Source organism: Novosphingobium sp. BL-A-41-Hi4A-0G (genome assembly GCF_055521735.1).
In genome coordinates, this window is the sequence record NZ_CM145501.1 from 663,492 (window position 1) to 894,177 (window position 230,686).

Annotated in this window: 187 protein-coding genes, 1 pseudogene and 2 other annotated features (2 of these 190 only partly in view); of the genes and pseudogenes, 111 read left to right on the forward strand and 77 right to left on the reverse strand. The window is 64.0% G+C overall.

Annotated features, from left to right (window positions below; genetic code table 11):
• Nucleotides 1–947, reverse strand: partial view of an MBL fold metallo-hydrolase gene (locus ACZ1JX_RS03415; protein WP_465125389.1) — the 5' portion only. It extends 37 nt beyond the left edge of the window; the window shows 947 of its 984 coding nt (coding positions 1–947); the start codon lies at nt 945–947; the stop codon falls past the left edge of the window.
• Nucleotides 948–1,126: 179 nt separating this feature from the next.
• Between ACZ1JX_RS03415 and ACZ1JX_RS03420 the strand changes: the two genes are divergently transcribed.
• Complete coding sequence (locus ACZ1JX_RS03420) at nt 1,127–2,332, forward strand: aromatic ring-hydroxylating oxygenase subunit alpha (protein ID WP_465125390.1); 1,206 nt, start codon at nt 1,127–1,129, stop codon at nt 2,330–2,332.
• A gap of 4 nt (nt 2,333–2,336) precedes the next feature.
• Here the strand turns inward: ACZ1JX_RS03420 and ACZ1JX_RS03425 are convergent, their stop codons facing one another.
• From ACZ1JX_RS03425 to ACZ1JX_RS03435, 3 genes are all read right to left on the reverse strand, one after another.
• Nucleotides 2,337–3,680 (reverse strand): aldehyde dehydrogenase family protein, encoded by a 1,344-nt coding sequence (locus ACZ1JX_RS03425; RefSeq protein ID WP_465125391.1) that lies wholly within the window; start codon nt 3,678–3,680, stop codon nt 2,337–2,339.
• A gap of 132 nt (nt 3,681–3,812) precedes the next feature.
• On the reverse strand, nt 3,813–5,018 hold the full coding sequence (locus ACZ1JX_RS03430; RefSeq protein WP_465125392.1) for a hypothetical protein: 1,206 nt from the start codon (nt 5,016–5,018) through the stop codon (nt 3,813–3,815).
• Nucleotides 5,019–5,109: 91 nt separating this feature from the next.
• Nucleotides 5,110–6,384, reverse strand: a complete 1,275-nt coding sequence (locus ACZ1JX_RS03435) for a class I SAM-dependent methyltransferase (RefSeq protein WP_465125393.1) — start codon at nt 6,382–6,384, stop codon at nt 5,110–5,112.
• A 403-nt stretch (nt 6,385–6,787) separates the two neighbouring features.
• On the opposite strand from ACZ1JX_RS03435, the gene ACZ1JX_RS03440 reads away from it, so the two are divergent.
• Nucleotides 6,788–8,836 carry a S46 family peptidase gene (locus tag ACZ1JX_RS03440; protein ID WP_465125394.1) on the forward strand — a complete coding sequence of 683 codons (2,049 nt, stop codon included), beginning with the start codon at nt 6,788–6,790 and terminating at the stop codon, nt 8,834–8,836.
• A 54-nt stretch (nt 8,837–8,890) separates the two neighbouring features.
• Here the strand turns inward: ACZ1JX_RS03440 and ACZ1JX_RS03445 are convergent, their stop codons facing one another.
• Entirely contained in the window at nt 8,891–9,265 is a 375-nt protein-coding gene (locus ACZ1JX_RS03445; RefSeq protein WP_465125395.1) for a glycine zipper 2TM domain-containing protein, read from the reverse strand.
• Between the two features lie 231 nt (nt 9,266–9,496).
• On the opposite strand from ACZ1JX_RS03445, the gene ACZ1JX_RS03450 reads away from it, so the two are divergent.
• A complete protein-coding gene (locus tag ACZ1JX_RS03450) occupies nt 9,497–10,486 on the forward strand; it encodes a hypothetical protein (protein WP_465125396.1) in 990 nt (329 codons plus the stop codon).
• A gap of 7 nt (nt 10,487–10,493) precedes the next feature.
• Here ACZ1JX_RS03450 and ACZ1JX_RS03455 read toward each other — a convergent pair whose 3' ends face one another.
• Complete coding sequence (locus ACZ1JX_RS03455) at nt 10,494–11,948, reverse strand: porin (protein WP_465125397.1); 1,455 nt, start codon at nt 11,946–11,948, stop codon at nt 10,494–10,496.
• Between the two features lie 301 nt (nt 11,949–12,249).
• Here ACZ1JX_RS03455 and lepA point away from each other — a divergent pair, with 301 nt between their 5' ends.
• Nucleotides 12,250–14,067, forward strand: a complete 1,818-nt coding sequence (lepA, locus tag ACZ1JX_RS03460; RefSeq protein WP_465125398.1) for a translation elongation factor 4 — start codon at nt 12,250–12,252, stop codon at nt 14,065–14,067.
• Nucleotides 14,068–14,129: 62 nt separating this feature from the next.
• Here the strand turns inward: lepA and ACZ1JX_RS03465 are convergent, their stop codons facing one another.
• Nucleotides 14,130–15,905, reverse strand: a complete 1,776-nt coding sequence (locus ACZ1JX_RS03465) for a DEAD/DEAH box helicase (protein ID WP_465125399.1) — start codon at nt 15,903–15,905, stop codon at nt 14,130–14,132.
• Nucleotides 15,906–16,159: 254 nt separating this feature from the next.
• Here ACZ1JX_RS03465 and ACZ1JX_RS03470 point away from each other — a divergent pair, with 254 nt between their 5' ends.
• From ACZ1JX_RS03470 to ACZ1JX_RS03480, 3 genes are all read left to right on the forward strand, one after another.
• Nucleotides 16,160–17,071: a CmcJ/NvfI family oxidoreductase gene (locus ACZ1JX_RS03470; RefSeq protein WP_465125400.1), complete on the forward strand. Its 912-nt coding sequence runs from the start codon at nt 16,160–16,162 to the stop codon at nt 17,069–17,071.
• Nucleotides 17,072–17,129: 58 nt separating this feature from the next.
• On the forward strand, nt 17,130–17,618 hold the full coding sequence (locus ACZ1JX_RS03475) for a flavin reductase family protein (RefSeq protein WP_465125401.1): 489 nt from the start codon (nt 17,130–17,132) through the stop codon (nt 17,616–17,618).
• Nucleotides 17,619–17,862: 244 nt separating this feature from the next.
• Nucleotides 17,863–18,558, forward strand: a complete 696-nt coding sequence (locus tag ACZ1JX_RS03480; protein ID WP_465125402.1) for a Crp/Fnr family transcriptional regulator — start codon at nt 17,863–17,865, stop codon at nt 18,556–18,558.
• Nucleotides 18,559–18,639: 81 nt separating this feature from the next.
• Here ACZ1JX_RS03480 and ACZ1JX_RS03485 read toward each other — a convergent pair whose 3' ends face one another.
• The gene (locus ACZ1JX_RS03485) at nt 18,640–21,060 is read right to left on the reverse strand and encodes a TonB-dependent receptor (RefSeq protein ID WP_465125403.1); all 2,421 of its coding nucleotides are present in this window, start codon (nt 21,058–21,060) and stop codon (nt 18,640–18,642) included.
• A gap of 311 nt (nt 21,061–21,371) precedes the next feature.
• Nucleotides 21,372–22,058, reverse strand: a complete 687-nt coding sequence (locus ACZ1JX_RS03490) for an OmpW/AlkL family protein (RefSeq protein ID WP_465125404.1) — start codon at nt 22,056–22,058, stop codon at nt 21,372–21,374.
• A 235-nt stretch (nt 22,059–22,293) separates the two neighbouring features.
• Between ACZ1JX_RS03490 and ccoN the strand changes: the two genes are divergently transcribed.
• From ccoN to ACZ1JX_RS03550, 12 genes are all read left to right on the forward strand, one after another.
• The gene (ccoN, locus tag ACZ1JX_RS03495) at nt 22,294–23,940 is read left to right on the forward strand and encodes a cytochrome-c oxidase, cbb3-type subunit I (protein ID WP_465125405.1); all 1,647 of its coding nucleotides are present in this window, start codon (nt 22,294–22,296) and stop codon (nt 23,938–23,940) included.
• 24 nt (nt 23,941–23,964) lie between these two features.
• On the forward strand, nt 23,965–24,714 hold the full coding sequence (gene ccoO / locus ACZ1JX_RS03500) for a cytochrome-c oxidase, cbb3-type subunit II (RefSeq protein WP_465125406.1): 750 nt from the start codon (nt 23,965–23,967) through the stop codon (nt 24,712–24,714).
• Nucleotides 24,711–24,881, forward strand: a complete 171-nt coding sequence (locus ACZ1JX_RS03505; RefSeq protein ID WP_465125407.1) for a cbb3-type cytochrome c oxidase subunit 3 — start codon at nt 24,711–24,713, stop codon at nt 24,879–24,881. The genes ccoO and ACZ1JX_RS03505 overlap by 4 nt, the downstream gene beginning before the upstream one ends.
• Complete coding sequence (ccoP, locus tag ACZ1JX_RS03510; RefSeq protein WP_465125408.1) at nt 24,874–25,788, forward strand: cytochrome-c oxidase, cbb3-type subunit III; 915 nt, start codon at nt 24,874–24,876, stop codon at nt 25,786–25,788. Before ACZ1JX_RS03505 ends, ccoP begins: the two co-directional genes overlap by 8 nt.
• A gap of 15 nt (nt 25,789–25,803) precedes the next feature.
• Nucleotides 25,804–27,318, forward strand: coding sequence for a cytochrome c oxidase accessory protein CcoG (ccoG, locus tag ACZ1JX_RS03515; protein ID WP_465125409.1), 1,515 nt, complete (start codon nt 25,804–25,806; stop codon nt 27,316–27,318).
• Entirely contained in the window at nt 27,315–27,785 is a 471-nt protein-coding gene (locus ACZ1JX_RS03520) for a FixH family protein (protein WP_465125410.1), read from the forward strand. The genes ccoG and ACZ1JX_RS03520 overlap by 4 nt, the downstream gene beginning before the upstream one ends.
• Nucleotides 27,782–29,905: a heavy metal translocating P-type ATPase gene (locus tag ACZ1JX_RS03525; protein ID WP_465125411.1), complete on the forward strand. Its 2,124-nt coding sequence runs from the start codon at nt 27,782–27,784 to the stop codon at nt 29,903–29,905. Before ACZ1JX_RS03520 ends, ACZ1JX_RS03525 begins: the two co-directional genes overlap by 4 nt.
• Nucleotides 29,902–30,054, forward strand: a complete 153-nt coding sequence (ccoS, locus tag ACZ1JX_RS03530; protein WP_465125412.1) for a cbb3-type cytochrome oxidase assembly protein CcoS — start codon at nt 29,902–29,904, stop codon at nt 30,052–30,054. The genes ACZ1JX_RS03525 and ccoS overlap by 4 nt, the downstream gene beginning before the upstream one ends.
• On the forward strand, nt 30,051–30,311 hold the full coding sequence (locus ACZ1JX_RS03535; protein WP_465125413.1) for a hypothetical protein: 261 nt from the start codon (nt 30,051–30,053) through the stop codon (nt 30,309–30,311). Before ccoS ends, ACZ1JX_RS03535 begins: the two co-directional genes overlap by 4 nt.
• On the forward strand, nt 30,301–31,650 hold the full coding sequence (gene hemN, locus ACZ1JX_RS03540) for an oxygen-independent coproporphyrinogen III oxidase (RefSeq protein WP_465125414.1): 1,350 nt from the start codon (nt 30,301–30,303) through the stop codon (nt 31,648–31,650). Before ACZ1JX_RS03535 ends, hemN begins: the two co-directional genes overlap by 11 nt.
• A 101-nt stretch (nt 31,651–31,751) precedes the next feature.
• A complete protein-coding gene (eda, locus tag ACZ1JX_RS03545; RefSeq protein WP_465125415.1) occupies nt 31,752–32,366 on the forward strand; it encodes a bifunctional 4-hydroxy-2-oxoglutarate aldolase/2-dehydro-3-deoxy-phosphogluconate aldolase in 615 nt (204 codons plus the stop codon).
• A 24-nt stretch (nt 32,367–32,390) separates the two neighbouring features.
• Nucleotides 32,391–35,174, forward strand: a complete 2,784-nt coding sequence (locus ACZ1JX_RS03550; RefSeq protein ID WP_465125416.1) for a phosphoenolpyruvate carboxylase — start codon at nt 32,391–32,393, stop codon at nt 35,172–35,174.
• Between the two features lie 64 nt (nt 35,175–35,238).
• Here ACZ1JX_RS03550 and ACZ1JX_RS03555 read toward each other — a convergent pair whose 3' ends face one another.
• The 17 genes from ACZ1JX_RS03555 to ACZ1JX_RS03635 form a co-directional block, all read right to left on the reverse strand.
• Complete coding sequence (locus tag ACZ1JX_RS03555) at nt 35,239–36,321, reverse strand: hypothetical protein (protein ID WP_465125417.1); 1,083 nt, start codon at nt 36,319–36,321, stop codon at nt 35,239–35,241.
• A gap of 24 nt (nt 36,322–36,345) precedes the next feature.
• The gene (locus tag ACZ1JX_RS03560) at nt 36,346–36,849 is read right to left on the reverse strand and encodes an SH3 domain-containing protein (RefSeq protein WP_465125418.1); all 504 of its coding nucleotides are present in this window, start codon (nt 36,847–36,849) and stop codon (nt 36,346–36,348) included.
• 481 nt (nt 36,850–37,330) lie between these two features.
• Complete coding sequence (locus tag ACZ1JX_RS03565) at nt 37,331–38,431, reverse strand: potassium channel family protein (RefSeq protein WP_465125419.1); 1,101 nt, start codon at nt 38,429–38,431, stop codon at nt 37,331–37,333.
• 51 nt (nt 38,432–38,482) lie between these two features.
• The gene (locus ACZ1JX_RS03570; RefSeq protein WP_465125420.1) at nt 38,483–39,583 is read right to left on the reverse strand and encodes a HupE/UreJ family protein; all 1,101 of its coding nucleotides are present in this window, start codon (nt 39,581–39,583) and stop codon (nt 38,483–38,485) included.
• Between the two features lie 16 nt (nt 39,584–39,599).
• Nucleotides 39,600–40,946 carry a tetratricopeptide repeat protein gene (locus ACZ1JX_RS03575; protein ID WP_465125421.1) on the reverse strand — a complete coding sequence of 449 codons (1,347 nt, stop codon included), beginning with the start codon at nt 40,944–40,946 and terminating at the stop codon, nt 39,600–39,602.
• Between the two features lie 13 nt (nt 40,947–40,959).
• Nucleotides 40,960–41,685 carry a DUF4331 family protein gene (locus ACZ1JX_RS03580; protein WP_465125422.1) on the reverse strand — a complete coding sequence of 242 codons (726 nt, stop codon included), beginning with the start codon at nt 41,683–41,685 and terminating at the stop codon, nt 40,960–40,962.
• Nucleotides 41,685–42,356: a hypothetical protein gene (locus ACZ1JX_RS03585; protein WP_465125423.1), complete on the reverse strand. Its 672-nt coding sequence runs from the start codon at nt 42,354–42,356 to the stop codon at nt 41,685–41,687. Before ACZ1JX_RS03585 ends, ACZ1JX_RS03580 begins: the two co-directional genes overlap by 1 nt.
• Before the next feature lie 176 nt (nt 42,357–42,532).
• Nucleotides 42,533–43,936, reverse strand: a complete 1,404-nt coding sequence (locus tag ACZ1JX_RS03590; RefSeq protein ID WP_465126350.1) for an SLC13 family permease — start codon at nt 43,934–43,936, stop codon at nt 42,533–42,535.
• A 205-nt stretch (nt 43,937–44,141) separates the two neighbouring features.
• A complete protein-coding gene (locus tag ACZ1JX_RS03595; RefSeq protein WP_465125424.1) occupies nt 44,142–44,957 on the reverse strand; it encodes a phosphoadenylyl-sulfate reductase in 816 nt (271 codons plus the stop codon).
• A gap of 24 nt (nt 44,958–44,981) precedes the next feature.
• A complete protein-coding gene (locus tag ACZ1JX_RS03600) occupies nt 44,982–45,413 on the reverse strand; it encodes a DUF934 domain-containing protein (protein ID WP_465125425.1) in 432 nt (143 codons plus the stop codon).
• Nucleotides 45,406–47,058, reverse strand: a complete 1,653-nt coding sequence (locus ACZ1JX_RS03605; RefSeq protein WP_465125426.1) for a nitrite/sulfite reductase — start codon at nt 47,056–47,058, stop codon at nt 45,406–45,408. The genes ACZ1JX_RS03600 and ACZ1JX_RS03605 overlap by 8 nt, the downstream gene beginning before the upstream one ends.
• 1 nt (nt 47,059) lies before the next feature.
• Nucleotides 47,060–47,356 (reverse strand): DUF2849 domain-containing protein, encoded by a 297-nt coding sequence (locus ACZ1JX_RS03610; protein ID WP_465125427.1) that lies wholly within the window; start codon nt 47,354–47,356, stop codon nt 47,060–47,062.
• A complete protein-coding gene (cobA, locus tag ACZ1JX_RS03615; RefSeq protein WP_465125428.1) occupies nt 47,353–48,123 on the reverse strand; it encodes a uroporphyrinogen-III C-methyltransferase in 771 nt (256 codons plus the stop codon). Before cobA ends, ACZ1JX_RS03610 begins: the two co-directional genes overlap by 4 nt.
• A gap of 181 nt (nt 48,124–48,304) precedes the next feature.
• Nucleotides 48,305–49,237, reverse strand: a complete 933-nt coding sequence (locus ACZ1JX_RS03620) for a mechanosensitive ion channel family protein (protein WP_465125429.1) — start codon at nt 49,235–49,237, stop codon at nt 48,305–48,307.
• Entirely contained in the window at nt 49,234–50,475 is a 1,242-nt protein-coding gene (gene metC / locus ACZ1JX_RS03625; RefSeq protein WP_465125430.1) for a cystathionine beta-lyase, read from the reverse strand. Before metC ends, ACZ1JX_RS03620 begins: the two co-directional genes overlap by 4 nt.
• 42 nt (nt 50,476–50,517) lie before the next feature.
• Nucleotides 50,518–51,360: a sulfurtransferase gene (locus ACZ1JX_RS03630; RefSeq protein WP_465125431.1), complete on the reverse strand. Its 843-nt coding sequence runs from the start codon at nt 51,358–51,360 to the stop codon at nt 50,518–50,520.
• A 140-nt stretch (nt 51,361–51,500) separates the two neighbouring features.
• On the reverse strand, nt 51,501–51,992 hold the full coding sequence (locus ACZ1JX_RS03635) for a hypothetical protein (protein WP_465125432.1): 492 nt from the start codon (nt 51,990–51,992) through the stop codon (nt 51,501–51,503).
• A 151-nt stretch (nt 51,993–52,143) separates the two neighbouring features.
• On the opposite strand from ACZ1JX_RS03635, the gene ACZ1JX_RS03640 reads away from it, so the two are divergent.
• Nucleotides 52,144–52,656: a hypothetical protein gene (locus tag ACZ1JX_RS03640; RefSeq protein ID WP_465125433.1), complete on the forward strand. Its 513-nt coding sequence runs from the start codon at nt 52,144–52,146 to the stop codon at nt 52,654–52,656.
• 91 nt (nt 52,657–52,747) lie between these two features.
• Entirely contained in the window at nt 52,748–53,200 is a 453-nt protein-coding gene (queF, locus tag ACZ1JX_RS03645; RefSeq protein ID WP_465125434.1) for a preQ(1) synthase, read from the forward strand.
• 24 nt (nt 53,201–53,224) lie between these two features.
• Here queF and ACZ1JX_RS03650 read toward each other — a convergent pair whose 3' ends face one another.
• The 5 genes from ACZ1JX_RS03650 to ACZ1JX_RS03670 all read right to left on the reverse strand — a co-directional run bounded on the left by ACZ1JX_RS03650 (nt 53,225) and on the right by ACZ1JX_RS03670 (nt 61,116).
• Nucleotides 53,225–53,713, reverse strand: coding sequence for a MarR family transcriptional regulator (locus tag ACZ1JX_RS03650; protein WP_465125435.1), 489 nt, complete (start codon nt 53,711–53,713; stop codon nt 53,225–53,227).
• 234 nt (nt 53,714–53,947) lie between these two features.
• Entirely contained in the window at nt 53,948–57,265 is a 3,318-nt protein-coding gene (locus tag ACZ1JX_RS03655) for a glycosyltransferase (protein WP_465125436.1), read from the reverse strand.
• Nucleotides 57,266–57,368: 103 nt separating this feature from the next.
• Nucleotides 57,369–58,088 carry an AcvB/VirJ family lysyl-phosphatidylglycerol hydrolase gene (locus tag ACZ1JX_RS03660; RefSeq protein WP_465125437.1) on the reverse strand — a complete coding sequence of 240 codons (720 nt, stop codon included), beginning with the start codon at nt 58,086–58,088 and terminating at the stop codon, nt 57,369–57,371.
• The gene (mprF, locus tag ACZ1JX_RS03665) at nt 58,076–60,694 is read right to left on the reverse strand and encodes a bifunctional lysylphosphatidylglycerol flippase/synthetase MprF (protein ID WP_465125438.1); all 2,619 of its coding nucleotides are present in this window, start codon (nt 60,692–60,694) and stop codon (nt 58,076–58,078) included. Before mprF ends, ACZ1JX_RS03660 begins: the two co-directional genes overlap by 13 nt.
• Nucleotides 60,691–61,116, reverse strand: coding sequence for a DUF2147 domain-containing protein (locus ACZ1JX_RS03670; protein WP_465125439.1), 426 nt, complete (start codon nt 61,114–61,116; stop codon nt 60,691–60,693). The genes mprF and ACZ1JX_RS03670 overlap by 4 nt, the downstream gene beginning before the upstream one ends.
• Before the next feature lie 151 nt (nt 61,117–61,267).
• Here ACZ1JX_RS03670 and ACZ1JX_RS03675 point away from each other — a divergent pair, with 151 nt between their 5' ends.
• Nucleotides 61,268–61,954, forward strand: coding sequence for a winged helix-turn-helix domain-containing protein (locus ACZ1JX_RS03675; RefSeq protein WP_465125440.1), 687 nt, complete (start codon nt 61,268–61,270; stop codon nt 61,952–61,954).
• Nucleotides 61,951–63,327, forward strand: coding sequence for a sensor histidine kinase (locus ACZ1JX_RS03680; protein ID WP_465125441.1), 1,377 nt, complete (start codon nt 61,951–61,953; stop codon nt 63,325–63,327). Before ACZ1JX_RS03675 ends, ACZ1JX_RS03680 begins: the two co-directional genes overlap by 4 nt.
• 2 nt (nt 63,328–63,329) lie before the next feature.
• On the opposite strand, the gene ACZ1JX_RS03685 is transcribed toward ACZ1JX_RS03680, so the two are convergent.
• On the reverse strand, nt 63,330–64,031 hold the full coding sequence (locus tag ACZ1JX_RS03685; protein ID WP_465125442.1) for a glutamine amidotransferase: 702 nt from the start codon (nt 64,029–64,031) through the stop codon (nt 63,330–63,332).
• 417 nt (nt 64,032–64,448) lie between these two features.
• Nucleotides 64,449–64,835 carry a hypothetical protein gene (locus ACZ1JX_RS03690; protein ID WP_465125443.1) on the reverse strand — a complete coding sequence of 129 codons (387 nt, stop codon included), beginning with the start codon at nt 64,833–64,835 and terminating at the stop codon, nt 64,449–64,451.
• Between the two features lie 265 nt (nt 64,836–65,100).
• On the opposite strand from ACZ1JX_RS03690, the gene ACZ1JX_RS03695 reads away from it, so the two are divergent.
• The 4 genes from ACZ1JX_RS03695 (at nt 65,101) to ACZ1JX_RS03710 (ending at nt 70,353) form a co-directional block, all read left to right on the forward strand.
• On the forward strand, nt 65,101–66,654 hold the full coding sequence (locus ACZ1JX_RS03695) for a hypothetical protein (RefSeq protein ID WP_465125444.1): 1,554 nt from the start codon (nt 65,101–65,103) through the stop codon (nt 66,652–66,654).
• 93 nt (nt 66,655–66,747) lie between these two features.
• Nucleotides 66,748–69,426 carry a TonB-dependent receptor domain-containing protein gene (locus ACZ1JX_RS03700; RefSeq protein WP_465125445.1) on the forward strand — a complete coding sequence of 893 codons (2,679 nt, stop codon included), beginning with the start codon at nt 66,748–66,750 and terminating at the stop codon, nt 69,424–69,426.
• 101 nt (nt 69,427–69,527) lie between these two features.
• Nucleotides 69,528–69,872: an ArsR/SmtB family transcription factor gene (locus tag ACZ1JX_RS03705; protein ID WP_465125446.1), complete on the forward strand. Its 345-nt coding sequence runs from the start codon at nt 69,528–69,530 to the stop codon at nt 69,870–69,872.
• A complete protein-coding gene (locus ACZ1JX_RS03710; protein ID WP_465125447.1) occupies nt 69,865–70,353 on the forward strand; it encodes an SRPBCC domain-containing protein in 489 nt (162 codons plus the stop codon). Before ACZ1JX_RS03705 ends, ACZ1JX_RS03710 begins: the two co-directional genes overlap by 8 nt.
• A 2-nt stretch (nt 70,354–70,355) precedes the next feature.
• Here the strand turns inward: ACZ1JX_RS03710 and ACZ1JX_RS03715 are convergent, their stop codons facing one another.
• Both ACZ1JX_RS03715 and pobA read right to left on the reverse strand, forming a co-directional pair.
• Complete coding sequence (locus ACZ1JX_RS03715; RefSeq protein WP_465125448.1) at nt 70,356–71,030, reverse strand: response regulator transcription factor; 675 nt, start codon at nt 71,028–71,030, stop codon at nt 70,356–70,358.
• Between the two features lie 220 nt (nt 71,031–71,250).
• The gene (pobA, locus tag ACZ1JX_RS03720; protein ID WP_465125449.1) at nt 71,251–72,420 is read right to left on the reverse strand and encodes a 4-hydroxybenzoate 3-monooxygenase; all 1,170 of its coding nucleotides are present in this window, start codon (nt 72,418–72,420) and stop codon (nt 71,251–71,253) included.
• 113 nt (nt 72,421–72,533) lie between these two features.
• Here pobA and ACZ1JX_RS03725 point away from each other — a divergent pair, with 113 nt between their 5' ends.
• The 4 genes from ACZ1JX_RS03725 (at nt 72,534) to ACZ1JX_RS03740 (ending at nt 75,926) form a co-directional block, all read left to right on the forward strand.
• On the forward strand, nt 72,534–73,379 hold the full coding sequence (locus ACZ1JX_RS03725) for a helix-turn-helix domain-containing protein (protein WP_465125450.1): 846 nt from the start codon (nt 72,534–72,536) through the stop codon (nt 73,377–73,379).
• Between the two features lie 278 nt (nt 73,380–73,657).
• Nucleotides 73,658–74,791 (forward strand): cobalamin-independent methionine synthase II family protein, encoded by a 1,134-nt coding sequence (locus ACZ1JX_RS03730; protein WP_465125451.1) that lies wholly within the window; start codon nt 73,658–73,660, stop codon nt 74,789–74,791.
• Nucleotides 74,788–75,180, forward strand: coding sequence for a nuclear transport factor 2 family protein (locus ACZ1JX_RS03735; protein ID WP_465125452.1), 393 nt, complete (start codon nt 74,788–74,790; stop codon nt 75,178–75,180). The genes ACZ1JX_RS03730 and ACZ1JX_RS03735 overlap by 4 nt, the downstream gene beginning before the upstream one ends.
• The gene (locus ACZ1JX_RS03740; RefSeq protein WP_465125453.1) at nt 75,177–75,926 is read left to right on the forward strand and encodes an IclR family transcriptional regulator; all 750 of its coding nucleotides are present in this window, start codon (nt 75,177–75,179) and stop codon (nt 75,924–75,926) included. Before ACZ1JX_RS03735 ends, ACZ1JX_RS03740 begins: the two co-directional genes overlap by 4 nt.
• An 18-nt stretch (nt 75,927–75,944) precedes the next feature.
• Here the strand turns inward: ACZ1JX_RS03740 and ACZ1JX_RS03745 are convergent, their stop codons facing one another.
• The 8 genes from ACZ1JX_RS03745 to ACZ1JX_RS03780 form a co-directional block, all read right to left on the reverse strand.
• Complete coding sequence (locus ACZ1JX_RS03745; protein ID WP_465125454.1) at nt 75,945–76,784, reverse strand: beta-etherase; 840 nt, start codon at nt 76,782–76,784, stop codon at nt 75,945–75,947.
• Nucleotides 76,785–77,060: 276 nt separating this feature from the next.
• The gene (gene desA, locus ACZ1JX_RS03750; RefSeq protein ID WP_465125455.1) at nt 77,061–78,449 is read right to left on the reverse strand and encodes a syringate O-demethylase; all 1,389 of its coding nucleotides are present in this window, start codon (nt 78,447–78,449) and stop codon (nt 77,061–77,063) included.
• Nucleotides 78,450–78,738: 289 nt separating this feature from the next.
• Nucleotides 78,739–78,996: an ATP synthase F1 subunit epsilon gene (locus ACZ1JX_RS03755; RefSeq protein ID WP_465125456.1), complete on the reverse strand. Its 258-nt coding sequence runs from the start codon at nt 78,994–78,996 to the stop codon at nt 78,739–78,741.
• 117 nt (nt 78,997–79,113) lie between these two features.
• Nucleotides 79,114–80,556 carry a F0F1 ATP synthase subunit beta gene (gene atpD, locus ACZ1JX_RS03760; RefSeq protein ID WP_465125457.1) on the reverse strand — a complete coding sequence of 481 codons (1,443 nt, stop codon included), beginning with the start codon at nt 80,554–80,556 and terminating at the stop codon, nt 79,114–79,116.
• A 28-nt stretch (nt 80,557–80,584) separates the two neighbouring features.
• The gene (locus ACZ1JX_RS03765) at nt 80,585–81,457 is read right to left on the reverse strand and encodes a F0F1 ATP synthase subunit gamma (protein ID WP_465125458.1); all 873 of its coding nucleotides are present in this window, start codon (nt 81,455–81,457) and stop codon (nt 80,585–80,587) included.
• Between the two features lie 60 nt (nt 81,458–81,517).
• A complete protein-coding gene (atpA, locus tag ACZ1JX_RS03770) occupies nt 81,518–83,047 on the reverse strand; it encodes a F0F1 ATP synthase subunit alpha (RefSeq protein WP_465125459.1) in 1,530 nt (509 codons plus the stop codon).
• 28 nt (nt 83,048–83,075) lie between these two features.
• On the reverse strand, nt 83,076–83,630 hold the full coding sequence (locus tag ACZ1JX_RS03775) for a F0F1 ATP synthase subunit delta (RefSeq protein ID WP_465125460.1): 555 nt from the start codon (nt 83,628–83,630) through the stop codon (nt 83,076–83,078).
• Between the two features lie 179 nt (nt 83,631–83,809).
• Nucleotides 83,810–85,366 carry a S1C family serine protease gene (locus ACZ1JX_RS03780; RefSeq protein WP_465125461.1) on the reverse strand — a complete coding sequence of 519 codons (1,557 nt, stop codon included), beginning with the start codon at nt 85,364–85,366 and terminating at the stop codon, nt 83,810–83,812.
• 98 nt (nt 85,367–85,464) lie between these two features.
• Here ACZ1JX_RS03780 and ACZ1JX_RS03785 point away from each other — a divergent pair, with 98 nt between their 5' ends.
• Genes ACZ1JX_RS03785 through ACZ1JX_RS03795 form a run of 3 tightly spaced genes read left to right on the forward strand, consistent with a single transcriptional unit; the run spans nt 85,465 to nt 87,878 of the window.
• Nucleotides 85,465–85,950 (forward strand): DUF1203 domain-containing protein, encoded by a 486-nt coding sequence (locus ACZ1JX_RS03785; protein ID WP_465125462.1) that lies wholly within the window; start codon nt 85,465–85,467, stop codon nt 85,948–85,950.
• Nucleotides 85,947–86,993, forward strand: coding sequence for a bifunctional DNA-binding transcriptional regulator/O6-methylguanine-DNA methyltransferase Ada (gene ada / locus ACZ1JX_RS03790; protein ID WP_465125463.1), 1,047 nt, complete (start codon nt 85,947–85,949; stop codon nt 86,991–86,993). Before ACZ1JX_RS03785 ends, ada begins: the two co-directional genes overlap by 4 nt.
• Nucleotides 86,994–86,996: 3 nt before the next feature.
• On the forward strand, nt 86,997–87,878 hold the full coding sequence (locus tag ACZ1JX_RS03795; RefSeq protein WP_465125464.1) for a lysostaphin resistance A-like protein: 882 nt from the start codon (nt 86,997–86,999) through the stop codon (nt 87,876–87,878).
• On the opposite strand, the gene ACZ1JX_RS03800 is transcribed toward ACZ1JX_RS03795, so the two are convergent.
• On the reverse strand, nt 87,875–89,428 hold the full coding sequence (locus tag ACZ1JX_RS03800; protein ID WP_465125465.1) for a cryptochrome/photolyase family protein: 1,554 nt from the start codon (nt 89,426–89,428) through the stop codon (nt 87,875–87,877). The genes ACZ1JX_RS03795 and ACZ1JX_RS03800 overlap by 4 nt on opposite strands.
• A gap of 48 nt (nt 89,429–89,476) precedes the next feature.
• Complete coding sequence (locus ACZ1JX_RS03805) at nt 89,477–91,642, reverse strand: primosomal protein N' (RefSeq protein ID WP_465125466.1); 2,166 nt, start codon at nt 91,640–91,642, stop codon at nt 89,477–89,479.
• A gap of 72 nt (nt 91,643–91,714) precedes the next feature.
• Between ACZ1JX_RS03805 and ACZ1JX_RS03810 the strand changes: the two genes are divergently transcribed.
• The 19 genes and pseudogenes from ACZ1JX_RS03810 (at nt 91,715) to ACZ1JX_RS03900 (ending at nt 135,166) form a co-directional block, all read left to right on the forward strand.
• Nucleotides 91,715–92,398 (forward strand): DUF4197 domain-containing protein, encoded by a 684-nt coding sequence (locus tag ACZ1JX_RS03810; protein WP_465125467.1) that lies wholly within the window; start codon nt 91,715–91,717, stop codon nt 92,396–92,398.
• Between the two features lie 73 nt (nt 92,399–92,471).
• Nucleotides 92,472–93,125, forward strand: coding sequence for a fructose-6-phosphate aldolase (gene fsa / locus ACZ1JX_RS03815; RefSeq protein ID WP_465125468.1), 654 nt, complete (start codon nt 92,472–92,474; stop codon nt 93,123–93,125).
• Nucleotides 93,126–93,152: 27 nt separating this feature from the next.
• The gene (gene cobT, locus ACZ1JX_RS03820; RefSeq protein WP_465125469.1) at nt 93,153–94,970 is read left to right on the forward strand and encodes a cobaltochelatase subunit CobT; all 1,818 of its coding nucleotides are present in this window, start codon (nt 93,153–93,155) and stop codon (nt 94,968–94,970) included.
• Nucleotides 94,971–95,053: 83 nt separating this feature from the next.
• A complete protein-coding gene (locus ACZ1JX_RS03825; RefSeq protein WP_465125470.1) occupies nt 95,054–95,731 on the forward strand; it encodes a hypothetical protein in 678 nt (225 codons plus the stop codon).
• A 31-nt stretch (nt 95,732–95,762) separates the two neighbouring features.
• Nucleotides 95,763–96,290 (forward strand): hypothetical protein, encoded by a 528-nt coding sequence (locus ACZ1JX_RS03830; protein WP_465125471.1) that lies wholly within the window; start codon nt 95,763–95,765, stop codon nt 96,288–96,290.
• A gap of 55 nt (nt 96,291–96,345) precedes the next feature.
• A complete protein-coding gene (locus ACZ1JX_RS03835; protein WP_465125472.1) occupies nt 96,346–97,017 on the forward strand; it encodes a nitroreductase in 672 nt (223 codons plus the stop codon).
• An 11-nt stretch (nt 97,018–97,028) separates the two neighbouring features.
• On the forward strand, nt 97,029–97,700 hold the full coding sequence (locus ACZ1JX_RS03840; RefSeq protein WP_465125473.1) for a nitroreductase: 672 nt from the start codon (nt 97,029–97,031) through the stop codon (nt 97,698–97,700).
• 181 nt (nt 97,701–97,881) lie between these two features.
• Nucleotides 97,882–101,049, forward strand: a complete 3,168-nt coding sequence (locus ACZ1JX_RS03845) for a CHAT domain-containing protein (protein WP_465125474.1) — start codon at nt 97,882–97,884, stop codon at nt 101,047–101,049.
• 3 nt (nt 101,050–101,052) lie between these two features.
• A complete protein-coding gene (locus tag ACZ1JX_RS03850; RefSeq protein ID WP_465125475.1) occupies nt 101,053–103,098 on the forward strand; it encodes a CHASE2 domain-containing protein in 2,046 nt (681 codons plus the stop codon).
• Complete coding sequence (locus ACZ1JX_RS03855; protein ID WP_465125476.1) at nt 103,085–103,855, forward strand: hypothetical protein; 771 nt, start codon at nt 103,085–103,087, stop codon at nt 103,853–103,855. The genes ACZ1JX_RS03850 and ACZ1JX_RS03855 overlap by 14 nt, the downstream gene beginning before the upstream one ends.
• 3 nt (nt 103,856–103,858) lie before the next feature.
• A complete protein-coding gene (locus tag ACZ1JX_RS03860) occupies nt 103,859–104,626 on the forward strand; it encodes a hypothetical protein (RefSeq protein ID WP_465125477.1) in 768 nt (255 codons plus the stop codon).
• Nucleotides 104,627–104,739: 113 nt separating this feature from the next.
• Complete coding sequence (locus ACZ1JX_RS03865) at nt 104,740–106,632, forward strand: ShlB/FhaC/HecB family hemolysin secretion/activation protein (protein ID WP_465125478.1); 1,893 nt, start codon at nt 104,740–104,742, stop codon at nt 106,630–106,632.
• Nucleotides 106,632–123,914: a hypothetical protein gene (locus ACZ1JX_RS03870; RefSeq protein ID WP_465125479.1), complete on the forward strand. Its 17,283-nt coding sequence runs from the start codon at nt 106,632–106,634 to the stop codon at nt 123,912–123,914. Before ACZ1JX_RS03865 ends, ACZ1JX_RS03870 begins: the two co-directional genes overlap by 1 nt.
• 38 nt (nt 123,915–123,952) lie before the next feature.
• Complete coding sequence (gene cysS / locus ACZ1JX_RS03875; RefSeq protein ID WP_465125480.1) at nt 123,953–125,485, forward strand: cysteine--tRNA ligase; 1,533 nt, start codon at nt 123,953–123,955, stop codon at nt 125,483–125,485.
• 156 nt (nt 125,486–125,641) lie between these two features.
• Nucleotides 125,642–127,168 carry an IS21 family transposase gene (gene istA, locus ACZ1JX_RS03880; RefSeq protein WP_277788710.1) on the forward strand — a complete coding sequence of 509 codons (1,527 nt, stop codon included), beginning with the start codon at nt 125,642–125,644 and terminating at the stop codon, nt 127,166–127,168.
• The gene (gene istB / locus ACZ1JX_RS03885; protein WP_086740912.1) at nt 127,158–127,937 is read left to right on the forward strand and encodes an IS21-like element helper ATPase IstB; all 780 of its coding nucleotides are present in this window, start codon (nt 127,158–127,160) and stop codon (nt 127,935–127,937) included. Before istA ends, istB begins: the two co-directional genes overlap by 11 nt.
• Before the next feature lie 79 nt (nt 127,938–128,016).
• Nucleotides 128,017–128,568 (forward strand): annotated as a pseudogene (locus tag ACZ1JX_RS03890) (heme-binding protein); the annotation flags it as partial.
• Nucleotides 128,568–130,574 (forward strand): hypothetical protein, encoded by a 2,007-nt coding sequence (locus ACZ1JX_RS03895; RefSeq protein ID WP_465125481.1) that lies wholly within the window; start codon nt 128,568–128,570, stop codon nt 130,572–130,574. The pseudogene ACZ1JX_RS03890 and the gene ACZ1JX_RS03895, both read left to right, overlap by 1 nt.
• Nucleotides 130,574–135,166, forward strand: coding sequence for an LVIVD repeat-containing protein (locus ACZ1JX_RS03900; RefSeq protein ID WP_465125482.1), 4,593 nt, complete (start codon nt 130,574–130,576; stop codon nt 135,164–135,166). Before ACZ1JX_RS03895 ends, ACZ1JX_RS03900 begins: the two co-directional genes overlap by 1 nt.
• Nucleotides 135,167–135,219: 53 nt before the next feature.
• Here the strand turns inward: ACZ1JX_RS03900 and ACZ1JX_RS03905 are convergent, their stop codons facing one another.
• On the reverse strand, nt 135,220–135,600 hold the full coding sequence (locus ACZ1JX_RS03905) for a hypothetical protein (protein WP_465125483.1): 381 nt from the start codon (nt 135,598–135,600) through the stop codon (nt 135,220–135,222).
• Nucleotides 135,590–135,778, reverse strand: a complete 189-nt coding sequence (locus ACZ1JX_RS03910; RefSeq protein WP_465125484.1) for a hypothetical protein — start codon at nt 135,776–135,778, stop codon at nt 135,590–135,592. The genes ACZ1JX_RS03905 and ACZ1JX_RS03910 overlap by 11 nt, the downstream gene beginning before the upstream one ends.
• A 119-nt stretch (nt 135,779–135,897) precedes the next feature.
• On the opposite strand from ACZ1JX_RS03910, the gene ACZ1JX_RS03915 reads away from it, so the two are divergent.
• On the forward strand, nt 135,898–136,596 hold the full coding sequence (locus ACZ1JX_RS03915) for a S24 family peptidase (protein WP_465125485.1): 699 nt from the start codon (nt 135,898–135,900) through the stop codon (nt 136,594–136,596).
• On the opposite strand, the gene ACZ1JX_RS03920 is transcribed toward ACZ1JX_RS03915, so the two are convergent.
• The gene (locus ACZ1JX_RS03920; protein WP_465125486.1) at nt 136,593–137,030 is read right to left on the reverse strand and encodes an acetyltransferase; all 438 of its coding nucleotides are present in this window, start codon (nt 137,028–137,030) and stop codon (nt 136,593–136,595) included. The two genes, ACZ1JX_RS03915 and ACZ1JX_RS03920, sit on opposite strands and share 4 nt — an antisense overlap.
• A 64-nt stretch (nt 137,031–137,094) precedes the next feature.
• On the opposite strand from ACZ1JX_RS03920, the gene ACZ1JX_RS03925 reads away from it, so the two are divergent.
• A complete protein-coding gene (locus ACZ1JX_RS03925) occupies nt 137,095–137,763 on the forward strand; it encodes an MBL fold metallo-hydrolase (RefSeq protein ID WP_465125487.1) in 669 nt (222 codons plus the stop codon).
• 80 nt (nt 137,764–137,843) lie between these two features.
• Here ACZ1JX_RS03925 and ACZ1JX_RS03930 read toward each other — a convergent pair whose 3' ends face one another.
• Nucleotides 137,844–138,236, reverse strand: a complete 393-nt coding sequence (locus tag ACZ1JX_RS03930; RefSeq protein ID WP_465125488.1) for an MAPEG family protein — start codon at nt 138,234–138,236, stop codon at nt 137,844–137,846.
• 245 nt (nt 138,237–138,481) lie between these two features.
• Between ACZ1JX_RS03930 and rpmF the strand changes: the two genes are divergently transcribed.
• From rpmF to ACZ1JX_RS03955, 5 genes are all read left to right on the forward strand, one after another.
• On the forward strand, nt 138,482–138,661 hold the full coding sequence (gene rpmF / locus ACZ1JX_RS03935; protein WP_039331452.1) for a 50S ribosomal protein L32: 180 nt from the start codon (nt 138,482–138,484) through the stop codon (nt 138,659–138,661).
• 26 nt (nt 138,662–138,687) lie between these two features.
• Nucleotides 138,688–139,770: a phosphate acyltransferase PlsX gene (plsX, locus tag ACZ1JX_RS03940; protein ID WP_465125489.1), complete on the forward strand. Its 1,083-nt coding sequence runs from the start codon at nt 138,688–138,690 to the stop codon at nt 139,768–139,770.
• Entirely contained in the window at nt 139,767–140,744 is a 978-nt protein-coding gene (locus ACZ1JX_RS03945) for a beta-ketoacyl-ACP synthase III (protein WP_465125490.1), read from the forward strand. Before plsX ends, ACZ1JX_RS03945 begins: the two co-directional genes overlap by 4 nt.
• A gap of 239 nt (nt 140,745–140,983) precedes the next feature.
• Nucleotides 140,984–141,280 (forward strand): integration host factor subunit alpha, encoded by a 297-nt coding sequence (locus tag ACZ1JX_RS03950; RefSeq protein ID WP_465125491.1) that lies wholly within the window; start codon nt 140,984–140,986, stop codon nt 141,278–141,280.
• 10 nt (nt 141,281–141,290) lie between these two features.
• Nucleotides 141,291–141,701: a MerR family transcriptional regulator gene (locus tag ACZ1JX_RS03955; protein ID WP_465125492.1), complete on the forward strand. Its 411-nt coding sequence runs from the start codon at nt 141,291–141,293 to the stop codon at nt 141,699–141,701.
• A 172-nt stretch (nt 141,702–141,873) separates the two neighbouring features.
• On the opposite strand, the gene ACZ1JX_RS03960 is transcribed toward ACZ1JX_RS03955, so the two are convergent.
• From ACZ1JX_RS03960 to ACZ1JX_RS03970, 3 genes are read right to left on the reverse strand one after another with little or no spacing between them, the layout of a single operon-like run.
• Complete coding sequence (locus tag ACZ1JX_RS03960; RefSeq protein WP_465125493.1) at nt 141,874–142,656, reverse strand: DUF3658 domain-containing protein; 783 nt, start codon at nt 142,654–142,656, stop codon at nt 141,874–141,876.
• A gap of 37 nt (nt 142,657–142,693) precedes the next feature.
• Nucleotides 142,694–143,239, reverse strand: coding sequence for a SixA phosphatase family protein (locus ACZ1JX_RS03965; protein ID WP_465125494.1), 546 nt, complete (start codon nt 143,237–143,239; stop codon nt 142,694–142,696).
• The gene (locus ACZ1JX_RS03970) at nt 143,236–145,956 is read right to left on the reverse strand and encodes an ATP-dependent DNA helicase (RefSeq protein ID WP_465125495.1); all 2,721 of its coding nucleotides are present in this window, start codon (nt 145,954–145,956) and stop codon (nt 143,236–143,238) included. The genes ACZ1JX_RS03965 and ACZ1JX_RS03970 overlap by 4 nt, the downstream gene beginning before the upstream one ends.
• Before the next feature lie 178 nt (nt 145,957–146,134).
• On the opposite strand from ACZ1JX_RS03970, the gene ACZ1JX_RS03975 reads away from it, so the two are divergent.
• From ACZ1JX_RS03975 to ACZ1JX_RS03985, 3 genes are all read left to right on the forward strand, one after another.
• Complete coding sequence (locus tag ACZ1JX_RS03975; RefSeq protein ID WP_465125496.1) at nt 146,135–146,935, forward strand: flagellin N-terminal helical domain-containing protein; 801 nt, start codon at nt 146,135–146,137, stop codon at nt 146,933–146,935.
• Nucleotides 146,936–146,990: 55 nt separating this feature from the next.
• Nucleotides 146,991–148,219 (forward strand): IS3 family transposase gene (locus tag ACZ1JX_RS03980; protein ID WP_465123188.1). Its coding sequence is split into 2 segments (ribosomal slippage): nt 146,991–147,279 and nt 147,279–148,219, totalling 1,230 coding nucleotides; the frame shifts between segments, so codons are not numbered across the junction.
• Nucleotides 147,272–147,386: a sequence feature (AL1L pseudoknot), on the forward strand. (Overlaps the previous gene by 115 nt.)
• A gap of 162 nt (nt 148,220–148,381) precedes the next feature.
• Nucleotides 148,382–149,989, forward strand: coding sequence for a lysine--tRNA ligase (locus ACZ1JX_RS03985; protein WP_465125497.1), 1,608 nt, complete (start codon nt 148,382–148,384; stop codon nt 149,987–149,989).
• Nucleotides 149,990–150,189: 200 nt separating this feature from the next.
• Here the strand turns inward: ACZ1JX_RS03985 and ACZ1JX_RS03990 are convergent, their stop codons facing one another.
• A complete protein-coding gene (locus ACZ1JX_RS03990) occupies nt 150,190–152,055 on the reverse strand; it encodes a DUF885 domain-containing protein (protein WP_465125498.1) in 1,866 nt (621 codons plus the stop codon).
• On the reverse strand, nt 152,046–152,723 hold the full coding sequence (locus ACZ1JX_RS03995; RefSeq protein WP_465125499.1) for a prolyl hydroxylase family protein: 678 nt from the start codon (nt 152,721–152,723) through the stop codon (nt 152,046–152,048). Before ACZ1JX_RS03995 ends, ACZ1JX_RS03990 begins: the two co-directional genes overlap by 10 nt.
• A gap of 257 nt (nt 152,724–152,980) precedes the next feature.
• Here ACZ1JX_RS03995 and ACZ1JX_RS04000 point away from each other — a divergent pair, with 257 nt between their 5' ends.
• Complete coding sequence (locus tag ACZ1JX_RS04000; RefSeq protein ID WP_465125500.1) at nt 152,981–153,346, forward strand: winged helix DNA-binding protein; 366 nt, start codon at nt 152,981–152,983, stop codon at nt 153,344–153,346.
• 73 nt (nt 153,347–153,419) lie between these two features.
• On the opposite strand, the gene ACZ1JX_RS04005 is transcribed toward ACZ1JX_RS04000, so the two are convergent.
• Nucleotides 153,420–154,496 (reverse strand): RcnB family protein, encoded by a 1,077-nt coding sequence (locus ACZ1JX_RS04005; RefSeq protein WP_465125501.1) that lies wholly within the window; start codon nt 154,494–154,496, stop codon nt 153,420–153,422.
• A gap of 136 nt (nt 154,497–154,632) precedes the next feature.
• On the opposite strand from ACZ1JX_RS04005, the gene ACZ1JX_RS04010 reads away from it, so the two are divergent.
• Nucleotides 154,633–155,223 carry a flavin-binding protein gene (locus tag ACZ1JX_RS04010; RefSeq protein ID WP_465125502.1) on the forward strand — a complete coding sequence of 197 codons (591 nt, stop codon included), beginning with the start codon at nt 154,633–154,635 and terminating at the stop codon, nt 155,221–155,223.
• Between the two features lie 263 nt (nt 155,224–155,486).
• Here the strand turns inward: ACZ1JX_RS04010 and ettA are convergent, their stop codons facing one another.
• Nucleotides 155,487–157,160 carry an energy-dependent translational throttle protein EttA gene (ettA, locus tag ACZ1JX_RS04015; RefSeq protein WP_465125503.1) on the reverse strand — a complete coding sequence of 558 codons (1,674 nt, stop codon included), beginning with the start codon at nt 157,158–157,160 and terminating at the stop codon, nt 155,487–155,489.
• Nucleotides 157,161–157,295: 135 nt separating this feature from the next.
• Here ettA and ACZ1JX_RS04020 point away from each other — a divergent pair, with 135 nt between their 5' ends.
• The gene (locus tag ACZ1JX_RS04020) at nt 157,296–158,624 is read left to right on the forward strand and encodes a M28 family peptidase (protein ID WP_465125504.1); all 1,329 of its coding nucleotides are present in this window, start codon (nt 157,296–157,298) and stop codon (nt 158,622–158,624) included.
• Between the two features lie 85 nt (nt 158,625–158,709).
• Here ACZ1JX_RS04020 and ACZ1JX_RS04025 read toward each other — a convergent pair whose 3' ends face one another.
• Nucleotides 158,710–159,723 carry a sensor histidine kinase gene (locus ACZ1JX_RS04025; RefSeq protein WP_465125505.1) on the reverse strand — a complete coding sequence of 338 codons (1,014 nt, stop codon included), beginning with the start codon at nt 159,721–159,723 and terminating at the stop codon, nt 158,710–158,712.
• Between the two features lie 124 nt (nt 159,724–159,847).
• The gene (locus ACZ1JX_RS04030; RefSeq protein WP_465125506.1) at nt 159,848–161,095 is read right to left on the reverse strand and encodes an acetyl-CoA C-acetyltransferase; all 1,248 of its coding nucleotides are present in this window, start codon (nt 161,093–161,095) and stop codon (nt 159,848–159,850) included.
• A 136-nt stretch (nt 161,096–161,231) separates the two neighbouring features.
• Between ACZ1JX_RS04030 and ACZ1JX_RS04035 the strand changes: the two genes are divergently transcribed.
• The 5 genes from ACZ1JX_RS04035 (at nt 161,232) to ACZ1JX_RS04055 (ending at nt 165,285) form a co-directional block, all read left to right on the forward strand.
• A complete protein-coding gene (locus ACZ1JX_RS04035) occupies nt 161,232–162,434 on the forward strand; it encodes a M20 metallopeptidase family protein (protein WP_465125507.1) in 1,203 nt (400 codons plus the stop codon).
• Nucleotides 162,435–162,493: 59 nt separating this feature from the next.
• The gene (locus tag ACZ1JX_RS04040) at nt 162,494–162,865 is read left to right on the forward strand and encodes a hotdog fold thioesterase (RefSeq protein ID WP_465125508.1); all 372 of its coding nucleotides are present in this window, start codon (nt 162,494–162,496) and stop codon (nt 162,863–162,865) included.
• Nucleotides 162,866–162,937: 72 nt separating this feature from the next.
• On the forward strand, nt 162,938–164,044 hold the full coding sequence (locus ACZ1JX_RS04045; RefSeq protein ID WP_465125509.1) for a PAS domain-containing protein: 1,107 nt from the start codon (nt 162,938–162,940) through the stop codon (nt 164,042–164,044).
• Nucleotides 164,041–164,430: a response regulator gene (locus tag ACZ1JX_RS04050; protein WP_465125510.1), complete on the forward strand. Its 390-nt coding sequence runs from the start codon at nt 164,041–164,043 to the stop codon at nt 164,428–164,430. The genes ACZ1JX_RS04045 and ACZ1JX_RS04050 overlap by 4 nt, the downstream gene beginning before the upstream one ends.
• A 57-nt stretch (nt 164,431–164,487) precedes the next feature.
• Entirely contained in the window at nt 164,488–165,285 is a 798-nt protein-coding gene (locus tag ACZ1JX_RS04055; RefSeq protein WP_465125511.1) for a tyrosine-protein phosphatase, read from the forward strand.
• A 4-nt stretch (nt 165,286–165,289) separates the two neighbouring features.
• Here the strand turns inward: ACZ1JX_RS04055 and add are convergent, their stop codons facing one another.
• The gene (gene add / locus ACZ1JX_RS04060; RefSeq protein WP_465125512.1) at nt 165,290–166,402 is read right to left on the reverse strand and encodes an adenosine deaminase; all 1,113 of its coding nucleotides are present in this window, start codon (nt 166,400–166,402) and stop codon (nt 165,290–165,292) included.
• A 206-nt stretch (nt 166,403–166,608) separates the two neighbouring features.
• Here add and trxB point away from each other — a divergent pair, with 206 nt between their 5' ends.
• Nucleotides 166,609–167,577, forward strand: a complete 969-nt coding sequence (trxB, locus tag ACZ1JX_RS04065) for a thioredoxin-disulfide reductase (protein ID WP_465125513.1) — start codon at nt 166,609–166,611, stop codon at nt 167,575–167,577.
• Here the strand turns inward: trxB and ACZ1JX_RS04070 are convergent.
• Genes ACZ1JX_RS04070 through ACZ1JX_RS04085 form a run of 4 tightly spaced genes read right to left on the reverse strand, consistent with a single transcriptional unit; the run spans nt 167,567 to nt 170,307 of the window.
• The gene (locus tag ACZ1JX_RS04070; RefSeq protein ID WP_465125514.1) at nt 167,567–168,355 is read right to left on the reverse strand and encodes a hydrolase 1, exosortase A system-associated; all 789 of its coding nucleotides are present in this window, start codon (nt 168,353–168,355) and stop codon (nt 167,567–167,569) included. The two genes, trxB and ACZ1JX_RS04070, sit on opposite strands and share 11 nt — an antisense overlap.
• Nucleotides 168,352–169,011, reverse strand: a complete 660-nt coding sequence (locus tag ACZ1JX_RS04075) for an alpha/beta hydrolase family protein (RefSeq protein WP_465125515.1) — start codon at nt 169,009–169,011, stop codon at nt 168,352–168,354. Before ACZ1JX_RS04075 ends, ACZ1JX_RS04070 begins: the two co-directional genes overlap by 4 nt.
• Nucleotides 169,008–169,265 (reverse strand): acyl carrier protein, encoded by a 258-nt coding sequence (locus ACZ1JX_RS04080; RefSeq protein WP_465125516.1) that lies wholly within the window; start codon nt 169,263–169,265, stop codon nt 169,008–169,010. The genes ACZ1JX_RS04075 and ACZ1JX_RS04080 overlap by 4 nt, the downstream gene beginning before the upstream one ends.
• Before the next feature lie 37 nt (nt 169,266–169,302).
• Nucleotides 169,303–170,307 carry a GNAT family N-acetyltransferase gene (locus tag ACZ1JX_RS04085; protein ID WP_465125517.1) on the reverse strand — a complete coding sequence of 335 codons (1,005 nt, stop codon included), beginning with the start codon at nt 170,305–170,307 and terminating at the stop codon, nt 169,303–169,305.
• Nucleotides 170,308–170,324: 17 nt separating this feature from the next.
• Here ACZ1JX_RS04085 and ACZ1JX_RS04090 point away from each other — a divergent pair, with 17 nt between their 5' ends.
• The 13 genes from ACZ1JX_RS04090 to ACZ1JX_RS04150 all read left to right on the forward strand — a co-directional run bounded on the left by ACZ1JX_RS04090 (nt 170,325) and on the right by ACZ1JX_RS04150 (nt 188,414).
• On the forward strand, nt 170,325–171,851 hold the full coding sequence (locus tag ACZ1JX_RS04090) for an acyl-CoA ligase (AMP-forming), exosortase A system-associated (RefSeq protein ID WP_465125518.1): 1,527 nt from the start codon (nt 170,325–170,327) through the stop codon (nt 171,849–171,851).
• Nucleotides 171,848–173,074 (forward strand): pyridoxal-dependent decarboxylase, exosortase A system-associated, encoded by a 1,227-nt coding sequence (locus tag ACZ1JX_RS04095; RefSeq protein WP_465125519.1) that lies wholly within the window; start codon nt 171,848–171,850, stop codon nt 173,072–173,074. Before ACZ1JX_RS04090 ends, ACZ1JX_RS04095 begins: the two co-directional genes overlap by 4 nt.
• 211 nt (nt 173,075–173,285) lie before the next feature.
• Nucleotides 173,286–173,933, forward strand: coding sequence for an XrtA/PEP-CTERM system exopolysaccharide export protein (locus ACZ1JX_RS04100; RefSeq protein ID WP_465125520.1), 648 nt, complete (start codon nt 173,286–173,288; stop codon nt 173,931–173,933).
• A 7-nt stretch (nt 173,934–173,940) separates the two neighbouring features.
• Nucleotides 173,941–175,458: an XrtA system polysaccharide chain length determinant gene (locus ACZ1JX_RS04105; protein WP_465125521.1), complete on the forward strand. Its 1,518-nt coding sequence runs from the start codon at nt 173,941–173,943 to the stop codon at nt 175,456–175,458.
• Between the two features lie 11 nt (nt 175,459–175,469).
• Nucleotides 175,470–176,414: an AAA family ATPase gene (locus ACZ1JX_RS04110; RefSeq protein ID WP_465125522.1), complete on the forward strand. Its 945-nt coding sequence runs from the start codon at nt 175,470–175,472 to the stop codon at nt 176,412–176,414.
• Nucleotides 176,411–178,126, forward strand: coding sequence for a preprotein translocase subunit YajC (locus ACZ1JX_RS04115; RefSeq protein ID WP_465125523.1), 1,716 nt, complete (start codon nt 176,411–176,413; stop codon nt 178,124–178,126). The genes ACZ1JX_RS04110 and ACZ1JX_RS04115 overlap by 4 nt, the downstream gene beginning before the upstream one ends.
• Nucleotides 178,127–178,144: 18 nt before the next feature.
• Nucleotides 178,145–179,404: an XrtA/PEP-CTERM system-associated ATPase gene (locus ACZ1JX_RS04120; protein ID WP_465125524.1), complete on the forward strand. Its 1,260-nt coding sequence runs from the start codon at nt 178,145–178,147 to the stop codon at nt 179,402–179,404.
• A 23-nt stretch (nt 179,405–179,427) separates the two neighbouring features.
• Nucleotides 179,428–180,315, forward strand: coding sequence for an XrtA system polysaccharide deacetylase (locus tag ACZ1JX_RS04125; RefSeq protein WP_465125525.1), 888 nt, complete (start codon nt 179,428–179,430; stop codon nt 180,313–180,315).
• Entirely contained in the window at nt 180,312–181,367 is a 1,056-nt protein-coding gene (locus tag ACZ1JX_RS04130; RefSeq protein ID WP_465125526.1) for a FemAB family XrtA/PEP-CTERM system-associated protein, read from the forward strand. The genes ACZ1JX_RS04125 and ACZ1JX_RS04130 overlap by 4 nt, the downstream gene beginning before the upstream one ends.
• On the forward strand, nt 181,364–182,593 hold the full coding sequence (locus ACZ1JX_RS04135; RefSeq protein WP_465125527.1) for a TIGR03087 family PEP-CTERM/XrtA system glycosyltransferase: 1,230 nt from the start codon (nt 181,364–181,366) through the stop codon (nt 182,591–182,593). The genes ACZ1JX_RS04130 and ACZ1JX_RS04135 overlap by 4 nt, the downstream gene beginning before the upstream one ends.
• A complete protein-coding gene (gene xrtA, locus ACZ1JX_RS04140; protein WP_465125528.1) occupies nt 182,580–184,148 on the forward strand; it encodes an exosortase A in 1,569 nt (522 codons plus the stop codon). Before ACZ1JX_RS04135 ends, xrtA begins: the two co-directional genes overlap by 14 nt.
• Nucleotides 184,149–184,159: 11 nt before the next feature.
• Nucleotides 184,160–186,049, forward strand: coding sequence for an XrtA/PEP-CTERM system amidotransferase (locus ACZ1JX_RS04145; protein ID WP_465125529.1), 1,890 nt, complete (start codon nt 184,160–184,162; stop codon nt 186,047–186,049).
• An 82-nt stretch (nt 186,050–186,131) separates the two neighbouring features.
• Entirely contained in the window at nt 186,132–188,414 is a 2,283-nt protein-coding gene (locus ACZ1JX_RS04150; protein ID WP_465125530.1) for an EAL domain-containing protein, read from the forward strand.
• 282 nt (nt 188,415–188,696) lie between these two features.
• Here the strand turns inward: ACZ1JX_RS04150 and zapE are convergent, their stop codons facing one another.
• The 4 genes from zapE to ACZ1JX_RS04170 all read right to left on the reverse strand — a co-directional run bounded on the left by zapE (nt 188,697) and on the right by ACZ1JX_RS04170 (nt 192,523).
• Nucleotides 188,697–189,830, reverse strand: a complete 1,134-nt coding sequence (gene zapE / locus ACZ1JX_RS04155; protein ID WP_465125531.1) for a cell division protein ZapE — start codon at nt 189,828–189,830, stop codon at nt 188,697–188,699.
• Nucleotides 189,827–190,306 carry a PaaI family thioesterase gene (locus ACZ1JX_RS04160; RefSeq protein ID WP_465125532.1) on the reverse strand — a complete coding sequence of 160 codons (480 nt, stop codon included), beginning with the start codon at nt 190,304–190,306 and terminating at the stop codon, nt 189,827–189,829. The genes zapE and ACZ1JX_RS04160 overlap by 4 nt, the downstream gene beginning before the upstream one ends.
• Nucleotides 190,307–190,310: 4 nt before the next feature.
• Nucleotides 190,311–191,093: a succinate dehydrogenase iron-sulfur subunit gene (locus ACZ1JX_RS04165; protein ID WP_465125533.1), complete on the reverse strand. Its 783-nt coding sequence runs from the start codon at nt 191,091–191,093 to the stop codon at nt 190,311–190,313.
• Between the two features lie 201 nt (nt 191,094–191,294).
• Nucleotides 191,295–192,523, reverse strand: a protein-coding gene (locus ACZ1JX_RS04170) for an IS3 family transposase (protein ID WP_465123188.1) whose coding sequence is annotated in 2 segments (ribosomal slippage) — nt 191,295–192,235 and nt 192,235–192,523 — 1,230 coding nt in all. Because the reading frame shifts where the segments join, the coding sequence is not laid out codon by codon here.
• Nucleotides 192,128–192,242, reverse strand: a sequence feature (AL1L pseudoknot). It overlaps the preceding gene by 115 nt.
• Nucleotides 192,524–192,885: 362 nt before the next feature.
• On the opposite strand from ACZ1JX_RS04170, the gene ACZ1JX_RS04175 reads away from it, so the two are divergent.
• Nucleotides 192,886–194,844: an alpha/beta hydrolase family protein gene (locus ACZ1JX_RS04175; RefSeq protein WP_465125534.1), complete on the forward strand. Its 1,959-nt coding sequence runs from the start codon at nt 192,886–192,888 to the stop codon at nt 194,842–194,844.
• Between the two features lie 168 nt (nt 194,845–195,012).
• The gene (locus ACZ1JX_RS04180; protein WP_465125535.1) at nt 195,013–195,366 is read left to right on the forward strand and encodes an endonuclease domain-containing protein; all 354 of its coding nucleotides are present in this window, start codon (nt 195,013–195,015) and stop codon (nt 195,364–195,366) included.
• A 183-nt stretch (nt 195,367–195,549) separates the two neighbouring features.
• Here the strand turns inward: ACZ1JX_RS04180 and ACZ1JX_RS04185 are convergent, their stop codons facing one another.
• Nucleotides 195,550–196,107, reverse strand: a complete 558-nt coding sequence (locus ACZ1JX_RS04185; protein WP_465125536.1) for a class I SAM-dependent methyltransferase — start codon at nt 196,105–196,107, stop codon at nt 195,550–195,552.
• A 146-nt stretch (nt 196,108–196,253) separates the two neighbouring features.
• Entirely contained in the window at nt 196,254–197,363 is a 1,110-nt protein-coding gene (locus tag ACZ1JX_RS04190; RefSeq protein WP_465125537.1) for a ThuA domain-containing protein, read from the reverse strand.
• A 143-nt stretch (nt 197,364–197,506) separates the two neighbouring features.
• On the opposite strand from ACZ1JX_RS04190, the gene ACZ1JX_RS04195 reads away from it, so the two are divergent.
• Entirely contained in the window at nt 197,507–198,871 is a 1,365-nt protein-coding gene (locus ACZ1JX_RS04195; RefSeq protein WP_465125538.1) for an amino acid permease, read from the forward strand.
• Nucleotides 198,872–198,876: 5 nt separating this feature from the next.
• Nucleotides 198,877–200,577, forward strand: coding sequence for an amidohydrolase (locus tag ACZ1JX_RS04200; protein WP_465125539.1), 1,701 nt, complete (start codon nt 198,877–198,879; stop codon nt 200,575–200,577).
• 183 nt (nt 200,578–200,760) lie between these two features.
• Here ACZ1JX_RS04200 and ACZ1JX_RS04205 read toward each other — a convergent pair whose 3' ends face one another.
• Nucleotides 200,761–203,589: an Rne/Rng family ribonuclease gene (locus ACZ1JX_RS04205; RefSeq protein ID WP_465125540.1), complete on the reverse strand. Its 2,829-nt coding sequence runs from the start codon at nt 203,587–203,589 to the stop codon at nt 200,761–200,763.
• Between the two features lie 601 nt (nt 203,590–204,190).
• Between ACZ1JX_RS04205 and ACZ1JX_RS04210 the strand changes: the two genes are divergently transcribed.
• The 6 genes from ACZ1JX_RS04210 to ACZ1JX_RS04235 all read left to right on the forward strand — a co-directional run bounded on the left by ACZ1JX_RS04210 (nt 204,191) and on the right by ACZ1JX_RS04235 (nt 211,688).
• Nucleotides 204,191–205,084, forward strand: a complete 894-nt coding sequence (locus ACZ1JX_RS04210; protein ID WP_465125541.1) for an N-acetylmuramoyl-L-alanine amidase family protein — start codon at nt 204,191–204,193, stop codon at nt 205,082–205,084.
• 56 nt (nt 205,085–205,140) lie between these two features.
• The gene (locus ACZ1JX_RS04215) at nt 205,141–207,675 is read left to right on the forward strand and encodes a penicillin-binding protein 1A (protein WP_465125542.1); all 2,535 of its coding nucleotides are present in this window, start codon (nt 205,141–205,143) and stop codon (nt 207,673–207,675) included.
• A 68-nt stretch (nt 207,676–207,743) separates the two neighbouring features.
• Nucleotides 207,744–208,292 carry a peroxiredoxin gene (locus tag ACZ1JX_RS04220; protein WP_465125543.1) on the forward strand — a complete coding sequence of 183 codons (549 nt, stop codon included), beginning with the start codon at nt 207,744–207,746 and terminating at the stop codon, nt 208,290–208,292.
• An 89-nt stretch (nt 208,293–208,381) separates the two neighbouring features.
• Nucleotides 208,382–209,509 (forward strand): peptide chain release factor 2, encoded by a 1,128-nt coding sequence (prfB, locus tag ACZ1JX_RS04225; RefSeq protein ID WP_144901370.1) that lies wholly within the window; start codon nt 208,382–208,384, stop codon nt 209,507–209,509.
• Nucleotides 209,509–210,279: a methyltransferase domain-containing protein gene (locus ACZ1JX_RS04230; protein WP_465125544.1), complete on the forward strand. Its 771-nt coding sequence runs from the start codon at nt 209,509–209,511 to the stop codon at nt 210,277–210,279. The genes prfB and ACZ1JX_RS04230 overlap by 1 nt, the downstream gene beginning before the upstream one ends.
• Nucleotides 210,279–211,688: an NAD(P)H-dependent flavin oxidoreductase gene (locus tag ACZ1JX_RS04235; protein WP_465125545.1), complete on the forward strand. Its 1,410-nt coding sequence runs from the start codon at nt 210,279–210,281 to the stop codon at nt 211,686–211,688. The genes ACZ1JX_RS04230 and ACZ1JX_RS04235 overlap by 1 nt, the downstream gene beginning before the upstream one ends.
• Here the strand turns inward: ACZ1JX_RS04235 and ACZ1JX_RS04240 are convergent.
• The 6 genes from ACZ1JX_RS04240 to ACZ1JX_RS04265 form a co-directional block, all read right to left on the reverse strand.
• Nucleotides 211,675–212,241 (reverse strand): YkgJ family cysteine cluster protein, encoded by a 567-nt coding sequence (locus tag ACZ1JX_RS04240; protein WP_465125546.1) that lies wholly within the window; start codon nt 212,239–212,241, stop codon nt 211,675–211,677. The two genes, ACZ1JX_RS04235 and ACZ1JX_RS04240, sit on opposite strands and share 14 nt — an antisense overlap.
• 123 nt (nt 212,242–212,364) lie before the next feature.
• Nucleotides 212,365–212,910 (reverse strand): hypothetical protein, encoded by a 546-nt coding sequence (locus ACZ1JX_RS04245; RefSeq protein WP_465125547.1) that lies wholly within the window; start codon nt 212,908–212,910, stop codon nt 212,365–212,367.
• 61 nt (nt 212,911–212,971) lie between these two features.
• Nucleotides 212,972–213,496, reverse strand: a complete 525-nt coding sequence (locus ACZ1JX_RS04250) for a hypothetical protein (protein ID WP_465125548.1) — start codon at nt 213,494–213,496, stop codon at nt 212,972–212,974.
• Nucleotides 213,497–213,608: 112 nt separating this feature from the next.
• Entirely contained in the window at nt 213,609–214,154 is a 546-nt protein-coding gene (locus ACZ1JX_RS04255) for a YkgJ family cysteine cluster protein (RefSeq protein ID WP_465125549.1), read from the reverse strand.
• 74 nt (nt 214,155–214,228) lie between these two features.
• Nucleotides 214,229–215,539, reverse strand: coding sequence for an ammonium transporter (locus tag ACZ1JX_RS04260; protein ID WP_465125550.1), 1,311 nt, complete (start codon nt 215,537–215,539; stop codon nt 214,229–214,231).
• A gap of 152 nt (nt 215,540–215,691) precedes the next feature.
• Nucleotides 215,692–216,711, reverse strand: coding sequence for a 2-hydroxyacid dehydrogenase (locus tag ACZ1JX_RS04265; protein WP_465125551.1), 1,020 nt, complete (start codon nt 216,709–216,711; stop codon nt 215,692–215,694).
• A 211-nt stretch (nt 216,712–216,922) separates the two neighbouring features.
• Here ACZ1JX_RS04265 and ACZ1JX_RS04270 point away from each other — a divergent pair, with 211 nt between their 5' ends.
• The gene (locus ACZ1JX_RS04270; RefSeq protein WP_465125552.1) at nt 216,923–217,363 is read left to right on the forward strand and encodes an SH3 domain-containing protein; all 441 of its coding nucleotides are present in this window, start codon (nt 216,923–216,925) and stop codon (nt 217,361–217,363) included.
• A gap of 77 nt (nt 217,364–217,440) precedes the next feature.
• Here ACZ1JX_RS04270 and ACZ1JX_RS04275 read toward each other — a convergent pair whose 3' ends face one another.
• Complete coding sequence (locus tag ACZ1JX_RS04275; RefSeq protein WP_465125553.1) at nt 217,441–218,637, reverse strand: acetyl-CoA C-acyltransferase; 1,197 nt, start codon at nt 218,635–218,637, stop codon at nt 217,441–217,443.
• 154 nt (nt 218,638–218,791) lie between these two features.
• On the opposite strand from ACZ1JX_RS04275, the gene ACZ1JX_RS04280 reads away from it, so the two are divergent.
• The 15 genes from ACZ1JX_RS04280 to ACZ1JX_RS04350 form a co-directional block, all read left to right on the forward strand.
• Nucleotides 218,792–219,550: a prepilin peptidase gene (locus ACZ1JX_RS04280; protein WP_465125554.1), complete on the forward strand. Its 759-nt coding sequence runs from the start codon at nt 218,792–218,794 to the stop codon at nt 219,548–219,550.
• A 22-nt stretch (nt 219,551–219,572) separates the two neighbouring features.
• Entirely contained in the window at nt 219,573–221,006 is a 1,434-nt protein-coding gene (locus ACZ1JX_RS04285; protein ID WP_465125555.1) for a coniferyl aldehyde dehydrogenase, read from the forward strand.
• A gap of 161 nt (nt 221,007–221,167) precedes the next feature.
• Complete coding sequence (locus ACZ1JX_RS04290) at nt 221,168–221,542, forward strand: NADH-quinone oxidoreductase subunit A (protein ID WP_144901345.1); 375 nt, start codon at nt 221,168–221,170, stop codon at nt 221,540–221,542.
• A 5-nt stretch (nt 221,543–221,547) separates the two neighbouring features.
• A complete protein-coding gene (locus tag ACZ1JX_RS04295) occupies nt 221,548–222,093 on the forward strand; it encodes a NuoB/complex I 20 kDa subunit family protein (RefSeq protein WP_144901343.1) in 546 nt (181 codons plus the stop codon).
• Nucleotides 222,094–222,106: 13 nt separating this feature from the next.
• Nucleotides 222,107–223,042: an NADH-quinone oxidoreductase subunit C gene (locus tag ACZ1JX_RS04300; RefSeq protein WP_465125556.1), complete on the forward strand. Its 936-nt coding sequence runs from the start codon at nt 222,107–222,109 to the stop codon at nt 223,040–223,042.
• Nucleotides 223,039–224,250 (forward strand): NADH-quinone oxidoreductase subunit D, encoded by a 1,212-nt coding sequence (locus ACZ1JX_RS04305; protein ID WP_465125557.1) that lies wholly within the window; start codon nt 223,039–223,041, stop codon nt 224,248–224,250. The genes ACZ1JX_RS04300 and ACZ1JX_RS04305 overlap by 4 nt, the downstream gene beginning before the upstream one ends.
• Nucleotides 224,247–224,597 (forward strand): nuclear transport factor 2 family protein, encoded by a 351-nt coding sequence (locus ACZ1JX_RS04310; protein WP_196274640.1) that lies wholly within the window; start codon nt 224,247–224,249, stop codon nt 224,595–224,597. Before ACZ1JX_RS04305 ends, ACZ1JX_RS04310 begins: the two co-directional genes overlap by 4 nt.
• Nucleotides 224,594–224,791, forward strand: coding sequence for a hypothetical protein (locus tag ACZ1JX_RS04315; protein ID WP_465125558.1), 198 nt, complete (start codon nt 224,594–224,596; stop codon nt 224,789–224,791). Before ACZ1JX_RS04310 ends, ACZ1JX_RS04315 begins: the two co-directional genes overlap by 4 nt.
• Nucleotides 224,784–225,452, forward strand: a complete 669-nt coding sequence (locus ACZ1JX_RS04320) for a complex I 24 kDa subunit family protein (protein WP_465125559.1) — start codon at nt 224,784–224,786, stop codon at nt 225,450–225,452. The genes ACZ1JX_RS04315 and ACZ1JX_RS04320 overlap by 8 nt, the downstream gene beginning before the upstream one ends.
• 1 nt (nt 225,453) lies before the next feature.
• The gene (gene nuoF / locus ACZ1JX_RS04325) at nt 225,454–226,752 is read left to right on the forward strand and encodes an NADH-quinone oxidoreductase subunit NuoF (RefSeq protein ID WP_465125560.1); all 1,299 of its coding nucleotides are present in this window, start codon (nt 225,454–225,456) and stop codon (nt 226,750–226,752) included.
• Complete coding sequence (nuoG, locus tag ACZ1JX_RS04330) at nt 226,752–228,761, forward strand: NADH-quinone oxidoreductase subunit NuoG (RefSeq protein ID WP_465125561.1); 2,010 nt, start codon at nt 226,752–226,754, stop codon at nt 228,759–228,761. Before nuoF ends, nuoG begins: the two co-directional genes overlap by 1 nt.
• The gene (gene nuoH, locus ACZ1JX_RS04335) at nt 228,758–229,807 is read left to right on the forward strand and encodes an NADH-quinone oxidoreductase subunit NuoH (RefSeq protein ID WP_465125562.1); all 1,050 of its coding nucleotides are present in this window, start codon (nt 228,758–228,760) and stop codon (nt 229,805–229,807) included. Before nuoG ends, nuoH begins: the two co-directional genes overlap by 4 nt.
• Nucleotides 229,804–230,289 (forward strand): NADH-quinone oxidoreductase subunit NuoI, encoded by a 486-nt coding sequence (nuoI, locus tag ACZ1JX_RS04340; RefSeq protein ID WP_465125563.1) that lies wholly within the window; start codon nt 229,804–229,806, stop codon nt 230,287–230,289. Before nuoH ends, nuoI begins: the two co-directional genes overlap by 4 nt.
• A 12-nt stretch (nt 230,290–230,301) precedes the next feature.
• On the forward strand, nt 230,302–230,436 hold the full coding sequence (locus ACZ1JX_RS04345; RefSeq protein ID WP_465125564.1) for a hypothetical protein: 135 nt from the start codon (nt 230,302–230,304) through the stop codon (nt 230,434–230,436).
• Nucleotides 230,433–230,686, forward strand: partial view of an NADH-quinone oxidoreductase subunit J gene (locus ACZ1JX_RS04350; protein ID WP_465125565.1) — the start only. It continues 364 nt past the right edge of the window; the window shows 254 of its 618 coding nt (coding positions 1–254); the start codon lies at nt 230,433–230,435; its stop codon lies beyond the right edge, outside the window. The genes ACZ1JX_RS04345 and ACZ1JX_RS04350 overlap by 4 nt, the downstream gene beginning before the upstream one ends.

Genomic DNA, 230,686 nt, shown 5'->3' on the forward strand with positions numbered 1-230,686 from the left:
TAGCTGGCGAGCTTCTGGAGGTTCTCGTGGTGCGCCTCGCGATAGGCCCACCACAGACTGACGGTGCCCTGCTTGAGTTCGTCCGAGAGGAAGCTTTCGATTGGCTGCGTCGTGAAATCCTTGTCATGGGCGTGTTCCGTCATCGCACGGATGTAGTGCCGGGTCATGTCGATCAGCGCGGTGGTGTAGCCACCCCTGGCAATGATCGCCGGGTCGCCGTGGTTGGGCAGGATGCCGGTCGGGCCCCAAGCCTTCATCGCGCCGAGATTGCGGTACTGGTCTGCCAGACTCTCCGGTTCGGCAATGAAGGTGAGGGTGTCCTCCAGCGTATCGCCTGCCAGCAGCAGCTTGTCCTGTGGCAGCCACGCCACGAGACCATCGGCGGAGTGGATGTTCACCGGCCGCAGTTCCACCGTGTAGCGGCCCACGCTGACGCTGGTAGGTTCGCTGATGCCGACTTCAGGCACCTTGAACGGTGTGATCGCGGGCGGGCCTTGCAGGGTGCCGTCCTCGATCTTCGGCTTGTGCGTGATCAACTGCGCGCGCGTCTTCTCCGTCGCGATCACTGTGCTGTCGGCATAGACCGCGTTGCCGCCGACATGGTCGAGATGCCAGTGGCTGTTGGCGACGATGAAGTGCGTAACCCCGCGCCTCGTCAGATAATCGCGCACTACCTGCGCCTGCGCGACGCTGGGGTAGGTGTCATAGACAAGAGCCTCGGCGCCATCGACAATGGCGTAAGTGGCCACGCCGACGAAGTTCGCGCCATGATCCGCCCATGTGGCTTTTGCCATGTCCACACTGCTTTCTGCGGGGCGACCATCGTAGAAGGCGATGACGTGGTCGTTGATCGGCATGACGCGGATGTCCGGCGCAGCCTGGGCCTGCCCGCCAAGGCTAGGCATAGCCACGCCTGCAACCACCATCATCACCTTGCGCAAGTTCATGACTTTCCCCTCGACTGCCACGAGGTTGCTAGGGCGACCGCGCCGCCGCGGATATAAGCCGAACGGCGCACGCCGAGCTGTCGCTGCCTCACAGAATGCCCAGCTAGCCAGTTCCGCAAGGAAATGATTTGCCGGTGGCTCAAGGCGGCGGCGAACCGCCATGGACAAGGGAGCAGTAAGTGGACGTTCGCGCACAACTCGTTGGCGATGCCAGACGCATGCTGGAGCGCCTCGCTACTGGAACGATCACGCCCGCTGCCGGCAGCTTCTCCTGCCCATCCTCGATCTATACCGACCCCGACCTGTTCGAGCAGGAAAAGCAGCGCCTCTTTCGCCGGGCTCCGCTGATGCTCGCGGCCAGTTGCGAACTGCGTAACCCGGGCGATTACAAGTCGATGGACGTTGCCGGAGTCCCGATCCTCCTGTCACGCGGGACCGATGGGGTGGTGCGAACTTTCCTGAACGCCTGCACCCACCGCGGTGCAAGGCTTGTCCGCGATTGCGGGAACGCCAAGCGACTGGTCTGTCCTTACCACGCGTGGAGCTTCCGCCTTGACGGTTCGCTGCTTGCCGTCGCTTCCCGCGAAAAGTTTGGCGATGTCGATTCCGACGCCAGCCAGCTTGTTTCCTTCCCGACGACCGAGCGAGCCGGGCTCATATGGGCAGTGCTGGAGCCCGGCGCCCCAGCCGATTTCGACGCGTTCCTCGGTGGATACGACCAGCTTCTGGCTGGCTTCGGTTTCGAGAGCTGGCATCACTTCGAAACCCGCAGGCTAGACGGAGCGAACTGGAAGCTCGCCTTCGATGCCCATCTCGAGTTCTATCACCTGCCGGTCCTGCACAAGGCAACGTTCGGCCCGGGGATGAGCAATCTTGCCGAGTACTTCCAGTACGGCCCACACCAGCGCCTTGGGCTGGTCACCAGCACAGATCACGTGCTCGAACAGGACGATGTCGCAAGCCTTGCCTCCTTGCCCGAAAGCGAATGGCCGATGAACGCGTTGCTGTTCGGCGAATGGATCATCTTCCCGAACGTGTCGATCAACTGCTTCTACAAGGGTGGGCGTGGCGTGATCATCTCGCAGGTATTCCCTGGAGAGCGCGTCGGGGAATCCGTGACCGTGCAGATGTTCCTGCATGAGAACCCGCCTGCTGACGAGCTGCGCGTCGATGCGCGAGCGATGTCCGATTTCCTCGGTCATGTCGTGGGGCAGGAGGACCTGCCAATGTCTCGCGACCAGCAGGCAGTGTTGTCGTCAGGCCTGCTGCCAAGGGTGCAGTTCGGTCGCAACGAAGGCGGCGTGCAGCAATTCCACGACTGGATCGACCGCTTCGTGGAGGCTCCCGATGGGGCGAGCCTCGCCGCGATCGTCCAGTCGCGCTAGAAAATCACATATGCCGATAGATCGCCCGCTCATGGCTGAAGCACTTGAAGCCGAAGACGCCGTGGTAGCTGCCCATGCCGCTGGTGTTCACGCCGCCGAAGGGCAGGTTGTTTTCCAGATAGTGCGAGAACACGCCATTCACCGTCACGCCGCCTGACGACGTACGCGCCAGCACTTTCTCGACGTTCGCCTCGTCCTTGCTGTAGACATAGAGTGCCAGCGGCTTGTCGCGGGCTTCGATGTAGCCGATTGCCTGATCGAGCGTGTCGTAAGTCATCACCGGGATCACCGGCGCGAATATCTCGTCCTGAAGGATGGTCATCTGCGGCGTAACGTCGGTCAGCATGGTCGGGTGGATGGTAAGGTCGTCCGCCTCGAATGTGCCGCCCACGGCCACCGTCGCGCCCTTGGCCACGGCATCATCGAACATCGCCTTCACGCGATCGAAGTTCGCCTTGTTGACGACTTGCGCGATGCCGTCCTTTTTCAGCGCGCCGCTCTCGTTGTAGAGGTTCTTCTCGACGTTTGCACGGAAGCCATCGACCAGCGCCGCCTTCTTGTCCTCCTTAACGAAGACATAGTCGGGGCTGATGCAGGCCTGTCCGCCGTTGAACTGCTTGGCGGCAGCAAGCTGCGCGGCGATCTGGTCGATGTCGGCGCTGTCGTCGACGATCACGGGCGACTTGCCGCCCAGTTCCAGCGTCACCGTAGTGAGGTGTTTGGCGGCCGCCGCCATCACGATCTTGCCGACGCGCGGGGAGCCGGTGAAGAAGATGTGGTGGAACGGCAGATCGAGCAGCGCGGTCGCCACCGAAACGTCACCTTCGAACAGCGCCACGTCCTTCTCGTCGAAGGCTTCCTTGATGATCACCGAGGCAATCCTGGCGGTGGCCGGGCACAGGTCGGTCAGCTTGACAATGCAGGTGTTGCCCGCAGCGATTGCCGCGGCGACAGGGCCGAGCGCAAGGCCGAGCGGGAAATTCCATGGCCCGAGGATCAGGCACACGCCCCGCGCTTCATAGCGGATCTCGGCGCGGTCAGCCGGGTTCATCGAAGTCTGAACTTCCACCGGCTTCATCCACTCATCGAGATTGTCGATGTTGCGCTGGATGTTGGCAGTGACGTTCATGACCTCGGTCACGCGAATTTCACCCACCGGCTTGCGCGTGTCTTCCAGCACGGCGGCGACGATGTCGTCAGCATGGGCCTCGACAGCGGTCTTCAGGCGGGTGAGCTTCTCCTTGCGCACCTCGGCGCTTGAGGCCTTGGCTTCCCACATGTGCGCCTGCTGGAGTGCGAAGATGCGGGCGATGTCGGCGGAAAGATCGGCTGCGGTAGGAGCGGTCATGGCACGGGTATCCTGCGTAAGCTGTTTCGTTAGCTTCACTAACAAATGGCCCGAGCCGTGGCAATGTGCCTGTAGTGACGCTGGCTCGGTGAGCTTGTGCCGTTTCACCAGATGATCATGCGTTTGTGGCGGTCAAAGCTGCCAGTCGGCGGCGAGCCAGATACGGTCGGCGTTACTTCCAAAGGTGCTCGCATCATAGCGTGCATAGCGTGCCGAAACCGACCATTTGCCCAGACCGACTATGCCGATGAGATCCAACTCATGTCCGTAAACCCGGTCCGCGCGGTCGCTGGTGAAACGGTGGGCTGTCGCTGAAAGAGTGACGGTCTTGATCGCGCCATGACGTTTCCAGGTGGAGCCAAGCGTCGCATAGAGATCGTGCAGGCCATCAGACGGTGTGATCGCGAACTTGTTGGCAAGGCCCTGAAATTTGATCAGCGCACCCGCGGGCGTCTGAAAGCTGGTGAAGGGGCGTCCGTCGTCGGCCCCCAGCTTCTCGAATCCGCCAGTGACTGAGAGTGCGCTGTGCCGCAACGTCGCCTCGCCCAGCAGGTACTGCGCGGTATAGCGGTTGGGATTGCGATGATGGTTGTTTTGGGTCGCCCAGCTTGCCGCGAAGGAGAGTGCGGTGTCGTTCGAGAATGCATGGCTGCCCGAAAGACGCAATCCGCTGCTGCGGCTGGACAGGCGGTAGCCCTGTACCGCTGCTTCGTCCTGATCGACGGAGAAGTGGAACGCGCTCACCAGCCCGAGCGGGCTCGCATAACTGACGATCGCGAACACATTGTCCCCGCTCACTGCGGTCTGGCGAGCCCCCCGGCCGTTGAAGCCGAAAACCGTCCGCTGGCTCCACGCGAAAGTCATGTCCGCGCTGAGCCCTGCTGCAAGCGTTGCCTGCATGCGCACTGCGTCGAATGTTTGCTCGTTCTGACGGAAAGCGCCCGATCCGACGAAGCGCTGGTCAAGGAGTTCGATCTTCTGGCGCCCGGCGGTAAGCGATCCGCCGCGCCAGTCATAGCGGACCTGAGCGCGGTTCAGTTCGATGTTCTCGGGATCAGCCACGATCGGATAGCCGGGGCGGGCATGCAGACCGTCAAAGTAGCGGTTGACTGGAGCGAGCGTGCCTTCGGCTTCGGCAATGACCGAAACCGGGCCGCTGCGCGCTTCGATACCGCTGCGAAGCCGGAGTGTGACGGCGTCGGATGTCCTCGGAGACGCCGCATCCTCGGCCCGTTCATAGCGCAGCCGGGCGTTGGCCAGCGGCTTCAGTTCGATTGATTGCGCCAAAGCAGGTGAGGCGAGTGCGAGCAAGGCGACGGGCGACAGAACGTGGCGCAAGACGACCCCCAAAAGCGCGAAGGTCCGTTGCTCAAGACCTTCCGTCTATTCGCCACAGACGGTCTTCCGGTCAAGTCTGCTCAAGCTCGGCTCATTCCGCGGCCTTGCGCTCCAGATGCCACTCCGGCGCATCATCAAGCGCCGCAAGCCGCGCCCATTCCTGCTGCATGTAGTCGCGCGTCATCGGCAGGGCGCTGCGGCGCTTCACGCTTTGGATGTGGAAGTTGACCATGCCGCCGTGGCGGAAGCTCTGTTCGGCTCCGGCAAGGTAGAACTGCCACATGCGGAACAACCGCTCGTCGTAAAGCGCGACGATCTCGTCACGGTGAATCGTGGCGCGGCGGTACCATTCGGCCAGCGTATAGGCGTAATGGTAGCGCAGCACCTCGATATCACCGACTTCCCAGCCGGTTTTTTCCAGTGCCGAGACCAGTTCACTCATTGCCGGGATGTAGCCCCCGGGGAAAATATACTTCCGCGTCCACTTGTCGGTTGTGCCGGGAGCACCCTTGCGACCGATGGTGTGCGTCAGCATGATCCCGTCGGGATCGAGCAGTTCGTTGGTCTTGGCAAAATACTCGCCGAAGTTGGGCGCGCCGACGTGCTCGATCATGCCGACGCTGGTGATGCGGTCGAACTGGCCCTGGACGTCGCGATAGTCGATGAGCTGGAACTTGACCTTGTCGGCCACGCCAGCGGCCTCGGCCCGCTCCTGCGCGAACTTGATCTGGTCTGGCGCAAGGCTCACGCCCAGCACTTCGCAGCCGAAATGCCGGTTAAGATAGAGCGCAAGGCCGCCCCAGCCGCAGCCGATATCCAGCACGCGCATGCCTTCGGCGCGGCCCGGTTCAAGACGTAGCTTCGAGGCGATCAGCGCTTTCTTGTCGACCTGCGCGCGCTCCAGCGTGTTTGCCGGATCGCGGAAGTAGGCCATGGTGTATTGCCGGTCCTCGTCAAGGAACAGTTCGTAGAACTGACGCGTCAGGTCGTAGTGGTGGACGACGTTCTTGGAGGCCTGCGCGCGCTGGTTGATCTGGTCGATGCGCGAGACGACCTTGCCTAGCGCCTTGCGGATCGGTCCCTTGCGGTCGATCCCGCCGGCACTGCTGGCATTGCCCATCACGAACAGCACGAAATCGCGTACGTCGTGGGGCGGCTCGATCACCATGCGCCCGTCCATATAGGCCTCGCCCGCGCCGACGCGCGGGTCCTTGGCCACATGCATCGCCGCGCCCTTGTCGGTGAAGCGGATTTTCAGCGGCGGGGCAGACGGCTCGCCATAGGCGTACTCCTTGCCGTCGTGATCAATAACGATGAGCTTACCCTTGCGGATCAGCCTCTTGAGCATCTGGTCTAGCAGCCACATGGGCACAAGGTATGCAAAGCGGAACCTGTCGCAAGGATTAATTGGGGCAAGTCCATGTGACATTGTCACTTTCAAACCGGTTTTCCACGTGCGATGGTTACGGGCCAAACTCAATCAGGGCACGTTCGAGGCGTCCAGATGGCGAAGGTATCGGGTGAAGCGGCCCGCTGCGAAGGCTGGTTGCCTTTGCAAGGGCCGGTTTGCCCGAGATCGAAGCCATTTGGACGCCCCGAAGGGGTTCGACCAGAATGGCCCATCGCCGCGTCGGCAGGACTTGCAATATCGACATATTCCTGCGCCCTGCCTCCTTGCGCTGAGCCATTCTGCCTCGAACCTCGAACGTGCCCTGATTGAGTTTGGACCCTAATGCAATTGCAATTGTAACTATTCAGGACAGGGTGCCATGGTCCGATTCCGTCTCGCCGCCTCCGTTGCGCTGGTGGCGCTTGGCTTCCATTCTACGCAGGCCCTTGCCGATGAAGGCATGTGGACCTTTGACGCTTTCCCGACGGCACGGATGCAAAAGGACTATGGCTGGGCCCCGGATGCGAAGTGGCTGGCACGGGTTCAGGCGGCGGCGGTGCGTTTGACCGGCGGCTGCTCGGCCAGCTTCGTCTCGCCAGAGGGGCTGATCCTCACCAACCACCACTGCGTCGTCGAATGCGCGCAGGACAATTCGACCGAAAAGCGCGATCTCCTCAAGGACGGGTTCGTGCCCGCAAGACGGGAAGAGGAGCTGAAGTGCCCGGGACAGCAGGCTGAAGTCGTGACGGCGATCAGCGATGTGACCGCGCGAGTAAAGGCCGCGCTCGGTTCGGCGACCGGCGAGGCGCTGGTGAAGGCGCGCGATGCGGAGGTCGCCCGCATCGAGAAGGACGGCTGCAGGTATGCGAAAACGCAGCGTTGCGAGGTGGTTACGCTGTTCGGGGGTGGGCAGTACAAGCTCTATACCTACCGCAAGTACTCGGACGTCCGCCTGGCCTGGGCACCGCAATTTCAGGCCGCATTCTTCGGCGGCGACCCGGATAACTTCAACTACCCGCGCTACGCGCTCGATGCCGCATTCCTGCGCGCGTATGAGAACGGCAAGCCAATTCCAACTCCCACCCATCTCTCATGGAACTCTCGGGGGCCGAAGGTAGGCGAAGCGACTTTCGTGGTGGGCAACCCGGGAGCAACGCAGCGGCTTTTCACCACCGATCAGATCGCCTTTCAGCGCGAGGTCGGACTGCCCCTGACCACCACAATTCTATCCGAGCTGCGCGGCCGCCTGATCTCGGCGATGGAAGAGAGCCCGCAGCAGAAGCGGGAGGGCGCTGATGAGCTGTTCGGGATCGAGAACAGCCTAAAGGTCTATATCGGCCGGCAGAAGGCCTTGAATGATCCTGCTTTTCTCAAGATGCTTGAGGATGCCGAGGCGGATCTCAAGGCGAAGACTCTCGGCAAGCCGGGGCTTGGCGATCCGTGGGCGGATACGGCCAAGGCGGTGCAGGCCTATCGCGACATCTACTTCCCCTGGCGATTTATCGTTCTACGCTCGACACTTATGGAACAGGCGCTGATGCTAGTGCAGGGCGCAGCGGAGCGCGAGAAGCCGAACGCCGACCGCTTGCCCGATTTTCGCGACAGCAACCTTGAGCTGACCGCAAAGACCTTGCTCGATGAAGCGCCGGTCTATCCGTGGATGGAGCAGCTCGAATTTGCGTGGAGCCTGTCGAAGGCGCGGGAGTATCTGGGGCCCGATGATGCGGATACGAGGCTGCTGCTTGGCAAGGAATCGCCCGAAGCGCTGGCCGAGCGGCTGGTTGGCGGAACCACTTTGGCCGATCCCGCTGTGCGCAAGGCATTGTGGGAGGGCGGGGCGAAGGCCATCGAGGCTTCGACCGATCCGATGATCGTCTATGCCCGCAAGATCGACGGGCGCGAACGGGAGCTGAAGAAGCTGGTGGACGAGCGTTACGCCGGGCCGCTGGCGCAGGCCGGGGCGCGGCTCGCCGATGCGCGGTTCATGGCCTTTGGCGAGAACGTCTATCCCGATGCGACGTTCACCCTGCGCATCAGCTACGGCAAGGTGCATGGTTGGAAGGAACGCGGGCAGGACGTGGCGCCAGTGACGACCATCGGTGGCGCGTTCGAGCGCGCGACCGGATCAGAGCCGTTCAATCTGGCAAGCGCATTTTCCGCCAACGAAGCGAAGATCGACAAGACGATCCTGTTCGACTTCGTGACCACCAACGACATCATTGGCGGCAATTCCGGATCACCCGTCATCGACCGCGATGGCAGCGTGATCGGCGCTGCATTTGACGGCAACATCCATTCGATTGGCGGAAACTATGGCTACCAAGGCGGTGTGAACCGCACCGTCGTAGTCAGCACGGCTGCCGTGCAACACGCGCTGGAAGTGATCTATCCCGCTCCGGCGCTCGTCAGGGAACTGACCCGCAAATGAAAAAGGGCGGAGCCAACGCGGCTCCGCCCCCCAATTTCATTTGGCTGGACCCGATCAGCGACAGCGGCCGCCGCTGCGCTCGATCTCGCGGCCAAGCAGGGCACCGCCCGCAGCGCCGAGAATGGTTCCAAGCGCACGGTCTCCCCGCGTGTCGATCGCGCGGCCAAGCAGCGCGCCACCGGCCGCGCCGATGATCAGGCCGGTCGTGCCGTTGCTGCGCTTGCAGTAGTAGCGCCCGTCGCGACCGCGCCAGACCTGATCGCGGCTGGTGATGCGGCGCGGTTCGATATAGCGACCGCGGCTGTCGTAAACACGATCGTGCTTGGCGCGGTACCCATGTGCGGGCGCCCAATGCGGCGGATCAGCCAGCACCGGGGCTGCGGGAAGGGCAACAGCAGCCAGCGTGGCGGCGAGAATGGCTTTCTTCATGGGATACTCCCTGAATTTGCATGCGATTGCGCAGGTCCGAACGGGACTTGGCGTGACAACGGACAGTTTTGCGCGGCGATCCCCAACGTCAGATGAACAAGCCGACAACATGCAAGATTCGCGATGAGTGGAAGAGTGTTCGCGGCGAAATGCCGGGAACCGGCGCCAACAATCCATTTTCCTACACGAACCAATATGGTTATGTACCTCGGTCGATTGTTCCGCAAAGCAATGGAGTCATCGATGCCCAATCCCGAGATAACCTTCCCGTCACGCTATACCACGGTCAACGCTGTTGCTTATGCCAAGCCCGATGGTTCGGCCGAACTCGTCGCGCTCGACAAGCCCTTGCCGGTGACGAGTGGCGCCCTGGCATTTTCGCTGGCAGATGGCTCGCAGCAGTCGGTCAGCGCGACAGCTCCGCTTCCTGTGACGCCGAGCGCATTGCCTGCCAGCACTGCGCACATCGGCAACGTGTTCGTCGACGACGTGCCTGACGGTCTTGCCGTCCAGGGCTCGGCTGCATCCGCCACCACTGTCGTAGCCAGCTCGCTCGCCGGGTTTGGCGGCGGGACATTCCATGTGATCGCGGGGGGCAACGGTTGCACCGTCAGCTACGAGCAGTCGAACGATGGCGTGAACTGGGCGGTCCTGCCGGTGATCGCAGCCAACGGATCAACCAATTCGCCCTCCACGACTTCGACGGGTGGCGGCATCTTCGCTTTCGCCAGCAGCGCAGGCCAGGTCCGCGCGCGGGTCTCCACGTTTGGCAGTGGCTCTGTAACGATCGTGCTGGTTCTCAAGCGCCGTCCGCTCAACGTGATCGGCACCTCGCTTGCTGGCGGAAGTGCCACCATTGGCAACGTGAGCGTTACGGGAACGGTGAACACGACCGTCGGCTACACCGACAGTACCACTTCGCTGGCAGCGTCAGGCACTTTCACAGGCGCCGGTCGCGCCAGTGCGGCAACGCAGTACTGCTTTTTCAACGCAACGGCCTTTGCCGACGTGGCGGGCACGCTGTTCGTTGACCAGTCGCTCGATACCGGGGCGACCTATCAGCCGGTCGCTTCGGCCGCCGTGGCAGCGAACGGCGCGCAGCAATTGTCGGTGCGGCTGACCGGTGCGTTCGGCAGCGCCACGCTCTACCGCGTGCGCTACGTCAACGGGGCGGCGGCGCAGGGCGTTTTCCGTCTCTCGAGTGCCTTCGCCGCCCGTTGATGCGGGATCAATAGTTCCACTGCACCTGCGCGCGGATCAGGTCGCCCTTGGCTCGGCCGGTCCGCCGCTCGTCGGCTTCGTTGCGGGTGACGTTGGCATAGTTCAGCGTCACCTCCAGCTCTTTCAGCGGGAGCCATTCGACGCCGACTTCATACTCGTCGGTCTCAAGCCGCGGCGCGTTGGTCGAAGCCTTCCAGCCACCGCGATACTTCTGCCAGCGCGCGAAGGGGATGATCTGGCCGACCGGTGATTCCGGAATGCGGTACATCGCCATGACATAGCCGCCGGTGGCGCGCTTCGACTTGATCGAGGCGCTTGCAGCATCCCACTGCGGCCCGGTGCCGAAGGTCCATTCGGACTGGATGCCGAACGGGCGCGGATAGATCATGCCGTGGATGCTGACGTGGTTATCGTCGTAAGACAGCGTCGAGACACCGCCGGAACGGATCTCCGGACGGAACTGGTTGCGCATGGCGGTGAAGCCGAATTCCGCCACTTGCCCATCAAGGCCAAGCCCGTCGAGCCGGAACGGCATTGTCGCCATCGCAACTGTCATCACGCCGCCGGTGCGTTCAATGCGGTTGGTGCCCTGGCCGTTGAAAACACCGGCGGCGAATGCGCCGTAGTTGCCGAACAGCTTCTGGCCTTCGTGGTTCAGCTCGTCCCAGATTTTCTGCACCTTCGGCGGGGTGTAATAGAGCACCACGCCGATGTCGCGCTCACCCGGGACCGGAGCGTTGATCGCGTCGGTACGGTCGAGCGGAATGCGGTTGGACGAGCTTTGCAGGTTCTCCCAGCCGAACGGCACCTTCGACTGGCCAAGGCGGAGCTTGAGCGTCTTTTTCTTGTCGAGGAACACATCGGCATAGGCGTCGCGCATCTGGAAGAAGTTCTGGCGCGGTTCGGTGCCCGACTGGTTGTTGACCGCTGCGGAAAGATCTCCCTGCATGTAAAGCGAGACGCGGTTCGAAATGTCGCCCTGAACGACAAGGCGGGCACGGCGGATCGAGAAGTTGCCGGTATCGTTGATGCCGCTGTCCTGCACCGAACGCAGGCGCGAGATGCCCGCAGGGGCAGACTTGGGTCCGGAGACGACCTCGTTCACGCGCAGCTGGGTGTAGCCGCGGATCATGAGCTTTTCGTACCACGCCTTCTTCTTTTCGGCAGGCTTGGATTCGGGTGTGGCCGCGGCGAGAACGATGGGCTTTGCGGCAGGGGTTGCCGTTGCCGGGGTAGGTGACGCGGGCGAGGAAGGCGCTGCAGCAGAAGAAGGGGCCGCCGCTGCCATCTGCGGCGTGCCTTGCGCGGCCTGCATGGCCTTCACGATGGCCTTCAGCTCGTCAACCTGGCGCTGCAGGTCGGCGATTTTGGCATCCTGATCTTCCGCTGCTGACGCGATCTGCGGGACCGACAAGAAGACACTCGCCGCGAGTGCTGCCCTGAACGCCCTGTTGCCTACCACCTTATGCCTCCGTCGCAAATGTTGCTGGGGGGCTAGGTCGGGAAAATGACGGGTTTGTGACAGTGAAATGACGTAATTCAGAGGGATAGGGGCGCGTTATTTCGCGTAAATCTCTGTATCCCCGTCATAAATTCCTGATTTCGGCAGCTTGGGCCCATTGTCAAACAACCGTCTTTTTATTGTAATGAATTGTTGCTGGCGCAGATTCGGCGGTGGAGCCTCGGGCCATCGTGACTCGCAGAGCGAGGCCTGCTAACGGCCCTGCAGTGCGCACCGCACCGCTTTCATTTCAAAGACCGACATGACCGACCTCGCGCTTATCCGCAATTTCTCCATCATCGCCCATATCGACCATGGCAAGTCCACGCTGGCGGATCGCCTGATCCAGTACACCGGCGGCCTGACCGAACGTGAAATGTCCGAGCAGGTGCTCGACAACATGGACATCGAGAAGGAGCGCGGGATCACCATCAAGGCGCAGACCGTGCGTCTCGATTACACCGGCAAGGACGGCAAGACCTATCAGCTCAACCTGATGGACACGCCGGGCCACGTCGACTTCGCCTATGAAGTGAGCCGCAGCCTTGCCGCGTGCGAAGGCGCGCTGCTGGTCGTGGACGCGGCACAGGGCGTGGAAGCGCAGACGCTGGCCAACGTGTACCAGTCGATCGAGCACGACCACGAGATCGTTCCGGTTATCAACAAGATCGACCTGCCCGCCGCTGAGCCGGAAAAGGTCAAGGCCGAGATCGAGGACGTGATCGGGCTGGATGCCAGCAATGCGGTACTGACCAGCGCCAAGTCCGGCATCGGCATCGAGGAAGTGCTCGACGCCGTGGTCGAGCGCATTCCGCCGCCCAAGGGGGACCGCACCAAGCCGCTGAAGGCGATGCTGGTGGATTCGTGGTACGACCCATACCTCGGCGTCGTCATTCTGGTGCGCGTGATCGACGGGGTGATAAAGAAGGGCCTGCAGGTCAAGTTCATGGCCGGTGGCACCGAACACCTGATCGACCGCGTGGGCTGCATGCGCCCGAAGATCGAGACGCTGGACGAACTGGGGCCGGGCGAAATCGGCTTCATTACCGCACAGATCAAGGAAGTGGCGCAGGCGCGCGTAGGTGACACGATCACCACGGTGAAGCAGGGCGCAGTCGATGCGCTGCCGGGCTTCAAGGAAGTGCAGCCGGTGGTGTTCTGCGGCATCTTCCCGGTCGATGCTGCAGAGTTCGAGAAGCTGCGCGAGAGCATCGCAAAGCTGCGCCTCAACGACGCTTCGTTCAGCTTCGAGATGGAATCGAGCGCGGCGCTGGGCTTCGGTTTCCGTTGCGGATTCCTTGGATTGCTGCACCTGGAAATCATTCAGGAGCGCCTCAGCCGCGAGTACGATCTCGACCTGATTACCACTGCGCCTTCAGTGGTTTACCGCATCCAGTTGCGCGCCAGCCGCACTGACAGTGCGCGCGAGATTCTGCTGCACAATCCGGCCGACTATCCCGATCCCAGCCGCATCGAGCAGATCGACGAGCCGTGGATCAAGGGCACGATCTACACGCCCGACGAATACCTCGGTTCGGTGCTCAAGCTGTGTCAGGACCGGCGCGGCATCCAGACCGGGCTGACCTATGTTGGCGGGCGCGCGCAGGTGACCTACGAGCTGCCGCTCAACGAAGTGGTATTCGATTTCTATGACCGCCTGAAGTCGATCAGCCGTGGCTATGCCTCGTTCGATTACGAGCAGATCGGTCTGCGCGAGGGCGATCTCGTCAAGATGAGCATTCTCGTCAACAACGAGCCGGTCGATGCGCTTTCGATGATCGTGCACCGCAGCGCTGCCGAAGCGCGCGGGCGGCATATGTGCGAGCGGCTCAAAGACCTGATCCCGCGCCATCTGTTCAAGATTCCGATTCAGGCGGCCATCGGCGGCAAGGTCGTGGCGCGCGAGACGATTGCGGCGATGCGCAAGGACGTGACTGCCAAGTGCTATGGCGGCGACATCACCCGCAAGAAGAAGCTTCTGGAAAAGCAGAAGAAGGGCAAGGCCCGCATGCGCGAGTACGGCAATGTCTCGATCCCGCAGGAAGCCTTCATTGCGGCATTGCGGATGGGCGAGGAATAGGCCTCGGTCTCAAGTCTGGAATCAAAAGGCCCGCCGGATCGCTTCCGGCGGGCCTTTTCGTATCAGCGAGCGCCTTGCGGACCCTTGCGGTGCGGCTTGCCTTGCGGGCGGGCACCGGCGGGATGCGGGCGGCGAGGGCCGCGGCGTTCATCACCACCCGGGGCGAGATTGCGGGGACCGTTGTGGCGTGGGCCATCATTGGCACCCCGGCGATTATCGCGGGCAACCTCGCGCGGGCCATCGGGAGCGGCTTCGATGTGGATGCCGTTCTCGTCCTCGCCCTTGGGATCGGCGGTTCGGCGCACGGCTTCGGCAAAGCGCTCGGCAATGGCGCGCGGGACCTGAAACCAGGTTTCGTTGGGCGCGATGCGGATCGCGCCGATCTCCTGGCGCGAGACGTGGCCGCGGCGGCACAGCGTCGGCAGGATCCAGCGCGGGTCGGCGTTCTGGCGGCGGCCGACGTCCATGCGGAACCACACGACATCGTCGAAGCCGGGGCGATGCGCGGGCTGGGCGCGACCTGCATCGCTGCCCGAAAGCAGCTCTTCCGGCTGGGGCAGCGCGGCGCGGTGGGCGCGCACGAGCGCTGCCGCAAGCTCTTCAGGGCTGCGCTGTTCGAGCAGGGTGCGCGCGATCTCGAGATCGGCTTCGTCCGTCTCGACAGGTGCGAGGATCGTTTCGAGAAGGCGCTCGCGGTCCTGCGCGCGGATCGCTTCAGGCGTCGGTACATCGGCCCACTCGGCGTTGATGCGCGCACCGCGCAGCATCATCTCGACGCGGCGGCGGCGCGGGAACGGCACGATGAGCACGGCTGTGCCCTTCTTGCCGGCGCGACCGGTGCGGCCCGAGCGGTGCTGCAGGGTCTCGGCATCGCGCGGGATCTCGACATGGACGACGAGGCTGAGCGAGGGCAGGTCGATGCCGCGCGCGGCAACGTCGGTGGCAACGCAGACGCGGGCGCGGCGGTCACGCAGGGCCTGGAGCGCGTTGTTGCGTTCGGACTGGCTGTGCTCGCCGGACAGCGCGACGGCTGTGAACCCGCGTTCCAGCAGTGTGGCGTGGAGGCGGCGGACGTTGTCGCGCGTGGCGCAGAACAGCATCGCGGTCTCGGCTTCGTGGAAGCGTAGCAGGTTGACGACGGCGGCCTCGATCTCGGCGGGCGCTACGGCGACGGCGCGGTAGGCGATGTCGCCATGGCCGCGGTTCTCGCCCACGGTCGAGATGCGCAGGGCATTGCGCTGGTAGCGCTTGGCGAGCGCTTCGATCGGCTTTGGCATCGTGGCCGAGAACAGCAGCGTGCGGCGGTTTTCCGGCGTTGCGTCGAGCAGTTCCTCGAGGTCTTCGCGGAAGCCCATGTCGAGCATTTCGTCGGCTTCGTCGAGCACGACGCAGGCCAGTGCCGAAAGGTCGAGCGCGCCGCGCTCATGGTGATCGCGCAGGCGGCCCGGCGTGCCGACAACGATGTGCGCGCCGCCCTGCAGCATCCGACGCTCGCGCGAGGGGTCCATCCCGCCGACGCAGGTGGCAATGCGGGCGTGGGTGGGGGCATAGAGCCACTGCAGTTCACGGCTGACCTGCAGGGCCAGTTCGCGCGTGGGAGCGATGACCAGTGCGAGGGGCGCGGTTGCGAAAGGCAGGGCGCTTTCGTCGCGGATCAGTTCGTTTGCCATGGCGAGGCCGAACGCCACGGTCTTGCCCGAGCCGGTCTGCGCCGAGACGACAAGGTCGCGGCCATGGGCTTCGGGTTCGCTGACAGCGCTCTGGACCGGAGTCAGCGCGGTATAGCCATGCGCTTCGAGAGCCTGCGCAAGCTGGCTGGGGAGGTGTGCAAAAGTCATCGTCAAAATCGCCATTCCTGCCGCGTCTGCGGCATTCGCATCAGTGTTGGGCCAATATCGGCTGGGTGGCCGGGTCATTTCCCGGCACGAATCGCCTCAGCCCGTTCCCACACAGTGCACGGCGATACCTGTGCCGCGCCCCCTACACGGGTTTATCGGATTTGGCTTCTATTTCTTTTCAAGCCGAGACTTGATTAGGTACCCTAACATATGGGATGGTGCGGCAAGCCCGAAAAAGGGCATGGAGAGGCAACATGACCGAAGCCGCGCAGATTGAATCGCTCGAGGAATCCGCCCGCCGCGCCCCTGCACTGATCCGCTATCTGGGCGAGGGGGACTACGTGACCCGGCGCTACGTCTCGCAAGGCGCCGAGATGAACACCGGGGATTACCTCGACTACCCCTGCGACGTGCGTGACGGGATGCCGATGCGCGATCATTTCACGCTGGATACCCATGGCTTCATGCTGGGCAAGCACCGCTCCGCCATTGCCGACTTTCATGACAAACCGGCCGTCGATGCCGCCTATCTTGGTGAAGTCGAGGAGATTGTCACTCGTCTGTGCGGTGCGACCCGCACGGCTGCCCAAGGGTGGATGATCCGGACCTCTGCTGACCTTTCCGCGCGCGCTAAAGAAAAGGTCGAGGGTTATCAGCACTCAGGCGGCATTCAGCCTCCGGCGGGCGAGGCCCATGTCGACTATAACGAGATCACAGGCCGCCGCGCTGCCGCGCGCATCTATGCGGATCGCTTCCCCGATGGTCCGGGGTACAAGCGCTATATCTGCTTCTCGTTCTGGCGGACGTTCTCGCCGGGCCCGCAGGACTGGCCTTTGGCTGTGTGCGACGGGCGAACCGTGAGCGACGAGGAGACTGCCTCGAATACCTTGTTCGTGGTCGACGAGTTTCCGGTTGGTGATGCGCTGACCGCGCCGGTCGAGGGTGAGGACCAGATGATCGCCGCCACGATCTTCCGTCACCGCCCGCGCCATCGCTGGTGGTACTTCTCGAACATGCAGGCCGACGACGTTCTGCTGTTCAAGTTCCAGGACAGCGATCATTCGGTCACCTGGCGCTGCCCGCACACCGCTTTCCACGATACCAGCCTGCCTCATGCCAAGATCCGGGAGAGCATCGAAGTGCGCTGTATCGCGTACTTCGAATAGCTTTACGGACCTTCATGGACGGTTGACGCCCGCGCGATTTGGCGACAGGCAGGCGCGCATGATCGATCCCCGCCATTTCCGTAACGTGCTCGGCACCTGGCCGACCGGTGTTTGCGTCATCACCTCGGTCGAGGAAGACGGGACACGGCACGGGCTAGTGGTTGGCTCGTTCAGTTCGATCTCTCTGGATCCGCCGCTGGTCGGCTTTTTTCCGGACAAGCGCTCGAGCACTTGGCCGAAAATTGCGGCTACCGGTCGTTTTTGCGTCAACGTTCTGGGCTCTGATCAGCTGGACCTGTGCAAGCGTTTTGCCGCGCGCGCCGACGACAAGTTTGCCGAGCTGGCGCACGATCACACGCCATCGGGCATGCCATTGCTCGAAGATGCCATCGCCTGGATCGACTGCAGCGTCGAGCGCGTGGAAGACATTGGCGACCACTTCCTTGTGGTCGGCGCAGTGGAAGCGCTTGACCGGCGGGAAGAGGGCACGCCGCTGCTGTTCTTCCGTGGCCAGTATCACGACGTGACTCATCTGCCGAACCACTGAGCAGACGCGAACAATACTAAAAATTGTTGGTGTTTTTGACTTCCGTCAACGCGGGGCCGCGCCCTCTCGCCTAGACCGGACTTCGACGAAGCGGGGAGGCGGTCTCCTACCAGCCACCGCCCCGCTCCGGCGATTTCTCCCCAACTCGGGCGGTCCGGCACTCCGGCCCGCCCCATTTTTTTGGCAGGTGGAAACGGCATCATCGCCAATTGCCGGAAATGATCCGCAATGATAACGGTGAGCCATGGCTTCTTGTGATACATGCGTCGTCCGCAACCGGGCGATCTGCGCTGGCCTCGACAATCGTGAGATCGAGGCACTGAACGCCATCGGGCGGCGTCGGCAGGTTACGGCGGGTGAACCGCTGATCTGGGAGGATGATGATTCCCTCCTCGTCGCCAATGTCATCGAAGGCGTGCTCAAGCTCACCACCAGCACCGAGGACGGGCGCGAGCAGATCGTTGGCGTGGCCTATCCGTCGGACTTTATCGGCAGGCCCTTTGGCCAGACCAGCAGCGCCAGTGTTGTTGCGCTGACCGATGCGCGGGTCTGCGTGTTCTCGCGCAACGATTTTGATCGCTTCGCCCGCGAACATCCCGAGCTTGAGCACAAGCTGCTTGAACGCACGCTGGCAGAGCTTGATCGCACCCGTTCGTGGATGATGCTGCTTGGTCGCAAGAATGCATCTGAAAAGATCGCCACGTTCCTGCTCGAAATGTCGGACCGGCTGGCCGAAACCGGCTGCACCCCGGCGTTCGGCCCGGCCAAGCGCTTCTCGCTGCCTTTCTCGCGCCAGCAGGTGGCCGACGTGTTGGGCCTGACGATCGAGACGGTCAGCCGCCAGTTCACCAAGCTCAAGAACGAAGGCGTGATCGAGCTGCCATCGCGGCGCGAGGTCGAAATCGTCAATCGAGGGGCGCTGGTGGCTTTGGCGGGGTAATTCGCCAGCCTGAACCTGGAAGCCAAACGAAAAGGCCGGCCCCGCAAGGGACCGGCCTTTCGCTTTCTTGATCCCGTAGGATCAGAACGACTTGCGCACGGTCATCCCGATCTTGCGCGGCGTGCCGACGTTGTAGCCGAGGCGTGCGCGGCCACCGCGTTCGCGGTCGAGCGAGAGCAGCGGCGTCTCGTTGAACAGGTTGTTGGCATAGACCAGCACCGACAGCCCGTTCTCCCAGTTCAGGCCTGCCGAGATGTTGACGAGGTTGTAGCTGGGTAGCTGGTAGGAGCCGAAGTTGTAGGCTCCAGTGCCATTGGCCAGCGTGACCGGATTGAAGAAGATCGAGTTCGAGAACGAACCCGCGCCTGCTTCCTGGTCCGAAGGCTGGGTGAAGCGGTTGCCAACATGCTGGAAGCTGGCATTGGCCGAGAAGTCCATGCCGTTCGAGACTTCCGTGGTGTAACCGGCGGTTGCCGACATCTGGAACTTCGGCACGGTCGGCAGGCGGTTGCCATCACGGATGCCCGCGATGATCGCACCGTTGCCGTCCTTGACGTTGCTGTCGAACTTGGATTCGATCACCGAGCCGTTGACCGCGAGCGAGAAGCCCATGCCAAGTTCGGCCGCCATTTCGACTTCGACACCCGCGGTGTGCGCCTTGGGCACGTTGAACACCACGCGCGAAGAGCAGCTGCCGGCGTCGGCAGTGACCTGAAGGTTGCGAATGTCGTTATAGAACGCAGCCGCATTGAAGGTCACCGGGCCGCTGGCAAGCTTCACGCCCGCTTCGTAGTTCCACAGGCTCTCGTCCTTGTAGTTCGGACGATTGCCGTAGGTCCTGGCGTCAGGTCCGTTGGCTCCGCCCGAGCAGAGCGGAATGTTGAGCGGATCGTTCACGCCGCCAAGGCGGAAGCCCTTCGATGCCTGGATGTTGACCGAAAGATCGCGGCTGGGCTGGTAGCTGACGATGAAGCGCGGGTTGAAGCCGTCGCTCTTGGTCTTGTCGCCGATGTTGCGGTCACCATTGGCGAAGACGCCGCCGGAGATGAAGTCGCGGCTTTCCTTGAAGTCGTAGTAGCGGCCACCGGCGGTCAGCTTGAAATCGCCGGTCTTGTAGCTGGCTTCCCCGAACACCGCGAATTGCTCGATGTCGTAGGGGATGTCGGCATTGTAGGGCGAGTTCAGCGGGAAGCCGTTGGCGGCACCAGCAGAAACGCCAGCACCAAGCGCAGCATCGACGAAGGCGTCATAGCCGGGGGTAGGTAGGCGCTGGGCGTACTTGCGGTCGATCTTGCTGTAGAAGCCGCCGATCACCCACTGGAACGGACCCTTGTCGGTCGAGGCAAGGCGCAGTTCCTGCGTCCAGGTCTTGAGCTTGGTCGCGTCCTTCAGGTTCGACGGCAGGTTGCCGAGCGCGGGTGCCGCACCAAGCCCGGTGATGAACGGCGAAACCGAGACCGAACCGGTGAGCGCCGAAGCGTCACGGCTGACGAGAATGTCGCGGTGGATGTAGGTCGTGACGCTGGTGACGTCGATCGTATCGGCGACCGGCGCCGTGATCGTGAGGTCAGCCAGTGTGGTCTTGTCGCGGAAGCCTTCGCGCAGCTTCAGGTACTGCGTGTTCTCAGGAATGGCTGCGGCACCGGCCAGCGGGCTGTTGTACAGGTTGTAGACGTCGGCGCGGTTGAAGCCGTTGGTCTTGATGTCCTGATAGACGATGCGCGGGGTGATCTTCACGCCTGCAACGGGTTCGAACAGGACGGCAGCGCGCACGCCATAACGTTCGCCATCGTTGATGTTCTTGCCTGCAGCCGGCCCGATCGCGTTGATGAACCCAGCAAAGTGCTCGCCATAGCCGACGACGCGCAGCGCGGCGTTCTCGCCCAGCGGCACGTTGACCGCGCCCTTGGCCGAATAGCCGACATCGCCGCCATCGAGCACGTTCACGTCTGCTGCGACCTGTCCCTCGGTCTGGCCCAGCTTGGGCTGGTTGGTGATGTAGCGGACGGTACCGCCGACCGAACCCGAACCGAACAGCGTGCCCTGCGGCCCGCGCAGCGTTTCGACGCGGTTGAGGTCGAACAGGTCGAAGTCGGGCGTGAACAGCGAGAGCGAGGTGACGGATTCGTCGAGATAGATGCCGACCTGTTCCTTCACGCCGGGCTGGTCGCGGACGATCTGGCCAGCCGAAACGCCGCGCACCGAAACCTGGCTCTGGCCGGGCCCAAGGTTCTGGACGGTGAGGCCAGCGACCGAGCGCGAGATGTCTTCGATCGACGTTGCGCCGGTCTTTTCGATGTCGGCTGCGGTCTGTGCGTTGACCGAGAACGGCACTTCCTGGATCGTCTGCGCGCGCTTGGTGGCGGTGACGACGATCTCGTTGCCGGTACCGGCGTCTTCGGCCTGTGCCTCGTCGGCAGACTGGGCGAGGGCGGGGGTCGCGATCACCAGCGAGGCGACGGACGAAAGCAGAATCCTGCGAATGCGGGCTGGGTTAGCCATTGTTGTATCCTCCCGATATGGTGCAACTTTGGTTGCTGTGGCAACTTGTTTGGAGCCAAGCGCTGGAGTTCCCATGCGACGAAGCGAGGGGCCGAGGCAATCGGGCTCTGCGGTCATGTTGCATGTTTGCGCGAGGCTGTGGCTGTCATGCAACAGCACGCAAAGCTCCAGAAAGTCCGGACTTTGTACGCTCCACAAACGAAAAGTGGCGGGCAGGAAACCAGCGAGGCGATCCCAGAACCTCGTGATTTCCTGCCCGCCGTCCCCGTGTCCGGTACGCGTGGGGGGTGCCGGACTGGAAGGGGATTTGGTCAGAAGCGGTAGGCGAGGCCTGCGCTCAGCACCCACGGATCAAGCGAGTGCTTGGTGGTCAGGACTTCGGTGTTGCCTGCATAGAAATGCGCGGTCGTGTCCTGGAAGTACTTCTTGGCATCAAGTGTGACGCCAAGGCCCTTGTCGTTGACCGGAATGTCCACACCGGCCTGCAGCGCAAAGCCGACCTGGTTCGACATCTTGACCTTGGTCACGCCAAGGCCGGTGATGCTCGAACCCGGCTTCTCGCCGAAGATCAGGAACATCGATGGGCCTGCGCCAACGTAGGGCTTGATCCCGCCGCCGAGCGGCAAGTGATACTTCAGCGTCAGCGTGGCAGGCAGGATCAGCACGTGGTCGACGATATTGGTCGCCGGTGCCAGCGCGCCGGTGCCGCTGACATGGTGCTGGGTGAAGCAGCAGATCGTTTCGGCCGAAATGTTGGGCGTGATGAAGTATTCCACAGCCAGCGTCGGCACGTAATTGTCGTTGGCCTTGGTCTGCGCCCCGGTGGTGAGGGCGAGCGGGTCGTTGTTGACCGCGACGATCTTGCCATCGGGCAGCACCGCAGTGCCGAGCACCTTGACCTGCAGCTTGCCTTCGGCCGAGCCGGCGAGCGCCGGTGCCGGAGCAAGCGCGGCGGCTGCGAATGCCAGGGGCAGGGCGGCGGTAATCAGCTTCTTCATTGCTCTAGTCCTGCACCGCAGATGGCCAGCCCCTCGCTGGCCCCAGATCCTCTGCGGCTCGAACAGCCTGATGCACCGCACCGAATCACGACACATTGACCAAGCGCAAAAATGCGAATTCGCGACCTACGACTAAAGTATGAGACTGATTCTGCGCGATTTGACCCGGATCAATGTTCCTTCCCCGCCATGGGTGCAGCGCGGCATCCACATCACTCATGGAAGGGAAGGCTCCATGGAATTGGCGCTCTCACGCACCGGCCTCTGGCTCGTTGCGCTACTCATCGCCGTCGCCGCCTGCGCTGCAGCGGTCGACACCGGCTTCGCGATCCATATGGGCATCGTGGCACTGGCCTGCATCGTCGGGCTGGTCGTCACATTGCGCGGGGTGGACCTGTCAAAGGCCATCATGGCGCCCGACCAGGGCCGCTACGATGACGATCCGATCCGCTGGGGCGTCATCGCGACCGTGTTCTGGGGCATGGCCGGGTTTCTCGCCGGCCTCTACATCGCTCTGCAACTCGCCCTGCCGGTCCTGAACCTCGGTCTGGAATGGACCGCGTTCGGCCGCCTGCGCCCGCTGCACACCTCCGCGGTCATCTTCGCTTTCGGAGGCAACGCGCTGATCGCCACGTCGTTCTACGTCGTGCAGCGCACTTGCCGGGCGAGGCTGGCCTTCCCCGGCCTCGCCCGTTTCGTGTTCTGGGGATACCAGCTGTTCATCGTGCTTGCCGCAACCGGCTACCTGCTCGGCATCACCCAAGGCAAGGAATACGCCGAGCCCGAATGGTACGTCGACCTGTGGCTCACCATTGTCTGGGTCGCCTACCTCGCGGTCTTTGTCGGCACGATCGTCAGGCGCACAGAGCCGCACATCTACGTGGCGAACTGGTTCTACCTGTCGTTCATCGTCACCGTGGCGATGCTCCACATCGTCAACAACCTGAACTGGCCGGTCAGTTTCGTCGGCAGCCGCAGCTACCCGATCTTCGCAGGCGTGCAGGGTGCGCTGGTGCAGTGGTGGTACGGCCACAACGCGGTCGGCTTCTTCCTCACCGCCGGCTTCCTGGCGATGATGTACTACTTCGTTCCCAAGCAGGCCGAACGGCCGGTCTATTCCTACCGCCTGTCGATCATCCACTTCTGGGCGCTGATCTTCCTCTACATCTGGGCGGGTCCGCACCACCTTCACTACACCGCGCTGCCCGACTGGGCGCAGACGCTGGGCATGGTCTTCTCGGTCATGCTGTGGATGCCGAGCTGGGGCGGCATGATCAACGGGTTGATGACGCTCAACGGCGCCTGGGACAAGGTCCGCACCGATCCGATCATCCGCATGATGGTCATGGCGCTCGCCTTCTACGGCATGAGCACCTTCGAAGGCCCGATGATGTCGATCAAGTCGGTCAACAGCCTGTCGCACTATACCGACTGGACCATCGGCCACGTCCACTCCGGCGCGCTCGGATGGAACGGCATGATCACCTTCGCCTGCGTGTACTACCTCGTCCCGCGTCTGTGGAACCGCGAGCGTCTGTACTCCCTGCGCATGGTGAACTGGCACTTCTGGCTCGCGACTGTGGGCATCGTGTTCTACGCCGCCTCGATGTGGGTGGCAGGCATCACCCAGGGCCTTATGTGGCGCGAATATGGCGCTGACGGCTACCTGGTGAACAGCTTTGCCGAAACCGTCCTTGCGCTGAAGCCGATGTTCTTCCTGCGCGCCTTCGGTGGCCTGCTCTATCTCGCAGGGGCCGTGGTCATGACGATCAACGTCTGGCGCACGATCCTCGGCCACCTGCGCGAGGAAGCCCCGATGCGCGACGCCGCCTTCGATCCCGAAAAGGACCGTCCCGTCATCGCTGCGCCCGTCGCCGCCTGATCCGACGCATCCGGAGAAAATCCCATGACCACAATCGTGGAAAAGCACAAGAAACTGGAGCGCAACGTGACGCTCCTCGGGCTCGCGGCATTCGCTGCGGTGACCGTGGGCGGCATCGTCGAGATCGCGCCGCTGTTCTGGATCGACAACACGATCGAGAAGGTGGACGGCATGCGCCCCTACACCCCGCTCGAGCAGGCCGGACGCGACATCTACGTTCGCGAGGGCTGCTATGTCTGCCACAGCCAGATGATCCGTCCGTTCCGCGACGAGGTCGAACGCTATGGCCACTACAGCCTCGCCGCGGAATCGATGTACGACCATCCGTTCCAGTGGGGTTCGAAGCGCACCGGGCCAGACCTTGCCCGCGTCGGCAACCGCTACTCCGACGAATGGCACGTCCAGCACCTGAAAGACCCGCGCGCCGTGGTGCCGGAGTCGATCATGCCGACCTACGCGCACTTGGCCGAGCATGACCTCGATCAGGGCGACATGACGGCAGAACTGCGCACGCTCTATCAGGTCGGCGTGCCTTACTCGAAGACCGACATCGAGAAGGCCAACGAGGATCTCAAGACCCAGGCCGACCCGAACGCTGACGCGACCGATCTGCTCAAGCGCTACCCCAAGGCGCAGGCGCGTGACTTCGATGGCGATCCAACGCGCCTGACCGAGATGGATGCGCTCGTCGCCTATCTCCAGATGCTCGGCACTCTGGTCGATGTAAACGCGCCTGCCGCGCAAGAGGATCTTGCGAAGGAGAAGGGCCGATGAGCACGCACTCCACCTACGACATGCTGCGGCACTTCGCTGACAGCTGGGGTCTCGTGGTGATGACGGGCATCTTCCTGGGGCTCTGCCTCTGGCCGTTCCGTCCCGGCACCAAGCCGCTGAACCGCGAAGTCGCCAACTCGATCTTCAAGGATGAAGACGATGTCTAAGCAGAGAATTGACGACGCAACCGGCGTCGAAACCGTCGGCCACGAATGGGATGGCATCGAGGAGCTGAACAATCCGCTGCCGCGCTGGTGGCTGTGGTCCTTCTACGCCACGATCGTCTTCGCGATTGGTTACTGCGTGGTCTATCCGGCATGGCCGCTGCTCGACCGGGCAACCGCAGGCACCTTCGGCTGGACCAGCCGTGGCGATCTCGACCACGAGATGAAGGCGGAGGCCTCGCGCCGGGCTGGCCTGCTGGCCGAGCTGGACAAGCGCACCGTCGAGCAGATCGCCGCTGACCCGCGCCTGCGCCGCGCCGCGATCGACGGTGGGCGAGCTGCATTCAAGGTCAACTGCATCCAGTGCCACGGCAACGGTGCGGCTGGGAGCGCAGGCTATCCCAACCTCAACGACGACGACTGGCTATGGGGCGGCGATGTCGCCACGATCCACCAGACGCTTGTTCACGGTGTTCGCCAGCCGGGCGATGACGCAACGCGCATGAGCCAGATGCCGGCTTTCGGGCGCGATGGCATCCTGACCCCGGCGCAGGTGCAGGATGTGGTCAGCCACGTCCGCGTGATCAGCGGGCAGGAGAAGCCGAGCGCCTCCTCGCAGCGCGGTGCGGAAATCTTCGTCGCCAACTGCGTCGCCTGCCACGGTGCCAATGGCGAAGGGAGCCGCGCCGTGGGGGCGCCCAAGCTCGCCGACGCGATCTGGCTTTACGGCGGTGACCGCAAGGCACTGACCCAGACGGTGACGAACGCCCGGTACGGCGTGATGCCTTCGTGGGGCAGCCGCCTCGATCCGGTCACGGTCAAGATGCTGGCCACATACGTCCACTCGCTGGGTGGCGGCGAGGAAGCCCCGGCTCCCGCCGCACCTGACCCCGCGACGACACCTCAGTAACAGGACAACACGGTCATGACTGCGCACGATCCCAAACTCCGCGCGGACCACTCGAACGAAATCGGCCTTTACGAGAAGCGCAAAGGCGTCTTCCCGAAGGCCATCGACGGACCATTCCGCCGCTTCAAGTGGCTGGTCATGGCCGTGTGTCTGCTCATCTATTGGGGTACGCCGTGGATCCGCTGGGACCGCGGGCCCTATGCCCCGGATCAGGCGGTGCTGATTGATCTCGCGCACCGCCGGTTCTTCATGTTCGACATCGAAATCTGGCCGCACGAGTTCTACTTCGTGGCGGGCCTGCTGATCATGGCGGGGATCGGTCTTTTCCTCGTCACCTCGGCGGTGGGCCGCGCGTGGTGCGGGTATGCCTGTCCGCAGACGGTGTGGACCGACCTGTTCCAGCACGTCGACCGCTTTATCGATGGCGATCGCAATGCCCAGCTGCGCCTGCAGAAGGCGCCGTGGACTGCAGCCAAGATCGGTCGCCGCGCGCTCAAGTGGACGATCTACCTCGCCATCAGCTTCGCCACCGGCGGCGCGTGGATCTTCTACTTCGCCGATGCGCCGACGCTCCAATACGATTTCTGGACCGGCGCCGCCGACCCGGTTGCCTACGGCACCACCTTCATCCTGACGATGACGACGTTCATCTTCGGCGGCTTCATGCGCGAGCAGGTCTGCATCTACATGTGCCCCTGGCCGCGCATCCAGACCGCGATGCTCGACGAGAAGAGCCTGATCGTCACCTACAAGGACTGGCGCGGCGAGCCCCGCGGTTCGGTCAAGAGCGCGGTCAAGGCCGCTACTCCATTGGGCGATTGCATCGACTGCATGCAGTGCGTCGCGGTGTGCCCCACCGGCATCGACATCCGCGAAGGGCCACAGATCGGCTGCATCACTTGTGCCTTGTGCATCGACGCCTGCGACAAGGCCATGGCCGACGTTGGCCGCCCGCGCGGACTCATCGATTACTGCACGCTGGTCGATGCCGAGAAGGAGAAGAAGGGCGAGGAGCCGACGCCGGTTTTCAAGACCATGTTCCGGCCGCGCACGCTGATCTACCTCGGGGTCTGGTCAGCCATCGGCGCGGCCATGCTGTTCATGCTCGGCCAGCGCGCACGGCTCGACATCTCCGTCGCCAAGGATCGCAACCCAGAATACGTCACGCTGTCGGACGGCGCCATCCGCAACGCCTACACGCTCAAGCTGCGCAACATGGAAGAGCGCCCGCGCACCTTCCGCGTAGCACTTGATGGCCTCGAAGGTGCGGCGATGTTCACCGACGAAATGGACGCCGCTGCCGCCCGGCGCGACCTGACGTTCCGCGTTCCCGCCGACACCACGCAGCGCCTGCGCATCTATGTCGTCGCCCAGCGCCGTGAGGAAGATGAAGAGCACGGCGAACACCGCGAACACCGCGCCGATCACGAACACGGCGAATTCGCCTTCGTCTTGAGCGCGCCCGATGACGAAGGCGGCATGGACCGCAGCGAAACCACCTTCACCACTCCGGAAGGACACGACGAATGACCCAGATCCGTCGCACCGCTCGCCCGTTCACGGGCAAGCATATCACCTTGATCCTCGTCGGCTTCTTCGGCGTGGTCATCGCGGTCAATGTCCTGATGGCGCGCCTTGCCACGTCGACCTTCGGCGGCGTGGTGGTCGAGAACTCCTATGTCGCGAGCCAGCACTTCAACGGCTGGCTCAAGGAAGCCAGTGCCGAACAGGCCCTTGGCTGGAAGGGCGAAGTCAGCCGCGATGCACAAGGAAGGGCGGCGATCGTCCTGCAGGATAGCAACGGTAAGGCCATCCCCGCAGCCAAGGTCACCGCCATTGCCGAACACCCGTTGGGCCAGCGACCGGAGAAGGACCTCGTCCTGGACGAGGTGGCTCCCGGCACTTATGCTGCCCCGCTCGAAGCGGGTCGCTGGCGCCTGCGCGTTAAGGTTGAAGCAGAAGGCAAAGTCTGGCGCACCGTGGGCGACGTGCTGTGAACGCGCCCGCTCGCCTGCGGGCCGTCCCCGATGAAGCGATCCACACCGTGCTCGCGGTGCCTGGGATGCACTGTGCCGGATGCATGGGCAAAGTCGAGCGAGCATTGGGTGCGCTCGATGGCGTGACCAGCGCTCGCACCAACCTGACCTCGCGCACTGTCGAAGTCGTCCACGCACCATCGGTCGAGATGCCGACACTCGTTGCCACGCTCGCCGCCACCGGTTTCGATGCCCAGCCGCGCGAAATCGAGGCCGAGCCTGTCTCTGCCGTCAAGCCGCTGCTTGCCCCGCTGGGCGTTGCCGCCTTTGCCTGCATGAACGTGATGCTGATGTCGGTCAGCGTCTGGTCGGGCGCGGACGGCACCACGCGCTCGCTGTTCCATTGGGTCTCGGCAATGATCGGCGTGCCCGCCATCGCCTACGCCGGACGTCCGTTCTTCGCTTCGGCGCTGAAGGTGCTGCGCCATGGCCGGACCAACATGGACGTGCCGATCTCGATCGGCGTGACCATCGCCACCGGCCTGTCCTTCTACGAGACGCTGACCGGCGGCGCGGAAGCATGGTTCGACGGCGTGCTCATGCTGCTGATGTTCCTGCTTGCCGGCCGCGTGCTCGACGCGATGATGCGCGACCGCGCCCGTTCGGGCGTCGATGCCCTGCTGCGGCAGGTGGCGACCGGCGCGATAGTTGTCGAGGCCGATGGCGCAACCCGCTGGCTGGATACCAAATCCCTGCGCCCCGGCATGCTCATGCGTGTCGCGGCTGGCGAGCGGCTGGCGGCGGATGGCGAAGTCCTGCGCGGCACCAGTCGCTTCGACCAGTCGCTGCTGACTGGTGAAAGCGCGCCCGTCGAAGCACTGCCCGGAACGCCTGTCCACGCCGGAACGCTCAACGTCGATGCCCCGGTGGACGTTCGCGTCACCGCGATCGGCCAGGACACCGCCCTGTCCGAAATCGCCCGCCTGATGGAGGCGGCAGGCCAGTCGCGCTCCAGGTACGTGCGCATCGCAGACCGCGCCTCGCGGCTCTATGCACCCGCCGTGCACACGCTGGCTGCGCTGACATTCGCCGGATGGATGATCGCGGGTGCCGGGGTCTATCACTCGCTGGTCATCGCCATCGCGGTACTGATCATCACTTGCCCGTGTGCACTTGGCCTTGCCGTGCCAGTGGCACAAGTTGTCGCAGCAGGAGCGCTCCTCAAGAAGGGCGTGCTGGTCAAGGACGGCTCCGCCCTCGAACGCATGGCCGAAGTCAACCGCATCCTCCTCGACAAGACCGGCACGCTCACCCTCGGCCGCCCTGTGCCCGACGAGGTTGCCCTCGTCGCATTGATCGATGCACAGGCCTCCGTGGCCCTTGCTCTCGCCAGCCACAGCCGCCACCCCCTGTCGCTCGGCCTCGTGCAGGCGTTGGGCGCGCGCGGCGTGCGGGCCGCAGCGCTTGAAGACGTGCGCGAGGAAGCAGGGCAGGGCGTAACCGCGCGCTGGAGCGGCATGTCGGTCGCCTTGGGTCGCCCCGCTTCAGCCACCGGCATGGCAACCGCATTGCGCATCCAGGGCGATGCCGTCCGCGTCATCCCCTTCGCCGACCGGCTGCGGCCCGATACCGAAGCCGCGCTTGCCGAACTCAAGGCCCTTGGCGTCGATCCCTCTATCCTGTCCGGCGACTCCATCTCTGCCGTGGCCACCGTTGCCCGCGCCACCGGCCTCACCGCGCAAGCCGCTGCCTCCCCCTCCGACAAACAGGAAGCCCTCCAACGCCTGCAACGCGCTGGGTGGAAGGTGATGATGGCCGGAGACGGTCTGAACGACGGCCCGGCGCTCGCAGCCGCCAACGCTTCCATCGCGCCGGGCTCGGCCAGCGACGTCGGCAGGCAGGCATCGGACATGGTCTTCACCGGTGACTCCCTGCTCGCCATCCCCCGCGCCATCCGCGTCTCGCGCGCGACAATGAAGGTCGTGCGCCAGAACTTCGCACTCGCCATCGGCTACAACGCCCTTGCGGTGCCGCTGGCGATCCTTGGCCACGTCACCCCGCTCATCGCCGCCATTGCCATGTCGACCAGCTCGCTGATCGTCGTGGCCAATTCGCTACGCCTTGGTGGAGAAGCGAAATGAACGGCATCGCCTTCATGCTCCCCATCGCGCTCGGCATGGGCCTGTTCGGGCTCGCGGCCTTCTTCTGGGCCTTGAAGCGAGGGCAGTTCAGCGACCTTGATGGGGCGGCGGCGCGCATCCTGATCGAGGAAGAAGAGGACCGGCCGTGAGCCGTCTGATGCGCCTCCTTGCCCCACTAGCCGTCCTGCAGATGGCCATGCCCGCACCCGGCAACGCCAGCGTGATCATGGTCGCTTCCTGCGGCGGAACCGGCGCGCCCATCCCCTTGCGCATTCCGGCAAAGGACGATGGCGGCAAGAATCTGCCCTGCTGCAAAGTTTGTCATATCTCAATGCGCAAGCGTGCCGCCGCCGATAGCTGTTGCGGGAATGCAGGGGAAGGTGAGGACGAATCCGATGGCTGCTGACGTGATGACCGGCCCTGAAACCTTCGCCGGATGGACCTACTGGCCCGAACTGCTCGAAACGCCGGTCCCGCGCTATACCAGCTACCCCACCGCCGCCGAATTCATCGAAGAAAGCTTCGAGGAACGTCAGCGCAATGCATTGCAGGCCCTGCGCGGCACCGTTTCGCTCTATCTGCACATCCCCTATTGCCAGGAAATCTGCTGGTACTGCGGCTGCAACACCGGTGCCGCCAACAAGAGCCATCGCCTCGCCGCCTACCTTGAGGCACTGCACCACGAGATCGAACTCGTCTCGCGTCTGCTGCACCCCTCGGTCCGCGTTTCACGCATCGCTTTCGGCGGCGGCAGCCCCAACGCGATAAAGCCCACCGATTTCGTCCGGCTGGTTGACCGGCTGACGCTGAATTTTCGCCTCGAAAAGCCCGTGCTCTCTATCGAACTAGACCCGCGCACCCTTGCGCCTGACTGGTTCATGGCCATTCGTGGCATCGGCGTGATCAAGGCGAGCCTCGGCGTCCAGACGCTCGATCCCCGCGTGCAGGAGGCCATCGGCCGCATCCAGCCGCGCGACATGATCGCCCGCGCCACCGAAGGCTTGCGCAAGGCCGGGGTGGATTCGGTCAACTTCGACCTGATGTACGGCCTTCCGTTCCAGACCGACGAAATCCTCAGCCAGACGCTGGACCAGTCCATCGCCATGGGCGCGGATCGCGTCGCGCTGTTCGGATATGCGCACGTGCCGCACATGATCCCGCGTCAGAAGCGCATCGACGCCAGCGAACTGCCCGACCAACGCGCCCGCTTCCGCATGGCAGCGCAGGGCCATGCGCAGCTGGCTTCGGCCGGTTACCAGCCTGTCGGCTTCGATCACTTCGCTCTACCTGAAGACGATCTCGCCATCGCCGCCCGCACGGGAACCCTGCGCCGCAACTTCCAGGGCTTCACCGAGGACCAGTCGCCCACCCTGATCGGCCTTGGTGCATCGTCCATCAGCGAATTCCCCGAATTGTTCGTGCAGACCGAGAAGAACGCCGGGCGCTATCGTATGCTGATCGGGGCCGACCAACTGGCCGGACGCAAGGGCGTGGCGCGCTCGGCGGAGGATCGCCGTTGCGGCACAATCATCACCGATCTGCTCTGCCGGGGCAGTGCCACCATCGACGCCAACCTTCTTGCGGGCAATCGCGACCAGCTTGAACCCTTCATCGCGCGCGGGCTCGCCACCCTCTCCGGCAACGTTCTCACCCTCGCCAGGGCAAGCGAACCCTACGCCCGTTCGATTGCCGCCGTGTTCGATGCCTATCGCTCCGGCGTCCGGCAATTCAGCTCGGCCGTCTGACCGGCCTCCAAGAATAGCTATGCGCCCGCCCTTAGCAGGTGCACAATACGGCTGAGTCGCGTTAAGCCCACCCTCCACCAAGGCCGCGAGAGGGACACGCCATGAAGCCGATCGAAACCATCATGCGTACTGCCCCGGTCATTCCGGTGCTGGTCATCGACAATGTCGACCATGCGCTCCCCATTGCCCGCGCGCTCGTGAAGGGCGGCCTGCGCGTTCTGGAAGTGACCCTGCGTACGCCCGCCGCGCTCGACGTGATCCACGCGATGAAGGCGGTCGAAGGCGCCATCGTCGGCGCTGGCACCGTCACCAACCCCGATGAACTCAAGGCCGCCATCGATGCCGGTGCCGAATTCATCGTCTCGCCGGGCCTCACCGACAACCTCGGCAAGGCTGCCGTTGCTTCGGGCATCCCGTTCCTGCCCGGCACCGCCAGCGCGGCAGACATCATGCGCGGGCTGGACCTTGGCCTGACTCACTTCAAGTTCTTCCCCGCCTCGACCTCTGGCGGCCTGCCCGCACTAAAGGCGTTGGCGGCACCGTTCCACCAGTGCAAATTCTGCCCCACCGGCGGCATTACCGCCGCCACCGCGCCGGAATGGCTGGGTTTCGATCCGGTCCTGTGCGTCGGTGGCAGCTGGGTGGTCGGAAAAGGCACGCCCGATGAAGCAGCAATCGAAGCGGCTGCACGCGAAGCGGTAGCGTTGGGGCAATAAGCGAATACAGGGAATACAGCAGACATGAAGACGGTCGCCAAGCTCAAGGCCAGGTTGCAGAAACTCCATGAGCGGACGGCCGAAACGCCGCTGTTCAACCCTGTCTTCCAGCTTAGCCACGATCTGTCGCGCCTGCTCGAAGGCGGCGATCTTGCGCTCTCCGACATCGACAGCCTGGTCGCCGAACTGGAGTGCGAAGCGCTGCAAAGCCGCGCTGCACGCCTCAAGCGTCTGGTCGCGCCAACCGGTGCGGCCGAAAACCTCGCGCTGATCGAGGCGCTCAACCCCGAAGAGGCGGGCTTCTCCGAATTCCGCCAGCGTTGGGAAAAGCCGCTGCTCCACGCAGTTTTCACTGCGCACCCAACCTTCCTGCTCAGCCCCGCACAGTCCGACGCGGTCGCTGCTGCCGCGCTGGCTGACGATCCGCAGGCCTCGACCGTGTGCACCGTCCCGCACGAGGGCCCGAAGATCACGCTCGATTTCGAGCATATCGAGGTCTGCAACGCGATCCAGCGCGCCGCCAAGGCGCGCGATGCGATCAACGCAACGCTACTCGGTCATGCACGCGAGCGCTGGCCCGGCCGCTGGCTCGATTTCAAGCCGCTGCCATTCCGCTTCGCCACCTGGGTCGGCTACGACATGGACGGCCGTACCGATATCGGCTGGACCACCTCCATCGCCTTCCGCCTGCGCGAAAAGGCGCTGCGCCTTGCGAGCTATGCCGCGTCCCTGCGCGCGATTGACGATGCGCACCCGCTGCTCGCCACGCTTGACGCTGCCCACGCCCATTCGGCTGAGATGGCCGAGCTGTTCTCCGCGCCGCTCGACAGCCCCGAGGAACTGGCCGCTGCCGCCAACCGCCTCAGCGCCGATGATCCCGCCAAGCTGCTCAGCCTCGCTCCGCTGATCGAAGCACTTGAGGCCGAGGCCAAGAAGGCTGACGAGGCCAAGGCGATCCCGCTCGCAACCCTTGCGTCCGCCATGCGCGCTGACGGCCTTGGCATCGGCTGGATCCACTTCCGCGTGAACTCCTCGCAGCTGCTCAACGCGCTGCGCCGCCGGATCGACCCGGAAGGCACGCTCGACCTCGGCAGCAAGAGCGCGCTCTCGCGCCTGCGCGAATTGCTCGCCGATGTGAAGCCGCTGCGCGTCAACTTCGGCGCGCTCGCCATCGAGACCAGCACCGCAATGCGCCAGTTTCTGGTCATGGCGAAGATGCTCCAGCATATCGACGCTGACGCGCCGATCCGCATGCTGATCGCCGAGTGCGAACAGCCGCAGACCGTGCTCGCTGCGCTCTATTTCGCCAAGCTGTTCGGCATCGAAGGCAAGGTCGATGTCTCGCCCCTGTTCGAGACCGAGGCCGCACTGGAACACGGCGGCCGCTTCCTCGAAGCGCTGCTTTCGGAAGAATCCTACCGCAGCTACGCCCGCCTGCGCGGCCGCGTCTCGATCCAGACCGGCTTTTCCGACGCCGGCCGCTTCATGGGCCAGATCCCTGCCGCGCTCGCCATCGAGCGCCTGCAGGGCCGCCTGGCCGAAGCGATGAAGGCCAATGGCCTCACCGACGTTGCCGCGCTGATCTTCAATACCCACGGCGAATCCATGGGCCGCGGCGCGCATCCTTCGGGTTTTGCCGACCGTCTGACCTGGCCGCTCTCGGGCTGGGCCCGTCGCCGCTTTGCCCGCGCCGGGATCACCATCGAACCCGAAGCCAGCTTCCAGGGCGGCGATGGTTACCTGTTCTTCCGCAACGACGAACTTGCCCTCGCCACGCTAACCCGCATTGCCGAGCACGAGGCGCAAGATCAGGACCTGTCGGCCAAGGACCCGTTCTACGACCGCACCGACCTCAGCCTCGATTTCTACCGCTCGATCCGCCGCGTCCAGCGCGAACACCTTGAAAGCGCAACCTATTCCCGCGCGCTGACCGCGTTCGGCCTCGGCCTGCTCAAGGGCACTGGCAGCCGCGTCTCGCGCCGCCAGTCCGATATTGGCGCCGACCGCACGATGAGCTTGCGCCAGATCCGCGCGATCCCGCACAACGCCATTCTCCAGCAGATCGGCTATCCGGTGAACGTCATCGCCGGGGCGGGCACGGCTGCGGGCGAGGAGATGGAATCGGTCGCCGAACTGCTTGGCCGTTCGACCCGCGGCAACCAGCTCGTCCGCCTTCTGCGCGCCGCCAACGGCCTTGCCTCGATCAAGACCGTCGCCGCCCATGGCGAGTTGTTCAACTCGGCCTACTGGGCCAGCCGTCCCTATCGCGGCACCGAGACCGCGCTCGAGAACGCGTGCCTCGCTCTCGCTGATTACCTGACCAAGGACGACAGGGCAGGGGTCTTCCGCCGTCTCGTCTCGCGCTTGCGGGTGGACTGGATGAAGCTCCACCGCCTGCTGTCGCTCGTCCCCGGGCAAAAGGCCGGGCGCGATCCGGCGCAGGACGATGACCGACGGAACATCGGCTTGCTTCAGTCGGTCCGCCTTGCCCTCTTGATGCACATGTTCATCCGCGCGGTACAGGTTCCGCCTTTCGCCCGCTCGAACGACGTCAGCCGCGACGACGTGCTGGAAATGGTCCTGTCACTTCGCGTGGATGATGCGCTGGCCCAGCTGCGCCGCGCCTATCCGGTGATCGAACCCGAAATCACCGATTTCCCGGTGGAAGAGGAGACGGACTATCCGGATCATCGCGGCGAGGACTACGGCGCCATCCGTGCCCGCTTCATCGACCCCATCGAGCGCGCCCACGCCCTCAACATCCGCATCGCGGTGGCCATCGCGAATTACTTCGGTGCGCATGGGTAGTCTGAAAGACTGGAGCCAGAAGGTATGTCATCTGGCTCCTGACAACTGATCCTGAAACAAGGGCCTAATCGCCTTTCTCGTCCTCGTCCGGTTCGGGGTGATCCTCTCCTGCATGGGCCACATCGGCTGGTTCATTGTCCACCGGCTCCAGTTCCGCGCTCTCGTCGGAATGGGGCACGGAGGCCGTCAGCATTACCTCGGGTTGGGGCGTCGGCGGTTGCGGCTTTCCGGGCTGATTGGTGCCCGGCGCCGGCGATTCACCCGTAACCTTCACTTCATTGCTGCCGCTGGCTGCAGTGCTTGAAGGTTTGTCTCCGGTACCAAAGTCTCCGACCTTCTTGAGAAGAGGGACAAGACGCTGCGTGAAGCCCGCAGCAAACGCCATTACCACCAGTCCATGCGGATTGTCGGTAGTAAGCGTCGTCGAGAGTGCCTGACCGCCAATCGTTACATCGATGAGCCTGCCCTTCACCATTGCTATCAGGATCGTACCGGACGCTGCGCCAACGAAAATGCGCAGGACGGCATTGCCGAAGTTCTCCAGATGGGGAGTCACCGTCCAAGCGGTCCTCTCACGGAACTCGACTGCAATGGAGAAGAGCGCACCAATGCCCCCCACGCTCCCGGCAAGCCAGTAGATGGGCGAGACGCTTGTGCTCAGTCCGCCGTGCTCCCGCGTGAAAATGTCGCTGCTGAGCAACGTTGCAAGGCAGATCAGGCCCAGAGTGGCCAGCGCCGCAAATCCCAGATGCACAGTCCGCATTTTTGCAGACCTGGCATCGGCAAGCTCGTTGCGGACATTCGTCAGCATCGTCATCGCGCCGTCGATGTTGCCCTTGATGCCTTCGGCCAATCCGACTGCCAGCTTTGACATGCCGCTCGCAAGCAACATCGAGTTATGTGGCGAAGGATTCATTCGCAGATAGGCGATCAGGTTTTCGATCTCTGCTCGCAAAGGCGCGAGAGGTCTGATCGCATCTCGCTGGTTCACGCCGCTGGCATCGTCATCCGCGAACTGGATCATCACCCGCTCGTTGGTGCAATAGACCGCGAAACGTCCTGAAACCTTGGCGTGAACGGACTCGATCTTCGCCCCGGTGCTGTCCAGCGCACCGACGACGACATCCTTGACCTCGAAATCGGCCATTTGTCTTCTCCTGTCGTTGGGCGCTCAGACCGCCTTGAGGAAAGCGGCGTAGGCATAGCCATCGAGACGGCCATCACCTTCGATGTCCACCTGCAGCCATTCGGGATGCGCATCATCCTTGTGTGTGTAGACCCGCGTATCCGCGGCCAGCACCGTGGCGACGTCGAAATTCGTGCCCGGGCCGTTGCGGAGCCGCAGTCCCGAGCGGGCGTTCACGATGCACAGCTTTCCTCGATCCGCATCGGCAAGGTGCACCGCGACGGGCACCGGCATCTGCTTGTGGCGGAACTGATTGCGTCCTTCGGTAAAGGCCTTGCGCAGCCAGGCCGGGGCGGTCGCGATCTTCCCGCCGTCACCCCAGCACGCTTCGCTGCCATAGCCGACATGGATCGTGAATGGCCCCATGTAGTTCACGCCAGCGCCGATGCCGGTCGCGCCCATTGCCGCCGCCGCGGTTACGAAGCTCTCGAAGATCGCAAGTTCATCCGGACGCTGGAAAGACAGGGCACGCCCATCCTTTTCGAGCATCAGGTCCGCCGCGCGGCCATTGTCGTGGCGGGTAGAGCCCGTCCGGGGTCCTCCCGATCCCTTTGCCGCCTGACCACCAGAAGTCACCCGTACGCGGTCTACGCCTGCAATGGCCCCGGCATTTGACAGCAGTGTGCGCAGTTCTGGTACTATTGGCAGGCTACGAATCTTTCCTTTCGTATCTTCAAGAACATCGACCATCGATTACCCCCTATGTACAGCCCATGTTCGATCCAGAGGAGAATCTTGCCTTGGGAATGACTGCAAGGGCAGAGGTTATGTAATTTTACGTAGCTAACAAATACAATTTGAAACATTTCCTTAAGTAATTGAAATGGATGGCTTACGAAAAGGCGCCGATAACCGGATTGCAAGCCGGAAGGCCATCGCAAATCCGGCGGCGTCGAGTCGCAGAGAACGCGCAAGTAAATCCAATATGGAGTTATTGGGATTGCTGCAGTGTTCTACAGCTATTGTGCTTTCACCCTACGAATGTGCGCCCATGCTTGACCGGCCCGCGCGCCGCGCTGAACACGGCGCCGGCCGAAAGCCTGCTGCCACGCACCACCAGCATCACCTTGTCGCCTGCTTCCAGCGTCACGTCCTCGCCCGGATGCTGGATCGACTGGCCATTTGTCCGGTCGATCTGCACGACGAAGAAAGCGCCATTGCCCCGACGTTCCGCCTCGCCGACGGTCTCGCCGGTCAGCGCCCCGTCCGGCAGCACCTGAACCACTTCAAGATCGAGCCCGAAATCGTGCAGGTTGCGCCGCACCGCGCCTATGCTTTCCAGCGCATTGCCCGTGGCGGGGTAGAGGATCATCTCGACGATCCGCTCTGCCCCGATGTGCGTGGGCATGACTACCCGATCGGCCCCTGCATGGAACAGCTTGTTCTCGGTCGTCGGTGCCTCGCCGCGCGCAATGATTTCAATCGCAGGGTTCAGGTTGCGCGCCGATAACGTGATGAACACGTTGGCCGCATCATCCGGCAAAACGCTTGCCAGCACCTTGGCCCGCGCGATGCCCGCTGCCTTCAGCGTCTCTTCGTGGGTCGCTTCGCCCACCATGCACAGGAACCCTTGCGCCTTGGCATCCTCGGCCTTGGTGTGGTCACGTTCGAGGATCAGGAACGGGCGCTTGGCCTCGGTCATCGCCTTGGCCAGTTGCACGCCGATCCGGCCATAGCCGCAGATGATCACGTGGCCGTCCAGCTTCTCGATTTCGGTCATCATACGATCCAGCCCCATCAGGCGTCGGAATTGAAACAGAGTGAAGACCTGCACCAGCGCGCCGGTCAGCACGATCATGCCGGTGCACCCGAGCATGATCGTCGCGCTCGTCCACCAGCGCAGGAACAGGGTGTCGACCGGGCGGATCTCGCCATAGCCGACCGAGAACACCGTCAGCAGCACCATGTAGGCCGCGTCACCTATCGGCCATCCCGCAAAGACAAAGCCGCAGGTCGAAACCACATAGACCGCAAGGACGAAGATCAGCGTACCCGTCAGCAGCCGCAGTGGCGAGCCGAGCACGGAATTCGCTCCCTGCGTCAGTGCTGATGTATCGCCATCCCGTTCCATCGCGGCCCCTTCGCCCACGACGATAGGAGGGCGCAGGCAGCCTTGTCCATATCAGGAAGCGTCCAGCCTCTGGGTTAACCAGACAAGGGCGGCAAGCCCCGTCATCGCCGCCAGTACAAGCCGTGTCCTGTCCCCGTGCCGCCACCGCGAAAGCGCGACGATCACGGGAAAGGCCACCAGCACCACGCCAAGCTGCACCGCCTCGATGCCAAGGTTGAACCCGAGGATCGCTGTCGCCCGCGTGCCCGCGCCAAGGCCGAAGTTGCTGACGAGCGTGGCAAAGGCCAGCCCATGGACCAGCCCGAACAGCCCGGCCACGACGGGCTCTTTCCCTGGAAACACAGGCCGCGCGGCGTGGATTGCCGAAACCAGCACCGAAAACGCGATACCCGCCTCCACTGGCTGCGCGGGCAGGCGCACCCCGAAGAACGCGGCAAGGATCAGCGTTGCCGAATGACCCGCGGTAAAGGCGGTGACGATCCAGGCCAGCTTGACAAGCGTCTCGCGCCCGCTCCGCCCCGCGCTCCACCGCCCGCCCGCCGCGATCAGCGGCGCGGGCAACAACAGCGCCAGAAGGAACAGCAGGTGATCGTACCCTTGCGCAATATGATGCGCGCCAAGACCAAAGGCATTGCCGAACAACGCAACCAGCCCCGCATGCCCCCGATCGACCACCAGTTCCGGCCTGCCCGCCGTCAACGCGCCGACAAGCTCGCGCTCTCCGCGCACGCCGCCCGCCAGATCGCCATCCACCACCAGCAGCGCAAAGTGGCTCGGCGCTTCACGCGTCACCACGTGCCAGCGCCAGCGCAAGCTGCGATCCGATGCACCCGTGGGTGGGGTCAGCGTCAGTTGCAAATGAAGGTCCGGTGGCCCGGCAATCTGCTCGAACACGATCCGTTCAACGCCGATCGTCCATCGCCTGCCGTCAGGCGCCAGCACCGCCATGTCGGCCAGCACCCGCGCCTTGGCTTGCGCAAGGCTCTGCGGCCGGTTGTCGGTTGCAAGTCCGGTCGCATAGCCGAACTCGGCCTGCGGAACGACCACGTCGGCCTTCACGACTCCGGGGGCAAAATCGAGCCGGATTTCCGAATTGGGCGTCAGGTGGGCAAGCGCAGGGACTGCCAGAAGTGCAGCCAAAAGCGCCAGCAACGCGGCAACAGAGCGCCTAATCGTGCCCGAACCAGATGTAGCGCGCCGCTGGGTCCGTCGCCTTGGGATTGAGATCAAGCGCTTCCTCCCGCGCATCGTCGGCCGCATCCGTATCGCCAAGTGCGGTGTGGACATCCGCCAGCGCAAGGTAAAGCCCCGCGGATCGCCAGCCGGTCTTTTCCGCGCGCTCCAGCGTGGCCAGCGCGCCCTTGGCATCGCCGGTCAGCAATTGCGCCCGTGCCAGCAGGATCAGGCTCGCGCCGTGCGGCCTGCGCGCGGCATCGGCCTTGGCCACCGGCAAGGCCTTGGCCGGATCGCCCAGCGCCAGTTCGTGCTCAACCAGATGCGCCGCCGCCGCTTCGGGCAGCAGCCGGTAGCGCTCGGCCCAGATCACCGCCGCCTTGTCCGCCCACGCCCGGCTCTCGGCTCCGCGCCCCTGCAAGCGCAAGGTGAAGGCCAATGCGTCCATGATCTCGGGCAGGGGGGCCTTGGCCACAATCGCCTCGTAGCGCCTGACCGCCCCCTCCACATCGCCCTCCAGCGCCTGCTGCTGCGCCACATGGGCCATAGCCAGTGGATTGCCCGGAAAGAACCCATCCGCAAACCGCGCCCAGACGCCCGCCGCCTTCCAGTCGCCAGTGCCATAGGCAACCGTTACCCGCTGCAACGCGATCTGCGATTTCACGTAGCGGCTCAACTTGGGCGCACGCAGCACCGCATTCACCCGCCGCCGTGCCAGCGCTGCGTCACCCGTCCGCAATGCCAACATGGATTGTCGCAGCGCCACGGCGGCGTTGTTGTCGTATTCCTCCGCGCGCGCATAGGCGAGCCGCGCAGCCTTCATGTCACCACGCTGGAAGGCAAGATCACCCTTCAGGCTCCACGCCCCCGCAGATTCGCCATCGTCCGGCTCGCCCACTTGCGCAAAGAACCGCGCCAGCCCCTTGTCCGCCGCATCGAGCCGGTGCACCAGCACCGAAACTTCAGCGCGGCTCAGGCTCGGGCCAGCCGGGAAGGGCGCTCCGGCCATCCCCTTGTCGAGCAGCGCATCGGCCTCGGCCAGATCGGCGTATGAACCGCTCGCCCGGAACCGACGCACCAGCGCGCGCGCCAGCACTTCCTGCCGCAGCCACTCGTCCGGCCCGAGCGCCAGACGAGCCCGAGCGCCATCAACCCCGACCAGCGCCGCCTGCTCAAGTTCGGCCTGATTGCGCGGTCCGAACCATGGTTTGATCTCGGCTGGCAGCGGATCGGGCGGTCCCTGCCGCGCCTTGTACTTGTCAAAGCCAATACTGGCGGCGGTCACCAGGAAGACCGCCGCCAGCAGGATCCACGGCCATTTCAGGCCGGGCTTGTCGCTCATGTCCGTTGTTCCGTCAGGACTTGGTCGCGCAGATCTTGAGCTGCAGCTTTTCCACATCGTCCCCGATCAGGCCGAACAGCTTGTCCAGTTCATGCTCGTATTCGGTCAGATACTTCTCGCTGGTGACATCGCCCGTTGGCGTGTCGTCGTTGTAGCTGAGCTTCTTGGACGAACTGACCAGAGCCGTCGCAATGGCCGGATTGCCCATGCGGTCCACGCTGACATAGGCAGAGTCCGGATCGGTCCGGAAATCAAAGCCCGAGCCGGTCCCCGTAGCCACCTGCGGCGTTCCGTTTGGTGTCGCCAGGAACGGGAAGGTCAGTAGAAAGAATTTGTCATTGCCCGGCGGATCGAGCGGTACATTGGCCAGGGTGTTCGGCCCCTGTCCGGTCGCACTCATGTCGAGCAGCAGCGTTGCCAGCAGGATGTCGACGACCTGGTCCGATGGATGGCGTCCGTTGGGGAACTTCGTCGCCCGGGTCAGATCCAGCTTGAGCGTATCGGGAATGATGAACGACTTGAGGTTCGCACCGTTCTGCCCCTGAATCGGCTGCAGGAAGCAGTTGGTCGAGGCATACGAAACGGCCGTGGCGGTCGGTGTCGGCGTTGCGGTCGACGTGGTGCTCGGCAAGGGAGCCGGAACCACGACCTGACTGCCCGCACCATCCTCACCACAACCGGTGAGCGTCAGGGCGAGGGCGAGCGGCGTTGCCAGAAGGGCGATCTTGCGCAGGCTCATCAGATGTTCCCCCCGAAGCGCAGCGTCTGGCCCCACAGGCCAAGGTTGGTCACGCCAGCCCCCAGCTTCTCGTCCGGAATTTCCAGCACGATGGCAGTATCGTTCTGCCCATCGAAGAAATTGCGATCGTTGCGGATGCGCAAGGTGCCGGTGGAACGCGTTTCGCGGAATCCAATCAGGTCAAAGAAGAACGGCTCGTCGAACAGGCCGACACGGACCTTCACGCCATCCTTTTCTAGGTTTGTTTCAACCGGCCCCTCGATAGCCCCGGTCACGCCCGGTACGCCTTCGATCCGCACGCCCCACTCGCGCGGGCCTTCACCCTTGCCGAAGCGGAACTTGATCGTGAATTCCGGCGTGTTCGCGGGCGCTGCTGTTGAGATGTTGACCTTGTAGAGCACGTCGCGGTCATAATAGAGTGGCGTGGTTCCCGCGGCGGAAACCGGCCCCGCAAAGGTCATCGCGATCTTGGTCGTCCCGTTGGAATGCCAGGCGAAAACGTCGGCGATGTCGGCCGGAATGTCGGGATTGGGATCAACGCCGCCATCGGTGCGGCTCGGCGGGTCAAGATGGTCGGCGCTTTCCGCCAAGCCTGTCGGCAGCAGCATCAGCGCGGCGAGGCTGGCCGCCCCGGCGCTTCCCGCCAGCAATGTCTTGAAAATGCGGCGCACGGCGAATCTCCCCACTGCGAATTCTGACGAAAGAACGTGCGACCACTCTTTCGCCTCATTCTGTGCGAACGGCTGTGCAACTTTGCACAGCGATTCAGCCGGAGGCCGTTTTTTCCAGCCTAACCCAAAACTTTCGCCGAGGTGAAGCGCTAACTGGCAAAATAACGTAATGCGCTTCAAATTATAGCGGTCACCGCCCAGACCACCCCGACCAGCAGGAACACGCCCACCACGTCGAGCGCGAACCCCGCCTTGATCATCGAGCGCATCGTGCAATGCCCGGTCGCCCAGGCCAGAGCATTCGGCCCGGTCCCTGCAGGCAGCATGAAGCCCCATGTCGCGGCAAAGGCAGCGGGCAGGGCCAGCAGGATCGGGTCCGCACCCAGCGCCGCGACCAGCGCGGCCACCACCGGCATGATCCCGCTCGCCGCCGCGATATTGCTGGCAAACTCCGTCACCACGATCACGAAGGCCACCAGAACCAGCGCCACCACCGGCAGAGGAACGTGCGCCAGCGGCAGCAGCATTTCGCCCATCCACTTGGTAAGGCCACTCTCGGTCATGCCCATCGCCATGGCGAGCCCGCCGCCGAACATCAGCACCACGTCCCACGGCGCACGGTTGGCCTCGGGCCAGGTCAGCATCGGGCGACCGGTGCCATCGGGCAGGAAGAACAGCACCAGCCCCGCAACCGCCGCCACCGTGCCATCGGTAAACCCGCCCTTGGGAAACACGCCCTCAAGCAACGGCTGGAACACCCATGCCAGAAATGCCAGCAGGACCACCGGCAGCAGCCGCTTTTCCGCCACGCTCCAGTCCTTCGCATGACCAATCGCCTCGCGCGCGGCAAGCGGATCGAACCCGTCCTCATGCAGGCGCTGCACCCGCGCAATGATCCACGCGGCCAGCGGCACCGCGATTATCACGATCGGCACCCCATAAAGCGCCCACTGCAGGAAGGTGACCTTGGTCCCCAGCGCCTTCTCGATCAGCCCCGCCGCAATCGCGTTGGTCGGCGTGCCGATCAGTGTAGCAAGCCCGCCGATGGAGGCGGCAAAGGCAATGCCCATCGGCAGCGCACCTGCCATGCCCGCCGTCTCGCCTTCGCGCACGCCGCCTGCGCGCAGCATCGCAATCGCCATCGGCATCATGATCAGCGCGGTCGATGTGTTGGAAATGAAGCTCGAAAGCACCGCCGTCGCGGTCATCACGCCAAGCAGCAACTGTCCCGGCTTGGCTCCCGCCAGCCCCATGATGAACAGCGCCAGCCGCCGGTGCAGCCCGGTCCGCTCGATCGCCAGCGCCAGAAACGCGCCGCCGATGAACAGGAACATGATCGGTGAATAGTATGAGCCCGCCGTCTTGTTGGCATCGGCCACACCCGTCAACGGCAGCACCAGAAACGGCAGGAAGGCCGTGGCCGAAAGCGGCATCGCCTCGGTCATCCACCATGCCGCCATCCACCAGACGAGGCCTGCCGCGCTCCACGCCGCATCAGGCATCCCGGCAGGCGCAGCGGCTAGTTGCGTTACTGCAAACCCAAGTGGCCCGGCCCAGAACCCGATCCTGCGCGCATCCAATGCCAAGCGATCACTCCCCACCTATCCCGGGGAGCGACCTAGCAGAGCGCAGTCACGACTGGCAAACACCTAACACTTGCATCGTCATTGCGAGGAGGCGAAGCCGACGAAGCAATCCAGAGCGTCAGAGCAAACTGCTCTGGATTGCTTCTCCCGCTTTGCGGGCTCGCAATGACGAACGGAGTGAAGGCTCAATTGTCCTGAATCAGAAGATCGGATCATACCCCGGCGGTAATTCATCGCCCGGCTTGGCCGCATCGGTCGGCAAGTGGATGCCGCATTCGACCTTGTCCCAGCCCTTCCAGCGGCCCGAACGCGGGTCTTCGCCGGGAGCGACCTTGCTCGTGCAAGGCGCGCAGCCGATCGAGGGATAGCCCTGTGCCACCAGCGGATGAGCGGGCAGGCCATGCTCGGCAAAGTAGGCTTCAAGCGCGCCTTTGTCCCACGATGCCAGCGGGTTGATCTTCAATCGCCCTTGCGCATCCGAATGGTCGATCTCGAAGCGCGGCAGGCCAGCGCGGGTCTTGGACTGGAAGCCCTTGCGACCCGTCAGCGAGGCATCATAGTGCAGCAGCGCCTTGGCCAGCGGCAGGACCTTGCGGATCTCGCAGCAGCCATCCGGGTCCCACGACCAGCGAAGGCCGTTTTCGTCCTTCTTGGCGATAACCTCGGCATCGGGCTCGATGATCTGGAGATTGGTCATCCCCAGAAATCCAATCAGCTCGTCGCGATAGGCCACGGTCTCGGCAAAGTGCTTGCCCGTTTCGAGGAACAGCACCGGCACGGAAGGATCGACCTCGGCAATAAGGTGAAGCAGGACAGCACTTTCTGCGCCGAAACTCGAAACGACCGCAAGATCGCCCGCCAGCCCGTCACGGATCACCGAACGCAGCATTTCCTGCGTGTCGGTGCCCCGGAACAGGTGGTTGAGGCGGATCGCGTCCGTCTCGGTAAAGCGCGGGCGAGTATCGATCAGATCGATGGTCCGGTTTGCCGCGCGTGCGCTCTTGGTGCTGTCCATTGCTTCGTTCCTCGGGTCCCGCCTTCAGGCGGGGTGACGCTTCGCCCAGATTGCGGGGCGCCCGTCGACGGTCTTCTGGTAGACGTCCGGCCAGGTCGCGAAGGCCTTTTCGGCGGCCTCGGCGCTGATCGGCTGGTTCGGCGCAAAGCTGTCGAACCCGCAGCGGCGCATGTGGCTCAGCTGGTCGAGCAGCACATCGCCTACCGCGCGGAGCTCGCCCGCATAGCCATGCTCGCGCAGGATACGCGCCGCCGAATAGCCGCGCCCGTCGGTATAGGCCGGGAAGTTCACTTCCACGAGCGCGATCCGGTCAAGATGCGGCAGCAATGCGCGCGCATCGTCACCCGGCTCGATCCGCACGGCCGTGGCGTTCGACTGGTCGGCAAAAGCATCGACGGTCACCGCCGGATCACCCACCGGCTCGTCATCGCGAAAGCGCAAGTTCTGCTCAACCATTGACCGCCTCCTTGGCGTAGATCGCCTCCTTGAACGGAGCCATGCCGATGCGGCGGAAAGTATCGACGAAACGCTCCCCTTCGCTGCGCTGGGCGAGATAGACGTCGGTCGCCTTCTCCACAGCATCGACGATACCGTCCTCGTTGAAGCCGGGGCCGGTGATCGTGCCGAGCGAGGTATCCGCACCTTCGCATCCGCCGAGCAGGAGCTGGTAATTCTCCACGCCCTTGCGGTCGACGCCGAGGATGCCGATGTGGCCTGCGTGGTGATGCCCGCAGGCATTGATGCAGCCCGAGATCTTCAGCTTCAGCTCGCCCAGCTCGCGCTGGCGGCCAAGGTCTGCAAAACGCTCGGAAATCTTCTGCGCCACCGGGATCGAGCGGGCATTGGCAAGGCTGCAATAATCAAGCCCCGGGCAGGCGATGATATCGCCGATCAGGTCAAGATTCGCAGCGGCCAGCCCCGCTTCATCCAGCTTCTGCCAGATCGCGTAGAGATCGGCCTTCTTCACATGCGGCAGCACGATGTTCTGCGCATGCGTCACGCGCAGTTCGTCGAACGAATGCGCGAGCGCGAGGTCCGCCATCAGGCGGATCTGGTCGGCCGTGGCATCGCCCGGAATACCGCCAGTGGGCTTCAGGCTGATGTTGACGATGGCATAGCCCGGCTGCTTGTGGGCATGGACGTTCTGGTCCACCCACAGCGCGAAGTCGGGATCGGACAGGTCCAGCTCGTCCGAAAGACCAGTCTCGAAGCCCGGCTGCTCGAAGAAGCCCTTGATCCGCTCCAGCTCTGCCGCAGGCGGTTCGAGGCCCAGCGTCAGGATATGCGCGAACTCTTCTTCCACCTGGCGGCGGTACTCGTCCGCACCGATCTCGTGAACGAGGATCTTGATGCGTGCCTTGTACTTGTTGTCGCGGCGGCCATAGCGGTTGTACACTCGCAGGCAGGCCTCGGCATAGGACACCATCTGCAGGGGCGAGATGACGTCACCGATCACCGGCGCGATCATCGGCGTGCGGCCCATGCCGCCACCGACGTAGAACCGGCAGCCGATCTCTCCCGCATCGTTCTTGACTAACTGGATGCCGATGTCGTGCAGCTTCATCGCCGCGCGGTCGGTTTCCGAACCGATGATCGCGATCTTGAACTTGCGCGGCAGGTAATCGAACTCCGGATGGAAGGTCGACCACTGGCGCAGCAATTCGGCATAGGGGCGCGGATCGACCAGCTCGTCAGCCGCAGCGCCCGCGAACTGGTCGGACGTGGTGTTGCGGATGCAGTTGCCGCTCGTCTGGATCGCATGCATCTCGACCGAGGCGAGATCGGCCAGAATGTCGGGCGCATCCTGCAGCTTGATCCAGTTGTACTGGATGTTCTGGCGCGTAGTGAAGTGGCCATAGCCGCGGTCATACTTGTCCGCGATATCGCCCAGCATGCGCATCTGGCGGCTGCTCAGCGTGCCATAAGGAATGGCCACGCGCAGCATGTAGGCGTGAAGCTGCAGGTAGAGGCCGTTCTTCAGGCGCAGCGGCTTGAACTGGTCCTCGGTGATGTCACCGGCAAGGCGGCGCTGCACCTGATCGCGGAATTCCGCAACGCGGGCATCGACCATTGCCTGGTCATAGCTGTCGTACTGATACATCTCAGATCACCCAGTTGCCGGCGGCGGGGTCGGCAGGCTTGAGGGAAAGGTCGAGGCGGACCGTCGGCCCCAGCGCCCGGATACGGTCCTTGATGTGCGCAGGACGCACGCCTTCGCCGGTCAGCGTGGCTTCGATCACCTGGGTGTCGGTGACGATCTGCTTGGCGTTTTCGCGGGCGATGATCGCCTCGGCATGTTCGCCTGCTTCCACCGCGTCGTTCACGTGGCGCGACCAGCCTTCGCCGGTCCACCAGATCACGTCTCCGGTGCGCAGATCACTTCCGGTAATAACCTTCACTGACAGGCCTCCAAAACTTGCTTCAATTCCATCATGTCTCCCCGGCCTGCCACTTCACCGATCACGATGAGGGCAGGGCTCTTGACCTTGTTGTCCGATACCACGGCCCCGAGGGCCGCCAGCGTCCCGCGCAGCACGCGCATCTGCGGGCGCGCGGCATTCTCCACCACGGCCACCGGCATGTCGGGCGCAAGCCCGTCTGCCATAAGCTTTTCAGCAATCGCTTCAGCCGTGGCGACGCCCATGTAGATCACCAGCGTCCGGCCGACGCCTGCAAGGCCTGCCCAGTTCTGGTCGGTAAGGCCCTTGCACTGCCCCGCCACGAACGAGACGATGCTGGCGGCATCGCGGTGGGTGAGGGGGATCATGGCCGAAGCCGCAGCCCCCATCGCCGCGCTCACGCCCGGCACGACCTGTACCGGCACGCCTGCGGCAAAGCAGTCTTCCGCTTCCTCGCCGCCACGCCCGAACACGAACGGATCGCCACCTTTCAGGCGCACCACGTCGTTCCCGGCCAGAGCCTCGCGCACCAGCAGCGCGTTGATCTCTTCCTGACGCATCGTATGGCGCGACCGCTGCTTGGCCACCGAGATCATCCGGCAGCCCTTGGGGGCCATCGCGAGGATCGCCGGATCGACCAGCCCGTCATGCACCAGCACCCGCGCATTCATCACCAGCCGCGCTGCACGCAGCGTCAGCAGGTCCGGATCGCCGGGGCCAGCACCGACAAGGAACACGGTTCCGATTCTTGCAGAGGGATTTCTCATGAAGCGCAGATGGGCGCGAGGCCGCCAAGTCGCCAGCGAGAAACCTTTGCCCCCCGCCTAGATCAACTTTAGCGGTAGGCGGGAGTGGCAGCATAGCTCCACCCATCATCCCGTCGCCCCGGACTTGATCCAGGGCCCCGCTTGTTCCTGGCGACGGTGAAAAAGGAAGCGGGGTCCCGGATCAAGTCCGGGACGACGATTGCTCTATGTCTGACTTCAAAGCCTCAGCCAAAGCCCGCAAACCCGCGCTATCCTTCAGGTTCACGTCCGACTGCGGAAAAGGGATCTGCACGCCATGCTCCCCGAACAGTCGCCACACCCGCCACAGCACGTCCGAGCGGACATTGCCCACGCCGGCCTCGGGATCGTCGATCCACACCACCATGGTCATGTCGATGCTGCTTGCTCCGAACCCGCTCAACAGCACGCTCGGCGAGGGGAACGCCAGCACGCGGGGCGTGGACGAAACAGCCTCGAGCAGCAGCTTCTCGACCTGCTCCAGATCGCTGCCATAGGCCACGCCGATCGGAATCTGAATCGCCACCTCGCGTGAGGAATAGGACCAGTTCTCCACCTGCTGCGTCATCAGGTTCTCGTTCGGAATCAAGTACTCGCGGTTGTCGCGCGTCGTCACCGAAACCGCGCGGATGCCGATCTTCTTCACCTCGCCGAACGAATTGCCCTTGCCGTCGCTCACCGCAATCACGTCGCCCGGCTTGATCGAGCGGTCCATCAGCAGGATGATCCCCGCGATCAGGTTGCCAAAGGTCTTCTGCAGGCCAAAGCCGATCGCAAGGCCGAAAGCGCCCGAAAACACCGTCAACGCGGTCAGGCTGATGCCCAGCACATCGATGCCGACAAGGATCGAGATGCCCCAGACCACGATCGTGGCGATCTTCTCGCCCAGCAACTGCTGCGTCCGGTCGAGGCTGTCGATCCGGCGAAACATGCGCCGTGCAAACCTTCCCGCGATCTGCGCGAACAGGAACACCAGCACCATCACGATCAGGATGCGCAAGGCTCCCCAGACCGAGATGTGGTAGTTGCCAAGATCGAAACCGATCCCGTTTAAAATGTCGATCACGTCCGCCACTTGGCTCTTCAACCCGTTCACGCGCCAGCTCCGTGGCCTGCCCATGCGGCAAGGCCGCGCTCCAGATCGGCGATCAAATCCGCCGTATCCTCAAGGCCGATGGACAGCCGAACACCGAACTGGTCACCCGGTTCCATGCCCTTCAACGGCCAGGGGCTTGCTGTGCGGATGCTCGCCGGATCGACCGGCGTGGCAAGGCTCTCGAACCCGCCCCACGAATAGCCGATGCCGAACAGGTCCAGCGCATCGATCAGCGCATCCCGCGCCGCGCTCGTCCCGCCTTTCAGCACAAAGCTGAACAGCCCGCAGCCGCCTGTAAAATCGCGCGCCCAAAGTTCATGCCCCGGCGATCCCGGCAGCATCGGGCACAGCACCCGCGCCACCTCCGGCCGCCCGGCCAGCCACTGGGCGATCGCCAATGCAGAGGCAGTTTCTGCCTCCAGCCGGTGCTTCATCGTCCGAAGGCCCCGCAGCATCAGCGAGGCATCGTCTGGCGAGACCACCAGTCCCAGCCCCTGCGAGCGCAGCCGCAATTTGCGATACCACTCCGCCCCTGCGCTGGCGCTGCCCATCATGCAGTCGGAATGGCCGGAGACATGCTTGGTCAGGCTCATCGTCACGATATCGACGCCATGGCGCAAACCGGAGAACCCGAGCGGCGAGGCCCATGTGTTGTCGAGAATGCTGACAATCCCCCGCGCCTTCGCCGCCGCCGCCAACGCGGGCACGTCCTGAACTTCCATCGTCAGGCTGCCGGGGCTTTCCAGCAGGACCGCGCGCGTCCGATCGCAACAGGCCGCCTCGAACGACGCGATGTCGGTTGGATCGAACCAACGGGTTTCGATGCCCATGTCCTTCAACAGGCCCCGACCCATGACTCGCGATGGTTCGTAGGCATTGTCCGTCATCAGCAGGACGTCACCCGGTCGCAGCACCGTCAGCAGCACGCCGGCGATGGCCGATACCCCCGAAGGATAGAGCACAGTTCCCGCTGCGCCCCCCTCGAGTTGGGTCAATGCCTCGGAGAGTCCCCACTGAGTTGGAGATCCCCTGCGCCCGTAGTAAAACCGCCCGTCCTCATTGGCCGGATGCGCCCTAAGCGCTGACATACCAGGATAAAGATGCGTCGAAGCGCGCCAAACCGGCGGATTGACCACCGCGCCCGGATGCCCCGGCGTCCCGGTCCACTCCGCCCGCCGCCCAGCCAGAACCCCGCGCGTGGCAGGGCCGAATTCGTCGATATCGTCAGAACTGCTCATGGCTGCAGCGGATAGCAGGACACGGCCCGCTGTTCGACAGGTTTAAGCTGCCCCCGTCGCCTTGGGCGTCGCCGGGTCCAGGCCCCATTCGCTCCACGAACCATCATAGAGCGCCACATCGTGCTTGCCGATGAGATGTGCCGCGAAAATCAGAACGTTGGCGGTCATTCCTGAGCCGCAGGACGAGATCAGCGGGCGCGACAGGTCAATGCCCGCAGCCTCGAACAGGGCGCGGATGGCATCGGGCGATTTCCATGTGCCATCAGGATTGAACAGGCTCGAATAGGGCAGATTGCGTGCGCCCGGAATGTGGCCGCTCGCCAGCGCCGGGTTGGTTTCCGGCACATCGCCGGTAAAGCGCCCGGCACCGCGCGCGTCGATGACCAGTTCGGCCTTGCTATCGAGATTGGCGAGTACGTCGGCCTTGGACCGCACATGGCTGTCGTCAGACCACACCGTGAAGTGCCTTTGCCTAAGCGTTTCAACCCCTTGCGCGCACTTGCGGCCTTCCGCCTTCCACTTGGCAATCCCGCCGTCGAGCAGCGCCACGTTCTGCGCGCCGAACATCGTCAGCATGAACCATGCGCGGGTGGAGGTCTTCACCGGACTGTCGTCGTAGATGACGATGCGGCTGCCATCGCCAAGGCCCAGCGCCTGCATGCGGCTGGCGAATTTTTCGGCCGAAGGCAATGTGTTGGGTACCGGCGAGGCCGTGTCGACCAGTTCGGCCAGATCCATGAATACCGCGCCGGGGATGTGGCAGGCCTCGTACTCCAGATTCGGCACGCGACCATGCTCGGGCAGGAATGCCGTTGCGTCGACTATGCGTAGATCGCTCGCGCCCATTTCGTCCGCGAGCCACTGGGTGGAAACCAGCGAGTCCATGGTTAACTGTGCTCCTGCCTGCCTGCGCGACCCGTCTGGCGCGGGTTCGTTTGAGCAAGACTAGACGCGACGATCAGCACCGTCGACCGTAAAAAAGACCAAGATATCGAGTTTCTTTGTGCACTGCGAAGCGTGGCACTTCAGGCGAAGGCGGGCACGGTCAATTCGCGGCGCCCGACCTTGGGATAGACCCTCGGGCCCAGATCGAGGCGGAACGGCTGCAACCGCTCACCCGCCGACAGTTCCTCGAGCCCCACCACGAACGCGGCCCTGAGCTTGACGGAGCGATCTCCGTCATGCGCCGTCACTTCGAACCGCACCAGCGGCACGAAGAGCGCGGCGCTGCCATGGCGGATCGGCGTGATCGCGGCGAGCGGAAGCCGCACTTCACCGCCGAGTTCCATCGTCTCGCTTGCGGCCAGCCACGGCAGACGATGCAGGACCTGAGCCTCACCCAGACCCAGTTGCTCCTCCGCCGGACGCGATGCGTGGGCCGAGATCATGTCGCCACGGACCTCGATCCCCGAAAGCGCCGCGCGTGCCGCAAGCGACAGCCGATAGGACAGCGTCGCATGAACAAGGCTCGCGCTCATCCGGACAACGGAAATGTCGAGGACAATCGGAGCTATCATGGGCGCCTGCGGAACAGGTCGCGGGGCAGGGCGGGGCGGCGGGACATCCTGCACGACCGGTGGCTCGAACACCGGTTCCTCGGGATTCCCGCGCTGCCGCCGAAGCAAGATCCAGCAGGCCAAGCCAAGAACAGCGAGGCCTGCCAGCGCCATGGACCAGAGAGGCAATCCCTGGCTATCGTCGGCAGGAACCGCAGCAGGCGCAGATGTCGCGGGCGTTTCCAGCGTCGGCGAGGAGCTTGTCGGCAAAGGCGATGCCCTGACTGCTGGCGCAACCATGGGCGCGACACTTGCTTCTTCGCGCCCGCTCGCCCCTGCGGCAGGTTCAGCGGCAGGCCGTGACGCGCGCGGGTCGGGCGTGCCCGCTGCGGGCGAAGCTGAGGGCGAAGGCGAGGGGACAGGCGTGATCGACGGTGCGGGCGTCGGCGTCACTGCGGGCGTTGTTGCCACGCGAGGCGGCGGCGCGTCGGGCACGACCGGTCCTTGCGCTGCGGGTGTCTGCGTCGTCGACGGCGGCAATTGCCATGAGCCAGCGTCCTGTGCCTGCGCTCCACAGCCGAGCGCGAGACTTGCACCCGCAGCCAGCCAGGAAACCGTCCGGCATGCTGAAATCTGGAACCCCGTCCTGAACGTCATGGCTGGGCAAGGCCGGTCGGCAGTTTAATCCCCGGTGAACCATGGGGCACGATCCGCCCACTTGCTCCGGAGCTGCGACGGGTGCATTGGGCGGGCAATATCAGCCATAAGGCCTGTCCATGACCAAGACCCCGCTTTTCCTCGGGCAGAACAGCAGCTTGCCCGCCTCGCCGGAAGAGGCCGTTCTCGATTACGTGCCGAACCCGCGCCCCGGCACGCTCTACATGATCCGCTTTGCGGCGCCCGAGTTCACCTCACTGTGCCCCGTGACCGGACAGCCCGACTTCGCGCATCTCGTGATCGACTACGCGCCGGGCGAGACCATCGTCGAATCCAAGGCGCTGAAGCTGTTCCTCGGCTCGTTCCGCAACCACGCCGGCTTCCATGAGGACGTCACCGTAGGCATCGGCCAGCGCCTGTTTGCGGAAATGAAGCCGCAGTGGCTGCGCATCGGCGGGTACTGGTACCCGCGCGGCGGCATTCCCATCGACGTGTTCTGGCAGTCCGGCACGCCGCCCGAAGGCCTGTGGTTGCCCGATCAGGGCGTCGCTTCCTATCGCGGTCGCGGTTGAGCAAGACGGTCAATCGATCGGGCCTCAGGCAGCGAGGGAGGAACGCTCTACCGGGCGAGCTGCGGGCATCTGCGATCCTGCGGACGCCGACGGATCGATGCCGCGGGCAATCCTTTCGCGTCCGGCCTCGGTAAGGTGAACCCAGATCCTGCGGCGATCCATCGCGTCGGGTTCACGCATGATCAAGCCGGCTTCCTGGAACATCGCCAGCCAGCGCAATACCGTTGCGCCCGGCACGTTTGCGCCAAGACCGAGACCGGTAACCGATATTCGTCGACCTTCAGCGTCGGTGATGAACAGTTCGAGCATCAGGTCCCAGGCGGGGTCCGCCACCTGAATACCCGGAAACAGGTCCTGCCGCCGCCGCCGTGCCCGGATGCAGGCCTTGGCAGTGGCAACCAGTTCGTCCGTCGTCGGGATGCCGTCCGCTGCCGCTTCTTCGGCGGGCGCGGCGAGGAGTTCGTTGATCAGCGCATTTATGGTGGCGAGCCTCGCCTTGTCCTTGCTGTTCATGTCCGAGCATCCCCGATCCGACCCCTTGCGCACATTGCTGAAATGACAGTTTCAATGCAAACGCAAAGCGTTGAACGGTATAGGAAAATTAGCGTTTATTAACCAATTTGCCGGTGTGAGTGGCCTGCCCAAGGTTAGTGCCGACACGCATTCCCGCGCCTTTCAGCCGGTGATCGCCCCACGCAGTGGCAACCAATTCAGATTTCGTGCGAGGGGCTCGTCCGGCCACCCTGTTCAGGCTGGCGCCGCTGAAACGGAGGGTGCTGCGTTGACGCTGCCCGACCGATCGAGCTTGCCCCAGCCGACGACCCAGCCGCCCACCGCCGATGCCAGAGCCCGCAGCACCACCCAGTACATGATCTGACGATAGACCAGCCGCTGCGCCACCAGCAGACCTGCCGGATAGGGCGGGCGCTTGTCATCGAGCCTGTAGGCGATCCATCCGCAGATCACGTCGATGGCGGTGAACACGCTCCAATAGAGCGCCATGGTGCCAAGGTCCCCCCGCGTCTGTGCCCAGCCGTGCTGGATCACGCGGACGATGGTCGAGATGATCGATATCACGAGCGCAGCATCGATCAGCGGCGATATGGCGGCAAAGGCGATCTGGAACAGCCAGGCTTGCGGCAGGCCGACCAGCCCAAGCCCGGCGGGCTTGCGCGAGGTCACCACCTTGCGGTGCTTCCACAGGCACTGCAGCGTGCCGAAGGCCCAGCGATAGCGCTGCTTGGCAAGCGCACGGAAGGTTTCCGGAGCCTCGGTCCACGCCACCGCGCGCGGATCGTAGGTCACGCGCCAGCCCTTGCGCTGGATCGCGATGGTCAGGTCCTGGTCCTCGGCCAGCGTGTTCTCCGGATAGCCGCCAACGCTGTCGAGCGCAGCCCTGCGCCATGCACCGACCGCGCCCGGCACTACGGTCATCGCATCGAATCCGGCCAGCGCGCGCCGTTCGAGGTTCTGCGCGGTGATGTATTCGACAGCCTGCCAGCGCGTCACGAGGTTGACCCGATTGCCCACCCGCGCATCGCCTGCCACCGCGCCGATGGCGGGATCTGCGAACCATCGGGCAAGGCGGCGGATGGTCAGCGGCTCGAACTGGGTATCGGCATCGAGCGCGATGACCACCTCGCCGGTCGCTTCAAGTAGCGCGCGGTTCAGCGCCGCCGCCTTGCCGCCGTTGACCAGCGTCAGCAGCGTCACGCGCGGATCCTTGGCGAAGCGCTCGGCCACGATGGCGCTCGTCGCATCCTTCGATCCGTCGTCCGCCACGATCACCTGCAGCGCCGGATAATCGCTGGCGAGCACTCGCTCCACCGAGGCGGCAATGACGCGTTCCTCATTGTAGGCGGGAATGATCACCGAGACGGTCGGCTCGAACTCTGGCGGCGTGGCGCGTGGGCTCCGGCTCTGCCACCAGGCGAGCGCGGTCATCGTTACCGCCCGTGCAATGCCAAGCGCGATGGCAAGGAAGAACAGCCACTCCAGCGCCACGCCAAGCACATGCAGCACAACGAATGCGCCAACATCGATGCGCACGGCAGTCAGGTCAGAGGTCGACAATTGCGGCATCGCTTGCGCTGGCGGCACGCCGACCAGCTGTGATGCAGTGACGAAGTGATAGCCTTCGGCCTGAAGCGTGCTGATGATCCGGGGCAGCGCCGCCACCGTCTGCGAACGGTCTCCGCCACCGTCGTGCAACAGGATCACGTTGCGGCTCGAATCCTCGGTCGCGCCGTGGATCTGGTCGACCACTTGCCGCACGATCGAATCCGCGCCCGGATTCTGCCAGTCGTTCGGATCGACGTGCAACCCGACGACGGTGTAGCCCGCCTGCTGCGCCTTGAGTGCTGGTCCGAGTTCGTCCGCCGTGGTCGGCTCCGCGTCGCCGAAGTAGGGCGCGCGGAACAGGGTCATGCTGTGGCCGGTGAAGGCCTGCACCAGGCGCTGTGTCGCGTTGAGTTCAAGGCTGGTCTCGCCATCCGAGGCTTCGGCAAGGTTGGGATGGGTGTAAGTGTGGTTGCCGATCTCGTCGCCGTCCGAGACCATCCGCCGCAGCAGGTCCGGCCGCACCAGCGCGTTCTCGCCGATCACGAAGAACGTCCCCGGCACCCGCGCCCGTTCGAGCGCGGAGAGCACCTTGGGCGTCCACTTAGGGTCCGGCCCGTCGTCAAAGGTCAGCGCCAGCAACTTGGGGTCATGCCCGCCGGTACGTCGAACCACATAGGGCGTGGGCAGGGCTTCATATTGCTCGTCGCGGATCAGGTGCTGCTGGTCGAAGCGCACCGTGCGGCTTCCGGCGACCGGGGTGGCGGTGATCTTGAGGATTTCGCCCGTCCCTTCCACGTCGTTGCCGCTTTCGGCGGTCAGGCGCGAAAGGTCGGGGGCCTTGTTCGTGCGGAATGCCGCAAGGTCGCTCCAGAAGCCGGGGTCTTCGGTACCGAGCCGCCACAGCGCGATGTCTCCGATGCCCAGACGGCCGAGCGCCAGCATCTCGTTCCAGTTCGCCGCAGCGTCGAGCATCCAGACAGTGTGTCGTTCGCCATCCTCGTCATAGGCAAAGCCGGTGTTGCCGCTGGCCTTGTCGAAGGTGACGGGGGTGCCGCTGTCGTGGGCGGCCAGCCACGCCTCGCCGATGGAGAGCGCGTCGGCATCGTTCCCGTGCCAGTCATAGGCATAGCTGCCCAGTGCAATCACGAGCTTGTCGCTACCGACCTTGCGCGCGGCTTTCTCGACCTCGTCGATGTACCATGATTGCGATGCGATCGGCCCGGCCTCGCCGCCCTGCCAGTGCTCGTCATAGGCCATCAGGATGACCTTGTCGGAGACCTTCGCAACGGCGGCCATCGGCCATTCGTCCTCGCCCGCAGGGGCCGTGACGGCAAGCTGCGCGCCTTCGGGCAGGGCCGCTTTCAATTCGCGAAGGAAGGCGATGTAGGGCGCCATCGCCGCTTGTGGCAGATCCTCGAAGTCCATAACCAGCCCTGCGCCGCCATGTTGCGCGGCATAACTCGCCAGCTGCCGCTCCAGCGCCCGGCGCTGCGGCACGCTGTCGAGCAGGCGTGCGACGCTTTGTCCGTCCCACTGCGACTGCCCGACGTTCTGCACCATCGGCAGCACCTTGAAGCGGTGCGCACCGCTGGCGAGATAGCTGTCGAGACGCGGGTCCTGCGCCACTTGCAACGCGGCTTGCGGCCCCGAGATGTTGAGCATCGCAGGCACCAGCCAGTCCAGCTGGTCGCCGTGGCGGGTCAGCGAATGGAAGCTGCTGTCGTTGCGTGGCTCATAGAAGCCGATGGCCAGTGGCTGGCTCTTGCCGTGCGAATGCAGGCGCGGGAGCCACGCCTTGATTCCGCCGAAGCGCTTGGCCTGATGCAACTTCGCTGCCTCATAGTGCGGTTGCGGCAGCTCGAGCGCACGCTGGCGCGGTACGGCGACGAGGGTCGTCGCAAAGGCCAGCGCGCCAAGGATCACGGCGAGGAAGCCGAGCGCAATCACGCGCATGGCGAGAAGGCCGCGCCGTCCGGTAGGATCGAAGAAGATGGGTCGCGTCATGGTATCCGAAAGCTCCGCCGAACAGGTGTGGCCATGGCGGCTATGCTCCAGCGCAAGTGAGGGGCGGCTGGGCGCAACATGAAATTTCGGTCATGTTCGGCGCTTATCGCCGCTGCAGAGCGTCCAGTATGGTCGCCAGCACGCGGGCGTCGTCGTGGTGCAGGTAATGATTGCCCGGCAGCACGACCCGCCGCGCAGGACTCCCCGCAAGCAAGGGACAGAGGCTGGCAGACTCGGTGGCGCCCTGAACGCAGGTCAGAGGAACCCAGTCCACGTTGCGCAGGGCTGCTGCCGGCAAGGCGTCGGGCGTGCCGAGGTAGGCGATGCCACTGGGATCGGCGCGGAAGTACACATCGTTCGAAGGCACGACGATGACGACCGACGCGATCTTGCCGCGCAGGCGCTCGGGCATGTCGGGCAGAACGGTGGCGATGATGTCGGAGCCGAACGACTGGCCCACCAGCACGACTTTGCTCGCCCCCTTGGCCAGCGCGGTATCGATCGCCTTCACAATCACGGCATCGGTCTGCGCGCGGGTCAGGTGACGGGCGAAGGCGACCGGCGAACTGACGCCTGTCACGTCATAGCCATTGGCGGCAAGGCCGCGCGCCGTGTAGCCACTGATGCCCAGATTGAGCCCGACGTCGCCCGAAACTAGCACCGCGCCGACATCTCTCTTGCCCGCCCCGGCAGTGAAGTCGGTCAACTCCTTCGAGCCAAGCAGGTGAAGCCGTGGCGCGTTCACCAGCACCAATGCCAGTGCCAGCAGCGCTAACGCCGCCTTGCGCCACTTGGGGCTGCGCACCCGGTTCAAGCGGCGCACCAGACGGGCAGGGACGCTTCAGGCAAGCGGGGCCGTTCGGGAAACGCCACCAGTTGCGCCGGGGCCGGATGCCGCCCGATCAACCGCGCCACATCGCGCAGGGCCTGCAGCATCGCTACGTCCTGCGGCCCTGCCAGATAGCGCGGACGCCAGCGCGGGCAGAACTTCTCCTTGTAGGCCCGCAGTCCGCGGAATCCGTAGAACCGCTCCCCATGGCGGAACACCAGCGCCGCCGCACGCGCCCATGCCGGGGCCAGACGGCGGCCCTCAATGCCCGAGAGCGGCACCATGCCCAGCGTGAATTGCCGATACCCCTGCGCCTTGGCCCAGAGCAGAAGGTTGGTGAACAGAAAGTCCATCGTTCCACGCGGCGCATCGTCGGCATGGCGCATCAGGTCGACCGAGGCTTCCTCCTTGCCCGCCGTCAACCACAGGTTGGCAAAGGCCACCACGCGCCCTTCGAACATCACCACCGCCACATCGAAGCATTCCATGTAGGCGCGGTCGAAGAAGCCGAGGCTGAAGCCTTTCTCGCGTCCGCTGCGCGATGCCAGCCATTGGTCCGAGATTGCTTCGAGTTCTCCCATGATCACCGGCACAGCGGCTGCCGGAACGATGCGGAAGCTCGCGCCTGCCCGTGCCGCCACTTTCTCCGACTTGCGCACCGAGCGCATCTCGGGCCTATCGAGCGTGAAGGTGTCGAGATCGATCAGCGCTTCCTCGCCATACTTCACAATCTGCAAGCCGAGCGCGATGGCGATGTCGAGCACGGCCGATGAGGCTTCGTAGAGCAGCAACCGGCCCTGCTGGCGGTGCGACATGTCGCGGATCTGCCAGAGCAGTTCCTCCCACGACTCCTGCGCGCCCACCGGATCGCCCATGACCACCCAGGTTGCGCCTTCCACCTGGTACATCAGGAACGCATCGCCGGCGCGCGAGATCAGGAAGCGCTTGTCCCCGGTCATCGCCAGCATCGCCTCGGTCCGCTCTGCCGTGCCAAGGATGCGCCGGATCGCAGCCCATTCCTCGGCGTGCGGCAGCGGTGAAGCGGGCGGCGGGGCGGGGGCCAGCATCCGCCTTGCGGCAAAGCCGAGCAGCAGCACCGCGCAGCCAAGCATGGCGCGCAGATAGCGCGGTGCCTCGGCGGTCAGTGCAAACTTCCACCACAGCGCATCGCTGTAGGACACATGGCGGAACGCAAATAGACCGGCCCATCCGGCAAGCGTCGCGGCCATGGCAATCGCCAGGATCCACCCCGCGCCCAATGGCTGCGCGGTCAGCGCGGTTCGCCTGTCGAACTTGCGTCGGCCCGCCTGCAGCATCGCCGCCACGATCAGGCAGACCGCCGCTTCCTCGTAATCGATACCCTTGCCCAGCGAGAACACCGCGCCTGCCACCAGGAGCACCCGCGCCAGCAGGCCCGCACCGTCGAGCCTGCGATAGAGGCCCGGTGCGATCAGCATGAGGGCGGTCCCGGTCATGCTCGCAGCAACGTGGCTGGTCTCGATCAGCGCCAGTGGCACCACGTCGCCCAGCGCGTCAATGCGCCAGCCAACCGGTGGCAGCGCGCCCGAGAGCAGCAGCATCGCGCCAGCCATGAAGGCCGCAGCCCCCAGCAGCAGCGGCAGCATGTCGGCCACCACCGCCCGCAACCCGCCGAAGACCTTCACGATCCTCTGGCTGCGCGAGACTTCGTGCCACGCCAGCAGCAGCACGCCCAAGGCGAGCGGGACAAGGTAATAGATCACGCGATAGGCAATTAGTGCTGCGAAAACACCCGTTCGGTCGCTGGCGGGCAGAACCGCCAGCACGGTTGCCTCGAACACGCCGAGGCCCCCCGGCACGTGGCTGACCAGCGCCACCACGATTCCCAGCGCCCACGCCAGCATGAACAGCGGGAAGGCCTGCGGCTCTGCACCTGGAATCAGCACGAACAGCGCCGCACTGGCGCAGGCAAGGTCCACAAGGCCCGTGGCGAACTGCGCTGCCAATGCAGGTGGCTGGGGCAGGGGGATCGTCGCGCTCAGCAATGACAAGGGGCGACGACGTCTTGCGACCAGCACCGATATGGCAACGACGCAGGCCAGCACGCCCGCCCCGATCATGCGAACCGCGCCAGCGGAAAACGCAGTCCAGCCAAGGTCCAGCGGCACTGTGCCCGCCATCATCGCCAGCGCGCCCACGGTCACCACGCCTGCCCAGAACGTCGCACTCGCCAGCGCGATCACCCGCGCCACGTCCGGCCCGTCGAGCCCTGCGGCGACATAGATGCGATAGCGCGCCGATCCGCCGGTCAGGAGCCCCAGCCCGAGATTGTGGCTGAGTGTGTAGCTGGTGAAAGACGCCAGGGCGGCCGTGCGCCATGGCAGCGGCCGCCCGATCACCTTGAGCGCGATAAAATCGTACAAGGTCAGCGCGAGATAGCTCGCTGCCGTGAACCCCAATGCTGTCGCCAGCCGCACCGGCGTCAGCGCATGAAGCGCCGTGCGCACTTGCGCATAGCGAACTTCGTGGGTCAGCCGGTCGAGCGCGACAAAGGCCAGCGCGGTCAGCGCCAGCACGACCGCGCTGGCCGCAATCCGCTTCTGGCGTTCGGTCAGGGTCACTTGGGCAACTCCCCGATGCGGGTCCACACTTGCGACTTGCAGATCAGACCATGGAACACGCAGCCACTGATGCGGATGCGGTTGGGATCGAGCACGGCGATCTCGGAACTGAAGCGGTGGCCCATGTCGGGCACGAGCACAGTGCCCTTCCAGTTGCCCGGCCGCTCGGGGTGGTAATTCTCCAGCAGGTCCAGCCCGATAAGGTTGGGCACACCGCTTTCGCGCGCGTCGGTCTTTGCGTCGTTGCTTGCCCAGACGACCTGTCCGCACAGGGCATTGCCGCACATCTGGTTGCGCACGGCGACCGTGTGGTGCGGATTGATCCACAGGCCGGTCACCATGTCACCGCTTGCCCTCGGAAAGGCATTCGCGGGCACCGACAGCAGGCTGAGCATGAGCAAAAGGGCAGACTTCAGACGCATCGCGGTTCACCTCCGATGCTGCCTTGCTAGTGCCCGCGCGGTTGCGGCTGCGTGGCGCCTGCATGAATAATCGGCAATGTTGCGCAAGGCCCCTCGCAGGGGCGCCAAAACCTTGTCATGAAAGAAGGCGTTCGCTGCACCGGAGAGCCCGATGAGCCAGAAGATCCTGCTGGTCGAAGACGATCCTGCCACTGCCGACTACATCGCTGGCGGGCTTGAGGAAGAAGGCTTCGTCGTCGATCGCGCCGCCAATGGCCGCGATGGGCTCTTCCTTGGCACCGACAGCGCCTATCAATGCATCGTGCTCGACCGCATGCTGCCAGGGCTCGATGGCATGGCCGTGCTTGCCGCCCTGCGCGGGGCGGGGGTGCACACGCCGGTGATCATTCTCTCGGCGCTCGGCGCGGCAGAGGATCGCATCGCGGGGCTGACCGGCGGCTCGGACGATTACCTGGCCAAGCCTTTCGCCTTTGCCGAACTGCTCGCCCGTATCCGCCTGCTGATCCGCCGCACACAGACCGTGCCCGCGCAGCAGACCGTGCTGGCCTGTGCCGATCTTGAAATGGACCTGCTTGCCCGCCGCGTGCGCCGCGCGGGCCAGACCATCGAACTGCAACCGCGAGAATTCCGCCTGCTCGAATACATGCTGCGCCATGTCGATCAGGTCGTCACGCGCACAATGCTGCTCGAAGGCGTGTGGGACTATCACTTCGATCCCGGCACCAACGTGATCGACGTCCACGTAAGCCGCCTGCGCAAGAAGATCGATGAAGGCCACGCCGTGCCACTGCTGCACACCGTGCGCGGCGCTGGCTATCGCATCGGCGCCAATCCGTGAAATTAGGCGCTATCTGGCATTCCACTACCTTGCGCCTCGCTGCGCTGGTGTTCCTGCTTCAGGTCCTGGCCGCTGCCTGCCTGCTCATCGGCCTCGGTGCCGTGATGCGCCAGCAGAGCCGCGCGCAGGCCGTCGACGTGGTCGAGACGCTCAAGGACGATCTCGTCGCCACCCATGTCGCGGGCGGGCAGGGTGCGCTCGTCGAAGCGATCCGCCTGCGCCTTTCGAACGAGGTCGGGCGCGGTGTCGTCGTGGCATTGCAGGACGAGGCGGGACGGTTGATCGCGGGCAATCTGCAGGGTGTCCCCGCCGATGCCCGTCGCTTGCGCACGCCGCGTCTGGAAAGCGTCCTGCGCCGCAACCACGCCGCGCCCGAAGCCGCTTTCCTCCTGGCCGCCCCCTTGCGCCACGGCGGCACGCTGCTCACCGGCGTCGTGGTGGAAAGCGACCGCCAGTTTCTTGCCCTGCTCGAACGCGCAAGCCTTGCCGCGCTTTCCCTCTCGCTGATCCTCGCCGCCATCGCTGCATGGGTTTCCACGCGTCAGATCGTCCACCGCCTCCAGGCCACCGTTGCCACGCTGGAAGGCGTGGGCGAGGGCGACCTTGCCCGCCGCGTACCGCCCGATGATTCCGGCGATGCCTTCGCCCGGCTGGGTGGTGAAGTGAACCGCGCGCTTGCCCGCGTCGAATCCCTCAACGATCAGCTCAAGGTCGCGACCGACGCCCTCGCACATGATCTCAAGTCCCCGCTCTCGCGCATGATCACGGCGCTTGATCGCGCCTCGTTGCGGGTGGAAGACCCCGACACCCTGTCCGCCGTCGAAACCGCGCAGGCCGAGGGCCGCCGCGTCATGGCGATCATCGATACGGCGCTCGGCATCTCGCGTGCCGAGGCGGGCATCGGCCGCACAAGCTTCACACCCACTGATCTGACCGCCATGGTCGAGACCATCGCCGAGATCTACGAGCCATTGGCCGAAGATGCAGGCCGCACGATCGTCGTCCACGCTGCCCCCGGCCTCACGCTGCCGGTTCATCGCCAACTGATGGATCAGGTTCTGGGCAACCTCATCGACAACACCATGCGCTATGGTGCGGGCACGATCACCATGGCGCTCGAAGCGGCGGGCAGTGATCTTGCCCTCTCTGTCGCAGACGAAGGTCCCGGCATCCCGCCCCACCTCCATGCCGAGGCGTTGCGTCGCTTTGGACGCCTCGACGAAGCGCGCGGTGGTTATGGCGCGGGGCTGGGCCTCGCGCTGGTGGCGGCGGTTGCCCACCTCCACGGCGGCGTGATCGAACTGTCAGAGAACCCCGCCAGCGCATCGGGCCAGCCGGGGCTGAAAGTCACGCTGCGCCTGCCTAGGTCCTGACCTTAAGCGTCCAGTTCCGTCAGCCACTGCCGGATCATGGCCCGCCCTGCTTCAACCGCAACCGGCCCGTGCAGGTCATGTGCAGCGCGCAGGCTCTCCAGCGTGCCGCCGGCCTCTTCCACCGCCTCGGGCCACTGCTCGATCCATGCATCGAAGCGCGGGTCGAGCCCCATCTCCGCGTGGAACTGCAGCGCCAGCACGTTGCGACCGCGGCGGAAGGCCTGATGGTCATAGACATGGCTTGAAGCCAGCAGTTCGGCCTCCGGCGGCAACGTGAACGTGTCGCCATGCCAGTGTAGCACCGGCACTTGCGCGATATGCTGCAACGGGCTGTCCTCGGCGTGGACGGTGACTGGGTGGAAGCCAACTTCCTTGTGCGGCCCTGCAAAGACCTTGCCGCCCATTGCCTCAGCAATCATCTGCGCGCCGAAGCACACGCCCAGCGTCGGGCGGTCCGCCTCGAGCCGGTGGGCAAGGCGGCGCAACTGGCAGCGGATCCACGGGTGCTGGTCCTGCTCGTAGACTCCCATCGGACCGCCCATCATGATGAGCAGGTCCGGCTCGCGCAGGTCGAGGCTGGCAAAGGCAGGGTCGGCCACGTCGATCCGGTCGACATGATAGCCCGCATCCTCGACCGGCTCGCGGAAACCGGCAACGCCTTCATGAGGCACGTGGCGGATGATCAGGGCAGTCTTGCGGGGCATGGTCCGTCTTGTCGTGGCTTCTGCGTGGCCACAACCATCGGCAATATGCTCTACCAATTCAATAGAGTTTTTCGACGCGATGGGGAAGGCACACTATCGTGGCGCAGGATGCCTGATCGGAATCAACTGCCGCGGCGGCTCGCAGGTTTGATCACCCATCGGCCGCGACGCAAGCGGCGGATGTCCTTGCCGCAGCCTTTGCATTTCCCCGCGTATCCTGACGGCTCCCTGACAACCTGGGATCGAACGGGTTGATGAAGGCCCACCAGACATTTGAATGAGAACATTGTGACGCCGGTCCGCAAGAGAACAGGCGCCCAAGCAAGCACAGACCCGTCGATTCGAATATATCCCGAACGTTATCGATGCCACCTGCCGCAGGGCAGGTGGCATTAGATCAGTGCCCAGCGAAAGGTTTCAGCGCAACGCCAGGACGTCGTCGCTGCCAAGGCGGGCCATGGCAAGCGTGGCAGCCCGGCGCGAGTCTATCCAGCGACCGTCGGACAGTTGCACGTCATAACGCTCGTCACTGGCCACTGCACTGCGATAGAGCTTCGCGGCACGGTCCTTTTGGCCCAGCATCTTGTAGGCGGTGCCAAGGTTGATCAGCGCGAGCGGATCTCCTGCTTTCACAAGGTCTCCACCCTCGATCCGGGCGATGGCTGCGAGCGGGCGTCCGGCGGCGATCTCGTGGAAGCCGACATCGCCGCTGGGCAGGGCCGGAGCAGGAACCGTCAGCGGCGGGGTCACCATGACGGCAGACTGGCTCATCAGCGCTGCGGCAAGAAGCAAAGTGTTGGCCATGATGTCTCTCCGTGCGGCGGTTGCTGTGATTGTCACGCAGAATGCCATGATTCTCTTGGGGTGCAACGAAACTGCAACATTGTCACAAAACTGTAATTTCGAGAGGCGCTGAAACCCGTGAGTCTCGTCACAATTGTCAAATAACCGTCAGATAAACTGACTTAATTCTGTCAGGAAACCGCAAAGAGGTTGTCACTTTGCGCGCCTAGACAACCCCTCGATCCGGGCGGGGATAGCTCCCGCCGCCATCCATGGGGGATACCAAGTGAAGAACATCCACGGCCTGTTCCTTGTCGGCTGCAGCGCGCTGGCGCTCGCCGGCTGCGGCCCCACCGACATCGCTTCGCCCGGCACTGGCGGCAATGTCGTCATCAACCAGCCGACGCCCACGCCGACGCCGACGCCAACCCCCACGCCGACCCCCACGGTCACCGCTGCTGCAGGCTGCCCGACGATCGAGGACCCGACCGGCCTGACGGACGCCGGCACCGTTACCTCGGCTCAGGGTTCGTGGCGCGTCTGCACGCTGCCCGCACGCATCACCCGTTCGACCACGCTCCCGAAGATCGCGGGCCTGCTCTACTCGATGAACGGTCGCGTCGATGTCGGCAACGATGCCGGCTTCAGCAGCACCAGCACCGGCGTGACGCTGACCATCCAGCCCGGCGTGATCCTGTTTGGCAACACCGGCACGTCGTGGCTTGCCGTCAACCGCGGCAACAAGATCAATGCCGTTGGCACCGCCACCGCGCCGATCATCTTCACCAGCCGTGACAACGTGCTCGGCCTTAACACCGAAACGTCGCAGGGCCAGTGGGGTGGCGTCGTGCTGATGGGCCGTGCGCCGATCACCGATTGCACAACCGGTTCGGTTGCCAGCGGCGGCACCGCCAGCACTTGCGAGCGTCAGACCGAAGGCGCGGCTGATCCTGCCCTGTTCGGCGGCACCAACGATGCCGACAACAGCGGCACGATGAAGTACGTCCAGATCCGCTACTCGGGCTACGTGCTCGGCTCGAATTCGGAACTCCAGGCGCTGACCCTCGAAGGCGTCGGCTCTGGAACCCAGTTCGACTACATCCAAAGCTACAACAGCTCGGACGATGGCGCGGAATTCTTCGGCGGCACCGTCAACATGAAGCACTACATTGCCGTGGGTGCCGACGATGACAGCCTCGATATGGATACCGGGGTTCAGGCCAACCTGCAGTACCTGCTGCTTCTCCAGCGTGCAGGTTCGGGTGACGCGCTGATGGAGCTCGACAGCAACGGCAATGAAGCCCAGACGCCGCGTCAGGTTTCGAAGATTGCAAACTTCACCGCTGTCCAGGCTCAGACCAGCAGCAACAACGAAGCTGCCGACCAGGCCGCGCTGCTGTTCCGTGGCAACTCGGACATCTCGCTCTACAACGGCGTGGTCAACACCCCGAACAATGAATGCATCCGCATGAACGGTTCGGGCGGTGCGAACGCCTCGACGCTGGTCGCTCGCTCGGTGGTGATGTCCTGCAATGCCACGAAGTACCTCGGCACCGGCACCTACACGGCGGCTCAGGTTCAGACGTTCTTCGGTTCGGGATCGAACAACAACAACGACGGCTTCACGTCGACGTTGACCGGTGGCTTCATCAACGGTGCCAACGAAACTGCCGTGACCGCCTTTGACGTGACCACGCTGTCCTCGTTCTTCTCGGCGGTAACCTACATCGGCGCCGTCAAGGATGCCTCGGACACCTGGTACGCTGGTTGGACCTGCAACAGCGCGGCTGCGAACTTCGGCACCACCAGCCAGTCCTGCACGCTGCTGCCGACCACCTGATCGGCGCCTTTCGGGAAACCCGGGGGGTGGCCGGCAACGGCTGCCCCCTTTCCCGCACCACGGAACTTTCCTTTTCCCCAGGGGGGACGACAGATGAATACCTTGCGGCTCGCACACCTGCTGCTGCTTTCCACCGCGCTGTTCAGCCCGGCTCTTGCCCATGCGCAGGACGCGGCGCCGACGCCGCCCTCGGCGCCTGAAGCGCCTGCCGATCAGGCCGTCGCAGACGTTCAGCCAGAACAGCAGCCGCAGGAGGCGGCGCCGGAAGTCTCGATCCCCGGTGGTGAGATCGTCGTGACCGGCCAGCGTGATCGCAACCTGCAGCGCGCCGCGCCGCAAGTGGTCTCCGTGCTCGGCACAGCGGAAATCGCCCGCACCGGCGAAGGCAACATCGCCGGCGCTTTGGGCCGCGTGACCGGCCTCAGCGTCGTCGGCAACGGCTATGTCTATGTGCGTGGCCTTGGCGATCGCTACTCGCTCGCCCTGCTCAATGGCTCTCCCCTGCCGAGCCCCGAGCCGCTCAAGCGCGTTGTCCCGCTCGACCTGTTCCCCTCCAGCATCATCGCCTCGTCGCTCGTACAGAAGTCCTATTCGGTAAACTATCCCGGCGAATTCGGCGGCGGCGTGGTCAACCTCACCACCAAGTCGGTCCCGCAGGAAGCCTTCGTCAACGTCGGCATCGGCGGTTCGTGGGATACGGAAACCACCAACCAGCTTGGCTACACCTATTACGGTTCGAGCACCGACTGGACCGGCTTCGACAACGGCCAGCGCGACTATACCAAAGCCCTGCAGAGCTTTTTTGCCAGCGGCGAACGCCTCAGCTCCGGCAATGTCGATGCCGTTGCCGTCGGGCAGGGCATCGTCAATACGCGCAACGGCCTGACTCAGCGCATTCCCAACATGCCGGGCAATGGCTCGCTCTCGCTTTCGGCGGGCAAATCGTTCGATCTTGGCGGCGCAACGCTCGGCGTGATCGCCACGGCGGGCTACAACAACAAGTGGCTGACGCGCGATGTGCTCAGCCAGACCTCGGTCGAATCCGATCTCGCCGACCTCCAGTCGAACTTCCGCCGCGTGACGACCGACAACCGCATCGTCGTAAACGGCATGCTCGGTCTTGGTCTGGAGTTCGGGCGCAACAAGATCCGTTGGACCAACCTCTATATCCGCGACACGCTCAAGCACACGCGCATCAGCCTTGGGCAGCGCAACCAGACCACGGTCGATTACCAGCAGCAGGAAACCGCCTGGTACGAGCGCCAGCTGATCGACAGCCAGATCGTCGCCGAACTCAAGCCGCTCGACGGCCTGAGCGTCGATCTGCGCGGCGGCTTTGCCAATTCGCAGCGTGAGGCGCCCTACGAACTCGGCTTCGAGTACGTCCGCACCAACGTCGCCTCGGACCCGCTCGGCCAATACTTCGTCAACAACCTCGACGGCAACGCAGGCCGCGCCAACGTCAGCTTCTCGGACCTCAACGAAGACCTGTGGTCGGGCGGCATCGACGTATCCTACAAGGTCGCGCCCGCGATCACGGCGACCGTCGGCTATGCTTATACCGACACGCGCCGCACAAGCTCGCGTCGCGATTTCCAGTGGCGCGCGGTCGATCTGCCCGATGGCGTGAACATGTTCCGCCCGGACTACCTGCTGAGCAACGCCGTGATCAAGGCGTTCAACATCGGCCTGGTCGATACCAACGAAGGCAACCCCGCTTTCGTGGCAACGCTCAAGAACCACGGTGCCTATGCCAAGATCGACGCCCAGCTGACCGACAAGCTGCAGCTCGATGCCGGTGTGCGCTATGAAACGGCCAAGATGGCCGTGGCCGCGATTCCGGTGTTCAAGGACGTGACCTCGATCACCGCGCCAACCAGCCTCAACAACGATTACTGGCTGCCCGCCGCAACGCTGACCTGGTCGTTCCGTGACGACATGCAGCTGCGCGCCAACGCGTCGAAGACCATCGCGCGTCCGCAGTTCCGCGAGCTGATCTACCAGTTCTACTTCGATCCCGACACCAACCGCACCTATCGCGGCAACCCCAACCTGCAGGACAGCACGCTGACCAATGCCGAAGCCCGCTACGAGTGGTACTTCGCGCGTGACCAGCGCTTCTCGGTCGCAGGTTTCTGGAAGCGGATCGACAAGCCGATCGAAAGCTTCGTCAGCCTCGAAAGCGACAATTTCATCACCAGCTTCGCCAATGCGCCCAAGGCCGATCTCTACGGCGCGGAAGTGGAGCTGCAGAAGTACTTCGATCTGTCGGACTGGGGCGGGTTCTGGGAAGCCCGCCGCTTCGCGCTGATCACCAACTACACCTACACCAAGTCGAAGCTGAAGGTGCAGGAGGGCGACCAGACTTCCTACTATCTTGCCGCCTCGACCCGCGCGCTGGACTACTTCACCAACGGCGCGCCGCTGACCGGACAGAGCGAGCACATCGCCAACGTCCAGCTCGGCCTCGAGGACACCGACGGCCTTTCGCAGCAGACCATCCTGCTGAGCTATGCCAGCAAGCGCGTCTTCAGCCGCGGCCTGCTCAACACCGGCCAGCCGGACGTCGTGCAGGATCCGGGTCTGCGCATCGACTTTGTCGCGCGTCAGGGCATCAAGCTGTTCAAGAAGGACGTCGAACTCAAGTTCGAGGCCCGCAACATCACCGGCCGCAAGAACTGGGAATACCAGCAGTCGGGCGCAAACCGCGTCGAGGTCAACACTTACGACGTCGGCCGCACCTTTGCCCTGTCGGCGTCCATGACCTTCTGAAGCCTTTCACAGTCAATCCACCTCGAGAGGCGGCCCCGCAAAGGGCCGCCTCTTTTTTGCCGCTTGCGGATTGCGGGCTGTTATGACAAACACTGAACCATATGGTTCAGTGTAAACATCTCGACTTGTCCTTCGCCGCCTTGTCCGACGCCACGCGTCGCGGCGTGGTGGAACATCTGGTGCGATCCGACGCTTCTGTAGGGGAACTGGCCGATCGCTTCGGAATGACGCTCACCGGCATGAAGAAGCACATCGGCGTGCTCGAACGGGCAGGGCTGGTGGCCACCGAGAAGCAGGGCCGCGTGCGCAAGTGCCGCCTCGGCCCGCGCCGAATGGAAGAGGAAGCGGCTTGGATCGAACGCTACCGGCAGATGTGGGACGCGCGCTTCACCGCGCTCGACAGCCTCCTCGAAGACCTCGCGCGAAGGGAGAATTGCGATGACTGACACACCAGAAAGCTCGGACGACAAGACTGTCGTGGAGCGTCGCTCGGATCGCGAACTCGTCGTCATCCGCCGCTTCGCCGCCCCGGTCCACCTCGTCTTCCGCGCCTGGGCCGATCCGGCACTGTTCCGCCAGTGGTGGATTTCCCGGTCCTACGGCATGACGCTCGTCTCGTGCGAGATGGACGTCCGCAAGGGTGGAACCTACTGCCTGGAAATCGGCCATCCGGCTTCCGATCAGCCAATGGCCTTCTTCGGCACCTACATCGAAGTCGTGCCAAACGAACGCATCGTCTGGACCAATGAGGAAAGCCCGGATGGCGCGATCACGACGGTTACCTTTGCTCTCAGGGACGGCCTGACCGAAGTCAGCATCTCCAACCTGTTTCCTTCCGCCGAAGCGCTGGAGCAGGAACTGGCGTCCGGCGCCTGCGATGGCACCCGCGAAAGCCTCGACCAGTTGGAGGGCTTCCTCCAGACCTGACGTCAGGGCCGGTCGAGCACGTATCCCAAAGACCGCACCGTCCGCAGCGGCGAGCCTGCGCCCGCATCGCGCAGCGCCCGCCGCAGGCGGCTGACCCATGCGTCCACGGTGCGCTCGTCGATCGGCTGGTCGTGCTTGCCGAGCGCCGTGATCAGCTGCTGGCGGCTGAACACGTGGCCGGGCTGCTCCATCAGGTAGCGCAGCAGGCGCAGCTCGTTGGGCATCAGCATCAGCGGCTGTTCGCGCCAGCGCGCCTGCATCGCGGCGAGATCGAGCGTCAGTTCGCCCAGCTTGAGCATGCGGGCAGGGGCCTCGTGCTCGGGCAACTGGATCGAGAGCACCCGGTCCAGCAGCGCGCTGCGGTCCACAGGGCCCACGATATAGTCATCGGCCCCGGCGCGGAGTGCACGGCGCTTGGCCTCGGCGTCATCATCCTCAAGGATCATCGTGATGTGAGCATCCTGACCGAGGCTGTCGGCGCAGCGCAGTCGGCGGCACAGTTCGAGCCCGGACATCTCGTCGAGCACCCAGTCGATGAATGCCCAGGGCCTCCCTTCCATGAGCGGCAGCGGCGCTTGCGCCTTCCAGCGATGGAACACCACGCGCAAGTCCGAATGGACAAAGGCCTCGCGCCCGCCCGGAAGGTCACCCGTAAGTAGGATGTCGATATGCCGCATGTGAACAACGCCCCTGTCGATGGGCTTGTTCTGTCGCGATTATGTGACGGGCAAATGACGATGTTACAGGCCGCAGCAACCCTTTTGGGCAAGCCTTCCGCCGTCCCGCACGCGTGAGGAGAGGGCGTCGCCACAACTTCCCCCCTCCCGCAAGTGGGAGGGCCAGAAACCCTATCCCCCCTCCCGCAGGCGGGAGGGGTTGGGGGTGGGCCTTCCGGCCTTAAACGGGCAGACCCACGTAGTTCTCGGCAATGCTCGTCTGCGCAGCCACGCTGCTCGAGATGTATTCCAGCTCGGCCACCTGCATCGCGCGTTCAAACGGACCGTCTTCGGGGAAGCGGTGCATCAGCTTGGTCAGCGTCCACGAGAACCGCTCCGACTTCCACACTCGCGCCAGCGCCTTGGCGGAGTAACCCACCACGGCATCGTTGTCGGCGCGCTTGAAGAAGCCGGTCAGCGCCTCGGCAGCATAATGCACGTCGCTCGCCGCAAGGTTCAGGCCCTTGGCACCGGTCGGCGGCACGATATGCGCGGCGTCGCCGCACAGCAGCAGGCTGCCATGGCGCATCGGCTCGAACACATAGGAGCGCAGGGGCGCGATCGACTTCTCGATCGAGGGCCCGCGCGTCATGTTCGCCGCGGCCTCAGGCCCGAGGCGCACCGCCAGTTCGTCCCAGATCCGCTCGTCCGACCAGTCCTCGACCTTCTCGGTCAGGGCTACGTCCACGTAATAGCGGCTGCGCGTGTGGCTGCGCATCGAGGCGAGGGCAAAGCCGCGCTCGTGGTTGGCATAGATCAGTTCGTGATTGCACGGCGGCACATCGGCCAGAATGCCGAGCCAGCCGAACGGATAGACCCGCTCGTACTCGCGCGCCACGCTCGCCGGGATCGCCTTGCGGCTTGGGCCATGGAACCCGTCGCAGCCGACGATGAAGCGCGCATCGATCCGCTGCGCCGCGCCATCAAGCGCATAAGTCACGTAAGGCGCGTCGCTCTCGATGTCGTGCAGCGCCACGTCATCCGCGCCATAGATCACCTGCAGTCCGCGCTCGGGCGCTGCGTCCATCAGGTCGCGGGTGATCTCGGTCTGGCCATAGACGACGACGGTCTTGCCGGTCAGGTTCGCCACGTCGATACGGATCAGGCGTTCGCCATCGGCCAGGTTGAAGCCTTCCTCGACGAGTCCCTCGGCTTTCAGCCGTGCATCAAGGCCCAGCCGACCCATCAGGCCGACGGTGATCTGTTCGAGCACGCCTGCGCGGATGCGGCCAAGGATGTAATCGGGCTGCTGACGCTCGACCACGACGCAATCGACGCCTTCGGCCTTGAGCAAGTGTCCGAGCAACAGGCCCGCAGGCCCCGCGCCGATAATGGCAACCTGGGTCTTCATGAATCACATCTCCCACGCGCCCGCACTGGGATGCGGGATCATGATTGCAAATTGACAGAAGCTCCGTTCGGGAGGAATGCAGCGTCAGGACAAACAGCTGGCACTTTCGGGACATGACCGAGACAATACCCAGATATGCCCTCTACGGTGAAGGCACTGCGCCGAACACCGGCGGTTTCGCGCATATCGAAACCATCGCCGAGCGCAGCGCCTTGCATGACTGGGAAATTGGCATCCACCGGCACGACCATTTCGTTCAGGTCCTGCTGGTAGAAGAGGGACACGCCGCAGTCACCCTCGATACCGTCACCACCGGCCTCGAAGGCCCCGCCCGCGTCATCGTTCCCGCCGCTGCTGTCCACGGCTTCCGCTTCCGCCAGGGCACGCGCGGCTTTGTCCTCACCTTGTCCACCGACTTTTCCACACGTGCCGCAGGCCCCAAAGACCCACTGCTCGCCGCCCTCGCACGCGGCGGCACCGCCACGCTCGGCCCGGATGCAGCCAACCGGGCCTTCTGGCTCGCACGCGAAATGCTCGGCCTCCAGCAGGAATGGCAGCAGCAGGACCCGCTGTTTCTGGCGCTCGCCGAAAGCCTGATCCGCACCCTTGCGCGCGACGTGCCCGCAGCAGACGACACCACCCGCGCCGACCAACGCCTTGACCGCTTCCGCCAGCTCGTCGAACTGCACTACCGCCAGCACCGCGATCTCGATTTCTACGCAGGCGCTCTGGGGCTCACCCGCCGCACCCTGTCGCGCCTCACCGCCGCGCGCCTCGGCTGCAGCCCCATGGACCTGATCCACCGCCGTCTCGCCCTCGAAGCCCACCGCCTGCTGCGCTACACCAACGCCACCGCCACCCAGGTCGCCACCGAACTCGGCTTCGAAGACCCCAGCTACTTCTCGCGCTTCTACCAGCGCGTCACGGGCAGGCGACCTTCGGCGGACAAGGTGGCTTGAAACCGTCGGAGAAGCATTTTGCCCTGTCCTACACGTGCCGTTTCTGAAACGATCAGGTGAATGGGATTCGCACATGCCTCTGTTCGCTTGAAAGCGTCTTCCGGGAGGGGGCGTACCAGCCGGAATCCGGGTCCCCTGAGTTTTCTCTCTGGACAGTGTAAACGGCGTAAACCCCCGCAGAGCGCGTTCTCCGCAAAAACCCCGCAAATCCGCTTGTTTCGCCCGTTAAGTCCGCTATGAAATTTTCATGGATATGAACTGCGGAAGAGGCATCTGAAATGGCGAAGATCAAAACCACCCACGTCGGCAGCCTCCCGCGCGGCGATGAACTCACCCCGCTGCTGCTGGCGCGGGACAAGGGTGAAGCCTACGATGCCGCCGAATTCGATGCGAAAGTTTCGGCCGCCGTCGATGCCGCGGTCAAGATGCAGGTCGATGCCGGTGTATCGGTCGTCTCCGACGGCGAACTCGGCAAAGTCGGCTACTCGACCTACATGATCGAACGCCTCTCCGGCTTCGGCGGCCACATCGATCGCAAGCCTGCCGCAGACCTCGCCGAAGTGCCCAACCTCGCCAAGAAGCTCTCGGCGATCATGGGCAGCCAGGAATTCGTCCGCGCCTCGTGCATCGGCCCGGTGCGCAAGGTGACGCTGCAGCCGCTGCATGACGATATCCGCCGCTTCAAGTCCGCGCTCGAAAAGCATGCCGCGCCTGACACAGAAGCGTTCATGAACGCCGCGTCGCCCGGCCTCATCACCGCTTTCCAGGTCAACCGCCACTATCCGAGCCACGAAGCCTACCTCGCCGACCTCGCCGATGCGATGCGCGAGGAGTACGAGACCATCGTCGATGCCGGCTTCTACCTCCAGCTCGATTGCCCCGACCTCGCGATGAGCCGCCACACCGGCTATCAGGACCTCTCGGACGAGGAATTCGTCAAGGTTGCCGCAGCCAACGTCGAGGCGCTGAACGCGGCGACCGCCAACATCCCGCCCGAAAAGATGCGGATGCACATCTGCTGGGGCAACTACGAAGGCCCGCACGATCACGATATCCCGCTCGAGCGCGTGATCGACATCGTGATCGGCGCGCGGCCTGCCACCGTGCTGTTCGAAGCCGCCAACCCGCGCCACGAACACGAATGGAAGGTCTGGCGCGATGCCAAGCTGCCGGATCACAAGATCCTCGCGCCCGGCCTGATCGACACCTGCTCGAACTACATCGAGCATCCCGAACTGATCGCCCAGCGCATCGAACGCTTCGCCGGGATCGTCGGCGCGGACCGCGTGGTGGCGAGCACCGACTGCGGCTTCGGCACCTTTGCGGGCTACGGCAAGCTCGATCCGATCGTGACCTGGCGCAAGCTCAAGTCGCTGCGGGAAGGCGCGGACATCGCCGCGAGCCGCCTGTGAGCCCCGACGACCGCCGCGCTGTCGAGCATGACTGCGCCCGCCTGATCGCGCTCTACGCCAACCTCAACGACGAGGCGCGGTGGGATGAAGTGGCGGCGCTCTATGCCGAGGACGGCGTGATGTACCGCCCGACCGCGCCCGATCAGGGCGTGGAAGGGCGCGCGGCGATCCTTGCCGCGTTCAAGGCCCGCCCGCCGCGCACCACGCGGCACGTCTGCTCGAACGTGGTGATCGACGTCGAAGGCCCGGCCACCGCACGAGGCACCAGCGCGATGCTGCTGTTCACGGGCGAGGGCGCGCCGCTGGTTGGCTCGTTCCACGACCGCTTCGTGCTGACCGCCGAAGGCTGGCGCTTTGCCGAGCGGCGCGGGAGCCTGCTGTTCAAGTGAACGCTCCCGCCGCCTCGAATCCGGTCAAATCCGCGATGCGCACGCTCGACGTGATCGAGTACGTCGTCGCCAACCGTCAGGGCGCGGTGGCCCAGGAGATTGCCGGTGCTCTGGCCATTCCCGTCAGCAGCCTGTCATACCTGCTCGCGACGCTGACCGAGCGGGGATACCTGACGCGGGAAGGGCGGCGCTACCTGCCGGGGCCAGGCCTGCAGCGCCTGCGTGCGCCCGAGACGGCGCTGACGCTCGAAGACCGTGTCGCTCCGCTGGTCCGGGCGCTCAGAAGCGAGTTGAACGAGACGTCCTCGTTCATGGTCCGCCGTGGCTGGGAAGTTGAAGCGCTGGTGACCGAGGCGAGCGATCAGGCGCTGCGCTACGCTGTCGATCCTGGCACGCGCCGCCCGCTTCACGCACTTGCTGCGGGCAAGATCATGGCGGCGTGGCTGCCGCCTGCCGAGATGGAACACTACTTCGCCGAGACCGAGCGGACGAGGTTCACGCCGCAGACCCGTACGACCGAGGCCGAACTGCGCGCCGATTTCGCGCAGATCATGGCAACAGGCTTCAGTCTTGCGCGGGAGGAAGCGACGCCGGGCATCTGCGGCATGGCCGTGCCGGTATGGATCGACGAGCAACTGGCAGGCGCGTTCAGCGTCGCTGTGCCCGCCGTTCGCTTTGACGAGGCGTTGGCCACGCGCATTCGGCAGTTGCTCCTGCGCGCTGCCAGTGCTTTGGGCGAACGCTAAGCGCTCGCCCTGCACTGCTTACTTCTTCAAGCCTTCGGTGATGCGCTGGGTTTCGGCGCGGGTCGAGTCCGGGCCGGTGTTGCGCTTGTAGATGCCGCCCTGGCCCGCCGCGCGGTTGAACAGGTCGGGGTCACCCTCGCGCTGTTCGAGGCCGAAAAGGGAGTGCAGGCCGGGGTGACGGCCAAGACCACCGTAGAGATCGAGGCAGCGCTCGATCCACGGGCGCAGAGGATCGTCATTGGCGAGGACCGGGATCTTGCAGACCGAGGCGGTGAACAGGATGCCGCCCATGATGCGGAAGTCTGCATAGTTGGGCGATGATCCGCCAAGCCATTCATGCTGGCCAAGCGCGGCACGCAAGGGTTCGAGCGCGGCGCTGATTTTGGGCAGGCGCTCTTCGCGACCGGCCTGAACGTCTTCGAGCTTGCGGCCGAGCATCTTCTCGCGGCTGTGGGTGACATATTCGTGATCGGCCGGCACCGACAGGTCGCGGTAGTCAGCGCAGAAGCAGAACATCCAGGGGCCGACGGCCGCATTCCAGAACCAGTGGTCGAGCGCCTTGAGCGTCGCGGCGACGCTTTCGTGCGGAATCAGGGTAGGGCGGTCCGGGTACTTGGCGTCTAGGTACTCGACGATACCCCAGCTATCGAGCACCCATTCGCCATCGTCGACGATCGCGGGAAGGCGCTCAGTCTTTCCCCCCGTGCGCTCGAGAATGCCGGTGAAACCGCCGGGCACGACATCGAGATCGAAGCCCTTGTGCTTCAGGGCGTACTTCGTCGCCCAGACGAACGGGCTGATTGTCGCGCCGGTAGAGAGGGCGAGGTCATAGAAGGTGATGGTGTTGTTGGCGGCCATGACATCCTCATGTTTTCGTTGAGCACAGTGTGCCAGATATTGTTAGTAACACAAACGGAATTTGCAGACTTGAACTTGTGTTTTCTCGTCGCCCCGGACGTGATCCGGGGCCCCGCTCGTTCTTTCCGCCGCGGGTCATTCGGACCAAAGTGGGGTCCCGGATCAAGTCCGGGATGACGAGAAAGGGGGGCGGGGCAAATGCGCCCAAACGCAAAGAGCGCCGGGCCCGTCGGGATGGGACCGGCGCTCTCGCTGTCAGGCGTGTCGCCCGCAAGCTTACTTCTTCGTGCGCCAGCCCTCGGCGTAGTTGTCGCGGGCGACTTCCGAGTAGGGAACGGCTGCGACGGTGGCCTTGATCTCGGTCTGGACGTGGGGTTCGACGGTCGGCTTGGTGGTGCCGCCGTTGGGCTCACCCCAGAGCAGGCTGACTTCGGTGCCCGGCTCGACGTAGCCCGGTTCCATCATTGCGAGGGTGAGGAACTTGCCTTCGTTGGCGGTGTAGCCGATCCAGGTCGAGAGGCCGACTTGTCTGCCATCGGCGAGGACCTGATCGAACGGGTGCATCGAGTATACGGCGCTCGGGTACTCCATGAACTTGGCGCGATCGCCCTTGCTCAGCGCCGAGGACTGGACGCGCATGACGTCTTCGTTGTCGAGCGCGAGGGTGACCTTGGTGCGGTGCTTGCCTTCGGCGGCCATCTTCTCGAGCGCAGCGCGGCCGATGAAGTCATGGTCGAACTTGACGAAGGGGCCGTAGCCCAAGTCCCACGGGGTGGTGTAGTAGCCCTCGATGGTCTCTGGCACATAGCTGCCGCCGACCGAGCACTTGGCTTCGTAGGAATTGGCCGAAAGCCATTCGCGATAGGGGCGCAGCGCTTCGCCGGTGTAGATCGCGGGGAAGGGCGAGGGGATCCAGCCCGATTCCAGCGTATTCGACGAATAGGCGCGGCCGCCGACGAGGGCCATCTGGAATTCCTTGCCGGCCTCGACCAGCGCAGAGTGGACGGCGCCATAGTCTTCCCATGGACCCATCAGTTCGAAGCCCGGCTGGCCCGCCATGCCGTGACGCAAGGCGCGGACTTCCTTGCCGCCGATGGTCATGCGGGTCATGTGGAAGAACTTGAGATCCGGAGCGGTCTTGCCGGTGGCCTTCTCGATGATCTTCATCGCGTTCGGGCCCTGGATCTGGAAGCGGTAGGAGTTGCGCTTGCCATCGGTGCGCATCGCCCAGCGCTCGTCGCGTTCGACGGTGACGTTCCAGTTGCCGCTGGCGGCATGGTATTCGACCCACTCGATCGTCGGCGCGCGGCCGACGAGGTTGAAGTGGTTTTCGTCGAGGTAGAACAGGATCACGTCGCCGATCACGTAACCATCGGGCGTGACGGGCACGAACTGCTTGGCGCGGTCGGGCTGGAAGTTCTTGAACGAGTTGATGCCGAGGTGCTCGAGCATCTTGAAGGCGTCAGGCCCCTTAACCGCCAGATCGACCATGTGGTACGACTGGTTGTAGAGCACCGCCGAGTGCGCCCACGCCCACTGTTCGTTGCGCCAGTTCGAGTATTCCGCCGGAACGCCCGGATAGACGTTAGGGCCGACCTGCTGGTTGCGGACGAAGTTTACGAGGTCACCGGCGTTCTGGATGACCTGTTCGAGGGTCTGGGACATGGTTTCTTGGCTCTCCCGATGCAATTTCGCGGATATGGATTCGCCATGCCCTATTTTCGTGTGCTTGAAAAGTTCGGAATGATGAAATCTGTGAAAAATTGTAAGTGTTGCATACGGATGTAGTGAGGGACCATCCTTCGACAGGCTCAGGATGAGCAGGCTTTGGGGTATGCCACTCCCCGTATTCTGCTCAGCCTGAGCTTGTCGAAGGCCGCTCGCGCTTGGACGGCACAAACGAAAAGGGCCGATCCTTGCGGACCGGCCCTTTCGGAATGCGTGGTGAGGTCGATCAGCCTTCGACGTGTTCGGCCAGAACCGTCAGGCCATTGGCGCCGACTTCGGCAAAGCCGCCCTGGACCTTGATCTCTTCGGGTGCAGCGCCCGCCGTCTTGTAGACCTTGATCGAGCCGTCCTTCACCGTCGACATGAACGGCGCGTGGCCTTCCAGTACGCCGAATTCACCGTCGGTTCCGGGAACGACGACCATGTGGACCTCTTCCGAACGGACGAGGCGGGCCGGGGTGACGAGTTCGAAGTGAAGGGACATCTCTATCTTCTCCCCCCTCCCGCAGACAGGAGGGGTCGGGGGTGGGCGGGGGCAAGCGCTGTGTGTGAACAGGCCCACCCCGAACCCCTCCCGTTCACGGGAGGGGCTTCAGGCAGATCAGGCCTCAGCAGCCAGCTTCTTGGCCTTTTCGACTGCTTCGTCGATGCCGCCGACCATGTAGAACGCGGCTTCGGGAAGGTGGTCGTACTCACCGTCGACGACTGCCTTGAACGAACGCACGGTGTCTTCGACCTGGACGAACTTGCCCGAGATGCCGGTGAACACTTCGGCGACGTGGAACGGCTGCGACAGGAAGCGCTGGATCTTGCGGGCGCGGGCGACGGTGAGCTTATCTTCTTCCGAAAGCTCGTCCATGCCCAGGATCGCGATGATGTCCTGCAGCGACTTGTACTTCTGCAGCGTTTCCTGAACGCGGCGGGCGGTCTGGTAGTGCTCTTCACCAACGACGGCGGGCGTCAGCACGCGCGAGGTCGAGTCGAGCGGGTCAACCGCCGGGTAGATGCCGAGTTCCGAAATCGCGCGGTTCAGCGTGGTCGTTGCGTCGAGGTGGGCGAACGAGGCGGCTGGCGCAGGGTCGGTAAGGTCGTCCGCGGGAACGTAGATCGCCTGCACCGAGGTGATCGAACCCTTGGTGGTGGAGGTGATGCGCTCCTGCAGCTGGCCCATGTCGGTGGCGAGCGTCGGCTGGTAGCCCACGGCCGAAGGAATACGGCCGAGCAGAGCCGACACTTCCGAACCTGCCTGGGTGAAGCGGAAGATGTTGTCGACGAAGAACAGAACGTCCTGACCTTCCTGGTCGCGGAAGTATTCTGCCATGGTCAGACCCGAGAGCGCGACGCGAGCGCGGGCGCCCGGGGGTTCGTTCATCTGGCCGAACACGAGAGCAACCTTCGAACCATCGGGGGTCGGGTTGCCGTCGGCGTCCTTGGCGATAACGCCAGCGTCGAGGAATTCGTGGTAGAGGTCGTTACCTTCGCGGGTGCGTTCACCGACGCCTGCGAAGACCGACACGCCGCCGTGGCCCTTGGCAATGTTGTTGATCAGTTCCTGAATGAGAACCGTCTTGCCCACGCCGGCGCCGCCGAACAGGCCGATCTTGCCGCCGCGTGCGTAGGGAGCGAGAAGGTCGATGACCTTGATGCCGGTCACGAGGATCGCGGCTTCGGTCGACTGCTCGATGAATTCGGGAGCCTTGGCGTGGATCGGAGCGGTCTGCTCTGCGCCAACCGGGCCACGCTCGTCGATCGGCTCACCGATGACGTTCATGATGCGGCCGAGGGTCTTCGGGCCAACCGGCACCGAGATCTGCGCGCCAGTGTCACGCACGGGCTGGCCGCGGGTCAGACCGTCGGTCGAGTCCATTGCGATGGTGCGGACGGTGTTTTCGCCGAGGTGCTGCGCAACTTCGAGAACGAGGCGGTTGCCGTTGTTGTCGGTTTCGAGCGCCGAGAGGATCGCGGGGAGTTCGCCCTCGAACGCGACGTCGACGACGGCGCCGATGACCTGGCTGATCTTGCCGGTAGCTGCTGCGGTGGCCATTTTCGTTTCCTTGCCTTCTTTGTCGTCGTCAGAGCGCTTCAGCGCCCGCGATGATTTCGATGAGTTCGGTGGTGATCGCGGCCTGGCGGCTGCGGTTGTACTGGATGGTGAGCTTGTTGATCAGCTCGCCCGCGTTGCGCGTCGCGTTGTCCATCGCGGTCATCGACGCGCCCTGTTCCGAGGCTTCACGCTCGAGCAGGGCGCCGAAGAGCTGCGTGGTGACGTAGCGCGGCAGCAGTTCCTCGAGGATTTCCTCCTCGCCCGGCTCGTATTCCACCACCGAGTCGACAGCGACGGAGTTGGTGGGGGCGGGCACGGGGATCAGCTGCGCGGTAACCGGAAGCTGCGTCAGCGCGTTCTTGAACACCGGTGCGACGAGATGCGCGACATCGAACTTGCCGGCTTCGAACATGGCGATCAGTTCGCGTGCGATGGCGGCGGCTTCGTCGAAGCCCGGGGTGCGCACGTTGCTGGTGTCGTATCCGGCGGCGATGCCGTTCGGATAGTCACGGCGGATCGGGGCACGGCCCTTCTTGCCCACAAGGTAGAAGGTCACAGTCTTGCCAGCGGCTTCAAGCGCGCGCGCCTGCAGCTTGGCTTCCTTGACGAGGTTCGAGTTCAGACCGCCGCATAGGCCCTTGTCGGTGTTGACCACGACAAGGAGGTGGCGCTGGTCAGAGCCGGTGCCGCGCATCAGCAGCGGGCCATTGTCCTGGCCTGCGACCTTGGCGGCAAGGCTGCCCATGACTTCCGCGAGGCGGCTGGCATAGGGGCGTGCGGCTTCGGCAGCCGCCTGCGCCTTGCGCAGCTTGGCCGCTGCGACCATCTGCTTGGCCTTGGTGATCTTCTGGGTCGACTTGACCGAGTTGATCCGGCCCTTGAGTTCCTTCAGCGAGGCCATGACGGCTCCCTTGATCCGTCACCCCGCCGCGCTGGACGGGGTGGCGTTGACTTCAAAGACTTAGGCGAACTGCTTTGCGAAAGCGTCGAGCGCCGCGACCAGCTTGCCCTTGGCTTCGTCGCCAAGGTCCTTGGTGTCGCGGATCAGGCCGAGCAGGTCAGCATGTTGCGTGCGCAGGAAGCTGAGCAGTTCGGCTTCGTATTCGGTGACGCGGGTCACCGGAACGCTGTCGAGGTAGCCCTGGGTCCCTGCGAAGATCACGCAGGTCTGCTCTTCGAAGCCGAGCGGCGAGAACTGGGGCTGCTTGAGCAGCTCGGTCAGGCGCGCACCGCGGTTGAGGAGCTTCTGGGTCGAAGCGTCGAGGTCCGAACCGAACTGCGCGAAGGCAGCCATTTCGCGGTACTGGGCGAGCTCGAGCTTGATCGAGCCGGCCACCTTTTTCATCGCCTTGGTCTGGGCCGAGGAGCCGACGCGCGACACCGACAGACCGACGTTGATGGCCGGACGGATGCCCTGATAGAACAGGCCGGTTTCAAGGAAGATCTGGCCGTCGGTGATCGAGATCACGTTGGTCGGGATGTAGGCTGACACGTCGCCCGCCTGGGTTTCGATGATCGGAAGAGCGGTAAGCGAGCCAGCGCCGTTCTCATCGTTCATCTTCGCTGCGCGCTCAAGCAGGCGGCTGTGGAGATAGAACACGTCACCGGGGTAGGCTTCGCGGCCCGGAGGACGACGCAGCAGCAGCGACATCTGGCGATAGGCCACGGCCTGCTTGGAAAGGTCGTCATAGACGATCACGGCGTGCATGCCGTTGTCGCGGAAGAACTCGCCCATGGTCGCGCCGGTGTAGGGAGCGAGGTACTGGAGCGGAGCCGGTTCCGAAGCGGTGGCGGCGATGACGATGGAGTATTCCATCGCGCCGTTCTCTTCGAGCTGGCGGACGATCTGCGCCACGGTGGAGCGCTTCTGGCCGACGGCGACGTAGATGCAGTAGAGCTTCTTGCCTTCGTCGGTCCCGGCGTTGGCAGCCTTCTGGTTGATGAAGGTGTCGATCGCGACAGCGGTCTTGCCGGTCTGACGGTCACCGATGATCAGCTCGCGCTGGCCACGGCCGACGGGGACGAGAGCGTCGATCGCCTTGAGACCGGTCTGCACGGGTTCGTGCACCGACTTGCGCGGGATGATGCCCGGAGCCTTGACTTCGACGCGCTGGCGGGTGGCGTCAACGATCGGGCCCTTGCCGTCGATCGGGTTGCCGAGAGCATCGACCACGCGGCCGAGCAGGCCCTTGCCGACGGGAACGTCGACGATGGTGCCGGTGCGCTTGACGACGTCACCTTCCTTGATCTCGGAGTCCGAGCCGAAGATCACGACGCCGACGTTGTCGGCTTCGAGGTTCAGGGCCATGCCCTTCACGCCGTTCGAGAATTCGACCATTTCACCGGCCTGGACATTGTCGAGGCCGTGGATGCGGGCGATACCGTCACCCACCGAGAGCACGGAACCGACTTCCGAGACCTGGGCTTCGGTGCCGAAGCTGGCGATCTGGTCCTTGATGACCTTCGAGATTTCAGCGGCGCGGATTTCCATTTTCAGCCTTTCGTAGAGCCTTGAGGCTTCAAGCCTTCATCGCCTGGGCGAGGGAATTGAGACGGGTACGGATCGAGCTGTCGATCATCTGGCTGCCGATCTTCACGACAAGACCGCCGAGGATGTCAGCATCCACGTTGGTCTTGAGCTTGATCGACTTGCCGGTGCGGCCCTGCAGCTTTTCAGTGAGGGCAGCGATCTGGGCATCGTCGAGCGGATGGGCGCTGGTCACTTCGGCGCTGACTTCGCCGCGATGGGCGGCGGCGATCTGCGCGAAGGCGCGGATCACGTCAGGCAGGGCCGAGAGACGGCGGTTGGCGGCGAGAACGCCGATGAAATTCTTCGTAAGGTTGCTCAGGCCCAGCAGCGATGCGACGGCATCGATGGCGCGGCCAGCTTCATCACGGCCGAGCTTGGGGTTGTGAATGAGGCTTGTCAGATCAGCCGATTCGCGCAGTGCAGCATCGAGCTTCTCGAGATCGCCTTCCACAGCGGCAACAAAGCCCTGTTCATTGGCCAGATCGAACAACGCCGAAGCGTAACGCCCTGACAAGCTGGCCGTAATGCCGCCGGAAATCTCCACGCGCCGAGGTTCCTTCATCCAAGGATAAGCCGAGGCAGACCATTGCCCGGAGATGAACACCGGGTGGCCTGCAGACGGGGCGCGCCTAGCAACGTCAGGCCCATATGACAAGATGCGTCTTGGCTTCTTGTGCATAGGTATGAAGGTGATTGCGCGGATGCGTCGTTTATCCGGGGCGATCAGGGCGCAGGCTGGCAGTTGTAACGCATGCGTTCGTTGGGCTCTGGCGGCAGCAGTGCCTTGATCGCCTGCTGGTTCTGGCCGAATTGCCGCGCGGCATCCTCGCCTGCGCCACAGGCCGGTGCATTGAGCTTGGCGCGCTCAGCTCGCGCCCTCGTCATCGCATCGAGACCGACGAGGAAGCGCTCGACCGTGTAGGTCTTCGAATCCGGGTCATACGAATTTACCGAGATTGTCTCCTCGCCGTTGGGGACGAGAATTCGCGACCATCCGTCCTGCGCCAGGCCGTATTGGGTCTTGCCGTTCATGCAGCCATCGTCCCGCCAGTCGACCGGTACGTCAGTGATATCCGAGACGGTTACGCGGCTGCGTTCGGGATCGAGCACGCAGATCATGCGGCCTGAGCCGGGAGAATCGAGAGCAATTGCCGATCCGCTCGCGGATGGTTGCGGCTCTTCGAGCAATTCGCGGGCGCGGTTGTCGATCGAGGCGAGCGAGGGACGCAGGAACCACACTGCCACGGCCGATACGAGCAGAGCGCTGGCTCCGAAGATGTACTTGCGCTCAAACTTGCCGCGACGTCTGGAGGCCTTGACCATGCCCCAGCCACCAACGCCAAGGGCACCGACAAGGAGCAGCGCGGCCAAGGCCATGCCATTGTCGCGCGCTGAGAGGACGGCGATCTCGGCATCGCGGCGCGCCTTGTCCATGGCCCGCTGCTGCTGCTGGGTCCGGGCTTCGTTTTCCGCAGAGAGGCGGGCCTTCTCGCCCGCAGCGCGCTCGGCCTCGGCGCGGTCAAGGTCGGCGATGGAGCGGCAGGGCAGTCCGCTGGTATGCACGTCGACCTTGGCGCGCAGCAGGAAGGCGGACAGCTCGCGCATCGAGATGGCGAAATAGAAGGACGAATCGGTGCTGTTGTCGCTGACCGTGCCGAACGAGTTGACGCCGATTACCCGGCCGCAGGAATCGAGCAGTGGTCCGCCCGAGTTGCCTGAGCCGAGCGGTGCGGTGTGGAGCAAGGTGTCGAACGAGCGCGAGGAGCGGCCGCCAGAGAGGTAGCCACGCGTCTTGACGGCCTCCTGCGGCGTGACCAGATCGGCCATCGACAGGCCCTGCGCCAGATCGACGTTGCCGGGGTAGCCGACGGCATAGACTTCCGAGCCATCGCCGGGGACGCCGGGAAACAGGGTGATCGGGGTGAGGGTGCCGCCGCCTTCGATGCGCAGCAGGGCAAGATCGTTGCCCGGCGAATAGGCGACGAGCTTGGCCGGGTAGCCGTTGCGGCCCTCTGCCGGGACGACGCCCGCGATCAGGCTGTCGTCGCGGCGCAGTTCCTCGACAACGTGAGCGTTCGTCACGATCAGGTTGGGAGTGACAGCAAAGCCGGTGCCGTGGGTGATCAGGTTGGCGCGATCACCGTCGCTCTCGATGATGACGACGCGGACGACCGAGCGGCTGGCGGCGGAGATGTCCGCCGGGTCCGCCAGCGTTGCCGGAGCCAGAAAGGCGGCAAGCAGCAGGGCGAGGAAGGCAGTTATCTGTTTGGCGACACGCATGCCTGCGCTTCTTGCGCCCTTTTGCTTTGACCGCAAGGTGCGGGACGCGCTGTCGCACCTGCTTGGGCATCAGGTCTCCACAGCAAGGAGATGACTTGATGACATATCGAATCACAGGATTGGCTTACGAACCTTTCGCGGACCTGTTCGACCTGAGCGATGCCGAGTTGGAGAGCCGAAAGATTCGCCGCGTGTTTGCGACAAGCGATCGGGGATATCCCTGCCGCGTTTCGCTCGGTGATGCGCGCGCCGGTGACGAACTGCTGCTGCTCAACCATGTCAGTCACGATGTCGCCACGCCCTATCGCAGCGCTTATGCGATCTATGTGAAGCGCGATGCACAGGTTCCGGCAGCTTACGTTGACGAGGAACCGCCTGTCTTTGCCGGACGGCCGCTGGGACTGCGCGGCTTCGGTGCTGACGGGATGTTGAAGGACGCAAGGCTCGCAATGCCGGGGGAGGCGGACGCGCGCATTCGCGACCTGCTTGCCGATCCGCGCATTGCCACTATCCATGCCCACAATGCCGCGCATGGCTGTTTCGTGGCGCGGATCGAACGGCACGACAGCGGAGATGCAGGGTGACAACGGGCGAAGGGATCGGCGAGGACGAGGCATGGACGGCCGTGCTTGCCCGCGACCGGGCGTTCGACGGGCGCTTCGTCACTGGCGTGCTGAGCACGGGCATCTACTGCCGGCCATCGTGCTCTGCGCGCCATCCACGGCGCGAGAACGTGCGCTTTTTTGACGATGGCGTCGCAGCGCGGGCGGCGGGGTTGCGGCCGTGCCTGCGCTGCTCGCCCGATGAAGTGTCGCGTGACGAGCGGGCGGTGCTCATGGCGATCGAGGCGATCAAGGCGGGGGGGCAGACGCTGGGGCTGGCCGATCTTGCGGCGCGGTGCGGCTATTCCCCGACGCATTTCCAGCGGGTCTTTGCGCGCGCAACCGGACTTTCGCCCGCCGCCTATGCGCGCGCTTTGCAGAAGGAGCGCATGACGGAGATGCTGACAGCAGCGGAGCGGGTTACGGATGCGATCTATGATGCAGGTTTTTCAGGACCGTCGCGGTTCTATTCGGCAGCCGAGGAGCGTCTTGGCATGACACCATCGGCATGGGTGAACGGCGGGCGCGGCGTGACTATCCGTTGGGCCGTGGTCGATACTTCGATGGGGGCCATGCTGGTCGCCGCGACTGACAAGGGTGTCTGCCGCCTGTCATTCAACGAGGACGAGAGCGCCTTGCGCGCGCGCTTTCCCGAAGCTGTGCTCGAACCGGGTGGCGACAGCTTTGCCGCACTGCTCGGCGAAGTCGTGGCCGCAGTGGAAGCACCCGGGGACCATTCGCACATTCCGCTCGACGTGAAGGGGACGGCTTTTCAGGAGGCGGTGTGGCAGGCGCTGCGGCGCATTCCGCCCGGCGAGACGCGCTCCTATGCGCAGATTGCCGCAGAGGTGGGCAAGCCGGGCGCGGTGCGGGCGGCAGGATCGGCCAATGGCGCGAACAACGTGGCAGTGCTTATCCCCTGCCATCGCGTGATCCGCACCGACGGATCGCTCGGCGGCTATGCCTATGGGCTTGAGATCAAGCAGCGATTGCTCGACAAGGAGCGCCAGACCAACCGGGGGTAAGGCATGGACGATCTTCAGACGGCCCAAGAGGCGCAGAGGCCGGGGCTATTGCGGCGGATCATTGCCTTTCCGCTGACGCTGATGATCGTCGAGTTCTTCGGGGTCGGTATTGCCGCATCGGCTGCGTCGGTCGCACTTCACAAGGTGGTGACGGAGGGGACGCCGGGCTATTTCCTCGGCGGACTGACCGTGGCCGTGCTCGCCATCCTGATCTATCTCGGTGCGCGGCGCTGGATCGAGCGGCGGGCCAACGACGAGCTGCCGCTGGCGCTGCTCGGGCGCGAGATTCCGCTCGGATTGCTGATCGGTGCAGGGCTGTTCACGCTCATGACCGGGATCGTCGCGTTGATCGGCGGGCTTGCGGTCGAGCGGGTGAACGGCATGGGCGCGCTCTGGGCGATGCTGGCGATGGGGGTGACTTCGGGGACGATCGAGGAGATCCTGTTCCGGGGCATCCTGCTGCGCCATATCGAAGCGATGCTGGGGACGTGGGCTGCGCTGGCGATCACTTCAGCGCTGTTCGGCGCGGCACATCTTGCCAACCCAGGGGCAAGCCCGTTCGCTGCCTTTGCCATTGCGATGGAGGCGGGCATCCTGCTGGGTGCTGCTTACCTGTGGAAGCGCCGGTTGTGGATCCCGATCGGCATCCATGCGGCGTGGAACTTCACGCAAGGGTGGGTGTTCAGCGTTCCGGTTTCGGGCGGCAAGGTGCCTGAGGGGCTGCTGGTGACCACGCGCAACGGACCGGATTGGCTGACTGGCGGCGCGTTCGGGCTTGAAGCCAGCGTGATCGCGATGCTGGTGGCGACCGGGGCAGGGCTGGTCCTGCTGGTGCGCGTGGTGCGGCAGGGCGGGATCAGGCCGCCGATGTGGGTGAAGCGCTAACGCGCCCAGCCTGGCTTGGCCGGTTCGAGGGTCTTCAGGAACGCGTCTGCGCTGTCGATGTATTCGGCGCGCTTGTCGTCGCTCATCCGCCGCCATGTGGCGTAAGGCTGGGCGAGGCGGTGGTAGCCTGACAGCTTCTTTTCGTTGCGGGCGAGGAAGTGCCAGTAGAGCGCGTTGAAGGGGCAGGCGTCGGGGCCGGTCTTCTGCTTCACCTTGTAAGTGCATGAGCCGCAGTAGTCGCTCATGCGGTCGATGTAGGCACCGCTGGCGGCGTAGGGCTTCGAGGCGAGGCGGCCCTTGTCGGCGTGGAGGACCATACCGGCGACGTTAGGCAGTTCGACCCATTCGAAGGCGTCGGCATAGACTGCGAGGTACCAGTCAGCGACGTCCTGCGGCCTGATCCCGGCGAGCAGTGCGAAGTTGCCGAGCACCATCAGGCGCTGGATGTGGTGGGCGTAGGCGTTGTCGCGGGTGGTGCGGACGCAATCGGCGAGGCAGCGCATCTTCGTTTCGCCGGTCCAGTAGAAGTCTGGCAGCGGGCGGTGTGCATCAAGACCGTTTGCCTCGGCCAAGCCGGGCATTTCGAGCCAGTACATGCCGCGGATATACTCGCGCCAACCGATGATCTGGCGGATGAAGCCTTCGACCGCCTCGAGCGGCGCACGGCCTTCCCGCCATTCGGCTTCGGCGCGGCGGCACAGGTCGAGCGGATCGAGCAGGCCGATGTTGAGCGCGGGCGAGACGGCGGCGTGGAACAGGAAGTCCTCGCCTGCAACCATTGCGTCCTGATACTTGCCGAAGAGAGGCAGACGGTCTCGCAGGAAGGCGTCGCGAGCGGTCTCGGCTTCGGCGCGGGTGACGGGCCAGTTGAAGTTCTTCAGCGATCCGAAATGGTTGCCAAACCGGTTTGAGACGAGGTCGAGGACTTCGCGGGTCGTCTTATCGTGCGAGAAGGGTGGCAGCGCGGGCGGTTTGAGCCCGGCTTCGGGGCCGCCGCGGTTTTCGGCATCGAAGTTCCAGCGGCCGCCGACGGGCTTGTCGCCGTCCATCAGCAGCCCGGTCTTGCGGCGCATCTCGCGGTAGAACCACTCCATGCGCAATTCCTTGCGGCCTGCGGCCCACTCGTAGAAATCGGGCAGGGGGCAGACGAAGCGCGTGTCGGGCAGGATGCGCAGGCGAACGGGGAGATCGGTGCGCCATTGCTCCATCGCTTGGCGCACGCGCCATTCGCCGGGTTCGGTCACCTGCACGCCGCGCGGGGCATGTCGCTCGATGGCGCGCAGGACTTCGCCGGTAAAGCTACCAGTGTTTTTTGGATCGTCGAGGCGGATGTAGTCGACCGTCCACCCGGCTTCGCGCAGTTCTTCGGCGACGTGGCGCATGGCCGAGAGGATCAGGGCGATCTTGGCCTTGTGGTGGCGGACGTAAGTCGTCTCGTCGGCCACTTCCATCATCAGGACGATGGTGTCTTCGGGCTTGCGGTCGGCAAGGCTGGAGATCTGGGGCGAAAGCTGATCGCCGAGAATGGGGACAAGGACTGGGCCGTTCATCCGGTGGGAATGGCCGAGCGGCGGATTGGTTCAACCTGCCCGTTAGGGTCAGACGAAGCTGTAGGGGTCTATGTCCACAGCCACGCGCACGCCCGGCGGGAAGCGCAGTGGATCAAGCCACTCGCGGATCACGCGTTGCAGTTCGGTGGAGCGGCGGGCGTTGATCAGCAGGCGGTAGCGATAGCGCCCGCGCAGGAGAGAGAGCGGGGCAGGCGCGGGGCCGAGGATCAGCACGTCATCGAGGCGCGGAGCCGAGCCGCCGATGCCGCGTGCCGCATCGCGGGCTTCGGCCTCGTCCTCGCTCGATACGATGATTGCGGCCCACCGACCGAAGGGCGGTGCACCGGCATCGCGGCGGGCTTCGGCTTCGGCAGCGTAGAAGGCGTCACGGTCGCCGCTGGCGAGGGCTTCGATCACCGGGGCTTCGGGATGGCGGGTCTGGATCAGGACTTCGCCGGGCTTCTCGCCACGTCCGGCACGGCCTGCGACCTGTGCGACTTGCTGATAGGTCCGTTCGGCCGCGCGCAAGTCTCCGCCTTCAAGGCCCATGTCGGCATCGATCACGCCAACGAGGGTCAGTTCGGGGAAGTGGTAGCCCTTGGTGACAAGCTGGGTGCCGACAATCACGTCGATGGCCTTGTTGCTGGCCATCTCGACGAATTCTGCGGCCTTGGCGGGACTTGTCAGCGTGTCGGAGGTGACGAGTGCGACGCGGGCCTCGGGCAGGATTGCGGCGACTTCATCGGCGATACGCTCCACGCCGGGGCCGCAGGCGACGAGGCAATCGGGCTCGCTGCATTCGGGGCAGGCATCGGGCGTTGGCACCTCATGGCCGCAGTGATGGCAGGCAAGGCGGCGCGAGAGGCGGTGCTCGACCAGCCAGGCCGAGCAGTTGGGGCACTGGAAGCGGTAGCCGCAGGTGCGACACAGGGTCAGCGGTGCGTAGCCGCGCCGGTTGAGGAACAGCAGCGACTGTTCGCCCTTCTCAAGCCGGTCCTTCAGAGCCTTGACCAGCGGCGGGGCAATCCAGTGGTTGCGTTCGGGCTGCTCGGTACGGAGGTCGACGATCTGGATGTCAGGCATGGTCGCGCCACCGAAGCGGGCGGGGAGGATGACCCGTTCATAGCGACCGGCCTCGGCCATCTGCAGGCTTTCGAGCGCGGGGGTGGCGCTGGCGAGGATCACCGGCACTTTCTCGAAATGCGCGCGCATCACGGCAACGTCGCGGGCGTTGTAGCGCACGCCGTCGTCCTGCTTGAACGAGATCTCGTGGGCTTCGTCGACGACGATCAACCCGAGCTTGGCGAAGGGCAGGAACAGGGCGCTGCGTGCGCCGACGACGACTTGCGCGGTTCCTGCAGCGACGGCCCGCCAGGCGCGGCGGCGTTCGGAGGATTTGAGCGAGGAATGCCAGGTCACCGGACTGACGCCGAACCGCGCTTCGAAGCGCTTCAGAAAGGTTTCAGTGAGCGCGATTTCAGGGAGCAGGACGAGCACTTGTCCTCCCATTTCCAGCGAGGCGGCGATGGCCTCGAAATAGGTTTCAGTCTTGCCCGATCCGGTCACGCCATCGAGCAGGAAGGGCCGAAAGGCGTGCGCCCTTACCGCCGAAACGAACTTTGCCGCGACATCCGCCTGCTGGTCTGATAGATCGGGTGCCGCAAAGGCGGGGTCTGCGGGGGGATAGGGGCGGTCTGAATCGACAATCACCGGTTCGAGGAGCCCGGCATTGACCATCCCACGCAGGACCGCATCGGATACCCCCGCGATCTCGGAGAGTTCGCGGATGGTGGCTTGCTGGTCGTGCAGCAGATCGAGCGCGATCAGCCGCTGCGGGGTGAGGCGGGCGGTTTCCTTGCCGGTCAGCCGGTATTCGGTGACCGTGCTGCCGCCCTGTAGCGCAGCATTGCTCGACAGCGCCATGCGCGCCACGGCGGCGAGGGGGGCGACGTAGTAGTCCGCCGTCCACTCGATCAGGCGGCGCAAGGGGGCAGGGAGCGGAGGGACCGGCAGGACCTGCAGCAGCGGGCGCAGCTTCGCATCCGGAACCTCGCTTCCCAGCAGCCGTTCAGCTTCCCAGACAACGCCGATGATCTGCCGTGGTCCCAGCGGCGCAAGGACGACACTGCCTGGTTCCACCGTCATTTCGGCGGGCACGCGGTAATCGAGCGGACCGAGCGCTGAATTGAAGACGAGGCATCGGACGCGGTTCATGTTCGCCGGTCTATATGGGGGCGAAGCGCTTCGGGCAAAGCCCGCGTGGGCCAGAATTGAGGAGAACTACAGATGTCGCAAGGTTCCATGCTTGTCGCGCGCCGCACCATGCTTGGCGGCATGACGTCACTGGCTGTTCTGTCGGTTGCAGGTTGTGCGAGCTATCCTGCCTTCTATCTGGAAGAGGCGGTGCGGCGACTGCTGTTCCTTTCGACCGATCGGGCCTTTGCGCGATTGCTGGCTCCCGGCGGTTTCTGGGACGATCAGGTGACACGCCTTGCCTTGCCCGAGGCGATCGGCAATCGCGGGGGCGTTCTGGCACGGATACTGACCGGACCTATCGTCAAGGACCGGCTGCAGCGGGCGTTCAACGACATGGCCTATGACGCGGCCGAGCGCGCCGCGCCTGCTGTCACCGATGCTGTTCGCACGATCGGCATTCGTAACGCGTTGGCCCTTCTGCGCGGCAGCGATCCGATGGGGGCCACGGCGTTTCTGCATCAGGAAATGGGAACGAGTCTCGTCGAGATCATGGTGCCCGAATTCGGCGATGCAATCAGGGTGAGTCGTGAGCCTTTGGTTGGGCAGGTGCTTGCGGCGCTGACCGGTGTGGACGTGGGCGGCATTGCCAACTCGCTGGCCTATGAGGCGGACAACGCCATTTTCCGCGCCATCGGGCGCGAGGAGGCAGCGATTCGTGCCGATCCGCGCTCAACCAACGATCCGCTGCTGATGGCAGCGTTTGGCATAAAGTGACGGACTGACATCGGCGCGCGGCTTGCCTATAGGCGGAGGGGAATCAATCGCTCCCCGCTTGGAAGGCTGCCCCATGAAGTTCTTCGTCGACACTGCCGACACCGCCGAGATTGCGGACCTTGCTGCCACTGGCCTGCTCGATGGCGTGACCACCAATCCCACGCTGATCGCGAAGGCGGGCAAGGACTTCATCGAAGTAACCCGTGAGATCTGCGGACTGGTCGACGGTCCGGTCTCTGCCGAAGTCGTTGCTCTCGATCACGAAACGATGATGCGTGAGGCTGAAGTACTGCGCAAGATCGCCGACAACGTCTGCATCAAGGTGCCACTGACCATCGACGGCCTAAAGACCTGCAAGGCGCTCACCGGCGACGGCACCAAGGTCAACGTCACGCTGTGCTTCTCGGCGAACCAGGCGCTGCTCGCGGCCAAGGCTGGCGCGACCTTCATCTCGCCCTTCGTCGGCCGCCATGACGACAACGGCTTCGATGGCATGGATCTGATCCGCGACATCCGCCTGATCTATGACAACTACGCGTTCGAGACCCAGATCCTCGTCGCCTCGATCCGCCACGGCGTGCACGTGCTGGAAAGCGCGCGCATCGGTGCCGACGTGATCACCGCGCCACCCGCCGTGATCAAGGGCCTGTTCAAACATGTCCTAACGGACAAGGGTATCGAAGGCTTCCTTGCCGACTGGGCGAAGACCGGCCAGAAGATCGTCTGAACCTTCTGAATCACAGGCACTTGCGCATTGGCTGACGAAACTCCCCTCGACCGTTTCCGTTCGGTGCTGACCGGCACCGCGCGGGCGATCTCGCTCGATCCGGAGGTCGAAGTGGCGTGGACGGCCGATGCTCCGGTCCAGTCCGGCCAGTCGATGCGCGTGCCGATGCCGGGGCGTTCGCTCCCCGCAGAGCAGGTGGCAGAGGCGCGGGGCCATGCCGATTCGATGGCTCTGCGGCTGCGGCACCACAACGCCGCGCTGCATGGCAGCAACGCACCTTCGGAAGCGCTGGCGCGGGCCTGCTACGATGCCGTCGAGCAGGTTCGGTATGAGGCGCTGGGCGCTAATGCCTATGCGGGCATGCGCGGAAACCTTGGCGCGGCGCTGGCGATGCGCATGGCGTCCGATCCGATTGCGCGCGCGGCAAAGCCCGAGGACGTGCCGCTGCCGACGGCGCTGGCGCTCCTCTTGCGTGAGAAGCTGACCGGCGAGACGTCTCCCGCTTCGACCGACACCGGCATGGCGATGGTGCGCAGCTGGATCGAGAGCAAGGTCGGTGGCGATGTCGAGGGTCTTGCGCTCTCGCTTGATGACCAGCGCGCTTTTCAGCAGATCGCGCTCGACATGCTCCAGCATCTCGACCTCACGCAGTCCGCTTCCGATCAGGAGGAGGACACGCAGGACGACGAGGGCGAGGAACAGGAAGACGAGGGCGAGGAAGAGCCCAGCAGCTCCGACGATCAGGAACAGCAGCCTTCCGAAGTGGCCGGCGACACCAGCGAAGGCGACGAGGATTCGGAGTCAGAGCAGGAAGACGAACAGGACGACGATGCCGCCGATTCCGACATGGCCGACGATGGCGAGGAGGGCATGCTGCCCACGCGCCCGAACCGGCCCTGGATCGACCTTCCTGAAAACTTCGACTACAAGAGCTTTACCACCCAGTTCGACGAGATCATCTCGGCCAGCGACCTGTGCGACGAGGAAGAGCTGACGCGGCTGCGCGCCTATCTCGACATGCAGCTCAAGGGCTTGCAGGGGGTGGTCACGCGGCTCGCGAACCGGCTGCAGCGCCGCCTGATGGCTCAGCAGAACCGGTCATGGGACTTCGATCAGGAAGAGGGCCTGCTCGATGCCGCGCGCCTTGCCCGCGTCGTGATCTCGCCCGGCCATTCGCTGTCCTACAAGATCGAACGTGACGTCGAGTTCAAGGATACGATCGTCACGCTGCTGATCGACAATTCGGGTTCGATGCGCGGACGGCCGATCTCGATCGCGGCGATCAGTGCCGATATCCTTGCGCGTACGCTGGAGCGCTGCGGGGTCAAGACCGAGATCCTCGGCTTCACCACGCGCGCATGGAAGGGCGGGCAGAGCCGCGAGGCGTGGCTGGCGGGCGGCAAGCCTTCGCAGCCGGGCCGCCTCAATGACTTGCGCCATATCGTCTACAAGAAGGCTGATGAGCCTTGGCGCCGCGCCCGCAAGAACCTCGGCCTGATGATGCGCGAGGGTCTGCTCAAGGAAAACATCGACGGCGAAGCACTGCTCTGGGCCCACACCCGCCTGTTGGCACGCCCCGAAGACCGCCGCATCCTTATGGTCATTTCCGATGGCGCGCCGGTCGACGATTCGACTTTGTCCGTCAACAATGCCGGCTATCTCGAACAGCACCTGCGCAAGGTGATCGACTGGATCGAAAAGCAATCGCCGGTGCAGTTGGTGGCGATCGGCATCGGGCACGACGTCACGCGATACTATCGCCGCGCCGTCACGATCATGGATGCGGAACAACTGGGTGGCACGATCATCGAACAGTTGGCGGATTTGTTCGAGGATGAAGCTTAGGCTTTATTTCCTTGCGCAATTGGCCTTGTCATCTTCCTGACAACGTTTAACGTCGGCCGATGAATTGGGGGCAGGGATCGACGTTGGCGGCGGCTTTGGCTGCGGCTGTGCCAAGTTTGGCTTGGCAAGAATCACATGCGCAGGACGCTGCAGCGGCCTCATCAGCGCAAACTCCATCCGCTCCAGCTGCCGCATCACCGCCTGCCCAGCAAGTTCCACTGGACGCTTGCGCATCCGCTCTGGCCGAAAAGCGCCAGGGAAACTGCATTCCAGCGCTGACACCGGTTCAGGTCGAACTTTCCGAACCGCTCAGCAGTCGAACCAGCATCACCGGACAAGCGTTCGCGTTTTCACTCGTTGCGCCGATCAGCGTCGGTGGCGTCGAAATGATCGCCGCCGGGACGAAAGGGCAAGGAGAAGTCGTCCATGCCAAGAAGACTGGCGTCGGCGTGGGCGGTGAACTGGTCCTTGCGGCTCGCTATCTGCAGGTTGGCGATCGGCGGTTGCGTCTGAGAAGCATGCATCTCAACGGCACAGGCCGCGATCAGCAAGGTCTTGCCTTTGCGGTAGGGGTGGCAGTCGGCTTTCCGGCACTCTTCGTACGCGGTAAGCACATTGACGTCCCAGCTGGTGCCTTCGCGGACGTCAAGACTGCCGAGGCATTCTGGATTGACAGCGCAACTGCTCCTGCAAGCAGTGCTGAAAGTGCCGCTGAGGCAAAAAAGATCACGACGAAAGAAGGGGTGCCTGATGTTCCGTAAGTTTGCAGTTTCCTTGGCTCTGGCCACATCAATGGTAGCGATTCCGGCTCTTGCAGCCGACAAGGCCGATGCTCCGGCAGCGCCGATCGCCATTCCCGCTCCACCGGCGGGCAAGGGTCAGATCGTGTTTTTCCGCCCTGGCGGCATGGGATTTGCGGTCGGTTGCTCGGTGAATGAAAAGGGCCAGAAGGTCAGTTCGTTGGGCGCAGGCCGTTACTTCGTGATGGTCACCGAGCCGGGCCGCCATGAATTCACGGTAAAGAGCGAAGCAAAGGATGTGCTGGCTCTCGAGGTGGAAGCCGACGAAACGCAGTACGCGACCTGCCGCATCAAGATGGGCATCATGGTCGGCCGTCCTGACCTTGCACCCTCGACCGAGGGAGACTTCCGCAAGAACAACAAGTTGAAGCTTGTCGATGCTGATGACATGGGCCCGGGCGAAGGGGCACTGCGGCCTGACCAGCTTGCTGCTGCACTTGCCGCTTCGGCAGCACCTGCAGCGCCGGCTACGCCTGCCGAAGCAACAGCAGCGCCTGCGACTTCGGCTCCAACTAGCTGATCGGTTCGGTAATGCCGGGTTGACTGCCAAACTTTAACCGGGCAGTTAATCCGGCATGAGCGCCATGACTGTCAGCGAAGCCGTCCTTTCCCGCCGTTCGATCCGGGTGTTCAAGCCCGATCCTGTGCCGCTCGAGGTTCTGCGGCGGGTCATGGACAAGGCGCGGTGGGCGCCTTCGGGGTGCAATTTCCAGCCTTGGGAAGCAACCATCGTGACCGGTGAGCCGCTGGCCGAATTGCAGGCCAAGATGCTGGCCTCGCCGATGCAGGATCCGGCGGAATACTCATGGTCCGATCCTGAGGTCATTCCCGAATGCAAGGCGCGGCTGCAGCAGGTCGGCGCGGCGATGTACACTGCGATGGGCGTCGGCCGAAGCGACGGCGATGCTAGGGCCGACTTCGTTCGCAACAACGTCACCTCGTTCGGCGCACCTGCCGTGCTGCTGTGCTATTTCGACCGGCGCATGGGGCCGCCGCAGTGGTCGGACGTCGGCATGTGGCTGCAAACGATCATGCTTCTGCTGCGCGAAGAGGGGCTCGATTCGTGCCCGCAGGAATTCCTCTCGATGTATGCAAGGCTGATCAAGGAGTTCATCGGCGTTTCGGATGAAACGCACATCTTCTTCTGCGGCATCGCCATCGGATACCGCGTTGAGGACACTGCGGTGAACCAGTTCCCGCGCGAGCGCGTGGACATCGACGGCAACGTTCGTTTCCTCGGTTTCTGAAAGTCTTGGCAATGGACGTGACCGAAGCGGTTCTGTCGCGGCGGTCGGTTCGCCGTTTCCTGCCTGATCCAGTTCCGCGCGAGGTGCTGGAGCGCGTGTTGCACAAGGCGCAGCGTGCGCCATCGGGCGGCAATGTGCAGCCCTGGAACGCCAAGGTGCTGGCGGGAAAACCGTTGGCGAGGCTGGTCGCAGCCGTTGCCGAGGTCATCCCCCAAGGCCGGGTCGCACATTCACCGGAGTATGCGGTCTATCCGCCTGAGCTTGACGGCGCCTATGAAGCGCGGCGCTTTGGTGTGGGCGAGGCGATGTACGCGGCGCTCGGCATCGGGCGGGAGGACAAGCGCGGGCGACTGGCGCAGTTCATGAGCAACTTCCGCGCCTTCGATGCCCCGGCCCTGATGCTGGTGCATACTCCCCGATACATGGGGCCGCCGCAGTGGTCGGACATCGGCATGTGGCTGCAGACCGTGATGTTGCTGCTGCGTGAGGAAGGTCTCGATTCCTGCGCGCAGGAGGCGTGGGCGGTCTACCAGAAGCAGGTCCGTGAATGTGTCAGCCTGCCGGAAGACCACGTGTTTTTCTGCGGCCTCGCCATCGGCTGGCGCGATCCGGCAGCGCCTGTGAATCAGTTCGATGTGCCACGGGCATCGCTCGAGGACGTGGTATCCTTCGAAGGTTTCTGACGTCGGATTGATACAATTCGCTTGGCAGCGACGGGTGTATCGCTTGGCATCTGCGCAGCAACGCGCCTATGCTGTGCCAAACGGCACAAGAGTCCTCGGGTAACGCAAGATATTGGCTGCAATTGGCCATGGCTCCGAAGCGGACGTTTCGTCCGGCGGGGTCAGGCCGGGAGAGCATGTGATGCGTGACCGTCGGGCAGGACATTGGGCGAGGCTGGGAGCAGGTGCTGCAGCATTGGCCGTCATGCTGGGAACTGGTTGCGGCTCGGTCTCGGCCCGCGAGGAATCGCTCCTGCTCCGCGACAGTTTTCCGCTGGGCTCGGGCGGAAGCAAGGCGTTGTGCCAGGTCCAGTCCCGCACGACCGATCCCGCCAACCGCAGCCCGATGGATCGTACCTGGGCCATCGTCTGCCGCGATTCGGCATTGCCGGTCGGCTATGTTTTCGCGCTGCGTCACGGTCACGACGATGAACTGGTGCGGCTCGCGCAGCGGCGGCGCGACAAGGTTTCGTGCAATGCAAAGACCACGGCTTCGGTTGGTGGGCGGATTCGGCAGGACTGTCGCTGGAAGGACCCGGATCTTGCGTATGAAGTGGTCAGCGTAGCGCGCGGCAGCACGACTTTTGTGGTCGAAGGCTTCTCCGCTTACCATGGCGCGCTCGATCTCGCCCTGCGCTCGATCTATGCCGACCGCCTGCTTGATGAGCCGATCGAGGTGGCGACGACATCGGTGAACGATACCGAAGCCTATGCCCGCATCCAGGCGCTGACGCTCGATCCGGCAACCGCGCTCGCAGAGGGATACCGGCGCAACAACTCGGGCGACTATGCCGAAGCTGCCGCCTATTTCGAGACGCTGGATCAGCGGCAGGCGTCGACGGGCGATGTGCCGATCGACCGCGTTGAATTCCTCGTCAACGCGGGGCTTCAGCGGTCCAACCTCGGCCAGTTTTCCGAAGCGGACCGCCTGTTTACCGAGGCTGATGCCATGCCCGCAGGAAGCGGCGTGGTGGAGCGGTTGCGGCGCAACTACGAGGCGATCCACCTGCTGAACCAGGAGCGCTACGACAATGCACTTGAGCGTCTGGGCACGCCGTTGCGCCAGACCAGTGCGATGGGCGCAGACAGTCTGCGCGCGACGATGGAACTTACGCCGTCTGTCTCGCGCCGGATCAATGCATCTGACCTTACCGCCAATGCGATGGGGCTGGTCGATGATCTACGGCTGACCGACGACGAGCGGGCCACCATCCTCGACGCCCAGAGCCTGCAATTGCGCGGGACGGCGTTGCGTCTGCTCGGCCAGAGGGCGGAAGCCCGGTCAGCGCTCGAGCAGGCACAGGCCCGCGCGCTGGCCGTCCGAAACGGTCGCGTCGTGTCGATCGTGCGGATGCGCGCGCAATTGCTGACCGAACTGGCGACGCTTGCTGAGGAAGAGGGGCGGTTGAGCGACGCAGAAGCGTTGTTGCGCTCTGCCGTGGAGATCGTGGGCGTTCAGTACCCCGAAACGCGTAGCATGGCGGCAGCGCAGGCGCGTCTCGCCGCCTATCTCGTCCGTCGTGGCCGACCGGCGGAAGCCGAGCCGCTCTATCGCGAAGTGGTTTCGCGCTCGGTCGAGCGGGAAAACGGGCTTTCCGGTCTGTCCCGTCAGATGGCGCCCTACTTCGACCTTCTCGCCTCGCGCATGGGTGCTGATGCGGCGACGAGCGATGCCTTCTTTCAGGCATCGCAAGTTCTGGTAAGGCCGGGCGTGGCGGAAACGCAGGCTGTATTGTCGCGCGAACTTTCGGGTGGAAGTGACGAGGCAGCAAGGCTTTTCCGTCAGTCGAACAGCCTGACGCGTGCTGTCGAGCGGGCGCGCATGACGTATGCGGCACTGCAGAGGCTTGACGATGCCGCCGCACGTACGGACGAGATAGCCGAAGCTGCAAAGCGCGTTGCCGATCTGGAGGCACAGGAGCAGGCGACCGTTATCGACCTTGCCAACTATGCCCGCTATCGCGTTGTCACTCAGCGCGTAATTGGCCAGAAGGAGCTTCAGCAGGGGCTCGGCGCAGGCGAGGTCTATGCCAAGATGGCGGTCCTCGGTCCCGATGTGTTCGTGTTCTTCGCGAGCAAGGACAAGGCGATTGGATACCGCGCGCCGATCACCTCGGGCGAACTGGAAAAGTCCGTGCAGGCCGTGCGGGATTCGATCTCTCGGTTTGATGGCAAGCAGTATGTGACGGGAACATTTGCCGCGAACGAGGCAGCGGGGCTCTACAGGGCGCTGTTCGGACCGGTTTCGGCGGAGCTTGGCGCAGCGCATCATCTGATTTTCGAGCCGGACGGCGCGATGCTGAAGCTGCCGGTCAACGTGCTGATCGCGGACGAAGCTTCTGCCAAAGCCTACCTCGCGCAGGCGGAAAGTCCCGTCGGCGATCCGTTCGATCTGCGCGGGGTGAAGTGGCTGGCGAAAGACAAGATTGTCTCGACTGCCGTTTCGGCGCGCTCCTTCATGGACGCCCGCAAGCAACCCGGTTCAAAGGCGCATGAGGCCTATCTGGGATTGGGGCGAAACGATGCCGTCTCGGCCACGTCGGCGCTGGCGGCCGCGCGTGTGCGCGGTGCGGATGGCGAAGTGATGGCGGATTGCAGTTGGCCTCTAGCCACCTGGAACCGACCCATTTCCGAAGCCGAGTTGCTCAAGGCACGCATGCTGCTGTCCGGGCAGGGGACAGACCTCATGGTCGGACCTGCTTTCTCGGATACCGCGATCAAATCACGGGGGGATTTGAACAATTTCCGGATCCTGCATTTCGCCACGCATGGTCTGGTCACGCCGCCCCAGCCATCGTGCCCGGCGCGCCCTGCGCTGGTTACCTCGTTCGGGCCGCAAGGGTCGGACGGGTTGCTGAGCTTTTCCGAGATATTCGACCTGCGGCTTGATGCGGATATGGTCATCCTCTCTGCTTGCGATACGGCTGGGCAGGCTGACGTGGCGGCAACGCGCGACGCAGGTATCGTGACCGGGGGCGGCTCAGCGCTCGAGGGCCTTGTTCGCGCGTTCATCGGCGCGGGCAGCCGTTCCGTGCTCGCCAGCCATTGGCCCGCTCCCGATGATTTCGATGCGACGGCGCGCCTGATCAACGGTCTCTTTGCGGCGGCACCTGGTACGGCGACAGGCGAAGCGCTGCTCAAGGCGCAGGATGCGCTTATGACCGATGTGGATACGTCTCACCCCTATTACTGGGCCGGCTTTGCAATTATCGGTGACGCTGCGCGGCCGCTTGTTGCGCAAGGTGCGCGCATGGCCGCGGTGCAGGGGATAGCACCGGCGGCCATGAAGATGGTTCCGGGGGGAAACTGACGAATGGCACGTGAAGACCGCGCAGGCGAAGAGGGGCCGCGCGATATCGGGCGCACGGCAAGACGCAGTCTTTCGCAACTGGGCTGGCAGCGGTCGGTCGTAGCACTGGCGCTTTTGGCTTTCGCACTGTTCATAGCCTTCAACAGCTGGCACTTGCCGCTTCTGCGCGATGCCGAAGCCGGGCTCTATGACCTGCGCGCCGCCAACTTCGCGCCGCCGACCGATACCGACAAGCGCGTGACGCTGGTGGTCTATACTGCCGATACCAACCGTGCGACCGGCCAGATTTCGCCGGTCGACCGAACGATTCTGGCCAAGGCGCTGACCCAGATCGACCAGCTTGGCGCCAAGGGCATCGGCATCGACGTGCTGTTCGACAGCCCGCAGGACGATGACGATCTGCTGCGCGCCTCGCTCAAGGCCATGCGCACGCCGGTGTTCCTCGCCTTTGCCGACAATCGGACGAATCCCGAAGCGATTACATATGAACAGGAGCAGGACCTCAGAGCATTTCTGAAGAGTGCGGGCACCGACAAGGTCAAGCCTGCTTCGATCCTGCTCGAGACTGATGCGGATGGCGTGGCGCGTCGCTGGCCGCGGCAATATGCGGGATTGCCACCGCTGCTCTCGGTCGCGCTGACCAGCGGCAGCAGTGACGCCGATTCACGGTTTGCCAGCTACACCGGCCCGATCCGCTATCGTGTGCCGTCCGCGAGCGACCGTCCGGTGTTCGACAAGATACCGATTGACCTTGTCGCCGATCCCGAAACCGCGCCGCTGGTCGCCGATGCGATCAAGGGGCGTTACGTGCTGATCGGTGGCGACTTTTCGGACTTTGACCAGTTCGACACGCCGTTCACCCGCACCGGTAATCCGGTCACCGGAGAAACGCGGATGATCGGTGTCGAGGTGCACGCCTCGATGCTGGCGCAGTTGCTCGACAAGGCCTGGAAGGAACGGCCTGCAGTCTCGCTCAAGGTAATCGCGGCAGTGCTGGCCGTGGGGCTTGGGGCGGCAACGGCGCTCGCACAAGTGCGGACCTGGGTGCTGGTTCTATGCGTGGTAGCGCAGTTCGCGCTGTTTCTGGCGGTGCCTTTCGTGGTCGAGCGGGCGGGGTACGATACGCTCGATATGCCTGCCACGGGCTGGCTGATCGGCTGGCTCATCGCCTTCACCGCCATCAGTTCCGGGCTGCGAGCGATCAACGCCGCGCAACGCGAGTTCGCGCAAGGAGCGTTGGGCAAGTATCTGCCGCGTTCGGTCGCGGCCGAGATCATGCGCAACCCCGAGCGATTGTCCCTGCATGGCGAGAAGCGCGAGATATTCTGCCTGTTCAGCGATCTCGAAGGGTTCACCAAGCTCACTCACGCGGTTGAGCCTGAAATGATCGCGCGGCTGCTCAACGATTATCTCGACCGGCTGAGCGCCGTGGTGCTTCAGTATGGCGGCACGCTCGACAAGTTCGTTGGCGATGCCGTGGTGGCCTTCTGGGGCGCGCCAATTGCCTACCCCGATGACGGTGAGCGCGCGGTTAAGGCCGCATGGGCCATGTATCTGGCGGGCGAGGAATTCCGCAAGTCAGTGCCCGCAGGCGTGCCTAAAATCGGCCGGACCCGCGTCGGCGTACACTATGGTGAGGCTGTGGTCGGCAATTTCGGTGGCGAGGGGCGGATCCAGTATACCGCGCTGGGCGATGCGATGAATACGGCTGCGCGGCTGGAAGGGGCAAACAAGCCACTCGACACGCGCGTGCTGGTGAGCCGCGAGGCGGCGGAGCGGTCGGGGCTTGACTGGTTCCGGCCGATGGGCTCGGTCACCCTGCGGGGACGCAAGACGCCGGTCGAGGTGTTCGAACCAGTCCCCGATCTTGGCATCGCTGAACGGGCTCTTGCGGTAGAGGCCGTGAAGGCACATGCGCTGGGTGACATGGATCGTGTGAAAGCTCTCACAGACACAATCCTCGAATCGGCGCATGACGACGATGCGATGATCAACCTGATCCAGAGATTGCGACAGACGCACAAGGGAGAGAGTTATGTTCTTGGTTGATGGCAAGCAATTGCGCGCTCTTGCGGCGGGCGTGGCAGCCATTGCCGGGCTCGCGCTGGCGAGCGAAGCCATGGCGCAATCGGTGGTGGTCCGGTCGACCGGGCCGTCGTCGGCAACCTATCCGCAGGGCAAGAAGCTGCCGGCCGATGCGTCGGTGGTGCTCAAGGCTGGCGATCACGTTACCGTGCTCGACAAGGCGGGCACGCGGGTGCTGAATGGCCCGGGCACTTTTGCGCTCAACGGTTCTGTGAATCGCGATGCGCCCACAGGCGGGACGGCGCTGGCAGCGATGATGGCGCGTGGAGGTGCATCGCGAACCCGCACCGGGGCCGTGCGCGGCGCTCCGGCAGGACCAGTCGCCGCAGCGCCGAGCGGGCCGGAAAACGTCTGGTACATCGACGTAAGCAAGGGCGGAACCTACTGCATTGCCGATCCCGCAACGGTGGTACTGTGGCGGCCGGAAAAGACCGAGGAGGGCACCGGCAAACTGCTTTCGCAGGATGGCAGCATGGCGGAGGTGACCTGGCGCGCCGGTTCTGCGCTGAAGGTGTGGCCAGCAGCCAGCGTTCCGGTCGTGGATGGTCAGACTTACACCTTCAGCAATGCTGTCGCCATGCCCGTCAAGATCCGCACGATGGTCATGTCCAGCGTGCCATCCGATGAACTGGAAGTGGCGGGTGCGATGGCGGACAAGGGCTGCACGGCCCAACTCGATATGCTCGCGAACCTTGCTCAGACAACCCAAGCCGGAGGCTGAACAATGCGTCGCAAGGGATTGGGTGTCATCGGAATTCTGGGTGCGGTCGCCACGCTCGGAATGTCTGTGGAAGCGGCCGCGCAGGCTGTGGTCGTGCGATCGACCGGGCCTTCGGCTGTGGCCTACCCGAAGGGCAAGCGACTCCCCGCCAATGCCTCGGTCGTGCTCAAGGACGGGGACGTTGTGACCGTGCTCGACAAGGCGGGAACGCGAGTGCTGAAAGGCGCGGGATCGTTCACGCTCGATAACGCGGTTAACCGGGATCGCAGCGCGGCGGCGTTGCTAGCCCGTTCGCTCAGCAATCCGGCATCGGTGCGGGCAGGGGCAGTGCGCGGTGCGGGCGACACCTCGGGCGAGCATGTCCTGCCGGTCAGCATCTGGCTTGCCGATACGACCGAAGGCGGAAATGTCTGCGTACCGCGTGGCAGCGATCTCTATTTGTGGCGAGCAGACGGCAAGGCGCGCAGCTTCACCTGGCTGACAGAAAGCGCCGGTGGTGAGATGGTTCGCATGCAGTGGCCGCCGAGGACTGTCGGTATTGCCTGGCCGAAGACCATGCTGGCGCCGCAAGAGGGCCGGACTTACCGCATTTACGACGAGACCGCGCCCGACAAGGCGGCGGAATTCCGTATCGTGATGCTCGAGCCGGAGGCCGTTCCGGCGGACGCCGCATCGCTGGGCACCATGCTGCTCGACAATGGGTGCAAGGCGCAGTTCGATTGGCTCGCGGCAACCCTTGCAGAACCGGAAATACTGGAGCAACATCCCTAGGGGAAGTACCTAGACTGGGTTTGATCTGTCAGGTAAATCCGTAACCATAACAAGGTCTTGGTAGGCCAGTAAAGTTAGCCGCCACGGGTCGCACCTGTGGAGATTCGACTGCGATGGCCGATAATGTTGCCGCCATGCCCCGCGCCGGGGCGGCATTACCTGTTTCACTGCGGGACAATCCGCTTATCGCGCGACGTTCGCTTGCGCGCGGCACGGCTGTTCGGGCTGCGGCATTGGCGTCGGCGCTTGCTCTAGGCCTGTTCAGTTCCATCGCTTCCGCGCAGACTGTTCCACCCCCTTCGATCCAGCCGCCAACGCGCGAGGAGATTCAGCGTGGCGTTGCCGAAGGTACATTGAACCGCGGTGGCCCGGTAGACGTCGATGCATCCGAAGTCGAGCGAGCACCATGTCCCCTCGCAGCGCCTGACTTCGCCGGAATCCGGCTGAAGCTGTCCTCGGTCACCTTTTCGGGCATGCAGGATCTGCCCGGATTCGATCTGACGCAGAGCTACGCCGAGTTTCTCGGCACGGAGCAGCCTGTCTCGGTCATCTGCGAAATCCGCGACCGCGCGGCCACGGCCCTGCGCCAAGCGGGCTATCTTGCTGCTGTGCAGGTTCCGCCGCAGAAGATCGACGGCGGAGCGGTGCGACTTGACGTGCTGCTGGCCCATCTCAAGCGGGTGCAGGTCAAGGGCGATCCCGGGCGGTCGGAAAAGGCCTTGCTGCGTTACTTGAACAAACTGACGCAAGAGCCTGTCTTCAATACACACAAGGCCGAGCGCTACCTCCTGCTGGCAAAGGATGTGCCCGGTCTCGACGTGCGGCTTGCCTTGCGTCCGCTGGAAGGTTCTCCGGGCGAAGTGGTCGGTGAAGTCTCGGTTCGCCGCATCCCGGTCTATGCCGAGATCGGCGTGCAGAACTATGGATCACGCGCGGTTGGCCGGTACAGCGGTCTTGCGCGCGTGCAGCTCAACGGGCTGACCGGGCTTGGCGATTCGACGACAGCCAGCTTCTTCGCCACGACTGACCTGCACGAGCAGAAGGTGCTGCAACTCGGTCACGAAATGCGGCTGGGCGGCGAAGGCTTCAGCTTGCGGGGCGACTTCACTTACGGCTGGACCAATCCGACGGTCATCGATTCCCGAGCGGATTTCCATTCGCGTACGCTCTCTGCTTCGCTTGAAGGAAGTTATCCCGTCGTACGCTCACAGGCCTACAACTTAACGTTGGCGCTCGGCGGCCAGATCGCCGATCAGGATCTCGATTTCGGCAGCATTCCGCTCAACAGGGATCGTCTGCGGGTGCTCTATGCACGGGCTGACACCAATGGCGTCAGCCGACGCAGCCTGACTGGTCGCGACGGATTCACGCCGTTCGAACCGCACTGGTCATGGGGACTGTCGCTCGAAGCACGTCAGGGCGTCGATGTCTTCGGTGCGACGAAGGGATGTCTCGGGGCATTCGCTCCGACTTGCCGGGGAGCGGGGAAGGTCACGCCGAGCCGGATCGAGGGCACGGCCAAGGGTTTCGCGCTGCGCGCCTCAGGCGTTTTCGACTATCGCCCGATCCGCAAACTGACCTTCAGCCTGCAGCCTCGCGCCCAGTATTCGCCGGACAAGCTCCTGTCGTACGAGGAGTTTTCGGGCGGCAACTACACTATCGGGCGCGGTTACGATCCGGGCGCAGTGATCGGTGACAGCGGCATTGGCGTGCGCGGTGAAGTGCGTGTCGGATCGCTGATTCCGAAGGTAGCAGGTGGCAATGCCTTCCAGCCCTACGCCTTCGTTGACGCGGCATGGGTATGGAACCACGACAGCACGTTCGACGGGCTCGATCCTCAAAAGGTGGTCTCGGTCGGCGGCGGTCTTCGGGCTGCGATCCATGATGCCATACGGCTCGATGCCGGTGTTGCCGTGCCCTTGCACGATCCGCTGGGCCTGAACGTCAAGGGCAAGGCCCGGTTCATGCTCAATCTCTCCTTCCAGCTCCTGCCGTGGAGGCTGTGATGGCCCGTAACGCTTCCGCCATGTCGCTTCGCCGCAAGCCTTCAATCGCACGCCTGCTGGCAGGCATCTCGGGCGGGGCAGCATCGCTGGCGCTGGCATCCATGCCCGCGCCGGCTTTTGCGCAGGCGGTGAACGGGACGCCGACGCCCCAGTTCGGCATCAGTGGCGTGTCGCGCTCGACACCGGGTCTGGATGCGGTCTTCGTGACAAGCAACGAGGCCCTGCTGGACTGGACGGCGAGCGACAGCGGCGGCGTTTTCCTGCCCGAAGGCAACACCCTGCGCTTCATCTACGACGGCAGTTCACCCTATACCGTGCTCAATCGGGTGACGGACACGGCTGTAGGCGGTCCGCTGTCGATAGCCGGGACGGTTGAATCGAGCAGTCTCGGCAAGATCTGGTTCTACAACGCGGGTGGCTGGGTTGTTGGACCGACAGGCGTTTTCAACGTCGGCAGCCTTGTTCTTACGTCTCTGCCGATTACGATCGATCCCGCATCCGATACCGTTTCCCGCCTCTATGGCGACAAGAACGAGATCCGCTTCGGCACCGCGCTGGACCCGAAATCGTCGGTGGCGATCCAGTCGGGCGCGCAGATCAATGCGAGTCTAGCCAATAGCAGCTACGTGGCCGTGGTCGCGCCGCGCGTGGAGCAGGCGGGCACGGTTTCGGTCAACGGTTCGGCCGCCTATGTCGCTGCAGAAGCTGCGACGATGACGATCAACAGCGGGCTGTTCGACATTATTGTCGACAGCGGAAGCGATGACACAGAAGGCGTCGTCCACACCGGCACGACGCGGTGGCCCGCGAACGCCAGTTCCACCGACGCCAATCACCGCATCTATCTTGTCGCCGTGCCGAAGAACCAGGCGATGACGGCGGTGGTGTCCGGCTCGATGGGCTACAATGGAGCAACGACGGCAAGCGTCGTCGATGGCTCGATCGTGCTTTCCGCAGGATACAACGTCGCAGGCGGTAGTGTGTCCACCGCCAATGTAGTTGGTGAAAATGCTTCGCTTGCGATCAGCGGACTGACGGTTGGCCAGAAGGGCGCGACGTCCGATCTGACAGGCTTTGCCACACGAGATGTGACTATCGATGCGAGCACGACGTCTACCTCGGTACGAGGCACAGTCGACCTTCAGGCGCGGCGCAATGTTTCGGCAAGCATCGAAAACGGCAACTCCATCGTCGTTGACAGCGGTCTGTCCCTTGGTTCGATGAATGGCGCCAAGGCGGGCAACGTGTCCGTGGCCGTTGCAGGTGGCGGTTCCCTGGCCGTCGGCGGGACGCTTGATCTTTACTCGATCGCGACCGGCGCAATCCAGACCGATCCCCTGAACGGCGATGCACTTCTGGCGGGAAGCGTTGGTGAGGATGCCATTTCGGGCAACGTCGGCCTCACAATCAAGGACGGCAACTTCAACCTTGGCGCTGCTACTCTGTCGAGCATCGCAACTTCAGGCGTCGGCGAGCTTTCTGCGGGCAGCGCAACGTCTGGTTCCGTCTCGATCGACATCGCGCAAACTGATGGCGCCGCTTCGACGTTTGGCGGGTCTCTGGGCAGCGTCGCGCTCTACACCAACGCGGTCAACGGCTCATTCAGTCTGCAGGCCCCCATCGCCGGAGGCAATGCAACCTCGGGCGCAGCGACGCTTGCGGTAAATGGCGGCACCTTTGATTCTAGCGGTATTTCGCTGGGTTCGGACGCAGTAACTTATGCCGGGACCGAGGCGCGCCCGCTCGATGCGACCGCGGGCGCGGTCTCGATCAGCTTCGCGAATGGGAATGGGATATTCTCAACCGGCGGGATCGACGCAGGCAATTATGCCTCCGCGAGCGACGGTGGCGTGGTGACTCTCGGTGACGTCAGTCTGGCGTACGACAACGTGCAAAGCTTTACCTCGGTGTCGGTCGGTCGCATTGACCTGCAGTCCTACGCCTTTGGTAATCTTGCTGCGCCCAACACCGTATCGTTGAGCCTCTCGGGTAACACACGCCTCGATACCAACGAGTCTGCGGTGAGCCTTTTTGCCGAAGGGCGAGATGCTACGGGAACGCAACTTGCCGGCAATGTTGCATTTGTGGGCGATGCCAGCACGCTGATCGCATCGCGGCTGGACATGACGTCGCAAGCCATCGCCAACAACAGCGGCGTTGATGCGGTTGGTGGCAATGTCAGTGCAATCGTGCGCAATAGCGCAGATATCATGCTCATCGAGACAGCTGTGCTGGTATCGAACGGGAGCGGCGGCAATGGGGCGGACGGTGGCCACGGCACAGGTGGCGATGTCTCGTTCAACCTCGCGGATTCCTCATTCTCCGGCAGTCTCGACCTTTTGTCCAACGGCGTCGCAGGGCGGAGGAACGATGCTGCGGGACGTTCGGGCACGGGGCTCGGCGGCACTGTCACTTTCAGCCAGACTGGCAAACCGGCCAGTCTATCAGCGAACACGGTAACGCTTTCCAGCCTCGGACAGGGCGGCAGGCCAAGCATAGTCGCGCGCACGGGCCTCGTTGCCCAAGCAGGTGACGGAGCGGCGGGCGTTGGAGGTGATGTCTCGTTCAGCGTGGCCGAAGGTACGTTCTCGGCATCTTCTCTGACCGTCGGCGCCAATGGCGAGGGCGGAAACGCCGAGAACGTGGCCGGCTTTGCGCCCGGTACTGGCGGAAGCGGCACGGGCGGTACGGCGACGCTTTCGGTCACCGGAGGTCTGCTGACGGTGTCGACTGTCGACGTGACCGCATCAGGCTTCGGCGGGGACGGGGCACAATCCTCCGATACGCTTGGCATAGTCGGTGGCATCGGTGGTGCGGGCAATGGCGGAAGCGCGACAGTGAACCTCACTGGGGGCACGCTGCGCACACAGGGCCTCACGATCGAGGCCAATGGCAACAAGTCGCAGCTGGACGGATCTGCCATCAGCTACTTCGGCAACGGCGGGTACGATTTCCTCTCCACTGGGGCGGCTGGCGATGGCGGTCTCGGGACGGGCGGAAACGCGCTGCTGACCATTGATGGCGGCACCTTGGGCGAGATAGCCTTCTCATCTGCGGGCTTTCCAGTGACAGTCACGGTGAATGCCATCGGCGAGGGCGGCGCGGGCGGATACACCTTCGGAAGCTCGGGCGCGGGTAATCGCTCGGGGGCCGGTGGCAATGGTCAAGGCGGCACAGCCGGCATACGTTTCCTGTCCGGCACGTTCGATGCACAGACGGTCGGGATCGATGCAACAGGCCTCGGTGGCCTCGCCGGCAACGATGCGAACACCACGGGCGAATTCGCCCTGAACGCCGGCAATGGTGGCGATGGAGCTGGGGGCACTTCCACGCTGGAAATCCTCGGCGACCTTAGCTCGGCAACCCTTGCAGGAAACACGCGCAGTTTGGACGTGCGTGCTGACGGCATCGGGCAGTCGGGCGAAAGCGGCCTGATCGGTGGAGAGGGCGGCAGTGGCCTCGGCGGAACGGCGCGTATTCTTGCAAGCGATGGTAACTCCTCGCTTGCGGCTCCGGTTCTTTCGGCGGAAGGGCGTGGCGGGGCCGGTGGAAACTCGACCGACGGCCATGTTGGCGGGGCAGGCGCAAGCGGCACAGGTGGACAGACCCTGATCGCAGTGACCGGCGACGGGACGAAGCTCGGAATCGGCAATGCATCTTTGCGCGTGTCCGGGCTGGGGGGCACGGGCGGACGCGGCGGATTGGGTTCCGATTCTGTCGACGAAGCAGGTGATGGCGGCGCGGGCGGGGCAGGGACCGGCGGCGCGATCAATCTGACCGCATCAGATCTCGGACAGCTGGTCGTTACGGGGACTTCGGGCTCATCGTTCGCTGCCAATGGCATTGGTGGTGCAGGTGGCCTGGGCGGCAACTCCGCATTCAATGGCTGGCGCACTTTGGGTGACGGAGGCGACGGTGGCATCGGCCGCGGCGGTGCATTCGATGCTCTCGCGCAGGGCGGCGGCGTGGTCACGTTCGATGATCTTACGCTCAATACAAACGGACAGGGCGGTGCAGGTGGAGCTTTCGCCAGTCTCGATGTCAGTGGACCATTCGAGCAGTCGGTCGGCGGCGTTGGCGGCGCGGGCTTCGGTGGCTCGGTAAGTCTCCAGGCTGTCGGGCTGGATTCACGCCTTGAAGCGCCGAGCCTCGTTGCAAATGCCAATGGCCGTGGCGGCGCGGGCGTCAACGGCTTTGGCTATGCGGCGGACGGCAGTTCCGCCGATGGCAGCGCTGGGGGCAGCGCTACCGGTGGAAACATTTCTATCCTCGCCGATGCAGGTGGCGCAATCGCGCTCGCCACGGCAGATGGCAATGTTACGCTTTCCGCCAATGGCATGGGCGGCAATGGCGGGCGGGCTTTCACAGCGATAACGGCTGCCACAGGGATCGGTGGCAACGGCGGTAACGGCGGCGACAGCGGCTCCGGCACTGGCGGCGTGATTACGATTGCAGCGATCGACACCGGCAATGCGTCGCTCGGCCTGCTAGGCACCGTCACGCTCTCGGCCAACGGAACGGGCGGCCTTGCAGGTCTTGGCGGCGATGGTGCAAGCTCGACGGCGCCTGTCACGCTCGGTGGCAGCGGGGGGAACAATGGCCTCGCCAATGCCGGCAGCGGCGGAACGGTCACGGTTGGGGCAACCGGAGGCTCTGCAACCTTCGGAACGCTGCTGGCGAACGCCACTGGCGAGACCTTCGACCGTCCCTTTGCCGGGGCTGGCGGCAGCGGAACCCGTGGGCTCGGGCTTCCGGGCAGTTCGGCCTTCGTCACGCCCTCGGGCGGACAAGTATCATTCACTTCTGCCAATGGCAGCTCCGCCAGCCCCGGCTCGCTCGTCGCGGGCGCGACCAGTGTCGATGTCACCTCCCGGCGGACGTTCCCGGCCTCGTCGGGGGCGTTCATCAACGAACTCGGCGGGACCATCTCGCTCACTTCGTCGAGCACGGCAGTTGCCGATGCCATGCGGTTCGAAAGCTTCAGCGGCGATGCCTCGGGTTCCTTCGCTGGATTTTCCGACCCCGCGATCTCGCTGACTGCCCTTTCGGGGCCCATTGCATTCGATACCGACCTGACGCTCTTTGCTGCCGGTTCGATCTCGCTGTCGGTAGCCGATGGACTGACGATCGTTGCGGGCGGCAATGCGCGTTTCGTAAGCGATACGGCAATCGACATCGCGGCCGCTGGAAACGGGCAATTCTCTGGAAACGCGATCCTGCTGGAATCTCGCGGCAGCATTGGCATCGCCGTAAACGGCTGCGCAACGGCAACCTGCCGTCCCATTGAAGCCACTACCAGCCTGGTGGCCGACGCATCGGGCGACTTCACCATATCCGGGCCTGCCATCGTGGCTGGCTTGGGATCGCTTGACGTCTATGCTTTCGGAAATGTGACCGGCGATGCGGCCAGCGGATACTTTTCGGGGGGCAGCCTTCGGGTGCGGGCGGGACAGGATGCAACGATCCGCAATGCAACCGGTGCCAGTCTGGATCTCGAAGCAGGCGCAATTCCGGACGGGACCACGCTCTATTACGATGGCCTCCTGACGCTCGGCGAGGCGAGCGGTGGCGGCGTGTTCGACGCGACAGGCAACATCGTGTTTGCCAGCGGCGGCGGAATTGCCGTTACGGATGGCAACAGCTTCAGCGCTGGCACGGGCATCGACGTGCGCTCGGGCAACGACATCGTGGTCGGCCAGAACAATGATTTCGTGGCGAACACGTCGGCTGCGGTTCCCGGGCTTCCGGTCACGTTCGCGGCCGGCGGACTTACGCTGCAGTACACGCTGGCTGCCGAAGACATCGCGACCCTTTCGTTCGGCCAAGGTACCACCGTGGCATCTGGGACCGGTGCGATCGCACTTTCCGGCGCGGCGATCGATGCGCGGCTGGCGAGCTTCACTGGTGCGAGCTTCCGGGCGGACGTATTGCAATCGCTCGGTCTGGCTTCATCCCGCCGCAATGATGGCGGGCGCCTCGATCCCGATTGCCTCGAGGGCGCGATCTGCATCGGTAATGTCGATGTCACGGGCGCGGTTCGCATCGGCAACACAGATACGGTTCCTCTGGACATCCGCGCTGTCGGCCGGATCGCGGGATCGGACATCCGGCTTCTCGCTACCGGCGCCGTGACGCTTCAAGGCGAGGGGCGCGTCTCACAGATCGTCTCCACCGGCAACCTGTCGATCCGCTCTGTCCTGAGCGAGATTGCGCTCCTTGGCGGTGCGACGGTCGAGGGCGGAACGGTTCGTCTTGCTGCGGGCACCAACATTTCGGGCACCGGCAATGTCACGGCCAAGGTCGATGACATCGGCCTGTTCGCTGGTGGCGATATCGATGCAGCCTCGCTCACTGCGGCGCGCGAACTGACGACGGATCTTGCCGCTGGCGGCGCAGCCGAAGGCGCGTTTTCCACCAACGGATCACTGCGCGTCGGCTCACTGACCCTAGGCGCAAACGCGAACATAACCACGGGCAAGAGTCTCGAGATCGGTGCACTGAAGCTCGGGGGTTTCAACGGGACGCTCAACGCCGGCACCCTGCTCGATCTCGGTTCGACCACGACTGTGAAGGACTTGTCGCTTACTGCTGGGACCAGCGTTGGCTTCACCTCGCTTGCAGTGGACGGCAACCTCGTCATCTCCGGCCCGTCCGTATCCGGCACGGGCGCGCAAGCTGGTGGCACCCTTTCGATCACCAGCGACGATCTTACGGCAGACCTGCTGCAATCGGCGGGCGACCTGACGCTGACGGTGGCCAACACGGCGGCACTCGGCACGGTCAATTCGACCGGAGGCTCGGTCTTCATCGATCCGGCGTTGCTGACGTTCAACGCGATCACTTCTGCAGGCGGGATCAGTCTGGGCGGTGGCACGATCACGGGCGGCACGCTCGATGCAGGCACAAGCATCGACGTCATCGCGACCGGCGCGCTGACGCTTGCATCGGCCAGTGCGGGTACGACACTGTCGCTCAGTGCGGACAGCCTCCAATCCGGCGCGCTGGACGCCGTCGGCACCCTGTCGCTGACCGTTGGCAATGGAGCGACGCTGACGGGAGCGGCCACCGCCGGTGGCGATCTTTACGCAAGCTTTGGAACACTTGATTTCACGACCCTGGGCGCCACGGGACTGGTCAGTCTCGAGGGCACAGACCTTACGGGCAGCACGATTACCGCGGGTACCAGTCTGACGGCACTGCTGGCGGGCGACTATGCGGTTACCGACGCGCAGAGCGGGACTAGCCTCGCGCTACAGTCCGCAACCGCCACTGGGGGCACTCTGTCGGCCGGTGCAAATCTCGATGCGACGGTGACCGGCCTTGCCGATTTCGGCGATGTTGCAGCGCTGGGTGACCTGACGCTGAGCGCCGGATCGCTGCTTTCGAGTTCGATCACGGCCGGTGGGTCTGCCGATCTCGGCGTGAGCGGGACCGCGACCGTCGGCGCGACCACTGCGGGCACGACACTGACCTTCGACGCGGGAACCTTGAACGCAGACACGCTCGATGCAGGAACGGTGCTTGGCCTGACCGCTGCGGCTACCGCGACGATCACCGGCACGGCAAAGGCCGGCACCGATGCGTCGGTCAGTGCGGCGAGCCTGGTCGGTGGCTCGTTCACCGCCACGGGCGACCTTGGCATCACCACGACCGGCAACGCCGCCCTCGTCGATGCATCGGCCGGAGGAGCCCTGACCCTAGCGGGCGCGGACGTTTCGTTCACCAGCCTTTCGGGCAAGACGGTTGGCGTTACTGCGGCCAATGTGCTGGGCAACAGCATTGCCCTAACCGATGCCCTGTCGATCAACGCCACAGGCGACATCACACTTGCGCTGATAGGCCCGACGGCGGGGACAGTGGACATCACCGGTGCCTCGCTTTCGCTGGACCTCGTCGACTCCGGCGATCTGGGCGTTACGATCTCGGGAGATGCACTGCTCGGTTCGGTCCTGGGCTCGGGCAAGGTGACCCTGTCGGCTGGCAACCTTCAGGTCGACAGCCTCGGCGCTGCGGGCGTGGTCTCGCTCTCGGGCACGACCATCGGCGCAGGCACGATCCTTGCGGACAGCGATCTTGGCATATCTGCCACGGGTAATGTCACGCTGGATCGGGCGGAGGCGGGCGGCACGCTCGGCATCACCGCAGCAGGGCTGAGCGCAAACACGCTGCAATCGGCGGGTGACCTGACTCTGACGGTGACCAACACGGCCGCGCTTGGCACGGTTTCCTCGACAGGCGGTTCGGTGCTCATCGATCCGGCGTTGCTGACGTTCACCGCGGTCACCTCTTCTGGCGACATCACCCTGAGCGGTGGGACAATCACGGGCGGCACGCTCGATGCAGGCGCTGCAATTGATGCGACCGCGACTGGTACGCTGACGCTGACATCGGCCATTTCGGGCACGACACTTGCCCTCAGCGGCGCGGATGTAAACGCCGGGCTCCTCGATGCCGGAACCGATCTTACGCTGACGGCAAGCAACAGCATCAACATCGGCACAAGTGCCAGCGCGCCCGGGACAATCACGCTTGCAGCTCCCGACATTACCTTCAAGCTGATTGACGGTGGCAGCGCCATCCTGACCGGTGGAACGGTTACGGGCGGCGATTTCTCCGGAGATGCGTTGTCGGTCGACATCACTGGCGCGCTCGCTCTCGGCAGTGTTGTCGGCAATCACTTCGACCTGAAGGCGGGCAGCATCCTTGCCAATTCCATTCAGGGCCTGACAAGCGGTCCCGGCTTCGACGTGGCCCTGACGGCAACCGGCGGGATCACGGTCGGGTCGGTTTCGAGCGGAAACGATCTGCGAATCTCGTCCGCCACGCTTGATGCGACCACGCTTGATGCGGTGCGCAACATTACCGTCAACACGAGCGGCACAGCCACGATTGGTGGTGCCACTGCCTCGCTGGTCGGGATCACTGCCGGAAATCTCGGGATCGATCTGGTCGATGCCAAGGACGTGACGATTGACGTTATCGGCGACGCAACGCTTGGCAGCATCAACGCTTCGACTGGAACTGTTGCGATTGCAGCGGGCGCGTTGTCGTTCGACACCATCCAGTCGCTGACGACCACCAGCCTTACCGCCGGTTCGATCATCGGGAATATCGTAGGTGCGGGAACCGTGCTGACGGTCCTCTCAACCGGTTCCGTCAATCTTGTGGACGTTACCGCAGGCTCGCTCGATCTTGCTGTGGGTGATCTGCAACTCGGCAATCTCCTGACCAGCGGCATCGCCTCGCTTCGCGCAGATACGACCGCGAATATCGATACGGCAAACGTCGGCAGCCTCGATTACCGCGCGGCGTCGGCCAGCTTCGGGACCATCGACACAACGGGTGCCGCATCGATCATCGGCGGCACGGTTTCGGGCAACGCGATCAACGCTGGCACCCTGCTGTCGATAACGGCGACGGACCTTGATGCCGTGACGCTTGCTGCCAACGGCAACGTTGCGCTCGCGGTTACCAACTCGGCAGTGCTCGGCACGGTGACGTCGACCGGCGGCTCGGTCACCATCGATCCGGCAACGCTGACTTTCGATACAGTGACGGCTTCCGGCGATGTCACGCTGAGCGGTGGCACGATTACGGGCGGTACGCTTGATGCTGGCGCAAGCCTGGGCGTCACTGCGACAGGCGCACTGACTCTCACATCCGCCCGGTCCGGGACTACGCTTTCGCTCACCGCGGACAGCCTGCAAGCTGGCGGCCTCGATGCGGGCACCGACCTTACGCTTGCGACGGTGGGAAGCCTAAGTCTTACCGACATCGCCAACGCTGGCGGTGCGGTTCGTGCGACCTTCTCGACCTTAGAGCTCATCGGACTCAATGCCGGTGGCTTGCTCGATCTTGCCGGGACAGATCTGGTCGGAACCAACCTAGGCGGCACGATCATCTCGGTAGGCGGGGATGCCAATATCGCTCTGACCGGCCGCTTTGCCGTTACCGGACTGTCCGTCAACGGCAACCTCCTGCTGGGTGCGCAAACCGTCAGTGGCGCTGCGATCGACGTGATCGGCGATGCGGATGTGACCGTGGTTGGGTTGTCGTCGCTATCAGCATACTTTGCCGGTGGCACTCTTTCTCTGGAGGCAGGCGAACTTTCCGCGCTGTCGCTGAGCGGCCGAAATGTCGATGCGCGCATCGCGGGCGCTGCAACGTTGAACAGCGGCGATGCTGGCTTCAACTTCGCGCTATCTGCAGGTTCGCTTGATGCCCGGACGCTCCGTGCTGGCGGAGACATTTCGCTGATCACGACCGGGGCAACCAGCATTGCTGGTGATACCAATGCAGGCGGCAATATCTCCATTGCATCTGCCGATCTCGACGTCTTCTCCCTTGCCGCTGACGGTTCAATCGACCTGAACGTGGTCAACGACGCGGCGGTCGAGTTCGCGGTTGCCGGACAACTTCTGAACGTCACGGCGGGTGCACTGTCGCTCAACAGCCTGTCGGGCGCAGATATTCAGATTGATGCAGGTTCGATTGGCGGACGCGGCGGGTTGAGCGCCGTAAACTCTCTGAATGTAACCTCGACGGGGCTGGTCGATCTCGGTCTTGCTTTGGCTGGCGGCTCGCTTGCCATCACTTCGCGCGGCCTCGCCGCGTCGACCATTCAATCACGTGGTGGCAACGTCAGCCTTTCGATCACCGGTGTTGCCAACCTCGGAGACGTATCTGCTCTTGCCGGAGACGTGGCTGCAACGGCGGGCCGTCTGAACTTCGGGTCCGCCATTGCCTCTGGCCAGGTGCAGCTCGGCGGCGTCGTGATTGACGGCGGTATCGTTAATGCCGGGACGTCAGCCGTGGTAAGCGCGACGAATTCTCTGGCTCTTGCCACAGTGACTGCCGGAACCAGCGTTGATCTCAATGGTGGCGACATCAATGTAAACGCCGTGAATGCGGGCACCTTTGCCGATTACGCCGGTCGTGACGTTCGTGTCGGGACCACGGACGCTGGAACGACGGCCCTCGTCGTTGCGCGAAACTTCGCTTTCGACACTCTCGCGGCGACTGACAGTGTCGGCATCCGCACATCCGTCAGCCTTGTCGGCGGCTCCATCGATGCGGGGACGACGCTCAACATCGATGCAGGAAGTTCCGTAACGCTCGATGCGGCGCGAGCGGGTGGCGCGATCCGCGCGAAGTTCGCAACGCTCGGCTTCAATCTGCTAGATTCCGGTGGGCTGCTGGATCTTGCCGGAACCGATCTTGCCGGGACCAGCATCGTTACCGGCGGCGGGGCGAACATTGCATTGACCGGCAACTATGCCGTCGGTTCGATCGCTGGCAGCGGCGATCTGACGTTGGGGGCGCAGGGTGCCAGCAGCAGCGTCATCGACATGGGGGGCAATGTAGCGCTGACCATCGTCGATACAGCGTCCCTGGGCACCGTGACGTCGAGGAGCGGCGCTGTGAGCATCGATCCGGCACTGCTTACGTTCGACGCGATTGCAGCCGCAGGCGACATCACGCTCAATGGCGGCACGATCACGGGCGGTACGCTTGATGCGGGCGCAGCAATCGGCGTCACGGCAAGCGGCGCTCTGACCCTCGCGTCTGCAAAGGCGGGCACCAACCTGACGCTCGGTGCGGACAGTCTCCAGTCCGGCGCGCTTGATGCAACTGGCAACATCACCCTGAACATCGCCAACAGCGCTGCGCTGAACGATGTTGCCACTGCGGGCGGTGACTTCTCGAGCACGTCCGGTTCGCTCGACTTCACGACCATTAATGCCGGGGCTGCTGCGATCTTCGGCGGCGGTTCCATCAACGGGGCGCTGGTCGATGCCAAGGGGGCCATTTCGGCATCGCTGGCAGGCAGCGCCACGCTCGGCACAGCCAGAAGCGGGACGACTCTCGGGATCGGCGCAGTTTCGATCTCGGCCGATACCCTGACCGCCGGGACCGACCTTTCGCTCTTTGCCGACACTTCGATTGCGCTTGGTGCAGCCACGGCGGGCGCAGACGCGTCGCTCAATGCTACCTCGGTCCCGTTCGACAGCCTTGCCAGCACCGGCCTTGCCGCAATTGTGGGCGGGACCGTCTCTGGCAGCATCCTGACCGGTTCCGGCGGGATCGACATCGGCGTCACGGGTGCCGTCACGCTGGGCAGCGCCACATCCGGCGCTGGGTTGTCCATCGACGCCGCAAGCCTTGCGGCGACCTCGCTCGTGGCAGCTGGAGATGCGCGCCTGACTGCGACCGGCAATCTCGACCTCGGCACCACGCAAGCCGGTGGCAGCCTCTACGCTCAGGGGTTCGACCTCTCGTTCCTGTCGCTCACCGGTCAGACCGTGGAGCTTGCCGGGCGGGCGATCACGGGTGGTACGATCAATGCGCGTTCCACGCTTCTGGTGCAGGCAGACGGAGCAGTCAGGCTCGACCGGGCACAGGCGGGAAGCACTGCGGAATTCTACGTCGGCAGCCTCGACTTGCCGGAGCTAGTTTCGGGCGATCTTGCACTCGGCGTAGGTGGAGCGGCAAAGCTCGGCACGGTCGACGCTTCCGGACTTACCAGCATCGGGGCCGCATCGCTCGAATTCGCTTCGATCAATGCCGGCGGACCCACCACTATCTCTGCGGGCAGCATCACCGGTGGTTCGGTCTTCAGCCGGTTCGGCCTATCGATGACCTCCGACGGAGCCATCGCGATATCCACGTCCCGGGCTTTCGGGCCGCTCAGCGTGAACGGCGCAAGCGTGACTGCCGACAGCCTGTCGAGTGATGACAGCCTCGCCGTCAAGGCGACCGGTGACGTTACGGTCGGAGCGCTCTACGGTGCGTTCGGCGCATCCGTGAACGGGGCGAAGATCACCTTCTCTACGATCAGCAGCGATGCCGCAGTTGGCATAACCGGAACATCGGTAAATGGCGGTCGGATAGATACGGCGGGCTCTGTCGGTGTCTCTGCAACCGGCAACGTTGTGCTGACCGCAGTCGACGCGGGCTTTGACGTCGAGATCTCGGCGAATGCGCTCGATCTTCCGTCATTGCAGGCTGGACGCAATGTGCGGCTTGCCATCACCGATGTCGCCAAGCTTGGCACAGTGACCTCGACCGGGGGCTCGGTCACGATCGATCCCGCCCTTTTGACATTCGATGCGATCACTTCGGCCGGTGCCATAAACCTTTCGGGAGGCACGATCACCGGCGGTACGCTTGACGCGGGCACAAGCATCGATGTCAACGCGACTGGCAATCTGACACTTGACACCGCCGATGCCGGAACCACGATCTCGCTGATCGGGGCCAACGTCCAGGCAGGCTCACTGCGTTCCGGCGCGGGCACTTCCATCTCCGCGCAGGACCTTGTCAGCATCGCCAACGCGATCAATTCCGGCGGGAATGTATCGATCACCGCTGCCCGGTTCTCGACTCCGCTTCTCCAGTCCAACAGCGGTAACGTCACGCTATCGATCAGCGGTCGGGCGGATCTGACCAACATCGCAGCGACTGGCGGCGACCTTACCGTCAACGCAGGAACGCTCCGCTTCGCCTCGGCAAGTGCGCTCGGGGCGGTCCGCCTGGGCGGTGCGGACATTGCGGGGACAACCGTAACCTCAGGCACGTCCACCCGTATAAGCGCCTCCGCTGTCGCGAACGTCGGTACCGTGACCGCCGGATCGAGCGCTACGATGAACGGACTGGACCTGACCGTGGCCAAGGTGACTGCCGGGACGTTCACCGATTATGACGGCAGGTCCATCAAGGTTGGCGAGACGACGGCCGGAACCACTGCTTTCGTCGATGCGCGCGATTTCACCTTCGACAAGCTTGCTGCAGGCGAGAGCGTCGAGATCCTCACCTCCGGCAATGCTACAGGTGGAAGCATCGACGCCGGCACGACGCTCAAGATCTCTGCACGCGGCAACGCAAAGTTCGACGATGCCAAGGCTGGCGGTGCAATCACGATCGGGGCCGCAAACCTCAATGCTTTGACCATCACCGGCGATGCGGGACTGTCGCTCGTCGTGACCAATGCGATTGACCTCGATACCGTGAAGGTCCTGGGATCGTTTGATCTTTCCGGCGCTTCGCTCAACCTTGGTTCCAGCAGCTCGGGCCTCGACAGCACCTTCTCGCTCACCGGCAATGCCACGATTGGCAGTGTGGCAGCGGGCCTTGCCAGCACAGGCCAGAACCTCGTCCAGGTTGTGGTCCAGGCGCTCGCGAATTCCTACACCGGCGGCACCATGGTGCCCGTGTTCGACGTGGTGCAGGGGCAAACCATATCGGTTTCGTCCTCTACCAACGACTTGTGGAGCGCCGGTGCACTGCCCAGGGTCTCGGACGGCGACGGTCTTGTCGTCTTCCGCCTCGCCACGGCGCAGGACGATTCCGGGTTCCAGCCCGGCACGCAGATCGGCGCGGCCTTCGGCAACCTGACAATCGGCAATTTCAGCGCGCCGTTCGGAGCACTGGTCGGGCAGATCGGCAATGAGACCGTGCTGCTTGGCGCGAACGGGACAGTGACGGCCCCGGCGACCGGAACGCTGTCGGTGGGCTATTGGGACTCGAACGCGGGGGACAACTCCGGGAGCATTGCTTTCACATTCGGCACTGGCAGCGGTGGCAGTGGCGTATCGAATCCAGCGAACGTCAGCGTTACGACCGGCGGCAATCTGACGGTCGGCTCGGCCACGGCCAGCAGCGCCATCACGCTCGATGCCGCAGGCGCTCTCAAGCTCGACAGCGCCGACGCCGGAACCGCGATGTCGTTGACGGGCAACACGATCGATGCGGGGACGCTCAAGGCCGGAACCGACATCACGCTTGCCAGCACCGGCACAAGCGCGTTCGTCAATGCAACCGCAGGCGGATCGTTCTCGGCAGAAGTCGGTGCGCTCGACTTCACACTGATCGACGCTGGCAGCGCCGTGGATATCCGCTCGCTCACCGGTACGCGCGGCGGAGATATCATGTCCGGTGCCAGCATCACGATCGATGAAGACGGGGCGATCACGCTGGGCAATGCCACGGCGACCGGAACGATCGACCTCGCGGCTGGTGACTCTGTGTCCTATGCAAAGCTTGATGGCGGTTCCGTCGCCGTCAACGCTGCATCCGCAAGCGGCGGCGCAATCACGGCCCGTACCGGGAGTCTGGTGCTAACCACTTCTGGCGATCTCACGACGGGCGCACTCGATGCGCGCGGATCGATAGCCCTGTCTGCCCGCGATACTACGCTGGCGAGCGCCCGGTCTGATGGCGACATCAGCGCAGAGGTGCGCTCGTTCGCAAGCCCGAGCATCAGTGCCGCGGGCAACTTCAGCGTCAATGGCACGGGGACAGTGGAAGTGGGAACGGCAAGCGCCGGAGCCGCGCTGAGCGTGACCAGCCAGACGCTGACCTTCAACCGAATGACATCGGGCAATTCGCTCAACATTGCTGCTTCTGGCGACATAACCGGCAGCGATCTTGTTGCCAGCGGACAGATGCGCATCAATTCTGGCAATGGCAATTTCACCTACGGCACGCTCGATGGTGGAGACATTGCCATCGTCGGTGGGTCGGTCGCCGGCGGCGCACTTCAGGCGCGGACGGGCGCCGTGAATATCGCGGTCGCCCGAAGTGCTGCAGTAGGGGCCTTCACGGCTGCCGGAAACGTCGGCATCGATGCTGGAACGCTAACCTTCACCACAATCAACGCTGGCGGCAGTTTTGGCACGACCAACGGCACCATGACCGGCACGTCGATCAGCGCTGGGCAGGACATCTCGATCTCCAGCCAGGGCGATGTCTCGCTCGCGGGTCTCTCGGGGGGCGTTGCCGTGGTTCGTTCGAACGGTGTGGTCAACATCACCGGCATCGAGCTTTCTGGGCCCATCAGCGTCAGCGCAGATGCAGTGGGCCTGGATGCCACCGGCAATCTCGCAATCCGCCGGATCTTTGCCGACAAGGGCAACGTCGATGTCACCGCTGGAGGCTCGATCGATGCAGATACGATCTTTGCTCTGGGCGACATAGACCTTCTTGCGCGGGATGGCGATGTAACGATCAGCCACCTTTCCGCTGGCTATTCGGAGGTGTTCAGCGACGCGGTCAGACCGCAGGGCCAGGTTTCCGGTGCCGTCGGACAGGGCAACATCGACATCGTGGCGAGCGACAACATCGTGATCAACGACGTTGCCGATGCCGCAAAGCTGTTCACGATGACGGCTGGCGATACCATTCGCCTCAACGGCCTTGCGACAGGGGCGCAGATGGACCTGTCTTCGGCAGACCTCGCCATCGGGGCTAGCGGCCGCCTTGGAGAGACCGCTCACACTTCGGCCATTACCCTGCGCAATACCGGGCAGGGGGTCACGCGACTGGGTGACAACATCCCCTCGACGGCAAGCGGTTATGCGATCTCGCAGGCCGAGTTCGACCGCATCCGCTCGCGTGGTGACCTCACGATCCGTGGAACGAGGCCCATGCTGGTTGGCGACCTCGCCGTCGTTGCACAGGCCGGGACGGTGCAGGGGCAGATCGGCGAGACCGGAACCCTGTCGCTGAGGTCCACCGGGTTGATCTCGTTCCTCGGTGCGCTCTCGATGAGCAATGCCGCAGGCAACACGCTGTCAATCATCAGCAGTGCCGACGGGATATTCCTTGATGCGCAGACTGGCTCGATCCGGCTGCTCGAAGGTGAAACACGGGGCGGTTCGCTGCTCCTTTCGGGCAGCGGGATTGCGATGGTCACCCGCACGGCCCTTGAGGACATTGCGCAACTGACCGACACCGCACTCATCACCGATCGTCTCGGTTTGAACGATGGTGTCACCGATGGTCGGACTCTGGTGGAAGCAGATGCGATCACCCTGCGGTCGGATGAACAGGTCTATATCCAGAACACCTCGCTCGGCACGCGGCTTGATGACCGGCGCGGATTGGTGGCCAACAACCTCAAGATCGGTTCGCGTGAGGGCGGTGTGCTCGACATCGTGATCAACGGCATCGTCAATGGTCAGACCGGCGTCGACGCCATCGAACAGATCACCTTCGAAGAAGCCTTCACCGATCTGTCCTCGGTCAACGGCTGCGTGATCCTGAACGCGAATACCTGCAACAAGTTGCCATTCGAGATCATCGAACTGCGTGATTTCATCGAGGAAGTGCTGAAGAACGATCCTGCCGACAGTGCGCTGCAGGTGACAGACAGCTTCACCAAGACCACGCTGATCCAGCTCAACCAGATCGCGCCAGCCGGGTTCGAGCCACTGATCGACGAGCCGGTAACCGGCACCGGCAACGACGATCTGCTCGGTGAAGGTAAGCCGGAGGGCGAGTGACTTGACCTGATGGGCGCGGGCGGGGCAAGGGCTGATCCATGTCAGCCCATGGTCCCGCCCCGTTCAGCCCTTCCGCACCGCTCAAGCTGTTCAACAGTCTGACGCGCCAATTGGAAGTGTTCCAGCCCGTCCACCCAGGCGAGGCGCGCGTCTATTCCTGCGGTCCGACTGTCTACAACTATCCCCACATCGGCAACATGCGCGCCTATGTCTTTGCTGACATTCTGGGGCGTACACTGTCATTCAAGGGGCTGAAACTCACCCACGTCATCAACATCACCGACGTCGGCCACCTGACCGACGATGCCGATGATGGCGAAGACAAGATGGAGAAGATGGCGCGGTCTGAGGCCAGGTCCATCTGGGACATCGCGCAGCACTATACCCAGGCCTATTGGGAGGACGTGAAGGCGCTCAACATCCGCCAGCCCGCGCGCTGGACCATCGCCACCGAATACGTCCCCCAGATGATCGCTTTTGCGCAGAAGATCGCCGACAAGCACTGCTACGAACTCGACAGCGGTCTCTACTTCGATGTTTCGACTGTGGCCGATTACGGACGGTTGGCACGCGCGCAGACCGAGGATGGCGAGGGGCGTATCGAGGCCGTAGAAGGCAAGCGCAACGCGGCCGACTTCGCCATCTGGCGCAAGACGCCGCCCGGCGAGAAGCGCCAGATGGAATGGGATTCGCCGTGGGGGAAGGGCGCTCCGGGCTGGCATCTCGAATGCTCGGTGATGTCGGGTGAAGTGCTCGGCTTCCCCTTCGACATTCACACCGGTGGGATCGACCACCGCGAGATCCACCACCCCAACGAGATCGCGCAGAACCAGGCGTTCTGCTGCACAAACGGTCTGGACCTGCCCGCCAACTCCGGCGCGCGGGTGTGGATGCACAACAACTTTCTGGTCGAGCGCTCGGGCAAGATGAGCAAGTCGAGCGGAGAGTTCCTGCGGCTGCAGCTTCTGATCGACAAAGGTTACCACCCGCTCGCCTACCGCATGATGTGCCTGCAGGCGCATTACCGCAGCGAGCTGGAATTCTCGTGGGAAGGGCTCGCCGCTGCCCTAACGCGCCTCAAGCGGATTTTGATTGCGGTGGTGCAGCTGAAGGACCGCATTCCTCCCCGAACCGGGGAGGGGGACCATCCGCAGGATGGTGGAGGGGCACCCGACGCGCTCCTCACCGTTCCCGGCCCGCGCTTCACGCCCTTCCTCGAACGCTTCGACGCTGCCGTTTCGGACGACCTGAACACGCCGGTAGCGCTGACCGTGTTCGAGGAAGTGCTCGCGCTCAAGAAGATTGATGCTTCGGAAAAGCTGGCGGCACTGGCGGCGATGGATGCCGTTCTCGGTCTCGACCTCTTCGCCCTTGATCGAAAGGCCCTGCGCCTCAAGCCGAAGGGAGTCGAAACCACCGAAGCCGAAATCGAGGCTACCCTGGAAGCCCGCAAGGCAGCCCGCGCCGAAAAGGACTTCGCCCGCTCCGACGCCCTGCGCGACGAACTCGCGACCAAGGGCGTCGAGGTGATGGACGGTGACCCGCTGGGCTGGGAGTGGAAGCTGGGCTAGCGCTTGGGCACCACGACCAGTTTGTAGGGAATATACAGCAGGACTGTAGATTTCCGCTGAGAAGTGACCCGGTAAGGGCATAAATTTCCATTGAGAATTGACCCATGTTTGAACCCGCCCCTGGCTGACCAGTCAGGGGTATCGGGAGTGATCGACATGGATTTATTGAGTGTAATTCGCCGGTGGCGCCTTCGTGATAAGATCCCGCTTCGTGAGATTGAGCGGCGCACCGGTTTGTCGCGCAACACGATCCGCAAGTATCTGCGCGCGGATACGGTGGTGCCGCAGTTCAAGGTACCTGACCGGTCGAGCAAGCTGGACCCGTTTGCTGAGAAGCTGACGGGTTGGTTACAAATCGAGGCTGGCAAATCGCGCAAGCAGAAGCGCACGGCGAAGCAGATGCATGCTGATCTGGCCGTATTGGGCTACGAAGGGTCCTATAATCGTGTCGCTGCCTATGTGCGGGATTGGAAGGCAGGCCGTCTCTTGGCACAGCAGGCCAGTGGCCGCGGAACATACGTGCCTTTGGTTTTCCAGCCAGGTGAGGCGTTCCAGTTCGACTGGAGCGAAGATTGGGCAATTCTTGGTGGCGAGCGTGTCAAGCTGCAGGCGGCCCATACCAAACTATCACACAGCAAGGCGTTCATCGTGCGGGCCTATCCGTTACAGACGCATGAGATGCTGTTTGATGCACTGACGCAGGCATTCCGCGTGCTGGGTGGTGTGCCGCAGCGCGGGATCTTCGATAACATGCGAACTGCGGTCGATAAGATCGGCAAGGGCAAAGCCCGACAGGTCAACGCGCGCTTCACCGCAATGGCCAGCCACTACTTGTTCGAGCCTGCATTCTGCAATCCGGCCTCGGGGTGGGAGAAGGGCCAAGTCGAGAAGAACGTGCAAGATGCACGGCGGCGGCTGTGGCAGAAGTTGCCGAGCTTCCCGGATATCCATGCGCTCAATGCCTGGCTCGAGGAACAATGCATCGCGCAATGGGGTGAGATCCAACATGGCAACTTGCCCGGCACCGTAGCCGATGTACACGCCGCTGAGGTTGGTAGTCTGATGCCGCTGGGGCGGACCTTCGATGGTTTTGTCGAACACACCAAGCGGGTGTCCCCGATCTGCCTCATCAGCTTTGAACGCAATCGGTACAGCGTCCCGGCATCCTTTGCCAACCGCCCGGTCAGCATCAGGATCTACCCCGAGCGGATCGTGGTGGCGGCCGAGGGGCAGATCCTTTGCGAACATGCCAGAATCATTGACCGATCCCACCACACTGGCGGGCGGACAATTTATGACTGGCGGCATTATCTGGCAGTAGTCCAGCGCAAGCCGGGAGCACTGCGCAATGGCGCGCCATTCTTGCAGCTCCCAGAGGCCTTCAAGCAGCTGCAAAGCCAGCTCCTACGTCGTCCCGGCGGAGACAAGGAGATGGCGGAGATATTGGCGTTGGTGCTGCAACATGACGAACAGGCAGTGCTTTGCGCTGTCGAACTGGCGCTGGATGCGGGCGTCGCCACCAAGACCCACGTCCTCAATATCCTGCACCGCCTGATCGATGGTAAGGCTCCACCGGCAGCGCCGATTGACGCACCGCAGGCTTTGCGCCTTGCGCAAGAGCCGTTGGCCAATGTCGGACGTTATGATGCCCTGCGTGAGGGAGGGCTGCGTCATGCGTCATGACCCCGCCAGTGCCGCCGTTGTCGTCATGCTCAAGGCGCTGAAGTTGTATGGCATGGCCCAAGCAGTGGGGGACCTTATCGAGCAAGGCGCCCCAGCCTTCAGTGCCGCAGTGCCGATGGTCTCCCAGTTGCTCAAAGCCGAGATGGCCGAACGTGAGGTCCGCTCGATTGCTTATCAGATCAAGGCCGCCCGGTTCCCAGCTTACAAAGACCTGGCCGGGTTCGACTTCGCATCCAGCGAGGCCAACGAGGCCCTGGTTCGGCAACTCCATGGTGGCGAGTTCATCGACGGCGCTGACAACGTAGTACTGATTGGCGGGCCCGGAACCGGCAAATCGCACATCGCCACTGCGCTGGGAGTTCAAGCCGTCGAACATCACCGCAGAAAAGTGCGCTTCTTTGCCACGGTCGATCTGGTCAATGCGCTCGAACAGGAAAAAGCAGCCAACAAGGCGGGGCAGATTGCCGAACGTCTGCTCAAGCTCGATCTCATCATCCTTGATGAACTGGGCTATCTGCCGTTCAGCCCATCAGGCGGAGCTTTGCTGTTCCACCTGCTCAGCAAATTGTACGAACGCACCAGCGTCGTGATCACCACTAACCTCAGCTTCAGCGAATGGGCCGAGGTATTCAGCGATGCCAAGATGACCACAGCCCTGCTGGATCGGCTAACCCATCATTGCCACATCATCGAAACTGGCAATGACAGCTTCCGGTTCAGGGCCAGCTCTGCCTCACCAAAACCACGAAAGGAAAAATCACCAGCTTGACCCAAAACCCGCTCTGCGGGACATACCATCACCCGGGTCAATTCTCGATGGAAATACCGGGTCACTTCTCAGCGGAAATCTACACGGCAAGATCGCCTTTGCCGACCGTTCTGGCGGCAACCTCTCGCGGCCATTCTTCCCGGATGGCGAAGTCGGTCGTCCCCATGGGCCTTTCTCGCGTCCGATCACGGATTTCAGCCCGCTCGCCACTGGCCTCCAGATAGCCCTGGTCAAGGCCAACCTTCTCCAGCACGCGGTGTTCGTCCAAGGCTCGCTAAATGCGCGCGATGTGGTGCAGACCTGTACTGCGGTTCCCGATACGCCAACCGGCAAGAAGCGTCTGGCCAACGGCATCCAGATTTTCCCCGGCTCGGTGCCAATCTATCGCGGCGGCAAGTTGGTCGGTGCCATCGGCATTTCGGGCGACGGTATCGATCAGGACGACATGATCGCTTTCCTGGGCGCGCATAATGGCGGCGCAAAAGTCGGCGGGATCGGCAATGCGCCCAAGGAAATCCGCGCCGATACCATCGTCGTGCCCGTGGGGCAGGGCGTGCGCCTGCGCTACGTGAACTGTCCCTTCGCCCCGTTCCTCGATACGAGCGAACAGAACGCCTGCGAGGGCAAGTGATGCAGCAGGTGGCTATCCTTCTCGCCCCGGTGCTTGGTATCGCACAGCCGCATAGCCAGCCTGCACCGCTAACCTTCTACATGCAGGACGCATCGGGGACGGCACCGGGTGCTGCCGAACCGCAGCAGGCACCAACGGCTGACAGCAAGGCTGCGCTCCCGGGTGGCGAAACGGACGCCGAGGGCGCACTAATTGACGGACGCCGCCGCCCCGGTTTCAACAAGCAGCTCCCCGAAAAGGTCGAGCAGGACAATCCCGGCGCAGTCAACGCCCCGCCTCCCGAAGCCTTCTATGACAAGTACGATGGTGAAGGCCCGGTCGGCGATCTCGGCCTTGATGTCAGCCTGCCCGATCGCTGGCGCATCATGGCCTCGCTCTGCCCGAAGAAGGACCCGGCGACCGGCAAGAAGGACCGCGCGCTCTACACCCTGTTCCCCAAGCTCGAATATGCCTGCCATTCGCAGCTCGATCCGTTCCATCACAACCTGCTCAAGGGTGACCGTCCGCTGGCCAAGGGCAAGCGCCCCGGCTTCCTCAAAGGCGATGACTGGTACCTGATCGCAGGCGCCGTGTCTGATACTGTGGTTGAGCCGCGCAGCTTCCCGATCCCGGTTGGCAACCAGACCACGACCAACCCCAACGAGATCGATACCTTCGGCAGCAGCCACAGCCTCGTGCTGTCGCAGACTTTCATCGCCAGCGTCTCGTTGCTCAAGGGCATGACCGCGTTCAAGCCGCCGGTGGTCGAATACCGCATCGCGATTGCGGGCAACCTCAATCACGTCGAAGTGCCTGAACGTCGCGTGCTGTTTGTCGAGCCTTCAAAGGGTACCAAGCGCACCGATGGCTTCATCGGCCTGCAGGAAGCCTTCATCGATTATCACATCGGTCGGTTCGATTCGAAGCGCTTCGATTTCATCTCCTTGCGCACCGGTATCCAGCCGATGCAGTCGGATTTCCGCGGCTTTCTGTTCAACGACAACCAGCTCGGCATCCGCCTGTTCGGCAACCGCGACAACAACCGCGTCCAGTTCAATCTCGCCGCGTTTTGGCGGCTCGAGAAGGAAACCAATTCAGGCCTCAACGACATCAGCCAGACGCCCCGACGCGACTGGGTGTTCATGGCCAACCTCTATCGCCAGGATTTTCCCGCCGTCGGCGTAACCAGCCAGATCTCGGTTACCTACAACATGAACCGCGAGCGCAATCAGGTTCATGTCGACACCAACGGCTTCCCCGTCCGCCCGGCGCTGATCGGCGATCTGCGCGGGCGTGAATATGACGTGGTCTATCTGGGATATGCGGCTGACGGTCATATCGGTCGCCTGAACCTGACCGCTCAGGCCTATGCTGCACTGGGCGAGGACCGGAACAACTTCCTAACCAGCCGTCCGGCCGAGATCAAGGCGTTCATGGCCGCTGCCGAACTCAGCTACGACATCGACTGGTCACGCATCCGGCTCTCGGGGCTGTGGGCGAGCGGTGACAGCGACCCCTATGACAAGACCGAAGGCGGTTTCGACGCGATCTTCGAGAACCCGCAGTTTGCAGGCGCCGACACAAGCTACTGGATCCGCCAGACCATACCGTTCGCCGGCGGTGGCCGCGCGATTTCGGTCAATGGCCGCAATGGCATCCTCAACTCGCTGCGCTCCTCGAAAGAGCAAGGCCAGTCGAACTTTACAAACCCCGGCACGATGCTGGTCGGCCTTGGCACCGATTTCGACCTGACGCCCACCTTGCGCGTCTCGACCAACGTCAACCACTTGTGGTTCGAGAACACCAAAGTGCTGCAGGTCCTGCGCAACGAAGGGTCGATCCCCAAGGACATCGGCTGGGACGCGTCGGTCTCGGCGATCTGGCGTCCCAACGCCTCGCAGAATCTTGTTTTCCGCCTTTCGGGCGCAGTGCTTGATCCGGGGGCGGGGTTTGATGACCTGTTCGCCCAGCAGGGCAAGGCAAGCCGCTTCTATTCCGTCCTCGCCAACGCGACCCTGGCCTTCTGATGACCCAGCACATGACCAACACGCGCAGCTTCCGCAAACTTCCGCTGGCATGGCTGGTGGCAGCGCTCGCCGCGCTGCTGGTGCCGAGCGCGCTCTACGCTTCGGGCGAGGAGACGCCGCAGAAGGTCACGCACACCCGCGCACCTGCCGCTCCGCGCGGCCAGCCGGGCGACACTGCGGAAGAGCAGTGGGCCTACGTCGACAAGCAGAACGCCGGCTGCGTCAGCTGCCACACCAAGAGCGATCACCGAACGATGCACGCCAGCCCCGCCGTGGTGCTGTCGTGCGCGGATTGCCATGGCGGCAACACCAAGGTCGTGGCTGACCGTTCGTGGAACCGCAATTCCATCGATTACGTCGCGGCAATGAAGGACGCTCACGTCCTGCCGAAGTATCCCGTGGCCTGGGGCTGGCCGTCCTCGGCAAACCCCAAGCGTTCCTATGCGCTGCTGGCCAAGGAAAGCCCGGAATTCATCCGCTTCATCAACCCCTCGGACTATCGCGTCGCGCGTGATTCCTGCGGGGCCTGCCACATGTCGATCATCGAGGCGTCAGCGCGCTCGCTGATGTCGACCGGCGCAATGCTGTGGGGCGGCGCGGCCTATAACAACGGCATCGTGCCCTTCAAGAATTACCTCTTCGGTGAAAGCTTTACCCGCAATGGTGAGCCTGCGCTGCTCAAGTCGGCGTCGAAGGAAATCGGCCCCGATGGCAAGCCGATGTGGGGCACTGTCACACCCAAGGAGAAGGCGCGCGGCGCGCTGCCGATCATGTATCCGCTGCCGCGCTGGCATACGATCCCGCCGGGCGACGTGTTCCGCGTGTTCGAGGACGGCGGCCGCACGATCAACCCGCAGTTCCCCGAAATCGGTCTGCCCAACTCGACCGGTCTGATCCAGCGTCTTGAAGAGCCGGGCCGTCCCGATCTCAAGCAGTCCAACCGTGGCCCCGCTACAGGCCTGCGCGTCGCGATTCCGGTGCTCAACATCCACAAGACGCGCCTGAACGACCCGTTTCTGTTCCAGATGGGCACCAACGACCAGCCGGGCGACTATCGTTCCTCGGGCTGCGCCGCGTGCCACGTGATTTACGCGAACGATCGCGAACCGCGCCACTCGCTGAACTACGGCAAGTGCGGGCGTGACGGCCAGACGATCACCGCTGACCCCACGATCAATTCCCTGCGCGAAGGCCAGCACCGCAAGGGGGCCTATGGCTCCTATGATGCCGCAAAGGAGGAACACCACGACAAGGTTCGTGGCACCGTACTTGGCGGCAAGGGCAGCTACCTCGGTGGCGACAAGACCGATCCCGAGCAGGCAAAGGACATGGAAGGTGATTGCGCCCGCGCGATCTCTTCCGCCGAACAGCTTGTCTATGCCCCGGCCAAGGGCGTCGCCCCGCATGGTACGATGGACCATGACAAGATGGATCAGGCCTCGGCCCATGCCATGGCGGGGCTTGATGCCAAGGGCCATCCCAAGAAGGGCGACCATGGCGAGGACTCGCACGACTCCGATGGCCCGGTCGCCATGCAGGATCGCGAACGCGGCCACCCGCTGGTCCACGCCTTCACCCGCGCCATCCCGACCGCGCAGTGCATGAACTGCCACATGCACCAGCCGAACATCTTCCTGAACTCCTACCTCGGCTACACGATGTGGGACTACGAATCCGATGCGCCCAGCATGTGGCCCGGGCCCGAGAACCGCGCGCCCAAGCCTGCGGGCATGTCTGACGAGGACTACGCCAAGACGTTCAAGAAGCAGTTCTATCCCAACATCGACGAGCAGCGCGAAGTGCTCGACCGCAATCCGGAAGGTGCGTCCACGCGAGGTCTGTGGCGCGATGTCGAATTCCTGCGCAACGTCTATGACCTGAACGACAAGCTCGAACGCACCCAGTTCGCCGATTACCACGGCCACGGCTGGAACTTCCGCGCTATCCTCAAGCGTGACCGTCGCGGCAACCTGCTCGATGACGAGGGCGATATGTCGTCCTACGGCACCGACAAGGCGCACATCATCTCGCCCGATGACCCGGAAAAGTTCCGCAAGGCGGGCGAGGGCAAGTTCGTCGAACCAGGCGAGAGCAATCCCGGCAAGGCGGTCCACATGATGGACATCCACGCCCAGCTAGGCATGCAGTGCGCCGATTGCCATTTCTCGCAGGACAGCCACGGCAATGGCATGATCTACGGCGAAGTCGCCAATGCGGTCGAGATCGGGTGCAAGGATTGCCACGGCACGCCTGACAGCTACCCGACGCTGCTGACCTCGAACATGGCTGCGCCGGAAAAGGGCAACAACCTTGCCCTGCTGCGCAACGCCGATGGCCAGCGCCGCTTTGAATGGTACAACGAGGCTGACGGCCGCCGCGTGCTGGTGCAGCGCTCGATCATCGATCCGAACCTGTCCTGGCGCGTCAGCCTGGTGAAGGATTCGGTCGACGCACGCTATGCCGGCAAGATGGACTCGACCGGCAAGCCGATCTTCAATCCCAAGGCCGCGCGCGCCAAGCTGATGGCCAAGTCCGCATCTGATGACGGCGTCTACAAGTTCGGCACCGGCGTGCCCAAGGAGCAGCGCGCCCACCGTGACGACGACATGGCCTGCTTCACCTGCCACCTTTCGTGGACCACCTCGTGCGCAGGCTGCCACCTGCCGATCGAGGCGAACTGGAAGTCGGCCACCCACAAGTACGAGGAAGACTACACCCGCAACTACGCGACCTATAACCCGCAGGTCGCGCGTGATGACATGTTCCAACTCGGCAAGCACCAGCGCAACAAGTCGTCGGGCTCCGATCCGGTGCAGTTCGATGCGGCAGGCAACCCCGTCAGCGGTAAGGCGATTACCGCGCCCATCCGCTCGACCTCGGCGCTGATCCTGTCCTCGACCAACATCAACCGCGAACGCATCTACGTGCAGCAGCCGCCAATCTCCTCGATCGGTTACTCCAGCCAGGCCTTCGCGCCGCACTTCCCGCACACCGTCCGCAAGAACGAGACGAAGCAGTGCACCGACTGCCATGTCAGTCAGGACGAGGACAACAACGCCACGATGGCGCAGTTGCTCCTGCTCGGCACCAACTACGTGAACTTCGTCGGCATGAACGCCTGGTTCGGCCTCGACGGCGGTTTCGAAGCGGTCCGCGTGACCGAATGGGACGAGCCGCAGGCCGTGATCGGCTCCTATCTCCACCGCTACGCCTATCCGGACTTCTGGAAGCAGCACGTGGAAGACAACGGTCGCGAACTGAAGAACTGGACCCGCGGCAAATCGTTCGATGGCAAGCTCTCGGGCGAAACCACCGGGCACGAGCAATTCACCAATGTGGTCGAAGGCACCAGGGACGCGGTCCGCTGCTTGCAGATGCGTGGCGAATACATGTTCGTCGCCGAAGGTAAGGGCGGCTTCCGCGCCTATGACATCGCGGCTGTCGGCAACAAGGGCTTCTCCGAGCGCATCGTGAAGGCCCCGTTCTCACCGCTCGGCCACGATACCCATGTCGCCACCACCAACGCGACCTGCATGGCCTTGCCAACCAACCAGTCGATCGCGCCCACGCGCAACACGCCTGAGCTGCGCGGCCTCAATCAGGAGCAGCCGTTCTCGCCGATCTACAGCTATGCCTTTGTCACTGACGCGGTTGAAGGCCTGATCGCGGTCAACGTCGATACGCTGGCCGATGGCGAGTTCCGCAACAACTTCTTCGACCGCGCGCTGACCTTCAATCCGGACGGCGTGCTCACCGGCGCAAGGCACATCACGCTGGCTGGCGATTACGCCTACATCGTGACTGACAAGGCGCTGGTCACCGTCCACCTGCCCAAGCCGTGGTCCCCGCAGAAGCCCTGCGAGGTGAGTGAAAAGAAAGGCGGAGAGACCTGCCTTGATCCGCGCATCACCTCGGTTGTGCCCTTGCGCGATCCGCGCGCCACGGCGGTCCAGTTCCGCTACCTCTGGGTGACGACGGCCAACGGGCTTGAGCTGATGGACATCACCAATCTGGCCCAACCCAAGGCGGTTCCCTCCGCCACGGTGCCGCTGGCCGATGCCCGCCGCGTCTATCTTGCCCGTACTTACGCCTATGTCGCGGCCAAGTCGCAAGGGTTGGTGATCGTCGACATCACCGCACCGACGCGCCCGTCGATCTACACCAGCTACACCGCCGACGGGCAACTCAACGATGCCGAGGACGTGATTGTTGCGTCCACCAATGCCTCGCTCTTTGCCTACGTCGCCGATGGCCGGAACGGGATGAAGGTGCTGCAGCTGACGTCGCCTGCCAGCCAGCCGAACTTTTATGGCTTCTCGCCCGAGCCCAAGCCGGAACTGATCGCCTGGGCCCGCACGCCCACGCCAGCTCTCGCGCTGTCCAAGGGGCTCGACCGCGATCGCGGAGTGGATGAAACCGGCGGCCAGATGGCGGTCTTCGGTCGCCTCGGTTCGCGTCCTTTCACGCGGCCGGAGATGGAAGAGCTGTTCCTCAACAGCAAGGGCGACGTGTTCCGCGTCTCGAATGCCGTGGACATGAGCCTGTGGGTCGGCGCAAAGCCCGCCCCGATGCTGGCGAAGATCGACAAATAGAGTTTCACTGTTGGAGAGGAGAGCGGGTGCCTCACGGGGCACCCGCCGATCTCTCAGTCCGCGTCGAGCAGCAGGATCTCGCACTCCACTTCCAGCAGCGATGACGGCAGTAGTTCGTGGTCAACCCGTGTTACCGCAGCATCGGCCACCAGCTCGCGCCGCAGCTTGAACTCGTGCTCTGGCAACGCCGCCACGAAGGCCTCGCCATCGCTCACCGCATCGCTTCCGGCGAAACGCAGCACCAGGCGGTGGCGCGCCCCTGAAAAGGTGATGCTCGCCCAGGGCGTTTCGCCATGGCTGACAATCTCGGCCAGCGGCCCGGCAACTTCGCGGATGGCCCGGAGCAGCCGATCAGCCGTCGTCGTCAGCGCGCGGGGCGGGGGAGGGGTTTGCGCGACGGATTTCGTCTCGAAGGCGCCCGGATCAAGCAGCATGGACATTCTCTCCAAATTTGTTCATGAAATGTTCTACGCGTGAGATCAGCGCGGAGCGTGGTTCGCGGCCGTTGCGCAAATCGCCCACAAGACGGGGATCGTGCGCAGCAAGGCGGCCGAATTTTGTGGCGGGCATTCCCGTTTGCCGAAGGAAACTCTCGACCTTGCGGAGCAGCATGTCCTTTCATCCTCCTGATGCTGGCGTCCTGGAGACGACTCGAAATAGGATTTTTCCTATGTTGATCTCAAAATCCTACAATGCTAGGAAAAGTCCTTCGAAATTGGAGGAAGGTGCCAATGACCCTGCAGGATAGCGAATCGGATGACGGTGCCCGCGCCCGCCTCGTCGCGCTTGCCGCGCAGCGCGGTGTCAGCCTGTCGGCGCTCTCCGCGCTGATCGGGCGTAACACCACCTATCTTCAGCAGTTCGTTCGCAAGGGCAGCCCGCGCAAGCTTGAGGAAAACGACCGGCGCACACTGTCCGAGTTCTTCGGCGTGCCCGAAAGCGACCTTGGCGCACATCAGCGCGGGGTGGTCGCGGTAGGTCAGGTTGGATTCGGCACCGCCGCAGCGATTGGCCGCGCCGTCACGCCCGAATGGGCCGATATCCCGCGCCTGCCGCTTGGCGCATCAGCTGGCCCCGGCACCCTGCCTGCAGAGGAAATCCCCTCCGGCCGCCTGCGCTTCAATCACCGCTGGCTCAAGGGGCAAGGCCTCGAACCCGCCATGCTCACCGTGATCGAAGTCGAGGGCGACTCGATGGAGCCGACCTTGCGTGACGGTGACGAGATCCTTGTCGACCGCACCCCGCGCCCCTTGCGCGCCGGGATCCACGTCATCCGCCTCGACGATGTGCTGTTGGTCAAGCGCCTCGAACCCGGCCCCGGCGGCACCTTGCGCGTCATATCCGACAATGCCGCCTATCCCCGCCTCGAACGTGCCGCCAGTGAAGTGGAGATTGTCGGTCGTGTCGTCTGGAAGGGCGGGCGGCTTTAGGCCCGGAACTCCATCTGGATCAGCGGGTACGGCCGTCCTTGCCCGTCGAGCGCCGAGCGCCCCGTTTCAGCAAATCCCATACGAGCATAGAAGGCGCGTGCGCCCATGTTCTGCTCGTTCACCTCGAGCTTCGTCGCACCCAACACCTCTACCGCGTGCCGCACCAGCGCATGGCCAATTCCTTGGCCATGGCACGCCGGATCGACGAACAGTGACTCGATCACGCCGCTTGCGGCGAGCAGGAACCCCGTCGCCTGGTCCGAAGAATCGACCGCGAGCACGAGGGGCGCCTGTGGCAGAAATCCAGCTACCTCCACGCCGATTGCAAGACGATCGCCAAGCAGAAGAAAGTCATGCGTTGCATCGACAGCGGCGGCCCAGATCGCCAGCGCGCGGGAGCCATCTTCAGGGCGTGATCGGCGTAGCTTGTGCATCGCGGCACGTTATGTCGACGACCTGACCATTGCAATTGTCGCTCCCGCGTTCCAAATCCCCAACATGACCCAGCCCACAGCCGAACCCGCCTTCAAGGTCGCGATCATCCCCGTGACCCCGCTCCAGCAGAATTGCACGCTGGTCTGGTGCACGAAGACCATGAAGGGCGCCTTCATCGATGCAGGCGGTGATCTCGAAAAGCTGCGCAAGGCGATCGAAGTCACCGGGGTGACGATCGAGAAGCTGCTCGTGACCCACGGCCACCTCGATCACTGCGGCAGCGTTGGCATTTTCGCGCGCGAACTTGGGGTGCCGATCGAAGGGCCGCATGAGGCTGACCGCTTCTGGATCGCGCAGCTCGATGAGGATTCGCAGCGCTGGGGCATCCCTGCCGAGGTGTTCGAGCCCAATCGCTGGCTCCATGATGGCGACAAGGTCACCGTCGGAGAAGTCGAACTCGACGTGATCCACTGCCCCGGCCACACGCCTGGCCACGTGATCTTCCATCACGCACCGTCACAGGTCGCCATTGTCGGGGATGTGCTGTTCCAGGGCTCGATCGGGCGCACCGATTTCCCGATGGGCAACCATCAGGATCTTATCGATTCGATCACGCAGAAGCTCTGGCCACTCGGCAACGACGTGACTTTCGTGCCCGGCCACGGCCCCAACAGCACCTTCGGCCGCGAACGCCAGACCAACGTCTACGTCAGCGACTATGCGCTGAGCTGAGCAGACGCGCTCAAGATATTCCCCTCCCGCAGGCGGGAGGGGGTAGGGGTGGGCAGGATGCTACGCCACCCCCGAAACATTCACATATCCAGAGCGATCGATACCGCCCAAACGCCAAGGCCGAGCTGCGAAAGCATGGTCGTAAGCGTCCCCACGCCGCGCAGGAAGCCGAGCGGACCGCCGTCCATGCCCACGCCGTGGCCGACACGGCCAAGCATGTAGAGGGCTGCAACGCCCATCAGGTAAGGATTGCCGGTACGGGCAAGCTCGACCGCCGCGATAAGCACCAGCACGATCGGTGTGTTCTCGATGAAGTTCGCCTGCGCGCGCATGCGGGCGATCAGTTCCATGTCGCCGCCGTCGCCGATGCTGATCTTCTTGGCGGTGCGAACCATGCCGATGCGGATGGAAAGCCAGATGTTGATGGCAGCGGCCGCAGCAGCCGCGCACAGCGTGATTGGCAGGATTGTCATTCCTCAGGTTATCCCCTCTCAGATGGCCCCCATGTGAGGGTCCGTCGCCAAAGCTAGCGCGCCCCAGCTTGCAAAGCATCAGAAAATCCGTATAGGCGCGCCTTCGCCCAGCGATTGGCGAATCCCGTGACTTGTGGCGTCCTTCGCCGCGTGCGGGTCCTGTGCCAAACAGGGCTTGTGCGAAGGTCCGGTTTTCCCTATCGCGCCCGCAACAAAACTATGCAATTCTAAGAACAGGTGCCGAGATGGCCGTCCCCAAAAGAAAGACTTCGCCCTCACGCCGGGGCATGCGCCGCAGCCATGACGCACTGAGCGTCGAAGCGTTCCACGAATGCTCGAACTGCGGTGAACTCAAGCGTCCGCACAACCTGTGCAACGCTTGCGGTCACTACAACGGTCGCGAAGTCATCGCCGTCGGGCTCTAAGCCTTCAAACGGGGGGGACTGAGGACATGAGCCTGCCGCGTATCGCCGTTGATGCGATGGGCGGCGATGAGGGCGTGCGCGTGATGGTCGAAGGCGCGGCGCTTGCCCGTCGTCGTCATGACCGCTTCAAGTTCCTCCTCGTCGGTGATGAGGCCCGCATCAAGCAGGCCCTCGAAAACCATCCAAACCTGCGTGAAGCTTCTGAAATCCTCCATGCACCCGATGTGGTGTCGGGGGATGAGAAGCCGACGCAGGCCCTTCGCCGTGCCAAGACCACCTCGATGGGGCTGGCGATCAATGCGGTGAAGCAGGGTCATGCCGGGGCTGCGGTCAGCGCTGGCAATACCGGTGCGCTCATGGCCATGGCCAAGCTCGCGCTGCGCACCATGCCGGGGATTGACCGGCCGGCCCTTTCTGCACTTCTGCCGACGCTCGGCGAACATGATCTGATCATGCTCGATCTTGGCGCCAACACCGATTGCGATGCCCGCAACCTGGTGCAGTTTGCGATCATGGGTGCGGCCTATGCCCGCATCGTCAATGGCCTCGAATCGCCCCGCGTCCGCCTGCTCAACATCGGCACGGAAGAGACCAAGGGTACCGATTCCCTGCGCGATGCCGCCAACCAGCTCAAGGAACTGGCGGGGGACCTGGCGATGACATTCGACGGCTTCACCGAAGCCGACAAGCTTTCGCGCGGCGATTGCGACGTCGTCGTTACCGATGGCTTCTCCGGCAATATCGCATTGAAGTCGATGGAGGGCGCTGCCCGTTTCGTGGCGGACCTGCTGCGCCGCAGCTTCTCCTCGTCGCTGCGCTCGAAGTTCGGCTTCCTGATCTCGCGCCCGGCGACCGAGCTGCTCAAGCATCACCTTGATCCCAACAACCACAACGGGGCCGTGTTCCTCGGCCTCAATGGCGTCGTGGTAAAGAGCCATGGCAGCGCTTCGGCGCTCGGCGTGGCCAATGCCGTTGCGGTAACAGCCCGACTGCTGGAGGAAAACCTGACCGAGCGCATCGAAGCCGACCTTGCGCGCCTCGGCGCGGAAGCCATTCGCACCGGCGGTCGCGGCAAGTCAGCTCCCGTCAGCAGCGAGGACGCGGCATGAGCCTGCGCGCGGTCATCCGAGGCAGCGGCTCCGCCCTGCCGCAGCGCTGTGTGACCAACGCTGAAATGGCGCAGATGGTCGACACTACCGACGAATGGATCGTCGAGCGCACCGGTATCCGCCAGCGCTACCTCGCGAGCGAAGGCGAAACGACGTCCACGCTCGCCACCGAAGCGGCCCGCAAGGCTATCGAAGCGGCTGGAATCGATGCTGCAAAGGTCGATCTGATCGTTCTCGCCACGGCAACGCCCGACCAGACGTTTCCGGCTACTGCCACGATCGTGCAGCATAACCTCGGCTGCAACGGCGGCATCGCCTTCGATGTAGCGGCGGTCTGCTCGGGTTTCCTCTACGCGCTCGCCACTGCGGATTCGATGATCCGCACCGGCATGGCCAAGTGCGCACTGGTGATCGGCGCTGAGACCTTCAGCAAGATTCTTGACTGGGAAGACCGCACAACCTGCGTTCTATTCGGCGATGGTGCAGGCGCGGTCGTGCTAGAAGCGCAGGACGTTGACGAAAACGATCCTGCCGCCCCCGGCGTGATTGCCACGCGCCTCCACGCCGATGGCGCGCACAACGAACTGCTCTATGTCGATGGTGGTCCGTCCACCACCGGCACGGTCGGCAAGGTCCGCATGAAGGGCCGCGAGGTGTTCCGCCACGCCGTCACCAATCTGGCCAACGTCCTGCGGGAAGTGCTTGAAACTTCAGGGCATGATGCAACCGAGATCGACTGGGTCGTGCCGCATCAGGCCAACTTCCGCATTCTCGACGCCACCGCGCGCAAGCTCGATCTGCCTGCGGAGAAGGTCGTCGTTACGGTTGATCGCCACGCCAACACCAGCGCAGCATCGGTGCCGCTCGCCTTCGATACTGCCGTCCGCGATGGCCGCATCAAGAAGGGTGACCTCGTGATGTTCGAGGCGATGGGCGGCGGCTTCACCTGGGGCGCCAGCCTCGTGCGCATCTGAAGTCCCACGCACTTCGTCGTTGCGAGGGGCGTAGCGACGAAGCAATCCATAGTCAGCGCAAGACCGCCCTGGATTGCTTCGCTGCGCTCGCAATGACGGAGATGCAGGGCAATCCTCAACCAACCGTCCCACACCGGCCCAGTCTTATCCTTCCCCTGCAACGCATTGCATTGCGTTCCGCAGAATCAGCGTTATTGTCCATCGCCTTGGCGTCTTCTGACTTCTGGGGGGAATTAAGGATGCGTTCTGTAGGTACACTGACCCGGGCCGATCTGGCCGAGAGCATCAACCGACGTGTTGGGCTGTCGCGTGCGGATTCGCTCGAAATGGTTGAATCCATCCTGCAGCATATGTGCGATGCACTGGCTGAGGGTGAAAACGTGAAGATTTCGGGCTTCGGCACTTTCCTGCTGCGCGACAAGGCGGAGCGGATCGGCCGCAATCCCAAGACCGGCATCGAAGTGCCGATCACGCCGCGCCGCGTCCTCAGCTTCCGCGCCAGCCAGATGCTGAAGGACCGCATCGGCCAGGGCTGATCGCCAGCGGATGAACGCGCCCGAACTTCCCGGTGCCGGACCTGATCCGGAAGACGGCAAGGAACCGGGCGCATTCCGCACGATTGGCGAAGTGGCCAGAACGCTCGGCATCCGCCAGCACGTCCTGCGCTATTGGGAAGAGCAATTTCCCATGCTCCGCCCGCTCACCCGAGCGGGCGGCCGCCGCTACTACCGCCCCGAAGACGTCGCCCTCATCACCGAAATCCACCGCCTCCTCCACAAGGAAGGCTTCACGATCAAGGGCGCAAGGCAGGCGCTGCGGGGGAAGAAGGGGGCTGCTGTGGCTGCGGTTCCGTCGCCAGAGCCTGCACCCCAGGCCCCCGACGAACAATCCGCCGCGCCACTTTTGACCTACCTCCAATCCATCCGCGACCGGCTGGCCGCTGCGTTGGAAGAGTAGGGTTAGCCACAAATAGCCAAGCCCCGTGTCAAGCACGGGGCGACGCAGTTTTCGGTTGGCAGATTAGCTTTGCAAAAAACCCCGTCGCCCCGTGCTCGACACGGGGCTTTGCTTCCTTTGCAACGTCACATTGCCCCGATGGGCCAAAACTCCGTGGTCACAGATATCGGCCTCATGCGAGCCTAACTAGCGTTGGCTCATCTGGCTTGGCATAATACGTGATCGAACCATTGATTACGATTTTCCCAAGACGATGCATTTCGCGCAAGCGCCACTTGGTAAAGTCGTCACCTTTGGTGTGATTACCGTCCCACAAAGCCACCATTGTCTCTCCGACAACGTAACCCAATTTCCGCCAGTCCGTTGTGCATTGCTGGAGAATAACGTCATCAAGGTAGTCGTCCGGCACACTCACAGCCGCTCCTTGCATTACCAAGCGCAGGTTTGTTCCCTCATTGCAGAGGCGGGTCCAATGGCCTTTAGGAAACCGCTTTTCGTCCCAAGACTGACGCTCTGCGTTCTCTAGGACATACTGGAATTCCTCGGCTCCGAGTTCACCGAGACCTTGAGGCGCTTCCCCCTTCCAGCTTCCGGGAAAGCCTTTATCCACCAAGATGAATGATGCCCTCTCACCACCAAAGTGATCAAGGTACCAATGGAGACCGCACAACTCCTTGGCGTTCTGTGGAGCAACCCAAACCAAATGCTCGTCGTGGAACTCAAGCTTGTTCAAGAACTCCTGCGGCTCATCTGCGACCCAACTCCACATGCCATCATCGGAACCCGATGGCAGATTCTGGTTCAGCCACGCTTGGCGTTCGGCAAAGTCTCCAGTGGCGATGGGTCCCCAAGAGAGATCGTCCAGAATGTCGGCGACCCGCTCTTGGCGGCCGCACCCCTTCAGTGCTTGGCGAAGACTACCCGCACCTGACGAACTGAAGATTACGTGGATCAAGAAACTACCTCGAAAACCGTGTCAGCACTGCTGCCGTTCAATCCACCAACACCGGCCCCAACGTCGGGTCCAGATCGCGCGGCCGCTTGATCTCCACCAACCGCGCGCAGCCTTCTACCAGGTCAGCCCAGTCGTCCACATCAAGCTCCATCACCGCAAACGTCGCGGTCGGGAACTTCTCTTCCACCACTTCGCGCAATGGGGAGGAGCCATCATCCGGCACCAGGTCGAAAATCAGGTCTTCCAGCCCCGGATTGTGCCCGATCATCAGCACGCTCTTGGGATCGCCGGACAGTTCCTTCAACAGGTCGATCAGCGTGGCCGAGCTGGCAAGGTAGATGCGCCGGTCCCATTCGATCTTGAACGTGCACTTCCACGCCTTGCTGCATTCCTCGACCGTCTCTGCCGCGCGGACGGCGGGGCTGGCGATCATGCGGTCGAACGTGCGGCCGGTATCGCGGATATACTCGCCCATCGCCCGCGCCCCGCGTTTGCCGCGCTCGTTGAGGGGGCGGTCGAAGTCCCGCGCGCGCGCATCGCTCCAGTCCGATTTGGCGTGGCGAAACAGGGCCAGTGTCTTCACGAAATCCCCTCGCGCGGTGTCTGTGCACTCTCCCGCCCAGAAACACTGGCGCCCACGCTTTGTAAAGCCACATCGAGCGTCACCCGGCGGATCGGCGTGCCTGCCGGAAAGGCCGAGAGCAGCCGCGAGGGGAAGGCCGAGGACAGCACCACGAAGTGCCCCTTGTCGCCGGCAGAGCGGATCAGCCGCCCGAACGCCTGCGCCAGCCGTGCCCGGATGATCCTGTCGTCATAGGCCGAACCGCCGCCCGCCATCCGCCGCGCGCGGTGCAGGATCGAAGGCTTGGGCCACGGCACCTGCTCCATCACCACCAGCCGTAGCGAATCTCCCGGCACGTCCACCCCGTCACGCAGGGCGTCGGTGCCGAGCAACGAGGCGCGCGGATCGTCGCGGAAGATGTCGACCAGCGTGCCCGTATCGATCGGATCGACATGCTGCGCGAACAGCGGCAAGCCACCCCGCGCCAGCCGGTCGGCAATCCGGCCATAGACCGCGCGCAACCGCCGGATCGCCGTAAACAGCCCCAGCGCCCCGCCGCCAGAAGCCTCGATCAGCCGCCCATAGGCCGCCGCCAGCGCCGGAATGTCGCCCTTGGGCACGTCGGTCACGATCAGCACTTCGGCCTGGGACGCGTAGTCGAACGGACTGTCCGCCGTGAACAGTCGAGGCGCAATGTCCAGATGCGGCGCGCCGCTGCGCTCCACCGCGCTGGACCAATCATCGCCATCGCGCAGCGTTGCCGAGGTCATCATAACCCCGTGCGAGGGCGCCAGCACCGCATTGGCAAAGGGCTTCATCGGATCGAGGTAATGCCGATGCAGCCCCACATCCCATTCGCGCCCGTCCGACCGCTCGACCGCGATCCAGTCGACAAAATCGGGATCGCCCGGACCACCCAGCCGCGCCAGTAGCGCAATCCACCCCGCAATCAGATCGCTGCGCCAACCGATAGCACTGCGCGCGCCTTCGATCCGCGCCCGCGCTGGTCCATCGAGCCAGTCCGGCCCATCCTCGACAATCGCCTCAAGCCGCAACCCCAGCCGCACCAGCGGTTTGCGCAAAGCCTCCAGCGACTCCTGCGCGCGGCCCGCAACCTCGATGAACCCCCCGTCCAACTGTGCGATCTCGGTCTCGAGCCCATAGCCCGCTTCCTGCCCGCCGCTCTCGTCGCGCGCATAGGCCAGCGCCCGCGCCGCGCTGAGCAGGTCTTCAATCGGCCCAGAAGGTGTGCCCTCAACCACCCGTGCCAGCCAGCCTTCCGAGGGCAGGGCCTCTGCCGCGTCACGCGCCTGCGCAATCGCGCGTTCGCCTTCCTCGTCGTAGCTCGCCACATCGGCCAGTCGCGCCGAAAGCCCGCGCCGCCGTCCGCGAGACTTGCCCTCCGGCCCGATCACCCAGCGCCGTAGCTCGATCGTCTCGGCCCCAGTCAGTGCCGCCGAGAACGTCGAATCCGCCGCCTCGAACACATGGTGGCCTTCGTCGAACACGATCCGCGTAGGCCGCTGCGCCGCATCACGCCCGCGCGCCGCGTTGACCATCACCAGCGCATGGTTGGCAATCACCAGTTCCGCATCGGCAGAGGCCCGCGCGGCGCGTTCGATGAAGCACTTCCGGTAATGCGGGCACCCGGCATAGACGCATTCGCCGCGCTGATCGGTCAGCGCCGCGATCCCGCGCTTGCGGAACAGCGTGCCGAGCCAGCCCGGCAGGTCCCCGCCGATCATGTCGCCATCCTGGGAATACGCCGCCCAGCGCGCCACCAGCTGCGCCAGGATCGCCGCCCGCCCGGCAAACCCGCCCTGCAGCGCGTCTTCCAGATTGAGCAGGCAAAGGTAGTTCTCGCGCCCTTTGCGCACCACCACCGGCGGCTTGCCATTGCGCGAGGCAGGGAACGCGCGCCTGCTCTCGCGCCGCAATTGCCGCTGCAGCGCCTTGGTGTAGGTCGAAACCCAGACCGTGCCGCCCGATTGCTCGGCCCACAGCGACGACGGCGCGAGATAGCCAAAGGTCTTGCCCGTGCCCGTGCCCGCCTGCGCCAGCACCACGTTCGGCTGGCCCTGTCCCTGCCGCGGCGCGAACATCCGCGCCGCCTCGCGGGCATAGTCCTGCTGCGTCGGCCGGGCTTCTGCCCCGGCACCGGTCAGTTCCGCCAGCCGCGCCACCACCGCATCACCGCCCAACACGACTTGCGCAGGCTGAGGCCGCTCCGCCGCTTCCTCCCACTCCGGCAACTTGGCGAAGAGCCAGCGCTCCGCCCGCTCCGGTTTCTTGATCCGGGGGCCAAGCAATGTCGCCCAAGGCCACCGCATCCGCACAAGCGATTGCAGCGCCGTCCAGGCCCCCTCGCGCTCGGCCCACTCCGCACTTTCGCACGTGGCCAGCAGAGCCTCCGCCGCTTCCTGCAGCAGCTGCGGCACCTTGTCGTCGCCTGAAGGTTCGTCCAGTCCCAGGGCATGGGCCAGCCCCTTGGGCGTCGGCACCATGAATCGCGCGGGGTGCACGAACGCGAACAGCTCCAGCAGATCGAGCCCTGAAAGATCGGGATAGCCAAGCCTGCTCGCCACCAGTGGCGCATTGAGCATGAGCAGCGGCGTATCGGCCGCCGCCACGATCGCATCGCCCTTGCCAACCCCGCGCGTGGCAAAGCCATCGCGCAGCCAGCACCCGCCATGGCTTGCATGAATCGCTGGCAGCGAAAGGGCAGGGCGCTCCGTCACGCCCCAGCGTTAGAACAGGAATGGAACATCGGGCAACCCCGCCGCAGATGAAAAAGCAGACCTTTCACCGCGATTCACCACTGCCCTTAAAACCCGCTGCGGGCCGCCGTCCTTCTCCACAGTTACAGAAACCGGAGCATTTCGCAGTCACGCTCCGGCCCATAGTGGAGAATGGGACATGGCAGTCATCAACACCAACATCAGCGCCATCCGCGCGACCAATGCTTCGAACTCGGCTAACAAGATGCTCGGCAGCGCGATGGAGCGCCTCTCAACCGGCAAGCGCATCAACGGCGCCAAGGACGATGCCGCAGGCCTCGCGATCAGCACCACGATGACCTCGCAGATCAAGGGCATGGGCCAGGGCATCCGCAACGCCAATGACGGCATCTCTTTTGCCCAGACCGCCGACGGCGCGCTGAACGAAGTCACCGCCATGCTGCAGCGGGTCCGCGAATTGGCCGTGCAGTCCAAGTCGGCGACCTATCAGGACACCGACCGCGAATATATGGACGCCGAAGTCCAGGAACTGAACACCCAGATCAACGACGTGCTGAACAACGTGAAGTTCAACGGCAACAACGTCTTCGGCACGGCCGACACCACGTTTGACATTCAGGTTGGCGCAGAGACCACCGATGTTGTCACCATCACCAGCAAGGGCATCGCCGATGTCGCGTTTGACGTGACTAGCGTTGGCAATGCCAGCACCACGATGGACGATGTCGATACCTCGCTCGCCGAAGTCAGCGCCGCCCGCGCTTCGTTCGGTGCCGCCCAGAACCGGCTGGAATCGGTGATCAACAACCTGAACGACAACGTCACCAACCTGTCCGATGCCCGCTCGCGGATCATGGATACCGACTATTCGGCGGAAACCACCGCCATGGCCAAGGCCCAGATCCTTTCGCAGGCCTCGACCGCAATGATTGCTCAGGCCAACCAGGCCCAGCAGAACGTCCTCTCGCTTCTGAAATAAGCCTGTGAACCGCCCCGGCTTTCCCGGAGGCTCCTATCTGTGAGAAGGAGCCACGATGAGCGCTACAAGGAACAAGTTCTCGCCTGAGTTTCGCGACCGTGCGGTGCGGATGGTGGAGGAGCACCGGGGAGATTACCCGTCGGAGTGGGCGGCGATGACGTCGATCGCCGGGAAGGTTGGCTGCACGACCGAGACACTGCGCCGCTGGTGCCGTGAGGAGGCGAGCCGACGAGCAGGGCCAGCGGCGCAGGCTGTCAGTGATCGTGATCGGGTCAAGGCCCTGGAGCGCGAGGTCAAGGAACTGCGCCGGGCCAACGAGATCCTTCGCAAAGCCTCGGCATATTTTGCGCAGGCGGAGCTCGACCGCCACGGCAAATGGTGATGTCGTTCATCGACGCTCACCGGAAGGAATTGGGTATCGAGCCGATCTGCCGGGAACTGGCAATCGCCCCTTCCTCCTACCACGAATATGCCGCCCGCCTTGCCGATCCCGGCAGGCGCCCCGCCCGTGTCCGGCGCGATGACGAGATGCGCGAGGCGATCAAGCGCGTCCACGAGAACAGCTTTGGCCTCTATGGTGCCCGCAAGGTCTGGCACCAGATGCGCCGCGAGGGGATCAAGGTGGCCAAGTGCACCGTCGAGCGGCTGATGCGCACCATGGGCCTGGCAGGCGTGCGCCGGGGCAAGACGACGGTGACGACCATCAGCAACCCCAAGGCACCGTGCCCGCTGGACAAGGTCAACCGCGAGTTCCGCGTCAGCCGGCCCAATGCGCTGTGGGTGGTCGACTTCACCTACGTCCATACCTGGGCCGGGTTCGTCTATGTCGCGTTCGTGATCGATGCCTTCGCCCGCCGGATTGTGGGCTGGAAGGTCAGCACCAGCGCCACGGCGGGCTTCGTACTGGATGCCCTGGAGCAGGCGATCCATGCCCGCAGGCCAAGTCCAGATGATGGCTTGATCCACCACAGCGACAGGGGCGTTCAATACCTGGCGATGAACTACACGCAGCGTCTGGCCGAAGCCAACCTCGTGCCGTCTGTGGGCAGCGTCGGCGACAGCTATGACAACGCCTTGGCCGAGACCATCAACGGTCTCTATAAGGCCGAGGTCATCTGGCGGCAGCGCTCATGGCCGAGCGCATCGGCCGTGGAAATGGCAACGCTGCGCTGGGTGGACTGGTTCAACAATCACCGCCTGTTCGGACCCATCGGGCACATCCCACCCGCCGAAGCCGAAGCCAACTACTATGCGGCCAACGAGACCCTCGATATGGTCGCATGACTCAATTGAAAATGCCTCCGGGAAAGCCGGGGCGGTTCACTCCCTCAGAAGCCTCCACGGAAGGGCGGGGCCGCGTGCGCGCGGTTCCGCCCTTTCGGCGTTCGCTTGATTACCCCCTTTTCACTTGCACCAACCGCCCCCACGCGCAAAAGGGCGGGCACTATGACCGATGCAATCCACACCGCCGCACAGACCTCCAAGGCTTGGCCCTTCGAGGAAGCCCGCAAGATCATCAAGCGGTATCCCGGCGGCAAACGCGATGCGTCCGGCGCACTGGTCCCGGTACTGTTCGAGACCGGTTACGGCCCCTCGGGCCTCCCTCATATCGGCACCTTCCAGGAAGTCCTGCGCACTACCTTCGTGCGTCGCGCCTATGAAGTGCTCACTGGCGGCCACCCCACGCGCCTAGTCGCCTTTTCCGATGACATGGACGGCCTGCGCAAGGTGCCCGACAACGTGCCCAACAAGGCGCTGCTCGATGCCCACCTCGGCCATCCGCTCAGCCGCATTCCCGATCCGTTCGAGAAGTTCGAAAGCTTCGCGCACCACAACAACGCGATGCTGCGCGATTTTCTCGATCGCTTCGGATTCGACTACGAATTCGTCTCGGCCTCCGATCGTTACAATTCGGGCGAATTCGATGACGCGCTGAAGAACGTCCTGCGCAACTGGCAGGCAATCATGGACATCATGCTCCCAACCTTGCGCGAAGAACGCCGCAAGACCTACTCGCCGGTCCTGCCGGTCTCGCCCACCACCGGCGAGGTCCTGCAGGTCCCGGTCGAAGTGGTTGACGCCGAAGCCGGGATCGTCCGCTTCACCGACAGCAACGGCAAAACCATCGAACACACGATCCTCGGCGGCTGGTCCAAGCTGCAGTGGAAGGTTGACTGGGCGATGCGCTGGGTCGCGCTTGGCGTCGATTACGAAATGTGCGGCAAGGATCTTACCGACAGCGTCACCCAGTCCGGCAAGATCGCTCGCGTGCTCGGAGGCCAGCGCCCCGAAGGCCTGATCTACGAACTCTTCCTCGATGAGAAGGGCGAGAAGATCTCCAAGTCCAAGGGCAACGGCCTGACGATCGAGCAGTGGCTTGAATACGGCAGCGAGGAATCGCTCGGCTTCTACCTGTTCCGCGAACCCAAGAGCGCCAAGTCGCTCCACGTCGGGATCATCCCCCGCGCGGTCGACGAATACTGGCAGTTCCGTGAAAAGATCCCCGGCCAGCCGGTCGAGCAGCAGCTCGGCAACCCTGTGTGGCACTTGCTGCGCACAAACGGCTACCATGGCGGCGAGGGGGAGAGCCTGCCGGTCACCTACGGCCTCCTGCTCAATCTCGTCGGCGTGCTCGGCGCGCAGGCCACGCGCGATCAGGTCTGGTCCTATCTCGGCAACTATGTCGAGAACGCCGACCCTGCTGCGCACCCCGCGCTCGATGGCCTGGTTACCCGCGCGCTCGCCTACAACCGCGATTTCATCGCTCCCACGCTACAGCGCCGCAAGCCGGAGGAGAACGAGGCGAAAGCCCTTGCCGCGCTCGATGAGGAACTCGCTGGAACCTCGGACGACGCCACCGCCGAAGAACTCCAGAACATCGTCTACGAGATCGGCAAGGACCCGCACTACGGCTTCGAAACGCTCCGCGACTGGTTCAAGGCGCTCTACGAAACCCTTCTTGGTTCCAGCGCCGGCCCTCGCATGGGCAGCTTCATCGCGCTCTATGGCGTCACCAACACCCGCAAACTGATCGCCGAAGCGCTGGGCGACTGACAGGTCTCACCCGTTCGTTCTGAGCCAACGTCCTTCGACAGGCTCAGGACGAGCGGGGGTGAGGTAACTACTTTCTCCCCTCCCGCAGGCGGGAGGGGTTGGGGGTGGGCCAGCAACAGCTGCTAACACAGAAGGCGCTATCGCCAAACTCCGCTCATGCTGAGCTTGTCGAAGCATCACCCTGAGCCTGTCGAAGGGTGTCACCGCGCCGCCCGCGTCCGCGCAATCCACCCGCGCACCTTGCCCTCAAGCACCGCCATCGGCAAAGCCCCGCTGCCCAGAACCTGATCGTGGAACTGCCGGATGTCGAACTTGCGCCCCAGCGCGCCTTCGGCCTCCTTGCGCAGCCGCTGGATCGTCAGCGCGCCGATCTTGTACGAAAGCGCCTGACCCGGCACCGCGACATAGCGGTCCACTTCCGCTTCTGCGTCGCTGCGCCCCATGCCTGAGTTCGCGAGCATGTAGTCCACCGCCTGCTCACGGCTCCAGCCCTTGGTGTGCAGCCCGGTATCGACGACCAGCCGCATCGCCCGCAGCATCTCGTCGTCGAGCGTGCCCCAGTGCTGCATCGGGTCCTTGTAGAATCCCATCTCGTAGCCTAGCGTTTCGGCATAGAGCGCCCAGCCTTCGATATAGGCCGTGTTTCCGCCAAACCGCTGGAAGTCGGGCAGGCTCGAATTCTCCTGCGCCAGACTGATCTGGAAGTGATGCCCCGGCGCACCCTCGTGCATGTAAAGCGTTGTCATCCCGGTCAGGAACCGGCTCTTGAGGTCATAGGTATTGAAGAAGAACGTCCCCGGTATCGATCCGTCGGGCGATCCTTGCGCATAGCTTCCGCCCGCCTCGAACTTCGCGCGATAGGCCGGGTAGGGCTGGATCTGCAGCTGGGTGCGCGGCAGGTGCAGGAAGTAGCGCGGCGCCAGCGCATCGACCCTGCGCGCCGCCAGCCGGAAGCCCTCGGCCAGATCCGCCTCGGTCCTGGGATGATAGCGTGGATTGGCGCGCAGATCGTCGAAGAAGGCGCGCAAGGGCCCCGCAAAGCCCAGCTCGTTCTTTACCATCTCCATCTCGCGCTGGATGCGCGCCACCTCGCGAAGGCCCAGGTCATGGACCGCCGCGGGATCGAGATCGAGCGTCGTATTCGCCCGCACCAGCTCGCGATAGAGTTCCGCCCCGCCGGGCAGGGCCGAAAGCCCCACCTGTTCGCGCGCGACCGGACGATACTCATTGGCAAGAAACCGGCGCAGCGTCCGGTAGGCGGGATAGACATCATGTCGCACCGCGTTGCCCAGTTCCCGCCGCAACCGGACGCGCTCGCTCACCGGCACGTCCTGCGGGAAGCTGCGCGCCGGTGACATGAACGGCGAGCGCTCCATCGGCTGGGCGAGCAGCGCATCGATCTGCGCGACCATGTTGTCCACGGTGAGCCGCGGCTCGGTCACGCCAGTGGCCATCCCCTCGCGGAAGCGGGCGATGGCGTTGTCGAACACGCGACCCAGCACCCGGTGGCGCGCGATCAGCAGCTCATAATCGCCCGTCGTGTCGAGCGCCACGCCGCTGCCGGGCGATGACAGCTCGGGGTAGGCGACGTGGAAGCCGCCGAAGTGATTGAACGGCCGCAATTCCAGCAAGGTCTGCGTTTCCGGAGCCAGCAGCGCCTGCTCGGTCCGCTTGGCGTCCTCCATGACCGCGCGCGAGATGCGGTGCCCCTCGTCCAGCCGCGCCGGATCGATCTGCGCCAGCCGCGCCAGCACATCGGCATTGGCCTCTCGCCGCTCGGCCGCCAGCTGCGGCGTGAACAGCATCAGCAACTCGTCTGCCGAAACCTTCTGCCCCTGCTGCAGCGCGCCCAGCGGATCGAGCGCGAAGCCGCGCCGCATTTCATCGGCGAACAGCCGGTCGAGCAAGGCATTCTGCGAAAGCTGTGGCGAGGGCGACGGCTCTGCGTCGATCCGGGCGATAGCGTGTTCGTCGGCCAGCGCATGGCCAAACGCCGCGCCCCCGGGCGCAGCCAGAGCGAGCGCCAGTGCAAGCCCGGTCAGTGTCGCGCGCAGGCCTACTGCCACGGGCGCGCCCGGTACCATTTGGTCAGGACGTACTTCACGCCTTTCACCACCGGCATGCCGGCGTGCATCGCGTTGGGGTTGGGCGTGCCATCAGGCTTCATGTTGTTCCAGATCAGCAGGGCGCCCGGCTGGGGCGGTATCGAAAGGTCGACGCGGGGAAAGTCAGTCGTCCCGCCTTCCTCCACGGCGTTGAGATAGGCCATTGCCGTCCAACTACGCTGTCCCCCGCGCTTCTGTTCCGCGTTCCAGAACGGCTGCGAGGGCAGGAAATGGTCATAGTGTCCGCGAAACTCCTGTCCCGGTTCATAGCGTTGCCCCTGGATCGTCTCGCCCAGCGCGGGATCGATGCCCATCAGATCGTCGATCCGCCGCTGCAACATCAGCACGAACGGATCGAATGGATCGACGTCACCGGTGTAACTCGTTCGCCCCGTCGCGTCGCTACCCTTGTATGTGGGCGAGGGCCGCGCCACGGCATCAACGATGGCAATCAGGCGATCACATTCGGCCTTCGAGAAAAAGTCGGCAACGCCAAATATTTCAAGCTCGTCGCGTGGAATCCGGTAAACGCCGGCGTCCTGCTGAAGACGTTTCCGAACAGTTTCGCCAACCTTGCGAAGTGCGCTCGTCTCGGCAGTTGATTGGGACTTCTTTGCAAACAAGGCCATACTCGGGCGTCTCATATTCTAGCACTGATGTTCTGTCTCACCAGATCAATTGGTCCGAATTGGACGCATGATACGAATTTCATAAAGCATTCTGCAACTGATTGCGTTAACCACGGGCGCAGTCGAACTTGTAAGCGGTCGCCAATTGATCACGAACGTCGGTCGGACATGCGCGTTAAAGGTGCCGTCTGCCGCCCTTCAGCGCAAGGGTTTTGCCCCGATGCCAAGGTCAGTTGTCGCCCGCCCGGGAGCATTGCTTGGACGCCATTTCCGATCACGATCCCGAAAGCCTGCGTCTGGCCGTAGCGCTTTACGCCCTGCGCCGGAAGCGCGATGCCATTTCAGGACGAAAGAGCCTGTTCGGCGAACCTGGGTGGGATATCCTTCTTGATCTGTACATTGCCGATCGTCGTCGCACCGAGATCCAGGTTTCGAGCGTGTGCCTTGATGCGGGCGTTCCTTCAACCACGATCCTGCGCTGGATCGCTCGGCTGGAAGAGGACAACCTCGTCTATCGCGAAGCGGATACGAATGATGCGCGTCGCCGCTACGTCCGCCTGACGGACGAAGGTCGAAATCTGATGCGCAGCGTGCTGAAAGCACTTTCGGCCACTGGCCTTTAACCTTTGCTCTCATTCACATTAGCAAAAGGCCCCCGCACCGATCGGTGCAGGGGCCTTTCAGGTTACGCCGGACTTACCAGAAGAAGTCGTAGATCACGTCCACCACTTCGCCCGAGTATGTGTCGACCAGCAGCACGTCGTCCCAGTACCGCACCCAGCGATAGCCGCCATAGGCCGGTGGCAGGCGATAGGACCATGGATCGTTGATCCAGTAGTTCTGGCCATAGAAGCCCGAGTTCAGGAATATCCCGATCGACAGGCGGTTGTAGTTGTACCCGCGATAGGGTGCGTAGTAACGGGGCAGGCGGTAGATGCCGCGATTGACAGAGCGATAGTGGCTCCAGTTGTAGCGGTTGTCACGGCGCCAGTCGTTGCTCCAGCGGCGATAGTCCGCGGCACCATGGTTGCGCCAGTTGTCGCGCCGCCAGTTGTCGTTGCGCCAGCTGTCGTTGCCCCGGTAATCGCGGTTGCGGTTGCGGTCGCTGTATGTGCCGTTACGGTCACGGTTCCACTCCCGTCCATCACGGTTCCATTCGCGCCCGTCACGGTTCAGGTCACGACCGTTGCGGTCGCGGCCATCCCGGTTCCAGTCGCGGCCATCGCGGTCACGGCCATCGCGATTCCAGTTGCGGCCGGCATCGGGGTTGGTCCCGTTCCACCGTGTCCCGTCCCAACCGCGCTGCGGCACCGCAGGTGTCCCTGCACGGTCCGGAGCAGGACGGTTCACCGTGCCCGACTGCCAGTCACGGCCCTGTGAACGACCCCAGTCGCGCTGCGAACCCTCGGCACGGCCCTGCCATGCCGGCTGCGCAGGCCTGTCAGGGCGCTGCTGTGCCTGCGGGTTGGAACCGCCCCATGGCGAACGCTGAGGCTGTGCCTGTGCCTGTGGCGGCAAATGCGGCCGGAACTGAGGTTGCGGCTGCGGCTGGCGTTGAGGACGCGCTTCGCCCTGTGGTTCACGGCGCCATTCCGGGCGCTGGCCCTGACCTGCCTGCTGGTTGCGAAAGTCGCCGCCACCACGCTGCCAGCCCCGCCCGCGCTCTTCGCGCTGCTCGGACTGCGCGAATGCCGCCGAAGGAATTGCCGTCGCGGTCATCGCCACGGCCAGCGCCGCGAGCGCGCTGCTTCTGAAGATTGACTTGGGCAACATGGTCGCCGACCTTTCCCGATAACCAGATCGCAAATCGTTCCGCGATCCGTGATGTCGTCTTGTTAGATGATTCGCGCTGTCCCAAGTCTGAACCGGTGTGATAGCTTTTCGTTCATGTTCGGTTGGAGAAAGATGAATGGATTTGACGCTCGACAGCGTCCTTGCCGATGCAGTTTCAAGGCTCCAGACGGCGGCACGCGATCGCCACCACGCGATGCACACCCCGGTCGTTGCAACGCCTGAAGCGGACATGCGCGTCATGGTCCTGCGCGAGGCCAGCGAGGGCCTTGCCACCTTGCGCTTCCATACCGATTTGCGCAGCCCCAAGGCGGACAGGATCGGCGCGGGCGCACCTGTCGGCGTGCTCGCCTATGACCCCGCCGATCGCGTCCAGTTGCGCATGCGCGGGGAAGGGCGGATCGAACATTGCGGCCCAACAGCCGACGCCGCGTGGGAGCGCGCCACCGCCTCCAGTCGCCGCTGCTACCTCGCAGGAACAGGTCCCTCGGGCGTCCTTGCCGCCCCCGGTTCAGCGCTGCCGGACCATCTGCTCCACCGCGCACCGACGCTCGACGAAACGCTCCCCGCGCGCGAGAACTTCTGCGTCCTGCTCGTCGAAGTCCGCTCGCTTGACTGGCTCCACCTCACCCACGAAGGCGGGATCCGCGCCCGCTTCACCCGGCCTGATGCAAGCGCGCCATGGCGTGGGGAATGGCTGGCGCCGTGACGGTTGCTTCGGGATGGAAGGCAGGAGGTCTCTCGCAGAGACGCAGAGAAGAAAGGGGAGACGCGAAGATGTAGCGCGCGCGGCGCAGCCGCTCTGAAACTCTGTAGTTTTCGCTGTATTCGACCTCTGATCAACAAAGCGGCTTCGCCGCACTTACTTCCCCTCTGCGTCTCCCTTTTCTTCTCTGCGTCTCTGCGAGAAACAAAAAACGCCCCGCCAGCCACAAAGACCGACGGGGCGCTCCAATCACAAACCGCGTAAGATCAGCGCGTCAGCTTCTTGTACGCCAGCGCGGTCGGACGATCCGCAGCATCGCCCAGACGGCGGCGCTTGTCTTCTTCATAGGCCGCGAAGTTGCCTTCGAACCATTCGACGTGGCTGTTGCCTTCGAACGCGAGGATATGCGTGGCCAGACGGTCAAGGAAGAAGCGGTCGTGCGAGATGACCACGGCGCAACCGGCGAAGTTCTCGATCGCGTCTTCCAGCGCCGCCAGCGTTTCGACGTCGAGGTCGTTGGTCGGTTCGTCGAGCAGCAGCACGTTGCCGCCTGCCTTCAGCATCTTGGCCATGTGCACGCGGTTGCGTTCACCACCCGAAAGCTTGCCGACGTTCTTCTGCTGGTCCGGCCCCTTGAAGTTGAACGCGCCGACATAGGCACGCGTGCTCATGTCCTGCCCGTTGACCTTCATGTAATCGAGGCCGTCGGAGATTTCCTGCCACACGTTGTTGGCGGGGTTCAGGTCGTCGCGGCTCTGGTCGACATAGCCGAGGTGGACGGTCGAACCGATTTCGACGGTGCCGCTGTCGGGCTGTTCCTTGCCGGTGAGGATCTTGAACAGCGTCGACTTGCCCGCGCCGTTCGGCCCGATCACGCCAACGATGCCACCGGGCGGCAGCATGAACGAAAGGTCTTCGAACAGCAGCTTGTCGCCATAGGCCTTCGAGATGTTCTTGACCTCGATCACCTTGCCGCCAAGGCGCTCGGGCACCTGGATGACGATCTGGGCCTTGCCGATCGGGCGGTTGTCCTGGGCGTTCTGCAGTTCCTCGAACTTGCGGATACGCGCCTTGGACTTGGTCTGGCGCGCCGCCGGGGTCTGGCGAATCCACTCGAGTTCGCGCTGCAGCGCCTTCTGTTTGCCGCTTTCCTCGCGCTCTTCCTGGGCCATGCGCTTGGCCTTGGTCTCGAGGTAGGTCGAGTAGTTGCCCTCGTAGGGGAAGTACTTTCCGCGGTCGAGTTCGAGGATCCAGCCCACCACGTTGTCAAGGAAGTAGCGGTCGTGGGTGATCATCAGCACCGCACCGGCATAGTCTTTCAGATGGTTTTCCAGCCATTCGACGGATTCTGCGTCAAGGTGGTTGGTCGGTTCGTCGAGCAGCAGGATCGAGGGCTTCTGGATGAGAAGGCGGGTCAGCGCGATACGGCGCTTCTCACCGCCCGAAAGGCTTGCCACCGACCAGTCGCCCGGCGGGCAGCGCAGCGCTTCCATGGCAATCTCAAGCTGGTTGTCGAGCGTCCAGCCATCGACCGCGTCGATCTTGTCCTGCAACTCGGCCATCTCTGCGCCCAACGCGTCGAAGTCGGCGTCTTCTTCGGCCATTTCCATGCCGATCGCATTAAAACGCTCGACCATGTCGGCAATCTCGCGCGCGCCGTCCTTGACGTTCTCGAGCACGGTCTTGCTCTCGTCGAGCTGCGGTTCCTGTTCAAGGTAGCCGACGGTGATGTTCTCGCCCGGCCAGGCTTCGCCGGTGAAGTCCTTGTCGATACCAGCCATGATCTTGATCAGGGTCGATTTACCAGCGCCGTTCGGGCCGACGATGCCGATCTTGGCACCTTGGTAGAACTGCAGGTTGATATTGCTCAGCACCGGCTTCTGCGCGCCGGGGAAGGTCTTCGTCATGTCCTTCATGACGTAGGCGTATTGGGCAGCCATCTCGGGTCCTTGGGTAGAAGGCAAAAACTGTTGCGCGCCCTCTATCCGAGCGCGGGGGGTGGGGCAAGCGCGGCATGTCTGACAAGGGCGCGGGACGGGGCTTGGCAGGCCGTGGCCCGAGCGATAGCAAGAGCCATGCGAAACAACCTCCGCGCCTTTGCGCTCACCACCGCCCTTTGTTCTTCAACCGCTTACGCGCAGGATGCCAAGGGCGACGTAGCGTGGGATCTGCTCGCAGGCCTCACCAGCGAAGTCGGACCGCGCCTTGCCGGCAGCGAGGGCGAAGCCCGCGCGCGGGTCTGGGCCGAAGCAAGGCTCAAGGCGCTCGGCTTCAGCAAGGTCTCGGTCGAACCCTTCCCGATCCGCGGCTACGTGCGCGGAAAGGACGAGGCGAGCCTCATCGCCCCGATCCCGTTCAGGCTGGCCGTCACTGCCCTTGGTTACAGCGGCACCACGCCGGACAAGGGAATCGAAGGCGAAGTCGTCTATTTCCCGACACTTGATGCGCTCAAGGCCGCGCCCGCAGGCTCGCTCACCGGCAAGATCGCCTTCATCGATCACGCCATGAAACGCAGCCAGGACGGCAGTGGCTACGGCCCCTACGGTCAGGTCCGCCGCGCCGGGCCGGGGATCGCGTCGGCGAAGGGCGCTCTTGGTGTAGTGATCCGCTCCATCGGTACCGACAGCCATCGCAACCCGCACACCGGCGGCACCAATTTTCCTGATGGAATCAAGCCGATACCGGCGGGTGCCGTCTCCAACCCCGACGCCGACCTGATCGCCCGCATCGCCCGCAGCGGCAAACCCATCCGCCTCAACCTGACGCTCACCGGCAAGACCACCGAGGGCATGACGTCGGGCAACGTGATCGGTGATCTCCCCGGCCGCGATCCCTCGCTCCCGCCGATCCTGCTTGGCTGCCATCTCGACAGCTGGGATCTCGGCACCGGCGCGATCGACGATGCGGCTGGCTGCGCAATCATCACCGCCGCCGCACTGAAAGCGCAGGAAGGCGGCACGCCCTTGCGCACCATTCGCGTGCTCTGGGCCGGGTCTGAAGAGATCGGCGGGTTTGGAGGCAAGGCCTATGCCGAACGTCACGCCGAGCCTCATGCCCTTGCCATGGAAAGCGATTTCGGGGCGGGCAAGGTCTGGCGCGTGCAGTTCAACATGGGCGACAAGGCCCTGACCGACCGCATCGCCGCCGCGCTTTCGCCCATGGGAGTCGTGCGCGGGAGTGGCAAGGCGGATGGCGGGACGGACGTCGAACCGGTGATCGAAAAGCAGAAGCTCAGCGTGGTCGATCTCAACCAGGACGGCACCTACTACTTCGACCTGCACCACACCCCGGACGATACCCTCGACAAGGTCGATCCTTCCGATCTGGCGCAAAATGTCGTGGCCTGGACCGAGGTTCTGAAGATCGTTGCGAACGAGGCGGGGCCGATCGCATCTGCCCCCTGACGGCTGTGCAATGGCGGGCCCGAGTTGGGGCTTTGCCTCGAGGAGTTGGGGGGGAGTTGCCCGTTGGCCTCGGAGAGTTGGAAAGTTACCGCGCGTCTTCGGGAAACTCGACGACGGTGGTCACGCCACTTGTCCCGTCGATGGTCACCGTGCCGCCGAGCTGTGCGGCAAAGCCGCGGATAATCGTGGTTCCGAGCCCGCGATGGCGTGGAACCTGCGCGTCAGGATCGGCTGAAAGTCCGCGTCCGTTGTCGGCAATGGTCAGGCGCAGCTGCCCTTCCGCGACCCGCTCCAGTTGCAGCCGGACTTCGCCGGATTGGCCATCGGCAAAGGCATGCTTGATGCTGTTGTTGAGCACTTCGGTGATCAGCAACATCAGCGTCATCATCCGGTCGATGGCCAGCCGGGCGTCGACCGCATTCACCGGAACCGAGACATGCGCGGCTTCGGCCACGTCCTTGGCTTGGGCAACCACGCTCTCGATCTGTTCGGGCAGGGGGAGGCCGCTGGCGGCGGGATCGTAGAGCTGGCGGTGGACGCGGCCCATCAGTTCGATCCGCTGGTCGGCGCTTTCCAGCACGGCGAGCGCGGTCTCTGGCGCACGCTCGATCTGGCGGCGCTGCAGGCGGAGCATCGATGAGACCGAGGCGAGGTTGTTGGCAACGCGGTGCTGCAACTCCTTGAAAAGCAGAGTTTGCTGGTCAGCCATGGCAGCAAGCTGACGCTGGCTTTCGAGCAGGCGTTCCTGCCGCTGCTGGAGCCCGTCGATCAAAAGGATGTCGACCACTACGACTGCTGCAAAGAACAGAAGGGCAGTGGCGACGGGCCATGACAGGGCGAAGGAATTCGCAGGGGGGATAAAGAAGTACCAGGAGGACAGCAGGCTCAGCAACCCGCACAGCGCACCCGGTCCGCGTCCCGCGACGAAGGTGGTGACGATGACCGCCGGGAAAAAGGTGAGGAACGGAAAGCCGGGCGGGAGAATATGCTCGGACGCATGCCGTATCAGGGTTGCAAGTGCTACGAGTGCAATCGAAAAAGCATAACCCGACAGTCTTCCGCTGAGCGGCCGGATAAGAGTGCGCGGAAAACTTGTCATCTTGCGCTGACGACTGCCATTGGCCGCAGCGCTTTGCAACGTAACAATTGCAACTGGATGAAAAGAAGGGGCCGACATCCTCGATGCCGACCCCTTAATGCTTTCAGCAACTTACTTTAGTCGATCAGATGCGCTCGATGATGATTGCCGGGGCCATGCCGCCGGCGGCGCACATCGTGACGAGGCCGTAGCGTCCGCCCGAGCGCTCGAGCTCGTCCAGCGCGGTGCCGATGAGGATCGATCCGGTCGCACCGATCGGGTGGCCGAGAGCCATGGCGCCGCCGTTGATGTTGACCTTGTCGCGGTCGAGTTCGAGGTCGCGGATGAACTTTTCGGCAACGACGGCAAAGGCTTCGTTGATTTCCCAGACGTCGATGTCTTCCTTGCTCAGGCCTGCCTTGGCCAGCACCTTCTTCGCGGCCGGGACCGGGGCGTTGAGCATAAGCGTGGGATCATCGCCCTGGTTGGCGTAGGCAACGATGCGCGCACGCGGCTTGAGTCCGTGCTGTTCGGCGTAGGCGGGCGAGACGATCAGCAGCGCGGCCGCACCGTCGACAACGCCCGAGGAGTTGCCGGCGTGGTGCACGCCCTTCCATTCCAGTTCGGGATAGCGGCGCTGGATCTGCTTGCGGAACGTCGTGCCGCCAAGGTCGAAGTCGGCGATGCCGTCAAAACTGGCCTTGAGCGAGGACAGCCCTTCCATCGTGGTTTCGGGACGCGGGAATTCCTCGTGATCGAGCGCCACGGTACCGTCCGGGTTGTAGACGGTGACCACTGACTTGTTGAAGCGACCTTCGCGGATCGCGCGGTCGGCGCGCTCCTGGCTGACGAGGGCGAGGGCGTCGAGCGCCTGACGGTCGATCCCTTCGCGCGCGGCAATCGCATCGCCGCACACGCCCTGATGCGATTGCGGATGGATCGCATCGAGTTCCATGTTGCCCGAACCCATGCCGAGCGGCCGGATGCCCGCGTTGGCCTGTTCTGCGCCATGGGCAGCAGTGAAGCTCATCATCTCGGTGCCGCCAGCGATCACGCAGTCTTCCATGCCGGACATGACCGATGCGCAGGCGAGGTTCACCGAGGTGATGCCGCCGCCGCAGAAGCGGTCGAGCGTGGTGCCCGAGGCCGAGATGTCATAGCCCGCCGCCAGAGCGGCCATACGGCCAAGGTCGCCACCCTGCTTGCCTACCTGCGAGGAGGTCGACCAGATGATGTCATCGACCGTCGAAGTGTCGAGATTGTTGCGGTCTTTCAACGCCTTGAGTACGGTGGCGGCAAGGTGCTGCGGGTGCAGGTGCGAAAGCGCGCCCTTGCCGGGCTTGCCAACCCCGCGCGGGGTGCGGACGGCGTCGATTATATAGGCTTCGGGCATCGGGACTCTCTCCGTCTGGAATTATTTAACCGAACGATTAACTTGTCTTGCCCACTCGTGCAAGCCCTATCCCGAAGGCTCGACAGCGGCCCCGCAACGTGCCAGCCTTGGCACTATCCCTTCACGAGAGGCCTTCATGCTTCATCACGAACTGCTCGAACAGGCACGCGGGTTTTCCGATGCCATTGTCGCCCTGCGCCGCGCGATCCACGCCGAGCCCGAGCTTGGCCTGCAGACCCCGAAGACGCGCGACAAGGTGCGGGCGGCGCTTGCCCATCTGCCGCTCGAATGGCGCGAAGGGCCGTCGACGACGGGTCTTGTTGCAACGCTGAAAGGCAAGGCGGGGCCCGGTCGCCGGGTATTGCTGCGCGGTGACATGGACGCGCTGCCGATGAACGAGGAGACTGGGCTCGATTTCGCCTCGACCATCCCCGGCGCGATGCACGCCTGCGGGCACGATACCCACACCGCAATGCTGGCTGGCGCGGCAGAACTGCTTTGCGCACGGGCCGACCGGTTGGCGGGCGAAGTGCAGTTCATGTTCCAGCCGGGCGAGGAAGGCTTCCACGGCGCGCGGTTCATGCTGGATGATGGGCTGATCGATCCGTTGCCCGATGCCGCCTTTGCCCTGCACGTGATGCCCAACAGCCCGCACGGGCTCGTGGCCGGGCGCACAGGTGCCTTGCTTGCTTCGGCCGACCAGTTCGACATTGTCGTGCAGGGACGCGGCGGCCACGCCTCGATGCCTCACGACGCGCTCGATCCGGTGCCGGTGGCCTGCGAGATCGTCACCGCGTTGCAGTCGCTGGTAACGCGCAAGTTTCCGGTGAGCGATCCGGTGGTGGCGACTGTCGCCAAGATCGAGGCGGGCACTGCCCACAACGTGATTGCCGACCGCGTGGCGATGCGCGGCACCCTGCGCACGCTTTCGCCCACGAACCGCGCTCGCCTGCGCGAAGTGCTGGAGCACGCGGCACAGCATATCGCAGCGGCCCACGGCATGACTGCCGACGTCACGATCACGCCGGGCTTCCCGGTGACGGTATGCGACGGGCGCGCGGTGGACCTTGGCGAGCAGGTGGTTCGCGAACTGACCGGCGAGCAAGGCTTCCACCGCCTCGACAATCCGATCATGGGGGCCGAAGATTTCTCCTATGTGCTGGAGAAAGTGCCCGGTGCGATGTTCTTCCTTGGCGTGGCTCACGAGGGCGTGGACTGGCGCTCGTGCTGCTCGATCCATTCGACGCGGATGATGGTCGATGAAAGCGTCCTGCCGCTGGGCACCGCCGTGCTGGCAGGCTGCGCCGAGAAATTCCTGCGCGAGGGTTTTGCTGCGTGATCTGGTGGAATGGGGAAATGCCTTCGCTCGAGCGGCTGACGCGTCTCGGGAGTTCCTCGATGCCCGCGCATCTCGGGATCGAGTTCGTCGATTGCGGAGAGGACTGGATCAGCGCGCGGATGCCGGTGGATCATCGCACCCACCAACCTTTCGGACGACTGCACGGCGGCGCTTCGGTGGCGCTGGCAGAGACGATCGGTTCGATGGCCGGCTCGATGGTGATCGATCCGGAAGGGTTGGCCTGCGTCGGCATGGAGATCAACGCCAACCACTTGCGGCCGGTGCGCGATGGGTGGGTCTACGCAACGGCTCGGCCTGAAGCGCTGGGGCGCAGCACACACGTCTGGTCCATCCGCATTGTCGACGAAGCGGACAAGCTGGTCTGCATTTCCCGGCTGACGCTGGCTGTGATTCCGCTGGAACGGAAGTGACGCTGTTGTTTTTAATGCCTTTTAGGGGAACCAAGCGGTAGCGTTTGCATTTCGGTGGCAGGTGCCACTGATATGACCCACAACAGTTTTGACGATACCCCCATGCCTGGACGGACGGATCAGGCCCACACCGCGTTTGACGCCTCGGTAGCCCGCTTCCGCGCGCAACACCCGGAAGATACTTTTGCCGGAGCGTCCGGCGTGCTGTTCGAACAGGCCATGGCGCAGACGCGCATGGCGATCTGCCTTTGCGATCCGCACAAGGCCGACATGCCGATCGTCTTTGCCAACCGCGCCTTCCGCCATCTGACCGGATACGAAGAGCACGAGATTGTCGGGCGCAATTGCCGTTTCCTGCAAGGGCCGCACAGCGATCGCTCGTCGCTGGCCCGCATCCGCAACGCCATTGCGCGCGAGGACGTCACCGTCGTCGAACTGCTGAACTATCGCAAGGATGGCACGGCCTTCTGGAACGCGCTGCATCTTGGGCCGGTCTATGATGCAGAAGGCCGGCTGGTCTATTTCTTCGGCAGCCAGTGGGACGTTTCGGACGTGCGCGCCGCGCGAGCCGACGAGCTACATGCCCGCGAACTCGCGCGCGAGCTTTCGCACCGCATGAAGAACATGTTCGCGGTAATCGGCAGCATCGTCAATTTCACCGGCCGCGTGCGCGGGATCGAAACCGAGGCGCGCGAGATCAACGACCGCATCCAGGCACTCGGGCGGGCTTACGAGACGACGCTTGACGATTCACGGCGCGGCACTGTCGAAGTGGGTCAGGCGATCCGCGCGGTGCTGGCACCCTACGACCCTGAGGGCACGCGCATTCGCTTTGAAGGCAATGGGCTGCGTTCGGACTTCGCGTCTGTCTCTGTCCTGGGGCTTTCGCTGCATGAACTGGCCGTCAATGCGATCCGCCACGGAGCGCTCAGCACCGACAAGGGCTGGGTCACCGTGGCATGGCGCAAGAACGGTTCAGCCGATGGTCCGGCAATTCGCATCGATTGGGTGGAACACGGACGCGGTTCAGGCGTCCCTGACAATGACAGTGCTTTCAGCGGTGCTGATGGAATCGTGGATCGGATGCTTGACATGGCAAGGGGAGGGATCATCAGAGAATGGCACAGCGAAGGGCTCCGCGCGAAACTCAACATTCCGCTGCGGGAGTCCGCTGAATGAGCGGCATGCTTCCTTCATCGGGCGAACCGTGCCGCGTGCTGGTACTCGACGACGAACCGCTGATCCTGCTCGATCTCGAGTTTGCGGTGGAGGACGCAGGGTGCAAGCCGCTTACCGCGCTCGATCTGGTCGAAGCGCTTTCCATTGTGCGAAACCACGCCATTTCTGCAGCTATCCTCGATGTGTCACTGGGGCAGGGCCAGACCTGCGAGCAGGTGGCCCGGGCTTTGGCCGACATGGGCGTGCCTTATGTGCTCCATACCGGCGATCTGGACCGCATGGACGAGGCTGTGCGCAGCCTTGGCGGCACACTGGTGCCCAAGCCGACTCCGGCCTCGGTCGTGGTCGCCCGTGCGCTTGAACCGCTGGCTGCGCGTCACCCGTGAGGACTTGCGCCTGATCCGACTACCGAGCATGGCGGGGCGGGCGGCAAGGACGATTCCATGGATACCTCCACCGATGCCCGCGTGATCACGCTGGCCGGCATACACAACTTTCGCGATTACGGCGGCTACGGCGCGCGAGCAGGGCAGTTGCGCCGCGGCGTGCTCTGGCGGTCCGGCCAGCACAGCGAGGCGACGCCCGAAGATCTCGGCGTCGTCCATGGCCTCGGCATTGCCACGGTGATCGACCTGCGCGGCGACAGCGAGCGGCGGGGCAATCCCTGTCTGCGCCATGAGGAATGGTCCGGCCACGTGCTGTTCCATCCTGGCGAAACGGCAAGTGCCGAAGGCCGCGCGGTCCATGAGGAAATGGCAGCGCAAGTCCGCACCGCCGAAGACGCGCGCAATGCCATGCTTCGCCTTTACGAATCGCTGCCGTTCCGACCTGTGCTGGTCGGTACCTACCGGCTCTACATGAAGGCTCTGGCCGAGCGGGAGAGCCCGAGCCTGCTGCATTGCCTTGCGGGCAAGGACCGCACCGGGCTGGCCGCCGCGCTGGTTCACAACCTGCTTGGCGTGCACCACGATGACATGGTCGCCGATTATCTGCTGACCAACACGGCCGGCAATGCCGAAGCCCGTATCGAGGCAGGCGCGCGGCATGTGCGTGAAGGCTTCGGTCTGTCGATGGACGATGCGGCCGTGCGCGTGCTGATGGGCGTCGAGGCGCAGTTCCTCGACCGCTCCCTTGCCACGATTGCCGATCGGCATGGCAGTGTCGAAGCCTACGCGCGCGATGTGCTGGGCGTGACGCCTGAGATGCTGGCAGCGATCGAGCGCAATCTGGTCGAGGCCTGAGCGCTTAGGCGGTTTTCACGTAGGCGTCGAGCCGAGCGATCATCCCGGCCTTTTCTGCCTCAGGTAGCCAAGCCGCTTCGAAACCGTAGCGGGTCATCCTGACCAGCTCCTCGCGTGTAAGGCGGCTGCGGTCGACCGCGCGGATCAGCACGTCGTCGATGTATTCGCTGCCCATGTAGGCCGGGTCATCGGACGAGATCGTGACTTTCAGCCCAGCGTCGAGCATCGCCCGGACGACGTCCACGGGCACCTTCTCGGTGCGGCGCAGCGTTCCTGAGAAGGTGGGGCAGACGGTGAAGTAGATGCCGCGTTCCTTTGCGATTGCGACGAGTTCAGGCGATTGGACAATGTTTCCGCCATGGTCGATGCGATCGACCTTGAGGTCGGTCAGCACGGTGCGGATGTTCTTTAGCGTATCGGTCTGGTCGACGTCACAATGCGCGGTGACCTTCAGCCCGTTGGCGCGGGCCTTGGCGAAGTGTTCGCGGAACTTCTCGGGCGGGTTGCCGGCCTCGTCGCTGTCGAGCCCGACGCCTACCAGATCGGCCTTGAACGGCAGCGCGGCATCGAGCGCGGCCATCGCACTTTCGGCGGAGAGATCGCGGACGAAGCACAGGATCAGTTGCGAACGGATGCCGAGTTTTTCTTGCGCATCGCGCCGCGCACGGGTGATGCCGCCGATCACGTCTGCCATGGGCACGCCGCGCTTGAGGTGCTCCTGCGGATCGAAGAACATCTCGGCATAGATCACGTTCTGCGATGCCGCTTTTGACAGGTACGCATAGGCGAGGTCGTAGAAGTCCGGCTCCTTTTGCAGAACCTTCATGCCGTCGTAGTAGATCTCGAGGAAGCTAGGCAGGTCATGGTACCGGTAGCTGGCCTTCATCGCGGCAACGTCGGCAAAGGGCAGGTTCATGCCGTTGCGCCTTGCCAGCGCAAACTTCATCTCGGCCTCCAGCGTGCCTTCGAGGTGGACGTGATATTCGCTTTTGGGCAGGTCGTGGATGAACTTTGCCAGCGCCGGATCGGTAACGGGGGCGACTGCACTCGCGTGTCGGCCCAGCATGAGCCCGCCGCCAAGCGCTGCAAAACCCTTCACGAAATCCCTGCGATGCATCGGTCGTGCCCCTGTTGTGTGCGGTGGCACTTGTCGGGCGGGGCGGAGGCTCAAGTCAAAATCCTTTTGCGCAACGCCGCGTTGGCAAAATGCGCGCAGGGGCCCGCGAAGAAAATCTGTCCGATACCTGCGGATAAAGCCCCTTTGGCGGACTCGCTTTTGCCCCGCGCGCTGCTTATCTCGCCAACCGACTGGAGGAGTTTTCCATGGCGACCACGCACAAGACCCGCATGCTCATCATCGGTTCCGGCCCGGCCGGGCTTTCCGCCGCGATCTATGGCGCGCGCGCAGGCATGCAGCCGATCGTGGTGCAGGGCTTGCAGCCCGGCGGCCAGCTGACCATCACGACCGACGTCGAGAACTATCCCGGCTTTCGCGATGTGATCCAGGGCCCGTGGCTGATGCAGGAAATGCAGGCCCAAGCAGAGCATGTCGGCACGCGGATGATGTGGGACACGATCCTCGACGTCAGCCTCGATGGCAGTCCATTCCGCGCCGTGGGCGACAGCGGCGACATCTACGAAGGCGACGTGCTGGTCATCGCCACGGGCGCACAGGCCAAGTGGCTGGGCGTCCCGGGCGAGCAGGAGTTTTCGGGCAAGGGCGTCTCGGCCTGTGCCACGTGCGACGGGTTCTTCTATCGCGGCAAGAAGGTCGTGGTGATCGGCGGTGGCAACACTGCGGTCGAGGAAGCGCTTTACCTCACCAACCATTCGCCCGACGTCACGCTGATCCATCGTCGCGACAGCTTGCGCGCCGAGAAGATCCTGCAGGACCGTCTCTTCGCGCATCCCAACGTCAAGGTGCTGTGGAACGCCAAGGTTGACAGCTTCGTGGGCGAGGCGGGCAAGGGGCTGACCGGCGTGAAGGTGGTCGACACGGTGACCGGCGCTGAGTCCGTGGTCGAGACTGACGGCGCGTTCGTCGCCATCGGCCATGCGCCCGCGACCGAACTGTTCAAGGGCAAGCTCGAACTCGACGAGAGCGGCTACATCGTTGTCGAGCCCGGCACCCCCAAGACTGCGATCCCCGGCGTTTTCGCCTGCGGTGACGTGATGGACCACACCTATCGTCAGGCCGTCACGGCGGCAGGCACCGGTTGCATGGCCGCGCTCGATTCCGAACGCTTCCTTGCCGAACTGGACTTCAAGGCCGCGCAGGCGGTTACCGCCTAAGCACCTCGATCAGCCGCGCGCGGAGCCATTCGCGCGCGGTTAGGTCGGAGAAGCTGTGCGAGGCGCTATCGATGCGCTGGATGCGCGGGTCGGTTCTGTCCCAGACCTCGCTGAACATCTGCGCAGTGCGATCACGGCTGGCTAGAAGGATTGTGGTCTCTCCGGCGAAGGCGGCCAGCCCTGCCTTCATTTCCTCGACCAGTCCGTGTGGCGCGGCGGATGGCGCGGCGGCACTGCGCAGGCCCTTGGCGAGCTTGGCAAGATTGACCCCGCCAGTCAGCAGGCGCCAGATTTCGCGCGGATTGGCAAGCTTGGCGAGATAGCGGCTGCGGATGGCCGAGGCGGGCATGGCCTCGGGCGCTTCCTCGCCATCGATGGTCCAGGGATTGGCGAGTACCAAGGCGTCCAAGCCCAGCGCCGGGGCATTGAGCATCAGTGCCGCCGCCGCATCGCAATTGCCGAACGCCACCACGCGCGAGATGTGCGGCATCGCGGCACGAAAGGCGGCAAGGGCGGCAGCTATGTCTGGTTCCGAGTTTCGGAAGGTAAGGTTCTCGCCTTCGCTGTCGCCCACCCCGCGCCGGTCGTAGCGGAACACCGGAAAGCCTTCGCCCGCAAGCCTTGCCGCAAGTTGCGCCTGTCCGCTCCACGCGCCTGAGCGCAACTCGTTGCCGCCCGAGACGATCAGCAGGCCCGCAGAATGGCTTGCCGTTTCGCGGTCGAGCGTGCCGACCAGCGTTGCGCCCTCGCAGGAGAAGGTCAGGTGGTGCCGGGTCATCCGGCGATAATCCGTGCCAGCGCCGCCGACTGCGCAGGGGCTGCGGCAGGCTCGGCGCGGAGCCAAAGGCCACCACCGCCGAGTTCCGACTGCGCGATCTGACGCTGGCCTTCGATCTCGGGTAAGGCATGCTCGAGACCCGCAATCAGCGAAGCCCCGCAGCGCCAGCCTGCCAGTTCCAGTCCCTCGGTACGCCCTCGCTCCAACAGTTCCGCGCTGTCCTCGTGCCCGCCGGCTTCGCGCGCGGCGATCACCCTCGCGCGCAGCATCTGGCGCAGGATCGATGCACCTTTGGCGGGTTCCAGCACCCATCCGGGGAGGGGGTTGGGAAACACCAGCGCCCCGCCGCGGACGGCGAGCACTTCGGTCGCGCCGAAGTGCCGCTCGGCCAGCACCATCGCGCTGCGCCAGCCGTGGAGGCTCTGGGCGGTGAAGTCCTGCAAGCTCTCGTTGCAGCCGGGCAGGTCGGGCAGGAAGGTGTCGATTCCCGCCGCATCGAGCAGGCGCATCATATCGACCAGCATCCGCCGCATGCGGTTGGCTTCGTCAAACAGGGCAGGGACGATCAGCAGCCGCCGGGGACGGTCGCGATCAAGGGCAAGCGCGTATTCCTCGCTCTGGCCATGCGGGCCGGGGCAAGGCCAGCTTGCGATCACGCCGCTACTTTGGCTTCCAGGAACGACAGCAGGTTGCCGTAGCTCTCGAGAAGTTCACCATCGACCTCGTCGTCCTCGATCACGATGTCGAGCCGGTCCTCGATCTCGGTCAGCAGGCCTGCGACAGCCATCGAATCGAGCTCGGGCAACTCGCCGAACAGGCCGGTGGAGGCATCGAACCCGGCCACGCGGTCGGCGGAAAGGCCGAGTACGTCCTGTAGGATCGCGCGCAGGGTGCTGTCGGTGTCGCTCATCAGTGTTCCGGCTGCCATTGTGTAGTTCATCGCGCCCTTAACCATCGTGGTTCGGGGAAACAAGGGGTTGCAGCCTGCGCTTGATCAGGGCGCGCAGCAGCGAAGGCCAGTTCTGGACCGATGTCTTGCGCCAAGCCCGCACGCGCCAGCGGGTACGGACCTCTTCCATCCAGTCGCGCTTGTAGGGATCGTCGCCGGTGCCGAAGTCGATCAGCGAAACGTGATCGCGGTCGATCACATGCTCGAACATGGCGGCGCTGAGCAAGGTTCCGGGCGATTGCTTGCGGAAGCGTTCGTCATGCGCGAGCTTGTGGATGAACGCCGTCCCGCCCTCGACCGTCCAGAACTGCGCGGCAACCGGCTGCCCGTCGATCTCGGCAAGACCGAGGCGCAGGCGACCTGCCTCGCCCTCCATTTGCGCCCATGCGCGCACGAATGCGGGCGAGCCTTCGCCGGGCTTCCAGCTCAATGTGTAGATTGCCTCGTAAGCATCCCAATCTGCTTGGGAAAATCCGGTGACAAGGCGCAGATGCACTTCGCCCTTGCGGCCTCTGCGGCGCACCGTTTCGCGCAAGGCGCCAGGGCGCTCGGCCCAGTATTCGGCAAAGCTGCGGCCGTTGACGGGCAGGATATGGTTCGCGTCGCACGGTTCGGTGATCGTGATCCATCCGGCCTTGCGAAAGGCGCTGGCCAAGGCTTGGGCTTCGCCTTCAGGCATTGGCGCAAACATGGCGCGGCCATGGGGAAGCTTTCGTACAATGTCTGAAAGACCAGCTACATCTCCAAGTGGAGAAACAAAAAAATTGTACCAGTTTGCGAGAGGACCCACATGGCTACCAACATCCAGCCATGGCAGAGCAGTAGTCATGGCCCCGTCGCTGGCCACCCCGATCCACGCCTTATCGGCATCAAGGCAGTGCTCGGCCAGCAGGGCGAGCCAGTCCAGCCGCTCGAACGGCGAGGGGCCTTGCACCGCGATCACGCGCGGGTCGGCTTGCGCTTCCTTAAGACTGGCGTGATAGACGTCCAACGCTCTTGCCATTCCCTATAGAGACCCGAGTGCCCGAAACGCCCGATCCCACCGTGTATCCGCTTGATCACCTTGCCCTTCGCGGCGAGCGGAATGCTCCTGCGCTGGTGCTCAAGGTTCGCACGCTAAGCCACGAAGCGTTAAATGCGCGTGTAGGAAGCCTTGCGAAGTGGTTGAAATCGCGTGTCGGTGATGCGGGCGCGCGTGTGGCGACATGGCTGCCCAAGACCGAACTCGCCTGCCTGATGCCGCTGGCGGCGGTGCGGGCGGGGCTGGTCCATGTGCCGGTCAACCCGCTGCTCAAGCGTGCGCAAGTGGCGCATATCCTTGGCGATAGCGGTGCGGCTTTGCTGATTGCCAACAAGGGGCGGCTCGATACGCTTGAGGCAGGAGACGCTGCCTGTCCCGTGATCGAAGAGGCCGCCGTCTGGGTACAAGTGGAAGCCGAAGGAGGCGAACTGCCGCCGTCCGACGCTGCGCCCGACAGCCTTGCCGCGATCCTCTACACCAGTGGTTCCACTGGGCGGCCCAAGGGGGTGATGCTCAGCCAGGCCAATCTCTGGCTGGGCGCGGTGAGCGTGGCGCATTACCTGAAGATTGCGCCGCAGGATCGAGTGCTGGCGGTGCTGCCGCTGGCTTTCGACTACGGCCAGAATCAGCTGCTGTCGACCTGGTACGCAGGCGGAAGCGTGGTCCCGCTGGATTACCTCACGCCGCGTGATGTGGTGAAGGCGGTAGCAAAGCATGGCGTCACCACCATCGCCGCCGTGCCGCCGCTTTGGTTGCAACTGGCGGAGCTGGATTGGCCGGAAGAGGCCGCTTCGTCGCTGCGGCGGCTGACCAACAGCGGGGGTGCATTGACGCTATCGCTTGTTCGGGCGCTGCGCACCACGTTCCCTGCGGCCGATCTGTACCCGATGTATGGCCTGACCGAAGCGTTCCGTTCCACTTATCTTGATCCAGCGCTGGTTGACGCGCATCCGACGTCAATCGGCAAGGCCATTCCCTTTGCAGAAATCCTTGTTGTCAATGATTTGGGCGGAGAAGCTCAGGCAGAAGAGGAGGGGGAGCTGGTCCATACCGGGCCGCTGGTCGCGCAAGGGTACTGGCAGGATGCCGAGCGGACGGCGGAGCGGTTCAAGCCTGCGCCTGCGTTTTCGAAGCTTGGCGGCATGGCGGTGTGGTCGGGCGACCGGGTGAAGCGCGACCCGCAAGGGCTATTGCACTTCGTCGGGCGGCGCGATGCGATGATCAAGACCAGCGGCAACCGCGTCAGCCCGCAGGAAGTGGAAGAGGCCGCCGTGGCGACGGGGCTTGTGGCCGAGGCCGTGGCGCTGGGCCTGCCCGATGCGCAACTTGGGCAGGCGATCCATCTTGTGGCGCGCGGCGTTCCCGGTGCCGAGCAGGCAGACCTGATCTCCGCGCTAACCCGCGCCCTGCCCAATTTCATGGTGCCGCGTCACGTTCACTGGCGCGAAGTCATGCCGGTCAGCCCCAATGGGAAGTTGGACCGGGTTGCACTCGCAGCGGAACTGGCCAAGGACATGACGCCATGAAACCGCTCGGCCCCATTCCTGCAGGCTACGAAGCCCTCGATGGCGTGCTGGCTATTGCCGGCCGCAAGGTGACCGATCTGGTGGCTGAGGCTGGCCGTACCCCTATTTTCGTCTATTCGTGCGATCTGCTCAGCGCCCGCGTAGCTGCCCTGCGTGCGGCAATGCCGGAGCGGTTGGCGATCCATTATGCCGTCAAAGCAAATCCTTATCAGCCATTGCTCAAGCATATGCTGGGCTTGGTCGATGGGTTCGACATCGCATCGGGCGGAGAACTGGAGATTGTGCGCACGGCGGGTATCGATCCGGCGCGGGTCAGCTTTGCCGGGCCGGGCAAGCGCGATGCGGAACTTGAAGCGGCGATTGCTGTCGGGGCGACGCTGAACCTCGAATCCGAGGGCGAAGCGAGCCGCGCGCTGGCGATTGCAGAGCGCCTCGGCATCGCGCCGCGTCTTGCCATCCGGGTGAATCCCGATTTCGATCTCAAGGGATCGGGGATGAAGATGGGCGGCGGGGCCAAGCCTTTCGGCATCGATGCCGAGCGTGTGCCTGCCCTGGCGCGCAAGCTGATCGCGGCAGGTGCGGACTGGCGCGGCTTCCATATCTTCGCGGGCAGCCAGGCGCTCTCGGCTGACGCCATCATCGAAACGCAAGGCCAGACATTGGCGCTTGCGGCGCGTCTGGCCGAAGAATCGGGCTCGGCGCTGCCCAAGTGCAATCTGGGCGGGGGCTTTGGCATTCCATACTTCCCGGGCGACGAGCCGGTAGATATTGCCGCCGTCGGTGCTGCGCTGGCGGAGCGGTTCGCCGAACTGCCCGAGGTGCTGCAAGACACCGCATTCTGCATTGAACTCGGCCGCTATCTCGTTGGCGAGGCAGGCGTTTATCTCGCCACTGTGGTCGACCGGAAGGAGAGCCATGGCGAGACCTATCTCGTCACCGATGGCGGGCTTCACCACCAGCTGGCCGCGTCCGGCAACTTCGGCACGGTCGTCCGCCGCAACTATCCCAGCGCCATTGCCACGCGGTTTGGCGCGGCCGTGGAGGAAGAGGCAAGCATCGTCGGCTGCCTGTGCACGCCACTTGACCGGCTGGCCGACAAGGGCGGTTTTCCCAAGGCTGACGTCGGCGATATCGTCGCCATTTTCTGTGCCGGGGCCTATGGTGCCAGTGCCAGCCCGGCGATGTTCCTCGGCCAGGGACCGGCGGCGGAAATGCTTGTCTGACAAGCGCATAGGTTCCCGTCGTTAACCCCTGACCTGACGCCAGTCCCGTTACGGGACGCGACCGAATGGTCGCTTGGCGTCACGCCTTCAAGCAATCAAGGCTAACGCAATCTTCACCCTTTTTGGCGATAGCCAGCGGTGAATTGCGGCTCTGCGCGCGCTGTCTGCGGACAGGGCAAGCCGGGAACCACCGCAGCAAGAAGGACAGTCCATGCCGTTCAATTCGCGTCTTACCCGTATGCTTGCCGGCACGGCCATGCTGAGCCTTGCCCTGTCGGGTTGCAGCGGCGTCGGCAGCGGGCCGCAGTTGCCGCCTGCTTCGTTCGTGGCGCTGCAGGAAGGGCCGGGCGAGGAGTACGTGATCGGCCCGCTCGACGAGCTGACGATCTTCGTCTGGCGCAATCCGGAACTGGGCGCGAGCGTGCAGGTCCGTCCCGATGGACGCATCACCACGCCGCTGATCACGGACATGCCGGCCGTGGGCAAGACGCCTTCGATGCTGGCCGAAGACATCAAGCTCCAGCTCTCGCAGTATATCCAGGAGCCGATCGTTTCGGTCATCGTCAACAAGTTTGCCGGGACCTTCAGCCAGCAGGTGCGCATCGTCGGCGCGACCGAGAAGCCGGCCTCGATCCCGTTCCGCGCCAACATGACCCTGCTCGATGCAATGATCGCAGTCGGCGGGCTTTCGGAATACGCTGCGGGCAACAAGGCGCGGCTGGTGCGGTTCGACAAGCAGTCCGGCAACCAGAAGGAATATGCCGTGCGCATCGGCGATCTGCTGCGCAAGGGGGATACCAAGGCCAACGTCCTGCTCATGCCCGGTGACGTGATCATCATCCCCGAGAGCACGTTCTGAGCCGCCAATGACCAGCATCTACGAAGAAGTGCGTATCGCGCTCCATGGCATCTGGCACCGCCGCTGGATCGCGCTCGGCATTACCTGGGCGGTCTGTGCGCTGGGCTGGCTGATCGTGGCGATGGTGCCCAACAGCTATGAATCCAAGGCGCGCATCTTCGTCCAGATCGACGACGTGCTGGCCGACCAGATCGGCATCGGCGGCGACCGCAAGCGCGACATCGAGCGCGTCCGTCAGACGCTGACCAGCGCGGTCAATCTCGAGAAGGTCGTCCGCGCCACCCGTCTGGGCGACAAGGTGACCTCCGACAAGCAGATGCAGGCCGCAGTCGAAAGCCTCGGCAAGCAGGTGACGGTCGTCAGCCAGCAGGACAACCTGTTCGAGATCACCGGCACGGCAGGCGGCGGCGGGCGCAACGATGGCGAGAACGCCAAGCTGGCGCAGGACGTCGTCCAGAAGATGATCGACATCTTCCGCGAGGAGAACCTTGCCGGCGGTCGCGGCGAGATGACCGATACGCTGGCCTTCATGGACCAGCAGCTGGCTGACCGGAAAAAGGCGCTGGAAGCGGCGGAACTCAAGCGCACCGAGTTTGAATCGAAGAACGCAGGGTTCATCCCCGGCGCAGGCTCGCTCACCACCCGGCTCGAAGCCGCGCGCAACCAGATGCGCGATGTCGAATCGAACCTGCTGGCGGCACAGAGCGCGCTCGCCTCGATCAACGGCCAGCTTTCTGGCACGCCGCAGACGATTGCAATTCCGGGCGTTTCAGGCGGGGCCAAGGGCGCGCTTGCCCAGGCCATGTCCGATCTTGGCGCCATGCGCGCGCGCGGGCTGACCGACAGCCATCCGGACGTGATCTCCGCCAAGGCCCAGATCGCCAACCTGCAGAAGGCAGCGGCGGGCGAGGGCAGTGGCGGCGGTGCGCCGAACCCGGCCTACAGCTCGCTCGTCTCGATCAAGGCCGACCGCGAGGCGAGCCTCGTCTCGCTGCAGTCGCGCCGCGCCTCGCTCCAGGCCGAAATCTCGCAGCTCACCGCGCAGCAGTACAGCGAGCCCACAGTGGCCGCCGAGGCTGCACGCATCAACCGCGATTACGACGTGCTCAAGGAGCAGTACGACAAGCTGCTGCGCGACCGCGAGCAGCTCCGCCTGCGCGGCCAGGTCGAGACCGAGCGCGACGCGGTGAAGTTCGAAGTGATCGACCCGCCGACGATGCCGCGTGGCCCCGCTGCGCCGGACCGTCCGCTGCTGCTGTTCCTCGTGCTGATCGTGGGCATCGGTGCAGGCTGTGGCGGCGCCTTCGCCATCGGCCAGCTCCGTTCGGCCTATTCGACCACAGGCCAGCTCGAACGCGCGACCGGCCTTCCGGTGCTCGGCGGCATTTCCGAGGCGATCACCCGCACCGCACGGGCGGAGCGTGCGCGACGCCTCAAGTGGTTCGCAGGCGGCGTTACCGGTCTGTTCGTGATGCTCATCGTCCTCCTCGGGGTCGAGATGCTCAAGCGCGGCATGGTGGCCTGAGGAGAGATGCGATGACCGACCAGAGCAAGATCCCTCTGCCCGCCTCCGGCCCCTCGCTGATCGAGCGCGCTTCGGGTGCCTTTGACTTCCGCACCCTGACGCGGCCGGTCGTCCCTGACTTGCCGCCCGCGCCCACGCCCAAAGTGGTCGCCGCGCCAGCACCCAAGCCGTTCGTCGCTCCGGTAGCCTTGCCCGAGCCTGAACCCGAGCCCGAGGTACGCCAGTTCACAGGCCCGCGCCATGCGATCGACCGGGCGCACTTGCGCGAACAGTGCCTGATCGAACCCGAAAGCAGCGTCACCGGCCTGCTCGAGGAGTTCCGCATCGTGAAGCGCCAGCTGCTTCGCACCGCCGCCGAATCGCGCGGGGACCTGCATGGCGAGCGCATCCTCGTCGCCTCGGCTCATCCCGGCGAGGGCAAGACCTTCTGCGCGGTCAACCTCGCGCTGTCCATGGCGGCGGAGAAGGACACCGAAGTCCTGCTGGTGGACGCCGATTTCGCCAAGCCTTCGGTGCTCTCGACGCTCGGCCTGCCCGGCGGCCCCGGCCTGATGGACGCGCTGGCCGATCCCGACATCGCGGTTGAGGATTGTGTGCTCGGCACCGACATTGCCGGGCTCTATGTCCTGCCCGCTGGCAACGCCACCGGGTCTGACACCGAATACCTCGCGTCTGCCCGCACCGAGGTGGTGCTCGAGCGGCTGACGCGTCATTCGCCCAACCGCATCGTCATCTTCGATTCGCCCCCGGTGCTCGCCGCATCGCCCGCCAGCGTGCTCGCCCACCATGTCGGGCAGACGGTCGTGGTCGTGCGCGCCGATCTTACCGGCGAGGCTGCGCTGCGCGATGCGGTCAGCCTGCTCGGCGCGTGTGAGGACATCAAGCTCCTGCTCAACGGCACCCGGTTCTCGACCACCGGCCGTCGTTTCGGCACTTATTACGGATACAAGGAATGATCCGGACACGGCTTCCTCTGCGCATCACCGCTCTGGTCGGAGCTATGCTCCTGGCCGGGCCGCTGCATGCGCAATCGCTCGAATACGAGAGTGTCGATGGCGATACGCCGTCGGACAAGGCCGATGGGCCGGGCAAGAGCAAGGGCCGTGGCCTGACCTCGCGCGGCGCAGGCGGCGGGCCGCGCACCACCATCCGCCCCTATATCGAGGCAACGCAGAACGTGCTGTGGGAGCTTTCCCCCGGCGATGAAGTGCTGACCTACAGCACGATTGCCGCAGGCGTGGACATGAACCTCGATGGCCGCCGCACGCAGGGCGCGGTCTCGGTGCGTTACGAGCGTCGCATCTCGCAATCCAACCGCGTGCCCGATGGCGATACGCTGTCCGGTCTCGCCCGCGTCAAGCACGACCTGATCCCGCGTACGCTTTCAGTGGAAGCAGGCGCGCTTGCCGCCCGCACCCGCGTGGAGGGCAGTGGCGCATCGACGCTCAACCCGCTCGCCGCCAACGACGCGGTCAGCCAGGTCTATTCGATCTACGCAGGCCCTGCCGTCTCGACCCACGTCGGCGATGTCGCGCTCGCCGGGTCCTACATACTCGGCTACACCAAGGTGCAGCAGAAGGACGCGGTCCAGCTTGCCCCAGGCCAGCCGCTGACCGACATCTTCGACGATTCGGTCTCGCAATCGGCACAGCTTTCGGCAGGGATTGCGCCCGGCACGGTGCTTCCCGTGGGCATTACCGCCAGCGGCTCCTACTTTCAGGAAGACGTGACCAACCTCGACCAGCGCGTGCGTGACATGCGCGCAGGGGTGCAGTTGACGTACCCGGTGACCATGGAACTCGCGCTCGTCGGGGCAGTGGGCTACGAGAACGTCCAGGTGTCCTCGCGCGATGCCGTACGCGATGCCAACGGCGTCCCGGTCCTCGGCAGCAATGGCCGATACGTCACCGACAAGTCGCGCCCGCGCGAATTGGCCTACGATACCGAAGGCTTCACCTGGGACGCAGGCGTGATGTGGCGGCCCAGCCGTCGCACCGCGCTTTCGGCCTTCGTCGGCCGTCGCTACGACAGCACGACCTACTACGGCAGCTTCTCCTACAACCCCAACGTGCGCAGTTCGCTCACGGTATCGGTCTATGACAACGTCTCGGGCTTCGGCGGACAGGTGAACCGCGCACTGCGCGATCTGCCGACTGACTTTCAGGTCAACCGCGATCCGTTCAACGGCCAGATCAGCGGTTGCGCGATCGGGTCCGAATCAGGCGGATGCGTCAACAATGCGCTGTCCTCGGTCGCCAGTTCGGTGTTCCGCGCCCGCGGCGTGAACGCCACATACGCTCACCGCATCGGCCGGATGCAGGCCGGCATCGGAGCAGGCTACATCCGCCGCAAGTTCATTGCCCGCGAGGATTCGGTGCTCGGCGCGGCGAACGGCGTGGTGGACGAGAGCTTCTATGTCGACGCAGGCCTCAACGGCCCGATCGATCGCCGTTCGAGCTTTGCCGTCTCGGCTTATGCCGCCTGGTTCCAGTCGGGCGCGTCCAGCCTTGGCGATGTGACCACGGTCGGCGCCAACGCCGCCTACTTCCGCAACCTGACCGACCGCCTCGTGGCGACCGCAGCGGTCGGTTTGGACAGTGTTAACCGTAAAGTGATTGAAGACCAGGTAGTAGCCTCGGGCCTTGTCGGCCTGCGCTATTCCTTCTGACGCCCGGAGACGGCTTCGATGTACGATGAATTCTATGGTCTTTCGGGTCGCCCGTTCCAGCTGACGCCCGATCCGCGCTTCTATTTCGAGAGCGGAACGCACCGCAAGGCCTTGTCTTATCTGGGTTATGGCCTCGCGCAGGGTGAGGGCTTCATCGTCATCACCGGCGAGGTCGGCGCCGGCAAGTCCACACTCGCCGCGCACCTCATGGCCACGGTTGACCGCCAGCGACTCACTGCCGCGCAGATCGTTACTTCCGCTCTCGATGGCGAGGAACTGATCCACGTTGCGGCGCGCGCTTTCGGGCTGGAAGTCGCAGGCCACGACAAGGCCACCGCACTCGCTCAGATCGAGGCCTTCCTGCACCATGAAGCGCGCGAAGGTCGTCGCTGCCTGCTGGTGGTGGACGAATCGCAGAACCTCTCGGTCGAAGCATTGGAAGAGCTGCGCATGCTCTCCAACTTCCAGTTGGGCGCGCATCCGCTCCTGCAGATCCTGCTGCTCGGCCAGCCCGAATTCCGCACACTGATCCAGACCTCGCCTGAACTGGAGCAGCTGCGCCAGCGCGTCATCGCCTCGCATCATCTCGATGCGATGGAGCCCGCCGAAGTCGGTGCCTATGTCGAACACAGGTTGGCGCTGGTTGGCTGGCAGGGACGCCCGCAGTTCGATGCGCGGGTCTATGCCGATCTCGCCAAGGCCAGCGGAGGTGTGCCGCGCCGGATCAATCAGATCGTCAACCGCCTGATGCTGATGGGCGCGGTCGAACAGCGCGATCATATCGATGCGGCAATGCTGCAAGCCGTGCTGACTGACCTTGCCGGCGATGGCGCTTTCGGCAAGCCGCAAGTTGCCGTAACGCCCGCTCCCGCCGCAGACGTGCCGAAAATCGAGCTTCCGGTGGCCCCGGCTCCCGTGGCCGCGCCTGCCGCTCCCGCAATTGACGACAGCGCATGGCGCGTTGCTCTGGCCGAGCGTGACGAGCAGATTGCCGAATTGCAGCAGGCGATCATCGAACTGGCCGACATGCGCGCCGCGCCCGTTGCGCCTGTGCCCGATTTCGATCTGGCCGCCCAGCTCGAGGAAGCGAACCGCCGCATCGCCGCGCTGGAACAGCGTCCGGGGGACGAAGTCGTGCTCGAAGCGCTGGCCGAAGCGCAGCGCCGCGTCGCCGCGCTTGAATCGCGCACGAGCGAGCAGGAGCAGGCGATCCGCCACACGCTGACCATGCTGATCGAGTGGATTGAGGCCGAAGACTTCCATCGCGCTGCTGCTTGAGCGACGCATCAGGGGATAGTGCAATGTCGTCCGGGGTGCTGAACGGCCGTGTGCTGAACGGGTTGTCGGTTGACGTGGAAGACTGGTTCCAGGTCGGCGCGTTCGAAACCGTGATCGACCGGGGAGACTGGGACGGGCTGACCTGCCGTGTCGAGCGCAATTGCCAGCAGATACTCGCCCTGTTCGACGAGGCGGGCGTCAAGGGCACATTCTTCACGCTGGGCTGGATTGCCGAACGTTACCCCGCGATGATGCGCCGGATCGCTGCTGCTGGGCATGAGATCGCCAGTCACGGCTGGGACCACGCCCGCGTGTTCACGCTGGGGCGCGAGGCCTTTGCCGCCGACATCGAACGGGCACGCAAGGTGCTGGAAGACGTGACCGGACAGCGTGTTACCGGCTACCGCGCGCCGAGCTTCTCCATCGACGCCCGCACCCCCTGGGCGCACGAAGTGCTGGCTGAGCAGGGCTATGTCTATTCCTCCTCGGTCGCCCCCATCGTCCACGATCACTACGGTTGGCGCGAAGCGCCGCGCTTTGCCTTTCGCCCAGTCTCGGGTGCCGAACTGATCGAGGTCCCGGTGACCACCGCCGAAGTCGCGGGCCGCCGCATGGCGGCGGGCGGGGGTGGGTTCTTCCGGCTGCTGCCCTATGCCGTCTCGCGTTGGGCGATCCGTCAGGTGAACGAGCGCGATAGCCGCCCGGCGGTGTTCTACTTCCACCCGTGGGAAATCGATCCGGACCAGCCGCGTCCGCCTGTCGCTCCGCTCAAGTCGCGGCTGCGGCACTATACCAACCTCGATGTCATGGCCGCCAAGCTTTCGCGTCTGGTGCGTGAATTCCGCTGGGGCCGCATGGACGAAATCGCCGCTTTGGAAGCGGCGCGCACGCCCTTGCGCGAGGCGGCATGAACGCGCCGTTCTTCCCTGCCAGCGCCGTGGCACGCGTGGCCGATCCCGGAGATCGGGCGACGATAGCACGTTTTCTGGCTGACCATCCCGATACCACTGCCTTCCATCGCCCCGAATGGCTCGATGCCGTCGAGCGCGCGACCGGGCACCGCGCGCATGTTCTCCTTTCCGAGCAAGACAGGACGATCCGTGGCGTCCTTCCGCTGCACGTAGTTCATTCCCCGCTGTTCGGCCGCGCACTTGTCTCCACCGGCTTCGGCGTCGGCGGTGGCGTGGTGGGTGAGGGCGATCCTGCGCTCTTTGCCGCCGCGCAGGAATTGGCCATCCGCCTCAACTGCCCGACGCTCGAACTGCGCGGCGGGCCTTTGCCGCAGGGCGAGGGCTGGCATGTAAAGACCGGTAGCCACGCAGGTTTCGTCACCATTCTGGCAGCTGATGACGAGGCGCAACTGCTCGCCATCCCGCGCAAGCAGCGCGCCGAAGTGCGCAGAGGTCTGGGCTATGGTATGGAAGTGCGGACCGGGCGGAACGCCCAAGACCGCGCGATGCACTACGCTGTCTATGCCGAATCCGTCCGCAATCTTGGCACTCCGGTATTCCCCAAATGTCTGTTCGATGCGGTGATGGACGCGTTCGGCGATGATGCCGATATCCTCACCGTACTCCACGAAGGCCAGCCGCTCGCCTCGGTGCTGAGCCTCTACCATCGCGGCGCAGTCATGCCCTACTGGGGCGGCGGCACCCACGGCGCGCGGACCATGCGCGCAAACGACGTGATGTACTACGCGCTGATGAATCATGCGCGCGGGCGCGGATGTGACCGTTTCGATTTCGGCCGTTCCAAGGTCGATACCGGAGCCTACCACTTCAAGCGCAACTGGGGCTTCACGCCCGAACCGCTCGCCTACGCGACATGGACCGCCGACGGGCAGGCCCCGCGCGACGTCAATCCGCTCAGCCCGCGCTACAAGGCCAAGATCGCGTTGTGGCAGAAGCTGCCGCTCGGGTTGGCCAACCGCATCGGCCCGTTCATTGCCAACGGCCTTGCATGAGCGAAGTCCTGTTCCTCGCCCACCGCATCCCGTTCCCGCCCGATCGCGGCGACAAGATCCGCTCGTGCCACGTCCTGCGCCACATCGCGAAGCTGGCCACGGTCCACGTCGCCTGCTTTGCCGATGACGAAGGCGACATGGGCCATGAGCCGGACCTTGCTGCCGTTGCCGCCAGCCATTGCCTCGTACCCCGCACCCGCTCGCTCAAGCTGGCAGGTGTCGAGGCTTTGGCGAGCGCAAAGCCCGTCAGCCTCACTGCCTTTGCCGACAAGCGTATCGCCGCCTACGTCGCACAAGTCCTGGCTGAGCGGCCCGTCAGCGCGATCTACGTGTTCTCCGGCCAGATGGCGCAATACATCCCCGCGGACTTTCCGGGGCGCGTGGTGATGGACTTTGTCGACGTCGATTCCGCCAAGTTCGAAGCCTACGCCGCCGCCGCGCGCTTCCCCGTCAGCCGCCTCTACGCCCGCGAAGCACGTCTGCTCTCGCGCTTTGAAAGTGACATTGCCCGCCGCGCCCATGCGAGCCTGCTCGTCACGCCCGAGGAAGCCGCACTCTTCCGCCAGCGCCTGACCCCCGGTGCAGAGCTGCGCGTGCTCGCGGTCGGCAACGGCATCGACACCGATTTCTTCGATCCCGAAGGGATGCCGCCCGCGCCGGAAATGGCAGGCGAGGGGCCGCAGCTGACCTTCACCGGCCAGATGGATTACCCGCCCAACGTGGCTGCCGTGGAAATGTTCGCCCGTGAAGTCATGCCCCATATCCGCGCCACGTTCCCGCAGGCCCGCTTCAACGTGGTTGGCCGCGCCCCCACGCTCGCCGTCCGCACGCTCGAAGGCATGCATGGCACGCGCGTCACCGGAGCGGTGATCGACGTGCGCCCGTGGCTGGCCGGAGCCGACCTCGTCGTCGCGCCACTGACCATCGCGCGCGGCGTGCAGAACAAGGTGCTCGAGGCGATGGCCATGGCCCGCCCGGTCCTCGCCACGCCCGAAGCCGCCACCGGCATCACCGCGCGCGAAGGACAGGAACTGGTCATTGCCAGCGGAGCCGATGCTCTCGCCAGAACGGCGCTCAGCCTGCTCCACGACAAGGTCCGCGCCGCCACCATCGGCCAATCGGCCCGCGCCTTCGTGCTCGAAAAGTGTGGCTGGGCCGGAGTTCTCGCCCCCCTTGCTGACCTGCTCGGCCTGACCGGCCCCGAGTCTCCCCGTGTCGCCGCCTGACCTCGCGCTCAAGGCCCCGCTCGGTCGCGCCTTTGCAGCGCTGCCCGCGTCATGGCGTCGTGCGCTTGCTCTGCTGGCTCTGGCGTGGACCGGCAACGTCGTGCTCTTCGCCTCCGACTGGCAGGCGATGTTCCTGCAGTGGTGGGACAGTTCGACCTACAACCACGTCCTCCTCATCCCCTTCATCCTCGGCTGGCTGATCTCGCTGCGCTGGCGCGAAGTCGTGCGGATCGAACCGCAGGCGTGGTGGCCCGGCCTGATCCCCTTTGCTGGAGCCGCGTTTCTCTGGCTGCTCGGCACTTTCGCCGGACTCTCGCTCGCGACCCAGCTCGGCGTTGTGCTGATGGCGCAGGCGAGCGTGCTGGTCCTGCTCGGCCCCCGCGCCTGCGCCGCTCTGCTTTTCCCCATCGCCTACATGCTGCTCCTCGTCCCCGCAGGCGACGAGCTGATCCCCGCGCTCCAGACCATCACCGCGAAGATCTCGATGGCCATGCTCGACCTGAGCAACGTGCCCGCGCACATCGAAGGCGTGTTCATCACCACCCCCGGCGGCTATTTCGAGGTGGCCGAGGCGTGCTCCGGCGTGAAGTTCCTGATCGCGATGATCGCCTACGGAGCGCTCGTCGCCAACGTCTGCTTCGCCTCATGGAGCCGCCGCGCCGCCTTCATGGCGCTAAGCATCGCCATGCCGATCCTTGCCAATGGCGTGCGCGCATGGGGCACGATCTTCATTGCCGAGCATCGCGGCATCGAATTCGCCGCCGGGTTCGACCACATCTTCTACGGCTGGATATTCTTCGCGCTGGTCATGGCACTCGTCATGGGGCTGGCCTGGCGCTTCTTCGACCGCGCGATCGATGACCGCATGATCGAAGCCGAAGCCCTGAACCGCAACGCCTTGCTGGCGAGGCTCTCAGCGTTTTCCATGGGGCAGGGCAGGGCTTTGGCCGCGCTCACAGCCCTCGCTCTCGTCTTCACCGGCTGGAGCGCATGGGCAGGCCGCCTTGAAGCCCCCGTGCCCGCACGAATAGCGTTCCCCACCGTTCCCGGCTGGACCCAGGTCGATTACACCCCGCAAGCCGCATGGAAACCGCTCCACACCGGCGCCGCCCATGTCCTGCTCGGCCGCTTCCGCGATGATGCGGGACACATCGTCGACGTCTCCTACGCGCTCTACGCCACGCAGGATGATGGCCGCGAGGCTGGCGGCTTCGGCCAGGGTGCAATCCCGCTCGGCAGCGGCTGGGCATGGGAAAGCTCGCCCGCCCCGCTGGCGCAAGGCCACGCCGACCGCATCCAGACCGTAGGCCCCGTCCACCGCTTGGCCGAGACCTTCTACCGCTCCGGCCCGCTGTTCACCGGCAGCAACACCCGCCTCAAGCTCGAGAACATCCTCGACCGCCTGCTGCTGCGCGAGCGCACCACCGCCACGCTGATCCTCTCTGCCGAAGATGCCATTCCCGGCCAGCCTCCGGCAGAAGCCTCCCTGCGCGCCTTCCTCAAGGCAACCGGACCCGTGGAGGCGTGGATGGACCGCGCCGCCACAGGCCGCTAGGCTTCCTTCGCATGTGCGGAATCGCCGGAATCATCCATACCGAAGGCCTGAAGCCTGTCGATCCAGACCGGGTCCGTCGCATGTGCGATGCCATTGCGCATCGTGGGCCGGACGGGGAGGGCGTGTGGACCGCACCCGGCGTGGGCCTCGGCCACCGCCGCCTGTCGATCATCGACCTTGCCGGATCGCCCCAGCCGATGATCGCGGCAGAAGGCGACGCGGTGATCGTGTTCAACGGCGAAATCTACAATTTCAGGGACTTGCGCAAGGAACTTGAGGCGCTGGGCGCCACCTTCCGCACCGATGGCGATACCGAGGTGATCCTGCAGGCGTGGCGGCACTGGGGACTCGATTGCCTGCCCCGCCTCCACGGCATGTTCGCCTTCGCGCTCCACGACTTGCGCCAGCGCACCACCCTGCTGGTCCGCGACCGTTTCGGAGTGAAGCCGTTGTTCACCGCGCGCCTTGCCGATGGCGCGGTGATCTTCGGCTCCGAACTCAAGGCCCTGCTCGCCCACCCCTCGCTCAGGCGCGAGATCGATCCGCTGGCGGTGGAGGACTACCTCGCCTGGGGATACGTCCCCGATCACCGCTCGATCCTCAAGGGCGTAGAGAAGCTGCCCGCCGGACACTATCAGCTCCTGCGCCCCGATGCCCCGCCACCCGCGCCGGTACAGTGGTGGGACATTTCCTTCGCCGACCGTGAGAAGGGCAAGGCGGACGACCTCGGCGCACACCTTCTCCACTACATGCGCGAAGCCGTCACCTCGCGCATGCTCGCCGACGTCCCTTTGGGCGCATTCCTGTCGGGCGGAGTCGACAGCTCCAGCGTCGTCGCGCTCATGGCCGAAGCGAGCACGACCCCGGTCAAGACCTGCTCGATCGGCTTCGATGTCGCCGCGCTCGACGAAACAGCTTACGCCGACCGCATCGCCGCGCAGTTCCATACCCAGCACTGGAAACGCACGGTCTCGCCCGAGGACTTCTCGCTGGTCGACAGGCTGGCGGGAATGTTCGACGAACCTTTTGCCGACGCTTCCGCGCTTCCCACCTTCCGCGTCTGCGAACTGGCGCGCGAGCATGTGACCGTGGCGCTGTCCGGTGATGGCGCGGACGAGGCTTTTGCCGGTTACCGCCGCCAGACTTTCCAGCACCGCGAGGAACAGGCCCGCGCACTTCTGCCTTCTGCTCTGCGCAAGCCGCTGTTCGGCGCGCTCGGCCAGCTCTGGCCCAAGGCGGACTGGGCACCACGCCCCTTGCGCGCCAAGACCACGCTGCTCAGCCTCGCCGGCAATGGCGAAGAAGGCTATGCTCGCGCCCTCGCCGTCACCTCGGCCGATTTGCGCGACACGCTCTACAGCCCCGATTTCAAGCGTTTGCGCGGCGGTTATCGCGCCGAACAGCCACTGGTCGATCTTATGCGCAAGGCGCCCGCGCGCTCAGGCCTCGATCGCGCCCAGTATGCCGATCTCAAGTTCTACATGACCGGTGACATCCTGACCAAGGTGGACCGCACCAGTATGGCCGTGAGCCTAGAAGCGCGCGAACCGCTGCTCGATCACCGCCTCGTCGAATTCGGCGCGCGCCTGCCCGAGGGGCTGCGGGTCAAGGGATCTACGGGCAAGTGGCTGGTCAAGGAAACCATGCGCCGCTACCTGCCCGCAGACGTGCTGTTCCGCCCCAAGATGGGCTTTGTGACGCCCATCGCGCAGTGGTTGCGCGGGCCACTTGCCGAAGAAGCGCGCGGCCTTGCAGCAAGTGGCGCGCTCGCCCGCACCGGCTGGTTCGACAGCGCGCGGATCGACATGTTGGCCGAGGACCACATTTCCGGTCGCGCAGACCATAGTCGTCTGATCTGGCAACTGCTGATGTTGCGGAAATCCTTGGATCGGCTTGGTTGATACGGGATTAAGTTTGTCCGCTCGGTAAGATGATCTTCACCAATCCGGACTAATCCAGCGTTGAAACAATGCCGCTGGAACCATGCTGAAGAAACTGCGCTCACCGCTGTATCTCGCGCTGCTTATCCCGGCGTTGCTGGCGCTTACCGATTTTCTGACGCCGATCGATCACGGTTACTGGAACGTTCGGTACAAGCTGAACCAGCATCCAGCTGACAGTTCCATCGTCGTCATCGAACTCGACGGCAACACCGAACACTCTGATGATCCGACTGTCTCCGCCTCGCGTCTGGCCAGCGTGCTCGAACGTGTCCGGCGGCAGATGCCCTATCGCGTGTTCGTCGATGCGCCGGTGAAGTACGGCGCCGATGCGGCAGGCGACCGGAAACTTGTCGACGCGGTTCGGGCATTCGGCACAGGCGTGTCTCTCGTGGTGCGCAGCACGAACGTCGGCAGCCTGGAGCGCGGTGATTCGTTCAAGGATCTCAAGCTTCCCCCACCGGCGCTGGCAGTCGAAGCACCGGTCGTCGTATCGGCGTGGAATGCGAACTTTCTCGATTACGCCGTATTCTCGCCATACGTGGTCGAGGTAAAAGGCAAACGGTACCCAACTTTTGCCGCTTCGCTTGCCGGTGTCGGCTCTGGCATCCAGGACACGTTCCAACCCGATTTTCTGGTTGCACCTGATTCGGTTCCCCGGGTGCGCGAAGCGTCGCTGGCCAGCGGCAACTATGTGCCCGGACTTCTGACGGGGCGAACCGTAATTGTCACGCAGGCCGACAACGCTCCGCCCATTGGTTACTTTGGCAGCGGGCGGGTCCATCCGCTGGCGGTTGATATCGCGGGCGCTTCGGGCCTGGCCAAGCCCATGTCGTTCTGGTTTGGCCAACTCCCGCTTCTGATTCTTGTGTGGCTGCTCATGCGCGCCGGTTCGCGCAATGCGATGAAGCGGAAAAAGCTTTTCCTTCACGGCAGCGCCATTCTGTCGGCAATTCTTGTTCCGACGCTGCTCCAGATCGTCGGTATCAAGCTCGACGTTGGCGCAGCTCTCGCAGCGATCTGCGTCTATGGCGGTGGGCGCATCTGGCAACTGCGCGTTCGGCGAGTTCAGCACACCAGTGCCTCTGGCCTGCCAAACCTTCTGGCGCTCAGCGAGAAGCCCTTTGAGGTCGGCCGGGACGTGATCGTCGCCGTCATTGCGAGATACGAGGAAATTCTGGCGACCTTGCCCAAGGATCTTCACGGGGAATGCGCCCGTCAGATCGCGCGGCGTCTCTCCGTCGGATCGGGCATCGAGACGATCTACAACGGTGAGGGCGGCCACTTCGCCTGGACGGAAGAGGCGCGTCCGCTGGAGATGCAGCTGAACCACCTCGAAGGTTTGCGGGCCCTGTTTTCTGCACCATTGCAGATCGGCACCTACACTTTCGATACGAACATCCACTTCGGGCTGGATCGCAACGAAGGTCTCGATGCCCAGACCCGCGTCAATTCCGCTGTTGCCAGCGCGAACGATGCAATGAACAGCGGGCGTTCTGTCGAGCTTTTCGAAGCGGAGCGGCTTGCCGAAGCTTCATGGGAACTCTCTCTCCATGCGCGAATCGACGAAGGTCTTCGCAACGGAGAAATCTGGCTCGCATACCAGAGCCAGTGGGACATGCGCGAAGGCGTGCCATGCGGTGCAGAGGCGCTCATTCGCTGGAATCACCCCACCCGCGGCCCGATTGCGCCTGACGCCTTCATCCTGCAGGCCGAGCGTGCAGGGCGCATTGATGCGCTGACGTATTGGGTGTTCGAGGAAGCGATAACCGCTGCGCTCGCGCTGAATGGGCCGCTGCGGCGCTTCCAGATGAGCGTCAATCTCTCGGCACAAATGGTCGACAAGCCTTCGCTGGTCTCCACGCTTGTCGAAATCGTGCGGCGCCGAAACATCGATCCACGCTTGCTGACGGTCGAAGTTACCGAAACATCTAGCGTGCGCAACCGGCCGGCAGCGGTGCAAAACCTCTCGCAACTGCGCGCGATGGGCTTCAGGCTTTCGATCGATGACTTCGGCACAGGCGAGGCGAGCCTTGCCTATCTCGCCGACTTGCCGAGCGACGAATTGAAGCTGGATCGTCGCTTCGTTTCGCGCCTGCTGACTCACGAGCGTGAAAGCCACATCATACGTTCGACGATCGAATTGGCGCACGCTCTCGGGCAGACCGTGGTGGCCGAAGGAATCGAAGACGAAGCGACCTATCGTGCACTTGCCAGAATGGGTTGCGACGTTGGGCAGGGGTATTTTCTAGGTCGCCCACAGAGCTTTGCCGAGTTTAATCAGAGCCTTCTCAAAACGGGACGCCGCCAGATCGGAGTCGTTTAGAAGTTGTTAACCATATCCGATGCTGTTAACCATGAGCTTCCTAATGTGGATGGAGGCTCACATGTCGGCTTTGAACGCAATCATCGAAATCCTGCGCTGGATCTTCCAGTAAGGGCAACTTTCTGAGTTTTCTTTGAAAATTCAGTGTTTTGCAAGGTTACTGCGCTGCCGCTTTGAATGCGGCAGCGTAAAACCTTTGCCTCGGTCAATAAGGCCCCAAGTGATTCGTAGTTAACGGCCTGAGTGTCGCCTTATGGAGCTTTGGGCTCCAGTTTGCGCGATTCAGTCTTCGCCGTGACCCAGTGCCAGATAATCTTGGCTCTGCATTTCCATCAGGCGGCTGACGGTGCGGTCAAACATGAACCGCCCTTCCTCATCACCCTTACCGCTCCAGTCATAAAGCTCGGCAGGCTCCGCGTCGGCGGTGGCGATGAGCTTGACCTTGTGCTCGTAGAGCGCGTCGATCAACGTGATGAACCGCGCGGTCTCGTTGCGCAGGTCTGCGCCGAGGCGCGGGATCGCGACGATGATCACGGTGTGGTAATGGCGCGCGATCGCAAGGTAATCCGCCGCGCCGCGTGCTTCGCTGCATAGGCGCTTGAAGCTGAACACGCCCACGCCCTTGAGGCTCTTGGGCACGTGGAGCAGGCGCCCGCCGCCGACGTCGAGCTCGCAGGCAGGCACGTGCTCGCTGTCTTCGGGCGGATAGTCGGTGAGACGGAAGAAGGCCTCGCGGACTTTCGCGGTCGATTCAGGTCCGACCGGCACGTGCCAGGTGCCCACGCCCTTCATGCGCTCCAGCCGGTAGTCGGTCGGGCCGTTGAGTGTGAGGACGTCGAGCCGCCCTTCGATCAGGGCAATGAACGGCAGGAAGTGTTCGCGGTTGAGGCCGTTCTTGTAGAGGTCTTGCGGCGCTCGGTTTGATGTTGTGACCACGGTGACGCCGCCATCGACCATCAGGGCGGTGAACAGGCGGCTCATGATCATCGCGTCGGCGCTGTTGTTGACGACCATCTCGTCGAAGCACAACACCCGCGTCTCGGCGGCGATGGCGGCGGCGACAGGCGGGATCGGGTCGCCGCTTTCCTTCTTGCGCTCCTCGCGCAGGCGGGCGTGAACGTCGAGCATGAATTCGTGGAAGTGCGCGCGGCGTTTGGCCGGGACGGACAGGTTGTCGTGGAACAGGTCCATCAGCATCGACTTGCCGCGCCCGACGCCGCCCCACATGTAGACGCCGCGCGGGGGGGCAGGGGGCTTGGCGCCGAACAGCTTGCCGAACAGACCCGGCGCAGGTGGCGGGGTTTCCAGTTCCTGCTGCAGCGCATCGAGCCGGGCAGCCGCTGCGGCCTGTTCGGGATCGGGCAGCAACTCGCCTGCTGAAACAAGCTCGTGGTAGCGCTGGAGGACCGAGGTCATCGCCCCGACAAATTCTTCAGGGTGGGCTTGCGGATCGTGCCGTTGAATGCGGCGATGGTGTCGCTGCCTTGCTCGACGAGACCGCGCAGGAAAACGAGGCGGCCGGTTTCGCGCAGCACTTCGACCACGGCGTCGAGCGGTTCGCCCACGCGGCCCGCGCCGATGAACTGGGTGGACAGGTCGAGCGTGACCGAGCCCGCCGCGTCACCCTGGAGCAGGGTGCGCATCCCTGCGAACAGGGCGATGTCGATCAGGGCCAGCGTGACGCCGCCGTGGACCGCTTCGAGCAAGTTCGAGTGGCGGCGTTCCGGGAACATGCGCAGCCGGGATACGCGCACGCCATCGGCGCGCTCCTCGATCCGGGTGAGCATCCGGCCCATCGTCTGGGCGTTGAACCGGGTCTCGTCGGTCAGGTTCCAGGTGAACCAGCCGGGGTGATCCTCGGCCGGTTCGTAACGGAAAGCTTGCGCACTCACCGGCTTAGACGAGGCGCTCGGCCTGCATCTTCTTGATTTCGGCGATGGCGCGGGCGGGCGAGAGACCCTTGGGGCAGACGTTCGCGCAGTTCATGATGGTGTGGCAGCGATAGAGGCGGAAGGGATCTTCCAGCTCGTCAAGCCGTTCGCCGGTCATTTCGTCGCGGCTGTCGGCCAGCCAGCGGTAGGCCTGGAGCAGGATGGCCGGGCCAAGGAACTTGTCGGAGTTCCACCAGTAGCTCGGGCACGAGGTGCTGCAGCAGGCGCACAGGATGCACTCGTACAGACCGTCGAGCTTTTCGCGCTGTTCAGGGCTCTGCAGGCGCTCCTTGCCCGAAGGCGTGGGGCTGACGGTTTGCAGCCAGGGACGGATCGAGGCGTACTGCGCGTAGAAGTGGGTGAAATCGGGGACAAGGTCCTTGATCACTTCCATGTGCGGCAGCGGCGTGATGCGGATTTCGCCGTCGAGATCCTCGATCGCGGTGGTGCAGGCGAGGCCGTTGCGGCCGTTCATGTTCATCGCGCACGAACCGCAGATGCCTTCGCGGCAGGAGCGGCGGAAGGTGAGGGTGGGGTCCTGCTCACCCTTCATCTTGATCAGCGCATCGAGCACCATCGGGCCGCACTGTTCGAGGTCGATGTCGAACGTGTCGTAGCGCGGGTTTTCACCCGAATCCGGATCGTAACGATAGACCTTGAACTTGCGGACCTTGCCGTTGGTGGCTGCCGCGTGGTGGCGGGCCTTGCCGGTGATCCTGGAGTTCTTCGGAAGCGAGAAGGTCGCCATCGTTCTGTCCTGTCCTTCGCACGTGCTTTGCGGCTTGATGAGTCGTCCTTAGCGATTGCAGCGCCGGGGGCAAGAGGGTGGTTCCTGCCCAAAGGTTGAGGTGCGCCTCTTTGTCAGCCGTTCGCGTATGTGAAAGGGGTTTACGGGGTTTACACAGTCCAGTGAACCGCCCCGGCTTTCCCGGAGGCATTTTCAATTGAGTCATGCGACCATATCGAGGGTCTCGTTGGCCGCATAGTAGTTGGCTTCGGCTTCGGCGGGTGGGATGTGCCCGATGGGTCCGAACAGGCGGTGATTGTTGAACCAGTCCACCCAGCGCAGCGTTGCCATTTCCACGGCCGATGCGCTCGGCCATGAGCGCTGCCGCCAGATGACCTCGGCCTTATAGAGACCGTTGATGGTCTCGGCCAAGGCGTTGTCATAGCTGTCGCCGACGCTGCCCACAGACGGCACGAGGTTGGCTTCGGCCAGACGCTGCGTGTAGTTCATCGCCAGGTATTGAACGCCCCTGTCGCTGTGGTGGATCAAGCCATCATCTGGACTTGGCCTGCGGGCATGGATCGCCTGCTCCAGGGCATCCAGTACGAAGCCCGCCGTGGCGCTGGTGCTGACCTTCCAGCCCACAATCCGGCGGGCGAAGGCATCGATCACGAACGCGACATAGACGAACCCGGCCCAGGTATGGACGTAGGTGAAGTCGACCACCCACAGCGCATTGGGCCGGCTGACGCGGAACTCGCGGTTGACCTTGTCCAGCGGGCACGGTGCCTTGGGGTTGCTGATGGTCGTCACCGTCGTCTTGCCCCGGCGCACGCCTGCCAGGCCCATGGTGCGCATCAGCCGCTCGACGGTGCACTTGGCCACCTTGATCCCCTCGCGGCGCATCTGGTGCCAGACCTTGCGGGCACCATAGAGGCCAAAGCTGTTCTCGTGGACGCGCTTGATCGCCTCGCGCATCTCGTCATCGCGCCGGACACGGGCGGGGCGCCTGCCGGGATCGGCAAGGCGGGCGGCATATTCGTGGTAGGAGGAAGGGGCGATTGCCAGTTCCCGGCAGATCGGCTCGATACCCAATTCCTTCCGGTGAGCGTCGATGAACGACATCACCATTTGCCGTGGCGGTCGAGCTCCGCCTGCGCAAAATATGCCGAGGCTTTGCGAAGGATCTCGTTGGCCCGGCGCAGTTCCTTGACCTCGCGCTCCAGGGCCTTGACCCGATCACGATCACTGACAGCCTGCGCCGCTGGCCCTGCTCGTCGGCTCGCCTCCTCACGGCACCAGCGGCGCAGTGTCTCGGTCGTGCAGCCAACCTTCCCGGCGATCGACGTCATCGCCGCCCACTCCGACGGGTAATCTCCCCGGTGCTCCTCCACCATCCGCACCGCACGGTCGCGAAACTCAGGCGAGAACTTGTTCCTTGTAGCGCTCATCGTGGCTCCTTCTCACAGATAGGAGCCTCCGGGAAAGCCGGGGCGGTTCACAGAGAAACCCTGGCGGGACTTTTTGGGGGCGGAATTCGGGATTTTGTACCTGTTTTGTTCACATATGAGAAAAGTGAGCGCCCCTCCGTCAGCCTCTTTGCGGCTGCCACCACCCCATCTGCGCTTTGCGAAAACGGGGAGGACATGGCGTGGTGGTGGGTGGCTTGCATCAGCATGGCCGCACCATGCCATTTTACCTTCGTGTAGGACAGCGACGAATAAGGTGGTTCGTGCACTTGATCCCGTCGGCAATCTCTCTAGCCTGAAGCGACGCAATTCGTGGGGGACTTGTGCGAATACTTTCGAAGGCGATGGCAGTGCTGCTCCTGTCTGCCGGAAATCTGAGCGCGCAATCTGTCCCATCCAGTCAGGCAGACGGGAAGACCGGGGCGACCACACCTGCTGCCGTCACCGTTCAAGCACCTCTGTCGGCATCGGCCTATGCGCAATTGCCATTTGTCGAGGGTGCACGCCTTTCGCCCGACGGACTATGGATTGCGGGGCAGTTTGCCGTGAACGGCAGCCAGCGGATCGTGGTGATTTCGCCGTTCGATTCCAGTTCTCTCAATCAGGCCGGACTGCCCGACGATGTCGAGGTCAGTTCGATGCAGTGGGTCGGCAACGACAACCTGCTGATCCGGATCCGGGCGATCCGGCCATTCGATGGCGGGGACAGGGCATATATCTCGCGCGTCGTCTCGCTCAACCGCCAGACCGACAAGTACACAAAGCTGATGTGGGAACTCGGTGGGCAGAATGCCTCGGACGTCCTGTGGGTGCCCACCGACGGTTCGACCAGGATACTGTTGGGCGGGCAGAACTCGATCTACATGGGCGATGACTTCTGGCCGGCGGTCTATTCGGTCGATGTTACCAACGGCCGCCACACGACCGAAGCGAGCCCGCGGGCCGAAGTGCTGGACTGGATCGCCGATACGTCAGGCGTCGTGCGCGCCGCCATTTCCAATGACCGGGCAAAGGGCACGCGGACCCTGCTTTATCGCGGGAAAAAGGGAACCGCGTTCGATCGCAGGGATCGCCGCGCATTTGACGATCTCGAAGTGCCGGTGCTGATCCGTGCCAATGAGAACAAGATGCTTGTCCTGCGCCCGGGCACGGATGGCCGTGACGCGCTCGTCGAGATCGACGGCGACAGCGGCGCAGTCCTGCAGACGCTCTACCAGGCCGAGCCGGGCGTGGACATCGAGGGCGTGCGCTACGACGATTCGGGCAACGAGGTTCTGGGAGTCTATCTCGGCGGCAATGCGCCAGAACCGCTTCACTGGCTCGACCCTGCGCTCGACGAGTTGCAGAAGGCTTTCGAAAAAAGCCTGAAGGGTAGGCGCGCTCGGATCGTGTCCCTTTCTGCCAATCGTCAGCGCATGCTGGTGCGCGTGGACAAGCCCGACGAGGCGGGGCGGCTCTATTACTTCGATACTGCGGACGGGAATCTTCACCTTTTTGCCAATCTCAACAGCGCGACGAATGGCACCCGCGCGGGCAAGATGGAAAAAGTCCGCTACAAGGCGCGTGACGGGCTTGAGATCGAAGCGATCATGACCACTCCGCCGGGACGCGAGGCGAAGAACCTGCCCGTGGTAATCCTGCCGCATGGCGGACCCTGGGCACATGACACCATGGACTGGGACTACTGGGCCCAGTTCATCGCCAGCCGCGGATATCTTGTGATCCAGCCGAATTTCCGGGGGTCGACCGGCTATGGCGAAGCGTTCCTCAAGAAGGGCGAGGGTCAGCTTGGCCTTGCCATGCAGGACGACGTTAATGATGCGCTGGCCTGGGCCACGAAGCAGGGGCTCGCCGATGCAAGCCGCGCCTGCGTGGTGGGGGCGAGCTATGGCGGCTACGTGGCGATGTGGGGCGCGGCACGCGACCCCGACATGTGGAGGTGTTCGATCTCGATCGCAGGCGTTGCCAACTTGCGCCGTGAAGTGAACGACTTCGGAGACCTGCTCTTCGGCAAGCGTTACCGCGAGCAATGGCAGAAGATGACCCCGGATTTCCCCGCCGTATCACCGATGAACCATATCGATACGATCAAGGTGCCGATGCTGTTGATCCATGGCAAGAAGGACCTGACCGTGGATCACGCGCAATCGCAGAGCATGTTCAACAAGATGAAGGCGGCGGGCAAGAACGTCGAGTTCGTATCGCTGCCCAAGGCGGATCACTACTTCACCCGCGAGCCGGACCGGCTGGCGCTGCTGTCGGCCATCGAGGCGTTTCTGGCCAAGCATAATCCGGTGGATTGAATGGCCCCTCCGTCAGCGCTTCGCGCTGCCACCTCCCCATTTGCACTTTGTGAAAATGGGGAGGAGCATGTTGTGCCGTTTTCGTGGCTGCTCTGCTTGATCCTCCCTGTTTTTGCGGAGCACAAACGGGGAGGTGGCAATCGCGCCAGCGATTGACGGAGGGGCTCTTTGCCTAGGCAGAAGCAGGAGCGGAATGTTGCTCTGGCGCGCAAGTTGCGCTCGGGCATGTCTCTGCCGGAAGTGATGCTGTGGCAGAGGCTGCGTCAGTCTGATGAGGCGAAGTTTCGTCGGCAGCATCCGCTTGGGTGTTATGTGCTCGACCTCTATTGTGCTTCTGCCCGCTTGTGCATTGAGGTTGACGGAAACTCGCATGACATGGGCACGCGGCCGTTGCGTGATCTGGAGCGGGATGCCTGGCTGGCGGGGCAGGGCGTGCGGGTGGTGCGGGTTCCGGCGGCCGAGGTGCTGCAGGATGTTGACGGGATTGCCGAGGCGGTTTTGCGGCTTTGTCGTTGTTCTTGAAAATGGCCCCTCCGTCAGCGCTTCGCGCTGCCACCTCCCCATTTGCACTGCGTGAAAATGGGGAGGAGCACGGGGCAGGGGACTGTGTTGTGCCGTTTTCGTGGCTGTTCTGCTTGATCCTCCCTGTTTTTGCGGAGCACAAATGGGGAGGTGGCAATCGCGCCAGCGATTGACGGAGGGGCGTCAGCGGGTTTTTACCGCAGCGCCCCATTCCATCCACGCGGCCCATTTTGGCATGCCGTCCATGTATTGGTGACCGGGATGTTCCAGTTGGAATCCGGCTTGCAGGACGGGTGCGGTTACGGTGCGTGAAAGGTGGCAGCCGCCCATCAGGGGTTTCCAGACCGGCTCTATCCGCCGCTGCCACTTTGCGACATTCGCGTCAGGGCTGAGGCCATGCTCAAGGAAGAGGAGCGTGCCGCCGGGCTTGAGGATGCGGCGCAGTTCGGAAAGGACCTGTTGCGGATCGTCGACGGAACAGAGCGTGTAAGTGCAGACGGCGGTGTCGAAGCTCTCGTCCTCGAACGGGATGTCTTCGCCCACGCCTTCGCGGATGTCGGCCTGCCAGCCCTTTTTTGCAGCGGCCTCGCGGGCGTAATCGAGCAATTTGCCTGAAGGGTCGATCCCGGCAAACCCGGTGACGCGGGCGCTATCGTAGAACTGTTGGTTGAGGCCGCCGCCGCAGCCGATCTCGAACACGCGGCCCTGCGCGCGGGGCACGACACCGGCGCGCAGTTCCATGATCCCCGGCGATCCGCAAGCGCACTTTATCACGCGCGGCACTACATGCGCGTCCCATACCGCCTTCAGTCCCATCGTCTTCCCCCATTTTCTGAACGAAGATTGCCGATTTCAGTAAGGCGATGCAATCGTTGTAAGGGGCCGTTTCACTTGCGTGCGGGGCAGCCTTCCCGGGCGAGGCCCATGGCCCAGAGGATGCCCTGATCGAGCAGTTTCACGCTTTCGGGCTGGCTGTAGTTCTCGGGCCGGTGGCCGATGGCGGTGTAGAAGCTGCGGCCCTTTTCGAGGCAGCGGGTCCAGGCGATGGGATGATCGCCCATGGCAAGCTTGCGACCGAAGCCTTCGCCGGGCTTGTAGGTGCTTTCATCGAGCGTGGCGAGCACTCGGACGCCGGGGCCGCGTGGGCTGCGGTCGAAGGAGTACCATTCTTCGGTCATGCGCCAGTCTGCGGGGAGGCCCTGCGCGGCGGGGTGGGCCTTGTCCTCGACGACAACGCGGGCTTCCTGGAATTGCGGGGTCATCGGGTGGCCGATGAAGCGGGCGCCGATCAGGCTATCGGCGTACCAGTCCCAGAAAAACTGCGGATCGCCGCCAGACCCATGGATGCCGGCAAAGCCCCCGCCGCGCTCGATCCATCTGCGGAAGGCAGCCCGCTGCGGGATGGTCAGGGCATCGCCGCTGACGTTGTTCCAGACCACGGCCTTGAAGCGCGAGAGGTCGGCCGCGTTGAACACGCCGCCCTTGTCGGTGAAGACGATGCCCCAGCCGTGGCGCGCGGCGATCTGGCGCAGGGCGGTTTCGGCGGCGTTGACCGAGGGGCTGTCGCGGAAGCCGGTGATCTTGCCGAAGACGAGGACGGATTCGCGCGGCAGGTTGGCGGGGAGGGCGGGGCGGTCGTTGTCGTAAATGCGGCAGCGGGCGGCGACGTCGGCAGGCTTGAGCCTGACCTTGGCGAGACCTTTGTCGAGCTTTGCCACGAATGCCGGATCGCCCTTGCCGAGCATGGTCATGACCGAGCGCGGGGTGACGATGCGGTCAAAACCGGGGGGCAGGGCATTGCCGCCAAAGGGCTTCATCATTTTGTCCGCAAGACCGGGAGAAGCGGCTTCGACGACGGCGCGGGCGGCGGGAACGACGAGCACGTCGGCCAGCGGGGACTGGGTCGAGAGGAGCTGGCGGCCGAGCGGGCAATCCATCACACCAGCGGCCTGAGCGGCGCCGCTCCAAAGTGCCAGCGCGGCTGCAGCCGTCATCATGATTCTCTTTCCCATCCCGCGCTCCATTCTTCGTGTTTGCGCTACTTTGGCGAGGCTGACAGCGATGGTCAATCGCTCCCGCTGGCAGGCTCGCGCGAATGACGTATTGTCCCGCGCTTGTGAAAGTTCACGAAGGATGACTGATGGCCGGGGGACAAGTGGAAGCAGGGGAGAACAGGCTCGAGGCGGCGCTGCACGCGCGGCACGTGGCGATGATCGCGATTGGCGGAATCATCGGGGCGGGGCTGTTCGTCGGCTCGTCGACCTCGATCGCGCAGATCGGACCGGCAGTGGTGGTGAGCTACGGGCTCGCGGGACTTGTCATCCTCATGATCATGCGGATGTTGAGCGAGATGGCGATGCTCCATCCGGGGGCAGGATCGTTCACCGAGCATGTGCGGATCGGACTGGGGCCGCTGGCGGGGTTCGTCGCGGGGTGGCTCTACTGGTACTTCTGGGTGATCGTGGTTGCCATTGAAGCCATTGCCGGAGCGGTGATCCTGGCGCTGTGGCTGCCTTTCGAGGTGTGGCAGATCGGCTGCGTGCTGCTGGCGCTGATGACGGTGGTGAATCTGTTCTCGGCGCGGTCTTATGGCGAGTTCGAGTTCTGGCTTTCGACCGCGAAAGTGGCGGCGATCCTTGGGTTCATCGTGATTGCGGGACTTTGGGCGTTTGGCGTGACCTCGCCTGCGGGGAATACTTTTGCCAACCTGACCGCGCACGGCGGCTTTGCGCCAAAGGGCTGGGGCGCGGTGATCGGTGGGGTGACCAGCGTGATCTTCGCGCTGTGCGGAGCGGAGATCGCGACGGTGGCGGCGGCGGAATCGCACGCGCCGGCCAAGGTGATCGCGCGGATGACCGGCTCGGTCGCGCTGCGCATCCTGCTGTTTTACGTGGTTTCGTTGACGCTGATCGTGGCGGTGCAGCCTTGGAATACGGTGGTGCCAGGGCAGAGTCCGTTTGCCAGCTCGCTGGCGCTGATGGGCATTCCCGGGGCTGCGACGATCATGAACGCGGTGGTGCTGGTGGCGGTGCTGTCGTGCCTCAATTCGGGGCTCTACGTCACATCACGCGCGCTGTTTGGCCTTGCGCGGCATGGCGATGCTCCGCAGGCGCTGATCCGGCTGAACAGGCGCAAGGTGCCGGCGCGGGCGACGATCATTGCCAGCCTGTTCGGCTATGGCGCGATGGCGGCCTCGGTGCTTTCGCCCGAGGGGGTGTTCAGCTTTCTGGTAAGTGCTTCGGGCGCGCTGATGCTGGTGATCTACCTGATGGTCTGCCTCGCGCAGGTGCGGATGCGCAAGATTACCGAGGCGACGGCGCCCGAGACTCTGCACCTGAGGATGTGGCTTTTCCCGTGGCTGTCCTACGCGACGATTGGCGCGATCGGGGTGGTGCTGGTGGCGATGGCGCTGGTGCCCGAGTTGCGCCCGCAGTTTCTCGCCAGCGCGGTGACGGTGGGGATTGCCGCTGCCGCTTGGTTCCTCTTCCGCCGACAAAGGACCTGACAGCGATGAAAACAGCCCGCCTGCTTGCCCTCGCTCTTGCCGCATTGCCGCTTCCTGCCTTTGCCGAGCAGGCCGACCTGCTGTTGGTGAACGGCAAGGTGCTGACGGTCGACAAGGACTTTTCGGTCCGCTCGGCAGTGGTGGTGAAGGACGGGAAGATCGCGGCGGTGGGCGGGCCCGAGCTTGCCAGAACATGGACCGCGCCGCGCACGATCGACCTCAAGGGGCGCACGCTGATGCCCGGGTTTATCGATGCGCACCTTCACCTTATCAGCGTTTCGCCGCGTTCGGTGGAGCCTGCCAAGGCGCGCTCGATTGTCGAGATCGGCGCGATGGTGGCGGCCAAGGCCAAGGCTCTGGGGGCTGGTGAGTGGGTTATCGGTTCGGGCTGGGACGAGGCCTTGCTGGCCGAGAAGCGCAATCCTACAAGGGCCGATCTTGATGCCATGGCGCCCGACAATCCGGTCGTGCTTGTCCGCGCGGGCGCACACAGCGCGGTGGCCAATTCGCTGGCGCTGAAGCTTGCGGGGATCGACCGCAATACGCCCGACCCGGACGGTGGCCTGATCGAGCGCGGACCGGATGGGGAGCCCAGCGGTATCGTGCGCGAGCGCACGGACCTGATCCTCAAGCTTGTTCCGCCGAGCACTCCGGCGCAGATGCGGCCGAGCTATGTGAAGTCGCTCAAGGACCTGCTGGCGCTGGGTATCACCAGCTTCATGGAGGCGTGGACGACCATCGACGACGAGCCGGTCGAGCAGGGTGGCGTTCCCGGCGGCGGTGGCAATGGCGTGCGCGCGCATACCTTCAAGCAATTGCGGGCGATCTATGCCGATGAGGGCGAAAACCTGCCGCGCGCGACGCTCTACATCATGTATCCCGGTGCCGAGCGGCTGAAGAAGTTTCCCTATCACACGGGGTATGGCGATGACCGGTTGAAGCTCGGCCCGATTGGCGAGAGCGCCTACGATGGTGGTTTCACCGGCCCGACCGCGCGCACGTCGCAGGACTACAAGGGCCAGCCGGGTTTTCGCGGTACGACGTTCATGAGCGAAAGCGCGCTGCACGAGATGGTGGCGACGTCGGCCTCGCTCGGCTGGCAGCTGGGCATCCATGCCATCGGGGACGAGGCGATCAACACCGTCGCCTCGGCCTATCACGACGTGCTGGCGACGCGGCCGAAGAGCGATCACCGTTGGTTCCTTTCGCACTTCACCATGCTGCCGGCCGAGCAGACGATGAAGACCATGGCGGCGGATGGCGTGTGGACCACGGCGCAACCCAATTTCACCTACAATCTTGAAGGCCGCTATCTTCAGGTGCTCGACGGGGAGCGGCTGGACCGGATCAATCCGGTGGCAACGCCGATCTCCTATGGCGTGAACGTTGTGATGAGCAGCGACAACCTGCCGATTGGCCCGATGGTAGGGCTCTATGCTGCCGTGACGCGCAAGGGGCTGACCGGGCACCAGTTTGCGATGAAGGAAGCGATCACGCGCGAGGAGGCGATCCGGCTCTATACCGCCAAGGCTGCGGCGCTGGCGTGGGATGAGGGCAAGAAGGGCAGCATCGAGCCGGGCAAGTTTGCCGACATGATCGTGCTGGACAGTGATCCGCTGAGTGTTCCTGCGGAACAGTTGCTGACGACGAAAGTGGACATGACGTTCGTGGGGGGCAAGCTGGTCTGGAACCGGGCTGGGGAGTAGTTCGATTTCAAGCGCCGCGCCTGAATGCCCACCCCCAACCCCTCCCGCCTGCGGGAAGGGAGTAAGTAGTCGGCAACCTCCCGCAGGCGGGAGGGGAGCACAATTTGTTGAGCCGACAGCTCTATAGAAGAAAAGGCCCCGCCGTTGCTGGCGGGGCCTTTCTGTTTGTAGCCTTGCGGTGCCTCAGGCGCCGAAGGTGCGCTGCCACCAGCCGCGGCGTGGCGAGGATGCTTCGCCTTCCTCGGCACTTGCGGATGCTTCTTCGGCGACCGGTGCTTCGGCGGTGACCGCTTCGGCAGGGGCGGCGTCGGAGGCGACGGCGTCGGCCTTCTTGCGGCGGGTGCGCTTGGGCTTTTCGGCCGGAGCTTCGGTTGCTGCTTCTGCTTCAGGAGCAGGTGCCTCGGCAGCGGGTGCCTCTGCTTCTGCTTCGGGAGCCGCTTCGACCTTCTTCTTGCGGGTGCGCTTGGGCTTTTCCGCGACTGGGGCAGGAGCCTCTTCGGCTACTGCTTCGACAGCGGGAGCTTCTGCGGCGGGAGAGGCTTCCTCGGTTGCGGGTACTTCGGCGGCAGGTTCGGCCTTCTTGCGACGGGTGCGCTTGGGCTTTTCTGCGACCGGAGCTTCCTCAGGCGCGGGAGCGGCTTCAGCTTCCACCGGAGCGGGCGCTTCGGCGGCCACGGGTTCTGCCGCAGCATCATCGCCATCGCTGTCCTCGAAGCCGCCTTCGGCCTGATCCGAGCCCGCTTCGCCGTTCTCACGGCCACCGCGCCTGCGACGACCACGACGGCGACGCTTGCGCGGACCACGGTCCGTACCGTCGTCGTTCTCGTCGGTGCGGGCAGCCCCGTTACCTTCGGCTGCACTGCCTTCAGCCTCGTTGCCTTCGCCGTCAGCTTCACCGTCGGCGGCTTCGGCTTCATTGCCTTCGCCTTCGCTGATCTCGCTGCCGTCCTCGTTGCGATCGCGGTTGCGGCCCCGACGGCGCTTGCGGCGCTTGCGACGGCCATCGCTGCCGCGCTCTTCGGATTCACGCTGTCCGGAACGTTCGCCACCTTCATCGGCATCGCGATTGCGGCCGCGACGGGGCTGTTCCTCGACTTCTTCTTCTTCGTCGAAGTCCTCCTCGACGATATCGTCCTCTTCAGGCTCGATGATCGGTTCGAAGCGGGGGACGAATTCAGGCTTGGGCCCGCGCGAGGCGACGCGCATCTTCGCGCCTTCGTTCTCGCCTTCGGGGATCACTTCGACAGTGACGCCGTAGCGCTCCTCGATCTCGGCCAGATCGCCGCGCTTGGCGTTCAGGACGTAGATCGCGGCTTCCTGCGACGCATAGAGCGTGACGACGTTGCCCTTGCCCTTGGCGGCTTCGTCTTCGATCAGGCGCAGCGCGGACAGGCCAGCCGACGAGGCGGTGCGGACGAGGCCGGTGCCATCGCAGTGCGGACAGCCGCGCGTGGTGGCTTCGAGCACGCCGGTGCGCAGACGCTGGCGGCTCATTTCCATCAGGCCGAAGCCCGAGATGCGACCGACCTGGATGCGGGCGCGGTCGTTCTTGAGCGCGTCCTTCATCGCCTTTTCGACCTTACGGACGTTCGATCCGTATTCCATGTCGATGAAGTCGATGACCACGAGGCCCGCCATGTCGCGCAGGCGGAGCTGGCGGGCGATTTCGCGGGCGGCTTCAAGGTTGGTGGCGACCGCCGTCTGCTCGATGCCGTGTTCCTTGGTGGAACGGCCCGAGTTGATGTCGATCGAGACCAGCGCCTCGGTCGGGTTGATGACGAGGTAGCCGCCGCTCTTCAGCTGGACGACCGGATCGTACATCGCGGTGAGCTGGTCTTCGGCGCCATAGCGCTGGAACAGCGGCACCGGATCGACATAGGCCTTCACGCGCTTGGCGTGGCTCGGCATCAGGAGCTTCATGAAGTCCTTTGCGGCGCGGTAGCCGTGCTCGCCCTCGACGACGACTTCCTCGATCTCGCGATTGTAGATGTCGCGGATCGCGCGCTTGATCAGATCGGAGTCCGAGTGGATCAGCGCGGGCGCGACAGACTTCATCGTGCGTTCGCGGATCTCGTCCCACAGGCGGGCGAGGTAATCGAAGTCGCGCTTGATTTCCGGCTTGGTGCGCTGGAGACCCGCCGTGCGGACGATGCAGGACATCGAGCGCGGCAGTTCCATCTCGGTGATGATCGTCTTCAACCGCTTGCGGTCAGCCGAGGAGCTGATCTTGCGGCTGATGCCGCCGCCATGGCTGCTGTTCGGCATGAGCACGCAGTAGCGGCCGGCGAGGCTGAGGTAGGTGGTGAGGGCGGCGCCCTTGTTACCACGCTCTTCCTTCACGACCTGGACGAGCAGCACCTGGCGGCGCTGGATCACGTCCTGGATCTTGTAGCGGCGGCGCAGCGCCATGCGCTTGGCGCGCAGTTCGTCGGCTTCCTTGCCCTGCGAACGGCCACCCTGACGGCGACGGCCCTGATTGCGGCCGCGACGGCGGTTGTTGTCGCCCTCTTCGCCTTCCTCTTCCGAGGTTTCGGTGGACTCGTCGCCTTCTTCGCCTTCGTGATCGAAGCCGTTTTCGACGACGCCGCCTTCGATGGTGGCGACCTGATCCTTTTCGGACGTGTCGACTTCGGTCACGCCCTCATCGGAGTCGTAGCCTTCGTTATCGCCGTAGTCTTCGTCGTCACCATCCTCGGCGGCGCGCAGAGCGGCCTCTTCCTCGGCGTGAGCGGCTTCTTCCGCCAGCAGGGCCTCGCGGTCCTCCTTGGGGATCTGGTAGTAATCGGGATGGATTTCGCTGAAGGCGAGGAACCCGTGACGGTTGCCGCCGAAATCGACGAACGCCGCCTGAAGCGAGGGTTCTACACGTGTTACCTTGGCGAGGTAGATATTGCCCTTGATCTGCTTATGATCGGCAGATTCAAAGTCGAATTCTTCAATCCGATTGCCCTTCAGCACCGCCACCCGGGTTTCTTCCTGGTGGCGCGCATCGATTAGCATGCGCGTGGTCATTACAAATTCTCCAGCCGCGCCGCCGCTGGGTTTCCACTTGGGTCAACCATGCGTTTCTGGCGCGGATCGTTTGGGATGCACGAAGGCCCTGCGCACGGATTGCTCCGTTGCGGTGGCCATTCGCGAATGCGGGTTTGCCGGATCGGAGCGTTGCGGCGCGCAGCATATCGGCTGCCTTGCCCTGTCGCTCGCCGCCCGGCGGCGGTTGGTTTGCGTCTGCTGTGAGGACAACTCGCGGCGAAATGCGCGTGCCGCCAACCGTCCAAGCCGCGACCGCCCCGGTGGGGCAGACAGGCAGGAACGAAACGCGGCTCATCATCACGGCATCAACCTTGTGGCATGGAGAGGGGGCGTTCGAGCCTGTTTCTCTCCACGTAGGCGGGATCTTCGCCAGCGGCCTGTCCCTCGCCCACCGCGGCGCAAATGTGCGCTTTCCGGCGGTTTCGACGTGGATGTGCCGGTGCTGGCTCGCCCCGGTAGATGGTTGCTAGCACTGCAATTGCAAAGCGGCAATTAAAACAATGTCGGGAAAGGCGCGTTAACCATACCTGCGTTTTCGGTCTGGACCGCCGGGGGTGGGGCGGGGCATAGGTCGTGGCAGATGGAGAGCCGGGGCGTAATCATAGCGGTGTTTGCAGCGCCAGTGCTGGCTGCTGCGGCGATGTGGGCGGCGTTCTCGACTGGCGTCGCGTCGATCGAACCACGCTATGTAATCCGGCTGACGATGCCCGAGAGTGACGGGCGCATCGGCTTGCCCAAGGTCGAAGGGCCGCCCGATGCGGGGCGTCCGCTGGTGGTGATCGATGCGGGGCATGGCGGGCACGATCCCGGGGCAAGCGGCGCCGCGGGGGAGCGGGAGAAGGACCTGACGCTCCTGCTGGCGCAGAGTTTGCGCGATGCCTTGCTGGCCGAGGGGCGGGTTCGCGTGGCGATGACGCGCGATACGGACCGGTTCCTGGTGCTGGAAGAACGCGCTGATATCGCGCACCGGCTGGGCGCGGACCTGTTCGTTTCCGTTCATGCCGATGCGGCGCAGAGCGAGACGGCACAAGGGGCTACGGTTTATACACTGTCGGACAAGGCGTCGGACGCGGTGGCAGGCGCGCTGGCGGCGCGGGAGAACAAGGCGGATACCGTCAACGGAGTGAAGCTCGACGGGCAGGGGGCAGCGGTTTCATCGATCCTGGTCGATCTGGCGCGGCGCGAGATGCGCGAGCGGTCGGTGCGGTTCGGCGAACTGGTGGTGCGCGAGGGCCAACAGGCGCTGCGTTTTCACGAGACACCGCGCAGGGAGGCGGCGTTCGTGGTGCTCAAATCGCTCGACCTGCCTTCGGCACTGATCGAGGCGGGCTATATCAGCAATGCCGAGGATGCGCGGGCTATGCGTGATCCGGCGTGGCGGCGGGTGTTTGCAGCGTCTGTGGCGCGGGCGATCGAGATATTCCTGGCCGAGGCACAGGTCCCTGCGGCGGCGGAGAATGCGGCGCTTCGGTGAGTGGAGAAGGTTCGCTCTGGCTTGCCACGGCGCGGGCGTGCTAGAGGCGCTGCAACATGGCTGAAGAGACGTCCCAGCAATCCCGGTTCAAGCTCATCCGCGACGAAGGTCGTGCTCGGTGGCGGACCGCGTCCTCATGGTATCGCGCGAAGTGGGGCGAGAGCCGCCGGTTCCGGGTTTTGAACTACATTGTCGGGGCGTTGCTCGTCGGCTGGTTCGTGCTGTGGGTAACCGTTATCCGCACGATGCCTTCGGCGGACATGCTGCTGACCTATCAGCCGCCTCTGCCGACGATGGTGCGCGGCAACGATGGCGAGATCGTATCGAGCTATGCCCGCGAGCGCCGCGTGCAGTTGCGCTTTGTCGATTTTCCCGAACCGCTGATCAACGCGTTTCTTTCGGCCGAAGACAAGACGTTCTGGACGCATGGCGGGATCGATTATCTCGGTTTTGCGGGGGCCGTGGTCGATTATGCGAGGAAGGCTGGCTCGGACGAGCGGGCCAAGGGTGGTTCGACCATCACGCAGCAGGTGGCGAAGAATATCCTGCTGGGTGACGAGTATTCGATCACGCGCAAGCTCAAGGAAATGGTGCTGGCGCGCAGGATCGAGGGCGTGCTGGACAAGCAGCAAATCCTTGAGCTGTACCTCAACGAAATTCCGCTGGGACGGCAGAGCTTTGGCGTGCAGGCGGCATCGCGTGCCTATTTCGACAAGGACGTGGGCGATCTGCAGCTGCATGAGGCAGCGTTCCTCGCGATCCTGCCCAAGGCGCCCGAACGCTATGGCCGCGCCAAGTACGAGGGTATGGCGATTGCCCGGCGCAACTGGGTACTCGACCAGATGGTCAAGAACGGCTGGGCAACGCCGCAGGCCGCCGCTGCCGCAAAGGCTATGCCACTGGGACTCAAGCCGCGCCGGGCGGAGAACTACACGGCGGATGCGGGGTATTTCCTCGAGGAAGTGCGCCGCCAGCTGATCGAGAAGTTTGGCGAGAAGGCCGAGGACGGACCGCACAGCGTCTATGCAGGCGGGCTGTGGGTGCGCACCTCGCTCGACACGCAGTTGCAGACGGCTTCGCAGAACGCGCTGCGGGCGGCGCTTTTGCGCTATTCGGGCGGACGCGCTTGGCACGGGCCAATCGCGCGGGTCGATGTGGATGGCGACCGGTGGCAGACCGAGCTGATCACCAGCAACATATCGATCAATTACCAGAACTGGCGCATCGGCGTGCTGCTTTCGCGCAGCGGATCGAGCGGGCAGGTGGGCTTTGCCGATGGCAAGACCGCGAGCCTGATCGGGCTGCCCGACAAGATTCGTCCCGGCGACATCACGGCGGTCGCACCGGTCAACGGCTCGACTTACGCTGTACGCACGGTGCCCGAGGTTTCGGGCGGCATGGTGGTGGAAGACCCGCAGAACGGACGCGTGCTGGCGATGCAGGGCGGATTCGATGCGCGGCTGGGTTCGTTCAACCGTGCGACGCAGGCCAACCGCCAGCCGGGTTCGACGATCAAGCCGTTCGTATATGCAACCGGCCTCGACAATGGAATGACGCCGGCCTCGATGGTCGTCGACGGGCCGTTCTGCGTGTATCAGGGCGCGGCGCTGGGCGAGAAGTGCTTCCGCAATTTCAACAACGAAGGCGGTGCGGGCAGCCACACGATGCGCTGGGGTCTTGAGCAATCGCGCAACCTGATGACGGTGCGAATTGCCAACGATACTGGCATGGACAAGGTCGTCCGTACGATCAAGAACGTGGGGATCGGTGAGTACGAGCCGTACCTGTCGATGGCGCTGGGCGCAGGCGATACGACCGTGATGAAGATGGTCAACGCCTATGCGGCACTGGCCAATCAGGGCCGCCAGCACAGTCCGAGCCTGATCGACTACGTGCAGGACCGTAACGGCAAGGTGATCTGGCGCTCGGACAACCGGCGCTGCGATGGCTGCTCGATGCCGCAGTGGGACGGCAAGCCGATGCCGCGCCTGAAGGCAACGGGCAAGCAGGTTATGGACGCGCGCACGGCCTATCAGGTGGTGCATATGCTCGAAGGCGTGGTGGTGCGGGGCACGGCGGTGACGCTGCGCGACCTGAACCTGCCGCTGTTCGGCAAGACGGGCACGACCTCCGGGCCGACCAATGTGTGGTTCGTCGGCGGATCGCCCGATATCATCGCGGGGGTCTATATCGGGTATGACCAGCCGCGCAGCCTTGGCGGCTATGCACAGGGCGGACGGATCGCCGCGCCGGTGTTCAAGCAACTGGTGCAGGAAACGCGCTCGCGCTGGAAGGACATTCCCTTTGCCGCGCCAGAAGGCGTGCGCATGGTCAAGATCGACCGTGTTTCGGGCAAGCGCGTGTTCGGCGGAACGCCAGAGGACGACGTGGCCAAGGCATCGGTCATCTGGGAAGCGTTCAAGCCCGACACCGAGCCGCGGCGCACGGCGCGCGAGGGCGAGGTGAGCGCCAAGCAGGCGGTCATTGACGCACTGCGCAGGGCACGTGCAGCGCGCGGCATTCCGGCAGGGCGCGAGGAAGATGCGCCGGTCGAGCAGGACTTCCTCGAGGAGCAGGGCGGGATCTACTGATCCTGCCTATTCCGGCCTGCCCTCAAAGGCATTGGCGGGACGGTTCGGTGTCTGTTAGCGTCTTTTCCATGAAGCTTCGCAACCTTGCCGCTGCCGCTGCAGCCTTCGCCCTGACCCTTTCCACGCCGGCGCTCGCAGAGCTGAAGAATGGTGCACGTGCTCCCGACTTTTCCGCCAAGGGCGCGCTGGCGGGCAAGCCGTTTTCGTTCAGTCTGAAGGAGGCGCTGAAGAAGGGGCCGGTGGTCCTGTACTTCTATCCCAAGGCCTTCACGCAAGGCTGCACGCTGGAAGCCCACGCCTTTGCCGAAGCCAGCGACGACTTCAAGGCGGCTGGTGCGATTGTGATCGGCATGTCCAACGACAAGATCGAGACGCTGCAGAAGTTCTCGACCGAAGCTTGCCGCGACAAGTTTGCCGTGGCCGCCGCGACGCCGCAGGTGATCAAGTCCTATGACGTTGCGCTCAAGGCCATTGGGATTCCGACCGGGCTGACCAAGCGCACCAGCTATGTCATCGGGCGCGATGGCAAGATCGTCATGGTGCACTCCGAAATGGACTATCGCGACCATGTGAAGCTGACGCTCGCTGCCGTGCGCAAGCTTGCTGGAGCACGCTGAACGCAAAAGCAAGACACGCTTGGGCTTTACATGCCTGCCCGCTTCGCTAAGCGGCGCAGTTCGTTTTGCGTTTGACCGGAGTTGTTTCCATGCGTGCCGAGGGGCAGGCCCATATCGACCGCATCAATGCCGCGCTGGCACTTGTGCGAAAGTTCCTCGACTGGGACCGCGCCGTGCGCCGTCTGGACGAGCTGAACGCGCGCGTCGAGGACCCCAAGCTGTGGGATGATCCCAAGAAGGCCGAAGAGGTGATGCGCGAGCGCCGTCGCCTTGAAGCCTCGATCGGGACCGTGAACGAAATCGGGCAGGAAATGGCCGATGCGATCGAGTTCATCGAGCTTGGCGAAATGGAAGACGACGAGGCCACGGTAAACGAGGGCCTTGCCACGCTTGCCGCGCTGGCTGACCGTGCCGACAACGACAAGGTCCAGGCGCTGCTCGCTGGTGAAGCGGACGCGAACAACTGCTTCCTTGAAGTGCACGCAGGTGCTGGTGGCACCGAAAGCCAGGACTGGGCGGAAATGCTCCAGCGCATGTACACGCGCTGGGCCGAGCGGCATGGCTACAAGGTTGATCTGGTCGACTATCACGCGGGCGAAGCCGCCGGGATCAAGAGCGCGACGCTGCTGATCAAGGGCGAGAACGCCTATGGCTATGCCAAGACCGAGAGCGGCGTGCATCGTCTGGTGCGCATAAGCCCTTATGACAGCTCGGCGCGCCGTCACACTTCGTTCAGCTCGGTCTGGGTCTATCCCGAGATCGACGACAACATCGAGGTCGAGATCAATCCGGCCGACCTGAAGATCGATACCTATCGCGCGTCGGGTGCGGGTGGCCAGCACGTCAACACCACCGATTCGGCGGTGCGCATCACCCACGTGCCCACCGGGATCATCGTGGCGAGCCAGAACGACCGCAGCCAGCACAAGAACCGCGCAACCGCGATGGGCATGTTGAAGGCGCGCATCTACGAGGCGGAACTGGCCAAGCGCGAAGCGGCGGCGAGCGGGGAGTATCAGGCCAAGACCGAGATCGGCTGGGGCCATCAGATCCGCTCCTATGTGCTGCAGCCCTACCAGCAGGTGAAGGACCTGCGCACCGGCGTAGTCTCGACCAATCCCACCGAAGTGCTCGATGGCGCGCTCGATCCGTTCATGGCTGCGGCGCTGTCGCAGAAGGTGACGGGCGAAAAGGTTGCGGTGGAGGACGACGACTGATGGGCCGGGCTTCGGCCCATGCCAAGGTTGCCGTGGCCGTTCTGGCCCTTTTCGGCGTTGCTGCTTGCCAGCCAAAGGTTGAAGACAAGCGCGCCGAAACCGCGCGTGCTTTTCCGCTGGCCGACCGTCCGGTTTCGAAAGTCGTCAGCAGCCAGTTCTCGACCGAAGCCGACCGCGACCGCCAGGGCGAGGCGAACATGGTCATGGATCTTGCCGGGGTGAAGCCGGGCATGAGCGTGGCCGACATCGGCGCGGGCGAAGGCTACTACACGGTGCGCCTTGCCGAGCGGGTGGGGCCAGGCGGGCGCGTTCTGGCGCAGGATATCGATGGCGATGCGCTTCGGAGATTGGGCTCGCGCGTCGAGAAGGATCGGCTGGACAACGTCTCGATCAAGCCGGGGGCAGAGGACGACCCGAGGCTGCCCGAGCGCAGCTTTGACCGCATCTTCATGGTCCATATGTATCACGAGGTGACCGAGCCATATGCCTTTCTGTGGCGGGTGTGGCCGGCGCTCAAGCCTGGAGGTCGGGTAGTGGTGGTCGACGTCGACCGCTGGACCGACAAGCATGGCATTCCTCCGGCGCTGCTGATCTGCGAACTGGAGGCGGTGGGCTTTCGCTTGGATGAATTTCACCGTAAACCGGAAATTGCCGGATATTACGCCCAGTTTACGGCCGCAGAGACGCGGCCCGAGCCGGGCAGTATCAGGCCATGCCGCCTCAAAGCGGCCAAGGGTGCGAGCGCGACAAGCGCGTTGAAAGGAAATTGATGTCTGCGTTCAAGGGGTTGAAGCCGATTCTCTATGGTGGCCGTGAAGTCTGGCCACTGGTCGAGGGCGGCAAGGGTGTGGCGGCAACGAACCACATGAGTTCGGGTGCCTGGGCCGCAGCCGGCGGTATCGGGACGGTCAGCGCGGTCAATGCCGACAGCTACGACGCCGAAGGCAAGATCATTCCACAGATTTATGATGCGCTGACCCGCAAGGAGCGGCACGAGCAACTGATCCAGTACGCCATCGATGGCGCTGTCGAACAGGTGAAGCGCGCCTACGACATCTCGGGCGGCAAGGGCGCGATCAACATCAACGTGCTGTGGGAAATGGGCGGGGCGCAAGCCGTGCTCGAAGGCGTGCTGGAAAAGACGCGCGGACTGGTGACGGGCGTGACCTGCGGCGCGGGGATGCCGTACAAGCTTTCCGAGATCGCGGCGCGGTTCAACGTGAACTACCTGCCTATCGTTTCTTCAGGCCGCGCCTTCCGGGCGCTTTGGAAGCGCGCCTATCACAAGGTTTCGCACCTGCTGGCAGCAGTGGTCTATGAAGACCCGTGGCTGGCGGGCGGGCACAATGGCTTGTCGAACGCGGAAGATCCCAAGAAGCCTGAAGATCCCTATCCCCGCGTCAAGGCGCTGCGCGACGTGATGCGCGCCGAGGGCGTTTCGGATGACGTGCCGATCGTGATGGCGGGCGGCGTGTGGTTCCTGCGCGAGTGGAACGACTGGATCGACAATCCCGAGCTGGGCGCAATCGCCTTCCAGTTCGGAACGCGGCCGCTGCTGACCGAGGAAAGCCCGATCCCGCAGGGGTGGAAGGACCACCTGCGTACCCTCGAGCCGGGTGACGTGCTGCTGCACCGGTTTTCGCCGACGGGGTTCTATTCCTCGGCAGTGCGCAATCCGTTCCTGCGCGCGCTCGAGGCGCGTTCGGAGCGGCAGATTCCGTATTCGCGCGTGGCGGCGGGCGAGCATACCGCGCAACTCGATGTCGGCGTGCGCGGCAAGAACTTCTGGGTTACGCCCAACGATCTGGCGCGTGCCCGCGAATGGTATGGTGCCGGGTTTGTTCATGCGCTGCGCACGCCTGACGACACGATGGTGTTCGTGACGCCGCAGGAGCGCGAGGAGATCCAGCAGGACCAGAAGGACTGCATGGGCTGCCTGTCGCACTGCGGGTTTTCGTCGTGGAAGGACCATGACGACTATACCACGGGGCGCCTCGCCGATCCGCGCAGCTTCTGCATCCAGAAGACGCTGCAGGACATCGCGCATGGCGGCGACATCGACAAGAACCTGATGTTTGCAGGCCACGCGGCGTACCGCTTCAAGCAGGACCCGTTCTATTCCAACAACTTCACGCCCACGGTGAAGCAACTGGTCGACCGTATCCTTACGGGCGACTGACGGCTGCGACAGCCTCGGAAGCTTCGGCGGGGGCGCGGACGCGCTCCTCGCCGGGCTTGCGGAAGTGCTGGTCGAGCATTCGTTCGAGAACGAGCATGCGCACGGCGAGCGCCGCATCTTCGGATGACAGTGCGGCGCCAGCCGTTGCCAGCGTATCGAAGCGAGCGCGGGCCTGACGGAAGGTCTCTCCCGGACGCATCACGCTCACCACGCGCTGGCGCAGGCCAAGGGTCGTGGCGATGAGCTCGAGCGCTTCGGCTTCGGTGCATTCTCCGGATGCTGCACGCTCCTGCAGGCTGCAGAAGTAGCTGGAGCAGACGTCGGGGCGCCATTGTTCGTAGATGGTGCAGGCTTTGCCATCGAGGTAATGGCATGGCAGAGCAAAGCCGACACCGCCAGTGGCAGGCTGGCATGTCGAAAATCCGGCAGCGGCGGCGGCTGGCACTTCTTCCGCTTCGAGGCGCGCATCGTCGTAAACGGTGCCGTTGCAGCACATGCCGCAGGCAAGACACAACCTGCTTGCCAGGGAAATAGCGCTGTCTGTTGATGCCATTGCGGCAGGATAGAAAAATTGGGACTATCAGGCCATATGTTGAAGGTTAGTTCATAAGGCTTTCGAATGTTACTGTAGCCTTATTAAACTATGGTTGGTTTTGTTTCAGGGGTGCCAACAATGTCACTCTTTGTCGTGACGGCGCTCCATCAAGCGGTCGTGATCGGACAGCCGGAATTCCGAATCGAGGAAGCGTTCGAGCGCGAACATCCGCATCGCGAAGGCGGCGTCGGCAGGATCGAGTTTCCCGCCTTGGGCAGCAACGGCTTCAAGGTGCTGGCGCGCCTTTGGCCGCGCCACGTCTTCGGGCAACTGGGCGACCATCGCGTCGCGCAAATCCTGGGCTCTGGCGATTAGGGCGAGGGCTGCGTCCTCGGTGATCTCGCCCGAACCTGCGCGTGCCTGAACGCGGCAGAAGTAGTCTCCGCAGACCGATGGCCGCCAATCGAGGTAGCGCGTGCAGGCACGGCCATTGAGGTAATGGCACGGGAGCGTGTAGGCGGGGGAGCCGTCTTCGGTGCGGATCGCGGTGAAACCGAGTTCCGTTGCGCGGGCAACCTCGTCCTCGCGGGCAACGGCGTGGGGATAGACCGTGCCGTCACAGCACAGGCCACAAGCGAGGCAGAGGCGGCTTGCGAGGGGGATCTCGGTATTGGCGGGTTCGGTCATAGCGGCACGATACAACACCTGACGGCGTTGGCCACGGCCCAGTTGCCGCCAATTGCGGGTTTCAGGAAGGCAGGTGGCTTGCGCCCTTTCCTCTGAACTCGCTGTCGAGCAGTCGCTCCATGACGAACATGCGGACGACGAACTTCGCGTCCTGCGGGCCGAGGTTGCTGCGGTCGGCGGCGAGCTTGCGGAAGTGTTCGCGTGCTTCGACCATCGGCATTCCGGGCGGCAGGAGCGAAGCGACTTCTTCGCGCAGGCCACGCGCCTGCTTCACGATGGCGAACGCCTGCTGCTCGGTCAGTTCTTCGGACTTTACGCGGGATTGAACGTGGCAGAAGTAGTCACCACAGATCGACGGCCGCCAGCTTTCGTAACGCGTGCAGGCTTTTCCTTCGAGGCAGTGGCAGGGGAACGCGAAAGCCGCTTTCCCGGCTTCTGTGCGGAAAGTGGACAGACCTATCGCGGCAGTTTCCTCGATTTCCGTGTCCTGGATGAGGGCGTGGCCGTAGAGCGTGCCGTCGCAGCACAGGCTGCACTCAAGGCAAAGTCTGCTTGCAAGGGATAGGGTATCGTCGCTGCACGCCATGCCGGAAGATTACCTTGTGGCGGCGCAGCATTCCATTTGACGGAAGTGAGTGATCCAACGAAATTGCGTTAGCGCTTTGCACGACTTCCGATGGTTCAAAGACTTCCATGCGTTACAAACTTGTGCCTGTTTCCGAGGTGCTACGCGAGAACATGGCTTTGCCGGGGTTTCGGAAGTAGCGATCGAGCAGGAGATCGAAAGCGGTCAATCGCAGAAGGAATGCCGTGTGCGCTGCAGCGAGGGCTGGGTCCGCGGCGATCTTCTGGCGACGCTCGCGTGCCTGGTTGAGCGTCTCGCCGTCGAGCAGGTACGGCTTGATCTGCTCACGCGCTCGAAGCATCTCGGATACGCGTCGGAAGGCTTCGGTGCTTTCGACTTCGCCCTTGCGCAGGGCCTTGAGCGTCTTGCAGCGGAAGGTGCGGCACGTGCCGGGACGCCGCTCGTAGACCTGGCAGCGCTGTTCGATCGAGTGCGGGCAGGGCTGGTAGAAGATCGCGTCGTCCGTGCGCGATTCCAGCGTGAAGAGATCGCCAAGCCTTGCTTCTTCGTCCTTGGTGATCTCGACAAACGAGAACATTGTGCCGTCACAGCAGGCGGCACAGTCGGTGCACAGGTCCTGCTCAAGCAGGGGAGGATCGGCTTCGGCCATGCTGGTCATGGCTGGAGCTTATGGACCAACATGCTGCAGCGCAAGGTGCGCCCGTCAGAGGGCGCACCTTGGCCGCGTTCGGTTCAGTCGAATTCCCAGGCGCGTTCGCCGTGACTGGTGATGTCGAGGCCTTCGCGTTCCTCGTCCTCGGTCACGCGCATCGGGATGACCATTGATACCATCAACGCACAGACGACAGTGGCAAAGGCGCTCCACAGTGCAACGATGCCGACGCCCGCGACTTGCGCGACGATCTGGCGAGCCAGGTTCATGCCGTCGGCAAAGCCGGTGCCGCCGAAGGAAGGCGCGATGAAGATGGCAAGCAGGACCGAGCCGAGCATGCCGCCGACGCCGTGGACGGCGAAGACGTCGAGCGAATCGTCGATCTCGAGGCGCTGCTTGACCAGCTGGATCATCGGATAGCACACGACCGCCGCGAGAGCGCCGAACACCATGGCCGATCCAGGCGCGATGAAGCCTGCAGCCGGGGTGACGGTGGCGAGGCCAGCGACAGCGCCGGTGGCAAAGCCGACCGAAGTGGGCTTGCCGACGCTCATCTTTTCGATGCCGAGCCATACCAGCGCGGCAACGCAAGCAGCGATATGGGTGTTGATGATGGCCGAAGCGGCATCATCGTTGGCCGCAAGGGCGGAGCCGCCATTGAAGCCGAACCAGCCCACCCAGAGCAGCGCGGCACCGGCCATGGTCAACGCCGGGCTGTGCGGCAGCATGAGGGTCTTGGGAAAGCCTGAGCGCTTACCAAGCAGCATGGCAACGACAAGCGCCGAGATGCCGGCAGTGGTGTGGACGACGATGCCGCCGGCAAAGTCGAGCGTGCCAAAGCGAGTGGCAAGCCAGCCGCCGCCCCAGATCCAGTGCGCGACCGGGGCATAGACGAGCAGCCCCCACAGTGCCGAGAAGGCGACAACCCAGCCGAAGCGGGCGCGATCGATCCACGCGCCGACCATGAGCGCAGGCGTGATCAGGGCAAAGCACATCTGGAACAGGGCAAATGCGCTTTCGGGGATGGCGGTGTTGGCGCGAACGTTGCCGAGATTGAGCAGCATCCATGCGTTGCCACTGCCGAGCCAGCCGCCAGAGACATCACCGAAGGCGAGGGTGTAGCCGACCATGACCCACAGGACCGAAGCGATGGCGGCAATCGCGCCGACCTGCACCAGCACAGCAAGAAAGCCCTTGGCGCGCACAAGGCCGCCATAGAACAGGGTCAAACCCGGCATGGCCATCATCAGCACGAAGGCGGAAGATACCAGAATCCAGGCCGTGTCGCCTGAATTGGCCGCGTCCTCGACGCTGACCGCACTTTGGGCATGGGCCAATGCCGGCAGCAACATTGCCCCGGCGGCGAGCGCAGTCGCCACAATCTTTCGCATGTACAGCTCTCCCCCTCGCACGGGGCAACCCGTGCCAGTTACTCTCCGGGGGCGGCCTTAAAGCAACAATGCGGCAGCGCACAAGCGTAGGCGCAAACGTTTGTTGTGCGAAATGCGACGAACGGGTTTGGAATCTGACCGCCGCAAGGGCTTCAGACGAGACCCTCAAGCACCTGATCGGGCGGGCGGTGGCCGTCCGCCCAGAAGCGGATATTTGCGATGACCTTGTCGCCCGAAGCCTGCCGACCTTCAAATGTGGCACTGCCCATGTGCGGCAGGATCGCAACGTTGTGGTGCGCGAGCAGGCGGGCATCGACCTGTGGTTCGTGTTCGAAAACATCGAGGCCTGCGCCGCCGATGCGTCCTTCGACGAGCGCCTGGATCAGTGCCTCTTCCTCGACCAGCGTGCCGCGCGCGGTGTTCACCAGATAGGCCTCGGGCTTCATCAGCGCGATGCGCCGGGCATCGATCATGTGGTGCGTTTCAGGCGTGGCGGGGCAGTGCAGGGTGAGGATGTCGGCTTCGGCGACAAGGGTGTCGAGGTCGGGCTCAAAGCGGGCACCGAACATGGTTTCGAGCGCTTCGGGCAAGCGGTGGCGGCTGTGATAGACGACGTTGAGGCCGAAGGCGCGGGCGCGGTGGGCCACGGCCTGTCCGATGCGGCCCATGCCGATAATGGCCAGAGTCTTGCCGGCGATGCGGTGCCCGAGCATGGTCGAGGGGGCCCAGCCTTCCCATTTGCCCGCGCGCAACGTCCGTCCGCCATAGTTGAGGCGGCGTGCGACGGAGATGATCAGCGCGATGGTCATGTCGGCGGTATCGTCGGTGAACACGCCGGGGGTGTTGGTCACGATGATCTTGCGGGCGCGGGCGGCGGAGAGGTCGATGTGTTCGGTCCCGGCCCCGAAGTTTGCAATCAGGCCGAGTTGCGGGCCTGCTTCAGCGATCATCGCGGCGTCAATCCGGTCGGTCACCGTAGGAACGAGAACGTGTGCCGTCTGCATGGCCGCGACAAGCTGCTCGCGACTCATGGCGCGGTCGTCTGCGCTGAGCGTGACGTCGAACAATTCGCTCATGCGTGCTTCCGTCTCGGGCAGGAGACGGCGGGTGACGACGACGCGGGGAATGCCTTCGACGCGGCGGGTCGGGCGATAGTCGGCGGAACTGGGCATGGGGGAGAAGCTAGGCCTGCGGACCGCCACCGGTCAAGCGGTGCCAGGGTCCGGACGCAATCAGGGGTCATGATGGACGGTCGATAGTGGACAGGCGATAGTGGACAGGAGGCTATGCGGTGTTGCTCTTCGGCTACATTTTTGCGACGGCTGGCTTATGACCAAGAGTTACGCCCGGTTTCTTGCCGTCGTTAGTGCAATCCTCGTTTCCATGGCAATCGGCCCTGCCGGCACGCTCCATGCGCAGGAGGATGACGATGGCGTGCCGTACTGGGTCTCCACCCGCAAGGACACGGCCAACATGCGCGTCGGACCGGGGCGCGAATATCGCATCAACTGGACTTACACGCGCAAGGGCGTGCCGATGAAGGTGCTGCGCGTGATGGGCGGCTGGCGACTGGTAGAAGACCCGGATGGCGCGCGCGGCTGGGTGCTGCAGCAGTTCCTAAGCCGCGAACGCACGGGTATCGTGAAGGGCAGCATTACTGCGCTGCGCGAGAACAAGGACGGCACAGGGCGGCTGCTGTGGCGCGTGGCGCCCGGCGTCATGGGCAGGATCGGCGATTGCAAGGCCGGGTGGTGTGCGTTCGATGTCGACGGGCGCAAAGGCTATATCCGCGCCGGTGCGGTTTGGGGTGCAGGGCAGCCCTGACGATCGAGCGACATGGCTTGAAACGAAAACCCCGGCCTTGCGACCGGGGTTTTCGTTTTTGAGCGATGCGCTTGCCGTCAGACGAGTTCGACAGCCAGTGCGGTTGCTTCGCCGCCGCCGATGCAGAGGCTGGCGACGCCCTTCTTGAGGCCGTGCTTCTTGAGCGCGGCGATCAGGGTGGTGACGATGCGGGTGCCCGAAGCTCCGATCGGGTGGCCCAGAGCGGTGGCGCCGCCGTGAACGTTGATCTTCTCGTGCGGGATGCCGAGATCGTGCATCGCGAACATGGCGACGCAGGCGAAGGCTTCGTTGACTTCGAACAGGTCAACATCGGCAATGGACCAGCCCGCCTTGTCGAGAACCTTCTTGATCGCACCGACCGGGGCGACGGTGAAGTCCTTGGGCTCCTGCGCGTGGGCGGCAAGGGCAATGACCTTGGCGACGGGCGTCAGGCCTGCAGCCTTGGCGACGCTTTCACGGGCGAGGACGACAGCAGCAGCACCGTCGGAGATCGACGACGAGGTGGCGGCGGTGATCGTGCCGTCCTTGGCGAAGGCGGGCTTGAGCGACGGGATCTTGTCAGGGCGGCCCTTGCCGGGGGCTTCGTCGGTATCGACGGTGACTTCGCCCGCGCGGGTCTTCACGGTGACCGGCGCGATCTCGTCCTTGAAAGTGCCATCGGCAACGGCCGTCTGAGCGCGGCGCAGCGATTCGACGGTGTAGGTGTCCTGCTGTTCGCGGGTCAGCTGGTAGGCGTTTGCGGTATCCTGCGCGAAGGTGCCCATGGCGCGACCGGCTTCGTAGGCGTCTTCGAGGCCATCGAGGAACATGTGGTCGTAGGCGGTGTCATGGCCGATGCGGGCGCCCGAGCGGTGCTTCTTGAGCAGGTAGGGGGCGTTGGTCATCGATTCCATGCCACCGGCGACGACGACGTCGACGCTGCCCGAGGCGAGGGCTTCGGCACCCATGATGATCGTCTGCATGCCCGAGCCGCAGACCTTGTTCACCGTGGTCGCCTGCACCGACTTGGGCAGGCCAGCCTTGATCGCGGCCTGACGGGCAGGGGCCTGGCCGAGGCCTGCGGGCAGGACGCAGCCCATGTAGATGCGCTCGATGCTTTCGGGTGCGACGCCCGCGCGCTCGACAGCGGCCTTGACGGCGGTGGCGCCGAGATCGGTGGCGGCGACATCGGCGAGCGAGCCCTGCATCGCGCCCATCGGGGTGCGGGCGTAGGACAGGATGACAACGGGATCGGCGGACGAGAACTGTGCCATGGCTTGACTGTCCTTTGCGTTTGGCCCTTGTGTCCGGGCGCTGATGGGCGGGCTTGCAAGCGCCCGACTTTCCGCCGCTACATAGTGCTGCAGTGCAGCGAACGCAAATGGGGCATTGGTAGAACGGATGCTTGGAGCCGCATTTTCGCCGCCGTTGCCCGGAATTGCGCTGATAGGTGCATCCGTTCTGGGAGCGACTGTCGGCAGCTTCCTTGGCGCGGCGCTGGTGCGCTTGCCGGAAGGGCGCTCGGTGGTGACGGGGCGTTCGGCCTGCGACGGGTGTGGCAAGGCTTTGACGGTGGTGGAATTGGTGCCGGTCCTCTCGTGGCTGGCGCAGCGGGGCAAGTGCAGGGCCTGCGGGGCGCGGATCGGCGGATGGCAACTGGCCTGCGAGCTTGGCGGTGCGGCGGTGGGCATGGGCGCGGTGCTGGTGGCGCGTGAGGGACTGGTGCTCGCGGCCATGTTGCTGGGCTGGCAACTGCTGCTGCTGGCGCTGCTGGATCTGCGACACTTGTGGTTGCCGCGCGTGCTGGTGGGTTTGCTGGCGGGGAGCGGGGCGCTGGTCGTCTGTGCGCGGGCATGGTTTGAGCAGGATACAGGGCCGCTGCTGATCGCCGCCGGGGGCGGTGCGCTGGGGTTCCTGATGCTGTGGCTGATCGCGAGGTTCTACCTGAAGGCGCGGGGGCGTGAGGGCATGGGCGCGGGCGATCCGCCGCTTCTGGGGGCGATCGGACTTTGGCTGGGGCCATTGGGAGTGGTCGAGACGATGCTTGGAGCGAGCATTCTGGGGATCGCGGCGGCTATTGTCATGCTTGTAAGCAAGCGTAAGATCGATGCCGAAACGGCGCTGCCGCTGGGAACCTGCCTTGCCGCTACGGCATGGCCGCTGTTCCTGCTGCAGGGGCTGGGATGAGGCGATTCGGGGGGAGTCAGGAATGCTCAAGGAAACTGCGCGCGACGAGATGATGGCGGCGCTGGGCAAGCAGCGCGAGGCCTTCACGGCGGCGCGGCCCGAACCGCTCTCGACCCGGCACGACCGGCTTGAACGCTGCGCGCGGATGATGCTGGAGCATGGCGAGGACTTTGCCAGGGCGATGAGCGCCGATTTCGGCCATCGCAGCCACGAGCAGTCGATGCTGACCGACGTGATGCCCTCGATGAGCCTGATCCGCTATTCGCAGAAGCGGATGAAGGGGTGGAGCAAGCCGGAGAAGCGGCATGTGAACTTCCCGCTGAACCTTCTGGGGGCGCGGGCCGAGGTCCGTTACGAGCCCAAGGGCGTGATCGGGATCGTCGCTCCGTGGAACTTTCCGGTCGGGCTGACGATGGGGCCGCTGGCGCAGGCCTTTGCAGCGGGGAACCGTGCGATGCTCAAGCCCAGCGAGTTTACCGAGCGCACTTCGGAGCTGATGGCCGAGCTGTTCCCGAAGTTCTTTGGCGAGGATGAGGTGGCCGTGATTCTCGGAGGGCCGCAGACGGGCCAAGACTTCTGCTCGCTGCCCTTCGATCACCTGCTGTTCACCGGGGCGACCTCGATCGGCAAGCACGTGCTCCATGCGGCGGCGGACAATCTGGTGCCGGTGACGCTGGAACTGGGCGGCAAATCGCCGACGATCCTTGGGCGCAGCGCAGACGTTGCGAAGGCGGCGGAGCGGATCGCGCTGGGCAAGATGATGAACGCAGGCCAGATCTGCCTTGCGCCGGACTACATGCTCGTTCCCGAAGAACTGGAGCACAAGGCCATCGGCGCAGTGCAGGCGAGCGTGACGCAGATGTATCCGACGCTGCTGGCGAATGACGACTATACCTCGGTGATCAACCGGCGGCACCGTGACCGGCTGGTCGGGCTGGTGGATGATGCCGTGGCCAAGGGAGCCGAGGCCATCGTGGTCAATCCGGGGAACGAGAACTTCGAGGGATCGAATGGCAACAAGCTGCCGCTGACGATCCTCAGGAACGTGACCGACGACATGAAGGTCATGCAGGACGAGATTTTCGGGCCGGTGCTTCCGGTGAAAACCTATCGCTCGATCGATCTGGCCATCGACTATATCAACGCGCATGACCGGCCGCTGGGGCTCTATTACTTCGGCGAGGATTCAGGTGAGCGCGAGACGGTGCTGACGCGGACGATCTCGGGCGGGGTGACCGTCAACGATGTTATTTTTCATGTCTCGGCCGACGATCTGCCGTTCGGCGGGGTGGGGCCTTCGGGGATGGGGAGCTACCATGGCGTCGAGGGCTTCCGCTCGTTCAGCCATGCGCGCGCAGTCTACAGCCAGCCGAAGATCGATCTGGCCAAGATCGCAGGACTCAAGCCACCTTACGGCGCTGCGACGGCGCGGACGCTCAAGATGCAGCTGAAGTAAGCGACACATACGAATTCGCTCGGCTGCAACCCGGTGCCGGGTCGATCAGGTCTGGGCGAAAAGGAAGGGCAAATCCGCCCTTACCGCATTGCACACCACTTGCGCAGGCGCGCTGTCGGGACTAGGGCGCACCCGAACCTGCAGCTTCGCGAGTCAGCCCTTTGGTCGATCTGTCTCAATACCTGCCGATCCTGATCTTTCTCGGGATCGCCCTGGCACTTTCATCGGCGTTCGTGTTCCTTCCCATGGGCGTTTCGCGCCTGACGGGGGCTCACAATCCGAATGCCGAGAAGCTGAGCGAGTATGAATGCGGCTTTCCCGCGTTCGAAGATCCGCGCAGCCAGTTTGACGTGCGGTTCTATCTCGTCGCGATCCTGTTCATCATCTTCGATCTCGAAGCCGCGTTCCTGTTTCCCTGGGCGGTAAGCCTGAAGGAAACCGGTTGGGCCGGGTGGACGACCATGATGGTCTTCCTCGGCGAACTGGTGATCGGCTTCATCTATGCCTGGAAGAAGGGCGCGCTGGACTGGGAATGAGCAACATGGCCACGTCTCCCCTCATCACCGCAAATCAGGGTGCGGTTGCCGCGCCCGATCAGGCGTTCTTCGACAGCCTCAATGCCGAGGTCAACGACAAGGGCTTCCTCGTCACCAGCACCGAGGAACTGTTCCAGTGGGCCCGCACCGGCTCGCTGTGGTGGATGACCTTCGGGCTCGCCTGCTGCGCGGTCGAGATGATCCACGTCAACATGCCCCGCTACGACATGGAGCGCTTCGGCGTTGCCCCGCGCGCCTCTCCGCGCCAGTCGGACGTGATGATCGTGGCCGGCACGCTGTGCAACAAGATGGCCCCGGCGCTGCGCAAGGTCTACGACCAGATGTCGGACCCCAAGTATGTGATCTCGATGGGTTCGTGCGCCAACGGCGGCGGCTATTACCACTACAGCTATTCGGTGGTGCGCGGCTGCGATCGCATCGTGCCGGTGGACATCTATGTCCCCGGCTGCCCGCCGACCGCCGAAGCGCTGCTCTATGGCGTGATGCAGCTGCAGCGGAAGATCCGCCGCGCCGGCACGATCGAGCGCTGAGGAGCAAGGAACAATGACCGTTCTCCACTCCGCGCCGCGCTGGTCCTCGAACGAGGGCGTGAAGGATGCGCTGGCGGCTGCGCTCGGCGCGATGCTGGTTTCGGCTGACGAAGAGCATGGCGAAATCCTGCTGACCGTCGCGCGTGACAGCGTCGAGGATGCGCTGCGCCTGCTGCGTGACGATCACGAATACCAGCAGCTGATGGACATCGCGGGCGTCGACTATCCGCAGCGCGCCGAGCGCTTCGACGTGTGCTACTGCCTGCTGTCGGTGACGAAGAACCACCGCGTGATCGTCAAGGTTTCGACCGACGAGGCGACGCCGGTGCCGACCGTGACGACGCTCTGGCCGAACGCCGGCTGGTATGAGCGCGAAGTCTACGACATGTTCGGCGTGCTGTTCGCGGGCAATCCGGACCTGCGCCGCATCCTGACCGACTACGGCTTCCAGGGTCACCCGTTCCGTAAGGACTTCCCGCTGACCGGCTATGTCGAGCTGCGCTATTCGGAAGAAGACAAGCGCGTGGTCTATGAGCCGGTGCAACTGGCGCAGGACCTTCGCCAGTTTGACTTCATGAGCCCGTGGGAAGGTGCCGACTACGTGCTGCCGGGTGACGAGAAGGCTGCAACGCCGCCGCCCGCACCTGCACCGGTGGCGACCAAGCCGGACACCAAGGGCGATCCTAAGGCCGACGTGCCGAAGACGACCGAGAGCAAGGCCGACACCGGCGCTGGCGATAAGGCCAACGACGCTGCCGCGAAGCCGGTTGCCGAAGCGGCGGCGCCTGCCGTGAGCAAGACCGACGAGCATGCTGCGCCCGAGCCGACCGAAGATCGCCCGGCGAAGAAGCCGCGCGCGAAGAAGGTGGCCGACACCGAAGGCGCCACCGAACCGGCCGACAAGCCCAAGCGGACGCGCGCGAAGAAGACCGATGGAGAAGGCGCATGAGCCTGAGCCTCGAACAGTCGCCGACCACTGGCGACGAGGTCATCACCAACTACACGATCAACTTCGGGCCCCAGCACCCGGCGGCGCACGGCGTGCTGCGCATGGTGATGGAGCTTGACGGCGAGATCATCGAGCGCATCGATCCGCACGTGGGCCTGCTCCATCGCGGCACCGAGAAGCTGATCGAGCACAAGACCTACCTGCAGGCGCTGCCTTATTTCGACCGGCTCGACTATTGTTCGCCGCTCGGAATGGAACACTCCTATGTGCTGGCGGTCGAAAAGCTGCTGAACATCGAGGTTCCGCTGCGTGCCCAGTACCTGCGCGTGCTGTTTGCCGAGCTGACCCGCATCTGCAACCACATGCTCAACCTCGGTTCGCACGTCATGGACGTCGGCGCGATGACGCCGAACCTGTGGTTGTTCGAAATCCGCGAGGACTGCCTCAACTTCTTCGAGCGGGCCTCGGGCGCGCGCATGCACTCGGCATGGTTCCGCCCCGGCGGCGTGCACCAGGACGTGCCGCTCAAGCTGCTGACCGACATGGCGGACTGGATCGACGAGCGTCTGTTCCCGCTGTTCGAGGACGCGATGAGCCTCGTGGTCGACAACCGCATCTTCAAGCAGCGCAACGTCGACATCGCCATCGTCTCGAAGGAAGACGCGCTGCGCTGGGGCTTCTCCGGCCCGATGATCCGAGGTTCGGGCATTCCGTGGGACCTGCGCAAGAGCCAGCCCTACGACGTTTACGACCGCATGGACTTTGCCGTGCCTGTGGGCACCAATGGCGATTGCTATGACCGTTTCATGGTCCGCGTGGAGGAAGTGCGCCAGTCGGCCCGCATCATGCGCCAGTGCATTGCCGAAATGCCCGAAGGCCCTGTTGCCAGCACCGACCGCAAGGTTGTTCCGCCCAAGCGCGCCGAGATGAAGCAGTCGATGGAAGCGCTGATCCATCACTTCAAGCTCTACACCGAAGGCTTCCACGTTCCGGCGGGTGAAGTTTATGTCGCCACCGAAAGCCCCAAGGGCGAATTCGGGGTCTATCTGATCTCGGATGGCAGCAACAAGCCGTATCGCTGCAAGATCCGCCCGACCGCGTTCAGCCACCTTCAGGCGATGGACTTCATGAGCGTCGGCCACATGCTGCCCGACGTGACCGCGATCATCGGTGCCATCGACGTGGTGTTCGGGGAGTGTGACCGGTGAGCAATCTCGAAACCGCCAAGGCGATGATCGCTGCCTATAACGCGCAGGACGTGGATACTTACGTCTCATACATGACCGACGACGCGTGCGAGGCGAACTATCGCGGGGATGTGGTGCGTGAGGGCAAGGAGGGCACGCGTTCGGGCCTCGCCGCTGCATTCGCGCGCTGGCCGCAGAACCATGCCGAAATCGTCGAGGCGCAGGCCATCGGCAACTACGTGCTGATGCGCGAGCATGTGACGCGCGGGCCCGCCACCGATGGTTCGGCTCTGGTCGAGCCGTTCGACGTGATCGCAGTCTATTCTTTCGAGGGCGACAAATGCTCTCGGGTGGAGTTTATCCGGTGAAGTCCACGTTTGACCTCATGCGCCTCTGGGCCATGCTGACGGGCCTCGTGCTCGCCGCGTGGTACTTCGGCGAATTGTACCTCGGCGCGAAGGCGACCGAGACGCTGCCGATGCTGATCGCCGCCATCGGCGGGTTCGAGCTGTTCCACTATGCGCAGGACATCCTGATCAAGCGGGGGCGGAGCAATGGCTGATCGCTTTATCGAACCGGACAGCCCCGAACTGCGCGCCCGCTGGGGCGGCTTTGCGTGGACGCCTGAAAATGCCGAGCAGGCCAAGGTCATCGTCGCGCGCTATCCGGCTGGGCGTCAGCGTTCGGCGGTGATGCCGCTGCTCGATCTGGCGCAGCGCCAGGTGGGGGCGGAGCTGAACACGCAAGGCTGGCTGCCGATCCCGGTGATGGAATACGTGGCCAAGTACCTCGACATGCCGGTCATCCGCGTGGTCGAGGTGGCGACGTTCTATACGATGTACAACATCGCGCCGATCGGCCGCTTCCACGTGCAGGTCTGCGGCACCACGCCGTGCATGCTGCGCGGGTCGGACGACATCATGGCCGCCTGCAAGGGCAAGGGTCTGGAGAAGGGCCACACCACGGCGGACGGCATGTTCACGCTGACCGAGGTCGAGTGCATGGGCAACTGCGCGTCGGCTCCGATGGTCCAGATCAACGACGACAACTACGAAGACCTCACCGCCGCCGACATGGAGCGCATCCTTGACGAGCTGGCCGCTGGCAAGCAGCCGAAGACCGGCACGCAGCTGCCGGGCCGTCATACGGTGGAACCGGCGGGTGCACTCAGCAACCTGACGGCGATGGTTGACGCCAACCACGATTACCGAGGGGAGTGGTAAGATGGCCCTTCAGGACAAGGATCGCATCTTCACCAACGTCTACGGCTTCCAGCCGTGGAACCTTGCTGCCGCGAGGGCGCGCGGGGACTGGGACAACACCAAGGCCCTGATGGAGCGCGGGCAGGACGCGATCATCGAGGAAATCAAGGCCTCGGGCCTGCGCGGCCGTGGCGGTGCGGGCTTTCCCACCGGCATGAAGTGGTCGTTCATGCCCAAGGAAAGCAAGGACGGGCGTCCGAGCTTCCTGGTGATCAACGCGGACGAATCCGAGCCGGGTTCGTGCAAGGACCGCGAGATCATCCGCCACGATCCGCACAAGCTGATCGAAGGCGCCCTGATCGCAGGCTATGCGATGCGCGCGCGCGCTGCCTACATCTACATTCGCGGCGAATATATCCGCGAGGCCGAAACGCTGTTTGCCGCCGTGCAGGAGGCCTATGACGCAGGCCTGATCGGCAAGAACGCTTCCGGCTCGGGCTACGATTTCGACGTCTTCGTGCATCGCGGCGCGGGCGCCTACATCTGCGGTGAAGAAACCGCGATGATCGAAAGCCTCGAAGGCAAGAAGGGCCAGCCCCGCCTCAAGCCGCCATTCCCGGCAGGCGCGGGCCTCTATGGCTGCCCGACCACGGTCAACAACGTGGAATCGATCGCGGTTGCGCCGACGATCCTGCGTCGCGGCGCTTCGTGGTTCTCCTCGTTCGGTCGCGAGAACAACAAGGGCACCAAGCTCTTCCAGATCAGCGGCCACGTGAACCGGCCCTGCGTGGTCGAGGAAGAGATGAGCATCCCGTTCAGCGAGCTGATCGAGAAGCACTGCGGTGGCATCCGTGGCGGCAAGGACAACCTGCTCGCCGTGATCCCCGGCGGCTCGTCGGTTCCGCTGGTTCCGGCGGCCGAGATCTGGGACGCGCCGATGGACTTCGATGGTCTTCGCGCGCTGGGCTCGGGCCTTGGCACCGCAGCGGTCATTGTCATGGACAAGTCCACCGACATCGTCCGCGCGATCAGCCGCCTTTCATACTTCTACAAGCATGAAAGCTGCGGCCAGTGCACGCCGTGCCGCGAAGGCACCGGCTGGATGTGGCGCGTGATGGAACGCCTGCGCACCGGCGATGCAGAGGTCGAGGAAATCGACATGCTGTTCAACGTGACCAAGCAGGTCGAAGGCCACACGATTTGCGCTCTGGGTGACGCCGCCGCATGGCCGATCCAGGGCCTGATCAAGCACTTCCGCCCTGAGATCGAGCGCCGGATTGCCGAGAACGCTCGGCCAGCACTGTCAGAGGCAGCAGAATAATGCCTAAAGTCAAAGTCGACGGCGTAGAGCTCGAAGTCCCCGCAGGTGCTACCGTCCTGCAGGCGTGCGAGTTGGCCGGTAAGGAAATTCCGCGCTTCTGCTATCATGAGCGGCTGAGCATTGCCGGCAACTGCCGCATGTGTCTGGTCGAAGTGAAGCCGGGGCCGCCCAAGCCGCAGGCGTCCTGCGCGCTGCCCGCTACCGAGGGCCAGGAAATCCGCACTGACAGCGAGATGGTCAAGAAGGCGCGGGAAGGGGTGATGGAGTTTCTCCTGATCAACCACCCGCTCGACTGCCCGATCTGCGATCAGGGCGGCGAGTGCGACCTGCAGGACCAGTCGGTTGCCTATGGCCGCGGTGCCTCACGCTATCACGAGAACAAGCGCGCGGTGACCGAGAAGTACATGGGCCCGCTCATCAAGACGACGATGACGCGCTGCATCCACTGCACCCGCTGCGTGCGCTTCTCGGAAGAGGTGGCGGGCGTGGACGAGATCGGCGCGCTCTATCGCGGCGAGACGATGCAGATTTCCACCTATCTGGAAAAGGCTGCGGCGCACGAGCTTTCGGCCAACGTGATCGACCTTTGCCCGGTCGGCGCGCTGACCAGCCGCCCCTATGCGTTCGAAGCGCGTCCGTGGGAGCTGAAGAAGACGCTGTCGATCGACGTTTCGGACGCGCTGGGTTCGAACATCCGGCTCGACAGCCGGGGCCGCGAAGTGCTGCGCATCCTGCCGCGCGTGAACGACGACGTGAACGAGGAGTGGCTGTCCGACCGTGGCCGCTACATGGTCGACGGACTGACCCGCCGCCGTCTGGACAAGCCGTGGCTGCGCCGTGACGGCAAGCTGGTTGCGGCGACCTGGGCCGAGGCGTTCGAGGCTGTGGCCAAGATCAATCCGGGCTCGTCGGTGGCGGTGATCGCGGGCGATCTTGTCGATTGCGAGACGATGTTTGCGGCGAAGAAGCTGGCAGGAGCCTTGGGTTCCTCGCTGCTCGAAGGCCGTCAGACGGGTCTGGCTTATGACACGTCGAACCTTGCGGCGGTGAACTTCAATTCGACGCTGGCTGGCATCGAGGACGCGGATGCGGTGCTGATCGTCGGTTCGATGATCCGCGACGAGGCGCCGCTGCTCAACACCCGCCTGCGCAAGGCGGTGAAGAAGGGCGCGAAGGTCTTCGTGGTCGGCCCGCAGTGGGACCCGACCTATCCGGCAACGTTCCTGGGTGACGATCTGGCGGTGCTGGGCAACCTGCCTGCCGAAGTCAGCGATGCCTTCGGCGCGGCGCAGAAGCCTGCGATCATCATTGGCGGTGCGGCTCTGGGCAAGGGCGCGCTTGGCGCTGGTCTGGCCTTTGCCGAACAATTCAACCTCGTGCGTGAGGGCTGGAACGGTTTCAACGTCGTCCACATGGCGGCGAGCCGCATGGGCGGGCTGATGCTGGGCTATGCGCAGAAGGGCGGCCTTGCCGATCTGGTTGCGGCCAAGCCCAAGATGGTGATCTCGCTGGGCGCAGACGAGGTGGACTTCACCAGGTTTGCCGGATCGATGATCGTCCACATCGGCCATCATGGTGACAAGGCGGCGCATGCTGCCGATGTGATCCTGCCTGCCGCCGCGTTCAGCGAGAAGGACGGCACTTACGTCAACACCGAAGGCCGCGTGCAGTATGCCGAGAAGGCCGTGTTCGCGCCGGGTGATGCCCGCGAGGACTGGACGATCCTGCGCGCCATGGCCGATGCGCTGGGCGTCTCGGTGGGCTTCGACAGCTTCGAGCAGCTTCGCGCCGCGATGGTTGCCGAAGTTCCGGCGCTGGGTGTTGAAGGTCTGGCCGATTACGGTGCGCTGCCTGCCGCTCCTTCGGGCGCGAAGGCTGAGGGCGTGATTGCTGGCTATCCGATCAAGGACCGCTACCTGACCAACGCCATCGCCCGTTCCAGCCCGACGCTGCAGCGCTGCTCGGCGGAACTGCTGCATGGTGAGAGCTTCGCGGAGGCCGCGGAATGACCGAGTTCTTCATGGGTCTTGGCCTCTCGTACGAGTGGGCCTGGGGCGTTGCCACCATCTGCGGGATCCTGCTGATCGCGTTTCCGCTGATGCTTGGCGTTGCCATGATCATCTATGCCGACCGCAAGATCTGGGCGGCGATGGCGCTGCGCAAGGGGCCGAACGTGGTTGGGCCGCTTGGCCTGCTGCAGTCGTTCGCCGACGGTCTGAAGGTGTTCCTGCAGGAAACCATCATCCCTTCAGCGGCGAACAAGGGCCTGTTCCTGATCGCGCCGATCATCACCTTCACCGTCGCGCTGATGGCCTGGGCGGTGATCCCGTTCAATTCGGGCGCGGTGCTGGCCAATATCAACGTCGGCCTGCTCTACGTGCTCGCGATCTCGTCGCTCGGCGTTTACGGCGTGGTGATCGCGGGCTGGTCGTCCAACTCGAAGTATCCGTTCTTCTCGGCGATGCGCGCCTCGGCGCAGATGATTTCCTATGAAGTCTCGATCGGCTTCATCCTGATCTGCGTGGTGCTGTGGGCGGGGACGTTCAACCTGAACGACATCGTCAAGGCGCAGCAGAGCCACGTCTGGATCATCAACGGTTTCGTCGCGAACCCGCTGCTGTTCCCGATGTGGGTGATGTTCCTGATCTCGGGCATGGCCGAAACCGCACGCGCACCGTTCGACCTGACCGAGGCGGAATCGGAGCTGGTTGCGGGCTATCAGACCGAATACTCGTCGATGGCCTTCGCGCTCTACTGGCTCGGCGAATATGCCAACGTGCTGCTGATGTGCGCGCTGAACGCGGTGCTGTTCTGGGGCGGATACCTGCCGCCGCTCGACATCGACCTGATCCCTTGGTTTGATGTGCCGGGTTTCGTGTGGCTGCTGCTCAAGATCCTGTTCTTCTTCTTCATCTTCAGCTGGGTGAAGGCGACCGTCCCGCGCTATCGCTATGACCAGCTGATGCGCCTGGGCTGGAAGATCTTCCTGCCCGTCTCGCTGCTGTTCGTATTCCTCGTCAGCGGCTACCTCATGGCTACCGGACACTTCGCATGACCGTCGGACAGCTCATCAAGAGCTTCACCCTTTGGGAGTTCGTGAAGGCGCACTGGCTGACCTTGAAGTATCTCTTCAAGCCCAAGGCGACGATCAACTACCCGTTTGAGAAGAACCCGCTTTCGCCGCGCTTCCGTGGCGAGCATGCGCTGCGCCGTTATCCCAACGGCGAGGAGCGCTGCATCGCGTGCAAGCTGTGCGAGGCGGTGTGTCCGGCGCAGGCGATCACGATCGAGGCCGAACCGCGCGAGGACGGCAGCCGCCGCACCACGCGCTACGACATCGACATGACCAAGTGCATCTTCTGCGGCTTTTGCCAGGAAGCCTGCCCTGTCGATGCCATCGTCGAGGGGCCGAACTTCGAATATGCGACCGAAACGCGCGAGGAGCTGCTCTACGACAAGGCCAAGCTGCTCGCGAACGGGGACAAGTGGGAGCGGGCGATTGCCGCGAACCTTGAAGCCGATTCGCCGTATCGCTAGGGGGCCGCGCTGATGCACATGCTCACCACCCACGCGGACACCGTCGCCCCGGCGCAGGCCGGGGCCCATGACCTCACGCACGGCCACGGACGCTCCGAAATGGACCCCGGCCTGCGCCGGGGTGACGACCAGGAGTTTCAGGCGTGATCCAGGTATTCGCCTTCTATCTCTTCGCCACGCTCTGCATCTTCAGCGGTGCGGTGACGATCCTTGCGCGCAATCCGGTGCATTCGGTGCTCTGGCTGATCCTCGCGTTCTTCAACGCTGCCGGCCTGATGGTGCTGGTGGGCGCGGAGTTCATCGCGATGCTACTGGTCATCGTCTATGTCGGCGCGGTCGCGGTGCTGTTCCTGTTCGTGGTCATGATGCTCGACATCGACTTTGCCGAACTGCGCGC

Coding starts and splice junctions, on each gene's coding strand:
- ACZ1JX_RS04250 (WP_465125548.1), bottom strand. CDS start 213,496: ATGGCGTGCAGCGACGATACCCTATCCCTTGCAAGCAGACTTTGCCTT.
- ACZ1JX_RS04200 (WP_465125539.1), top strand. CDS start 198,877: ATGAAAACAGCCCGCCTGCTTGCCCTCGCTCTTGCCGCATTGCCGCTT.
- ACZ1JX_RS03785 (WP_465125462.1), top strand. CDS start 85,465: ATGACATATCGAATCACAGGATTGGCTTACGAACCTTTCGCGGACCTG.
- ACZ1JX_RS03655 (WP_465125436.1), bottom strand. CDS start 57,265: ATGACGCGACCCATCTTCTTCGATCCTACCGGACGGCGCGGCCTTCTC.
- ACZ1JX_RS04275 (WP_465125553.1), bottom strand. CDS start 218,637: ATGGCACAGTTCTCGTCCGCCGATCCCGTTGTCATCCTGTCCTACGCC.
- ACZ1JX_RS04305 (WP_465125557.1), top strand. CDS start 223,039: ATGAGCCTGAGCCTCGAACAGTCGCCGACCACTGGCGACGAGGTCATC.
- ACZ1JX_RS03870 (WP_465125479.1), top strand. CDS start 106,632: ATGGCCCGTAACGCTTCCGCCATGTCGCTTCGCCGCAAGCCTTCAATC.
- metC (WP_465125430.1), bottom strand. CDS start 50,475: ATGAGCAGTTCTGACGATATCGACGAATTCGGCCCTGCCACGCGCGGG.
- ACZ1JX_RS03475 (WP_465125401.1), top strand. CDS start 17,130: ATGATCGATCCCCGCCATTTCCGTAACGTGCTCGGCACCTGGCCGACC.
- ACZ1JX_RS04190 (WP_465125537.1), bottom strand. CDS start 197,363: ATGATGACGGCTGCAGCCGCGCTGGCACTTTGGAGCGGCGCCGCTCAG.
- ACZ1JX_RS03440 (WP_465125394.1), top strand. CDS start 6,788: ATGGTCCGATTCCGTCTCGCCGCCTCCGTTGCGCTGGTGGCGCTTGGC.
- ACZ1JX_RS04260 (WP_465125550.1), bottom strand. CDS start 215,539: ATGCGAAAGATTGTGGCGACTGCGCTCGCCGCCGGGGCAATGTTGCTG.
- pobA (WP_465125449.1), bottom strand. CDS start 72,420: ATGAAGACCCAGGTTGCCATTATCGGCGCGGGGCCTGCGGGCCTGTTG.
- ACZ1JX_RS03795 (WP_465125464.1), top strand. CDS start 86,997: ATGGACGATCTTCAGACGGCCCAAGAGGCGCAGAGGCCGGGGCTATTG.
- ACZ1JX_RS03830 (WP_465125471.1), top strand. CDS start 95,763: ATGGTAGCGATTCCGGCTCTTGCAGCCGACAAGGCCGATGCTCCGGCA.
- ACZ1JX_RS03630 (WP_465125431.1), bottom strand. CDS start 51,360: ATGGACTCGCTGGTTTCCACCCAGTGGCTCGCGGACGAAATGGGCGCG.
- ACZ1JX_RS04150 (WP_465125530.1), top strand. CDS start 186,132: ATGCTGAAGAAACTGCGCTCACCGCTGTATCTCGCGCTGCTTATCCCG.
- ACZ1JX_RS04165 (WP_465125533.1), bottom strand. CDS start 191,093: ATGGCGACCTTCTCGCTTCCGAAGAACTCCAGGATCACCGGCAAGGCC.
- prfB (WP_144901370.1), top strand. CDS start 208,382: ATGCGTGCCGAGGGGCAGGCCCATATCGACCGCATCAATGCCGCGCTG.
- ACZ1JX_RS04085 (WP_465125517.1), bottom strand. CDS start 170,307: ATGGCAAGAGCGTTGGACGTCTATCACGCCAGTCTTAAGGAAGCGCAA.
- ACZ1JX_RS03700 (WP_465125445.1), top strand. CDS start 66,748: ATGAATACCTTGCGGCTCGCACACCTGCTGCTGCTTTCCACCGCGCTG.
- ccoO (WP_465125406.1), top strand. CDS start 23,965: ATGACCACAATCGTGGAAAAGCACAAGAAACTGGAGCGCAACGTGACG.
- ACZ1JX_RS04265 (WP_465125551.1), bottom strand. CDS start 216,711: ATGCCCAGTTCCGCCGACTATCGCCCGACCCGCCGCGTCGAAGGCATT.
- ACZ1JX_RS04045 (WP_465125509.1), top strand. CDS start 162,938: ATGACCCACAACAGTTTTGACGATACCCCCATGCCTGGACGGACGGAT.
- ACZ1JX_RS03800 (WP_465125465.1), bottom strand. CDS start 89,428: ATGAACGGCCCAGTCCTTGTCCCCATTCTCGGCGATCAGCTTTCGCCC.
- ACZ1JX_RS03810 (WP_465125467.1), top strand. CDS start 91,715: ATGTCGCAAGGTTCCATGCTTGTCGCGCGCCGCACCATGCTTGGCGGC.
- ACZ1JX_RS04195 (WP_465125538.1), top strand. CDS start 197,507: ATGGCCGGGGGACAAGTGGAAGCAGGGGAGAACAGGCTCGAGGCGGCG.
- ACZ1JX_RS03605 (WP_465125426.1), bottom strand. CDS start 47,058: ATGTATCAGTACGACAGCTATGACCAGGCAATGGTCGATGCCCGCGTT.
- istA (WP_277788710.1), top strand. CDS start 125,642: ATGGATTTATTGAGTGTAATTCGCCGGTGGCGCCTTCGTGATAAGATC.
- ACZ1JX_RS04210 (WP_465125541.1), top strand. CDS start 204,191: ATGGAGAGCCGGGGCGTAATCATAGCGGTGTTTGCAGCGCCAGTGCTG.
- ACZ1JX_RS04005 (WP_465125501.1), bottom strand. CDS start 154,496: ATGTTGCCCAAGTCAATCTTCAGAAGCAGCGCGCTCGCGGCGCTGGCC.
- ACZ1JX_RS03725 (WP_465125450.1), top strand. CDS start 72,534: ATGACCGAGACAATACCCAGATATGCCCTCTACGGTGAAGGCACTGCG.
- ACZ1JX_RS04300 (WP_465125556.1), top strand. CDS start 222,107: ATGACCGTTCTCCACTCCGCGCCGCGCTGGTCCTCGAACGAGGGCGTG.
- ACZ1JX_RS03445 (WP_465125395.1), bottom strand. CDS start 9,265: ATGAAGAAAGCCATTCTCGCCGCCACGCTGGCTGCTGTTGCCCTTCCC.
- zapE (WP_465125531.1), bottom strand. CDS start 189,830: ATGACCTCGGTCCTCCAGCGCTACCACGAGCTTGTTTCAGCAGGCGAG.
- ACZ1JX_RS03840 (WP_465125473.1), top strand. CDS start 97,029: ATGGACGTGACCGAAGCGGTTCTGTCGCGGCGGTCGGTTCGCCGTTTC.
- ACZ1JX_RS03915 (WP_465125485.1), top strand. CDS start 135,898: ATGACCCTGCAGGATAGCGAATCGGATGACGGTGCCCGCGCCCGCCTC.
- queF (WP_465125434.1), top strand. CDS start 52,748: ATGACCAAGACCCCGCTTTTCCTCGGGCAGAACAGCAGCTTGCCCGCC.
- ACZ1JX_RS03685 (WP_465125442.1), bottom strand. CDS start 64,031: ATGCCCCGCAAGACTGCCCTGATCATCCGCCACGTGCCTCATGAAGGC.
- ACZ1JX_RS03955 (WP_465125492.1), top strand. CDS start 141,291: ATGAACGCGCCCGAACTTCCCGGTGCCGGACCTGATCCGGAAGACGGC.
- add (WP_465125512.1), bottom strand. CDS start 166,402: ATGCATCGCAGGGATTTCGTGAAGGGTTTTGCAGCGCTTGGCGGCGGG.
- ACZ1JX_RS03850 (WP_465125475.1), top strand. CDS start 101,053: ATGGCACGTGAAGACCGCGCAGGCGAAGAGGGGCCGCGCGATATCGGG.
- ACZ1JX_RS03425 (WP_465125391.1), bottom strand. CDS start 3,680: ATGACCGCTCCTACCGCAGCCGATCTTTCCGCCGACATCGCCCGCATC.
- ACZ1JX_RS03690 (WP_465125443.1), bottom strand. CDS start 64,835: ATGGCCAACACTTTGCTTCTTGCCGCAGCGCTGATGAGCCAGTCTGCC.
- ACZ1JX_RS04270 (WP_465125552.1), top strand. CDS start 216,923: ATGGCAATCGGCCCTGCCGGCACGCTCCATGCGCAGGAGGATGACGAT.
- ACZ1JX_RS04220 (WP_465125543.1), top strand. CDS start 207,744: ATGAAGCTTCGCAACCTTGCCGCTGCCGCTGCAGCCTTCGCCCTGACC.
- ccoP (WP_465125408.1), top strand. CDS start 24,874: ATGTCTAAGCAGAGAATTGACGACGCAACCGGCGTCGAAACCGTCGGC.
- ACZ1JX_RS03730 (WP_465125451.1), top strand. CDS start 73,658: ATGGCGAAGATCAAAACCACCCACGTCGGCAGCCTCCCGCGCGGCGAT.
- ACZ1JX_RS04255 (WP_465125549.1), bottom strand. CDS start 214,154: ATGACCAGCATGGCCGAAGCCGATCCTCCCCTGCTTGAGCAGGACCTG.
- ACZ1JX_RS03945 (WP_465125490.1), top strand. CDS start 139,767: ATGAGCCTGCGCGCGGTCATCCGAGGCAGCGGCTCCGCCCTGCCGCAG.
- ACZ1JX_RS03995 (WP_465125499.1), bottom strand. CDS start 152,723: ATGGCCTTGTTTGCAAAGAAGTCCCAATCAACTGCCGAGACGAGCGCA.
- cysS (WP_465125480.1), top strand. CDS start 123,953: ATGTCAGCCCATGGTCCCGCCCCGTTCAGCCCTTCCGCACCGCTCAAG.
- ACZ1JX_RS03745 (WP_465125454.1), bottom strand. CDS start 76,784: ATGGCCGCCAACAACACCATCACCTTCTATGACCTCGCCCTCTCTACC.
- ACZ1JX_RS04240 (WP_465125546.1), bottom strand. CDS start 212,241: ATGGCATCAACAGACAGCGCTATTTCCCTGGCAAGCAGGTTGTGTCTT.
- atpD (WP_465125457.1), bottom strand. CDS start 80,556: ATGGCCACCGCAGCAGCTACCGGCAAGATCAGCCAGGTCATCGGCGCC.
- ACZ1JX_RS03905 (WP_465125483.1), bottom strand. CDS start 135,600: ATGCTGCTTGATCCGGGCGCCTTCGAGACGAAATCCGTCGCGCAAACC.
- ACZ1JX_RS04095 (WP_465125519.1), top strand. CDS start 171,848: ATGAAACCGCTCGGCCCCATTCCTGCAGGCTACGAAGCCCTCGATGGC.
- ACZ1JX_RS03580 (WP_465125422.1), bottom strand. CDS start 41,685: ATGAGCCTGCGCAAGATCGCCCTTCTGGCAACGCCGCTCGCCCTCGCC.
- ACZ1JX_RS03505 (WP_465125407.1), top strand. CDS start 24,711: ATGAGCACGCACTCCACCTACGACATGCTGCGGCACTTCGCTGACAGC.
- ACZ1JX_RS04130 (WP_465125526.1), top strand. CDS start 180,312: ATGAACGCGCCGTTCTTCCCTGCCAGCGCCGTGGCACGCGTGGCCGAT.
- ACZ1JX_RS04285 (WP_465125555.1), top strand. CDS start 219,573: ATGCTCAAGGAAACTGCGCGCGACGAGATGATGGCGGCGCTGGGCAAG.
- trxB (WP_465125513.1), top strand. CDS start 166,609: ATGGCGACCACGCACAAGACCCGCATGCTCATCATCGGTTCCGGCCCG.
- ACZ1JX_RS03855 (WP_465125476.1), top strand. CDS start 103,085: ATGTTCTTGGTTGATGGCAAGCAATTGCGCGCTCTTGCGGCGGGCGTG.
- ACZ1JX_RS04185 (WP_465125536.1), bottom strand. CDS start 196,107: ATGGAACTGCGCGCCGGTGTCGTGCCCCGCGCGCAGGGCCGCGTGTTC.
- ACZ1JX_RS03450 (WP_465125396.1), top strand. CDS start 9,497: ATGGAGTCATCGATGCCCAATCCCGAGATAACCTTCCCGTCACGCTAT.
- ACZ1JX_RS04205 (WP_465125540.1), bottom strand. CDS start 203,589: ATGACCACGCGCATGCTAATCGATGCGCGCCACCAGGAAGAAACCCGG.
- ACZ1JX_RS04080 (WP_465125516.1), bottom strand. CDS start 169,265: ATGAGCGACACCGACAGCACCCTGCGCGCGATCCTACAGGACGTACTC.
- lepA (WP_465125398.1), top strand. CDS start 12,250: ATGACCGACCTCGCGCTTATCCGCAATTTCTCCATCATCGCCCATATC.
- nuoF (WP_465125560.1), top strand. CDS start 225,454: ATGGCCCTTCAGGACAAGGATCGCATCTTCACCAACGTCTACGGCTTC.
- ACZ1JX_RS03910 (WP_465125484.1), bottom strand. CDS start 135,778: ATGCTGCTCCGCAAGGTCGAGAGTTTCCTTCGGCAAACGGGAATGCCC.
- ACZ1JX_RS03865 (WP_465125478.1), top strand. CDS start 104,740: ATGGCCGATAATGTTGCCGCCATGCCCCGCGCCGGGGCGGCATTACCT.
- ACZ1JX_RS03470 (WP_465125400.1), top strand. CDS start 16,160: ATGACCGAAGCCGCGCAGATTGAATCGCTCGAGGAATCCGCCCGCCGC.
- ACZ1JX_RS04345 (WP_465125564.1), top strand. CDS start 230,302: ATGCACATGCTCACCACCCACGCGGACACCGTCGCCCCGGCGCAGGCC.
- ACZ1JX_RS04235 (WP_465125545.1), top strand. CDS start 210,279: ATGTCTGCGTTCAAGGGGTTGAAGCCGATTCTCTATGGTGGCCGTGAA.
- ACZ1JX_RS03600 (WP_465125425.1), bottom strand. CDS start 45,413: ATGGTTGAGCAGAACTTGCGCTTTCGCGATGACGAGCCGGTGGGTGAT.
- ACZ1JX_RS04025 (WP_465125505.1), bottom strand. CDS start 159,723: ATGACAAGTTTTCCGCGCACTCTTATCCGGCCGCTCAGCGGAAGACTG.
- ACZ1JX_RS04175 (WP_465125534.1), top strand. CDS start 192,886: ATGGCAGTGCTGCTCCTGTCTGCCGGAAATCTGAGCGCGCAATCTGTC.
- hemN (WP_465125414.1), top strand. CDS start 30,301: ATGGCTGCTGACGTGATGACCGGCCCTGAAACCTTCGCCGGATGGACC.
- ACZ1JX_RS03635 (WP_465125432.1), bottom strand. CDS start 51,992: ATGATAGCTCCGATTGTCCTCGACATTTCCGTTGTCCGGATGAGCGCG.
- ACZ1JX_RS04125 (WP_465125525.1), top strand. CDS start 179,428: ATGTCGTCCGGGGTGCTGAACGGCCGTGTGCTGAACGGGTTGTCGGTT.
- ACZ1JX_RS03805 (WP_465125466.1), bottom strand. CDS start 91,642: ATGAACCGCGTCCGATGCCTCGTCTTCAATTCAGCGCTCGGTCCGCTC.
- ACZ1JX_RS04110 (WP_465125522.1), top strand. CDS start 175,470: ATGACCGACCAGAGCAAGATCCCTCTGCCCGCCTCCGGCCCCTCGCTG.
- ACZ1JX_RS04070 (WP_465125514.1), bottom strand. CDS start 168,355: ATGACCCGGCACCACCTGACCTTCTCCTGCGAGGGCGCAACGCTGGTC.
- ACZ1JX_RS03465 (WP_465125399.1), bottom strand. CDS start 15,905: ATGACTTTTGCACACCTCCCCAGCCAGCTTGCGCAGGCTCTCGAAGCG.
- ACZ1JX_RS03900 (WP_465125482.1), top strand. CDS start 130,574: ATGACCCAGCACATGACCAACACGCGCAGCTTCCGCAAACTTCCGCTG.
- ACZ1JX_RS04230 (WP_465125544.1), top strand. CDS start 209,509: ATGGGCCGGGCTTCGGCCCATGCCAAGGTTGCCGTGGCCGTTCTGGCC.
- ACZ1JX_RS04020 (WP_465125504.1), top strand. CDS start 157,296: ATGCGAAACAACCTCCGCGCCTTTGCGCTCACCACCGCCCTTTGTTCT.
- ACZ1JX_RS03550 (WP_465125416.1), top strand. CDS start 32,391: ATGAAGACGGTCGCCAAGCTCAAGGCCAGGTTGCAGAAACTCCATGAG.
- eda (WP_465125415.1), top strand. CDS start 31,752: ATGAAGCCGATCGAAACCATCATGCGTACTGCCCCGGTCATTCCGGTG.
- cobA (WP_465125428.1), bottom strand. CDS start 48,123: ATGAGAAATCCCTCTGCAAGAATCGGAACCGTGTTCCTTGTCGGTGCT.
- ACZ1JX_RS03930 (WP_465125488.1), bottom strand. CDS start 138,236: ATGACAATCCTGCCAATCACGCTGTGCGCGGCTGCTGCGGCCGCTGCC.
- fsa (WP_465125468.1), top strand. CDS start 92,472: ATGAAGTTCTTCGTCGACACTGCCGACACCGCCGAGATTGCGGACCTT.
- ACZ1JX_RS03575 (WP_465125421.1), bottom strand. CDS start 40,946: ATGAGCGACAAGCCCGGCCTGAAATGGCCGTGGATCCTGCTGGCGGCG.
- ccoG (WP_465125409.1), top strand. CDS start 25,804: ATGACTGCGCACGATCCCAAACTCCGCGCGGACCACTCGAACGAAATC.
- istB (WP_086740912.1), top strand. CDS start 127,158: ATGCGTCATGACCCCGCCAGTGCCGCCGTTGTCGTCATGCTCAAGGCG.
- ACZ1JX_RS03985 (WP_465125497.1), top strand. CDS start 148,382: ATGACCGATGCAATCCACACCGCCGCACAGACCTCCAAGGCTTGGCCC.
- ACZ1JX_RS04030 (WP_465125506.1), bottom strand. CDS start 161,095: ATGCCCGAAGCCTATATAATCGACGCCGTCCGCACCCCGCGCGGGGTT.
- ACZ1JX_RS03860 (WP_465125477.1), top strand. CDS start 103,859: ATGCGTCGCAAGGGATTGGGTGTCATCGGAATTCTGGGTGCGGTCGCC.
- ACZ1JX_RS03675 (WP_465125440.1), top strand. CDS start 61,268: ATGAGCCAGAAGATCCTGCTGGTCGAAGACGATCCTGCCACTGCCGAC.
- ACZ1JX_RS04135 (WP_465125527.1), top strand. CDS start 181,364: ATGAGCGAAGTCCTGTTCCTCGCCCACCGCATCCCGTTCCCGCCCGAT.
- ACZ1JX_RS04040 (WP_465125508.1), top strand. CDS start 162,494: ATGCCCGCGCATCTCGGGATCGAGTTCGTCGATTGCGGAGAGGACTGG.
- ACZ1JX_RS03710 (WP_465125447.1), top strand. CDS start 69,865: ATGACTGACACACCAGAAAGCTCGGACGACAAGACTGTCGTGGAGCGT.
- ACZ1JX_RS03780 (WP_465125461.1), bottom strand. CDS start 85,366: ATGCGTGTCGCCAAACAGATAACTGCCTTCCTCGCCCTGCTGCTTGCC.
- ACZ1JX_RS03755 (WP_465125456.1), bottom strand. CDS start 78,996: ATGTCCCTTCACTTCGAACTCGTCACCCCGGCCCGCCTCGTCCGTTCG.
- ACZ1JX_RS03490 (WP_465125404.1), bottom strand. CDS start 22,058: ATGAAGAAGCTGATTACCGCCGCCCTGCCCCTGGCATTCGCAGCCGCC.
- desA (WP_465125455.1), bottom strand. CDS start 78,449: ATGTCCCAGACCCTCGAACAGGTCATCCAGAACGCCGGTGACCTCGTA.
- ACZ1JX_RS04115 (WP_465125523.1), top strand. CDS start 176,411: ATGATCCGGACACGGCTTCCTCTGCGCATCACCGCTCTGGTCGGAGCT.
- ACZ1JX_RS03835 (WP_465125472.1), top strand. CDS start 96,346: ATGAGCGCCATGACTGTCAGCGAAGCCGTCCTTTCCCGCCGTTCGATC.
- ACZ1JX_RS04050 (WP_465125510.1), top strand. CDS start 164,041: ATGAGCGGCATGCTTCCTTCATCGGGCGAACCGTGCCGCGTGCTGGTA.
- ACZ1JX_RS04120 (WP_465125524.1), top strand. CDS start 178,145: ATGTACGATGAATTCTATGGTCTTTCGGGTCGCCCGTTCCAGCTGACG.
- nuoH (WP_465125562.1), top strand. CDS start 228,758: ATGACCGAGTTCTTCATGGGTCTTGGCCTCTCGTACGAGTGGGCCTGG.
- ACZ1JX_RS04010 (WP_465125502.1), top strand. CDS start 154,633: ATGGATTTGACGCTCGACAGCGTCCTTGCCGATGCAGTTTCAAGGCTC.
- ACZ1JX_RS03765 (WP_465125458.1), bottom strand. CDS start 81,457: ATGGCCTCGCTGAAGGAACTCAAGGGCCGGATCAACTCGGTCAAGTCG.
- ACZ1JX_RS03640 (WP_465125433.1), top strand. CDS start 52,144: ATGGACCAGAGAGGCAATCCCTGGCTATCGTCGGCAGGAACCGCAGCA.
- ccoS (WP_465125412.1), top strand. CDS start 29,902: ATGAACGGCATCGCCTTCATGCTCCCCATCGCGCTCGGCATGGGCCTG.
- nuoG (WP_465125561.1), top strand. CDS start 226,752: ATGCCTAAAGTCAAAGTCGACGGCGTAGAGCTCGAAGTCCCCGCAGGT.
- ACZ1JX_RS03485 (WP_465125403.1), bottom strand. CDS start 21,060: ATGGCTAACCCAGCCCGCATTCGCAGGATTCTGCTTTCGTCCGTCGCC.
- ACZ1JX_RS04215 (WP_465125542.1), top strand. CDS start 205,141: ATGGCTGAAGAGACGTCCCAGCAATCCCGGTTCAAGCTCATCCGCGAC.
- ACZ1JX_RS03560 (WP_465125418.1), bottom strand. CDS start 36,849: ATGCTCGAAAAGGATGGGCGTGCCCTGTCTTTCCAGCGTCCGGATGAA.
- ACZ1JX_RS03480 (WP_465125402.1), top strand. CDS start 17,863: ATGGCTTCTTGTGATACATGCGTCGTCCGCAACCGGGCGATCTGCGCT.
- ACZ1JX_RS03520 (WP_465125410.1), top strand. CDS start 27,315: ATGACCCAGATCCGTCGCACCGCTCGCCCGTTCACGGGCAAGCATATC.
- ACZ1JX_RS04295 (WP_144901343.1), top strand. CDS start 221,548: ATGGCCACGTCTCCCCTCATCACCGCAAATCAGGGTGCGGTTGCCGCG.
- ACZ1JX_RS03925 (WP_465125487.1), top strand. CDS start 137,095: ATGACCCAGCCCACAGCCGAACCCGCCTTCAAGGTCGCGATCATCCCC.
- ACZ1JX_RS04145 (WP_465125529.1), top strand. CDS start 184,160: ATGTGCGGAATCGCCGGAATCATCCATACCGAAGGCCTGAAGCCTGTC.
- ACZ1JX_RS03950 (WP_465125491.1), top strand. CDS start 140,984: ATGCGTTCTGTAGGTACACTGACCCGGGCCGATCTGGCCGAGAGCATC.
- ACZ1JX_RS03565 (WP_465125419.1), bottom strand. CDS start 38,431: ATGGAACGGGATGGCGATACATCAGCACTGACGCAGGGAGCGAATTCC.
- ACZ1JX_RS04035 (WP_465125507.1), top strand. CDS start 161,232: ATGCTTCATCACGAACTGCTCGAACAGGCACGCGGGTTTTCCGATGCC.
- ACZ1JX_RS03895 (WP_465125481.1), top strand. CDS start 128,568: ATGCAGCAGGTGGCTATCCTTCTCGCCCCGGTGCTTGGTATCGCACAG.
- ACZ1JX_RS03845 (WP_465125474.1), top strand. CDS start 97,882: ATGCGTGACCGTCGGGCAGGACATTGGGCGAGGCTGGGAGCAGGTGCT.
- ettA (WP_465125503.1), bottom strand. CDS start 157,160: ATGGCTGCCCAATACGCCTACGTCATGAAGGACATGACGAAGACCTTC.
- nuoI (WP_465125563.1), top strand. CDS start 229,804: ATGACCGTCGGACAGCTCATCAAGAGCTTCACCCTTTGGGAGTTCGTG.
- ACZ1JX_RS04055 (WP_465125511.1), top strand. CDS start 164,488: ATGGATACCTCCACCGATGCCCGCGTGATCACGCTGGCCGGCATACAC.
- ACZ1JX_RS03595 (WP_465125424.1), bottom strand. CDS start 44,957: ATGGACAGCACCAAGAGCGCACGCGCGGCAAACCGGACCATCGATCTG.
- ACZ1JX_RS03555 (WP_465125417.1), bottom strand. CDS start 36,321: ATGGCCGATTTCGAGGTCAAGGATGTCGTCGTCGGTGCGCTGGACAGC.
- ACZ1JX_RS04245 (WP_465125547.1), bottom strand. CDS start 212,910: ATGACCGAACCCGCCAATACCGAGATCCCCCTCGCAAGCCGCCTCTGC.
- ACZ1JX_RS03435 (WP_465125393.1), bottom strand. CDS start 6,384: ATGTGGCTGCTAGACCAGATGCTCAAGAGGCTGATCCGCAAGGGTAAG.
- ACZ1JX_RS04105 (WP_465125521.1), top strand. CDS start 173,941: ATGACCAGCATCTACGAAGAAGTGCGTATCGCGCTCCATGGCATCTGG.
- ACZ1JX_RS03715 (WP_465125448.1), bottom strand. CDS start 71,030: ATGCGGCATATCGACATCCTACTTACGGGTGACCTTCCGGGCGGGCGC.
- ACZ1JX_RS03975 (WP_465125496.1), top strand. CDS start 146,135: ATGGCAGTCATCAACACCAACATCAGCGCCATCCGCGCGACCAATGCT.
- ACZ1JX_RS03650 (WP_465125435.1), bottom strand. CDS start 53,713: ATGAACAGCAAGGACAAGGCGAGGCTCGCCACCATAAATGCGCTGATC.
- ccoN (WP_465125405.1), top strand. CDS start 22,294: ATGGAATTGGCGCTCTCACGCACCGGCCTCTGGCTCGTTGCGCTACTC.
- rpmF (WP_039331452.1), top strand. CDS start 138,482: ATGGCCGTCCCCAAAAGAAAGACTTCGCCCTCACGCCGGGGCATGCGC.
- ACZ1JX_RS03705 (WP_465125446.1), top strand. CDS start 69,528: ATGGTTCAGTGTAAACATCTCGACTTGTCCTTCGCCGCCTTGTCCGAC.
- ACZ1JX_RS04320 (WP_465125559.1), top strand. CDS start 224,784: ATGGCTGATCGCTTTATCGAACCGGACAGCCCCGAACTGCGCGCCCGC.
- ACZ1JX_RS03920 (WP_465125486.1), bottom strand. CDS start 137,030: ATGCACAAGCTACGCCGATCACGCCCTGAAGATGGCTCCCGCGCGCTG.
- plsX (WP_465125489.1), top strand. CDS start 138,688: ATGAGCCTGCCGCGTATCGCCGTTGATGCGATGGGCGGCGATGAGGGC.
- ACZ1JX_RS04100 (WP_465125520.1), top strand. CDS start 173,286: ATGCCGTTCAATTCGCGTCTTACCCGTATGCTTGCCGGCACGGCCATG.
- ACZ1JX_RS03670 (WP_465125439.1), bottom strand. CDS start 61,116: ATGCGTCTGAAGTCTGCCCTTTTGCTCATGCTCAGCCTGCTGTCGGTG.
- atpA (WP_465125459.1), bottom strand. CDS start 83,047: ATGGAAATCCGCGCCGCTGAAATCTCGAAGGTCATCAAGGACCAGATC.